This window comes from Cupriavidus sp. a3 (genome assembly GCF_051015765.1).
Classification (GTDB): Bacteria; Pseudomonadota; Gammaproteobacteria; order Burkholderiales; family Burkholderiaceae; genus Cupriavidus; species Cupriavidus oxalaticus_A.
The window spans coordinates 110,377-334,308 of record NZ_CP170644.1 but is presented as its reverse complement, the minus strand read 5'-3'; the positions used below and the strand labels follow the sequence as shown (position 1 = coordinate 334,308).

The 223,932-nt window shown below is 68.5% G+C and carries 212 protein-coding genes and 9 pseudogenes (2 of these 221 cut by a window edge); 126 read left to right on the top strand and 95 right to left on the bottom strand.

The window, feature by feature from the left end; translation table 11 throughout:
• On the top strand, positions 1-293 hold the final stretch of the coding sequence (locus tag ACAD63_RS23540; protein WP_434034430.1) for a beta-propeller fold lactonase family protein. Its footprint begins 772 nt before the window's first position; the window shows 293 of its 1,065 coding nt (coding positions 773-1,065); the start codon falls outside the window, past its left edge; it ends in the stop codon at positions 291-293.
• A gap of 11 nt (positions 294-304) precedes the next feature.
• Here ACAD63_RS23540 and ACAD63_RS23535 read toward each other — a convergent pair.
• Positions 305-625, bottom strand: a pseudogene (locus ACAD63_RS23535) (ankyrin repeat domain-containing protein); the annotation flags it as partial.
• Here ACAD63_RS23535 and ACAD63_RS23530 point away from each other — a divergent pair.
• The 3 genes and pseudogenes from ACAD63_RS23530 to ACAD63_RS23520 all read left to right on the top strand — a co-directional run.
• A pseudogene (locus ACAD63_RS23530) lies at positions 621-848 on the top strand (quinonprotein alcohol dehydrogenase); the annotation flags it as partial. The pseudogenes ACAD63_RS23535 and ACAD63_RS23530 sit on opposite strands and share 5 nt — an antisense overlap.
• Positions 849-1,161: 313 nt before the next feature.
• A complete protein-coding gene (locus ACAD63_RS23525) occupies positions 1,162-2,541 on the top strand; it encodes an amino acid permease (protein WP_135703150.1) in 1,380 nt (459 codons plus the stop codon).
• Between the two features lie 172 nt (positions 2,542-2,713).
• Positions 2,714-3,862, top strand: a complete 1,149-nt coding sequence (locus ACAD63_RS23520) for a glycosyltransferase (protein WP_195429983.1) — start codon at positions 2,714-2,716, stop codon at positions 3,860-3,862.
• A gap of 40 nt (positions 3,863-3,902) precedes the next feature.
• Here the strand turns inward: ACAD63_RS23520 and hpnA are convergent, their stop codons facing one another.
• A complete protein-coding gene (gene hpnA / locus ACAD63_RS23515) occupies positions 3,903-4,907 on the bottom strand; it encodes a hopanoid-associated sugar epimerase (protein ID WP_133095860.1) in 1,005 nt (334 codons plus the stop codon).
• A 233-nt stretch (positions 4,908-5,140) separates the two neighbouring features.
• Here hpnA and ispH point away from each other — a divergent pair, with 233 nt between their 5' ends.
• The 4 genes and pseudogenes from ispH to ACAD63_RS23495 all read left to right on the top strand — a co-directional run.
• Positions 5,141-6,166: a 4-hydroxy-3-methylbut-2-enyl diphosphate reductase gene (gene ispH / locus ACAD63_RS23510; RefSeq protein WP_195429987.1), complete on the top strand. Its 1,026-nt coding sequence runs from the start codon at positions 5,141-5,143 to the stop codon at positions 6,164-6,166.
• A 21-nt stretch (positions 6,167-6,187) separates the two neighbouring features.
• Complete coding sequence (gene hpnH, locus ACAD63_RS23505; RefSeq protein WP_133095862.1) at positions 6,188-7,360, top strand: adenosyl-hopene transferase HpnH; 1,173 nt, start codon at positions 6,188-6,190, stop codon at positions 7,358-7,360.
• Positions 7,361-7,460: 100 nt separating this feature from the next.
• Positions 7,461-7,757, top strand: a pseudogene (locus tag ACAD63_RS23500) (ChbG/HpnK family deacetylase); the annotation flags it as partial.
• Positions 7,758-7,773: 16 nt separating this feature from the next.
• Positions 7,774-8,129 (top strand): annotated as a pseudogene (locus ACAD63_RS23495) (hypothetical protein); the annotation flags it as partial.
• On the opposite strand, the gene ACAD63_RS23490 reads toward ACAD63_RS23495, so the two are convergent.
• Positions 8,126-8,758 (bottom strand): MlaC/ttg2D family ABC transporter substrate-binding protein, encoded by a 633-nt coding sequence (locus ACAD63_RS23490; protein WP_135703154.1) that lies wholly within the window; start codon positions 8,756-8,758, stop codon positions 8,126-8,128. The pseudogene ACAD63_RS23495 and the gene ACAD63_RS23490 overlap by 4 nt on opposite strands.
• Before the next feature lie 175 nt (positions 8,759-8,933).
• Here ACAD63_RS23490 and ACAD63_RS23485 point away from each other — a divergent pair, with 175 nt between their 5' ends.
• Complete coding sequence (locus tag ACAD63_RS23485) at positions 8,934-11,576, top strand: MMPL family transporter (protein WP_135703155.1); 2,643 nt, start codon at positions 8,934-8,936, stop codon at positions 11,574-11,576.
• Positions 11,577-11,608: 32 nt separating this feature from the next.
• Positions 11,609-12,457, top strand: coding sequence for an MlaA family lipoprotein (locus ACAD63_RS23480; RefSeq protein ID WP_135703156.1), 849 nt, complete (start codon positions 11,609-11,611; stop codon positions 12,455-12,457).
• Positions 12,458-12,476: 19 nt separating this feature from the next.
• Here the strand turns inward: ACAD63_RS23480 and ACAD63_RS23475 are convergent, their stop codons facing one another.
• Entirely contained in the window at positions 12,477-12,926 is a 450-nt protein-coding gene (locus tag ACAD63_RS23475; RefSeq protein WP_133095866.1) for an FKBP-type peptidyl-prolyl cis-trans isomerase, read from the bottom strand.
• Between the two features lie 218 nt (positions 12,927-13,144).
• Between ACAD63_RS23475 and ACAD63_RS23470 the strand changes: the two genes are divergently transcribed.
• From ACAD63_RS23470 to ACAD63_RS23460, 3 genes are all read left to right on the top strand, one after another.
• On the top strand, positions 13,145-14,470 hold the full coding sequence (locus ACAD63_RS23470) for a tetratricopeptide repeat protein (protein WP_434034429.1): 1,326 nt from the start codon (positions 13,145-13,147) through the stop codon (positions 14,468-14,470).
• Positions 14,471-14,573: 103 nt separating this feature from the next.
• A complete protein-coding gene (locus tag ACAD63_RS23465; RefSeq protein ID WP_133095868.1) occupies positions 14,574-14,936 on the top strand; it encodes a DUF6152 family protein in 363 nt (120 codons plus the stop codon).
• A 15-nt stretch (positions 14,937-14,951) separates the two neighbouring features.
• Positions 14,952-15,464 (top strand): DUF6644 family protein, encoded by a 513-nt coding sequence (locus tag ACAD63_RS23460; protein ID WP_434034428.1) that lies wholly within the window; start codon positions 14,952-14,954, stop codon positions 15,462-15,464.
• 25 nt (positions 15,465-15,489) lie between these two features.
• Here the strand turns inward: ACAD63_RS23460 and copD are convergent, their stop codons facing one another.
• Genes copD through ACAD63_RS23440 form a run of 4 tightly spaced genes read right to left on the bottom strand, consistent with a single transcriptional unit; the run spans position 15,490 to position 19,771 of the window.
• Positions 15,490-16,413 (bottom strand): copper homeostasis membrane protein CopD, encoded by a 924-nt coding sequence (copD, locus tag ACAD63_RS23455; protein ID WP_135703158.1) that lies wholly within the window; start codon positions 16,411-16,413, stop codon positions 15,490-15,492.
• Between the two features lie 9 nt (positions 16,414-16,422).
• On the bottom strand, positions 16,423-16,809 hold the full coding sequence (gene copC / locus ACAD63_RS23450; protein WP_209755821.1) for a copper homeostasis periplasmic binding protein CopC: 387 nt from the start codon (positions 16,807-16,809) through the stop codon (positions 16,423-16,425).
• 44 nt (positions 16,810-16,853) lie between these two features.
• Entirely contained in the window at positions 16,854-17,861 is a 1,008-nt protein-coding gene (locus ACAD63_RS23445; protein ID WP_431189869.1) for a copper resistance protein B, read from the bottom strand.
• On the bottom strand, positions 17,861-19,771 hold the full coding sequence (locus ACAD63_RS23440; RefSeq protein ID WP_434034427.1) for a copper resistance system multicopper oxidase: 1,911 nt from the start codon (positions 19,769-19,771) through the stop codon (positions 17,861-17,863). The genes ACAD63_RS23445 and ACAD63_RS23440 overlap by 1 nt, the downstream gene beginning before the upstream one ends.
• A gap of 158 nt (positions 19,772-19,929) precedes the next feature.
• Between ACAD63_RS23440 and ACAD63_RS23435 the strand changes: the two genes are divergently transcribed.
• Entirely contained in the window at positions 19,930-20,622 is a 693-nt protein-coding gene (locus tag ACAD63_RS23435; protein ID WP_195429993.1) for a heavy metal response regulator transcription factor, read from the top strand.
• Positions 20,619-22,031, top strand: coding sequence for a heavy metal sensor histidine kinase (locus ACAD63_RS23430; RefSeq protein WP_434034426.1), 1,413 nt, complete (start codon positions 20,619-20,621; stop codon positions 22,029-22,031). The genes ACAD63_RS23435 and ACAD63_RS23430 overlap by 4 nt, the downstream gene beginning before the upstream one ends.
• Positions 22,032-22,195: 164 nt before the next feature.
• On the opposite strand, the gene ACAD63_RS23425 is transcribed toward ACAD63_RS23430, so the two are convergent.
• From ACAD63_RS23425 to ACAD63_RS23415, 3 genes are read right to left on the bottom strand one after another with little or no spacing between them, the layout of a single operon-like run.
• The gene (locus tag ACAD63_RS23425) at positions 22,196-24,745 is read right to left on the bottom strand and encodes a CHASE2 domain-containing protein (RefSeq protein ID WP_434034425.1); all 2,550 of its coding nucleotides are present in this window, start codon (positions 24,743-24,745) and stop codon (positions 22,196-22,198) included.
• The gene (locus ACAD63_RS23420; RefSeq protein ID WP_135703165.1) at positions 24,660-26,363 is read right to left on the bottom strand and encodes a FecR family protein; all 1,704 of its coding nucleotides are present in this window, start codon (positions 26,361-26,363) and stop codon (positions 24,660-24,662) included. The genes ACAD63_RS23425 and ACAD63_RS23420 overlap by 86 nt, the downstream gene beginning before the upstream one ends.
• Positions 26,356-27,084: a response regulator transcription factor gene (locus tag ACAD63_RS23415; RefSeq protein WP_434034424.1), complete on the bottom strand. Its 729-nt coding sequence runs from the start codon at positions 27,082-27,084 to the stop codon at positions 26,356-26,358. The genes ACAD63_RS23420 and ACAD63_RS23415 overlap by 8 nt, the downstream gene beginning before the upstream one ends.
• An 888-nt stretch (positions 27,085-27,972) precedes the next feature.
• On the opposite strand from ACAD63_RS23415, the gene ACAD63_RS23410 reads away from it, so the two are divergent.
• The 4 genes from ACAD63_RS23410 to ACAD63_RS23395 all read left to right on the top strand — a co-directional run bounded on the left by ACAD63_RS23410 (position 27,973) and on the right by ACAD63_RS23395 (position 32,128).
• Positions 27,973-28,176 carry a cold-shock protein gene (locus ACAD63_RS23410; protein WP_029045406.1) on the top strand — a complete coding sequence of 68 codons (204 nt, stop codon included), beginning with the start codon at positions 27,973-27,975 and terminating at the stop codon, positions 28,174-28,176.
• Positions 28,177-28,429: 253 nt separating this feature from the next.
• The gene (hpnD, locus tag ACAD63_RS23405) at positions 28,430-29,302 is read left to right on the top strand and encodes a presqualene diphosphate synthase HpnD (RefSeq protein WP_434034423.1); all 873 of its coding nucleotides are present in this window, start codon (positions 28,430-28,432) and stop codon (positions 29,300-29,302) included.
• 88 nt (positions 29,303-29,390) lie between these two features.
• A complete protein-coding gene (gene shc, locus ACAD63_RS23400) occupies positions 29,391-31,451 on the top strand; it encodes a squalene--hopene cyclase (RefSeq protein WP_434034422.1) in 2,061 nt (686 codons plus the stop codon).
• Positions 31,448-32,128, top strand: a complete 681-nt coding sequence (locus tag ACAD63_RS23395; RefSeq protein WP_133095881.1) for a phosphorylase — start codon at positions 31,448-31,450, stop codon at positions 32,126-32,128. The genes shc and ACAD63_RS23395 overlap by 4 nt, the downstream gene beginning before the upstream one ends.
• A 35-nt stretch (positions 32,129-32,163) precedes the next feature.
• Here the strand turns inward: ACAD63_RS23395 and ACAD63_RS23390 are convergent, their stop codons facing one another.
• Together ACAD63_RS23390 and ACAD63_RS23385 are read right to left on the bottom strand one after the other, a co-directional pair.
• Entirely contained in the window at positions 32,164-33,420 is a 1,257-nt protein-coding gene (locus ACAD63_RS23390; RefSeq protein WP_135703169.1) for an Hsp70 family protein, read from the bottom strand.
• Between the two features lie 100 nt (positions 33,421-33,520).
• Positions 33,521-34,759: a GGDEF domain-containing protein gene (locus ACAD63_RS23385; protein ID WP_135703971.1), complete on the bottom strand. Its 1,239-nt coding sequence runs from the start codon at positions 34,757-34,759 to the stop codon at positions 33,521-33,523.
• A gap of 506 nt (positions 34,760-35,265) precedes the next feature.
• Between ACAD63_RS23385 and ACAD63_RS23380 the strand changes: the two genes are divergently transcribed.
• Together ACAD63_RS23380 and ACAD63_RS23375 are read left to right on the top strand one after the other, a co-directional pair.
• Positions 35,266-35,499: an IclR family transcriptional regulator gene (locus ACAD63_RS23380; RefSeq protein WP_195430021.1), complete on the top strand. Its 234-nt coding sequence runs from the start codon at positions 35,266-35,268 to the stop codon at positions 35,497-35,499.
• A gap of 212 nt (positions 35,500-35,711) precedes the next feature.
• Entirely contained in the window at positions 35,712-36,071 is a 360-nt protein-coding gene (locus ACAD63_RS23375) for a helix-turn-helix domain-containing protein (RefSeq protein ID WP_133095884.1), read from the top strand.
• An 11-nt stretch (positions 36,072-36,082) separates the two neighbouring features.
• On the opposite strand, the gene ACAD63_RS23370 is transcribed toward ACAD63_RS23375, so the two are convergent.
• The 5 genes from ACAD63_RS23370 to ACAD63_RS23350 all read right to left on the bottom strand — a co-directional run bounded on the left by ACAD63_RS23370 (position 36,083) and on the right by ACAD63_RS23350 (position 40,722).
• A complete protein-coding gene (locus ACAD63_RS23370; protein WP_133095885.1) occupies positions 36,083-36,853 on the bottom strand; it encodes a class I SAM-dependent methyltransferase in 771 nt (256 codons plus the stop codon).
• Between the two features lie 55 nt (positions 36,854-36,908).
• Positions 36,909-37,820 carry an ABC transporter permease gene (locus tag ACAD63_RS23365; protein ID WP_195430023.1) on the bottom strand — a complete coding sequence of 304 codons (912 nt, stop codon included), beginning with the start codon at positions 37,818-37,820 and terminating at the stop codon, positions 36,909-36,911.
• A gap of 32 nt (positions 37,821-37,852) precedes the next feature.
• Positions 37,853-38,704 (bottom strand): ABC transporter ATP-binding protein, encoded by an 852-nt coding sequence (locus ACAD63_RS23360; protein ID WP_135703171.1) that lies wholly within the window; start codon positions 38,702-38,704, stop codon positions 37,853-37,855.
• A 2-nt stretch (positions 38,705-38,706) separates the two neighbouring features.
• Positions 38,707-39,717: an ABC transporter substrate-binding protein gene (locus ACAD63_RS23355; RefSeq protein ID WP_135703172.1), complete on the bottom strand. Its 1,011-nt coding sequence runs from the start codon at positions 39,715-39,717 to the stop codon at positions 38,707-38,709.
• A 78-nt stretch (positions 39,718-39,795) separates the two neighbouring features.
• Positions 39,796-40,722, bottom strand: a complete 927-nt coding sequence (locus ACAD63_RS23350; RefSeq protein ID WP_135703173.1) for a TauD/TfdA dioxygenase family protein — start codon at positions 40,720-40,722, stop codon at positions 39,796-39,798.
• Between the two features lie 271 nt (positions 40,723-40,993).
• Between ACAD63_RS23350 and ACAD63_RS23345 the strand changes: the two genes are divergently transcribed.
• From ACAD63_RS23345 to ACAD63_RS23320, 6 genes are all read left to right on the top strand, one after another.
• The gene (locus ACAD63_RS23345; RefSeq protein WP_434034421.1) at positions 40,994-42,148 is read left to right on the top strand and encodes an ABC transporter substrate-binding protein; all 1,155 of its coding nucleotides are present in this window, start codon (positions 40,994-40,996) and stop codon (positions 42,146-42,148) included.
• 4 nt (positions 42,149-42,152) lie between these two features.
• On the top strand, positions 42,153-42,992 hold the full coding sequence (locus ACAD63_RS23340) for an ABC transporter permease (protein ID WP_135703174.1): 840 nt from the start codon (positions 42,153-42,155) through the stop codon (positions 42,990-42,992).
• Positions 42,993-43,005: 13 nt separating this feature from the next.
• Positions 43,006-43,803 (top strand): ABC transporter permease, encoded by a 798-nt coding sequence (locus ACAD63_RS23335; protein WP_434034420.1) that lies wholly within the window; start codon positions 43,006-43,008, stop codon positions 43,801-43,803.
• 36 nt (positions 43,804-43,839) lie between these two features.
• Entirely contained in the window at positions 43,840-44,628 is a 789-nt protein-coding gene (locus ACAD63_RS23330; RefSeq protein ID WP_434034680.1) for an ABC transporter ATP-binding protein, read from the top strand.
• Between the two features lie 46 nt (positions 44,629-44,674).
• The gene (locus ACAD63_RS23325) at positions 44,675-45,643 is read left to right on the top strand and encodes a TauD/TfdA dioxygenase family protein (protein WP_434034419.1); all 969 of its coding nucleotides are present in this window, start codon (positions 44,675-44,677) and stop codon (positions 45,641-45,643) included.
• Between the two features lie 204 nt (positions 45,644-45,847).
• On the top strand, positions 45,848-47,122 hold the full coding sequence (locus tag ACAD63_RS23320; protein ID WP_434034418.1) for an O-acetylhomoserine aminocarboxypropyltransferase/cysteine synthase family protein: 1,275 nt from the start codon (positions 45,848-45,850) through the stop codon (positions 47,120-47,122).
• 46 nt (positions 47,123-47,168) lie between these two features.
• On the opposite strand, the gene ACAD63_RS23315 is transcribed toward ACAD63_RS23320, so the two are convergent.
• The 3 genes from ACAD63_RS23315 to ACAD63_RS23305 all read right to left on the bottom strand — a co-directional run bounded on the left by ACAD63_RS23315 (position 47,169) and on the right by ACAD63_RS23305 (position 49,780).
• Entirely contained in the window at positions 47,169-48,158 is a 990-nt protein-coding gene (locus ACAD63_RS23315; protein WP_133096038.1) for a lysylphosphatidylglycerol synthase domain-containing protein, read from the bottom strand.
• Positions 48,158-49,375, bottom strand: a complete 1,218-nt coding sequence (gene clsB / locus ACAD63_RS23310; protein WP_434034417.1) for a cardiolipin synthase ClsB — start codon at positions 49,373-49,375, stop codon at positions 48,158-48,160. The genes ACAD63_RS23315 and clsB overlap by 1 nt, the downstream gene beginning before the upstream one ends.
• Before the next feature lie 63 nt (positions 49,376-49,438).
• Positions 49,439-49,780: a hypothetical protein gene (locus ACAD63_RS23305; protein WP_135703178.1), complete on the bottom strand. Its 342-nt coding sequence runs from the start codon at positions 49,778-49,780 to the stop codon at positions 49,439-49,441.
• A gap of 181 nt (positions 49,781-49,961) precedes the next feature.
• Here ACAD63_RS23305 and ACAD63_RS23300 point away from each other — a divergent pair, with 181 nt between their 5' ends.
• From ACAD63_RS23300 to ACAD63_RS23280, 5 genes are all read left to right on the top strand, one after another.
• Positions 49,962-50,777 carry a MetQ/NlpA family ABC transporter substrate-binding protein gene (locus ACAD63_RS23300; protein WP_133095893.1) on the top strand — a complete coding sequence of 272 codons (816 nt, stop codon included), beginning with the start codon at positions 49,962-49,964 and terminating at the stop codon, positions 50,775-50,777.
• Between the two features lie 202 nt (positions 50,778-50,979).
• Entirely contained in the window at positions 50,980-52,065 is a 1,086-nt protein-coding gene (pdhA, locus tag ACAD63_RS23295) for a pyruvate dehydrogenase (acetyl-transferring) E1 component subunit alpha (RefSeq protein ID WP_135703179.1), read from the top strand.
• A 46-nt stretch (positions 52,066-52,111) separates the two neighbouring features.
• Positions 52,112-53,089, top strand: coding sequence for an alpha-ketoacid dehydrogenase subunit beta (locus ACAD63_RS23290; protein ID WP_135703180.1), 978 nt, complete (start codon positions 52,112-52,114; stop codon positions 53,087-53,089).
• Between the two features lie 45 nt (positions 53,090-53,134).
• Positions 53,135-54,253: a dihydrolipoamide acetyltransferase family protein gene (locus ACAD63_RS23285; RefSeq protein ID WP_135703181.1), complete on the top strand. Its 1,119-nt coding sequence runs from the start codon at positions 53,135-53,137 to the stop codon at positions 54,251-54,253.
• 166 nt (positions 54,254-54,419) lie between these two features.
• Positions 54,420-54,614, top strand: coding sequence for a CopG family transcriptional regulator (locus ACAD63_RS23280; protein WP_063237357.1), 195 nt, complete (start codon positions 54,420-54,422; stop codon positions 54,612-54,614).
• Position 54,615: 1 nt separating this feature from the next.
• Here the strand turns inward: ACAD63_RS23280 and ACAD63_RS23275 are convergent, their stop codons facing one another.
• Positions 54,616-56,325, bottom strand: coding sequence for a SulP family inorganic anion transporter (locus tag ACAD63_RS23275; RefSeq protein WP_135703182.1), 1,710 nt, complete (start codon positions 56,323-56,325; stop codon positions 54,616-54,618).
• Between the two features lie 265 nt (positions 56,326-56,590).
• Here ACAD63_RS23275 and ACAD63_RS23270 point away from each other — a divergent pair, with 265 nt between their 5' ends.
• On the top strand, positions 56,591-57,028 hold the full coding sequence (locus ACAD63_RS23270) for a universal stress protein (protein WP_133095898.1): 438 nt from the start codon (positions 56,591-56,593) through the stop codon (positions 57,026-57,028).
• Between the two features lie 82 nt (positions 57,029-57,110).
• Positions 57,111-57,767, top strand: a complete 657-nt coding sequence (locus tag ACAD63_RS23265) for a peroxiredoxin (RefSeq protein ID WP_133095899.1) — start codon at positions 57,111-57,113, stop codon at positions 57,765-57,767.
• Positions 57,768-58,109: 342 nt separating this feature from the next.
• Here the strand turns inward: ACAD63_RS23265 and ACAD63_RS23260 are convergent, their stop codons facing one another.
• Complete coding sequence (locus ACAD63_RS23260; RefSeq protein ID WP_434034416.1) at positions 58,110-59,066, bottom strand: chemotaxis protein; 957 nt, start codon at positions 59,064-59,066, stop codon at positions 58,110-58,112.
• 162 nt (positions 59,067-59,228) lie between these two features.
• Here ACAD63_RS23260 and ACAD63_RS23255 point away from each other — a divergent pair, with 162 nt between their 5' ends.
• Positions 59,229-59,423: a hypothetical protein gene (locus tag ACAD63_RS23255; RefSeq protein WP_135703183.1), complete on the top strand. Its 195-nt coding sequence runs from the start codon at positions 59,229-59,231 to the stop codon at positions 59,421-59,423.
• Positions 59,420-59,946: pseudogene (locus ACAD63_RS23250) on the top strand (FAD-binding protein); the annotation flags it as partial. The gene ACAD63_RS23255 and the pseudogene ACAD63_RS23250, both read left to right, overlap by 4 nt.
• Before the next feature lie 46 nt (positions 59,947-59,992).
• On the opposite strand, the pseudogene ACAD63_RS23245 reads toward ACAD63_RS23250, so the two are convergent.
• Positions 59,993-60,082, bottom strand: a pseudogene (locus tag ACAD63_RS23245) (ABC transporter ATP-binding protein); the annotation flags it as partial.
• On the opposite strand from ACAD63_RS23245, the pseudogene ACAD63_RS23240 reads away from it, so the two are divergent.
• Positions 60,067-61,009, top strand: a pseudogene (locus ACAD63_RS23240) (HEAT repeat domain-containing protein). The pseudogenes ACAD63_RS23245 and ACAD63_RS23240 sit on opposite strands and share 16 nt — an antisense overlap.
• Before the next feature lie 132 nt (positions 61,010-61,141).
• Here the strand turns inward: ACAD63_RS23240 and ACAD63_RS23235 are convergent.
• Positions 61,142-61,402, bottom strand: a complete 261-nt coding sequence (locus tag ACAD63_RS23235; RefSeq protein WP_063237368.1) for a MoaD/ThiS family protein — start codon at positions 61,400-61,402, stop codon at positions 61,142-61,144.
• Between the two features lie 14 nt (positions 61,403-61,416).
• Positions 61,417-62,565 (bottom strand): glycosyl hydrolase, encoded by a 1,149-nt coding sequence (locus ACAD63_RS23230; RefSeq protein ID WP_240745838.1) that lies wholly within the window; start codon positions 62,563-62,565, stop codon positions 61,417-61,419.
• 222 nt (positions 62,566-62,787) lie between these two features.
• On the opposite strand from ACAD63_RS23230, the gene ACAD63_RS23225 reads away from it, so the two are divergent.
• From ACAD63_RS23225 to ACAD63_RS23215, 3 genes are read left to right on the top strand one after another with little or no spacing between them, the layout of a single operon-like run.
• Positions 62,788-62,967, top strand: coding sequence for a glycosyl hydrolase (locus tag ACAD63_RS23225; protein WP_133095901.1), 180 nt, complete (start codon positions 62,788-62,790; stop codon positions 62,965-62,967).
• 17 nt (positions 62,968-62,984) lie between these two features.
• Positions 62,985-63,116 (top strand): hypothetical protein, encoded by a 132-nt coding sequence (locus ACAD63_RS23220; protein WP_255519863.1) that lies wholly within the window; start codon positions 62,985-62,987, stop codon positions 63,114-63,116.
• A 60-nt stretch (positions 63,117-63,176) separates the two neighbouring features.
• A complete protein-coding gene (locus ACAD63_RS23215) occupies positions 63,177-63,782 on the top strand; it encodes an N-acetyltransferase (protein WP_434034415.1) in 606 nt (201 codons plus the stop codon).
• A 26-nt stretch (positions 63,783-63,808) separates the two neighbouring features.
• Here ACAD63_RS23215 and ACAD63_RS23210 read toward each other — a convergent pair whose 3' ends face one another.
• Complete coding sequence (locus ACAD63_RS23210) at positions 63,809-64,030, bottom strand: hypothetical protein (protein WP_135703185.1); 222 nt, start codon at positions 64,028-64,030, stop codon at positions 63,809-63,811.
• Positions 64,031-64,510: 480 nt separating this feature from the next.
• Here ACAD63_RS23210 and ACAD63_RS23205 point away from each other — a divergent pair, with 480 nt between their 5' ends.
• Positions 64,511-65,905 carry an NCS2 family permease gene (locus ACAD63_RS23205; protein ID WP_195430033.1) on the top strand — a complete coding sequence of 465 codons (1,395 nt, stop codon included), beginning with the start codon at positions 64,511-64,513 and terminating at the stop codon, positions 65,903-65,905.
• A 134-nt stretch (positions 65,906-66,039) separates the two neighbouring features.
• Here the strand turns inward: ACAD63_RS23205 and ACAD63_RS23200 are convergent, their stop codons facing one another.
• A complete protein-coding gene (locus ACAD63_RS23200; protein ID WP_434034414.1) occupies positions 66,040-66,450 on the bottom strand; it encodes a VOC family protein in 411 nt (136 codons plus the stop codon).
• A gap of 279 nt (positions 66,451-66,729) precedes the next feature.
• On the opposite strand from ACAD63_RS23200, the gene ACAD63_RS23195 reads away from it, so the two are divergent.
• Positions 66,730-67,044: an H-NS histone family protein gene (locus ACAD63_RS23195; RefSeq protein WP_135703187.1), complete on the top strand. Its 315-nt coding sequence runs from the start codon at positions 66,730-66,732 to the stop codon at positions 67,042-67,044.
• Between the two features lie 66 nt (positions 67,045-67,110).
• On the opposite strand, the gene ACAD63_RS23190 is transcribed toward ACAD63_RS23195, so the two are convergent.
• Positions 67,111-67,695 carry a hypothetical protein gene (locus tag ACAD63_RS23190; RefSeq protein WP_133095906.1) on the bottom strand — a complete coding sequence of 195 codons (585 nt, stop codon included), beginning with the start codon at positions 67,693-67,695 and terminating at the stop codon, positions 67,111-67,113.
• Between the two features lie 531 nt (positions 67,696-68,226).
• Here ACAD63_RS23190 and ACAD63_RS23185 point away from each other — a divergent pair.
• On the top strand, positions 68,227-69,234 hold the full coding sequence (locus ACAD63_RS23185) for an AraC family transcriptional regulator (RefSeq protein WP_135703188.1): 1,008 nt from the start codon (positions 68,227-68,229) through the stop codon (positions 69,232-69,234).
• 34 nt (positions 69,235-69,268) lie between these two features.
• On the opposite strand, the pseudogene ACAD63_RS23180 reads toward ACAD63_RS23185, so the two are convergent.
• Both ACAD63_RS23180 and ACAD63_RS23175 read right to left on the bottom strand, forming a co-directional pair.
• Positions 69,269-69,705: pseudogene (locus ACAD63_RS23180) on the bottom strand (substrate binding domain-containing protein); the annotation flags it as partial.
• A gap of 71 nt (positions 69,706-69,776) precedes the next feature.
• Positions 69,777-71,000: an NnrS family protein gene (locus ACAD63_RS23175; RefSeq protein ID WP_434034413.1), complete on the bottom strand. Its 1,224-nt coding sequence runs from the start codon at positions 70,998-71,000 to the stop codon at positions 69,777-69,779.
• 281 nt (positions 71,001-71,281) lie between these two features.
• Between ACAD63_RS23175 and ACAD63_RS23170 the strand changes: the two genes are divergently transcribed.
• From ACAD63_RS23170 to ACAD63_RS23060, 23 genes are all read left to right on the top strand, one after another.
• Positions 71,282-72,562 carry an MFS transporter gene (locus ACAD63_RS23170; protein ID WP_434034412.1) on the top strand — a complete coding sequence of 427 codons (1,281 nt, stop codon included), beginning with the start codon at positions 71,282-71,284 and terminating at the stop codon, positions 72,560-72,562.
• A 52-nt stretch (positions 72,563-72,614) separates the two neighbouring features.
• Entirely contained in the window at positions 72,615-74,000 is a 1,386-nt protein-coding gene (locus ACAD63_RS23165; protein ID WP_135703191.1) for a NarK family nitrate/nitrite MFS transporter, read from the top strand.
• 187 nt (positions 74,001-74,187) lie between these two features.
• Entirely contained in the window at positions 74,188-77,937 is a 3,750-nt protein-coding gene (locus ACAD63_RS23160; RefSeq protein ID WP_434034411.1) for a nitrate reductase subunit alpha, read from the top strand.
• Complete coding sequence (narH, locus tag ACAD63_RS23155) at positions 77,934-79,484, top strand: nitrate reductase subunit beta (protein ID WP_434034410.1); 1,551 nt, start codon at positions 77,934-77,936, stop codon at positions 79,482-79,484. The genes ACAD63_RS23160 and narH overlap by 4 nt, the downstream gene beginning before the upstream one ends.
• Positions 79,485-79,511: 27 nt before the next feature.
• Complete coding sequence (gene narJ / locus ACAD63_RS23150) at positions 79,512-80,177, top strand: nitrate reductase molybdenum cofactor assembly chaperone (protein ID WP_135703194.1); 666 nt, start codon at positions 79,512-79,514, stop codon at positions 80,175-80,177.
• A 45-nt stretch (positions 80,178-80,222) separates the two neighbouring features.
• The gene (gene narI, locus ACAD63_RS23145) at positions 80,223-80,906 is read left to right on the top strand and encodes a respiratory nitrate reductase subunit gamma (protein ID WP_135703195.1); all 684 of its coding nucleotides are present in this window, start codon (positions 80,223-80,225) and stop codon (positions 80,904-80,906) included.
• A gap of 17 nt (positions 80,907-80,923) precedes the next feature.
• Positions 80,924-81,676, top strand: a complete 753-nt coding sequence (locus tag ACAD63_RS23140; RefSeq protein ID WP_135703196.1) for a peptidylprolyl isomerase — start codon at positions 80,924-80,926, stop codon at positions 81,674-81,676.
• Between the two features lie 29 nt (positions 81,677-81,705).
• The gene (locus tag ACAD63_RS23135; protein ID WP_133095916.1) at positions 81,706-82,413 is read left to right on the top strand and encodes a carbonic anhydrase; all 708 of its coding nucleotides are present in this window, start codon (positions 81,706-81,708) and stop codon (positions 82,411-82,413) included.
• A complete protein-coding gene (gene mobB / locus ACAD63_RS23130; RefSeq protein ID WP_135703197.1) occupies positions 82,410-82,967 on the top strand; it encodes a molybdopterin-guanine dinucleotide biosynthesis protein B in 558 nt (185 codons plus the stop codon). Before ACAD63_RS23135 ends, mobB begins: the two co-directional genes overlap by 4 nt.
• A 220-nt stretch (positions 82,968-83,187) precedes the next feature.
• Positions 83,188-86,073: an AMP-binding protein gene (locus tag ACAD63_RS23125; RefSeq protein ID WP_434034409.1), complete on the top strand. Its 2,886-nt coding sequence runs from the start codon at positions 83,188-83,190 to the stop codon at positions 86,071-86,073.
• 99 nt (positions 86,074-86,172) lie between these two features.
• Positions 86,173-87,189, top strand: coding sequence for a TerC family protein (locus tag ACAD63_RS23120; RefSeq protein ID WP_133095919.1), 1,017 nt, complete (start codon positions 86,173-86,175; stop codon positions 87,187-87,189).
• A gap of 10 nt (positions 87,190-87,199) precedes the next feature.
• Positions 87,200-87,625 carry a universal stress protein gene (locus ACAD63_RS23115; protein WP_133095920.1) on the top strand — a complete coding sequence of 142 codons (426 nt, stop codon included), beginning with the start codon at positions 87,200-87,202 and terminating at the stop codon, positions 87,623-87,625.
• Positions 87,626-87,901: 276 nt separating this feature from the next.
• Positions 87,902-89,587, top strand: a complete 1,686-nt coding sequence (locus ACAD63_RS23110) for a nitrite reductase (RefSeq protein WP_133095921.1) — start codon at positions 87,902-87,904, stop codon at positions 89,585-89,587.
• A gap of 67 nt (positions 89,588-89,654) precedes the next feature.
• A complete protein-coding gene (locus tag ACAD63_RS23105; protein ID WP_133095922.1) occupies positions 89,655-90,008 on the top strand; it encodes a c-type cytochrome in 354 nt (117 codons plus the stop codon).
• Positions 89,990-90,376, top strand: a complete 387-nt coding sequence (locus tag ACAD63_RS23100; RefSeq protein WP_133095923.1) for a c-type cytochrome — start codon at positions 89,990-89,992, stop codon at positions 90,374-90,376. The genes ACAD63_RS23105 and ACAD63_RS23100 overlap by 19 nt, the downstream gene beginning before the upstream one ends.
• The gene (locus ACAD63_RS23095) at positions 90,304-91,545 is read left to right on the top strand and encodes a cytochrome D1 domain-containing protein (RefSeq protein WP_371704616.1); all 1,242 of its coding nucleotides are present in this window, start codon (positions 90,304-90,306) and stop codon (positions 91,543-91,545) included. Before ACAD63_RS23100 ends, ACAD63_RS23095 begins: the two co-directional genes overlap by 73 nt.
• An 8-nt stretch (positions 91,546-91,553) precedes the next feature.
• On the top strand, positions 91,554-92,537 hold the full coding sequence (ahbB, locus tag ACAD63_RS23090; protein ID WP_133095924.1) for a siroheme decarboxylase subunit beta: 984 nt from the start codon (positions 91,554-91,556) through the stop codon (positions 92,535-92,537).
• Complete coding sequence (locus ACAD63_RS23085) at positions 92,534-93,034, top strand: Lrp/AsnC family transcriptional regulator (RefSeq protein ID WP_434034408.1); 501 nt, start codon at positions 92,534-92,536, stop codon at positions 93,032-93,034. The genes ahbB (ACAD63_RS23090) and ACAD63_RS23085 overlap by 4 nt, the downstream gene beginning before the upstream one ends.
• Entirely contained in the window at positions 93,034-93,549 is a 516-nt protein-coding gene (ahbB, locus tag ACAD63_RS23080) for a siroheme decarboxylase subunit beta (RefSeq protein ID WP_195430417.1), read from the top strand. The genes ACAD63_RS23085 and ahbB (ACAD63_RS23080) overlap by 1 nt, the downstream gene beginning before the upstream one ends.
• Positions 93,549-94,712: a heme d1 biosynthesis radical SAM protein NirJ gene (nirJ, locus tag ACAD63_RS23075; RefSeq protein ID WP_434034407.1), complete on the top strand. Its 1,164-nt coding sequence runs from the start codon at positions 93,549-93,551 to the stop codon at positions 94,710-94,712. Before ahbB (ACAD63_RS23080) ends, nirJ begins: the two co-directional genes overlap by 1 nt.
• Positions 94,709-96,208 carry a cytochrome D1 domain-containing protein gene (locus tag ACAD63_RS23070; RefSeq protein WP_434034406.1) on the top strand — a complete coding sequence of 500 codons (1,500 nt, stop codon included), beginning with the start codon at positions 94,709-94,711 and terminating at the stop codon, positions 96,206-96,208. Before nirJ ends, ACAD63_RS23070 begins: the two co-directional genes overlap by 4 nt.
• A 33-nt stretch (positions 96,209-96,241) precedes the next feature.
• Entirely contained in the window at positions 96,242-97,009 is a 768-nt protein-coding gene (cobA, locus tag ACAD63_RS23065; protein ID WP_135703202.1) for a uroporphyrinogen-III C-methyltransferase, read from the top strand.
• Between the two features lie 50 nt (positions 97,010-97,059).
• Positions 97,060-97,518: a potassium channel family protein gene (locus ACAD63_RS23060; RefSeq protein ID WP_218959655.1), complete on the top strand. Its 459-nt coding sequence runs from the start codon at positions 97,060-97,062 to the stop codon at positions 97,516-97,518.
• Between the two features lie 73 nt (positions 97,519-97,591).
• On the opposite strand, the gene ACAD63_RS23055 is transcribed toward ACAD63_RS23060, so the two are convergent.
• From ACAD63_RS23055 to ACAD63_RS23040, 4 genes are all read right to left on the bottom strand, one after another.
• A complete protein-coding gene (locus ACAD63_RS23055; RefSeq protein ID WP_133095929.1) occupies positions 97,592-98,356 on the bottom strand; it encodes a DUF4410 domain-containing protein in 765 nt (254 codons plus the stop codon).
• 243 nt (positions 98,357-98,599) lie between these two features.
• Positions 98,600-99,931, bottom strand: coding sequence for an ATP-binding protein (locus ACAD63_RS23050; protein ID WP_133096045.1), 1,332 nt, complete (start codon positions 99,929-99,931; stop codon positions 98,600-98,602).
• Positions 99,932-99,945: 14 nt separating this feature from the next.
• The gene (locus ACAD63_RS23045; RefSeq protein ID WP_133095930.1) at positions 99,946-100,659 is read right to left on the bottom strand and encodes a response regulator; all 714 of its coding nucleotides are present in this window, start codon (positions 100,657-100,659) and stop codon (positions 99,946-99,948) included.
• Positions 100,660-100,821: 162 nt separating this feature from the next.
• The gene (locus tag ACAD63_RS23040) at positions 100,822-101,820 is read right to left on the bottom strand and encodes a hypothetical protein (RefSeq protein ID WP_195430065.1); all 999 of its coding nucleotides are present in this window, start codon (positions 101,818-101,820) and stop codon (positions 100,822-100,824) included.
• Positions 101,821-102,072: 252 nt separating this feature from the next.
• Here ACAD63_RS23040 and ACAD63_RS23035 point away from each other — a divergent pair, with 252 nt between their 5' ends.
• Complete coding sequence (locus ACAD63_RS23035; protein ID WP_135703205.1) at positions 102,073-102,987, top strand: sterol desaturase family protein; 915 nt, start codon at positions 102,073-102,075, stop codon at positions 102,985-102,987.
• Positions 102,988-103,078: 91 nt separating this feature from the next.
• On the opposite strand, the gene pobA is transcribed toward ACAD63_RS23035, so the two are convergent.
• On the bottom strand, positions 103,079-104,248 hold the full coding sequence (gene pobA, locus ACAD63_RS23030) for a 4-hydroxybenzoate 3-monooxygenase (protein ID WP_195430084.1): 1,170 nt from the start codon (positions 104,246-104,248) through the stop codon (positions 103,079-103,081).
• A gap of 127 nt (positions 104,249-104,375) precedes the next feature.
• Between pobA and ACAD63_RS23025 the strand changes: the two genes are divergently transcribed.
• On the top strand, positions 104,376-105,263 hold the full coding sequence (locus ACAD63_RS23025; RefSeq protein WP_133095934.1) for a helix-turn-helix domain-containing protein: 888 nt from the start codon (positions 104,376-104,378) through the stop codon (positions 105,261-105,263).
• Positions 105,264-105,267: 4 nt separating this feature from the next.
• On the opposite strand, the gene pcaD is transcribed toward ACAD63_RS23025, so the two are convergent.
• From pcaD to pcaH, 4 genes are all read right to left on the bottom strand, one after another.
• Complete coding sequence (gene pcaD / locus ACAD63_RS23020; RefSeq protein WP_434034405.1) at positions 105,268-106,443, bottom strand: 3-oxoadipate enol-lactonase; 1,176 nt, start codon at positions 106,441-106,443, stop codon at positions 105,268-105,270.
• Between the two features lie 27 nt (positions 106,444-106,470).
• A complete protein-coding gene (locus ACAD63_RS23015; protein ID WP_434034404.1) occupies positions 106,471-107,859 on the bottom strand; it encodes a 3-carboxy-cis,cis-muconate cycloisomerase in 1,389 nt (462 codons plus the stop codon).
• Between the two features lie 94 nt (positions 107,860-107,953).
• Positions 107,954-108,523 (bottom strand): protocatechuate 3,4-dioxygenase subunit alpha, encoded by a 570-nt coding sequence (gene pcaG, locus ACAD63_RS23010; RefSeq protein WP_434034403.1) that lies wholly within the window; start codon positions 108,521-108,523, stop codon positions 107,954-107,956.
• A 4-nt stretch (positions 108,524-108,527) separates the two neighbouring features.
• On the bottom strand, positions 108,528-109,229 hold the full coding sequence (gene pcaH / locus ACAD63_RS23005; RefSeq protein WP_434034402.1) for a protocatechuate 3,4-dioxygenase subunit beta: 702 nt from the start codon (positions 109,227-109,229) through the stop codon (positions 108,528-108,530).
• Between the two features lie 94 nt (positions 109,230-109,323).
• On the opposite strand from pcaH, the gene ACAD63_RS23000 reads away from it, so the two are divergent.
• Complete coding sequence (locus ACAD63_RS23000) at positions 109,324-110,277, top strand: LysR substrate-binding domain-containing protein (protein WP_195430114.1); 954 nt, start codon at positions 109,324-109,326, stop codon at positions 110,275-110,277.
• Between the two features lie 23 nt (positions 110,278-110,300).
• Here ACAD63_RS23000 and ACAD63_RS22995 read toward each other — a convergent pair whose 3' ends face one another.
• A complete protein-coding gene (locus tag ACAD63_RS22995) occupies positions 110,301-111,680 on the bottom strand; it encodes an MFS transporter (RefSeq protein WP_133095940.1) in 1,380 nt (459 codons plus the stop codon).
• Positions 111,681-112,136: 456 nt separating this feature from the next.
• On the opposite strand from ACAD63_RS22995, the gene ACAD63_RS22990 reads away from it, so the two are divergent.
• On the top strand, positions 112,137-112,346 hold the full coding sequence (locus tag ACAD63_RS22990) for a DUF2905 domain-containing protein (protein WP_133095941.1): 210 nt from the start codon (positions 112,137-112,139) through the stop codon (positions 112,344-112,346).
• A 16-nt stretch (positions 112,347-112,362) separates the two neighbouring features.
• On the opposite strand, the gene ACAD63_RS22985 is transcribed toward ACAD63_RS22990, so the two are convergent.
• Positions 112,363-114,315, bottom strand: a complete 1,953-nt coding sequence (locus ACAD63_RS22985; protein WP_434034401.1) for a methyl-accepting chemotaxis protein — start codon at positions 114,313-114,315, stop codon at positions 112,363-112,365.
• Between the two features lie 215 nt (positions 114,316-114,530).
• Positions 114,531-115,571, bottom strand: a complete 1,041-nt coding sequence (locus ACAD63_RS22980) for a LysR family transcriptional regulator (protein ID WP_434034400.1) — start codon at positions 115,569-115,571, stop codon at positions 114,531-114,533.
• Positions 115,572-115,714: 143 nt separating this feature from the next.
• Between ACAD63_RS22980 and ACAD63_RS22975 the strand changes: the two genes are divergently transcribed.
• Complete coding sequence (locus tag ACAD63_RS22975) at positions 115,715-116,950, top strand: MFS transporter (protein ID WP_434034399.1); 1,236 nt, start codon at positions 115,715-115,717, stop codon at positions 116,948-116,950.
• A 93-nt stretch (positions 116,951-117,043) separates the two neighbouring features.
• Here ACAD63_RS22975 and ACAD63_RS22970 read toward each other — a convergent pair whose 3' ends face one another.
• Complete coding sequence (locus tag ACAD63_RS22970) at positions 117,044-118,951, bottom strand: sensor histidine kinase (RefSeq protein WP_434034398.1); 1,908 nt, start codon at positions 118,949-118,951, stop codon at positions 117,044-117,046.
• An 11-nt stretch (positions 118,952-118,962) separates the two neighbouring features.
• On the bottom strand, positions 118,963-119,664 hold the full coding sequence (locus ACAD63_RS22965) for a response regulator (RefSeq protein WP_434034397.1): 702 nt from the start codon (positions 119,662-119,664) through the stop codon (positions 118,963-118,965).
• 399 nt (positions 119,665-120,063) lie between these two features.
• Here ACAD63_RS22965 and ACAD63_RS22960 point away from each other — a divergent pair, with 399 nt between their 5' ends.
• Complete coding sequence (locus tag ACAD63_RS22960; RefSeq protein WP_434034396.1) at positions 120,064-121,197, top strand: BON domain-containing protein; 1,134 nt, start codon at positions 120,064-120,066, stop codon at positions 121,195-121,197.
• Between the two features lie 110 nt (positions 121,198-121,307).
• Positions 121,308-122,117: an exodeoxyribonuclease III gene (xth, locus tag ACAD63_RS22955; RefSeq protein WP_135703218.1), complete on the top strand. Its 810-nt coding sequence runs from the start codon at positions 121,308-121,310 to the stop codon at positions 122,115-122,117.
• Between the two features lie 21 nt (positions 122,118-122,138).
• On the opposite strand, the gene ACAD63_RS22950 is transcribed toward xth, so the two are convergent.
• On the bottom strand, positions 122,139-123,062 hold the full coding sequence (locus tag ACAD63_RS22950) for a LysR substrate-binding domain-containing protein (RefSeq protein ID WP_195430131.1): 924 nt from the start codon (positions 123,060-123,062) through the stop codon (positions 122,139-122,141).
• Positions 123,063-123,204: 142 nt separating this feature from the next.
• On the opposite strand from ACAD63_RS22950, the gene ACAD63_RS22945 reads away from it, so the two are divergent.
• Together ACAD63_RS22945 and ACAD63_RS22940 are read left to right on the top strand one after the other, a co-directional pair.
• Positions 123,205-124,704 carry an amidase gene (locus tag ACAD63_RS22945; RefSeq protein ID WP_195430134.1) on the top strand — a complete coding sequence of 500 codons (1,500 nt, stop codon included), beginning with the start codon at positions 123,205-123,207 and terminating at the stop codon, positions 124,702-124,704.
• Between the two features lie 100 nt (positions 124,705-124,804).
• Positions 124,805-125,791 carry a Bug family tripartite tricarboxylate transporter substrate binding protein gene (locus ACAD63_RS22940; protein ID WP_133095950.1) on the top strand — a complete coding sequence of 329 codons (987 nt, stop codon included), beginning with the start codon at positions 124,805-124,807 and terminating at the stop codon, positions 125,789-125,791.
• Between the two features lie 46 nt (positions 125,792-125,837).
• Here ACAD63_RS22940 and ACAD63_RS22935 read toward each other — a convergent pair whose 3' ends face one another.
• Positions 125,838-126,614 carry an NAD(P)H-dependent oxidoreductase gene (locus ACAD63_RS22935; RefSeq protein ID WP_135703220.1) on the bottom strand — a complete coding sequence of 259 codons (777 nt, stop codon included), beginning with the start codon at positions 126,612-126,614 and terminating at the stop codon, positions 125,838-125,840.
• Between the two features lie 97 nt (positions 126,615-126,711).
• Here ACAD63_RS22935 and ACAD63_RS22930 point away from each other — a divergent pair, with 97 nt between their 5' ends.
• Both ACAD63_RS22930 and ACAD63_RS22925 read left to right on the top strand, forming a co-directional pair.
• Complete coding sequence (locus ACAD63_RS22930; protein WP_135703221.1) at positions 126,712-127,614, top strand: LysR family transcriptional regulator; 903 nt, start codon at positions 126,712-126,714, stop codon at positions 127,612-127,614.
• A 98-nt stretch (positions 127,615-127,712) separates the two neighbouring features.
• Entirely contained in the window at positions 127,713-128,108 is a 396-nt protein-coding gene (locus ACAD63_RS22925; protein WP_135703222.1) for a nuclear transport factor 2 family protein, read from the top strand.
• A 26-nt stretch (positions 128,109-128,134) separates the two neighbouring features.
• On the opposite strand, the gene ACAD63_RS22920 is transcribed toward ACAD63_RS22925, so the two are convergent.
• On the bottom strand, positions 128,135-128,569 hold the full coding sequence (locus ACAD63_RS22920) for a RidA family protein (protein ID WP_205751623.1): 435 nt from the start codon (positions 128,567-128,569) through the stop codon (positions 128,135-128,137).
• A 126-nt stretch (positions 128,570-128,695) separates the two neighbouring features.
• Here ACAD63_RS22920 and soxR point away from each other — a divergent pair, with 126 nt between their 5' ends.
• Positions 128,696-129,211: a redox-sensitive transcriptional activator SoxR gene (gene soxR, locus ACAD63_RS22915; protein ID WP_243736937.1), complete on the top strand. Its 516-nt coding sequence runs from the start codon at positions 128,696-128,698 to the stop codon at positions 129,209-129,211.
• Positions 129,212-129,220: 9 nt separating this feature from the next.
• On the opposite strand, the gene ACAD63_RS22910 is transcribed toward soxR, so the two are convergent.
• Positions 129,221-129,610, bottom strand: a complete 390-nt coding sequence (locus ACAD63_RS22910; RefSeq protein ID WP_434034395.1) for a c-type cytochrome — start codon at positions 129,608-129,610, stop codon at positions 129,221-129,223.
• Between the two features lie 157 nt (positions 129,611-129,767).
• Here ACAD63_RS22910 and ACAD63_RS22905 point away from each other — a divergent pair, with 157 nt between their 5' ends.
• On the top strand, positions 129,768-130,172 hold the full coding sequence (locus ACAD63_RS22905) for a hypothetical protein (RefSeq protein ID WP_133095956.1): 405 nt from the start codon (positions 129,768-129,770) through the stop codon (positions 130,170-130,172).
• Between the two features lie 120 nt (positions 130,173-130,292).
• Positions 130,293-130,952 (top strand): DsbA family oxidoreductase, encoded by a 660-nt coding sequence (locus tag ACAD63_RS22900; protein WP_135703223.1) that lies wholly within the window; start codon positions 130,293-130,295, stop codon positions 130,950-130,952.
• A 59-nt stretch (positions 130,953-131,011) separates the two neighbouring features.
• Here the strand turns inward: ACAD63_RS22900 and ACAD63_RS22895 are convergent, their stop codons facing one another.
• From ACAD63_RS22895 to ACAD63_RS22865, 7 genes are all read right to left on the bottom strand, one after another.
• The gene (locus tag ACAD63_RS22895) at positions 131,012-132,154 is read right to left on the bottom strand and encodes a 3-deoxy-7-phosphoheptulonate synthase (protein WP_133095958.1); all 1,143 of its coding nucleotides are present in this window, start codon (positions 132,152-132,154) and stop codon (positions 131,012-131,014) included.
• 175 nt (positions 132,155-132,329) lie between these two features.
• Entirely contained in the window at positions 132,330-132,707 is a 378-nt protein-coding gene (locus ACAD63_RS22890; protein WP_195430144.1) for a hypothetical protein, read from the bottom strand.
• A gap of 52 nt (positions 132,708-132,759) precedes the next feature.
• Entirely contained in the window at positions 132,760-135,864 is a 3,105-nt protein-coding gene (locus tag ACAD63_RS22885) for an efflux RND transporter permease subunit (protein ID WP_434034394.1), read from the bottom strand.
• 9 nt (positions 135,865-135,873) lie between these two features.
• Positions 135,874-136,995, bottom strand: a complete 1,122-nt coding sequence (locus tag ACAD63_RS22880) for an efflux RND transporter periplasmic adaptor subunit (protein WP_434034393.1) — start codon at positions 136,993-136,995, stop codon at positions 135,874-135,876.
• Between the two features lie 11 nt (positions 136,996-137,006).
• Positions 137,007-137,561 (bottom strand): hypothetical protein, encoded by a 555-nt coding sequence (locus ACAD63_RS22875; protein ID WP_434034392.1) that lies wholly within the window; start codon positions 137,559-137,561, stop codon positions 137,007-137,009.
• A complete protein-coding gene (locus ACAD63_RS22870; RefSeq protein WP_167884553.1) occupies positions 137,558-138,775 on the bottom strand; it encodes a TolC family protein in 1,218 nt (405 codons plus the stop codon). The genes ACAD63_RS22875 and ACAD63_RS22870 overlap by 4 nt, the downstream gene beginning before the upstream one ends.
• Before the next feature lie 99 nt (positions 138,776-138,874).
• Positions 138,875-139,246 (bottom strand): hypothetical protein, encoded by a 372-nt coding sequence (locus ACAD63_RS22865; RefSeq protein WP_434034391.1) that lies wholly within the window; start codon positions 139,244-139,246, stop codon positions 138,875-138,877.
• Positions 139,247-139,384: 138 nt separating this feature from the next.
• Between ACAD63_RS22865 and ACAD63_RS22860 the strand changes: the two genes are divergently transcribed.
• From ACAD63_RS22860 to ACAD63_RS22850, 3 genes are read left to right on the top strand one after another with little or no spacing between them, the layout of a single operon-like run.
• Positions 139,385-140,347 carry a chromate resistance protein ChrB domain-containing protein gene (locus tag ACAD63_RS22860; protein WP_434034390.1) on the top strand — a complete coding sequence of 321 codons (963 nt, stop codon included), beginning with the start codon at positions 139,385-139,387 and terminating at the stop codon, positions 140,345-140,347.
• A 36-nt stretch (positions 140,348-140,383) separates the two neighbouring features.
• Entirely contained in the window at positions 140,384-141,577 is a 1,194-nt protein-coding gene (locus tag ACAD63_RS22855; RefSeq protein ID WP_135703979.1) for a chromate transporter, read from the top strand.
• A 37-nt stretch (positions 141,578-141,614) separates the two neighbouring features.
• Positions 141,615-142,877: an MFS transporter gene (locus ACAD63_RS22850; RefSeq protein WP_434034389.1), complete on the top strand. Its 1,263-nt coding sequence runs from the start codon at positions 141,615-141,617 to the stop codon at positions 142,875-142,877.
• A 33-nt stretch (positions 142,878-142,910) separates the two neighbouring features.
• On the opposite strand, the gene ACAD63_RS22845 is transcribed toward ACAD63_RS22850, so the two are convergent.
• Complete coding sequence (locus ACAD63_RS22845) at positions 142,911-143,207, bottom strand: EF-hand domain-containing protein (RefSeq protein ID WP_434034388.1); 297 nt, start codon at positions 143,205-143,207, stop codon at positions 142,911-142,913.
• 90 nt (positions 143,208-143,297) lie between these two features.
• Complete coding sequence (locus tag ACAD63_RS22840) at positions 143,298-143,591, bottom strand: hypothetical protein (RefSeq protein ID WP_135703233.1); 294 nt, start codon at positions 143,589-143,591, stop codon at positions 143,298-143,300.
• Between the two features lie 254 nt (positions 143,592-143,845).
• Here ACAD63_RS22840 and ACAD63_RS22835 point away from each other — a divergent pair, with 254 nt between their 5' ends.
• The gene (locus ACAD63_RS22835) at positions 143,846-144,760 is read left to right on the top strand and encodes a sterol desaturase family protein (protein ID WP_135703234.1); all 915 of its coding nucleotides are present in this window, start codon (positions 143,846-143,848) and stop codon (positions 144,758-144,760) included.
• A gap of 106 nt (positions 144,761-144,866) precedes the next feature.
• On the opposite strand, the gene ACAD63_RS22830 is transcribed toward ACAD63_RS22835, so the two are convergent.
• Positions 144,867-145,088 (bottom strand): hypothetical protein, encoded by a 222-nt coding sequence (locus ACAD63_RS22830; RefSeq protein ID WP_195430437.1) that lies wholly within the window; start codon positions 145,086-145,088, stop codon positions 144,867-144,869.
• Between the two features lie 117 nt (positions 145,089-145,205).
• Here ACAD63_RS22830 and bufA1 point away from each other — a divergent pair, with 117 nt between their 5' ends.
• The 6 genes from bufA1 to ACAD63_RS22800 all read left to right on the top strand — a co-directional run bounded on the left by bufA1 (position 145,206) and on the right by ACAD63_RS22800 (position 148,928).
• On the top strand, positions 145,206-145,526 hold the full coding sequence (gene bufA1, locus ACAD63_RS22825; protein ID WP_135703236.1) for a BufA1 family periplasmic bufferin-type metallophore: 321 nt from the start codon (positions 145,206-145,208) through the stop codon (positions 145,524-145,526).
• Between the two features lie 11 nt (positions 145,527-145,537).
• Positions 145,538-146,419 (top strand): MNIO family bufferin maturase, encoded by an 882-nt coding sequence (gene bufB / locus ACAD63_RS22820; RefSeq protein WP_135703237.1) that lies wholly within the window; start codon positions 145,538-145,540, stop codon positions 146,417-146,419.
• Entirely contained in the window at positions 146,391-147,176 is a 786-nt protein-coding gene (locus ACAD63_RS22815; RefSeq protein WP_434034387.1) for an HvfC/BufC family peptide modification chaperone, read from the top strand. Before bufB ends, ACAD63_RS22815 begins: the two co-directional genes overlap by 29 nt.
• Before the next feature lie 24 nt (positions 147,177-147,200).
• Positions 147,201-147,677 (top strand): DoxX family protein, encoded by a 477-nt coding sequence (locus ACAD63_RS22810; protein ID WP_133095968.1) that lies wholly within the window; start codon positions 147,201-147,203, stop codon positions 147,675-147,677.
• A gap of 48 nt (positions 147,678-147,725) precedes the next feature.
• Positions 147,726-147,977: a GDCCVxC domain-containing (seleno)protein gene (locus tag ACAD63_RS22805; RefSeq protein ID WP_434034386.1), complete on the top strand. Its 252-nt coding sequence runs from the start codon at positions 147,726-147,728 to the stop codon at positions 147,975-147,977.
• Between the two features lie 105 nt (positions 147,978-148,082).
• Complete coding sequence (locus tag ACAD63_RS22800; protein WP_195430178.1) at positions 148,083-148,928, top strand: cytochrome c; 846 nt, start codon at positions 148,083-148,085, stop codon at positions 148,926-148,928.
• Between the two features lie 283 nt (positions 148,929-149,211).
• Here the strand turns inward: ACAD63_RS22800 and ACAD63_RS22795 are convergent, their stop codons facing one another.
• Complete coding sequence (locus ACAD63_RS22795) at positions 149,212-150,078, bottom strand: LysR family transcriptional regulator (RefSeq protein ID WP_135703240.1); 867 nt, start codon at positions 150,076-150,078, stop codon at positions 149,212-149,214.
• A gap of 149 nt (positions 150,079-150,227) precedes the next feature.
• Between ACAD63_RS22795 and ACAD63_RS22790 the strand changes: the two genes are divergently transcribed.
• Positions 150,228-151,541, top strand: coding sequence for a DUF3422 family protein (locus ACAD63_RS22790; RefSeq protein ID WP_133095972.1), 1,314 nt, complete (start codon positions 150,228-150,230; stop codon positions 151,539-151,541).
• A gap of 40 nt (positions 151,542-151,581) precedes the next feature.
• Positions 151,582-151,758, top strand: a complete 177-nt coding sequence (locus tag ACAD63_RS22785; protein WP_195430180.1) for a hypothetical protein — start codon at positions 151,582-151,584, stop codon at positions 151,756-151,758.
• An 89-nt stretch (positions 151,759-151,847) separates the two neighbouring features.
• Here ACAD63_RS22785 and ACAD63_RS22780 read toward each other — a convergent pair whose 3' ends face one another.
• Both ACAD63_RS22780 and ytfE read right to left on the bottom strand, forming a co-directional pair.
• Complete coding sequence (locus tag ACAD63_RS22780; RefSeq protein WP_133095973.1) at positions 151,848-154,136, bottom strand: nitric-oxide reductase large subunit; 2,289 nt, start codon at positions 154,134-154,136, stop codon at positions 151,848-151,850.
• A 38-nt stretch (positions 154,137-154,174) separates the two neighbouring features.
• Positions 154,175-154,903, bottom strand: coding sequence for an iron-sulfur cluster repair protein YtfE (gene ytfE, locus ACAD63_RS22775; RefSeq protein WP_135703241.1), 729 nt, complete (start codon positions 154,901-154,903; stop codon positions 154,175-154,177).
• A gap of 153 nt (positions 154,904-155,056) precedes the next feature.
• Here ytfE and norR point away from each other — a divergent pair, with 153 nt between their 5' ends.
• The 3 genes from norR to ACAD63_RS22760 all read left to right on the top strand — a co-directional run bounded on the left by norR (position 155,057) and on the right by ACAD63_RS22760 (position 159,033).
• Positions 155,057-156,613, top strand: coding sequence for a nitric oxide reductase transcriptional regulator NorR (norR, locus tag ACAD63_RS22770; RefSeq protein WP_135703242.1), 1,557 nt, complete (start codon positions 155,057-155,059; stop codon positions 156,611-156,613).
• A 161-nt stretch (positions 156,614-156,774) separates the two neighbouring features.
• The gene (locus ACAD63_RS22765; RefSeq protein WP_240745844.1) at positions 156,775-157,227 is read left to right on the top strand and encodes a polyhydroxyalkanoate granule-associated phasin; all 453 of its coding nucleotides are present in this window, start codon (positions 156,775-156,777) and stop codon (positions 157,225-157,227) included.
• 192 nt (positions 157,228-157,419) lie between these two features.
• Positions 157,420-159,033, top strand: a complete 1,614-nt coding sequence (locus ACAD63_RS22760; RefSeq protein ID WP_135703243.1) for a histidine kinase N-terminal 7TM domain-containing protein — start codon at positions 157,420-157,422, stop codon at positions 159,031-159,033.
• Positions 159,034-159,060: 27 nt separating this feature from the next.
• On the opposite strand, the gene ubiT is transcribed toward ACAD63_RS22760, so the two are convergent.
• From ubiT to ubiU, 3 genes are all read right to left on the bottom strand, one after another.
• Positions 159,061-159,531, bottom strand: a complete 471-nt coding sequence (ubiT, locus tag ACAD63_RS22755; RefSeq protein WP_135703244.1) for a ubiquinone anaerobic biosynthesis accessory factor UbiT — start codon at positions 159,529-159,531, stop codon at positions 159,061-159,063.
• Complete coding sequence (locus ACAD63_RS22750; protein WP_135703245.1) at positions 159,528-160,469, bottom strand: U32 family peptidase; 942 nt, start codon at positions 160,467-160,469, stop codon at positions 159,528-159,530. The genes ubiT and ACAD63_RS22750 overlap by 4 nt, the downstream gene beginning before the upstream one ends.
• Before the next feature lie 71 nt (positions 160,470-160,540).
• The gene (ubiU, locus tag ACAD63_RS22745; RefSeq protein ID WP_434034385.1) at positions 160,541-161,599 is read right to left on the bottom strand and encodes a ubiquinone anaerobic biosynthesis protein UbiU; all 1,059 of its coding nucleotides are present in this window, start codon (positions 161,597-161,599) and stop codon (positions 160,541-160,543) included.
• Positions 161,600-161,871: 272 nt separating this feature from the next.
• Between ubiU and ACAD63_RS22740 the strand changes: the two genes are divergently transcribed.
• Positions 161,872-163,047, top strand: a complete 1,176-nt coding sequence (locus tag ACAD63_RS22740) for an NAD(P)H-dependent flavin oxidoreductase (protein ID WP_133095979.1) — start codon at positions 161,872-161,874, stop codon at positions 163,045-163,047.
• A gap of 70 nt (positions 163,048-163,117) precedes the next feature.
• Here the strand turns inward: ACAD63_RS22740 and ACAD63_RS22735 are convergent, their stop codons facing one another.
• From ACAD63_RS22735 to ACAD63_RS22725, 3 genes are read right to left on the bottom strand one after another with little or no spacing between them, the layout of a single operon-like run.
• Positions 163,118-163,810 carry a Crp/Fnr family transcriptional regulator gene (locus ACAD63_RS22735; protein WP_133095980.1) on the bottom strand — a complete coding sequence of 231 codons (693 nt, stop codon included), beginning with the start codon at positions 163,808-163,810 and terminating at the stop codon, positions 163,118-163,120.
• Positions 163,803-165,146 carry a hypothetical protein gene (locus ACAD63_RS22730; RefSeq protein ID WP_434034384.1) on the bottom strand — a complete coding sequence of 448 codons (1,344 nt, stop codon included), beginning with the start codon at positions 165,144-165,146 and terminating at the stop codon, positions 163,803-163,805. Before ACAD63_RS22730 ends, ACAD63_RS22735 begins: the two co-directional genes overlap by 8 nt.
• Before the next feature lie 24 nt (positions 165,147-165,170).
• Positions 165,171-165,596 (bottom strand): hemerythrin domain-containing protein, encoded by a 426-nt coding sequence (locus tag ACAD63_RS22725; protein ID WP_434034383.1) that lies wholly within the window; start codon positions 165,594-165,596, stop codon positions 165,171-165,173.
• A gap of 346 nt (positions 165,597-165,942) precedes the next feature.
• Here ACAD63_RS22725 and ACAD63_RS22720 point away from each other — a divergent pair, with 346 nt between their 5' ends.
• The 4 genes from ACAD63_RS22720 (at position 165,943) to ACAD63_RS22705 (ending at position 169,302) form a co-directional block, all read left to right on the top strand.
• Positions 165,943-167,955: a type IV pili methyl-accepting chemotaxis transducer N-terminal domain-containing protein gene (locus ACAD63_RS22720; protein ID WP_135703247.1), complete on the top strand. Its 2,013-nt coding sequence runs from the start codon at positions 165,943-165,945 to the stop codon at positions 167,953-167,955.
• Positions 167,952-168,608, top strand: coding sequence for a response regulator (locus tag ACAD63_RS22715; protein ID WP_133095984.1), 657 nt, complete (start codon positions 167,952-167,954; stop codon positions 168,606-168,608). Before ACAD63_RS22720 ends, ACAD63_RS22715 begins: the two co-directional genes overlap by 4 nt.
• Positions 168,609-168,834: 226 nt before the next feature.
• Positions 168,835-168,993 (top strand): DUF3309 family protein, encoded by a 159-nt coding sequence (locus ACAD63_RS22710; RefSeq protein WP_133095985.1) that lies wholly within the window; start codon positions 168,835-168,837, stop codon positions 168,991-168,993.
• Between the two features lie 120 nt (positions 168,994-169,113).
• Positions 169,114-169,302 (top strand): DUF3008 family protein, encoded by a 189-nt coding sequence (locus ACAD63_RS22705; protein WP_133095986.1) that lies wholly within the window; start codon positions 169,114-169,116, stop codon positions 169,300-169,302.
• 84 nt (positions 169,303-169,386) lie between these two features.
• Here ACAD63_RS22705 and ACAD63_RS22700 read toward each other — a convergent pair whose 3' ends face one another.
• The 3 genes from ACAD63_RS22700 to ACAD63_RS22690 form a co-directional block, all read right to left on the bottom strand.
• A complete protein-coding gene (locus tag ACAD63_RS22700; RefSeq protein WP_240745845.1) occupies positions 169,387-170,064 on the bottom strand; it encodes a ParB/Srx family N-terminal domain-containing protein in 678 nt (225 codons plus the stop codon).
• A complete protein-coding gene (locus ACAD63_RS22695; RefSeq protein ID WP_135703248.1) occupies positions 170,048-170,509 on the bottom strand; it encodes a hypothetical protein in 462 nt (153 codons plus the stop codon). The genes ACAD63_RS22700 and ACAD63_RS22695 overlap by 17 nt, the downstream gene beginning before the upstream one ends.
• Positions 170,510-170,657: 148 nt before the next feature.
• Positions 170,658-171,515, bottom strand: coding sequence for an SDR family oxidoreductase (locus ACAD63_RS22690; RefSeq protein ID WP_434034382.1), 858 nt, complete (start codon positions 171,513-171,515; stop codon positions 170,658-170,660).
• A gap of 329 nt (positions 171,516-171,844) precedes the next feature.
• Here ACAD63_RS22690 and ACAD63_RS22685 point away from each other — a divergent pair, with 329 nt between their 5' ends.
• Positions 171,845-172,960, top strand: a complete 1,116-nt coding sequence (locus ACAD63_RS22685) for a BON domain-containing protein (protein WP_434034381.1) — start codon at positions 171,845-171,847, stop codon at positions 172,958-172,960.
• Positions 172,961-173,015: 55 nt separating this feature from the next.
• A complete protein-coding gene (locus ACAD63_RS22680) occupies positions 173,016-173,651 on the top strand; it encodes a ParB-like protein (protein WP_135703251.1) in 636 nt (211 codons plus the stop codon).
• 60 nt (positions 173,652-173,711) lie between these two features.
• Here the strand turns inward: ACAD63_RS22680 and ACAD63_RS22675 are convergent, their stop codons facing one another.
• From ACAD63_RS22675 to ACAD63_RS22660, 4 genes are all read right to left on the bottom strand, one after another.
• Complete coding sequence (locus tag ACAD63_RS22675; RefSeq protein ID WP_133095991.1) at positions 173,712-174,770, bottom strand: DNA topoisomerase IB; 1,059 nt, start codon at positions 174,768-174,770, stop codon at positions 173,712-173,714.
• 57 nt (positions 174,771-174,827) lie between these two features.
• Positions 174,828-175,688, bottom strand: coding sequence for an alpha/beta hydrolase family protein (locus tag ACAD63_RS22670; RefSeq protein WP_135703252.1), 861 nt, complete (start codon positions 175,686-175,688; stop codon positions 174,828-174,830).
• Positions 175,675-176,856, bottom strand: coding sequence for a DUF3182 family protein (locus ACAD63_RS22665; protein WP_133095993.1), 1,182 nt, complete (start codon positions 176,854-176,856; stop codon positions 175,675-175,677). Before ACAD63_RS22665 ends, ACAD63_RS22670 begins: the two co-directional genes overlap by 14 nt.
• A gap of 91 nt (positions 176,857-176,947) precedes the next feature.
• Positions 176,948-177,517, bottom strand: a complete 570-nt coding sequence (locus tag ACAD63_RS22660) for a low affinity iron permease family protein (RefSeq protein ID WP_434034380.1) — start codon at positions 177,515-177,517, stop codon at positions 176,948-176,950.
• Positions 177,518-177,762: 245 nt separating this feature from the next.
• Between ACAD63_RS22660 and ACAD63_RS22655 the strand changes: the two genes are divergently transcribed.
• Entirely contained in the window at positions 177,763-178,101 is a 339-nt protein-coding gene (locus ACAD63_RS22655) for a BON domain-containing protein (protein ID WP_133095995.1), read from the top strand.
• A gap of 79 nt (positions 178,102-178,180) precedes the next feature.
• On the opposite strand, the gene ACAD63_RS22650 is transcribed toward ACAD63_RS22655, so the two are convergent.
• From ACAD63_RS22650 to ACAD63_RS22630, 5 genes are all read right to left on the bottom strand, one after another.
• Entirely contained in the window at positions 178,181-178,639 is a 459-nt protein-coding gene (locus ACAD63_RS22650; protein WP_133095996.1) for a PRC-barrel domain-containing protein, read from the bottom strand.
• Positions 178,640-178,685: 46 nt separating this feature from the next.
• Positions 178,686-179,291 carry a hypothetical protein gene (locus ACAD63_RS22645; protein WP_135703254.1) on the bottom strand — a complete coding sequence of 202 codons (606 nt, stop codon included), beginning with the start codon at positions 179,289-179,291 and terminating at the stop codon, positions 178,686-178,688.
• Positions 179,292-179,334: 43 nt separating this feature from the next.
• Positions 179,335-179,919 carry a hypothetical protein gene (locus ACAD63_RS22640; protein ID WP_434034379.1) on the bottom strand — a complete coding sequence of 195 codons (585 nt, stop codon included), beginning with the start codon at positions 179,917-179,919 and terminating at the stop codon, positions 179,335-179,337.
• 202 nt (positions 179,920-180,121) lie between these two features.
• Entirely contained in the window at positions 180,122-180,955 is an 834-nt protein-coding gene (locus ACAD63_RS22635) for a sensor histidine kinase (RefSeq protein ID WP_195430216.1), read from the bottom strand.
• Between the two features lie 104 nt (positions 180,956-181,059).
• Positions 181,060-182,460 carry a sigma-54-dependent transcriptional regulator gene (locus tag ACAD63_RS22630; RefSeq protein WP_133096000.1) on the bottom strand — a complete coding sequence of 467 codons (1,401 nt, stop codon included), beginning with the start codon at positions 182,458-182,460 and terminating at the stop codon, positions 181,060-181,062.
• A 356-nt stretch (positions 182,461-182,816) separates the two neighbouring features.
• On the opposite strand from ACAD63_RS22630, the gene ACAD63_RS22625 reads away from it, so the two are divergent.
• Complete coding sequence (locus tag ACAD63_RS22625; RefSeq protein ID WP_135703256.1) at positions 182,817-183,869, top strand: sigma-54 interaction domain-containing protein; 1,053 nt, start codon at positions 182,817-182,819, stop codon at positions 183,867-183,869.
• Here the strand turns inward: ACAD63_RS22625 and ACAD63_RS22620 are convergent.
• Both ACAD63_RS22620 and ACAD63_RS22615 read right to left on the bottom strand, forming a co-directional pair.
• On the bottom strand, positions 183,854-185,800 hold the full coding sequence (locus ACAD63_RS22620; RefSeq protein WP_135703257.1) for a hybrid sensor histidine kinase/response regulator: 1,947 nt from the start codon (positions 185,798-185,800) through the stop codon (positions 183,854-183,856). The genes ACAD63_RS22625 and ACAD63_RS22620 overlap by 16 nt on opposite strands.
• 237 nt (positions 185,801-186,037) lie before the next feature.
• Positions 186,038-187,045 (bottom strand): SDR family oxidoreductase, encoded by a 1,008-nt coding sequence (locus tag ACAD63_RS22615; RefSeq protein WP_133096003.1) that lies wholly within the window; start codon positions 187,043-187,045, stop codon positions 186,038-186,040.
• A 305-nt stretch (positions 187,046-187,350) separates the two neighbouring features.
• Between ACAD63_RS22615 and ligD the strand changes: the two genes are divergently transcribed.
• The 4 genes from ligD to ACAD63_RS22595 all read left to right on the top strand — a co-directional run bounded on the left by ligD (position 187,351) and on the right by ACAD63_RS22595 (position 194,406).
• A complete protein-coding gene (ligD, locus tag ACAD63_RS22610) occupies positions 187,351-190,197 on the top strand; it encodes a DNA ligase D (RefSeq protein ID WP_434034378.1) in 2,847 nt (948 codons plus the stop codon).
• Positions 190,198-190,313: 116 nt separating this feature from the next.
• Entirely contained in the window at positions 190,314-190,730 is a 417-nt protein-coding gene (locus ACAD63_RS22605) for a hypothetical protein (RefSeq protein ID WP_240745745.1), read from the top strand.
• A gap of 296 nt (positions 190,731-191,026) precedes the next feature.
• Positions 191,027-193,111, top strand: a complete 2,085-nt coding sequence (locus tag ACAD63_RS22600) for a hybrid sensor histidine kinase/response regulator (protein WP_434034377.1) — start codon at positions 191,027-191,029, stop codon at positions 193,109-193,111.
• 209 nt (positions 193,112-193,320) lie between these two features.
• On the top strand, positions 193,321-194,406 hold the full coding sequence (locus ACAD63_RS22595) for a Ku protein (protein ID WP_434034376.1): 1,086 nt from the start codon (positions 193,321-193,323) through the stop codon (positions 194,404-194,406).
• A gap of 89 nt (positions 194,407-194,495) precedes the next feature.
• On the opposite strand, the gene ACAD63_RS22590 is transcribed toward ACAD63_RS22595, so the two are convergent.
• Together ACAD63_RS22590 and ACAD63_RS22585 are read right to left on the bottom strand one after the other, a co-directional pair.
• Complete coding sequence (locus ACAD63_RS22590) at positions 194,496-194,939, bottom strand: BON domain-containing protein (protein WP_133096007.1); 444 nt, start codon at positions 194,937-194,939, stop codon at positions 194,496-194,498.
• Positions 194,940-195,331: 392 nt separating this feature from the next.
• Complete coding sequence (locus ACAD63_RS22585) at positions 195,332-195,517, bottom strand: hypothetical protein (protein ID WP_434034375.1); 186 nt, start codon at positions 195,515-195,517, stop codon at positions 195,332-195,334.
• Positions 195,518-195,765: 248 nt separating this feature from the next.
• Between ACAD63_RS22585 and ACAD63_RS22580 the strand changes: the two genes are divergently transcribed.
• Positions 195,766-196,743 carry an oxygenase MpaB family protein gene (locus tag ACAD63_RS22580; RefSeq protein ID WP_431189849.1) on the top strand — a complete coding sequence of 326 codons (978 nt, stop codon included), beginning with the start codon at positions 195,766-195,768 and terminating at the stop codon, positions 196,741-196,743.
• A 27-nt stretch (positions 196,744-196,770) separates the two neighbouring features.
• Here ACAD63_RS22580 and ACAD63_RS22575 read toward each other — a convergent pair whose 3' ends face one another.
• Positions 196,771-196,962: a hypothetical protein gene (locus ACAD63_RS22575; RefSeq protein ID WP_195430439.1), complete on the bottom strand. Its 192-nt coding sequence runs from the start codon at positions 196,960-196,962 to the stop codon at positions 196,771-196,773.
• Positions 196,963-197,965: 1,003 nt separating this feature from the next.
• Here ACAD63_RS22575 and ACAD63_RS22570 point away from each other — a divergent pair.
• The 8 genes from ACAD63_RS22570 to ACAD63_RS22535 all read left to right on the top strand — a co-directional run bounded on the left by ACAD63_RS22570 (position 197,966) and on the right by ACAD63_RS22535 (position 204,192).
• Positions 197,966-198,283, top strand: coding sequence for an RNA chaperone Hfq (locus tag ACAD63_RS22570; RefSeq protein WP_434034374.1), 318 nt, complete (start codon positions 197,966-197,968; stop codon positions 198,281-198,283).
• Positions 198,284-198,507: 224 nt separating this feature from the next.
• A complete protein-coding gene (locus ACAD63_RS22565; protein WP_434034373.1) occupies positions 198,508-199,746 on the top strand; it encodes a FliC/FljB family flagellin in 1,239 nt (412 codons plus the stop codon).
• Positions 199,747-199,888: 142 nt separating this feature from the next.
• On the top strand, positions 199,889-200,263 hold the full coding sequence (locus ACAD63_RS22560; protein ID WP_135703264.1) for a flagellar protein FlaG: 375 nt from the start codon (positions 199,889-199,891) through the stop codon (positions 200,261-200,263).
• 61 nt (positions 200,264-200,324) lie between these two features.
• The gene (fliD, locus tag ACAD63_RS22555) at positions 200,325-201,731 is read left to right on the top strand and encodes a flagellar filament capping protein FliD (protein WP_135703265.1); all 1,407 of its coding nucleotides are present in this window, start codon (positions 200,325-200,327) and stop codon (positions 201,729-201,731) included.
• A gap of 18 nt (positions 201,732-201,749) precedes the next feature.
• Positions 201,750-202,157, top strand: coding sequence for a flagellar export chaperone FliS (fliS, locus tag ACAD63_RS22550; RefSeq protein WP_135703266.1), 408 nt, complete (start codon positions 201,750-201,752; stop codon positions 202,155-202,157).
• 1 nt (position 202,158) lies between these two features.
• Positions 202,159-202,491 (top strand): flagellar protein FliT, encoded by a 333-nt coding sequence (locus ACAD63_RS22545; RefSeq protein WP_135703267.1) that lies wholly within the window; start codon positions 202,159-202,161, stop codon positions 202,489-202,491.
• Positions 202,492-202,597: 106 nt separating this feature from the next.
• The gene (locus ACAD63_RS22540; protein WP_195430243.1) at positions 202,598-203,905 is read left to right on the top strand and encodes a flagellar hook-length control protein FliK; all 1,308 of its coding nucleotides are present in this window, start codon (positions 202,598-202,600) and stop codon (positions 203,903-203,905) included.
• Positions 203,902-204,192, top strand: a complete 291-nt coding sequence (locus ACAD63_RS22535; RefSeq protein WP_135703269.1) for an EscU/YscU/HrcU family type III secretion system export apparatus switch protein — start codon at positions 203,902-203,904, stop codon at positions 204,190-204,192. Before ACAD63_RS22540 ends, ACAD63_RS22535 begins: the two co-directional genes overlap by 4 nt.
• Positions 204,193-204,309: 117 nt before the next feature.
• Here the strand turns inward: ACAD63_RS22535 and fliE are convergent, their stop codons facing one another.
• Together fliE and ACAD63_RS22525 are read right to left on the bottom strand one after the other, a co-directional pair.
• Positions 204,310-204,633, bottom strand: a complete 324-nt coding sequence (gene fliE / locus ACAD63_RS22530; RefSeq protein WP_133096018.1) for a flagellar hook-basal body complex protein FliE — start codon at positions 204,631-204,633, stop codon at positions 204,310-204,312.
• Positions 204,634-204,815: 182 nt separating this feature from the next.
• Entirely contained in the window at positions 204,816-205,004 is a 189-nt protein-coding gene (locus ACAD63_RS22525; protein ID WP_135703270.1) for a hypothetical protein, read from the bottom strand.
• A gap of 26 nt (positions 205,005-205,030) precedes the next feature.
• On the opposite strand from ACAD63_RS22525, the gene fliF reads away from it, so the two are divergent.
• From fliF to ACAD63_RS22495, 6 genes are read left to right on the top strand one after another with little or no spacing between them, the layout of a single operon-like run.
• The gene (gene fliF / locus ACAD63_RS22520) at positions 205,031-206,758 is read left to right on the top strand and encodes a flagellar basal-body MS-ring/collar protein FliF (protein WP_434034372.1); all 1,728 of its coding nucleotides are present in this window, start codon (positions 205,031-205,033) and stop codon (positions 206,756-206,758) included.
• Positions 206,745-207,767, top strand: coding sequence for a flagellar motor switch protein FliG (fliG, locus tag ACAD63_RS22515; RefSeq protein ID WP_133095669.1), 1,023 nt, complete (start codon positions 206,745-206,747; stop codon positions 207,765-207,767). Before fliF ends, fliG begins: the two co-directional genes overlap by 14 nt.
• Complete coding sequence (gene fliH / locus ACAD63_RS22510; RefSeq protein WP_434034371.1) at positions 207,760-208,620, top strand: flagellar assembly protein FliH; 861 nt, start codon at positions 207,760-207,762, stop codon at positions 208,618-208,620. Before fliG ends, fliH begins: the two co-directional genes overlap by 8 nt.
• The gene (gene fliI, locus ACAD63_RS22505; protein WP_195430248.1) at positions 208,613-210,094 is read left to right on the top strand and encodes a flagellar protein export ATPase FliI; all 1,482 of its coding nucleotides are present in this window, start codon (positions 208,613-208,615) and stop codon (positions 210,092-210,094) included. Before fliH ends, fliI begins: the two co-directional genes overlap by 8 nt.
• Complete coding sequence (gene fliJ / locus ACAD63_RS22500; RefSeq protein WP_135703274.1) at positions 210,072-210,524, top strand: flagellar export protein FliJ; 453 nt, start codon at positions 210,072-210,074, stop codon at positions 210,522-210,524. Before fliI ends, fliJ begins: the two co-directional genes overlap by 23 nt.
• 36 nt (positions 210,525-210,560) lie before the next feature.
• A complete protein-coding gene (locus ACAD63_RS22495; RefSeq protein WP_434034370.1) occupies positions 210,561-212,009 on the top strand; it encodes a flagellar hook-length control protein FliK in 1,449 nt (482 codons plus the stop codon).
• 77 nt (positions 212,010-212,086) lie between these two features.
• On the opposite strand, the gene argC is transcribed toward ACAD63_RS22495, so the two are convergent.
• On the bottom strand, positions 212,087-213,016 hold the full coding sequence (gene argC, locus ACAD63_RS22490; RefSeq protein WP_434034369.1) for an N-acetyl-gamma-glutamyl-phosphate reductase: 930 nt from the start codon (positions 213,014-213,016) through the stop codon (positions 212,087-212,089).
• Between the two features lie 128 nt (positions 213,017-213,144).
• Here argC and ACAD63_RS22485 point away from each other — a divergent pair, with 128 nt between their 5' ends.
• Positions 213,145-214,029 carry a LysR family transcriptional regulator gene (locus ACAD63_RS22485; RefSeq protein ID WP_434034368.1) on the top strand — a complete coding sequence of 295 codons (885 nt, stop codon included), beginning with the start codon at positions 213,145-213,147 and terminating at the stop codon, positions 214,027-214,029.
• 218 nt (positions 214,030-214,247) lie between these two features.
• On the opposite strand, the pseudogene ACAD63_RS22480 reads toward ACAD63_RS22485, so the two are convergent.
• From ACAD63_RS22480 to ACAD63_RS22465, 4 genes and pseudogenes are all read right to left on the bottom strand, one after another.
• Positions 214,248-215,441, bottom strand: a pseudogene (locus tag ACAD63_RS22480) (2-isopropylmalate synthase); the annotation flags it as partial.
• A gap of 27 nt (positions 215,442-215,468) precedes the next feature.
• The gene (locus ACAD63_RS22475; protein WP_195430254.1) at positions 215,469-216,563 is read right to left on the bottom strand and encodes a Leu/Phe/Val dehydrogenase; all 1,095 of its coding nucleotides are present in this window, start codon (positions 216,561-216,563) and stop codon (positions 215,469-215,471) included.
• A 269-nt stretch (positions 216,564-216,832) separates the two neighbouring features.
• Entirely contained in the window at positions 216,833-218,230 is a 1,398-nt protein-coding gene (locus ACAD63_RS22470; RefSeq protein WP_434034367.1) for an amino acid permease, read from the bottom strand.
• 378 nt (positions 218,231-218,608) lie between these two features.
• Entirely contained in the window at positions 218,609-218,911 is a 303-nt protein-coding gene (locus ACAD63_RS22465; RefSeq protein ID WP_240745746.1) for a hypothetical protein, read from the bottom strand.
• Between the two features lie 138 nt (positions 218,912-219,049).
• Here ACAD63_RS22465 and alkB point away from each other — a divergent pair, with 138 nt between their 5' ends.
• Complete coding sequence (gene alkB / locus ACAD63_RS22460; RefSeq protein ID WP_135703281.1) at positions 219,050-219,712, top strand: DNA oxidative demethylase AlkB; 663 nt, start codon at positions 219,050-219,052, stop codon at positions 219,710-219,712.
• A 92-nt stretch (positions 219,713-219,804) separates the two neighbouring features.
• Entirely contained in the window at positions 219,805-220,290 is a 486-nt protein-coding gene (locus tag ACAD63_RS22455; protein ID WP_133095659.1) for a GFA family protein, read from the top strand.
• A 49-nt stretch (positions 220,291-220,339) separates the two neighbouring features.
• Here the strand turns inward: ACAD63_RS22455 and cysK are convergent, their stop codons facing one another.
• The 3 genes from cysK to ACAD63_RS22440 form a co-directional block, all read right to left on the bottom strand.
• The gene (cysK, locus tag ACAD63_RS22450) at positions 220,340-221,257 is read right to left on the bottom strand and encodes a cysteine synthase A (protein WP_434034366.1); all 918 of its coding nucleotides are present in this window, start codon (positions 221,255-221,257) and stop codon (positions 220,340-220,342) included.
• Between the two features lie 187 nt (positions 221,258-221,444).
• A complete protein-coding gene (locus tag ACAD63_RS22445) occupies positions 221,445-222,062 on the bottom strand; it encodes a DUF938 domain-containing protein (protein ID WP_133095657.1) in 618 nt (205 codons plus the stop codon).
• 113 nt (positions 222,063-222,175) lie between these two features.
• Positions 222,176-223,932 carry the 3' portion of a PhoX family protein gene (locus tag ACAD63_RS22440; protein ID WP_434034365.1) on the bottom strand. 232 nt of this gene lie beyond the right edge of the window, so 1,757 of the gene's 1,989 nt are visible here — the last part of the coding sequence; the start codon falls outside the window, past its right edge; its stop codon occupies positions 222,176-222,178.

Below are 223,932 nucleotides of genomic sequence, written 5' to 3'. Positions count from 1 at the left end.
CGTTCGATCGCGCCGGCGCGCGGCTGTTCGTCGCCGCGTCGCGCGCCGACTCCCTGCAGGTGTTCGATGCGCAGACCTTCGCACTACTGACCGAGATCCCGGTCGGCAAGCGCTGCTGGCATTTCAGCTTCACGCCGGACGATGCGCGGCTGCTGGTGGCGTGCGGCCGCTCCAATGCGGTCCTGGTCTTCGACGCGCGCACCTACAAGCCGGTGAAGCAGTTCGACGGGCTGCCGCTGAGCTGGGGCATCGTGACCTTTCCGAAAAGCGTGGGTTCGATCGATTCGCCGTAAGCGGCGCGGCGTCATTTCACCGGCGCCGCCGCGGTAGGGCTGCCCGACAGGATCGACACCACGTTCTTCGCGCCAGCCTGCTCGGCAATCTCGCGTGCGGTCAGCCCACGGTCATCGCGCAACGAGGCATCGGCGCCACGTGCAATCAGCAGTTGCACGACCTCGCTCTTGTCATAGCCGGCCGCCCACATCAGTGCCGTCAGCCCATGCGCATAGCGCGCGTTGCTGTCGACGCCGGCGTCCAGCAACTGCTTCACCACCACCGTGCGACCCTCTCCCGCTGCATAGATCATGGCGGTCTTGCTGACGCGGTCGGTGGCGTTCAGTTCGGCGGCCATCCTGGTCGACGTGCGCGATGAAAAGGGCCAGATGACCCCGGGCGTCATCCACGGCGGCAAGACCGGGCACGTCTACGTGCATGATCTCCGCGATGGCCGCCTGATCCGCTATTCGCAGGCGATGATCCCGCAGGAGAACATGTGGACCCTGCCCACCCCGCAAGGCGCGCGCATGCTGCCGGGCGCAAACGGCGGCGTGGAATGGGCGCCCAACGCCGTGCAACGTACCGACACGGTGTTGCGCAACAAGGCATTTACCACAGCAGGCATAGCAATTTTTCTTAAATTTTTACGGCAATTCAGCAACAAATTCCCCCGTGATCTTATTAACCTGCCCGCTATTTTCCGTTTGCGGCCAGCCTCTTGTTGGACATTTCCTGACGGCGGCTACCTCACCGGCGCACGCGGATTGCGCGGTGTGGCGTATTGCCGGCTCGGCGCAGGCCCGTAGCGAACGCGAAGATATGCTGCTCCCCGCCAGCCCCACAAGGGCCGGCGCGGCCATTCTGATCACACGGAGACAACGAGACATGAGTGCAAGCGCAGAGCATCTGCAACGCGGCCTGGGCGAACGCCACATCCGCCTGATGGCGCTGGGTTCGGCCATCGGCGTGGGCCTGTTCCTGGGCGCCGGCAGCGCCATCAAGATGGCCGGCCCCGCCATCATGCTGGCCTACCTGATCGGCGGCGCGATGATCTTCCTGATCATGCGCGCGCTGGGCGAGATGGCCGTGCACAACCCCGTGGCCGGCTCCTTCTGCCGCTACGCGCAGGACCACATGGGCCCGCTGGCGGGCTACCTGACCGGCTGGAACTACTGGTTCCTGTGGCTGGTGACCTGCGTGGCGGAGATCACCGCGGTGGCCATCTACATGGGCATGTGGTTCCCCGACGTGCCGCGCTGGATCTGGGCGCTGGCCGCGCTGGCCGCGATGGGCTCGGTCAACCTGATGGCGGTCAAGGCCTACGGCGAGTTCGAGTTCTGGTTCGCCATGATCAAGATCGTCACCATCGTGCTGATGCTGTTCGGCGGCGGCGCGATGATCGTGTTCGGCTTCGGCAACGGCGGCGTCGCCACCGGCATCTCCAACCTGTGGGCGCATGGCGGCTTCATGCCCAATGGCGCCTCGGGCGTGCTGATGTCGCTGCAGATGGTGATGTTTGCCTACCTGGGCGTGGAGATGATCGGCCTGACCGCCGGCGAGGCGCGCAACCCGAAGAAGTCGATCCCGGACGCGATCAACTCGGTGTTCTGGCGCATCCTGATCTTCTACGTGGGCGCGCTGTTCGTGATCCTGTCGCTGTACCCGTGGAGCGAGATCGGCGCGCAGGGCAGCCCGTTCGTGCTGACCTTCGAGCGCCTGGGCATCAAGACCGCCGCCGGCATCATCAACTTCGTGGTGCTGACCGCGGCGCTGTCGTCGTGCAACGGCGGCATCTTCAGCACCGGGCGCATGCTGTACAACCTGGCGCTGCAGGGCCAGGCGCCGGCGGCCTTCGCCAGGGTAGACCGCAACGGCGTGCCGCGCCGCGCGCTGCTGGTGTCGATCGCCGCGCTGCTGTGCGGCGTGCTGCTCAACTATCTGGTGCCGGAAAAGGTGTTCGTCTGGGTGACCGCGATCTCCACCTTCGGCGCGGTCTGGACCTGGGCCATCATCCTGGTCACGCAGATCAACTTCCGCCGCGGCCTGTCGGCGGCCGAGCGCAAGGCGCTGGCCTTCCGCATGCCGTTCTGGCCGTATGGTTCATACATCGCGCTGGCGTTCCTGGCGCTGGTGGTGGCGCTGATGGCCTACTTCCCGGAAACGCGCGTGGCGCTGTACGTGGGCCCGGGCTGGCTGGTGCTGCTGACAATCTGCTACTACGCGCTGGACATGCGCTCGCGCGGGCCGGTCAGCTACCGCGCCTGAACGAGCGCGAGTGCGCGCGAGGTGCGCGTGACAGCGCACCTCGCTACAATGGCCCCGGGCAATCCATTGCCAGGGGGCCGAATGTCCGAGACGCCTGACACCTGCGCCGCACCGCGCCAACCACGCCGCCTCGCCGCCAAGGCGTGCCGGCGCGCCACTTGCTGAAATCGCCATGGATATCGCGCTGGCGCTGTCGCTGCTGACGCTGGCGATCTGGTGCGGGCTGCTGTGGCTGCGCGCCGGCTTCTGGCGCGTGCACAAGCCGGCCGCCGCACCGGCGCCGGCGCAATGGCCGGACGTGGTCGCCATCATCCCGGCCCGCGACGAGTCCGCGGTGATCGCGCGCGCGGTCGCGGGCGTGCTCGGCCAGCGCTATCCGGGGCAGCTCTCGCTGGTGGTGGTCGATGACCACAGCCAGGACGGCACCGCCGATCTCGCCCGCGCCGCTGCCGCGACGACCGCGCGTCCGCAAGCGCTTGCGGTGTCCGGCGCGCGCGAGCTGCCGCCCGGCTGGAGCGGCAAGGTCTGGGCCCAGTCCGAGGGGCTGGCCGAAGCCGACCGCATCGCTGCGCGCGCCCGCTATGTCTGGCTGACCGATGCCGACATCTGGCATGGCCCCGGCGTGCTGGCATCGCTGGTGGCGCGCGCGGAGCACGAGCGGCGCGACCTGGTCTCGCTGATGGTGCGGCTGCGCTGCGAATCGGCGTGGGAGCGGCTGGTCGTGCCCGCGTTTGTCTTTTTCTTTGCCAAGCTCTACCCGTTCGCGCGCGTGCGCGACCCGCGCTCGCGCGTGGCCGCGGCGGCGGGCGGCTGCATGCTGGCCCGGCGCGCGGCGCTGGCGCGCATCGGCGGCTTTGCCGCGATCCGCGGCGAGCTGATCGACGACTGCAGCCTGGCGGCGCGCATCAAGCCCGGCGGCGCGATCCGGCTGGACCTGGCCGACGACAGCCTGTCGCTGCGTCCCTATGACGACTGGCGCAGCCTGTGGGACATGATCGCGCGCAGCGCCTATACGCAGTTGCGCTATTCGCCGCTGCTGCTGGCGGGCGCGGTGGCCGGCATGGCCCTGACCTACCTGGCGCCGCCGCTGCTGGCGCTGGCCGGCGGCTGGCGGCTGTGGCCGGCGTGGCTGGCATGGGGCGCGATGGCGTTTGCCTACCTGCCGATGCTGCGCGAGTACCGCCAGCCGGCATGGCTGGCGCCGCTGCTGCCGGTGACGGCGCTGTTCTACCTCGGCGCCACCATCGACTCGGCGCGGCGCTACTGGCTGCGCCGCGGCGGGCAGTGGAAGGGGCGGGCACAGGCGCCGGTGCGGTCCTGAGGCGCAGCACTCACCCGCTCACCTGCCGCTCACCTGCCGCTCATTTGCCAAGATATCCCTGCGTGCGGAACCATGCCAGCGCATCGCGCAGCCCTTCGCGGTAAGCGCGCGGCGCATAGCCCAACTGCTGGCGCGCCTTGGCCGACGTGAAGAACATCCGGTAGCGCGACATATTGAGCCCGTCGACGGTAATGAGCGGCTCCTTACCGGTCACCCGCGCCGCCGCTTCCGCCGCACGCGCCAGCGGATACAGCGGCCAGCGCGGCAGTTGCATGGTGGGCGGACGCCGGCCGCACAGCTCGGCGATATCGCGCAGCATCTGCTGCAGCATCACGTCGTCACCGCCCAGGATGTAGCGCTCGCCGGTGCGGCCGCGCTCCAGTGCCAGGAAATGGCCCTCGGCGACGTCGTCCACATGCGCCAGGTTCAGCCCGGTATCTACGAAGGCCGGGATCTTGCCGGTCGCCGCCTCGACGATGATGCGGCCGGTCGGCGTGGGCCGGACGTCGCGCGGCCCGATCGGCGTCGACGGGTTGACGATCACCGCGGGCAGGCCATGCTCGGCCACCAGCCGTTCGACCACGCGTTCGGCCAGCACCTTGCTGCGCTTGTAGGCGCCGATGGCCTCGTGCGGGTGCATCGGCGCGGTCTCGTCCACCGGCGCCTGCGCGCCGGCGACGCGCAGCGTGGCAACGCTGCTGGTATAGACCACGCGCTCGACGCCGGCGCGCTGCGCGGCTTCCATTACCGCCAGCGTGCCATCGACGTTGGTGCGCACGATCTCCTCCGGATCGGGCGCCCACAGCCGGTAATCGGCGGCAACGTGGAACAGGTAGCGCACGCCCTGCAGCGCGGCGGCCACGGCGGCGGCGTCGCGCATGTCGCCCTCGGCCACCGTCACCGGCAGGCCGGCCAGGTTGGTGCGCGGGCTCTGCGGGCGCACCAGCACGCGCACGCTGAAACCCTGCGCCAGGGCCTGCCGCACTATCGCCGACCCGAGGAAACCCGAGGCTCCTGTCACCAGCACGTCATCGTTTCTCGTCATAAAGCCGTTTTCCCGGTGTGGTACAAGCGCCGCAAAGGCGGCGGGCCGCGCTCGCCGTCCGGCCCGCCGGGTCGCGGGGCTGCCAGACAAAGCGCGCGTGTCGGGTATATAGTAACCATCGTGCGACGGAAATGTGATCCTGATGAATCTCCGGTGCGGCGCCGGCCTGTGGATCGCAAATCCGGCCATCCCAATTGCTGAAACCCGTTGCAAAGGGTCTGGGGGTCTACTTTATGCAGGTGATTCTGGCTCAGCCCCGCGGCTTCTGTGCCGGCGTGGTGCGCGCGATCGAGATCGTCGACCGCGCCCTCGTCAAGCACGGCGCGCCGGTGTTCGTGCGGCATGAGATTGTGCATAACAAGCACGTAGTAGAGGGGTTGAAAGAAAAAGGCGCGCGTTTTGTCGAAGAACTCGACGAAGTTCCGACCGGCGCCGTGACCATCTTCAGCGCGCACGGCGTTTCCCGCGCGGTCGTCGCCGATGCCAGCCAGCGCCAGCTGCATGCCATCGACGCCACCTGCCCGCTGGTGATCAAGGTCCATACCCAGGGCCGCCAGTACGCTGCCAGCGGCCGCACCGTGATCCTGATCGGCCATGCCGGCCATCCCGAGGTGGAAGGCACCATGGGCCAGATCCCGGGCAAGGTGATCCTGGTGCAGAACGAGGCCGAGGTCGAGCAGCTGGACCTGCCGCCCGAAACGCCGGTGGCCTACGTCACGCAGACCACGCTGAGCGTTGACGACACCCGCAATATCATCGCCGCGCTGGCCCGCCGCTTCAGCAACCTGGTCGGCCCCGATACGCGCGACATCTGCTACGCCACGCAAAACCGCCAGAGCGCCGTGCGCGACCTGTGCAAGCTGGCCGACGTCATCCTGGTGATCGGCGCGACCAACAGCTCCAACTCCAACCGCCTGCGCGAGATCGGCACCGAAAGCGGCGTGCCCAGCTACCTGATCGCCGACGGCAGCGAGCTGGACCCGGCCTGGGTGCGCGACGCCAACGTGGTCGGCATCACCGCCGGCGCCTCGGCGCCCGAGGAAATGGTCGAGGACGTGATCGCCGCGTTGCGCAAGCTGGGCCCGGTCGAGGTCACCACCATGGCAGGGCGCGAGGAGCATGCCGAATTCCGCCTGCCCGCCGAACTGGCCGAGGTCAGGCCATCCGCCGTGCCGCGCAAGGCTGGCAAGGCCGCCGCGCGCGCCGAAGCCGACACCGCGCCTGCCGCTGCCGGCACCAGCGAGAATATCGCCGGCTGAACCCAACCAGAGGAAGCTGCCTTGGCCATCCCGCTCCTGCAGGTTGCCCGCGTGGGCGCCTACATCGTCGGCAAGCATCTGTCGCGGCAAAAACGGTATCCGCTCGCGCTGATGCTAGAGCCGCTGTTCCGCTGCAACCTGGCCTGCTCGGGCTGCGGCAAGATCGACTACCCCGATCCCATCCTGAACCAGCGCCTGTCGGTGCAGGAATGCCTGGACGCGGTCGACGAATGCGGCGCGCCGGTGGTCTCGATCGCCGGCGGCGAACCGCTGTTGCACAAGGACATGCCGGAGATCGTGCAGGGCATCATCGCCCGGCGCCGCTTTGTATACCTGTGCACCAACGCGCTGCTGATGGAGAAGAAGCTGGACCAGTACCAGCCCAGCCCTTATTTCATCTGGTCGGTGCACCTGGACGGCGACCGCGAGATGCACGACCGCTCGGTGTGCCAGGAAGGCGTCTACGACCGCGCGGTGGCGGCGATCAGGCAGGCCAAGGAACGCGGCTTCCGCGTCAATATCAACTGCACGCTGTTCAACGATGCCGAGCCCGAGCGCGTGGCCAGTTTCTTCGACTCGGTCAAGGCGCTGGGGGTGGACGGCATCACCGTGTCGCCGGGCTATGCCTATGAGCGCGCGCCCGACCAGCAGCATTTCCTGAACCGCGGCAAGACCCGGCAGCTGTTCCGCGACATCCTCGGCCGCGGCCGCGCGGGCAAGAACTGGGCCTTCAGCCAGTCGACGCTGTTCCTGGACTTCCTGGCGGGCAACCAGACTTACCATTGCACGCCGTGGGGCAACCCGGCGCGCACGGTGTTCGGCTGGCAGCGGCCGTGCTACCTGGTCGGCGAGGGCTATGCCAAGACCTTCCGCGAGCTGATGGACGAGACCGACTGGGACGCCTACGGCACCGGCAACTACGAGAAGTGCGCCGACTGCATGGTGCACAGCGGCTACGAGGCCACCGCGGTGGCGGATACCTTCGCCCACCCGCTCAAGGCGCTGGGCGTGAGCCTGCGCGGGGTGCGCACCAGCGGGCCGATGGCGCCCGATATTGCGCTGGACCGGCAGCGGCCGGCGGAATACGTATTCTCGCGCCACGTCGAGATCAAGCTCGAGGAAATCCAGCGCGCGAAGCCGCCCGCCAATCAGGGCCGGCAGGCGGCCAAGGCCGAAGGCGCCGCCACGCACTGATCCCGGAACCGTGCCATGCTCGCCGCCAGCCTGACCGGCGCTGCGCTGACCTGCGTGTCGGCGGGCTTGCGCTGGCCGCGGCGTCGGTGGCGCGCCGTCGAAGCGCGCGCGCCGGCTGCCGTCATTGCGCGTGGGCCTGCACGTGGTATTGGCTGACGGGCCCGCCACGCTGCCGCGGGCGCGGATCCCGGCGCTGGTCGATGCGCAGGGCCGCTTCGGCTCGGCCATGGCGCCGGACGGCTGCCGCTTCTTCTTCCTGCCGCATGTGCGGCGCCAGCTGGCCGCCGAGATCCGCGCGCAGTTCGACGCCTTCGCCGCGACCGGGCTGCCGCTGGACCATGTCAACACGCACAAGCATTTCCACCTGCACCCGACCGTGCTGGCCCTGATCCTGCAACCGCCGCCACAACGAACTGGTGAGCGCCGTGTTGTGGCAGCTCGCGGGGCTGGTCACCGGCACGCTGGAAGTGTGGTTTGCGCTGATGCTGCTGGGCCACCCGGTGCCGTTCTGGCATGCGCTGGCGATCGAGGCGCTGACGCAGGCCGCGCGCAACGTCGCGTTCTTCGTGCCAGTGGGGCTCGGCGTGCAGGAAGCGGTGGTGATGCTGCTGGGGCAGGCGCTGGGGATGGATGCGCAGGTCGGCTGGCGCTGGCGCTGGTCAAGCGCGCGCGCGAGGTGCTGTTCGGCGTGCCGGCGCTGCTGTCGTGGCAGTGGGTGGAGCTGCGGCGCTGGCGCCGCAGCCGCGCGCGCGAGGCGGGAAAAGCCTAGTCGGCGTTCTGCCGGGCGTTGTGCGTGGTCAGGTAGCTCACCAGTCCGTCCACGCCGCCGCGCGCGACGATATCGGCGAACTGCTTGCGATACACCTCGATCAGCCACGCGCCCATCATGTTGATGTCATAGATGCGCCAGCCGGCGGCGGTGCGCTGCAGCCGGTAGTCGATCTGCATCTCGTCGGCATTGTTGATCACGCGCGTCTGCACCACCACGTCGGAGGCGTCGCTGCCGGCTTTGGACGGCTGGTAGCGGAACTTGACGTTCTGCTCGCGCAGCTGCGCCAGCGATACGGCGTAGCTGCGCACCAGCAGCGTCTCGAACTGCTCGTAGAGCTGCTTCTGCTGCTCGGGCGTCGCGCTGCGCCAGGCGCTGCCGACCGCCAGCCGCGTGGTGCGCCGGAAATCGGCATAAGGCAGGAATTGCTTGCGCACGACCGCGGTGATCTTGGCGAGATCGCCGGCGCGCGTGTCGGGGTTGGACTGGATCGTGCCGACCACGCCTTCGACCGCCGTCTGCACCAGCTTCTCGGGGCTGGCGCCGGGCTGGACCGCCTGGGCGTGCGCCGTTGCAACCATGACCACCGCCGCAAGCGGCACCAGGGGGAGCAAACCGTAACTCTTCATGATCTCGTGCAGGAAGGACAGGGTGGCCGCGCGTGTGGCGCATGGCTGTCAGGCGCGGTTGGCAAGTGTGCGGCCAGTATAAGCGGAACACTCCTGCGCTGCTCCGCCCCGTATGCCGCATATGCCACGCCGCCAGCCGATATACTCGCGGTTCGTGCTCCTTCCGGATCCGCCCATGCTGACTACGCTGCTGACACGCATCGTCCGGCTCGCCACGGCCTGGCCCTGGCGGGTCATCATGCTGGCGGCATTGCTGAGCGCTGCGAGCGGCGTCTACGTCGCGCACAACTTCGCGATCAACACCGACATCGGCCGCCTGCTCGAATCGGACGCGCCGTGGGCACAGCGCAATGCCGCCATCAATGCCGCCTTCCCGCAGCGCGGCCAGCTGCTCCTGGCGGTGGTCCAGGCGCCAGCCGCGGAGCTGGCAGATGCCGCCGCCGATGCGCTGGCCGAGGCATTGCGCCGCCAGCCGGCGCGCTTCACCGCCGTCGTCCAGCCTGGCGGGGGAGCGTTCTTCGCGCGCAACGGGCTGCTGTTCGCCAGTTCCGACGAAGTCCGCCAGCTGTCGCAGCAACTCGTGCAGGCGCGCCCGCTGGTCAGCGCGCTGGCGCACGACCCCACGCTGCGTGGCCTCTCCGATACGCTCACCACCACGCTGACGCTGCCGTTGCAGTTGGGCCAGGTCAAGCTTGGCGACATGGCCAAGCTGCTCGGCAGCAGCGCACAGGCACTGGACCAGGTGCTGGCCGGCAGGCCCGCGGCGCTGTCGTGGGCCGGACTGGTCGAAGACAGCCTCAAGCCCGGCCCCGGCGGCCATGCCTACAGCTACGTCGCCGTGAGCCCGGTGCTCGACTACAGCGACCTGCAGGCCGGCGCCGCGGCCTCGCGCGCGATCCGGCAGGCGGCCGCCGACCTGCAGCTGGCGCAGCGCTACCAGGCGACGGTGCGGCTGACCGGCCCGCAGGCGCTCGCCGACGATGAATTTGCCTCGGTCAGCGACGGCGCCGCGCTCAACGGCGTGCTGACCGTACTGGTGGTGGTGCTGATCCTGTGGCTGGCGCTGCGTTCGGCGCGGCTGATCGTGGCCGTGCTGGCAAGCCTGTTCGCCGGGCTGGTGATCACTGCGGCGCTGGGACTGGCCATGGTGGGCGCGCTGAACATGATCTCGGTGGCGTTCGCGGTGCTGTTCGTCGGCCTCGGCGTGGACTTCGGCATCCAGTTCGGGGTGCGCTACCGCGCCGAGCGCCATGACCGCGACCACGCGGTCGAGGCGCTGGGAATGGCCGCGCACGCGGTCGGCGCGCCGCTTGCGCTGGCCGCGGCCGCGACCGCGGCGGCGTTCTTCTGCTTCCTGCCGACCGATTACCGCGGCGTGGCCGAGCTGGGCCTGATCGCCGGCGTCGGCATGATGATCGCGTTCGCCACCACCTTCACGCTGCTGCCGGCGCTGGTCTGCGTGCTGCGGCCCGGCGGCGAAGCCGAGGCGCCCGGCTTTGCCTGGCTGGCGCCGGCGGACCTGTTCTTCGAGCGCTACCGCAAGCCGGTGCTGCTGGTGACGCTGCTGGCCATCCTCGCCGGCGCGCCGCTGCTGCCGGGCCTGCGTTTCGATTTCGATCCGCTGCACCTGAAGGACCCGCAGTCCGAATCGATGGCGACGCTGCTGGCGCTGAAGGACGCGCCGCAGGCCGGCACCGAAAACGTGAGCGTGCTGGCGCCGTCGCTGCAGGCGGCGCGCGACAGCGCCGCCCGGCTCGCGGCCCTGCCCGAGGTGGCGCGCGCTGTCACGCTGCAGAGCTTTATCCCGGAAGACCAGCCGCCCAAGCTGCAGGCGATCGCGCAGGCGTCGGCCGCGCTGATGCCGGCGCTCACGCAGCCCACCGCCACGCCCGCGAACGACACCGCCCGCGTCAATGCGCTGCGCAACGCGGCGCGCCAGCTCGCCATCGCCGCCGACGAGCATCCCGGCCCCGGCGCGGCCGAAGCCGCGCACCTGTCGGCCACGCTGAAGAAACTCGCCGGCGCCAACGCGGCCACGCGCGACCGCGCCGAGCGCGCGATCGCGCTGCCGCTGCAGCTGGCGCTGGCCCGGCTCAGGCTCGCGCTCAGCCCGCGCCCGGTCAGCCGCGAGACACTGCCGCCTGAACTGGTGCGCGACTGGGTCACGCCCGATGGCCGCGCGCTGGTCAGCATCAGCCCGAAGTTGCCGCCGGCCGGCAGCGCGCAGCGAGAGGCCGCGCTGGACCGCTTTATCGCCGCGGTGCAGCGCGCCGAGCCTGCCGCCACCGGCGGGCCCATCGCCGTGCGCGGCTCGGCCAACACCATCATGACGGCATTCGGGCAGGCCGGCGCCTGGGCGGTGCTGTCGATCACGCTGCTGCTGTGGATCACGCTGCGCCGCTTCGGCGACGTGCTGCGCACGCTGGTGCCGCTGCTGGTGTCGGCCATCGTCACGCTGGAGCTGTGCGTGCTGTTCGGCATTGCGCTGAACTTTGCCAACGTGATCGCGCTGCCGCTGCTGCTGGGCATCGGCGTGGCCTTCAAGATCTATTACGTGATCGCCTGGCGGCACGGCAAGACCAAGCTGCTGCAATCGAGCCTGACGCATGCGGTGCTGTACAGCGCCGCCACCACCGCCACCGCCTTCGGCAGCCTGTGGCTGTCGCACCATCCCGGCACCGCCAGCATGGGCAAGCTGCTGGCGCTGGCACTGGTATGCACGCTGGTGGGCGCGGTGTTCTTCCAGCCGATCCTGATGGGCCGCCCGCGCGAAGAGGCGCAGCCCGGCCACGACAAAACCGCCGCGCCTTCGCCCTGAGCCGTCCCGACTTCCCGCACCTTTTTCGTACGATGCCTTTCCGCACCCGCCCGCGCGCGCCTGCCATTTCCCTTGCCGCCATCGCCGCCGCGGCCCTGCTCGCCGGCTGCGCCACCGGCCCGCAGGCCAACCCCGACGATCCGCTCGAACCGATGAACCGCGCCGTGTTCAAGGTCAACGACAAGCTCGACCAGTACGTGGCCAAGCCGGTCGCGCAGGGCTACAAGGCGGTCACGCCGGAGCCCGTTCGCACCGCCGTCACCAACTTCTTCTCGAATCTCGCCGACGTCGGCAACTTTGCCAACAACCTGCTGCAGGGCAAGGGCGTGGCGGCGGCCGAAAGCTTTATGCGGGTCGCGGTCAATTCCGTGCTCGGGCTGGGCGGGCTGATCGATATCGCCACGCCGGCCGGGCTGGAAAAGCGTTCGCAGGATTTCGGCCTGACGCTGGGCACGTGGGGCGTGCCGTCGGGGCCCTACCTGGTGCTGCCATTGTTCGGTCCGAGTTCATTCCGCGACGGCGTGGGCCTGTATGTGAATTTCCAGTTCGATCCCATCACCTATGCCGAACCGGCGGTACGGAATTCGCTGTTTGCCGCCAACGTGGTCGACGTGCGCACCAACCTGCTGGGCGCGACCGACCTGCTGTCGCTGGCGGCGCTGGACAAGTATGCGTTCGTGCGTGACGCGTACCTGCAGCGCAGGCGCTACCTGCTGGGGGAAAACACGGCGCTGCCCGACTATGGCGACGAGGACGACCTGGACAACGCGGACAACGCGAGCGGCAAGGGCGACAACCAGGACAACAAGGACAGCAAGGACAGCAAGCCTGCCGCGCCGGCCGCTGCGCCGACGCCGACGCAGCCGGTGGCGCCGCGCTGAGGCGGCGCCTGCGCCCGGATCAGCTGCCGATACCGAGCAGCACCACCTCGAACGTCAGCGTCGCGTTCGGCGGAATCGTGCCCGGCACGCCGCGCGCGCCATAGGCGGTCGAGGCCGGGCAGGTCAATTTGGCCTTGCCGCCCACCTGCATCGCCTGCACGCCTTCGGTCCAGCACGGGATCACGCGGTTGAGCGGGAACGAAATCGGCTGGCCGCGCTTGTACGAGCTGTCGAACTCGGTGCCGTCGGCGAGCGTGCCGCGGTAGTGGACCTGTACCGTGTCGGTGTCCTTGGGCGAGGCGCCGGTGCCCTTGACCAGGTGCTGGATGGTCATGCCCGAAGGCAGCGCCTGCGGCGCCGCGGGGGCGGCGGGGGCGGCCGGGGTGGATGCAGCCGGCCCCGCGGCCATGGCAGAGGCAGCGGCGCAGGCCAGAGTCAGGGATCCGACAAAAAGCGCGAGAGTTTTCATGGGAAAGGCCATCGTGTTGTCGTGATTGGGATGCGGCAGTGTAACTTAGGCGGGCATCCCCTCGGCGTGCCAGCGCCCGATGGAGCACAGGCGGGTTGCGCCATGCGGCGTATGCGGCGTATGCGCGGGATTGCGACACAGGGCCCGTTGCATGCCCCGTTTTGCGGTCTACGATGATTCTGACAGTCCCGGCGCGGCCGGGCCGCACGGAGGATGCCATGGCATTGACGGACTCAAGGGATCTCGCGGTCACCACCCAAAACGCCCGCTCGGTCGAGCTGTACGAGACGGCATTGCGACTGCTGAACGGCTACTACGGCGACCCGCTCGGCGTCATCGACGCCGCGCTCGACGCCGATCCCGGCTTCGCCATGGGCCATGCCTTGCGCGCCGGCCTGATGCTGACCGCCGGCGACGGCACCGCCGAGCCCATGCTGCGCGACAGCGTGGAAGCCGGCGAGGCGCTGGGCGGGCTGAACGAGCGCGAGCAGCGCCACCTGGCCGCGGCGCGCGCGTGGCTGGACGGCGAGTTTGAGCGCTCGCTGCGGCTGTACGGCGATATCGTGGTCGACTATCCGCGCGACCTGCTGGCGATCCAGGTGGCGCACCTGGGCGACTTCCTGCTGGGGCAGTCGTCGATGCTGCGCGACCGCATCTCGCAGGTGCTCCCGCACTGGGACGAAGGCATGCCGGGCTACGGCTACCTGCTCGGCATGCATGCGTTCGGGCTGGAAGAAACCCAGCTCTACGGCCGCGCCGAGGAAAGCGGCCGGCGCGCGCTGGAACTGAACCCGCTCGACCCGTGGGCGGTGCACGCGGTGGCGCACGTGATGGAGATGCAGGGGCGGCTCGACGACGGCATCGCCTGGCTGAATGCACGCCGCGACGACTGGTCCGAGGACAACATGCTGGCCGTGCACAACTGGTGGCACCTGGCATTGTTCCAGCTCGAAGCGGGCAACACCGACGACGTGCTGGCACTGTACGACCACGAGATCAGCCGCCCGGCGCCGGCGATCGCGCTGGACCTGGTGGATGCCTCCGCGCTGCTGTGGCGGCTGCGCCTGCGTGGCGTCGACGTAGGCACGCGCTGGCAGCCCGTGGCGGACGACTGGCTGGGCCGCGGCGCGGCCGGATACTACGCCTTCAACGACGTCCACGCCGTGATGGCGAGCCTGGGCGCGCACCGGCCGGCGGCCGTCGACCAGTTGCGGGCCGCGCTCGAGCGCGCCGCGCTGGGCAACGGCACCAACGCCATGATGGCGCGTGACGTGGGACTCCCCGTTGCCGATGCGCTGATCGCGTTCGAGCAGGGCGACTACACCGGGGCGATCGACCTGCTGCTGCCGGTGCGGCTGATCGCCCATCGCTTCGGCGGCAGCCATGCGCAGCGCGACGTGATCGGCCTGACGCTGCTCGAGTCGGCACTGCGTGCCGGCCGCCGCAACCTGGCGATTGCGCTGACGGCCGAGCGTGCCGCGCTCAGGCCCGTGAGCCCGAGCCTGCACCGGCTGGTGCAGCGCGCGGACAGCTGCCGGCCATGATGTGGCCCCATAAAGCGGACCCGCGAGGCGGCCCAGCGCCGCCTATACTGCACCTGACCGCACCCGAGCGCCCCCGACCCAGCACCTGACCGGAGACCGCCCCATGCCGAACCGCTTCCGCTCGCTGATGCTCGCCGCCAGCGCCACGCTGGCGCTGGCCGCTGTACCCGCCCTGGCCCACCACGGCTGGTCGACCTACGACGAGACCAAGCCCCTGACGCTGACCGGCAAGATCGTCGAGAGCCACTACGAGAACCCGCACGCGCATATCCGCATCGATGCGGGCGGCAAGCGCTGGCTGGCGATCCTTGCGCCGGTGTCGCGCATGGAAGCGCGCGGCGCCACCGCCGACAAGGTCGCCGTGGGCCGCGAGGTCACGCTGGTCGGCTACGCCAGCAAGGACAAGGCCGACGAGCTGCGCGCCGAGCGCATCACCGTGGACGGCAAGACCGTCGAGCTGCGCTGAGCCGCCACGCGCGCCATGGCGGCACTGCTGGCGCAATGGAGCGAATGGGCCGCCGGGCTGGCACGGCTGCCGTTCGCTGCCGCGTTGCGCTCCTCCCCGTGGGCCTACCCGGCGGTGGAAATCGTCCATCTCGCCGGCATGGCGCTGCTGTTCGGCTCCATCGTCGTGGTTGACATGCGCCTGGCCGGGCTCGGGCGCCGGCTGCCGGTCAGCCTGCTGCTGCGCCATGCACTGCCGTTCACGGTAGCGGCCTTTATCGCCGTCGCCGCCAGCGGCGTGCTGCTGTTCATGGCGCACGCGGACGAACTGGCCACCAATCCCGCCTTCCTCGCCAAGCTGTTCCTGGTCGCGCTGGCGCTACTCAACGTCGCGTGGTTCCACACCGTGCCCTACCGGCGGCTGCATGACAGCCGGCTCGGCTGGGACGTTGAGCGCGCGCCGCCGGCCGGCGCGCGCATCAGTGCCATCGTGTCGGTGGTGATGTGGGTGCTGGTGATCTGTGCCGGACGCCTGATCGCCTACGTCTGAGGGGACGCACCGCGCGCCGGCTGAATCAGCTCATTGCGGGCGACAGCGTGCCCAGAGCCGCGACCAGCGCCAGCACCGCCGTGCCCGCAGCCGCTTCCAGCGCCACGCTGCGCCGCAGCGCGCGCGCCGCCATGGCGGCCTGGCCCGTGCGCAAGGCCTGCGCCAGCCGCGGTGCGTGGCGGAAGCGGTTGGCCGCGGCCAGCGCCAGCATCGCCATGAACAACGCGAGCTTGGCGGCCAGCAAGCCACCGTATGCGGTGGCCGAGAAGTCCGGCAGCGCGGCACCGACGATGAAGCCGTAGTTCAGTACGCCGGTCAGCACCAGCGTGACGACAATGCCGGTGCCGAGTCGGGCGAAGCCGTTGGCCGTGCGGCTGAGCAGCGACAGCGCGGCGGGATCGGATCCGGGCCGTGCCCGCGACAGCAGCACGAAGGCGGCCAGCGCACCGGCCCACGCACCCGCGGCAAGCAAGTGCGCCGCATCGGCGGCCAGGTGCACGTAATGGCCAATCCCCTCGCTCATCGCGCCGTGGCCGGCCCAGGGCTGCGCTGCCAGCGCCACCGCCGACAGCGTCGCCAGCGATACGGCCTGCGCCACGGGCCGCGCGCGCAGCACCAGCACGGCGGGCAGGCACAGCACCAGCGCTGCCACGCGCACCGACCAGGCGAGGCCGTACGCCGTGCCGGTCAGGATCATGGCGAAGACCTCGCGGTCCAATGCGGCATACGACGCCGCGCCGCTCATCGTCCTGGCCATCACCACCAGCCCGGCCAGCGACAGCACGATGCCGGCCAGTGCGCAACCGAGCGCAATGACACGGCACTGCGTGGCGAAGCGCGCACCGTGTTCATCGCGCCGCAGCGCAGCCAGGCAGAACAGCGGCAGGCCGAACGCCAGGCCCAGGACGACATAGAGCGCCAGGCGCAGCACCACGGCGAGCCAGTCCATCGCTCGCGATCACTTGACGGTGAAGGAGAAATTGCCGGTGACGGGATGCGTGTCGGCCGACACGGCGCGCCATTCGACACGGTAGCTGCCCGCGGGCAGCGGCTGCGCCGGCGTGATCACCATGGCCTTGGGGTCGCTGCTGGCGGACACCCTGGCTGCCATCTTCATCGGCGCATGGCTGGCCATGCCGGGCATGCCGGTCATCACCAGGTTGGCGCCGGAAAACTGCGTAACGAGGTCTTCCGAGAAGGTCAGCTCGATCTTCTGCGGCGCGGCCACCTCGGCCTTGTCGGCGGGCGAGGACGTGACCAGCCTGGGATGCGCAAGGGCTGCGCTGCTGGCCAGCGCGGCGGCCGCGGCGGCAATGGTGGCGATCAGGGGGCGCTTGATTCGCATGGCTGTGCTCCGTATTGGTAGTAAGAAAGAAAAATGGCGGCCGCTCAGAACCACATGCGCACGCCGGCCACGAAGCGCGTCTCGCCGGCGCGGCCGCCGGAGGTACGGATCATGTCCGCCGTGTTGCCGAAGGCCTGGTAGCGCTCGACGCCGATATACGGCGCGAACTGCCGGCTGATCTCATAGCGCAGGCGCACGCCCACGGTGCCGCTGGACAGGCCGCTGCCGATGCCGGTCTCGGGGTCGTTCTTGCCGTACAGGTTCGCTTCGATGCGCGGCTGCAGGATCAGGCGCTGCGTCAGCAGCAACTCGTACTCGGCGGCAAGCCGCAACGCGGTGCGGCCGCTGGTGCCGAGGTAGGCGGTGGCGTCGACCTCGAACCAGTACGGCGCCAGCCCCTGGATGCCGAATGCCAGCCAGTTGCGCGCGGGCCGGCCGCTGCCGGCATCGTTGCGCAGGCCCAGCTGGGTATCCCAGTAGGTGGCCACGGCATGGCCCCACAGCAGTTCGGTGCGGGCGTCATGCATCTTTCCCTTGGCGGCCTCGCCTTCGGCCTTCAGCACGAGCTTGTCGTAGCTGTTGCCGAACCACGCCTGCGCCTCGTAGGCCGCGGCGTTTTCGCCGCTGGCGTGCGCCCACTCCAGTCGGTCGACCAGCACGGAAGCGAACAGGTGCTCGTCGGCCATCACCAGCTGGCGCTTGTCGCCCAGCGCGTACTTGCCGACGCCGAGCTGGTAGCCGCCGGAATACGCGTTCGGATCGCGCGCATCGGGCGGGGCGCTGCCGCCCTGCATCTTCATGTCGCCGTGATCCATCGCGCCGGATTGCTGCATCGGCTGCATGGGTTCCATGGGCTGCATCGGTTCCATGGGCTGCATCGGTTCCATGTCTTGCGTCGGGGAGGTGTCCTGCGCCGGCACACCATGGCCCTGGTGGCCCGCGTGCGGATCCTGCGCCGACGCGGCGCCCATCGCGGCCAATGCCAGCACGGCGGCCACGACATGGGTGGCTGGCCTGGCCAGCGAACGGGAAGCCTTCTTCATTGCCGTCATCACGCCACCACCACTTCGCGGAACATGCCCGCATCCATATGCATCATCAGGTGGCAATGCCAGGCCCAGCGTCCCAGCGCATCGGCGGTGACGAGGAAGCTGATGCGCTGTGCCGGCTGCACGGGGATGGTGTGGCGCCGCGCCTGGAAGCTGCCGTCCGGCGCTTCCAGTTCGCTCCACATGCCGTGCAGGTGCATCGGGTGAGTCATCATGGTGTCGTTGTGCAGGATCACGCGCAGCCGTTCTCCGTGCTTGAAATAGATCGGCGTCGACTTGCCGAACTCCACGCCGTCGAACGACCACGTGTAGCGTTCCATGTTGCCGGTCAGGTGCAGTTCGACTTCGCGGCCCGGGCCGCGCGGATCCATCGGTCCGCCGATGGTGTGCTGGTCGGCCAGCGTCAGCACGCGCCGGCCGTTGTTGCGCAGGCCGATGCCGGGATCGTCGAGATTGGTGCGTGCCGTGTCGACGCGCATGTCGGTGCCGGCGCCATACTCGGTGCGGGCGTGGCGCGCGGCCTTGCTCGGCACCTTGAGCGACGCCTCGGCCGGCATCGCCGCCATGCCGTGCTGGCTGTGGTCCATGCCGTGCTGGCTGTGGTCCATGCCCGGCATCGCGCCATGGTTCATCGCGGCCATGCCATGCATGCTGCCGTGGTCCATGCCATGCATGCTGCCGTGGTCCATGCCATGCGCGCCGCCATGGCCCATGCCACCCATGCCACCCATGTCGCCCATCATGTCCGCCATGGTCAGCCACTCCGGCTTGTCCAGCGCGGGCACGGGCGCCGACAGTCCTTCGCGCACGGCCAGCGTGCCGCGCGCATACCCGGTGCGGTCGATCGACTGCGCGAAGATGGTGTAGGCGTCGTCCTGCGGCGCGACCACGACGTCGCAGGTCTCGCCCGGGCCGAAGCGGAATTCGTCGACAGTGACCGGCTCCAGGTCCTGCCCGTCGGCCTGCACCACGCGCAGCTTCAGGCCGGGAATGCGCACGTCATAGAAGGTATTGCCCGAGCCGTTGATAAAGCGCAGCCGCACGGTTTCGCCGCGGCGGAACAGCCCGGTCCAGTTGCCGGCAGGTGTGACGCCATTGGTCAGGTAGGTCAGCGTGGCGCCGGACAGGTCCGCGAGATCGGTCGGGCTCATCCGCATCTGGTTCCACATGCGGCGCTTGTCCAGCGCCTGCTTCATCCCGTCGCGTGCCGCGTCGCGGAAGAAGTCGACGGCGGTCGGCTGGTTGTAGTTGTAGTAGTCGCTCTGCACCTTCAGCTTGGTCAGCACCCGCATCGGGTCTTCGTCGGTCCAGTCGGACAGCAGTACGGTGTGGTCGCGGTCGGCATGTCCGTGCTCGCGGCCCGCTGCCGGGTCGATGACGATGCCGCCGTAGACGCCTGTCATCTCCTGGAAACCGGAGTGCGAGTGGTACCAGTAGCTGCCCTGCTGAGCCACCTTGAAGCGGTAGGTGAAGGTCTCGCCCGGGGCAATGCCGGCAAAGCTGATGCCCGGCACGCCGTCCATCTCGAACGGCAGGATAATGCCGTGCCAGTGGATCGAGGTCGCCTCGCGCAGCCGGTTGGTGACGCGGATGGTGACGGTGTCGCCCTCGCGCCAGCGCAGCGTCGGGCCCGGCAGCATGCCGTTGATGGTGGTCGCCACCATCGGCTTGCCGGTGAAGTTGACCAGCGACTCGCCGATCACGAGGTCGAATTCGGTGCCGCGCAGCACCGGCGCGGTTCCCGCCGCGGCGGCAGCGGTGGCGCGGTGGGGCGTGCCGGCCAGCGCGCTGGCGCCGCCAAGCCCCGCCAGCCCGGCGACCACGCCGCCGGCCACCAGTCCCTGGACGAAGCGGCGGCGTGGCAGGTCGGGAGGCGTGGGCAGCAAGAGGCCCGTAGGTCGGTGGCGTCGCATGGCTTCACTTTGTTGATCAAGGCAAGCCAAGCGTAGCCGGCGCCACCCTACCCTCGCCTGACCGGAACATGACAATCCGGTAATCTTCCGGTCATGTTCTCGCGCGCCGCGCGCGCATACAGTTGCCGCAACCATTGATTACAAGGAATCCAGGGCCGATGAAACTGCTGGTAGTGGAAGACGAGTCCAAGACCGGGGAGTACCTGCGCCAGGGCCTGACGGAAGCGGGCTTTGTCGTCGACCTGGTGCACAACGGCCTGGACGGCCAGCACCTGGCCATGACCGAGCCCTACGACCTTGTCATCCTCGACGTGATGCTGCCGGACATGGACGGCTGGCGCATCGTACAGGCGCTGCGCGCCGCCGAAAACGCCGTGCCGGTGCTGTTCCTGACCGCTCGCGACAGCGTGGCGGACCGCGTCAAGGGACTGGAGCTGGGCGCCGACGACTACCTGGTCAAGCCCTTCGCTTTCTCCGAACTGCTGGCGCGCGTACGCACCCTGCTGCGTCGCGGCGCCGCGCATATGGCGCTCGACCGGATCCAGGTGGCCGACCTTGTGCTCGACCTGGGCCGCCGGCGCGCCACACGGGCCGGGCGCCGCATCACGCTGACCAGCAAGGAGTTCGCGCTGCTCGAACTGCTGGCGCGGCGCCGCGGCGAAGTGCTGCCGCGCTCGCTGATCGCCTCGCAGGTGTGGGACATGAACTTCGACAGCGACAGCAACGTGATCGACGTGGCCATCCGCCGCCTGCGCGCCAAGATCGACGACGGCTTCGAGCCCCGGCTGATCCAGACCGTGCGCGGCATGGGCTATGTGCTGGAGGCGCCGGACCCGGGGGATGCGGCATGAAGGCCCGGCTGTCGCTGACGGCGCGGCTCACGATCCTGTTTTCGCTGTCGTCGGCGGTGGTGCTGCTGGGGCTGGGCATGCTGATCTGGCTGGCGATGGACAGCCATTTCGCCGACGAAGACTATGCCGTGCTGGACGACAACGTGCGCCTGGTCCGCAAGATCGCGGCCGAAGGCCCGATGGCGTCGCTGCCGCAGCGGCTGGGGCAGGCGCTGGAGCACCATCCCGGCTTCGTCGCCGAGGTGCGCAACGCGGATGGCCAACGCGTGTACGCGACGCATGGTTTCGATTTCGGCCCCGCGCGGGCCACCGCCGCGGCGCTGCCTGCGGATCGCGACACCTTCGCCTGGGAGCAGCACGGACAGGCCTACCGCGGCTTGCGCGCCGTGGCGCAGGCGCCGGGTGCCGGCGCGCTGCGCATCGTGGTCGGCATGGACACCGCGCTGCATGCGCACTTCATGCAGGCGTTCCGCAAGTCGCTGGCCTTCTACACCGCGCTGGCGGCGCTGGCCAGCGGGTTGCTGGGCTGGTGGGCGGCGCGCCGCGGGCTGGCGCCGCTGCGCACCATGGCATCGCGCGCGCGCACGGTCACCGCGCACAAGCTCGACGAGCGCATGCCGGTAGAAGCGGTGCCGGTGGAAATGGCCGACCTGGCCGCCACGCTCAACGCCATGCTCGCGCGGCTGCAGGACGACTTCAGGCGCCTGTCGGAATTCTCCTCCGACCTGGCGCATGAGTTGCGCACGCCGATCACCAACCTGATGACGCAGACCGACGTGGTGCTGTCGCAGCCGCGCGATGCGGCCAAGTACCGCGAGGTGCTGGCGTCAAACGCCGAGGAGCTGCAGCGGCTCGCGCGCATGGTGTCCGACATGCTGTTCCTGGCCAAGATGGAACACGGCATCACGCTACCCAGCGCCGAGCCCATCGCGCTCGAGCAGGAAGTCGCGGCCCTGTTCGACTTCTACGATGCGCTGGCAGAAGACAAGGGCGTGCAGCTGCGGCAGCACGGCAGCGGCCGCATCACCGGCGACCGGCTGATGGTGCGGCGCGCGCTCAGCAACCTGCTGTCGAACGCGCTGCGGCACGCCGCCGCGGGCAAGCCGATCATGGTGACGATCGTGCCGCGCGCCAGCGCGCAGGACGGCGCGGACGCAGTGGATATCGTGGTCGAAAACGAAGGCGAAACCATTCCGCCGGAATTCGTGCCGTCGCTGTTCGACCGTTTTTCGCGCGCCGACAAGTCGCGGGCGCGGCCAGAATCGGACGGCACCGGGCTGGGCCTGGCGATCACGCAGGCGATCATGGCCGCGCACGGCGGCGCCATCGCCGCCGAGTCAATCGCGGGCAGGACGCGCTTCGTGCTGACGTTCCGCGCGCGGCGCGAACGGGACACCGTGCGGACTTGACGGCCGGCGGGCTGCACGGCGCGCAAAAAAAACGCCCGAGCCAGTAAGGCCGTTGGGGGAGCTGGCAAGGGCGCAAAGACCGCCGGATGCGGCTCCAGCGGCGGTCCGATGCTACGCAATTCCGCCCTGATCGAATGGCAACAATTGTGTCGGCGGACCTGCGCTTAACCCGCCGGCAATTCGATCCGGAATGTCGCGCCGGCACCTGCCGCGCTCTGCACCGTGACCTTGCCGCCATGCCGTTCGGCCACCGCGCGCACCAGCACCAGGCCCAGCCCCGTGCCGTCCGGCGCGCCCTGCCGGCCCTCGTGCAGGCGCACGAAGGGCTCGAACAGCCGCGCCTGGTCGGCCTCGTCGATGCCGGGGCCGTGGTCCTGCACCGCGATCACGAAATGCTGGTGCGCGTGCGTCAGCGTCACCGCCACCTCGGCACCGTGTGGGCTAAATTTGATCGCGTTGCTGACCACGTTGGCGATGGCCCGCACCAGCAGCGCGGGCTCGCCACGCAGCACGGCGGGCTCGTCGGGCAGGTCGACCTGCAGCGATACGCTGCGGGCATTGGCCAGCGCCCATAGCTGATCGGTGGCATCCAGCACCAGGCCGCCAAGCTCGACCTCGGTAAAGGCGAGCGACTGCGACTCGGCGCGCGCCACGCTGATGAAATCGTCGGCCAGCGTCATGGTGCGGCGCGCGTGGGCGGCGATGCGGTGCAGCACGGCGTGCGCGGCGCGATGGTGGCCGTCGTCGGTGTCGGTGTCGGCGGCGTCATCGGTGTCTGCGATGTCGGCGGCATTGCGGCGGGCGCGGCGCTCGTGCAGCTCGATCAGCGCCAGGATCGATGCCTGCGGCGAGCGCATGTCATGCGACAGGAAGCGCAGCATCTGCTCGCGCTGGCGCTCGGCCACGCGGATCGCCGTGATGTCGGTGACGCTGACGATCAGCCCCGCCACCGCGCCGGATTCTCCGTGCAGCGGCGCGCCGTGCACCAGGTAGCGGCGGTCGCCACGCCCGGCCACCTCGATGCCGCCCTCGGGCACGGGCTCCTGCCCCGGCCGGACCCCGGCATGGCGGTCATGCAGCGCGTGCCAGTACGCCAGCGCCGGCGCGGGCGCCGGGAACAGCGCCTCGATCACGTCGCGGATCGGCGGGCGCGGCTGGCCGGAATCGCCTGCCGCGGCCATGTTCCCGAGCACCGCCGGCGCCAGCGCCACGCAGCGGCGGTTGGCCAGCATCACGCCGCCCGCCAGGTCGCAGATGGCGGTGGCATCGGGCAGGCTTTCCACCCCGTCGGAGAGGAATCGGCGCATGCCGCGCAGCCTGGCGCTCATGCCATAGACGGCGCGCATGCGGCTGTCCAGCGTGGCGCCGGTGTAGTGCGGTGCCGGCATCAGTCCCGGCTCGCGCTCCAGCCGCGCCAGTTCGTCGGCCAGGAAGCGCAGCGCCGCTTCCTGGCGGCGCCACGCCCACAGCGGGTAGAACAGCAGGCAGCCCAGCGCCGCCGCGGCCGGGGCGAACCAGAACCGTGCTAACGCCAGCAGCGCCAGCGAGCCGCCCAGCAGGGCCGCCAGCAGCAGCCCGGTGGCGACCAGCGCGCCACGCGGCGGCAAACGCAGCGCGGCCAGCGCCGCCAGCAGCACCGCCAGCAGCGTTCCCGCGAGCTGCCAGCCGCGCGGCACCGCCAGGATGGCGTCGCCGTCGGTCAGCGCCTGCAGCGTATTGGCCAGGATCTCGACGCCGCTCATGCCGCGGCCGTCGCGCGACACCGGGGTGGGCAGCACATCGCCCATGCCGGTGGCCATGGCGCCGACCAGCACCGCCTTGCCGGCAAAGCGCGCGGGATCGACGCGGCCTTCCAGCACGTCGCGCGCCGACACGCGCGCAAAGGTGCCGGGCGGGCCGGCGTAGGGAATGCGCAGGCGGCCGCTGCGCTGCCAGCCGTTGCTTTCGGCGACGCGAGCGGCTTCGTGGCGGTAGCTGTCGAGCGCGCGCGGTGCGCGTCCCGGTTCTGCCAGCATGCCGGCCATCACCGCCGCAAGGTGCGGCACGCCGGCGCCCTCGACCGGCTGCGGCCCTTCGCGCAGCCAGACCTGGCGCGCCACGCCGTCGGTATCGACCACCATGTTGATATGGCCGACCGCGGCGCCCAGCCCCGCCAGCGGATAGCGCACCAGCATGCCGCCGGTGCCGCCGGTGCTCGGTTCGGCCACCACCGGCAGCACCACATTGCCCGCCTGCGCCAGGCTGCGCGCCAGCAGCGCATCGTCCTGCGGATAGCGGGTGTCGCGCTCGGACAGGATCACGTCGACGCCGATCACGCGCGGGCCGCCGGCGGCAATGCGCTCGACCAGTTGCCCCAGCACCGCGCGGCGCCAGGGCCAGCGGCCGATGGCGGTGATGCTGGCGTCGTCGATGGCGACGATGACGATGTCGTCGCGGGCGGGATGGTGCTGGGCGGCGATGGCGGTGTCGTAGGCGGCCAGGTCGGCGCGTTCGGTCCAGCCCTGGCGCGCGGCCAGCAGCACCAGCGCCAGCACCGCCGCGACCAGCACGCACCATTCTGCCAGCGTGCGGCGGCCGAAGGCGCGCCCCGGCGCGATCGGCGCGTCCGGCTCCGGCGCCGCGGCGGGCTCAGTGGAGGCGGATGCGGCCACCGCCAACCGTCCCGCCACCCGCGCCGCCACCTGTCCCGCCACCCGCGCCGATGGCACCGCCATTGCCGTCCATCAGGTAGGTGAAGACCTCGATGCGCTGCGGCGTGGAGAAGGCCGCCGGGTCGGGCGCTGTCCCCGGCGCCGCGCGGGCGACCCGCACGTAGTAGACGCCGGGCGCCGGACGCGGCAGCTCGATGGCGTTGGTTTCGCTGTGCTGGTCCACCAGCAGCGTGGCAAAGCCGGCATCGGCCGACAACTGGACCCGGTAGCCGGTGCCCGCGCCACGGTCGGCGGGCCAGCCGATCTGCAGTGTCTTGCCGTCGTCCTGCATCGACGGCACCGGGCCCGGCGGCTCGACGCGATAGGCGACCGGCGCCGACCAGGGACCGGGCCGGCCCGCGGCGTCGACGCTGCGCACGCGCCACCAGTACTGGCCCGGCGCCTGCGGCTGCGCGCTGGCCGGCTCGGCGGCGGGATGCAGTGCCACCTCGCTGGCGAAGCCGGCATCCGTGGCCACGGCCAGTTCATAGCTGCCGGCGCCGGGCACCGCCGCCCAGGCGAACGCCACCGTCTCGCCATAGCGCACCGCATCGGCGGCTGGCTGCAGCGTGAACGGCGCTGGCGGGTTCAGCCGCACGGCCACCGGCGCCTGCGCGGCAAGGCCGGTCAGCCGGTTGGCGTCGATGGCGCTGACGGCAAGATAGAGCGTGCCTTCCGGCAGGCCCTCCGGACGCGCGCGGGTGTCGGTGGTGGTGCCGCTCCAGGCCAGTTCGGTCAGCGCCGCGTCGCGCGCCACCGTGACACGGTACGCGCTGGCGCCGGGCACCGGCTGCCAGGCGGCGTCGAAGGCCGGGCCCAGCACGGTATCGGCGGGGGGCAGCAACACCGGCGCCGGCAACAGCGCCACCGGCTGCGACAGCCGGCCACGATCGGACACGCCGACGCCGTAGCCGGCGCTCACTTGCGCCGCCGCCGTCATGGCGCGACCGGCGGGTACGGGCCTGGCCTGGCGCGCCGCGCTGATGCCCACGCGGCCTTCCAGCACCTCGCTGCGGCTGCCGGCGGCGTCGGCCGCAACCCGGTAGCTGGTGCCGCGCACGCCCGTGACCATCATCGGCGTATGCAGCTCGAAGCGGCCCACGCCGCTGCCCTCGGGCGCCACGCGGGTATCGGCGCCGCCCTGGTCGATGCGGATCACGGTATCGGTCAGGCCGCTGCGCGCGAACGTACGCAGCCGGCGCACGGCCACCGTGGTATTTGGCGGCAACGTGATGCGGCTGCGATCGGGCAGTTCCAGCGTGACCGAGCCGGCCGCCGGGGTCTCGATCCGTGCCGATTCGTCCAGCGACATGCCCACCTGCACCGCACGGCCGTTGGCGCGCACTTCGCCGTTGACATAGACCACGCGCGCCGACGCGGCCTGCTCGGGGATCTGGCTCAGCGGGATGCGCAGCCGCGAACCGGGCACCAGCCGGTAGGGATCCGCCACGCCGTTGAGCCGCTGCAGCGTGCGCCAGCCATCGGACGAGGCCATGTAGCGCTCGGCCAGCCCGATCAGGGTATCGCCCGGCTCCACCAGGTACAGGAAATCGGCGCCCTCCGCGCCCGCCGGCCCGCCCTGGGCCGGACCCGCCACGCCGGCCAACCAGGCCAGCGCAGCCGTGCCAATCCACTTACGCATCCGCCGCGGCCTCTTCAGCTTCCGCTTCGCCAGCGGAAATTTCCTCAAAGCGATAGCCGTGCGAATACACCGACGTCAGCCGCACGCCGTTTTCGGGGCGCAACGCCAGCTTCAGCCGCAGCCGCGAGATATGGGTATCGAGCGTGCGCGAGCCGGCGCCCATGGCGCGGCCCCAGACCGCCTGCTCCACCACCTCGCGCGCCAGCAGGCGCCCGGTATTGCGGAACAGGAACAGGGCCAGCTCATACTCGCGCGGCGACAGCTGCACGGGCTGGCCGCCGATGGTAATGGCGCGGGTATGGGGATCGACGGTGTAGTTACCGCGCCGGATCAGCTCGACTTCCTGCGCGGCCTCGGGATAGGCGCGGCGCAGCAGCGAGCGCACGCGCGCGACCAGCTCGCCGGCGCGGATGGGCTTGAGCATGTAGTCGTCGGCGCCGACGCTCAGGCCGGCGACGATGTCGGCCTCGCCGGTACGGCTGGTGACAAACAGGATCGGCGGCATGTTGCCGGACTTCTGGCGCACCCAGCTGACCAGTTCATAGCCGCTGGTGCCGGGCAACTGCCAGTCGACCATCAGCAGGTCAAACGCCCGTTCGCGCAGCGCGCGCAGGAAATCGGCGCCATTGGCGAACGATTCGCACTCGAAACCGGCCTCGCCCAAAATCTGCCGGATCAGTTCGGCCTGATCCGGATCGTCCTCCACCGAGGCAATTCTCATCCACTCCCCCCTGCCTACTGCGACTGCCACTGCGACTGCGCGCCGGGCAATACTGACGGCTGCTCTGATATCCACCCTGGCGGGCGCGGCCCATGGTCAATCGCGCGGCAAGCGTGGCCGAAGCAAGCCGGAAGTCGCAATGTTACCTAACAGCGACACCCGCCGTCGAGGCTACCGACGAGGGGCATGCCGCAACATGCCGGGATCGGCCATCGATCCGAGGCGAAAAACCGGCCAATCGCAACGATCGCGGGCGAGCGGGGGCGGCGGACTGGCGGACCGGCGGTGGGAGAGCCCGCGAACACTCAGGCGCGGCATGCAGGGGTTCACCCTATATACGTTGCACGAGAATCGTTCTGCGAAATGGAGCGCTGCGGCATTTCTCCCGCCGGATTTGCCCCAAACTATTGCCGCCCACACCCGAACGGGCAAAAACATCCCCCGAATGTGGTAATGCATTTGAAACAAAGCGAAACAAATGCACCGAAACACGGACCTTCCGCACCAGGAGCCCGCATTCGGCGCGCATTCAAGGTGCACCCGTCTGAAATTCAGTCCAAACCGCGCAGGCAAGCACACTCAGGGAATTCACTGAATCGAATGCGAAGTAGAAGACGTTAATATCTCCTATCGGAACCTCTCATCATGATTAGGCGCTTCGCCTGATTGACACATCGGGAAAATTCGGCAGAATGATTCCCACTTGTGCAGCGCCCTTTGGGGTGTGTCATTTGGTGTGTTGTTCCGTGACGTTTTCGGTTGTCACGACAGCGACATATCGAGGTCATACGGATGCAGCAGCGGAACCAAAACAATCCGTTGCCTGCGTTGCACACGGTGTATAACGAGCGTTTTTCGCTCATTTTGAAATCCAAGGTTGAGATAGATATGGAAACCGGTACCGTTAAGTGGTTCAACGACGCCAAGGGCTTCGGCTTCATCACGCCGGACGCAGGCGGCAACGATCTGTTCGCGCACTTCTCCGCAATCGAAGGCTCGGGCTTCAAGTCGTTGAAGGAAGGCCAGAAGGTGCGCTACGTCAAGGCCATGGGCCAGAAGGGCGAGCAAGCCACCAAGATTCAGGCCGTCTGATACCGGTTTAGGACCGGCCCGGTCCCGCGGCGTCTCGCGACGCCGCGCCGGCCAGCAAGCCCCGCAGCTCCGGCGCGGGGCTTTTCTTTTGCGCGCCGGCAATGCGCTGCCGCCTCCCTGCCGCCGGCCAGGGCGCCGCGATGCCAGGGTTGATGTTGCTATAATCGCCCGACCCACAACCACCGCCCGCGCATGGGCGCGCACACCGTTGCGTGCGAAGCGCGGGAAGGTATGCAGCGTGTCGAGGAGTTACGTGGCCGGTACTCAGATCGCAACGCAAGACACCCCCGCCGCCGTGGCCGGCTCCAGCGCGGGAGCCGCCGCCTCTGCCGGCAGTTCCTTCCATGCCGCACTGCGCATCCTGCCGGCGCACCAGCGCCAGGCCATGTTCGAGATCTACGCGTTTTGCCGCGCGGTCGACGACATCGCCGACGGCAACGCTCCGCATGCGGAGCGCCTGGCAGGGCTCGATGCCTGGCGCAGCGACATCGCCGCCTGCTACGCGGGCAGCCCGCCCGCGGCGCTGCAGCCGCTGGCCGTGCAGATCCGCGCCTTCGACCTGCAGCAGCAGGATCTCCTCGCCGTCATCGACGGCATGACCATGGACGTGGTGCAGGACATCCGCGCCCCCGACGCCGCCACCCTCGACCTGTATTGCGACCGCGTGGCGAGCGCGGTGGGGCGGCTGGCGGTGCGCGTGTTCGGCCTGGAAACGTCGTGCGGCATCGCGCTGGCGCACCACCTGGGGCGAGCGCTGCAGCTGACCAACATCCTGCGCGACATCGACGAGGATGCCGCCATCGGCCGCCTCTACCTGCCGGCCGAGGCGCTGGCCGCCGCCGGCATCGATGCCGCGGGCGCCACGCCGCAGGCGGTGGTCGCGCACGCGGCAATCGGCCAGGCTTGCGCGGCGCTGGCCCTGGAAGCGCAGGCGCACTACGACCAGGCCGACGCCATCATGGCGCGCTGCCCGGCACGGCTGGTGCGCTCGCCGCGCATCATGGCCGACGTCTACCACCGCATCCTCGCGCGCCTGCGCATGCAGGGCTGGCGGGCACCGCGCCAGCGCGTGCGCCTGCCGCGCGCGCAGTTGCTCTGGATCATGCTGCGCCACGCCATTGGCTGAGCGCCGCATGCCGTTGCCGGCGATGTAAGCCGATGCAAGCCGAGGCCGGGCGCGGATCATCCCGCCCGCGCCGGCACAAGGAGTCCGCATGTCGATCAACGAGACCGCCTTGGGCACGACAGCCCCGCCTGTCCGGGTCGCCGCCGATCCGGCGTTCGCCCCTGCTTTCGCCCAGCGATCTGCCGCACAGGAGCTCGACCACGGCATCGGCCTCGCGGTCGATGCGCTGCTGCACCAGCAGCGCCCCGATGGCCACTGGGTCTACGAGCTGGAAGCCGACGCCACCATCCCGGCCGAATACGTGCTGCTGGTGCATTACCTGGGCGAGGCGCCCGACCTGGCGCTCGAAGCGCGCATCGCGCGCTACCTGCGCCGCATCCAGAACGCCGATGGCGGCTGGCCGCTGTTCCATGACGGCAAGGCGGACATCAGCGCCAGCGTCAAGGCCTACTTCGCGCTGAAGATGGCGGGCGACGATCCGCAGGCGCCGCACATGGCGCGCGCGCGCCAGGCCATCCATGCCATGGGCGGCGCCGAGGCCAGCAACGTGTTTACGCGCACGCTGCTGGCGCTGTACGGCGTGATGCCGTGGTCGGCGGTGCCGATGATGCCCGTGGAAATCATGCTGCTGCCGCGCTGGTTCCCGTTCCACCTGTCCAAGGTCTCTTACTGGGCGCGCACGGTGATCGTGCCGCTGCTGGTGCTGAACAGCCTGCGCCCGCGCGCGCGCAACCCGCGCGGGATCGGCATCGACGAACTCTTCTCCAACCCGCGCCGCAGCGTCGGCCTCGCGCCGCGCGCGCCGCACCAGCACGCCGGCTGGTACAACCTGTTCCGCGGGCTCGACGCGCTGCTGCGCGTGGCCGAGCCGGCGTTCCCGCGCGTGCTGCGCCGGCGCGCCATCGCCGCGGCGCAAAGGTTCGTGCGCGAGCGGCTGAATGGCGAGGACGGGCTCGGCGCGATCTTTCCGGCGATGGCCAACAGCGTGATGATGTTCGACGTGCTGGGCGTGCCGGCCGACGATCCCGCGCGCGCGGTGGCCCGGCACGCGGTCGAGCGGCTGCTGGTCGAGCATGGCGACGAGGCCTACTGCCAGCCCTGCCTGTCGCCGGTGTGGGACACCGCGCTGGCCGCGCAAGCGCTGCTCGAGACCGGAGAGGCGCGCGCGGCCGCGGCCGTGGGGCGCGCGCTGGACTGGCTCAAGCCGCTGCAGGTGCTGGACGTGCGCGGCGACTGGAGCGTGCGCCGCCCGCGGGTGCGCCCGGGTGGATGGGCCTTCCAGTACGCCAACGCGCATTACCCGGATGTCGACGACACCGCCGTGGTGGCGGCGGCGATGGACCGCTACATGCGCGAACACGCCACGCCCGGCCGCTACGACGAAGCCGTGGCACGCGCGGCCGAATGGATCGTCGGCATGCAGAGCGGCAACGGCGGCTGGGGTGCGTTCGAGCCCGAGAACACGCACCTGTACCTGAACAACATCCCCTTCGCCGACCACGGCGCGCTGCTGGACCCGCCCACCGCGGATGTCTCGGCGCGCTGCCTGTCGATGCTGTGCCAGACCGGCGCCACGCCCGCCAGCAGCGAGCCCGCCGCGCGCGCGCTGCGCTACCTGCTGGCCGAGCAGCTGCCGGATGGCAGCTGGTTCGGCCGCTGGGGCACCAACTACATCTACGGCACCTGGAGCGCGCTGTGCGCGCTGAATGCGGCCGGCCTGGGGCCCGACGCGCCCGCGGTGCGGCGCGCCGCCGACTGGCTGGCCGGAATCCAGAACGACGACGGCGGCTGGGGCGAAGACGGCGCCAGCTACCGGCTCGACTACCGCGGCTATGAGGCCGCGCCCAGCGTGGCATCGCAGACTGCCTGGGCCTTGCTGGCGCTGATGGCGGCCGGCGCCGTGCAACACCCGGCGGTCGCGCGCGGCATCGGCTACCTGCTGCGCACGCAGCGCCCGCCGCAGGAAGGCGGGCTCTGGCACGAGCCGCGCTTCACCGCCGTGGGTTTCCCGCGCGTGTTCTACCTGCGCTACCACGGATACGCGCGCTATTTCCCGCTGTGGGCGCTGGCGCGCTACCGCAACCTGCGGCGCGGCGGTGACGGTGGCGGTGAGGGTGTCGCTGAGGGCCGCGTGGCGTGGGGCCTGTGAACGCGCCCTTCGTCATGGTCGTCACCGGCATGGATTTCGAGGCCGGCATCGCCGCCGGCCCGCATTGCCGCGTGGTGCACGGGCTGCGCGGCGTCGCGCTGGAGCAGGAGGTGTCGGCCATGGCCAGCCGCGCGTGCCGGGGCATCGTCAGCTTCGGCGTCGCCGGCGGGCTGGACCCGGCGCTGGCGCCCGGCGACCTGGTCATTGCCGATGAGATCCGCGCGCCCGGCGAACGCTACGACACCGCGCCGGACTGGACCCATGCGCTGCACGCGGCGCTGCCGCATGCCCGGGTCGGCCCCATCGCCGGCACGGAAGAGCCGGTGCTCGACGTCGCCGCAAAACACGCGCTGCGGCAGGCCAGCGGCGCGCTGTGCGTCGACATGGAATCGCATCTCGCCGCGCGCATGGCCGCCGCCTGCCGGCTGCCGTTCGCGGCTTGCCGCGTGGTCATCGACCCGGCCAGCCGCGCCGTGCCGGCCGCGGCGGCGGCAGGGATGGGGGAAGGCGGCAAGACCGATGTGGCGGCGGTGCTGGGCGGGCTGCTGCGCGCGCCGTGGCAATTGCCGGCGCTGCTGCGGCTGGCGGGCGATGCCGCCGCGGCGCGTGGCGCGCTGCGGGCGGCCAGGCTGGCGGTGGGCGACGGCTTTGCGTTGCGCGACGTGCTGCAGCAGTAGGCGGGCCGGTCGAGCCGAACGTCGCCCGGATTTCCTCAGCCGAACTTCCTCACCGCATCCAGCGCCAGCCCGCTGCCGATGCTGCCGAATCGGTCGCCTTCGACGCAGCGCGCCTGCGGCAGCAGTGCCGCCAGCCGCTGGCGCAGCAACGGCACGCTGCTGGAACCGCCAGTGAAGAAGATGGTATTGACGCCGTTGCCGTCCACGCCCGCGTCAACCAGCAGTTGCTGGACCGTCTTCTCGGTCCTGGCGACCAGCTTGTCGATCGACGCATCGAATTCGTCGCGCGTGATCGTCAGCATCAGCCCCTGCTCCAGCCGGTGCAGGTCGACCTCGGTGCTGGCCGCATCCGACAGCGCGATCTTGGCGCCTTCCACCTGGATCGCCAGCCAGTGGCCGGCACGCTCGCGGATCAGCCGCACCAGGCGGTCGAGGCTGACGGTGTCGGCAGCATCGCGGTAGTTGTCCATCACCACCGACCAGGCCTTGCGCGTGTAGACGTAGTTGATGGTGTGCCAGCTGGCCAGGTCGAAGTACTGGCTCGACGGCATCGCCTTGCCGTTGCGCAGCTGGCTGCCCAGCCCAAGCAGCGGCATGGCGCGCGCCAGGCTGAGCGCGCGGTCGAAGTCGGTGCCGCCGATATGCACGCCACCGTTGGCAAGGATGTCTCCCCTGCGGTCGGTCTTGCGGGCGCGTTCGGGCGACAGGCGCACCAGCGAGAAGTCCGAGGTGCCACCGCCGATATCGGCCACCAGCACCAGCTCCTCGCGCGAAATGCCGGCTTCGTAGTCGAACGCCGCGGCGATCGGCTCGTACTGGAACGCGATCTCGGCAAAGCCGGCGTCGCGCGCGATCTCGGCCAGCGTCTCTTCGGCGAGCCGGTCGGCGGCCGGGTCCTCGTCAATGAAGAACACCGGGCGGCCCAGCACCGCGTGGGTAAAGGTGGTGCCGCCGGCCTGCTCGGCGCGGGCCTTCAGCTCGCGGATGAAATGCGCCAGCAGCTTGCGGAACGGCATGGCCTGCCCCATCACCTCGGTGCTGTCGTCCATCATCGAGGTGCCGAGCAGGCTCTTGAGCGAGCGCATCAGCCGCCCTTCATAGCCGGCCAGGTAGTCGCCGAGCGCGGCGCGGCCATAGCTGACCAGCGGATCCTCGGCGTGAAAGAAGATCACCGACGGCAGCGTCACCTTGCCGTCTTCCAGCGGCAGCAGCGCCGCGGGGCGGTCGGGCCGGCTCCAGCCGACGGTTGAGTTGGACGTGCCGAAGTCCAGGCCGCATGCGTTTGACATCATTGATTCCAGATTTTCCTGCAAGACACCACATCAGTTGCCGCTGGACGCGAGTCCGGGCGGGGGCGCCATTGTAGGGCAGGCGCGCGGCGGCCCCGCGATTTCAGGCGACGGGGTCGGCGGCAGGCTCCAGCATCGGCGGGGCGTGGCCCGGCACCGGCGCGGCCATCGACGAGGCCAGCACATAGCGGTCACGCCCGTGCTCCTTGGCGCAGTACAGCGCGCGGTCGGCATCGGCGAACAGCGCGCGCCACAGGCCTTCCTTACTGCCCGGGCCGCCGCGCAGCTGGGCCACGCCGATGCTGACGCTGGCAAAGCCCTGCGCGCCCGGCAGCGCGATCGCGCGCACCTTGCGCAGGATGCGGTTGGCCAGCGCCGACGCCTGCTGCTCGTCGGTGTGCGGGCACAGGATGCAGAACTCCTCGCCGCCATAGCGCCCGGCCACGTCGGAGGCGCGGCGCGAGTTGTCCAGCGCGTGCGCCACTTCGCGCAGCACCGCATCGCCGGCATGGTGGCCGAAGGTATCGTTGACCTGCTTGAAGTAGTCGATGTCGATCACCAGGCAGGACAGCGGCAGCCCGTCGCGCTGCCAGCGCGCCACCAGCTGCAGCGCCGACATCTCCAGCGCGCCGCGGTTGAGCAGGCCGGTCAGCGCATCGACGCGCGCGCCGCTCTCGTTGTGCGCGACGATCTGCTCCATTGCCATCACGGTGAAGCCGAACAGGCCCAGCAGCGTGGCGATCAGCGGCGCCAGCATCCAGGCCGAGCCGGCGGGGCCGGCGAAGAACAGGATCATCGGCTGCGCATCGGCGCCGGCCAGCCGCATCGCATGGTCAAAGCCGGCCAGCTGCGTGGCCAGTTGCACCAGGCTGGCAACCAGCACCAGCGGGGCTCCGATGCTGCGCCGCCCGCGCCCGGCGCGCGCCAGCGTGGCAAAGGTGGCCAGCGACAACAGCGCCAGCACGCCGTAGACCACGCGCAGCACCAGCTGAGGCCCGCCGGGCAGGCCACCAACGGCCACCAGGGTGGCCAGCACGATGGTGGCGGCACTGGCCAGCGCGCCCGGGTACGCCGGTACGCCGTAATAGACGCGCACCCCGCGGTAGATCAGCAGCCAGCCGATGACGAAGGCACCCGCCCCTAACGTGCCAAGGTGGATGGTGCCTGTGGCCGCGCTCAACGCCAGCGCCAGGCCCGCGCCGGATGCCAGCACGTGCCCCGATGCCCACAGGCGTCCCGCCTCGCTCGCGCGCAGCGCGAACACCAGCCCCGCCGCGATCACCAGCGTGCTGCAGAAAAACACCATCATCACGACCGCAATGGTCTGCTGGTCCAGGTGCACGGGAATCCTCAAGGAGGCGGTCCGCCTTGCCGTCAATCGATGGGCGGGACTGGGGCCAAGGGACAGTCAAGATACGCCGCGGCAGGCCGGCGGCGCTCGGCAAACGAGCATGATAGCCCGCGTGCGCTGGCAGTTGGCACCCCCGTCTAGCCGGGGGCGTGCATGACGGGCCGGTTGTGGTGCCGGCGCCGCTGCGCGGCGTCGCATGGATAGATCCCACTGGCGTTTTTATGCAACACCCAGACCGCGTTGAAGGATGCCTCTAACGGCAACCACTCGCGCGCAAGCGGCTTGCGCGCCCCACCAGCCTCAGCATGCGCCACATTGCCACCACGCAATCGCCACTCGCTCGCGTGCAAGCGGAATTGAGGTCAAAGTTGGTTGCATTTGGTTAAGCAGGCACTGCACCGGCTGGATAAAATCATGCGTTGCCTACCGCGCCGACCGCGCAAGAATCTCGCGTCAATACTGCATCAATGACCCGCCCTGCTATTCCCGACCCTGGTATGACCGTTCCCGCCCTCTCGCTTGGCGCCATCCTGGATGACCTGCGCAGCGCACCGCGCCCGCTGACATCCGCGGAGTACGCATACCTGGCGCACCTGCGGCAACGCATCGTCACCGGCGATGCCGACTTGTGGACCACGCTGGAGACCGCCGGCGTGCCGTGCCGCGAACGCCGCCTGTCGCCCGAGGTGATGCAGGCGCTGACGGCGATCGGCCATTTGCCGATGCACTGAAGCGCACCGGCATCGCCATCTGTGACCATCTGACCGGGACCATTCCCCACCTTAACTCGGAAGCTTCACCGCCCTACCCCCGTGCGTGCGCCGCTACGATCGATTAACTTCGATCCGCCGGCAACAGGCCGCGCACCCGGGGTGCATCGCCTCCCCGCCGCGCAACGGTGCCCCAGCGCGCCGCCAGTGCCCGTCCCGGCAAGGGCACATCCATGGCATACCTTGTCAACAACAGGCGCGTCAGCTTCCTGTCGTTGCGCGCCTTCGTCGCACTGATGCAGCACCGCGACACCGCCCGCGCCGCGCAAGCGCTGGGCATACAGACCCAGAGACTCCTTTACCAGATCCGCAGCCTCGAGGCCGTGCTCGGCACGCCGCTGTTCAGCGTGGGCAGCCCCAACTGGCTGCCCACGCCCACCGGCGTCAAGGCCTTGCCCAAGGTCATGGCGATGCTGCACATCTGGGAACAGATTGCGCCGCGCCCGTGCGCCGGCCGCACCGGCCCGCCGCCGGAGTTCAGTGACGCCGCACGCCGCGGCCCGGCGTTCTGGGTCCGGCACGCGACGATGTAGCGCGGCGCGGCTCAGGCCAGGCGTTCGCAGCTATAGGCTTCGGTGCGATAGGGAAACGCGACTTCCTGCCGTCCGGCGAGCGCCGGGTGGCCATCGATGACAGCCTGCAGCGCGGCGCGCACGCGCTCCTGCTCCGTGCCGGGCAGCGAGGCAATGAAGCTCACCGACATCACCCGGTCGACGATCACTTGCTGCGGCGGGCCCGCGTGCGTGTATGGCAGGCTGTGCAGCGCCATGGGGCCGAAGCCCTCGGCGGGAAAGACCCGCTTCCAGTCGCCCTTGTAGAAGCGCGGCGCGTCGCCCTCGTAGGGCGTCATGATGGCGGTCAGCTGCGCGACCCAGTCCACGCTTTCATCGCGTACGTTCCAGACCAGCCCCAGCCGGCCGCCCGGCCGCAGCACGCGGCGGATCCCGGCGATGGCGCGGTCGTTGGCAAACCAGTGGAACGCCTGCGCGCAGACCACTGCGTCTGCGCTGGCATCGGGCAAGGGAATCGCTTCGGCGCTGCCCGCGAGCGCCCGCACGGCCGGCAGCGCACCGGCGAGCTGCGCGCGCATCTGCGCCACCGGCTCGACCGCGATCACCGCTGCACCGGTGTCGGCCAGCCGGCGCGTAAATTTGCCGGTACCGGCACCCAGGTCCAGCACGGTGCGGCCCGGGCCCAGCCCGAGCGTGGCGCGCAGCCAGCCATCGATGGCTTCAGGATATTCGGGGCGTCCGCGCGCGTAGGCATCGGCCTGGCTGGCGAATCCCTGTGCGGCGGCCTGGTGGATGGCGGTCATGGCGGCTCCGGTTGGCTTTACGGTGCCGTAGGCTACGCCCGAAGTCCCCGCGCGGCTAGTGCTGCATGCCCCAGCGTCGTACGGTCAGCCGCTCCAGCGTGGTGAAGACCAGCCCCTCCACCAGCAGGCCGATCAGGATCACCGCCGCCAGGCCTGCGAACACGCGGTCCGTATAAAGCTCGTTGCGGTTCTGAAAAATGAACCAGCCCAGCCCGCCCTTGCCCGACGACGCGCCGAACACCAGCTCGGCCGCGATCAGCGTGCGCCAGGCAAAGGCCCAGCCGATCTTCAGCCCCGACAGGATCGCCGGCAGCGCGGCAGGCACCAGCACCAGCGCGACATAGCGCGGCCCGCGCAGGCCATAGTTGCGCCCGGCCATGCGCAATGTCTGCGGCACCGCCTGGAAGCCGGCGTACATGTTCAGCGCCAGCGGCCACAGCACCGAGTGGACCAGCACGAACACCAGGCTCCTGGTGCCCAGCCCGAACCACAGCAGCGCCAGCGGCAGCAGCGCGATCGCCGGCAGCGGATTGAACATGGCGGTGAGCGTGTCCAGCACATCGCGGCCGAAGCGCGTCGATACCGCCAGCGACGTGAGCACGAACGCCAGCACGATGCCCGCGGCATAGCCGCGCAGCAGCACCGACAGCGACACCGCCGCTTTGCCCGGCAGTTCGCCGCTGGCCACATCCTGGATGAAGGCGCGCAGGGTCGCCAGGAACGTCGGCAGCAGCAGGTCGTTGTCCTGCACGCGTGCCACGATTTCCCACACCAGTGCCAGCGCCAGAAGGATCACGGCCTTGCGCAGCCAGCCGTACTGCCACAGCCGTTGCTGCCACGGCAGCGCGCGCGCCAGCGGCGCTTCGGTGAAGGGTTCGATGTCGCGCTCGTATTCCGGGCGCACCAGCGGCCGGAAGTCGGGACGGAGTTCGGGCGACTCGGGGAGCGCCAGGGTGGATTGCGTCATGATGCTTCTTTCCCTTTCCGCAGTAAGGCTCGCTAGCGGCCCGCGGCGCTGCGCGCGCGCAGCGGCTGCGCGTCGGCGGCGGGCTCGCCGAACAGCATGGTGTGGATGCGTTGCGCGGCGGCCTGGAATTCCGTGCCACCCTGGCTGGCCAGGCTGAACTGGTGGCTGTTCAGTTCGGCGCGTACGCGGCCCGGGTGCGGCGACAGCAGCAGGATGCGGCTGCCCACCACCAGCGCCTCTTCGATCGAATGCGTGACGAACAGCAGCGTGAAACCCGCGTCGTCCCACAGCGCCAGCAGTTCTTCCTGCATGCGCCGGCGCGTCAGCGCGTCGAGCGCGGCAAAGGGCTCGTCCATCAGCAGCACCTTGGGCCGCATCGCCAGCGCCCGCGCGATCGCCACGCGCTGCTTCATGCCGCCCGACAGCGTATGCGGGTAGGCATCGGCGAAATCAGCGAGGCCGACCTTCTCCAGGCTGTCCAGCGCGCGCTCGCGCGCTTCGGCGCGCGACAGGCCGCGCGCCTGCCGCAGCGGGAATATCACGTTCTGCACCACGGTCTTCCACGGCGGCAGCTGGTCGAACTCCTGGAACACGACGATGCGGTCCGGCCCGGGCTGCTGCACGCGCTGGCCTTCCAGGCGGATCTCACCCTCGGCGGGCGCGACGAAGCCGGCCACCGCCTTGAGCAGCGTCGACTTGCCGCAGCCGGACGGCCCCAGCAGCACGAAGCGGTCGCCCGCATGCACGTCGAAGCTGACCCGGTGCGTGGCGCGCACGATGCGCTCGGGCGTGCGGTACTCGAGCGACACGCCGTCAATCTGAAGCAACGGCGGTAGCAGCGGCGCGGCGCGGTCGGACACCACGCGCAGGCTGTGCGTGGCCATGATCAGCTTCCCTGCGCGGTGACCGGGTCCTGGAAGAAATAATCCTGCCAGGACTTGGGCTGGTTGCGGATCGCGCCCACGCGGTGCATGAACGAGGCCAGCGCAAAGGTGTTCTGCGGCGCCACCTTGAACTGCACCTGCGGGTTCTTCAGCACGCGCACCAGCAGCGCGCGGTCGGTCTTTGCCTTGGCCTGGCGCAGGTAGATATCGGCGGCGGCCTCGGGATTGGCGGTGGCGTAGGCAGCCGCTTCAGCCAGCGCATCGACGAACGCGCGGTAGGTCTTCGGATTGTCGTTGCGGAACTTCTCGGTCGCGTACAGCACCGTCGACGAGCTCGGCCCGCCCAGCACGTCGTACGAACTCAGCACGATGCGTGCGTTCGGATTGCCGGCCAGTTCCTGCTCCTGGAACGGCGGGTTGCCGAAATGACCGGTGATTTCCGTGCCGCCCGAGATGATCGCGGCAGCGGCGTCGGGATGCGGCACCGCCACGGTCCACTTGTCGAGCCGGTTGTACTCCTTGTCGCCCCATTGCTTCGCCGCTGCCAGCTGCAGCACGCGCGACTGCACCGACACGCCCACCGCCGGCAAGGCGATGCGGTCCTTCTCGGTGAAATCGGCAATGGTCTTCACCTTGGGGTTGTTGCTCACAAGGTAGTACGGGAAATTGCCCAGCGACGCCACGCCGCGCACGTTCTGCTTGCCATGGGTGCGGTCCCACAGCGTCAGCAGCGGACCGACGCCGGCACCGGCGATATCGATCGCGCCGGACAGCAGCGCATCGTTGACCGCGGCGCCACCGGAAAGCTGGGTCCATTCGACCTTGACGTCGATGCCCTGCTGCCTGCCGTGCTTCTCGATCAGCTGCTGGTCGCGCGCCACGTTGAGCAGCAGGTAGACCACGCCGAACTGCTCGGCGATGCGCAGCTTGCCTTCGGCGTGCGCGGCACCGGAAATCGCCAGGCCGGCGCTCAGCGCGAGCAGGCCCAGCTTGCGGGAAAACCGTTGGAACATGAATGGACTCCGGGAAATCAGGGAAGGGACGCACGCGACATGCGTGAGTCCGGGATGCATGGCGAAGCGATCGCCGCGTCAGCGCGGCACGTCGCCTTCGATGGTGGTGCGGTACATCACGCGCCGCAGGTGGTCCGGACAGCCCGCGGCCAGATGCAGCAGCGAGCGGTTGTCCCAGAACACCAGGTCATGCGGCTGCCATTGGTGGCGGTACACGTGCTCAGGCTTGACGCTGTGCGCGAACAGCTGCTTGAGCAGGTCGCGGCTTTCGTCCTCGGGCAGGCCCGCGATGCGCGTGGTGAAGTGCTCGCTGACGAAGAGCGCCTTCCTGCCGGTTTCGGGATGGGTGCGCACCACCGGCTGCAATACCGGCCTGACCTGCGCGATCTGCTCGGGCATCAGGTTGGGACGCCACGGGCTGCGCTGCTGCAGTTCGGCATAGCGCGCCAGGTAGGTGTGCTCGGCGTACAGGCCGTCGACAGTGCGCTGAAGTTCCGCGGGCAAGGTATCCCATGCCAGGTGCATGTTGGCGAACAGCGTATCGCCGCCTTCGGCGGGCAGCTCGCGCGCATGCAACAGCGAACCCAGGCTCGGCTTCTCCTTGTACGACAGGTCCGAATGCCAGAAGTGGCCGGCATCGCCGAGTCCGATCGGCTTGCCGTTCTCGACCACGTTGGACACCACCAGCACTTCGGGATGGCCGGGTAGCTGGAACTGGTGCAGCACGTGGATCTGCAGCGGCCCGAAGCGGCGGCTGAAGCTGATCTGCTGCGCCGGGGTGATCCGCTGGTCGCGGAACACCACTACGTGGTAGTCGAGGTGGGCGCGATGGATGCGCGCGAAATCGCTGTCGGACAGTGGGCGGGACAGGTCGAGGCCGAGCACCTCCGCGCCCAGCGGCGCGTCCAGCGCGCGGATCTCGAAATCCTGGCCGGCATCGATCGCGGCGGAATGCAGTGCGCTCTGCTGGCGCGAAACTATGGTGTAGGCGGTTGCGGTCGTCATGGCAGCTCTGGCAATTCGGGGGAAGCCTGCGCGGCAACGGGTGCCGCGTGCAAGCTTGCACTGTAGAGAGACGGGGCAAGCAGGGTCAACGAATCAAATCGCTGGGGCTTATCCGCTTATCGCATATCCATGTCTGCACATTGCCCTGCGCGCGCGAAAGAGCGCATCCCATATACGCCGACCCGATATCCAATGCCGGAATCATTCGTTCAGGTCCGCGCACGGCGCCGCTTATCGTTGAGCCGTCCTCCACTTCGAGAAGGTCTGCACGATGAAGACCCAGCGCCCCCGTTCCGCCGCCGGATTCCGCGGTGCCGATGCACTGCCATCCCGATTGAGCCGCCGCGACCTGCTGCGCGGTGCGGCATGGTCAGGCCTTGGCCTGGCCGCATCGCTGTCGCCGCTGTCCGCGTTCAGCGCGAGTCCGTCGGCGCGTCCAGACGTGATCCGCATCGGCGTGGCGCAGCCGGCCACCGGCACGCCGCCCAGCTTCGCCGGCAGCTCGCTCGCGATTGCGCATGCACGCGGCTGGCTGGAGGAATCGTTCAAGCCCACCGGCACGCGCGTCGAGTGGTTCTTCTTCAAGGGCGCAGGCCCCGCGGTCAACGAGGCGCTGGCCAACCGCCAGCTCGATTTCGCGCTGCAGGGCGACCTGCCGTCGCTCGTCGGCCGCGCCGCCGGGCTGAAGACGCGGCTGGTGCTTGCCACCGGTGTGCGCGCCAACATCTATGTCGGCGTGCCGCCCGACTCGCCGCTGAAGACGCTGGCCGACCTGCGCGGCAAGCGCGTGTCGCTGTTCAAGGGCACCAACATGCATCTGCCGGCGCTGCGCCTGCTGGAGGCCAACGGCCTCACCGACAGGGACCTGCGCCTGCTGAATCTCGACACTGCGGGCTACCTCGCGGCGCTGTCCACCAGGGACATCGACGCGGCCATCGGCGCCATGGACATCCTGCGCCTGCGCGACAAGGGCGCGGTGCGCATCCTCTATTCGAGCAAGAACCAGTCGCCGATCTACACCCGCCAGAGCCACGTGCTGGTGACGGACGATATCGCCAGCCGCTATCCCGAGGCCACGCAGCACCTGGTGAAGACCGCCGTCGAGGCCGCGCGCTGGGCTTCCGACGAAAGCCATCGCGAAGAGGTGCTGCGCACCTGGGCGCGCGCCGGCACGCCGTACGAGCACTGGAAGGAAGACTTCGACGGCGAGCCGCTGCGCGTGCGCCTGAACCCGAACTTCGATCCCTTTCTGGTGAGCCGCTACAAGGACGCCGTCGAGCAGGCCTATCGCTTCCGCCTGAGCCGCGCGCGCTTCGACGTCGACCAGTGGATCGACCAGCGCTTTCTCAAGGCCGCGCTCAACGACCTGAGCCTGCAGTCCTACTGGCCCGTGTACCAGCCCAACGGCAAGATCCTGGGAGCCTGATGCCATGTCCGTCGCCGAACTCTCGCTGCCCGCCGCACAGCACGGTGCCTCGCGTGCGGCCCCATTGCGCAAGGCCCTGAACTGGCGCAATGCCACGCGCTGGCTGCTGGCCTGGCCGGTGCCGCTGACACTGCTGCTGCTGTGGTACGTGGCATCGCGCCATGCCTGGATTCCGCCGCAGGTGCTGCCCGCGCCGGAAGACGTGGCACACACGCTGGCCGGGCTGTGGACCAGCGGTGAACTGCAGGCCAACCTTGCCATCAGCGCGCTGCGCGTGGCCGGCGGCTTCGGCGTGGGACTGCTCGGCGGACTCGCGCTGGGCGCGGCGATGGGCCTGTCGCCGACGCTGCGCGACTACGTGTACCCGACCTTCAAGGCCTTCAGCCAGGTGCCGGTGCTGGGCTGGCTGCCGCTGCTGATGCTGCTGGTCGGCATCGACGAAGCGCTCAAGGTCATTCTGATCGCCAAGGCGGCGTTCGTGCCCGTGGCGCTGAACACGTACAAGGGCATCGGCAGCGTGCCGGTGCGCTACCTGGAAGTGGCGCGCGTGCTGCAGCTGACGCGCTGGCAGACGCTCGCGCGCGTGGTGCTGCCCGCGGCGGCGGCACCGGTGTGGAACGGCGTGCGCTACGGCCTCACGCACGCCTGGCTGGCGCTGGTGGTGGTGGAGCTGCTGGCTTCGTCCGAGGGGCTGGGCTACATGATCGTCTACGGCCGCCAGCTGTTCCAGCTCGACATGGTGCTTGCCGCGGTGGTGGTGGTGGGCGTGATCGGCTTCGCGCTTGACAAGGTTCTGGCGCTGGCCGAGGGCGCGGTGCTGCGCTGGCGCAAGCCCGGATTCTGAACGGAGGCCACCAATGACCGTATCCGCCAGGCATTTCCGTCTTGCCGTGCCGCGCGCGCTGCGCGGCTGGATCCTGCCGCTGGTGCTGGTGGCGCTGTGGTGGGCTGCCGTGCGCTTCCACTGGACCACATCCCCGCTGCTGGTGCCGGTCTCCGCCGTATGGGACACCGCCGTGCGCCAGCTGCAGAGCGGCGCGCTCCTTGTCTCGCTGTCGGCCAGCCTGTGGCGCGACGTGGCCGGCTTTGCGATCGGCGCCAGCGCGGGGCTGGTGTTCGGCGCTGCGCTGGGGCTGTCGCGGCTGTTCGAGCGGCTGGTCGGCCCGAGCTTCCATACCGTCAAGCAGATCTCGCTGTTCGCATGGATTCCGCTGATCTCGGTGTGGTTCGGGCTGGGCGATACCGCCAAGGTGGTGTTCCTGTCGCTGGCGGCATTCTTTCCGGTGGTGCTCAACACCTTCGAAGGCATCCGCGCAGTGCCCGCCGACCTGCTGGAAGTGGCGCGCGTGCTGCGCTTCAGCCGCGCGCAGGTGCTGTGGCGCGTGGTGCTGCCGTCGGCGGCGCCGTCGATCTTCGCCGGCATCCATCTGGGGCTGATCTACGCGTGGCTGGCGACGCTCGGCGCCGAATACCTGCTGGTCTCGGGCAAGGGCATCGGCAACACCATGATCGACGGCCGCGAGAACTTCTGGATGGACCTGGTGATCGTCGGCGTGATCGTGGTCGGGCTGGTCGGCTTCACGCTCAACTGGATCGCCAGCCGCATCGAACGACGGCTGCTCGCGTGGCGCGGCAGCTCGGTGGCGGCGGGCTGAGCCCGACGCTTGCTCAATATTTCCGGAGAGAACGACATGGCGCATGCCGGCACGCTCAGCATCGCACACCTGCACAAGCAGTACGAGGTCAAGGGCCGCACCCTGCCCGTGCTGGAGGACATCACGCTGACCATCGCCCCGGGCGAGTTCTTCAGCATCGTCGGCGCCAGCGGCTGCGGCAAGTCGACCTTGCTGCGGCTGGTGGTGGGGCTGGAAGAAGACTATCGCGGCGAGATCCTGCTCGATGGCAAGCGCGTGGCCGGCACCAGCCTGCAGCGCGGCATCGTGTTCCAGGAGCACCGGCTGTTCCCATGGCTGACGGTCGAGCAGAACATCCGGCTGGCGCTGCTGAACACGCCGGGCAGCGCGGCGGAGAAGGACCGCAACGTTGCCGAGCATATCGCGCTGGTCGGGCTGCGCGGCTTCGAGCAGGCGTATCCGCACCAGCTCTCCGGCGGCATGTCGCAGCGCGTGGCGCTCGCCCGCGCGCTGGTGACACGCCCCGGGATCCTGCTGCTCGACGAACCGTTTGGCGCGCTCGACGCGATGACGCGCACGTACCTGCAGCAGGAGCTGCACCGCATTTGGCAGGCCGAGGGCATCACCATGATTCTGGTCACGCATGACGTCGAGGAGGCGGTGTACCTGGGCGATCGCGTGGTGGTGATGGAGCCGCGGCCCGGCCGCATCCGCCGCATCGTGCCGGTCGACCTGCCGCATCCGCGCCAGCGCGCCGGACAGGCCTTTTCGCGCGTGCGCGATGCCGTGCTGCAGGAGTTCGCCGGACAGGCCATCGCCGCCGAAGCCATTGCCGACCCCGCCTGACCTGATTCGAACGATTTACCCACCCTGATTTCACCGGAGCCCAGCGATGACCCAAGCCATCCACCAAGACCAGCCAGTCCAGCTCGATATCCATCCGGTAGCCGGCCGCATCGGCGCCGAAGTGCGCGGCGTCGCCTTGCATGGCGACCTGCCCGCCGGGACCTTCGCCGCCGTCCGCGCCGCGCTGCTGCAGCACAAGGTGCTGTTCTTCCGCGATCAACTTCACCTCGACGACAGTGCGCAGCAGCGCTTTGCCGCGCTGTTCGGCGAACTGGTGCCGCACCCCACCGTGCCGTCGCGCGACGGCACGCAACTGCTCGAACTCGATTCCGAGCACGGCGGCCGCGCCAATTCCTGGCATACCGACGTGACCTTCGACCTGGCCTATCCGGCGGTGTCGGTGCTGCGTGCCGTGACCGTGCCCGCGTTCGGCGGCGACACCGTGTGGGCCAACACCGCCGCGGCATACCAGGACCTGCCCGAGCCGCTGCGCGAGCTGGCCGACAAGCTGTGGGCGCTGCACACCAACGACTACGACTACGCGGCCACGCGCGTGAACGCCAGCAGCGAGGGCCTGAAGCGCTATCGCGAGGTGTTCACCTCGGCGCTCTATGAAACCGAGCACCCGGTGGTGCGCGTGCATCCCGAATCCGGCGAGCGCACGCTGGTGCTCGGCCACTTCGTCAAGAAGCTGCTCGGCTATTCGTCGGTCGATTCGGCGCACCTGGTGTCGGTGCTGCAGGGCCATGTGCACCGGCTCGAGAACACGGTGCGCTGGCGCTGGCGCGCGGGCGACGTCGCGATCTGGGACAACCGCGCCACGCAGCATTACGCCATCAATGACTACGGCGACGCCAGGCGCGTGGTGCGCCGCGCCACCGTGGCCGGCGCGGTGCCGGTCAGCGTGGACGGGCGCCACAGCGTGGCGGTCAAGGCCGGCGTGCGCCGCGACGACACGGCCCCGGCCAACCAGCCGGCAGAACACACCGGCGCAGCCGCACAGCGCGCCGCGTGAGTCGTGCCCGCGGCCGGCACGCTCGCGCCGGCCGCATATCCAAATGCAATAAGGTTCCTTGCCTCGCTGGGTGCCGTCCGTGACCATAGCGCCCGAACTGCCTGGGCGGTGCGGCGGCCGGCTGGTACCATCGCTCGGCCCGGCGGCGCGCATTTGCGTGCGCGGCGCCGCCAGGCATGTTTGGCACACAACCCAGAGAAGAACATGAGACTCGAAACTTTGGCCGTCCATGGCGGCTACTCGCCCGATCCGACCACCCGCGCGGTGGCGGTGCCGATCTACCAGACGGTGGCCTACGCCTTCGACAATGCGCAGCATGGCGCCGACCTGTTCGACCTGAAGGTCGCGGGCAACATCTACAGCCGCATCATGAACCCGACCAACGACGTGCTCGAGCAGCGCCTGGCCGCGCTAGAGGGCGGCGTTGGCGCGCTGGCGCTGGCGTCGGGCATGGCCGCGATCACCTACGCGATCCAGACCATCGCGGAGGCCGGCGACAACATCGTTTCGTCGAGCCAGCTGTATGGCGGCACTTACAACCTGCTGGCGCACACGCTGCCGCAGTCGGGCATCGAAACCCGCTTTGCCGACGGGCGCAACCCGTCCAGCTTCGGCGACCTGATCGACGAGCGCACCAAGGCCGTGTTCGTCGAGTCGGTGGGCAACCCGCTCGGCAACGTGGTCGACATCGAGGCGATCGCGCGCGTGGCGCACAACCACGGCGTGCCGCTGATCGTGGACAACACCGTGCCCTCGCCCTACCTGTGCCGGCCGTTCGAGCATGGCGCCGACATCGTGGTGCATTCGCTGACCAAGTACCTGGGCGGCCACGGCAACAGCGTCGGCGGTGCCATCGTCGACAGCGGCAAGTTCCCGTGGGCACAGCACAAGGCGCGCTTCCGGCGCCTGAACGAGCCGGATGTGTCGTACCACGGCGTGGTCTATACGGAGGCGCTGGGCGCGGCGGCCTATATCGGCCGCGCGCGCGTGGTGCCGCTGCGCAATACCGGCGCGGCGCTGTCGCCGTTCAACGCGTTCCTGATCCTGCAAGGCATCGAGACACTGGCGCTGCGGCTGGACCGCATCACCGAAAACGCGCTGGCGATCGCACGCCACCTGCAGCAGCACCCGAAGGTGGAATGGGTCAACTTTGCCGGCCTGCCCGACCATGCGGACCACGCACTGGTGCAGAAGTACCTGGGCGGCCGCGGTCCCGGCATCCTGTCGTTCGGCCTGAAGCAGGGCGGCCGCGAAGGCGGGGCGCGTTTCCTGGATGCGCTGCAGCTGTTCACGCGGCTGGTCAATATCGGCGATGCCAAGTCGCTGGCCACGCATCCGGCATCGACCACGCATCGCCAGCTCAACCCCGAGGAGCTGAAGGCGGCTGGCGTCAGCGAGGATATGGTGCGGCTGTCGGTGGGCATCGAGCATATCGATGACCTGATCGAGGACCTGGAGCGCGCGCTGGCGGCAGCGTAAGCGCAGGTTTGCCCCCCTCTCCCGCCTGCGGGAGAGGGGGGAGCGTTCACTGCCGGCGTTGGTTTTCTTCCATCGCCGTTCCCTGCGCCAGCTTCTTCCCCCGCGCCTCCAGCAGGAAGTACCCCACCGTCCCTACTGCCAGCGGTATCAGGTAATACAACGCCCGATACGCGATCAACGCCGCCAGCAACAACCCATGCGGCACCTGTCCGCCCAGCATCGTCAGGAACACCGTCTCGACAACCCCAAGGGCGCCCGGCACGCGGATCACCACGCCCGCCAGTCCGGAGGCAAGGTACACGCCGAGCACCGTGTAATAGTCCGCATGCGTATGCAGGAAGGCATGCAGGATGGCCGCCACCGCCGCCCAGTTGCCCGCCGACACCAGGATCTGCAACAGCGCGAAGCGCGGTGACGGCACATAGATATCATGGTCGCGCACAGTACGGTGCCGACCCTGCCACGCCGCACATGCCGCTATGTAGCCAGCCGGCGCGGCCAGCATCACTACGCCAATCAGCCGCGTCGCCGCCGGCGGGATACCCCACCCGGGCGGCAGCACTACCAGCTGCCCGGCCAGGATGATGCCCGCCAGCAGCGCGTAGCCGAGCCAGTTGCTGCTGACCGCCACCGCGAACACGCTCCAGATCTGCGGCGGGCTCAGGCCCGCGTGCGAATACAGCCGGTAGCGCACGCCCGCGCCGCCGAGCGTCGCGCCCAGGTTCAGGCTCATGGTGTAGCTGACATAGGCGATCGCCATCACCCGATGCACCGGCAGCGGGTGGCCGGCGTAGCGGCACCCCAGCACGTCGAACTGGCTGTACAGCAGACCCGTCAGCACCACGAACCCCGCGGCTGGCAACAGCGTGCGGCGGTCGAAGCCGCGCAGCGCGGCTAGCACCGCGTCCCAGTCGATGGTGCCAAGCTTGCGCGCGATCAGCGCAAGCACTGCCGCGATGAACAGGATGCCGATCGCGCGCCGCCACATCGGCCAGCGCGCGTGGTGCCGGATTGCCGAAAGCGCCTGCGCGACCATCACTCGGCCTCCCGTTCCAGCACGAATACGCGGCGGCGCCCGCGCGGGTCGCCGGCTTGCGGCGTCACCAGCCGCGGCGTATGCGCGGGCAGCCAGCCGACCCACGCCGGGAAGCGGCGCAGGAAGTGGAACATCAGCGTGGCGCCGGCCGCGTCCAGCAGCGAGCGCTCGTGCCGGCGCGGCGGCACCTCGCGGCAGCGTTCGGCGATCAGCGCCTGCAGCCTGCCGCGCAGCCGCTGCGCGAAGGCGGTGTCGCGGATCACCAGGTTGGCTTCGAGATTCAGCGACAGGCTGAGCGGGTCGAGGTTGCTCGAACCCACCGTGGCCCATTGCTCGTCGACGACGGCGACCTTGCCGTGGAACGGCCGCTCGACGTACTCGAGGATCTGCACCCCGGAGTCCTGCAGGTGGCAATACAGCAGGCCACCGGCACGCGCGACCCATGGCATGTCGGGCTTGCCCTGCAGCAGCAGGCGCACCTGTATGCCGCGCCCAGCGGCTTCGCACAGCGCGTGCAGCAGCCGGTAGCCCGGCAGGAAATAAGCGTTGGCGATGACCACCTCGCGCCGCGCGGCGCGGATCGCATCGAGGTAGGCAAACTCGATGTCGTTGCGATGGCGATGGTTGTCGCGCGTGACCAGACGCACCGGACCCGGCGGCGCCGTGTTGCAGCCCGGCGGCGGCGGTGCCAGCCTGCCCTGCAGGCATGCGCCGGGGATGGCCCGCGCGAGGAAGTCATGCACCTGCCGCGCCGCGGGGCCGGCGATTTCCACGGCATAGTCCTGCTTGGCCCGTGGCCCGTAGCCATACAGGTGCTGCGCCGAGAAATTGATGCCGCCGACAAAGGCCACCTCGCCGTCGATCGCGACCAGCTTGCGGTGCATGCGCCGGAAGATATGCGTGCGCACGCCCAGCAGGCGGCGGCAGGGCGAGAATGTGCAGAAGTGCACGCCCGCCTTGACCAGCTCTGTAATGAATGCAGGGGGCAGGTCATGCGAGCCGAAGCCGTCGACCGTGACGGCCACGCGCACGCCGCGCCGCGCGGCAGCCAGCAGCGCGGCGTGCAATTTCGTTCCTGCCTCGTCGTCGAACAGGATAAAAGTTTCCACCAGCACGCTTTCGCGCGCTTGCGCGATCGCCTCGAATACGCGCGGGAAGTACTCTTCTCCGTTCTCCAGCAGGCGGATGCTGTCGGGGGCGGACGGCAACGGTGTCATGGCCCGAGAGGCGCTGCAAACACCATGCCAGCGCCGGGGTGTTGCCGGGGGCGCCCGGGCCGCTCAGCCAGGGCCGCGCCGCCGGCGGACCACCAGGGCCGTCAGCAGCACGCCCGCCAGCAGCCCCGCCGTGCCCACCCCGGCCATGGTGAGCGGCGGCATGCCGGGATTGGGCGGCGCACCCGCCTGCTGTGCCAGCGCGCGCCAGTCGGCGGCTGTGATCTGCGTCATGCTGATGGCGTTGTCCAGGCCGTACACGCAGACTTCGCCGCCAGGCAGCTTGCAGAAGCGCTCACGCGGGCAGGCCTTGAGGATCTCCTGCGGCGCGCCTTCGCCGCAGCGCGCGCCGGCACTGCGCAGGACCTGCAGCGTGACATCGGGATGCCGGGTCAGTTGTTCGGGCATGGCGGCCTCCGTGCAAGGATGGGCTGGCGGTCTTTCAGCGTAGCGCACGGCGCTGCCTGCAGGCAGCCTATATGCGCTTCAGGCATATCGGCATGATTAAGTACTCGTTCGCCAGATGACTTGCCTTCCATACAATGGGCTCTCCAACGAACGATCAATGAACAAACAGGGGAGCGTTTTGATGCGATACGGGAAATTCGGCTTCGCGGTAGCCGCGGCAGTACTGGCGCTGGGCGTGGTGCAGGGCGCAAGCGCCGCCGATCCGGACAAGAAGGAAATCCGCTTCGGCGCCACCGCCGGCCCGTACGCCGACCAGATCCGCTACGGCGTGAAGCCGGTGCTGGAGAAGCGCGGCTACAAGGTCACCATCATCGAGTTCAGTGACTACGTGCAGCCCAACCTGGCGCTGGCCGACGGCGCCATCGACGCCAACGCCTTCCAGCACGTGGCCTACCTGAAGAAGTTCTCGGCTGACCGCAAGCTGCAGCTGACCGACATCATCCAGGTCCCGACCGCGCCGATCGGCATCTACAGCCACAAGCACAAGACGCTGGCGGAGGTGAAGCCGGGCAATACCGTCTCGCTGCCGAATGACCCCACCAACCTGGCGCGTGCCATCGCCATCCTGCAGCAGGTGGGCTGGGTCACGCTCAAGCCGGGCACCGACCCGATCCGCGCCAGCGAGCGCGACATCGATGCCAATCCGCACAAGCTCAAGCTGGTCCAGCTGGAGGCCGCGCAACTGCCGCGTTCGCTCGACGATGTCGACTACGCCTTCGTCAACGGCAACTTCGCGCTGGCCGCGGGGCTGAAGCTGACCACCGCGCTGGCGCTGGAGAAGATTCCCGACTACTACATGAACCTGGTGGCGGTGAAGACTGCGGACGTCAACAAGCCGTTCGTCAAGGACATCAAGGAGGCCTACCAGTCGGCCGAGTTCAAGGCGGTGACGCAGCAGCGCTTCGCGGGCTTCGTGCCGCCGCCGTACCAGCGCTGATCCGGCTCGGATCATCTGCGCAGGGCTCCCGCACGGGAGCCCTTTTTCGTTGGCGGTGCCCGGATCCGCTCCGCCTTGTGCACGGCAAGACAATTGCCGCCGCCATTGCGCCGCAAATACCCTACACTCGACTACACATGCCGCGCGCGCCCACAAAGCACGCCCGGGATCACAACACGACACGCGCATCGAGAGACCTGCCATGTCCATGGTTGCGAGCTTCGAGATCGGCTATACGCGTTATCTCGCCCCGCCGGGCGAACCCCCTTCCCCCACTTCCCCGCCCCCGCCCTTTGCCAGCGACCCTGAGGCGCTGCTGCCTCTGTACCAGGCCATGGTGCTGGCGCGCCAGTTCGACCTGAAGGCGATCGCGCTGCAGCGCACCGGCAAGATCGGCACCTTCGCCTCGGCCCTCGGGCAGGAAGCCATCGGCGTCGGCGTGGCCTTTGCGATGCGGCCCGAAGACGTGCTGGTGCCCTCGTACCGCGACCACGCGGCGCAGTTTGTGCGGGGCGTCACGATGACCGAGAGCCTGCTGTACTGGGGCGGCGACGAACGCGGCAGTGGATTTGCGGCGGCGCCGCATGACTTTGCCAACTGCGTGCCGATCGGCACCCAGGTGTGCCATGCCGCGGGCGCGGCCTATGCCTTCCAGCTGCGCAACGAGCCACGGGTGGCGGTGTGCCTGCTCGGCGACGGCGGCACCTCCAAGGGCGACTTCTACGAAGGCATGAACATGGCCGGCGTGTGGCGCGCGCCGATGGTGATCGTGATCAACAACAACCAGTGGGCGATCTCGATGCCGCGCAGCGGGCAGACCGCGGCGCAGACGCTGGCGCAGAAGGCGATCGCGGCGGGCATCCCGGGGGAGCAAATCGATGGCAACGACGTGGTCGCGGTGCGGCACCGCGTGGGCGAGGCCATCGAGCGCGCCCGCACGGGCGGCGGCCCCGCGCTGATCGAGGCCATCACCTACCGGCTGGGCGACCACACCACCGCCGACGATGCCTCGCGCTACCGCGACGAGGCCAGCGTCAAGGCGCACTGGCAGGAAGAGCCGCTGCTGCGCCTGCGCACGCATCTGCTGTCGCTAAACGCATGGGACGCGGCGCGCGAGGAGGCATTGGTCAAGGACTGCTCGCAGCAGGTGGCGCAAGCGGTCGAAGCCTACCTGGCGCTGCCGCCGCCGGACGCCGCGGCGATGTTCGACTGCCTGTACGCCACCATGCCGCCGGCGCTGCAGGCGCAACTGGAGACCGCGCGGCGCTATCCCGCGCAGCACGGCTGACGCTTTCATCGTCCCCCTGGCCTTCAACGACCAAAGCGAGCGAACCATGGCGGAAATCAATCTGGTCGAAGCAGTCAACCTGGCCCTGGGACATGCGCTGGAGAACGATCCCGACGTACTGCTGCTGGGCGAGGACATCGGCGTCAACGGCGGCGTGTTCCGCGCCACCGCGGGACTGCAGGCGCGCTTCGGCGCGGCGCGGGTCATGGATACGCCGCTGGCCGAGGGCGGCATCGTCGGCGCGGCGATCGGCATGGCGGCGATGGGACTCAGGCCCGTGGCCGAGATCCAGTTCACCGGCTTTATTTACCCCGCCATCGACCACATCATCAACCACGCCGCGCGCATGCGGCACCGCACGCGCGGGCGGCTGAGCTGCCCGCTGGTGGTGCGCTCGCCATGCGGCGCGGGCATCCACGCGCCCGAGCATCATTCGGAAAGCCCGGAAGCGATGTTCGCCCACATGCCGGGGCTGCGCGTGGTGGTGCCGTCGTCGCCGGCGCGCGCCTACGGCTTGCTGCTGGCCGCAATCGCCGATCCCGACCCCGTGATCTTCCTCGAGCCCACGCGGCTGTACCGGCTATTCCGCCAGGAGGTCGCCGACGACGGCGCGGCGCTGCCGCTCGATACCTGCTTCACGCTGCGCGAAGGCAGCGACATCACGCTGGTGACCTGGGGCGCGATGGTGCAGGAGACGCTGACCGCCGCCGACGAACTGGCCGCCGAAGGCGTGAGTGCGACCGTGATCGATGTCGCCACGCTCAAGCCGCTCGACATGCCGACCATCCTCGAAGCGGTGGCGCGCACCGGGCGCTGCGTGATCGTGCACGAGGCGCCGCGCACCGCGGGCTTCGGCGCCGAGATCGCGGCGGAACTGGCCGATGCCGGGCTGTATTCGCTGGCGGCGCCGGTGCAGCGCGTGGCCGGCTTCGATACCGTGGTGCCGCTGGCGCGGCTGGAATACACCTACCTGCCCAGCGCTGCGCGCATCGCCGACGCGGCCCGCAAGGCCATGGCCGCCTGACTGACACCAGGCAACACCGAGCGACACCAAGCCGAGGAAGCGCCGATGAGAGTCTTCAAGCTGCCCGACCTGGGCGAGGGCCTGCAAGAGGCCGAGATCGTGACCTGGCATGTCAAGGTGGGCGATGCGGTGGCCGCGGACCAGCCGCTGCTGTCGGTGGAGACCGCCAAGGCCATCGTCGAGATTCCCTCGCCCTATGCGGGCACCATCGCCCGGCTGCACGCGCAGCCGGGCGATATCGTCCACCTGGGCGCGCCGCTGGTCGGCTTCGAGGGCGCCGGCGAGGATGCCGATGCCGGCACCGTGGTCGGCTCCGTGCAGGTCGGCACGCGCGTGGCCAGCGAAGCGGCGCCGCCGGGCGCGGCCGCGCCTGCCTCCGGCATGGCCGCGCGCGTCAAGGCCACACCCGCGGTACGCGCGCTGGCGCGGCGCCTCGGCGTCGACCCGGCGATGGCCACCGCGTCGGGGCCGGAGGGCACCGTCACCGCCGCCGACGTCGAACGCATGGCCGCCACGCTGGCCGAACTCGGTGCGCCCGAGGAACTGCGCGGCGTGCGCCGCGCGATGGCGCAGAACATGGCGCGCGCGCAGAACGAGGTCGCCGCGGCCACGGTGATGGACGATGCCGATATCCACGCCTGGCAGGCGGGCGCCGACGTCACCATCCGCCTGGTGCGCGCGCTGGTGGCCGGTTGCCGTGCCGAGCCGGGCCTGAACGCCTGGTACGAGGGCCAGACCGGGCGCCGCCACGTGCTGAAGAAGATCGACGTGGGCATTGCCGCGGACCTGCCCGAAGGGCTGTTCGTGCCGGTGCTGCGCGACGTGGGCAGCCGCGACGCGGCCGACCTGCGCCGCGGGCTCGACCGCATGCGCGCGGACATCCGCGCGCGCACCATCGCGCCGGAGGAGATGCGCGGCAATACCATCACGCTGTCCAACTTCGGCATGATCGCGGGGCGCTACGCGGCGCCGATCGTGGTGCCGCCGACGGTGGCGATCCTTGGGGCGGGACGGGTGCGGGACGAGGTGGTCGCGGCCGGCGGCGTGCCGGCGGTGCATCGGGTGATGCCGCTCAGCCTGACGTTCGATCACCGCGTGGTGACGGGGGGCGAGGCGGCGCGGTTTCTGGCGGCGGTGATTGCGGACCTGGAGATGCCGGCTTAGCGGAACACCGGGGAAAGCGCCTGCAAAGGCCGCCGCCCGTCGTGAACGCTCCCCTCTCCCGCGAAGTGGGAGAAGGGTGGGGGAGAGGGGGGCAAACCAGCGGCTCGGCAAAGTTTGCGCTGTATATAATGCGAGCGATCCAGCCGGACCGCCCGACACACCCCTCATGGAAACCAAGACCGCCCGCCTCACCATCCTGATCGATCCGGTCAAGAAGAAGGCCTTCGAAACCCTGTGCGCCGCGCAGGACCTGACGCCGTCGCAGGTGGTGCGCCAGCTGATCCGCGATTACCTGGCCCAGCACGGCGTGGAATACGCCACCAAGGCACGGCCCGCCGGCAGCGGCCGGCAAAAGAAGTAGCTCAGTGCGGGGCGCCCGTGTCCTCGCGCTCCCGTTCCGCACCCTCCTCTCCCGCCAGCACGCCGCAACGCCGCACCGCCTGCGCCAGCGCATCCGCGTAGTTTTGCTGCCCCAGCGCCGCAAGCACCCCGGCCCGCTCCAGCTTTTGCCGCACGCGCGCATTCGCCTCGGCCAGCACCACGGCCACGCCGCGCCGGCGCAGCGTGCGGATCACGGCTTCCAGCGTCTGCAAGCCGGTCATGTCGATGAACGGCACCCGGCCCAGGCGGATCAGCAGCACGCGCGGCTCGGTATGGGTGTGCACCAGCGCCTGCTCGCAGGCCTCGACCGCGCCGAAGAAGAACGGGCCGTCGATGGCGTAGACCAGCACGCCCGGCGGCATCCGGGCCGCGACGGAATCGGCCGCGTCCGCTTCGGCGCTTAGCTCGCGCTCGATGCCGGTTACGTCCTGGCGCGTCACTTCCACCGACGCCGACATGCGCCGCAGGAACTGCAGCATGGCCAGGATCACGCCGATGTTGACCGCGACCACCAGGTCGGTCAGCACGGTCAGCGTAAAGGTGATCAGCAGGATCGCCACGTCGGCGCGCGGCGCCTGCCGCACCATGCGCGCGAACTGGCGCGCCTCGCTCATGTTCCACGCCACCACGAACAGGATCGCGGCCAGCGTCGCCAGCGGCACGCTCGCGGCCAGCGGCGCCAGGAACAGCAGCACCAGCACCAGCGTCAGCGCATGGGCGATGCCGGCCAGCGGGCTGCTGCCGCCGTTGCGGATATTGGTGGCGGTGCGCGCGATGGCGCCGGTGGCGGCAAACCCGCCGAACAGCGGCGCCAGGACATTGGCGATGCCCTGCCCCACCAGTTCCTGGTTGGAATCGTGCCGGGTGCCGGCCATGCCGTCGGCCACCACCGCGGACAGCAGCGATTCGATCGCGCCCAGCATGGCGATGGTGAAGGCCGGCCCTGCCAGCTCGATCACGCGCGCCAGCGAGATCTCCGGCAGCGCCGGAACCGGCAATCCGCGCGGCAGGCCGCCGAAGGCGCTGCCGATGGTGGCCACGCCGTCGAAGCGGAACAGCGCCTGCACTGCCGTGGCCACCACCAGCGCCACCAGCGGGCCGGGAACGCGGTGCAGCCAGCGCACGCGCGGCGCGCCCAGCACCAGCAGCAGGCTCCCCAGCGCCAGCGCGGTCGTGGCCGCATGCCACTGCGGCAGCGCCTGCAGCAGGTGCCAAAGCTTTTCATGAAAGTGGGTGCCGGCTACCGGCGGCAGCCCGAAGAAATCACGCCATTGCCCGACGAAGATGATCACGCCGATGCCCGCGGTAAAGCCCACGATCACCGGCGCGGGAATGTAGCGGATCACGCCGCCAAGCCGCGCCAGGCCCAGCGCCAGCAGGATCAGCCCGGCCATCAGCGTGGCAAGTTGCAGCCCGCCGATCCCATGGCGCGCCGTGATGGCGGACAGCACCACGATGAACGCGCCGGTGGGCCCGGCAATCTGCAGGCGGCTGCCGCCGAACATCGACACCGCCAGCCCGGCGACGATGGCCGTATACAGCCCTTGCTCGGGCTTGGCGCCGGATGCGATCGCAAACGCCATCGCCAGCGGCAGCGCCACCACCCCGACGATCACGCCCGACACCAGGTTGGGCAGCCAGTTGGCGCGGCGGAACAGCCCGGCCTGCCATGCTTCGCGCAGCGCGATCATGCGGAGAATCCTTGCAGTGGGTCAACGTCGGAGGGAGGGCGCAGGTGCATGGAATGATAACAACATGCTAATGCCGTGACATGGACCCAGGCACTTGCGGCTTGCGCCGGACGCGGGGCATCGCGCCATCGAGGGCCGGAGTTGGCCGGCGCTGCACGCGACCTGTCGCTATCACGGGCCAATTCCTATACTGGAGTGGCTCGTCCGGACGGTCCGGGCGGAACGGCCCGGCGGACGCGGCTATTCACTGCAATCGGAGGCCATCATGTTCAAGCACCTCCTAGTCCCCACCGACGGCTCCGCACGCGCCGAGGCGACGGTAGCCCGGGCCATGACCTTCGCCAGCCGCATCGGCGCCCGCGCGACCGGCTTGCATGTGATTCCCGAGTATCACGTATTGACGTACCGGCTGACCAGCCAGCAGGACACCAGGGACTCGTTCGCGGCCGAGGCCGCACGCCATGCCGATACCTTCCTGGCCGCCGTCACGCGTGCTGCCGGCCAGGCCGGAGTGCCGTGCGACACCGTCACCGCCACCGACGACCACCCGTGGCAGGCCATCATCCAATGCGCCGAGCAGCGCGGCTGCGACCTGATCGTGATGTCGTCGCACGGGCGGCGCGGGTTGCAGGCGTTGCTGATCGGCAGCGAAACGCAAAAAGTCCTGACGCACAGCACGATCCCGGTGCTGGTCCTGCGCTAGGCGCCATGCATCGCGCGCGTTGCGGGCCGGCACGCCGGCAACGCGCTTTTTCCACCCCATGCCAACTGCAAGGAGCGCAACCATGGCGATTCGACTGGGTGAACAAGCCCCGGACTTCACCGCAGACACCACGGAAGGCAAGCTCAGCTTCCACGAATGGATCGGCGACAGCTGGGCGATCCTGTTCTCGCACCCCAAGGACTTCACGCCGGTATGCACCACCGAACTGGGTTACATGGCGCGGCTCAAGCCCGAATTCGACAAGCGCAATACCAAGATCATCGGCCTGAGCATCGATCCCGTCAGCGACCACCAGCGCTGGGCCAAGGACATCGAGGAAACCCAGGGCGCCGCCATCAACTATCCGATGATCGGCGACGCCGACCTGACGGTGGCCAAGCTCTACGACATGATCCACCCCGAAGCCAGCGGCGCCGGGCCGCGCACGGCGGTGGACAACGCCACCATCCGCTCGGTGTTCATCATCGGCCCGGACAAGAAGGTCAAGGCGATGCTGGTGTATCCGATGACCGCGGGGCGCAATTTCGATGAAGTGCTACGGCTGCTGGACTCGCTGCAACTTAACGCCAAGCACACCGTAGCCACGCCGGTGAACTGGAAGCCGGGCGAGGATGTCATCATCCCGACATCGGTCTCGGACGAAGATGCGAAGAAGAAATACCCGCAAGGGTTCAAGACGCTGAAGCCCTACCTGCGCACGGTGGAGCAGCCCAAGTAGCGCAATCGCGGGGTCCCGGCAGCGACCGGGCCAGGCCAGGCAAGGGAGAGAGAGCGAGCAAGGGAGCGCGGCAGGGCGTGGAGGTCACGCAGGACCGCCGGCAGGCGTCCCGGGCAGTTCGGCCGGGACGCCTGACTTGTCCACAGGATCTATCCACAGCTTCAGTGGATATCTCCCCTCTTGACAACCGCCAAGGGCGCGCCGGCCTTGGCTCGTACTGGAGTGCCCGTTTTATAGGCAAACCGTAAACATACGGGAATGCTTGCAGCCTGATTGATTTTGTGCCTTGTGCTGCCTAAGGCCAACCCGGTTGTGGCCTCAGGCACCTAACTCAGCGCCCGCTCAGCGCGTCAGCACCTGGCGGATGGTATCGGCCAGTTCCTTGGCGACGAACTTCGCCACGTAGGCATCCGCGCCCACCTTGCGCACATGCTCTTCGCTGGCTTCGCCCGATAGTGACGAATGAATCACCACCGGCAGCTGCTTGAGCCGGCTGTCGGCCTTGATCTTGCGGGTCAGCGTGAAACCGTCCATTTCGGGCATTTCCAGGTCTGTCAGCACCAGCGCCACTTCGTCCTGCACCGACTTGCCGTGGCTGGCGGCCTCGCCGGCGATGCGGTCGAGCAGTTCCCACGCTTCCCTGCCCGACTTGGTCATCAGCACCGGTGCGCCCAGCGCCTTCAGTCCCTGCTCGATCAGGCCACGCGCCAGCGCGGAATCATCGGCGGCAATTACCTTAAGGCCCGGGCGCAGGTTCAGCTGCGGACCCACCGAGCCCGGCTCGACGTCCGGCTGCCGCGCCGGCAGCACATCGCGCAGGATCTGCTCCACGTCCAGCACCTGCACCAGGCGCGCCTGGTCCGTGCCGGCATCCAGCTTGGCGATGCTGGTCACGTGGCCGGTGCGCACGCTGGCCTCGGCCGAGTGCACCTGGTTCCACTCCAGGCGCACGATTTCTTCCACCGCCTCGACCGCGAAGCCTTGCGTCGAACGTGCGTACTCGGTCACCAGCAGGATGCCGAGCCCGTTGCGCGGCTTGCATCCCACCAGCCTGGGCAGGTCGATCACGGGGATCACCTGCCCGCGGATATCGGCCATGCCCAGGATCGACGGGTCGGCCCCGACCACCGTCGTGACCTGCGGCATCACCAGGATCTCGCGCACCTTGAACACATTGATGCCGAACAGTTCGGACTGCCCGCTGTGCTCGGCGTCGCCCAGCCGAAACAGCAGCAGTTCGAACTGGTTGTTGTTGGTGAGGTTAGTCCGTTCGTCGATGTCCCTCATGGAACTGCTCATGCGTCGCTCCCGTGCCGTGCGTTGGATGATCTGTGGCCGCCGTGTATGCCTTGCCGTGCCGCCGCGGCGGCTGGCGGACGGCAGGTTTCTTGACTGGATATCGGCGCGGGGACTGGAGAGTTGAGGGAGATCGCCCGGGGGGAGCATGTTCGGATTTCGTCGTTGGATATCCGGATTGCTTCGATCCTCGGCGGGCGTGTCGACTACGAGTTCCTCTACTTCCGCGGCGACGCCTTCCGGTACCGGCTGCGCGCCGAGCGCCACAAGGCCGAGCTGCCTACTTCGCAACCAGCGCCAGCCACGCCCGCACCGAAGCGCACCCGCAAACCTGCCAGCAAGGGAAATCCCAACGCATGAACACCCTGACCCACGAATACGGCATTGTCGTCGTCGGCGGCGGCACCGCCGGCCCGATGCCGCGATCAAGGCCAATGAGCGCAACCCCGCGCTGCGCGTGCTGTTGCTCGACAAGGCGCACGTCAAGCGCAGCGGCGCGATTTCCATGGGCATGGACGGCCTGAACAACGCCGTGATCCCCGGCCACGCCACGCCCGAGCAATACACCCGCGAGATCACCCTGGCCAACGACGGCATCGTCGACCAGTCCACGGTCTATGCCTATGCGCGCCACAGCTTCGCCACCATCGAGCAGCTCGACCGCTGGGGCGTGCGCTTCGAAAAGGACGAGACCGGCGACTACGCGGTGAAGAAGGTCCACCACATGGGCTCGTACGTGCTGCCGATGCCGGAGGGCCACAACGTCAAGAAGGTGCTGTACCGCCAGCTCAAGCGCGCGCGCGTGGAGATCACCAACCGCATCGTCGCCACGCGCGTGCTCACCGATGCCAATGGCGCCGCCTGCGGCGTGATGGGTTTCGATGCTCCAGGTCGAGCAGCGCCTGCGCCTCGCGCTGGCGCTCGCCAGCCTCGATATCGTGGGTGACAAAGACTACGGTGGTGCGCATCTGCGTCCAGACGTCGAGCAGCAGCGACTGCTGCCATCGGCGCGATTGCGCCGCGCCTGTCCGACCCCGACCCCGCCGTGCGCCGCGTGGCGGTGCTGCGACTGGCCGACCTTGAAGACGAAGCCGGCGTCCCGCTGCTGCTGCAGCGGCTGCAATCCGATCCCGCCGCGGCGGTGCGCGCCGAAGCCGCGCGCACGCTGGCCAGCTGGGAGACGGATACCGTCGTGCGCGCGCTGGCTGCCGCGCTGGCCGATGCCGACCGCGAGGTGGCAGAGGCGGCAGCACTGGCACTGGCGGAACTAGGACGCAGACTCCGGCGCGGCCGTGCTGCCCTGGGTCACGCATCAGGATCCCTTTGTCCGCGCGTCAGCCTGGCGCGGCCTGCGCGAATTGCGCTACGCGCCGGGCTTCGCTGCCGCGATGGCGGCGCTGGCCGACGCCGCCGCGCCGGTGCGGCGCGAAGCGGTGACCGTGCTGGGCTGGCTCAGGCGCAGCGAAGCGCTGCCGGCGCTGGCGCAGGTCGCCGCCAGCGATGCCGACACCGAAGTCCGGCGCGCCGCGGCCGGCGCGCTCGGCCTGGCTGCCGACGCCTCGGCGCGCAACGCGCTGCTTGCCGCGCTCGGCGACAGCGCGTGGCAGGTGCGCGAGGAAGCGGCGCAGACGCTCGGCAAGCTCAGATTTGCGGAAGCCGTGCGCCCGTTGATCGGAGCGCTGGAAGACGCCTACTGGCAGGTCCGCCTGCAGGCCGCGCGCGCATTGGGCAAGCTCGGGGACCGGCAGGCGCTGGCGCCCCTCACCGTGCAGCTTGCCCATGCAATCAGTAAGCTGCGCAAGGAAGCCGCGCTGTCGCTTGGCAGCCTGCGCGATCCCGCCGCGCTGCCGGCGCTGTCCGCCGCGGCCAGCGACGCGGACCCCGAGGTGCGCAAGGCGGTGCGGATCGCGCTGGCGCAGATCGGCCATCCGCATGGCGGGGCCTGAGCATGCAGGTTCCGGCGCTGTTGGAACTGGCCAGGGTTGAAGGGACGCTGCGCATCCACTGGCCGGATGGAACGGTCCCCTCTCCCGCGCAGTGGGAGAGGGGAGCAAACCAGCAGCACCTGCGAGCAGTCGCTAGCCCCCCGCCAGCGCCTGCAGGATATGCACCTCATCGGTCTCCCGCAGCGGCGCATCCAGCCGCATCAACTGCGTCCGGTTAACGAAGACGCGGATATACGGCCTCAACTTTCCCTGCTCATCGACAATGCGGAACCGCATGCCCGGAAACTGCCGGTCAAGGTCGTCCAGCAGCGCGCCGATGTTCGCGCCGTGGGCTTCCACATACTCGCGCTGCCCGGTGTAGGAGAACAGCGGCGTGGCAATGCGTACTTGCATGGCTGCCCTCCGACTCAGGCCGGCCGCGCCACGCTGACGGCGTAGACCTGCGGCAGGTGGCTGGCGATGCAGCGCCAGTGCTCGCCTTCGTCAACACTCGCCCAGATCTCGCCGCCGGTGGTGCCGAAGTACACGCCCACCGGCCCGTGGCGGTCGGTGGCCATGGCCTGCCGCTTGACCGTGAACCAGCCCTGCTCTGGCGGCAGGCCGCGGTCCTGTCGCTGCCAGGTCTCGCCGCCGTCGCGGGTGACATAGGCCGCAGGGTGGCCGCCGGGACTGACGCGCGGCCAGACATCGCTGCCGTCCATCGGGAACACCCACACCGTGCGCGCATCGCGCGGATGCGCGACGATCGGGAAGCCGATGTCGCCCACCTCGGCCGGCATTGCCTCGCCGATGCGCTTCCACACACCTTCGCGCCGGTCCATGCGATAGATGCCGCAATGGTTCTGCTGGTAGAGGATGTCGGGATTGGCCGGGTGCTGCAGCACGCAGTGCGGATCCTGGCCGTATTCCGGGTTGGGGTCGGGCAGGAAGAGGGCCAGGCTGCCTCGGTTCAGCGGTTTCCAGTCGGCCCCCGCGTCGGTGCTCTCGAACACGCCGCCGCTGGACATGCCGATATAGAGATGACGCTTGTCGCGCGGATCGACCAGCACGGAATGCATCTTGGGCCCGTCGGGGGTGCCGTCCTGCTCGCCGCCGGTCCAGTTGCGCCACATCGGGTGGTTGTTGAAGCCCGGCACGGACTCCCACGTGGCGCCATGGTCGGTACTGCGGAACAATCCCTGCGGCGAGGTGCCGGCGTACCAGGCGCCGGGTTCGCTGGCGTGGCCGGGAGTCAGCCAGAACACATGGTCGACCACGCGGCCGGTCTCGCCTTCGGGCGCCTTGTCGAAAGCGGGCGGGCGCGTGGCCTCGGTCCAGTTGCGTCCGCCGTCGGCGGAGCGGAATACCGTCGGGCCAAGGTGGCCGGTGCGCGCGGCCATCAGCATCCGCGACGGCTCGCGGGGGTCCTGCACGATGTGGTGGATGGTGTGGCCAAGGAAGGTGGGACCTGCCACCTGCCAGTGGCCGCGGGCGGCATCGCTGGTCAGGGTCCAGGCACCCTTGGTGGTGGCGACCAGCAGCGTGATCGGGCCGGTTTCGGGGGACGTCGTCATCATGGCTCCTGCGGGAAGGCCGTTGAACGATGCATCCGAGTCTAGTACATGTAGACAGTGTTCACAATTGAGATTGCACGAGTGCGATCGGCCCAAACAGCGCCATAGCCGCATCCAGCGAGTCGGTAGACAGCAGATAAAAGCGGATATCGGCACGTTAGCTGGACATCGGCGCACAAATATGGCATAAGCATGGTTGCCCCGAATCCGACGCACCGCGCCCCCATGTCTCGCATCGTCCGCATCGCCGCATTGAACCGCCCGGCCCTGCCGGCGGCGGCGTTCGCCGTGACTTCGCAGCAACCGGGCTACGCCATTGACCACGCCGCCCACGGCGTGGTCCGCAGCGCCGTGCTTTTCCTGGCCGTGCGGGCAGCTCGGGACACTACCCTTCAGCAGACCTGAGCTTTCCTGCACGGCACATGGCGCGGATCGCCATCCGGCATCCGCTTGATCATGCAGCCAGGAGAAAGCCAGCCATGCCTCAGCTCTACCGCCAGACCCTTCTTGCCATGGTGGCGCTTGCCGCCCTTTACCTGCTCCTCGAAGCCTGAGGCGCAGCCATGGTCCCGTTTCCTTCACTAGGCCCGATGTTGGGCCCGATGTTGGGCCCGATGCTGGCCCCGACTCCGGTCCTGACCCGTCCCCTGGCATTGCGCATCGACGCGGAACTGGCCCCGGGCGAGATCGAGCGCGAACTGGACGCGCTCCACGAGCGCATCCACCGGCCCGGCGACCGCCTGCACGACATGCCCGCGCTGCCGGCGGGCACGCCGGCGCTGCGGCTGCGCTACCGCGAAGCCGACGGCGAGTACTACGTGTATGTGGAAGACCTGATGCAGCGGCGCCTGGCCGGCTATACCGTGTTCAACCGGCTGATCGAGGTGGGCCGGCGCGCCGACCCATGGGTGCGTGCGCCGCACACGAAGTTTGCGCCCGCTTACCAGCGCCGCGGCATGGCCAGGGCGCTGTACCGCTGGGCGCTGGACGGCGGGCTGTGCCTGCTGAGCGGCGCCCGCCAGTCGGCAGGCGCGCACGCGCTATGGCAGGTGCTGGCCGCGGATTACGCCGGCGGCTATGTCGACCTGCGCCAGAAGACACTGACATGGCAGGGCGAGACGGTCAGCCCGCAGCAATGCGATGGCCTCCACACGCGCCGGCTGCTGCTGGGCCGCGGCTGGACCCTGCAGCAATTCATGGCACGTACCGGCATGTACTGAGCGCGGGCCGCGCCACGGAAGCGTCTTTACAGGTGCATCAGCGGCGCGACTGCGCGGGCGTTGTCGAGATAGAGCGTCCAGCCGCGGGCGAAGTAGTCGCGAACACGAGCCGACAGCGAGCGGCCGCTGCCCATGCGGGCGTAATCATCGGTCTCGCGCGCCGGTTCGGCGGCAGCACGGGCATTGGACCTGGCCTCGGGCCTGGCTTGGCGGGGTTGACGATAAAGCGTATCAGCGAGCACTTGCATGGCAATATTTCCTTTTCCGGATCGGAGAAATGTTCAGTGCCTCGCAATGCATATCTGACCGGGTTCTGGCCAGCCGCGCAAGGCAGTTCAGGGTTATCCCTAGTATAGCGAAGTACCTCGTTCGGCATCCGGGTCATTACCTATAGGCCGTATATGGGTGGCGTGATAATTCCCTGCGTCCAAAGCGCCACCTGGCGGAAGCCTCAGCCTCAAAGATAATCATTCTCCACACTCGATATTCCGCACCGCGCATGCCGTGCATTCCGCTGCGGTTATGACGAGTCCCTCGCACTCACCTAGCCTTCAGCCTTGCCCAGATCAAGCCCGCACTAGAAGGCAACGACAAGCCGGCACACCGATAACAGCGGGTTGGCGAGGCCCTCCAGGCCTGCAGCCCAAAACAGCCCGAACCACGTGAGACAAGCCTGACGACGCGCCGTACGACGGACGTTGCAGCGCCCTGCAAGGAGACAGTTCATCATGATCGAGCAGCCCTATCCGTCGTCAGCGACGGAAGCCGATGCGGCACGCCCCAACGTCCCCGAGGTCCGGAACCGGCTCGACGCCTATTTCGAGATCACCGCGCGCGGCAGCACCCAGCGCAAGGAAGTGGTGGCGGGCATCACCACCTTCATGGCAATGGTCTACGCGGTCTTCGTCGTGCCCGGCATGCTGGGCAAGGCCGGCTTCGACACCAGCGCGGTCTTTGTCGCGGTGTGCCTGACCACCGCCTTCGGCTCGCTGCTGATGGGCCTGTGGGCCAAGCTGCCGATCGCGATCGGCTGCGCCATTTCCTTGACCGCGTTCATGGCCTTCGGCCTGGTGCTCGGCCAGGGCCTGTCGCCGGCGGTCGCGCTCGGCGCAGTGTTCCTGATGGGCCTGATCTTCACCGCGATCTCGGTGACCGGGGTGCGTTCCTGGATCCTGCGCAACCTGCCGGCAGGCGTCGCGCATGGCACGGGCATCGGCATCGGCCTGTTCCTGCTGCTGATCGCTTCCAATGAAGTCGGCCTGGTGGTCAAGAACACCCACGCCGGCCTGCCGGTGGCGCTGGGCAAGATTACCTCGTTCCCGGTGGTGATGTCGGTGCTCGGCCTGGCCGCGATCTTCGGCCTGGAGCGGCGCAAGGTGCCGGGCGGCATCCTGCTGGTGATCATCGCGATCTCGGCGCTGGGCCTCGTCTTCGATCCGGCGGTGAAGTTCACCGGCGTGTTCGCACTGCCGTCGCTGAGCGCACCGGGCCAAGCTTCGCTGATCGGCGCCATGGACCTGCGCGGCGCGCTGACCGCTGCGGTGCTGCCAAGCGTACTGGCGCTGGTGATGACCGCCGTGTTCGACGCCACCGGCACCATCCGCGCCGTGGCCGGGCAAGCCGGGCAGCTCAACGCCGCCGGCCATATCCACAACGGCGGCCGCGCGCTGACGGCGGACTCGGTCAGCTCGATCTTCTCCGGCTTCTTTGGCGGCGCACCGGCCGCGGCCTATATCGAATCGACCGTCGGCGTGGCCGCGGGCGCCAAGACCGGCCTGACCGCCGTGGTGGTGGGCCTGCTGTTCGTGGCGGTGATGTTCTTCTCGCCGCTGGCGGCACTGGTGCCGTCGTACGCCACGGCGCCGGCGCTGATGTACGTCGGCCTGCTGATGCTGTCCAGCGTCAGCCGCCTGCATATGGATGACCTGGTCGATGCGCTGGCCGGCCTGGTCTGCGCGGTGTTTATCGTGCTGACCTGCAATATCGTCACCGGCATCATGCTGGGCTTCTGCACCCTGGTGGTCGGCCGCGTGATCGCCGGCGAATGGCGCAAGCTCAATGTCGGCACCGTCGCCATCGCAGTGGTACTGGCTGCCTTCTATGCCGGCGGCTGGGCGATCTGATCCTGCTTGATACATCCCGCATCCCGGGCAACTGGCCCGGGCTGTCTACGACAAGTTGTCTCCTCCACCGCGATCCAGGTGGATTTCAAGCCCGGGCTTCCTGCTTTCCCGGGCTGTTTTTTTTGGTGCGCGCCTTACTGCGCGCCCTGCATTGCCGCCGTATCCATGTACACCAGTTCCCAGACATGGCCATCCAGATCCTGGAAGCCATGCCCGTACATAAATCCCAGGTCCATCGGCGGCTTGTAGGTATTGCCGCCCGCGGTCACCGCGGCATTCACCATTTCATCCACGCGCACTCGGCTTTCCATCGACAGGCACACCAACACTTCGGTGAATTTGCGCGCATCGCAGATGTCATTCGGTGAAAAGCTGCGGAATTTGGCTTCGGTCAGCAGCATCACGAAAATGTTCTCGCCAACGATCATGCAGGTGGCGGTGTCATCGGTAAATTGCGGATTGAAGGTAAAGCCAAGACTGGTAAAGAACGCGATCGACTCTTGCAGGTCGCGTACTGGCAAATTGACAAAGATCTGCTGGTTCATGACGTCTCCGGAAAGCGTTGTACAACGCAGAGAACCAGTCTAGGTGCAAAATCCGGCAGCGCCAGCTTTTTCCTTTCCCGGAAATTGGAGCGGCGGCGTTGCCATTCGCCGCACTAGGAGCACCGCAATGGCGCGCATCGGTGCGCTGTAAAACAGTGAGGCTGTGCGCAAACACAATCAATCCGTGCAATCCCCGTTATTTTTTGTAAAATTTTTATGTCTACCGACACCTGAGGTTCTAGCAACATGCAGCGGCCTAATTGCAGAAAGGGGAAATGAATGGCGACATACAAGCAACTCCTGGCAGAGAAAGAAGCGCTGGAAGCCAAGCTGAATGAAGTGCGTGCGACGGAAGTCGCCGGTGTGATCGACAAAATCCGCGAACTGATGACCGAATATGGCCTGACCGCGGAAGACATCATGCCCCGGCGCAGGCGCGGCCGCCCCGCGGGTTCCGCCGGCAAGGCGGCCGCCTCGGGTTCGACGCTGCCCCCCAAGTACATGGATCCCAAGACCGGCAAGACCTGGTCCGGCCGCGGCCGCGCCCCGGCATGGCTGGGCAAGCGCCCCGAGCGCTTCCTGATCGAGCAGTAATCCCGCCTGTCGGCCAGGCGGGGGCCTGCCCGGCGCGCTATCGTTCCGGCGCCGCCCAGGGCGCCGTCACAGCGCCTGGCACACATACTCCTTGCGCAGCGCGCGGAAGCCCTTCTGCGTCGGTTCCGCCGTCAGGCGCGCGCCGCCGGCTTCCAGCGGCTGCATCCGCAATACCTGCGCCGAGCACTGGCTCGCGCTCTCGTCACGCTGATACCGGATTTCATAGAGGCCGCCCGGCGCGGGCACGAACGACACCCCGGCCGCGCAGCGCTGCTCCGGCAACGGCGGCTCGGCGATGGACGTCACGGCCACGTAGATGCGCCGGCCTGCCTCGACCAGCCGTTCGCGCGTGCGTTCCGGCGGCTCGGGCGAGCGCCCCGGCAGGCCCAGTTCGCGATCCCGTCCCATTGCCGACAACTGCTTGCCCGTGCCGGCCAGGATCAGCGGCCGTGCCGGCACCGGGCACCTGGCCGGGTCGACCACCGCGAAAGAGGTGATTTCTTCGGTATTGGTCAGCAGCCGCACGCTGGCCGTGGGGGCGCCCGATGGCACCCGGTATTGCGCCACGCAGCCGCATAGTGCCGCGGTGGCGGCCAATGTGGCGAGGCAGGTCAGGCGGGAGGGGACTGCGGACGACCGGTCATGGCGCATGGCGGCAGGCAGTTTGGCATCGCGGTTACGCCAGCCGGGCGATCGCTGGCAGCGGGAAAGCGGCAACATCGGTGGAGATAGGCCACGAACCATGCGCGATACCGGCATGCACGGCATCCGGCGGTGACACCGTCGCGGCTTGCGCAGTGTTGCCCTGCTCCCAAAACCGTGCAGCATACCGGTTTCCGGCAGATTGCGGCAGCCGCACAAACCCATGTTGAAAACCCCGGCGTGATATCCACAGAATCTGTGGATATCCTGCCTTCACCCTCCCCGGAAGCCTTGGTCTGTGCGGCAACGCACCGGACCGCACAAATTTTAGGCAACGCGCTGCATCGATCGCGCATCGACCCTCGTCAGCGCGTCGAAGCCTCCCCCGGTGTCGCGCCCTCTTGCCCAGCCCGCCGGTTGCGCTGCCTTGACCACACATCCTCCCCCCGCGTGCCCTTGAAGGCGCCGCCACCACCGCGTAATCTCAGTCTTACCGGGGGCTAGCACAGGTGCCTTGCGCCAATTTGCCAGCCAATAACAATGCCACTACAAGAGCCAATCCAGGCCAGGCCGTTTCCTCGCGACCTGCTGCACGCGCTGCGTGAAGGCGGTTACGATGTGTCGGCGCTCGTGCCTGCTCCTGAATCCGATCCCGAGTCTTCCGCCCCGTACACGCCCGAGGCCGGGCCCCAGCAGGCGAGCCACCTGCTGTGCGCGGTCTACCAGGCCACCGGCGATCCCGCCATCGGCCTGTGGCTGGGCAGCCGGATGCAGCCCGACCTGCTCGGCCTGGCAGGCATGCCGGCCATGGCGGGCCCGTCGTTGGGCACGGCGCTGCGGCGTATCGCGCGCTACCAGAAGCTGATGATGGGCGACCGCATCGAACTGCGCCGGCAGGGCGAAGAGGCCTGGGTCTGTATCCGCCCGAGCGAGCCGGAGGCGCCTGACACCCGCCCCCGCATCGACATGGAGTTGTGCTCGCTGCTGGCCTTCGGGCGCCAGTTCACGCGCAAGCCGCTGCATCCGCTGCGGGTTTCGCTGCGCATCGGCCAGCCCGACTGGCACCTGCGCTATACCGAAGCCTTCGATTGCCCGGTGCGCTTTGGCGAACCGGAAGACGCGATCGTGTTCGGCCGGCGCGACCTGTCGCTGCGCCTGGTCGCGCGCGCCCACAGCCGTCCGGCTGCGCCCGCCGCCATGCGCGACGCGCAGCGCGCGGCGGCATCGCTCGACGACGTGCGAGCCGCCCTGCACCAGCTGGCCGGCGAGCGCGCGCTGAGCCTGGCCGCGGTGGCGCGCCACCTCGACATCAGCGAACGCACGCTGCAGCGCCGGCTGATGGCGGCAGGCACGGGCTTCCGCGCGCTGTGCGAAGATGTGCGTCGCGAACTGGCCGGCCGATACCTGACCGAGGGCAATATGTCGCTGGGAGAAATCGCTTTCCGGCTCGGCTTTGACGATGCCAATTCGTTCTTCCGCGCCTTCCGCCGCTGGACCGGCATGACACCGGGCGACTACCGGCGCTCGGCGGCGCACCCGCAGGGTTAGGGCAAGCGGCCCGATTCCCCCTCCCCGGCCGGCTTCATGCGCCGGCCGGCGCTTCCCACGGCGGATTCTCGCCGTACTCCTGCGCGAGGGAGGTCGAATGCAGCGCGATGCCGAAGCCGGCCAGCGCTGCGTCCGCCAGCAGCTCGCCGGTATTGGCCTCGATGCGCCCACGCACCCGCACCGCGATTTCCCCGCCCTGGCCGTCGCCCAGTCTCCAGACGTCCTGCCGGCCCTGGCTGCCCACCAGCACCAGGCAATCGTGCCGGGCCAGGTCATGCGGCGTGCGCGGCGTGCCGCGCCGGGCAGGTAATCCGGCGCGGCGCACAGCACGCGCCGGTTGCTGGCAAGGCGGCGTGCCACCAGCGAGGAATCGTCGAGCGCGCCGATGCGGATGGCCAGGTCGAAGCCGGCGCTGACGAGGTCGAGCACGTTGTCGGTCAGGTTCACGCTGACCGATAGCCCGGGATGCCGCTACAGGCATTCTTCCACGGAACCGCAGCAGCCTGTCAGGCAATACTCGGGAACCAGAGTATTCGCATCACTCAACCCGGCTTGCCGTCCACCCGTGGGCGCGCAAGCCGCGGCGCATAGGTCAGTGCATATAGACCAAACCCCGCCACCCAGCACGCCCCCGCGCCCCAGATCCAGTGCAGGTAGCCGGCCGGCCATGCCATCGGACCGAACACGCGCAATACCGCGGCCATGGCAATCAGCCAGTACGCCACCGTTTCGGTGCGGCCGGCCACCAGCATGCGCCCGGTATGGCCCAGAGCGGTGCGCGTGATCATCGCGATGATGGCCACGCCGAGCACGCCCACCGTGAACGCATGGGTCGCCAGCCCGGCCATCGCCAGCCCCAGCGCGCCCAGTGCCTGCAGCAGCAAAGCTAGCGGCAGCCACGCATAGGCGAGATGCAGCACCCACAGCAGTGGCCGGTTGCCCACCGCATAGCCGCGCCATCCCGCCACGCGCACCGCCAGCACGCCGGCAGCGAGCAGCGACAGCGCCGCGGCCAGCCATGCCGGCAAGGGCAGCAGTCCCGAGGCCAGCCCCAGCACCGTTGCCGGGATCACCATCCGATCGGCCTGCTGGTACTGCCGCAGGCGGAAACCGGGAATCGCGTTGGTGGTAAACATCGGGATCACGCGGCCGCCGATCACCACCACGAACAGCGTCACCAGCGCCACGCCGGCGCGACAGGCATGCAGCGCCGCGACGTCGTGCCCGCCGGCCTGCAGCCACAATGCAGCGATATTGGCCACGGCGAGCAGCCACAGCGCCAGTGCGAGCGGGTAGTTGCGCCGGTTGCCGGCCCTGGCCAGCGTGCGCGTGAACGCCAGCGCCGCCAGCGGCAGGAATGCGCCTTCGATGGCGAAGGCAACGGTGCCCGGCGCGATCCACATGCCAACGCGTCCCGCCAGCCACAACAGGAACAGCACGGCCAGCGCGGCACCGGTCGGCGTGGGCTGACCGGTCCAGGCGCGTCCCGCGGTGAACAGGAAACCCACCACGATCGCCGCGGCAAAGCCGAACACCATCTCGTGCGCGTGCCAGAACATCCCTGGCAGCACCGGCGCCGGCCCGACCGACTGCATGCCCGCGAGCATTGCCGACCATGCCGCGATCGCCAGCGCGGCAAAGGCCGCGCCGCCCAGGTAGAACGGCCGGAACCCCAGCGCGAACAAGGCGAAGCCACGCGGCGGCGGCCCGGCCGGTTTTTTTCCGGAAGGCGAAGGCCGGGAAGGAAGGATCGGGATGGTTTCCATGGCGGGCGGAAGGGGTCGGTATATCTGTTGAATCCGGCAGTGCCGGGGCGGCAGGCGTCAGATTCTTGATCTGGCGCAGGATTGCCGCAAGCACGCAAACGGGTGCCATGCGTGCTGCGATCACGATAGCACCAGCGCCGCGCCACCAACCTCCGCCGGTGGAACTACCTCCAACGACAGATCGCTCCATGTGGCGTGCTGTGCTGCCGGCGAATAGGCAGCACCAGTGGCCGCCCCTACTCTGGCATCACCCCCGCCAAAGTTGACACAGGAGCATGGCCATGGCCACCCAAACACGCGCGCCGGAACCCGTTCCAGCCGGCGCGGCACTCACGCTGGCGTCCAGTACTTTCGCCTTCACCATCTGCTTTGCCGTCTGGATGCTGTTCGCCGTCCTGGGCATCCCGCTCAAGCAGGAACTCGGTCTCAACGACACTGAATTCGGCCTGCTGGCCGCCACGCCGGTGCTGAGCGGCTCGCTGATCCGCGTGCCGCTGGGCATCTGGACCGACCGCTTCGGCGGCCGCATCGTCTTCTTCGTGCTGATGCTGGCCACGGTGGTCCCGATCTGGCTGATCTCCTACGCGCACAGCCTGTGGCAACTGCTGGTGCTGGGCCTGTTCGTCGGCCTGGCTGGCGGGTCGTTCTCGGTCGGCACGCCCTACGTGGCGCGCTGGTTCCCGCGCTCGCGCCAGGGCCTGGCGATGGGCATCTTCGGCGCCGGCAACTCGGGCGCGGCACTGACCAAGTTCGTCGCGCCGGCGATGATCCTGGCGGCCGGCACCTGGACCATCGTGCCGCGCGTCTATTCGGTGGCGATGCTCGTCACCGCGCTGCTGTTCTGGGTGCTCTCGCGCAGCAACCCGGCGCACATGGTCAAGTCCAGCGTGGGCTGGCGCGAGCAGCTGGCGGTGATGCGCGACCCGCGCGTGTGGCGCTATTCGCAGTACTACTCGGTGGTGTTCGGCGGCTATGTCGGCCTGTCGCTGTGGATGACCAAGTACTACATCGGCGAATACGGCTTCGACATCAAGACCGCCGCCTTCCTGGCCGCCTGCTTCTCGCTGCCCGGCGGCGTGCTGCGCGCCATCGGCGGCTGGATCTCCGACCGCTACGGCGCACACCGCACCACCTGGTGGGTGATGTGGGTGAGCTGGGTCGGCTTCTTCCTGCTCAGCTATCCGCAGACCGACTTCATCATCCAGACCACCGGCGGCCCCCAGGGCTTCCGCATCGCGCTGACGCCCACGGTATTCACCTTCCTGCTGTTCTTGGTCGGCATCGCCTTCGCCATCGGCAAGGCCTCGGTATTCAAGTTCATCTCCAACGATTTCACGCACAACATCGGCGCGGTCTCCGGCGTGGTCGGCCTGGCCGGCGGCCTGGGCGGCTTCATCCTGCCGATCCTGTTCGGCATGCTGGCCGACCTGACCGGCATCCGCAGCAGCTGCTTCATGCTGATGTACGGCACGGTGTGCGTGAGCCTGGTGTGGATGCACTACAGCCAGCGCGCTGAACGCCAGCGCAAGGCACAGGCCGTCGGCCTGACACAGGCAGCCTGATTTTCAACTTCCCGGCGCGCCTCCGCGCTCTCTCTACCAAGGCATACCAATCATGACCTCATCCGTACTCACCCGCTGGGAGCCCGAGAACGTGGCGTTCTGGCAAAGCGAGGGCGAGCGCATCGCCTATCGCAACCTGTGGATCTCGATCCCCGCGCTGATGCTGGCGTTCGTGGTCTGGATGCTGTGGAGCGTGGTCGCGGTCAACCTCGACCGCGCCGGCTTCCAGTTCACCAAGAACCAGCTGTTCTGGCTGACCGCGCTGCCGGCGCTGTCGGGCGCCACGCTGCGCATCTTCTATTCCTTCCTGGTGCCGGTGTTCGGCGGGCGCCGCTTCACCGCGATCTCCACCGCGCTGCTGCTGGTCCCGGCGCTGGGCATGGGCTTCGCGCTGCGCGACCCGTCCACCGGCTATCCCACGCTGCTGGTACTGGCGCTTCTGTGCGGGCTGGGCGGTGCCAACTTCAGCTCGTCGATGGCCAATATCAGCTTCTTCTTCCCCAAGGCGAAGAAAGGCCTGGCTACCGGGCTGAATGCCGGCATCGGCAACCTGGGCGTGTCGGTGGTGCAGTTCGTCACGCCACTGGTGGTGTCGCTGGCGGTGTTCGGTGCGCTCGGCGGCGAGCCGCAGCAATTCCAGGCCAACGGCGCCACGCAGGACCTGTGGCTGCAGAACGCGGGCTTTATCTGGGTGCCGTTCATCGTGGTGTCGGCGCTGGCCGCGTGGTTCGGCATGCATGACATCGCCGATGCCAAGGCGTCGTTCGCCGAGCAGGCCGTGATCTTCAAGCGCAAGCACAACTGGCTGATGTGCTGGCTGTACGTGGGCACCTTCGGCTCGTTCATCGGCTTCTCGGCCGGGCTGGCGCTCTTGACCAAGTCGCAGTTCCCGGGCGTGAACCCCACCGCCTATGCCTTCCTCGGGCCCCTGGTCGGCGCGCTGACGCGTCCCGTGGGCGGCTGGATCTCCGACAAGCTCGGCGGTGCGCGCGTCACGCTGTGGACCTTCATCGGCATGATCGTGGCGGTGTTCGCCGTGCTGGCGGCGCTGCCGCATGACGGCGCCGGCGGCAACTTCACGTACTTCCTCGCGGCCTTCATCGCGCTGTTCGCGCTGACCGGCATCGGCAATGGTTCGACCTTCCGCATGATCCCGGTGATCTTCCTGACCGAGCGCCAGCGCGCCGCGAAGGGCAAGGGCGACGCCGCGCAGCGCCAGGCGCTGCAGGACGCCGGCAAGGAATCCGCGGCGGTGCTGGGCTTTTCCGGCGCGATCGGTGCGTACGGCGGCTTCTTCATCCCAAAGAGCTTCGGCACCTCGCTGGAACTGACCGGTGCCCCCGACACCGCGCTGTACTGCTTCATCGCCTTCTATGTCAGCTGCGTGCTGGTGACCTGGTGGTACTACGCGCGCCGCAACGCGCCCATGCCCTGCTGACCGCCTTGCCGGCCGGACTAGTTCTTCGGAACTAGTCCCGCGGCCGGCACCTCCCCCGATCGCCATGCGGCGGCTGTTCCACCAGCGAATTGGCTGCCGCGCCGCTCCCCCATAAGCTCAAGGTGTCCCTGCAAACGCTCCGGCAAGCCCCGGAGCCCCGCAGAAAAGCCTCGCGGAGAACAAGCAAATGAGTCATTTCCTGGATCGACTGAAGTTCATGTCGCGCGTCAAGTCCACCTATGCGGACGGCCACGGCGCGGTGGTGAACGAAGACCGCAAGTGGGAAGACGGCTACCGCAGCCGCTGGCAGCACGACAAGATCGTGCGCTCCACCCACGGCGTGAACTGCACCGGCTCCTGCTCCTGGAAGGTCTACGTCAAGAACGGCCTGATCACCTGGGAAACGCAGCAGACCGACTACCCGCGCACGCGCCCGGACCTGCCCAACCACGAGCCCCGCGGCTGCCCGCGCGGCGCGTCGTACAGCTGGTACGTCTACTCCGCGCAGCGCGTCAAGTACCCGATGATCCGCGGCCGCCTGATGGAGATGTGGCGCGAGGCCCGCAAGACCATGGACCCGGTCGCCGCCTGGGAATCGATCAGCCAGGATCCGAAGAAGGCGGCGCGCTACAAGAGCGTGCGCGGCCAGGGCGGCTTCGTGCGCGCCGACTGGAACACCGCCACCGAGATGATCGCTGCGGCCAACGCCTTCACCGTGAAGAAGTTCGGCCCCGACCGCGTGATCGGCTTCTCGCCGATCCCGGCCATGTCGATGGTCTCGTACGCCGCCGGCGCGCGCTACCTGAGCCTGCTCGGCGGCGCCTGCCTGTCGTTCTACGACTGGTACTGCGACCTGCCGCCGGCCAGCCCGCAGATCTGGGGCGAACAGACCGACGTGCCCGAATCGGCCGACTGGTACAACTCGACCTACCTGATGGTGTGGGGCTCCAACGTGCCGCAGACGCGCACGCCCGACGCTCACTTCTACACCGAGGTCCGCTACAAGGGCACCAAGACCGTCGCCGTCTCGTCCGACTTCGGCGAGATGGTCAAGTTCGGCGATATCTGGCTGGCGCCGAAGCAGGGCACCGATGCCGCGCTGGCGATGGCCATGGGCCACGTGGTGCTGAAGGAATTCCACGCCAACGGCAAGTCCGCCTACTTCCGCGACTACATCAGGCAGTACACCGACATGCCGATGCTGGTGCTGCTGCGCGAAAACCAGGACAACGCAGGCACGCTGGTGCCCGACCACTTCCTGCGCGCCTCGCACCTGGCCGACAACCTCGGCGAAGCCAATCATCCCGAGTGGAAGACGCTGCAGATCGACGACACCACCGGCGAGATCGTCGCGCCCAACGGCTCGATCGGCTTCCGCTGGGGCGAGGCCGCCCACAACGGCGGCGAGAAGGTAGGCCGCTGGAACCTGGAAATGAAGGACGGGGGCAGCGGCCGCCCGGTCGAGCCGCGCCTGTCGCTGCTCAGCCAGCACGATGAGGTAGTGGAAGTCGGCTTCCCCTACTTCGGCGGCGAGCACGACGAACTGCTGCGCCGCCGCGTGCCGGCTCGCCGCATCACGCTGGCCGACGGCAGCACCGCGCTGGTGGCGACCGTGTACGACCTGCAGATGGCCAACTACGGCGTCGACCAGGGCCTGGGCGGCCCCAACGTGGCATCGTCGTATGAAGACGACGTGCCCTACACCCCGGCCTGGCAGGAAAAGCACACCTCCGTGCCGGCCCGCCTGGTGACCCAGGTGGCGCGCGAGTTCGCCGACAACGCTGACCGCACGCAGGGCAAGAGCATGGTGATCGTCGGTGCCGCGCTGAACCACTGGTACCACAACGACATGATCTACCGCGGCATCGTCAACCTGCTGATGATGTGCGGCTGCATCGGCAAGAGCGGCGGCGGCTGGGCCCACTACGTGGGGCAGGAGAAGCTGCGCCCGCAGTTCGGCTGGGCCCCGCTGGCGTTCGGCCTGGACTGGTCGCGCCCGCCGCGCCAGATGAACGGCACCTCGTTCTTCTACAACCACACCAGCCAGTGGCGCCACGAGAAGCTGGCCGTCGACGAGATCCTGTCGCCGACCGCCGACCGCAAGCGCTATGACGGCCTGTCGCTGCTGGACCTGAACGCCAGGTCCGAGCGCATGGGCTGGCTGCCGTCGGCGCCGCAGCTCGGCAGCAATCCGCTCGACGTGGTCGACGCGGCCGAGCAAGCCGGCAAGGATCCGGTGGCCTACACCGTCGAGCAGCTGAAGTCTGGCGCGCTGCAGTTCGCCTGCGACGATCCCGACAATCCCGCCAACTTCCCGCGCAATATGTTCGTGTGGCGCTCCAACATCCTGGGCAGCTCGGGCAAGGGGCATGAGTACTTCCTGAAGTACCTGCTCGGCACGCAGAACGCCGTGTTCGGGGATGAAAACGATGCGATCACGCCGAGCGAAGTCAACGTGCGCCCGGCCGCCGAAGGCAAGCTCGACCTGCTGACCGTGCTGGACTTCCGCATGAGCACCACCTGCCTGTACGGTGACATCGTGCTGCCGACGGCAACCTGGTACGAGAAGGACGACCTCAACACGTCCGACATGCACCCCTTCATCCACCCGCTGTCCGAGGCCGTGCAGCCGCTGTGGGAAAGCAAGACCGACTGGGAAATCTACAAGGCCATCGCGAAGAAGTTCAGCGAGATCGCCGGCCCGTACCTGGGCACCCGCAAGGACCTGGTGTGCACGCCGCTGCTGCACGACACCCCGGGCGAACTGGGGCAGCCGTTCGAGCCGAAGGACTGGAAGGCCGGCGAGTGCGACCTGATCCCGGGCAAGACCGCGCCGTCGATGACGGTGGTCGAGCGCAACTACGCGGACATCTACAAGAAATTCACCTCGATCGGCCCGCTGCTCGACAAGCTCGGCAATGGCGGGAAGGGCATCAACTGGAACACCCGGCATGAGGTGAAGGAAATCGGCGAGCTGAGCCATACGGTGACGGAACCGGGCGTGAGCCAGGGCCGCCCGAAGCTCGAAACGGCGATCGACGCCGCCGAGATGATCCTGACCTTCGCGCCCGAAACCAACGGCCACGTCGCCGTCAAGGCGTGGGAAGCGCTTTCGAAGATCACCGGCCGCGATCACACCCACCTGGCCGAAGGGCGCGAGCACGACAAGATCCGCTTCCGCGACGTGCAGGCGCAGCCGCGCAAGATCATTTCCGCGCCGACGTGGTCGGGGCTGGAATCGGAAGAGGTCAGCTACAACGCGGGCTACACCAACGTGCACGAACTGATCCCCTGGCGCACACTCACCGGCCGCCAGCAGTTCTACCAGGACCACCGATGGATGCTGGACTTCGGCGAAGGCGCCTGCGTGTACAAGCCGGCCATCGACACCAAGACCGTGGCGCCGATGCTGGGCAAGAAGCCAAACGGCAACCCGGAGCTGGTGCTGAACTGGATCACGCCGCACCAGAAGTGGGGGATCCACTCCACGTATTCGGACAACCTGCGCATGCTGACGCTGTCGCGCGGCGGCCCGCACGTGTGGATCTCGGAAGTCGAGGCCAAGGCCAACGGCATCCGCGACAACGACTGGGTCGAGGTGTTCAACGTCAACGGCACGCTGACCGCGCGCGTCGTGGTGTCGCAGCGCGTGCCCAAGGGCATGTGCCTGATGTACCACGCCCAGGAAAAGATCGTGAACGTGCCTGGCGCCGAGACCAGCGGCATGCGCGGCGGCATCCATAACTCGGTCACGCGCGCCGTGACCAAGCCCACGCACATGATCGGCGGCTACGCGCAGCTCGCCTATGGCTTCAACTACTACGGCACCGTGGGCAGCAACCGCGATGAGTTCGTGATCCTGCGCAAGATGAAGAAGGTCGACTGGCTCGAAGGGCCGCTCGTGGAAAAGACAGAGAAGGAAGGAGCAACGCAATGAAGATCCGCGCCCAGGTGGCCATGGTGCTGAACCTCGACAAGTGCATCGGCTGCCATACCTGCTCCGTAACCTGCAAGAACGTCTGGACCAGCCGCGACGGCGTCGAGTACGCGTGGTTCAACAACGTCGAGACCAAGCCCGGCATCGGCTATCCCAAGGAATGGGAGAACCAGGACAAGTGGCAGGGCGGCTGGAAGCGCAACCCCGACGGCACGCTGGAGCCGCGCCAGGGCGGCAAGCTGAAGATCCTGGCGAACCTGTTCGCCAACCCCAACCTGCCGCAGATCGACGAGTACTACGAGCCGTTCACCTACGACTACGAGCACCTGCAGAAGGCGCCGCTGTCGCAGACCCCGCCCACCGCGCGCCCGGTCTCGGTGCTGACCGGCCGCAAGATGGAAAAGATCGAGTGGGGCCCGAACTGGGAAGACGACCTCGGCGGCGAGTTCAGCTCGCGCGGCCGCGACAAGCTCTTCGACGACGTGCAGAAGGAGATGTACTCGACCTTCGAGAACACCTTCATGATGTACCTGCCGCGCCTGTGCGAGCACTGCCTGAACCCGGCCTGCGTGGCCTCTTGCCCGTCGGGCTCGATCTACAAGCGCGAGGATGATGGCATCGTACTGGTCGACCAGGACAAGTGCCGCGGTTGGCGCATGTGCATCTCGGGCTGCCCGTACAAGAAGATCTACTTCAACTGGCAGAGCGGCAAGGCCGAGAAATGCCTGTTCTGCTATCCGCGCATCGAGGCTGGCCAGCCTACGGTCTGCTCCGAGACCTGCGTCGGCCGCATCCGCTACCTCGGCGTGATGCTGTACGACGCCGACCGCATCGAGCACGCCGCGTCGGTGGCCGATGAACGCGACCTGTACCAGTCGCAGCTCGACGTGTTCCTCGATCCGCACGACCCGGCGGTGCAGGCCGAGGCGCTGCGCCAGGGCATCCCGCAAAGCTGGCTCGATGCCGCGCGCAAGTCGCCGGTGTACAAGATGGCGTGCGAATGGAAGATCGCCTTCCCGCTGCACCCCGAGTACCGCACGCTGCCGATGGTCTGGTACATCCCGCCGCTGTCGCCGATCCAGTCGGCGGCCGAAGCGGGCCACATGGGCATGAACGGCATCATCCCCGACGTCAAGAGCCTGCGCATCCCGGTCAAGTACCTGGCCAACCTGCTAACCGCGGGCGACGTGATGCCGGTGCTGTCGGCGCTGGACCGCATGCTGGCAATGCGCGCCTACAAGCGCTCGCAGGTGGTGGACGGCGTGCAGGACCTGGACGTGCTCAGGCAAGTGGGGCTGACACCAGCGCAGGTCGAGGACATGTACAAGACCATGGCGATCGCCAACTACGAGGACCGCTTCGTGATCCCGTCCTCGCACAAGGAAATGGTCGAGGACAGCTTCAACGACAAGGCCAGCTGCGGCTTCACCTTCGGCAACGGCTGCTCGGGCGGCACCTCGGATGGCGCGCTGTTCGGCAAGAAGCCGCAGGGCAGCGTGCATTTCGTCGATATGCCCAGGTCGCGCAAGAAGGCCGTGATGAGCTGAGCGCCCGCGAACGAACCGGAGAACAACATGCCCCTCTATCCCATCCTCAGCGCGCTGCTCGGCTATCCCGAGCAGGAACTGATCGACGCGCTGCCCGAGATCGACACCGCCCTGGCCGAATGGCCGCAGGCCCGCCACCTGCTGGCGCCGGTGACCGACATGCTGCGCGGCGAAGCGCTGATCACGCTGCAGGAGAACTATGTCGCCACCTTCGACCGCAACCCGTCGCACTCGCTGCACCTGTTCGAGCATGTGCACGGCGAAAGCCGCGACCGCGGCCAGGCCATGGTCGACCTGATCGACGAATACCGGCGCGACGGCTTCGAGCCGGCCGCGTCGGAGTTGCCGGACTACGTGCCGCTGTTCCTGGAGTTCCTCGGGGCGCTGAGCGCCGACGGCAAGGAGGCACGCGCCGAGCACCTGCTGGGCGAGGCGATCCACGTGCTGGCCGCGATCGGCGATCGGCTCGCGCGCAACCAGAGCCCGTATGCCGGCGTGTTCGCTGTGCTGCGCACGCTGACCGACGTGCAGCCGCAACCGCAGCAGGAGCCGCCGGTGCGGGACATGGACGAGGCGCTGGAGACCTTCGGTCCGGGCGCCGATGGCGTGGAGCCGCTGCTGGCGCCACAGACTGGGCCGCAGGCGGTGAAATTCTATCCGCGTGGCACGGCGCCGGTTCCCGCGCATTGCTGACCACACCTGGCAAGGCAACCCGAACACAGACATTGGGCTAATACCATGGCAACGCTTCACCAATTCCTCTACGGCATCTACCCCTACATCGCTGCCGCCATCTTCCTGTTCGGCAGCCTGGCCCGCTTCGAGCGCGAGCAGTACACCTGGAAGACCGACAGCTCGCAGGTGCTCTACCGCGGCAACCTGCGCATGGGCAACATCCTGTTCCACGTCGGCATCCTGGGCCTGTTCTTCGGCCACCTGGTGGGCCTGCTGACGCCGGTGGCGGTATGGGACGCGCTGGGCGTCTCGCACGGTTTCAAGCAAGGCGTGGCCATGGCGGCCGGCGGCGTGATGGGCACCATGTGCCTGGCCGGGCTGCTGATCCTGCTGCATCGCCGCCTGACCAACGCGCGCGTGTCCGCCGTCACCCGCACCGGGGACAAGGTGCTGCTGCTGTGGCTGCTGGTGACGCTGCTGCTGGGCCTGTCCACCATCTTCGAATCGGCCGGCCACATGGACGGCCACATGATGGTGCAGCTGATGACCTGGGCCCAGCACCTTGTCACGCTGCGCGGCGACGCCGCCGGCTATATCGCCGACGCGCCGCTGCTGTTCAAGGCGCACCTGTTCATGGGCATCACGCTGTTCGCGATCTTCCCGTTCACGCGGCTGGTGCATGTGTGGAGCGGCTTTGCCTCGGTCGGCTACGTCGGCCGCGCCTGGCAGCTGGTACGCGGACGCTGAACCAACGGAGAACCGACATGCCTGTCACCGTCAACGGCGTGGAACTGCGCGACGCCGATATCGAACGCGAGCTGGACCACCATCATGACGCGGCCAATCCCGCGAAGATGGCGACGATCGCGGCCATCCTGCGCCTGCTGGTGCGCGAAGAGGCCGGACGCATCGGCCTGAGCGTGCCCGGCCAGGACGACGACGCGCTCGCCATGGCGCTGCTGGAGCGCGAGGCCGGCATCCCCGAGCCTGACGAAGCCAGCTGCCGCCGCCACTACGACAGCCGTCCGGAGCGCTTCCGCGACGGCGAATGGGTCGAGGCCGACCACATCCTGTTCCAGGTGACGCCGCGCGTGCCGCTGGATGCGCTGCGCGAGATCGCGGCGCAGACGCTGGCGCTGGTGCGCGGCGATCCGTCGAGCTTCGCGCAGCATGCCCGCGCGCTGTCGAACTGCCCGAGCGGCAACAACGGCGGCCGCCTGGGCCGCGTGTTCCGCGGCGAAGCCGCGCCGGAGTTCGAGCGCGCGCTCTTTGCCGCGCAGCATGACGGCGTCTTGCCGCAACTGGTCGAGACCCGCTTCGGGCTGCATATCGTGCGCATCCTGGAGCGCTGCCCCGGCACCCGACTGCCCTTCGATGCCGTGCGCGGCGACATCGCCTGTGCGCTGGCCACGGCGGCGCGCGACCGCGCCTGGAAGCAGTACGCCAGCCTGCTGATCGGCCGCGCCCGCATCGAAGGCATCGAACTGGAAGGCGCCGACAGCCCGCTGGTGCAGTAGCGCCGCCATCCTGACCAACGGAAACCGCCATGCATCAGATCGAACATCTACTGAAGGGCTTCGAGCGGTTCCAGCAACGCTATTTCGACGATGCGCCGAGCCTGTTCGACGCGCTGCGCACCGGGCAGCAGCCGCCCACGCTGCTGATCGGCTGCTGCGACTCGCGCGTGGACCCGGCCCTGCTGCTGGGTTGCGACCCGGGCGATCTCTTCACCGTGCGCAATATCGGCAACCTGGTGCCGCCCTGCACCGGGCGTCATGAAGGCAGCCTGCACGGCGTGTCCGCCGCGATCCAGTTTGCCGTCGAGCAGCTGCAGGTCGACCGCATCATCGTGATGGGCCATGGCGGCTGCGGCGGCATCCGCGCGCTGCTGGCGCAGCCGGCCGACGCCGGCGACCATCCGCCCGAAGAAGGCGACGAAGCCGACTACCTCGGCGCCTGGGTGCGCATCGCCGCACCGGCGCGCCGGCAGGTGGAGCAAACGCTCGCCGACGCCAGCCCGGCGCAGCGCCAGCGCGCCTGCGAACAGGCGGCGATCCTGGTCTCGCTGCGCAACCTGCAGACCTTCCCGTTCGTGCGTCGCGCGCTGGAAGCCGGAAGGCTGACGCTGCACGGCTGGTACTTCGACTTGCAGGCCGGCGCCCTGCTGGCCTACTCGCAACGCGCCGATGCCTTCCTGCCGCTGGTATGCCCTTTGCCCATTACCGCCGCACAAACCGAATCCGTCACGACATGAATCCCTTTATCTTTGGCATCACCGGCACCTCGGGCAGCGGCAAGACCACGCTGATTACCGCATTGCTGCCGTGGTTTCGCGCGCAAGGCCTGACCGTCAACGTGATCAAGCACAGCCACCATCCGCTGGAGCTCGAGCCCCCCGGCAAGGACAGCGCGCGCTTTCGCACGGCCGGTGCCACGGAAGTGATGGTGGCCTCGCCCTATCGCTACGCCATCGTGCGAGAGCTGGCCAATGAAGCCGAGCCGACGCTTGCCGAACAGGTGGCGCGGCTGCGGCCGGCGGACATCACGCTGGTCGAAGGCTTCCGCCGGGAGGATATTCCGCGCATCGAGGTGTATCGCCCGGCGCATGGGCGTGCGCCCTACTACCCCTGCGATCCGTCGATCGTCGCTGTGGCGACCGATGCGCGGCTCGACACATTGCTGCCGTGCCTGCCGCTGGACGATAGCGGGCAGGTCGGCCGGTTCATCCTCGCCATGCGCGGCCGGAACCATCTGGATCCGCTCGACTCCGGCGCTTTCCCCACAGCGGTGGACATGGTCGCCGCCTGACGGCGGCCTCCGGCGGACCCGACAGCCCCGGCGGCATGTGCGGGATGCTGCGTCTGTGCGTCGCCGGAATGCCCGCGCCAGTGCCCGCGCCGCCACCCGCCTCGACAATTTCCGCACGCCGCCTATCTTAAGGGTGTCAGTACTGGCGCCGCCGGTGCTGCCGACTGCCCGTCCGCGGCAGGCGGCAGTCGCCGTTTGCCCGGACGCAGGCATCAAGCGAATGAACGAGGACTCACCCCCGCGGCAGAACTATGAGGATGCCTTGCTCGGCATCGTGGGGGAGATGTCTACCGCCATGCGGCCGCAGGCCGAAGCCGGTGCAGCCGCCGCCCCCTCGTTGGACAGCGCGCTCGAAGCCGAACTGGGCTTCGACAGCCTGACGCGCGCCGAACTCCTGACCCGCATCGAACAGCGCTTCGGCGTCAGCCTGCCGGAACAGGTGCTGGCCCAGGCCGACACCCCGCGCGCGCTGCTGCGCGCCGTGCTCGCCGCCAGGGACCTGCCGCCCGGCGCTGAAGATGCACCCGCACGGCTGGCCAGCCCGGCACCGGCAGATGCCGCGGCACAAGCGCCGGAAGGCGCCGCCACCATGACGGACGTGCTGCGCTGGCACCTGCACCGCCACCCGGACCGTACCCACATCATCCTGCACAGCAGCGAGGGCGAGGATACGCCGATCACTTTTGCGCAACTGCACCGGCGCGCCTGTGCAGTCGCAGCCGGCCTGGCCGCGCGCGGCGTGCGCGCCGGTACGACCGTGGCACTGATGCTGCCAACCAGCGCGGAGTACTTCTACTGCTTTACCGGCATCCTGATGGCAGGCGGGATCCCGGTGCCGCTCTACCCGCCGGCGCGGCTGGCGCAGATCGGTGATCACCTGCAGCGCCACGCCGGCATCCTGGCCAACGCGCAGGCGCCGATCCTGATCACGGTGGCCGAAGCGCGGCCGCTCGCCACCCTGCTCAAGGCCAGCACCGGCACGCTGCAAAGCGTGCTGACGCCACAAGAAGTTGAGGACACCGACGCGGCGCCGGTCCATGCGATGCTGCGCGCGCACGATATCGCGCTGCTGCAATACACTTCCGGCAGCACCGGTTCGCCCAAGGGCGTGGTGCTGACGCACACCAACCTGCTGGCCAACCTGCGCGCCATGGGCTTGGCGCTGTCGGTCGACTCGCGCGACGTCTTTGTCAGCTGGCTGCCGCTGTATCACGACATGGGCCTCATCGGCGCCTGGATGGGCAGCCTGTACTTCGCCTTCCCGCTGGTGGTGATGTCGCCGCTCACGTTCCTGGCACGGCCCGAGCGCTGGCTGTGGGCGATCCACAAGTACCGGGGCACGCTGTCTGGCGGGCCCAACTTTGCGTATGAACTGTGCCTGCACAGGCTGGCCCAGGCGGACCTGTCGGGCCTGGACCTGTCGAGCTGGCGTTTCGCCTTCAACGGTGCCGAGCCGGTGAGCCTGCAGACCATGCGCAAGTTCACGGCGCGCTTCGCCCGGCATGGACTGCGCGCGCAAGCGGCAGCGCCGGTCTACGGGCTGGCCGAAGCATCGGTGGGCCTGACCTTCCCGCCGCCGGGACGCGATCTGACGGCCGACCTCATCGACCGCGCCGCATTCGCACGCACGTCGCGGGCCGTTCCCGCCGGAGCGGACGGGCCAGACGTGGCAGGCGAACGGGACGCCATGGAGATCCCGTCGTGCGGGCGGCCGCTGCCCGGCCACGATATCCGCATCGTCGACGCCAGCGGCTGCGAACTGCCCGAGCGGCGTGAGGGCCTGCTGCAGTTCCGCGGGCCTTCGGCCACCAGCGGCTATTTCCGCAACCCCGCGCAGACGCGCCAGCTCTTCGATCGCGGCTGGCTCAACACCGGCGACTACGCCTATATCGCCGACGGCGAGCTCTTCATCACCGGACGCGCCAAGGAAACCATCGTCCGCGGCGGCCGCAATCTCTATCCCTACGAAGTGGAGCAGGCCATCGGGGCCATCCCCGGCATCCGCAAGGGCTGCGTCGCGGTGTTCGGCAGCCCCGATCCGGCCAGCGGCACCGAGCACATCGTGGTGATGGCGGAATCTGCGGCAACGGACGAAGCAGCGCGCAGCGCGCTGCAACGGCAGGCGCTGAAGACCGCGCTCGATGTGCTCGGCATGCCGCCGGACCATGTCGTGCTGGTGCCACCGCACACCATCCTGAAGACGTCGAGCGGCAAGATCCGCCGCGCCGCTTGCCGGGAGCGATTCGAGCATGGCGGCACCGGCCCGGGCGACGCCGCGCCATGGCTGCAGATCGCGCGCTTCGGCTGGCAGGCGCTGCTGCCGCAGTTGCGGCGCGGCCGGCATGCCGCCGCCGGGCTGTCCTATTCGCTGTACGCGTGGCTGCTGTTCGCCGCGATGGCGCCAGTGACGTGCCTGGCTTCGGTGGCGATGCAACGGCCTGCCATGGGCTGGACGCTCAGCCACCACGCCGCCCGGCTGCTGCTGCGGCTGGCCGGGGTGCCATGGTTCGTGCAGGGGCTGGAGCACCTGCCGCGCAATCGCGCCTGCGTGCTGGTATCGAACCATGCCAGCTACCTGGACGGCATGGTGCTGATCGCCGCACTGCCCATGCCGGTGTGCGTGGTGGCCAAGCGCGAGCTGCAAGGACAACGCATCCCGGGCGCCTACCTGTCCAGCATCGGGGCCGACTTCATCGACCGTTTCGACAACGTGCGCGAATCCGAGGCGATCGAGCGACTGGTCACAACCGTGCGCGCCGGGCGCTCTGCCCTGCTGTTCCCGGAAGGCACCTTCGGCCGCGAGCCGGGGCTGCAACGTTTTCGCTCGGGCGCCTTTGTCGCCGCCGCCCGTGCCGGCGCCCCGGTGGTTCCGATTGCGCTGCGGGGCACCCGCTCGGTGCTGCGCGACGGCCAGTGGCTGCCGCGCCGGGGCCCGATCAGTGTCGTCATCGGCCGGCCCCTGCCGCCCGACGGGCAGGACTGGCCGGCGGCAATGCGACTGCGCAACGCGGCCCGCGCCGAGATCCTGCACTACTGCGGCGAACCCGATGCACTGCGTATCAAGGCGCAGCCTGCGCGGCCCCACCTCGCGCGGCAGCTGCCATGATCCCTGCTGGCCGGACCGGGCGCGAGCCGCCGACCGCCACATCGACCGTCTCACCGGCCGTCTCACCCGCCGTTTCACCCGCCGTTTCACCATAAGGCAATGGAGACCTTTGCCACCGCCCCGATGTGGGCCGGATTTTTTGTCCTGGTGCTGGGCACGCTGCTCGTGGACATCTTTGTCCTTGGCGGCCGGCATGCGCACCGCGTCTCCTCGCGCGAAGCGCTGGGCTGGACCCTGACCTGGATGACCCTGGCCGCGCTGTTCGGCCTCGGGCTCTGGTGGGTGGTGGCCGAGGACGCCGGCCACGACGCCGCCAATCGCAAGGTGCTGGAGTTCTACACCGGCTACCTGATCGAGCTGTCGCTGTCGGTCGACAACATGTTCGTGTTCGCGATGATCTTCAGCTACTTCGCGGTGCCGCCGGAACTGCAGCGCCGGGTGCTGCTGCTTGGCGTGCTCGGCGCGATCCTGATGCGCGCCGCGATGATCCTGGTGGGCGTATGGCTGATCAGCCAGTTCGCCTGGATTCTCTACGTGTTCGGCGTGTTCCTCATCATCACCGGCATCAAGATGCTGTTCATGTCCAGGCATGCGCCCGACCTCTCGCGCAATCCCATCGTGCGCTTCCTGTGCGCGCATATGCGGATCACCCCGCAGTATCACGGCGAACGCTTCTTCGTGCGCATCGACGGCCTGCGCTATGCCACCCCGATGTTCGTGGTGGTGCTGATGGTGGAGGCCACCGACCTGGTGTTCGCCGTCGACAGCATCCCGGCGATCTTCGCCGTGACCACCGATCCCTTCATCGTCTTCACGTCGAACATCTTCGCGATCATGGGGCTGCGCGCGCTGTATTTCCTGCTCGCCAACCTGGCGGCGCATTTCCAGTACCTGAAGTACGGCCTTGCCGTCGTGCTCGCCTTCATCGGCGCCAAGATGCTGGTCGAGCCGTGGTTCCACGTACCGGTGCACTGGTCCCTGGGCGCGGTCGCGATGACACTGTTCGTCTCCGTCCTGCTCAGCCAGGCCAGGACCAGGCGAGCCGCCGCGGCGGGCGATGAGCCGGGCCGCGGCGGCGCACCGCGCGAACGCGAGGCCGGTAACCGGCGCACATGAGGAGCAAGCCATGAACAAGATCCTGCTGGCGACCGACGGGTCGTCCTATAGCGACGCGGCTGCGCGCTACCTGGCGCAAAGCCCGTTGCTGACCCGCGACTTCGTCGTGCACGTGGTGCATTGCGAGCCGGATGTGCCCGGCGACATCAAATCTTTCATCGATCGCCGCACGCTCGACGACTGGCATCGCGAACAGAACGAGAAGGCGATGGGCTCGGTGGCCACCATCCTCGGCGAAGCCGGGATCCCGTTCGAGCGCCATGGCTTCACTGGCTTCGCGCCGACCCGCATCGTGGAGTATGCGAGCCAGATCGGTGCGAGCCTGATCGTGATGGGCTCGCATGGCCGGGGCGGATTCCTGGATGCCATCGTGGGGTCGGTGGCAAGGCGGGTCCTTGCCCATGCGCACTGTCCTGTGCTGCTGATCAAGGATTAGCAGCGCGTCGTTCCCACTAGGCACGGCCCCATAGCCATAAGGGCGGCGAGCGCTTCCACGCGATGGCGCCGCCGCTGGGAGCGCGCGCGCCTGCCGCGCGCGCAACCGCGTCTTCTCCACAGGCAAAAAACCGCTGCATGACATCCTGCCCGGTTTGATGCCAGTCAATCCCCTTCTCGCAGTGTGTCCGCATCATCACTGCAAGCGCCTGGTGCCAGTTCGCGCCCCACAAGCACCGCGACAACAGCTTTCCACAACCCGCTGAACCACGGCACCATGAAAGCAAGAAAATGGCTTTACCCCGCATTCGCGGCACTGCCGCTCTCGCTCTGGCTGGGTCTTCCCCAGGCAGCCACCAACACCGCCAAGGCCGCACCGAAGGCTGAAGCAAAGGCTGACAGGAAGGCGGCTATCCCCACCCTCACCGCCGCCGAGTTCGATCATGCCAGGCAGATCTACTTCGAGCGCTGCGCCGGCTGCCACGGCGTGCTGCGCAAGGGCGCGACCGGCAAGCCGCTGACGCCCGACATCACCCGCGCGCGCGGCTCCGAATACCTGAAGACCTTCATCAAGTACGGCAGCCCGGCCGGCATGCCGAACTGGGGCACTTCCGGCGATCTCTCCGACCAGGAAGTCGACCTGATGGCCCGCTACATCCAGCTTGATCCGCCGACGCCGCCGGAGTTTTCACTGGCCGACATCGAGAAGAGCCGCAAGGACATCCTGCCCGTCGCGCAACGGCCGACGAAGAAGATGAACCAGTACAACCTGGACAACCTCTTCTCGGTCACGCTGCGCGACGCCGGCGAAGTCGCGCTGATCGACGGCGACAGCAAGCAGATCATCAACATCGTCAAGACCGGCTATGCGGTGCACATCTCGCGCATGTCAGCGTCGGGCCGCTACCTGTACGTGATCGGGCGCGATGCGCGGCTGGACCTGATCGACCTGTGGCTGCCCAAGCCCGACATCGTCGCCGAGGTCAAGATCGGCATGGAGGCGCGTTCGGTCGAGACCTCCAAGTACAAGGGCTATGAAGACAAGTACGCGGTGGCGGGCTCCTACTGGCCGCCGCAGTACGTGATCATGGAAGGCGATACGCTCAAGCCGCTGAAGGTCGTGTCCACGCGCGGCATGACCGTCGACAACGAATACCACCCCGAGCCGCGCGTTGCCTCGATCGTCGCCAGCCATTACCACCCCGAGTTCGTGATCAATGCCAAGGAGACCGGCAAGATCCTGATGGTCAACTACTCGGACCTGTCCAACCTGAAGACCACCACCATCGATTCGGCCAAGTTCCTGCATGACGGTGGCTTCGACTCCACCGGGCGCTACTTCCTGGTCGCGGCCAACGCATCCGACAAGATCGCCGTGGTCGACACCAAGGAAGACAAGCTCGCCGCACTGATCGAGGTGGGCAAGACCCCGCACCCGGGACGCGGCGCCAATTTCTCGCATCCGAAGTTCGGCCCGGTCTGGGCCACCAGCCACCTGGGCGACGAGACCATCAGCCTGATCGGCACCGATCCCGCCGGCCATCCGGCACAGGCCTGGAAGGTCGTGCAGACGCTCAAGGGCCAGGGCGGCGGCTCGCTGTTCATCAAGACGCATCCCAAGTCCTCGAACCTCTGGGTCGATACGCCGCTGAATCCCGATGCCAAGCTGAACCAGTCCGTGGCGGTGTTCGATACGCGCAACCTGGAAGACGGTTTCAAGGTGCTGCCGATCGCCGATTGGGCCGGCCTGAAGGGTGCGGGCGCCAAGCGCGTGGTGCAGGCCGAGTACAACAAGGCCGGCGACGAGGTCTGGTTCTCGGTCTGGGGCACCAAGGACGGCGAGTCCGCGCTGGTGGTGGTCGATGACAAGACCCGCACGCTCAAGACGGTGATCAAGGACAAGCGCCTGGTCACGCCAACCGGCAAGTTCAACGCCTACAACACACAACACGACGTCTACTAATACCCGCGGCACCGCACCGCTCTCTCGGTGCGGTGCCCGGTTCCATTCCCCCAACGGAGAAATCAAGATGAAGCACCCCGTTCACCTGACTGCGCACCTTCCTGCGCGCCTGCCCGCGCTGCTCGCAGCCGCCGCCTGTGTCCTGTCATTCGGCGCCGCCGTACCCGGCGTGGCCCATGCCAGCCAGCAGCTTGCTTCCAGCAAAGCTTGCCTGTCCTGCCACGGCGTCGACAAGAAGCTGATCGGACCGGCCTTCAAGGACGTCAAGGCCAAGTACGCAGGCAAGAAAGACGGGCAGCCGCATATGGTCCAGTCGATCCTGAAGGGCAGCAACGGCCAGTGGGGCGCGATGCCGATGCCGGCCAACGCGGTCAGCGAGGCCGAGGCCAATACGCTGGCCAAATGGATCCTGTCGCTCTGATACCCCGGGGGTGGCGTGGCGCCACGGTGACGGTTCTGGCCGCGGTGCTGCTGACCGCGCCGGCAGCGGCGTCAGCGCAGCCCACGCCCACCCGGCAGGCGCAACTGGCGCACTGGCTGCGCGACGACTGCGGCGCCTGTCACGGCATGACGCTGCGCGGCGGCCTGGGTCCGCCGCTGACGCGCGAGGCGCTGGCGGGCAAGCCGCCCGAGAGCCTCGTCGCCACCGTGCTGTACGGGCGGCCCGGCACCGCCATGCCGCCCTGGCAACCCTTCATGACGCAGGATGAAGCCCAATGGCTGATCGAACGACTCCGGGCCGGCACTCCGCCGACCGTCGTGCCCGTCACCACGGCGCCGGCACGATGATGCGCGGCCTGGCCGCTGCCTTAGCCTGCGCCGCGGCACTGTTGGCCGGCTGTGCCAGCGCGGTGCGCGGCACCGGCGATCTCGGCGTGGTGGTGGAACGTGCCGCCGGCCGGCTGCAGATCGTGGAAACCACCGGCATGACGCGGCTGGCCACGGTCGACGGGCTGGGCGACCTGTCGCACGCCAGCGTGGTGTTCTCGCGCGATGCGCGCTACGCCTACGTGTTCGGCCGCGACGGCGGGCTCACGCGCGTGGACCTGCTGGACGCGCGCATCACGCACCGCGTCCTGCAAGCCGGCAACAGCATCGGCGGCGCGATCTCGCAGGATGGCCGCGTAGTGGCCGCGCAGAACTACGCGCCGGGCGGGGTCCGGCTGTTCGATGCCCAGACCCTCGAACCGCTGGCCGACCTGCCGGCCATCGGCCAGGACGGGCGTCGCGCCAAGGTGGTGGGCCTGGCCGACCTGCCGGGCCGGCGCTTCGCCGCCAGCCTGTTCGAGTCCGGCGAGATCTGGATCATCGATGCCGCCGATCCGCGCCATCCGCAGGTGACGCGCCTGCCGGCCGGGCGCGAGCCGTACGACGGCCTGGTCACGCCCGATGGACGCTGGTACCTGGCCGGCCTGTTCGGCGAGGACGGGCTGGCGCTGGTCGACCTGTGGCAAACGCCACCGCAGGCACGCCGCGTCCTGTCGGGCTACGGGCGCGGCAGCCAGCCGCTGCCGGTCTACAAGATGCCGCACCTGCGCGGCTGGGCGATGGCGCAGGGCCAGGCATGGCTGCCGGCCATCGGCCGCCACGAAGTGCTGGTGGCGGATCCGGCGCGCGGCTGGCAGCAGACCGCGCGCGTGGCGCTGGCCGGCCAGCCGGTGTTTGTGATGGCACGCCCGGACGGCCGGCAGGTGTGGGTCAACTTCGCCTTCCCGCACAACGACACGGTGCAGGTCATCGACACCGCCACGCGCGAGGTGATTCGCACCCTGCGGCCCTGCGGCGGAGTCCTGCACATGGAATTCACGCCCAAGGGAGAGGCGCTGTGGCTGTCCTGCCGCGACGACAACCGCGTCGAGGTCTATGACACCGCCAGCCTGGCACGCATCGCCACGCTGCCGGCCGACAACCCCAGCGGCATCTTCTTCACCGCGCGGGCACAGCGCTTCGGCATGTAGGCGGCGCCATGTTCGACGAATTCACCCTGTACGACACGCTGCAGCACGACTTTCCGCTGCAGCCTCGCCCCTACCAGGCGCTCGCGCAAGGGCTGGGCCTGTGCGAGCACACGCTGCTGTCGCTGCTGGCGCGCGATCTGGGCGCGGGCCGGATCAGCCGCGTCGGCGCCGTGTTCGCGCCCAATGTGATCGGCGTCAGCACGCTGGCCGCGCTGAGCGTGCCGACAGCGCAGCTGGATCGCGTGGCCGCGCGCGTCAGCACCTGCGCGTCGGTCAGCCACAACTACGCGCGCAGCGGCCACGCCTACAATCTGTGGTTTGTCGCGGGCGCGCGCGAGCGCGGCACGCTGGATCGCACGCTGGCGGCGATTGCCGACATGGCGGGGCAGGTGCCACTGGACCTGCCGATGGCACGCGAGTACCACATCGACCTGGGTTTTGCGCTCGGTACTGGCAATCGCCGCCAGCGCCGAGTCGCGGCCCCCGTGCTGCCTGTCACGCTGGATGCGGATGACTGGCGCCTGGTGGCGGCGCTCGAGGCGGGCCTGCCGCTGACGCCGCGCCCGTTCCATGATCTGGCGCTGCGCACGCGGCTGCCGATGCCGCGGGTGCTGGAGCGGATTGCGCAATGGTCGGCGCAGGGCGTGATCCGGCGGCTCGGCGTAGTCCTGCGCCACGGCCGCTTCGGCTACCGCCACAACGCCATGTGCGTATGGGACGTGCCGGACGCCCGCGTCGACGCGATCGGCCTGCGCCTGGCACGCCAGCCGCGCGTGACGCTGTGCTACCGGCGCGAGCGGCGCCTGCCGGCGTGGCCCTTCAACCTGTTCGCGATGATCCATGCGCGCGATGCGCACGACCTGCGGCCGGCACTCGACGACATCCGCGCCACCGTGGGGATGGACCAGACCCCCGGCGCGGTGCTGGTCGGCACCCGTTGCTACAAGCAGCGCGGCACGCGCTACGCCACGCAGGAGGCGGCGCGAGCATGACAGCCGATGCCTCCGGTGCCGCGCTTCCCGACTCCTTCGACACCATCGACACCATCGTCGCCACCGACCGCCGCATCATCAACGCGCTGCAGCGGGGCCTGCCGCTGGTGCCCCGGCCTTATGCCGAGGCAGCCGCCTCGCTTGGCATCGCGGAGGACGAACTGCTGGCGCGGCTGCGCCGGCTGCTCGACCATGGCGTGCTGACGCGCTTCGGCCCGCTCTACCAGATCGAGCGCGCGGGCGGCCGCTTCGTGCTGTGCGCCTGCCACGCACCGGAACAGCGGCTCGACGCGGTGGCCGCCGCGATCAATGCCTTCCCCGAGGTCGCGCACCACTACCAGCGCACCCACCACCTGAACCTGTGGTTCGTGCTGGCGGTCGCGCGGGCCGAGGACGTGGCCCCGGCGCTCGCGCGCATCGCCGCCGCGGCAGGCGTCGAGATCCTGCCGTTTCCCAAGGAGCGCGAATTCTTCGTTAACCTCTACCTTCCCGCATGATGTCCGCCGACGCCCACGATACCATCGACCTTGCCCTGATCCGCGCCACCCAGGCCGGCCTGCCGCTGGAGCCGGCGCCGTTCGCAGCGGTCGCCGCCATGCTGGGCCTCGAAGAAGCCGAAGTCATCGCCCGGCTGGCGGCGATGCAGACGCGCGGCATGCTCCGCCGCATCGGCGCGGTGCCCAACCACTACCGGCTGGGCTGGCGCGCCAACGCCATGACGGTGTGGGACGTGGACGATGCCGGCGTCGATGCGCTCGGCGAACGCGTCGGTGCGCTGCCCTTCGTCAGCCACTGCTACCTGCGCCCGCGCCGCTTGCCGCACTGGCCCTACAACCTGTTCGCGATGGTCCACGCGCACACGCGCGCCGACGCGGCGCCGCAGATAGCCCGCATCGCGGCACTGCTGGGCGACGCATGCCGCGCGCATGACGTGCTGTGGTCCACCCGCATCCTGAAGAAAACCGGCCTGCGCCTGCCGCCGGCGGGCGCTGCCCCACAGGAGCCACGCTGATGTTCCGCCTGTCCCGATTCATGGAAGCCCTGCGCGATGCCGGTCCGGTGCCGCATGCCCGCAAGGCCGCCGGGCCGGTCGTGATCTGGAACCTGATCCGCCGCTGCAACCTCAACTGCCGCCATTGCTATGCCACCTCGGCCGATACCGACTTCAAGGGCGAGCTGGATACCGCCGAGGCGCTGCGCGTGCTGGCGCAATTGCGCGATGCGCGCGTGCCCGCGTTGATCCTGTCCGGTGGCGAGCCGCTGCTGCGGCCGGACCTGTATGACATTGCCGCGCATGCGCGCGCGCTCGGCTTCCACCTGTCGCTGTCGTCCAACGGCACGCTGCTCGATGCCGGCCACGCTGCACGGCTGGCCGCGGCGGGCTTCGACTATGTCGGCGTCAGCCTGGACGGGCTGCCCGCCACGCACGACCGCTTCCGCCGCAGCGACGGCGCCTTCGCGCAGGCGCTGGCGGGCCTGCGCGTGGCGCGCGCCGCCGGCCTGCGCGTCGGCGTGCGCATGACGCTGACCGAGGCCAACGCCGCGCAACTGCCCGACATGGTCGCGCTGGCCGAACGCGAAGGCATCGACAAGTTTTACCTGTCCCACTTCAACTACGCGGGCCGCGCGCGCAGCCATCGCGCCGAGGACGCGCGGCATGCGCTCACGCGCGCCGCGCTGGACTGGCTGTTCGACCATGTCTGGCAGCGCACGCGCGCGGGCCATGCCGGCGACTTCGTCACCGGCAACAACGATGCCGACGGGGTCTACCTGCTGCACTGGATCGCGCAGCGCTTCCCGCACCGCGTCGCCGACATGCGCCAGCGGCTGGAACAGTGGGGCGGCAATGCGACCGGCGTGGGTGTCGCCAATATCGACAACCTCGGCAATGTGCATCCCGACACGATGTGGTGGCATGTCACGCTGGGCAACGTGCGCGAACGGCCTTTTGGCGAGATCTGGGCAAGCCGCGCCGATCCGCTGATGGCGGGGCTGGCCAGCCGGCCGCGCCCGTTGCAGGGACGCTGCGCTGACTGCGCGCACCGTGCCATCTGCAACGGCAATACGCGAGTGCGCGCGCTCGCACTGACCGGCAACGCGTGGGCGGAAGATCCGGGCTGCTACCTCAGCGACACCGAAATCGCCACCTCCCCCCAAGCGGAGGTGGCGGCATGACACGCCTTGCCCGATGGCTCATGTCCATGGCGCTCGCTTGCGGGATGCAATCCGCGCTCGCGCACGATCCTGCCGCGCTCTATGGCCAGCACTGCGCCACTTGCCACGGCGCCGACCGCCTCGGCGGCATGGGCCCCGCGCTGCTGCCGGAAAGCCTGGAGCGGCTGCGCCCCAGCGAACTCGACACCGTGCTGCGCGACGGCCGCGCCGCGACGCAGATGCCGGCCTTCGGCGCCACGCTGCCGGCGCCCGAACTGCAGGCCCTGGCGCGCTGGCTGCGCATGGCACCGGCCGCCGCGCCGCAATGGAGCGCCGGCGCGATCCGGGCCAGCCACGTGGTCATGCATGCACCCGGCGCGCTGCCTGCGCGTCCCGTGTTCAGCGCCGATCCGCAGAACCTGTTCGTGGTGGTCGAGGCAGGCAGCCATCACATGACCGTGCTCGACGGCGACAGGCTGGCACCGATCCATCGCTTTGCCACGCGCTTCGCCTTGCACGGCGGCCCGAAGTTCAGCCGCGATGGCCGCTATGTCTACATGGCAAGCCGCGACGGCTGGGTCAGCAAGTACGACCTGTGGAACCTGGCCTATGTCGCCGAGATCCGCGTCGGCATCAACACGCGCAACGTTGCCGTCAGCGACGACGGGCACTGGGTGCTGGCCGGCAATACGCTGCCGCGCACGCTGGTGCTGCTGCGCGCCGACGACCTGTCGCTGGAGCGGGTGATCGACGTCAAGGGCCTCAGTGGCGACGTTTCGCGGGTATCGGCGGTTTACGACGCGGCGCCTCGCCACAGCTTTATCGCGGCGCTGAAGGACATTGCCGAGGTCTGGGAGATCCCGTATGCCGACGCCGCCGGCGAGCCCCTGGCGTCGCTGGCGCCGCGTGCGATCGTGCTGGACGATGTGCTCCACGACTTCTTCTTCGACCGGCCTTACCGGCATATCCTCGGCGCATCGCGCGGCGGCGGCGGCCAGGTGATCGACCTCGACCAGGGCCGCAAGGTGGCCTCGCTGGCGCTCGGCGGCATGCCCCACCTCGGCAGCGGCATCACGTGGGAACGGGGCGGCCATGCAGTGATGGCGTCGCCCGACCTCGGGCAGGGGCGCATCCCGGTGATCGACATGCAGGACTGGAAAACTGTCGCCGCCATCCCGACCAACGGCCCCGGCTTCTTCCTTCGCAGCCACGAGAACAGCCGCTACGCCTGGGCGGACGCAATGATGAGCCCGCGGCGCGACACGCTGCAGGTGATCGACAAGCAGACCCTGCAAGTCGCCGGCAGCGTCACGCCCAGCCCCGGCCGCACCGCCGCGCATGTTGAATTCACGCGCGACGGGCGCTATGCGCTGGTCAGCCTGATGGAGCGCGACGGCGCGATCGTGGTCTACGACGCCGCCACGCTGCGGGAAGTGAAGCGCATCCCGATGGACAAGCCCATCGGCAAATACAACGTCTTCAACAAGACCACGCGCTCGGCCGGCACCAGTCATTGACGCCATGCCGCCACGCACGCAGGAGTCACTCGCATGAACTCTCCCCTCAAGCCCGGCAAGGTCTGGCTGGTCGGCGCCGGCCCCGGCAGCCCCGACCTGGTCACGGTGCGCGCGGTGCGCGCGCTCGGCTCCGCCGACGTATGGCTGGTCGATGACCTGGTCTCGCCGGAGATGTCCTGCTATGCCCGGCCCGGCACGCATGTCGAGTGGGTCGGCAAGCGTGGCGGCCGCTGCTCGGTCACCCAGGCGCGCATCCAGCAGCTGACGCTGCAGCATGCGCTGGCCGGCCGCACCGTGGCGCGCGTCAAGGGCGGCGATCCGCTGCTGTTCGGCCGCGGCGGCGAAGAAGCCGCCTTCCTGCGCGCGCACGGCGTGCCGGTGGAAGTGGTCAACGGCATCAGCAGCGGCGTGGCGGCGGCGCAGGCGCTGGGCATCGCGCTGACCCACCGCGCCCACTGCCACGGCGTGACCTTCGTCACCGGGCACACCAGCGAACACGGCTCGCCGGACTGGGACGCGCTGGTGCGCGGCGGCACCACGCTGGTCATCTACATGGGCATGAGCCGGCTCGCGGCGATACGCGACGGGCTGCTGGCGGCCGGCATGCGCGCGGGCATGCCGGCGGCGGTGGTGATGCATGCCGGCGCCACGGAAGAGCGTTCGTGGACCGGCACGGTGCAAACGCTGGCCGATGCATTGACTGCCGGGCTAGCCAGCCCGGCGGTGGTGCTGGTGGGCGGCGTGGTGGCAGAGGCGATGCCGCCGGCGATGGCGCTCTCCTTCGTCGCGCCGCTGGAGTAGCATGGTGCCGCGCGGCCGGCCCGGGTTGCGCCACACCAACAGGCACAACTATGCTGATCAAGGCTCTCACCGCATTCCTATTGATGGCGCTTTGTGTATCGATCCACGCGATCGGCATCCTGGCGGCGTTTCACTGGCTCAAGTGGCGGATCCCGTCGGGGCCGCGCTACTTCTGGCGCGCCACGCATGCGCTGATCAGCCTGGCGGCGTGCACGATCCTGCTGCACCTGCTGCAGATCACGGCATGGGGCCTGTTCTACTACTGGCGCGCGGGGATGCCCGACCTGCATACGGCCCTGTACTTCAGCGCCGTGACCTACACCACCACGGGCTATGGCGACGTGGTGCTGCCGCAGGAATGGCGCCTGGTGGGCAGCGTGGAAGCGCTGACCGGCATCCTGATGTGCGGCCTGTCGACCGGCTTGTATTTCGCGTTCTTTTCCAGGGTGGTGAGCAAGGTGCTGCGCGACCGGAAAGACGAAGGCCCCGCGCAAGGCGGGGCCGCATAGTGCTGACAGCGCCAAAAGCTGCCAGTGTTGTCTCCCCTCTCCCGCACGCGGGAGAGGGGAGCAAGCCGTTGGCTTAGCGAGCCGCCGCGGCAGTCAGCCAGCCTTCTTCGGTGCTCGCGGCCGCGACCTGGCTGGCGATCGAATTGCCCAGGCGCGTGGCATCGGCGGAGATCGAGTCGCGCGTCATTTCCGTGGCGCCGTGCACGCCGGCGCCACCGGCTGCCGCCATCGCCACATGCCCGGCAGCGGCACCGATGCCGGCGGTTTCCGCGACGCCCGGGACATGGCCCGAATCAGCGCTGGCCACAAAGCTCTGCAGCGGGATCGGCGCGCCGTTGGCGGGCTTGTACGAGATGCGCACATCGGCGCCGACTTCGCTCTTGCCCGCACCCAGGCCGATCAGCAGGCGGCGGCGGCCGCTGCCTTCATCGATCTTGCGGAAATCGCCCTCGACGATCAGCGCGCTGGCACCAGCCGGCGCCGGCGCATCGGAACGCACCGCGTTCAGGCCCATGCCGCGCAGCTCGCGCACGATCTCGTTGGCGACCTGCTCGCGCGCTTCGGCGGCGGTCTGGCCTTGCGCGCTCGCCGACGAGCCGCCGGTGGCCATCATCCTGACCTTCTGCGCCAGGCCGCCGTCAAGCTTCACCTGCCCGGCATCGGCGTCGAACGCGTGGACGTAGATCACGTCGGCGTGCACGGCCTGCATCAGGCCCACCTGGTTGATGCCGGTGACACCGGCGTTGGCGCAGCCGGCGCCGAGCATGGCGGTGGCGGCGAGTGCGGCGATGGTCAGGCGCTTGGTTTGCTTGGCGATGGTCTGGAGAGCGTTGCGCATATCGTTTCCTTTGGGTTGGCGAGTGGTGCCGTCAGTGGTCTGTAAAAGCTGTCACCGACATCGTTGCATCAGGGATCGCAAACCATCGGGAGCTTCTTGCCGCGTTGCCTGCTTCGGGTGTTGCCGAGTGTGTTGCCGTTCGGCATCGCGGTGACGGAAGTATGGGAAAAACCCGCGCGCAGCGCCATCTGGGAATTATTTCGCGCCATGTCACGGCGCGGCGGGGTGCGGCGAGGTGCTGCGCTACGCCGCCGGTGCCTGCAGCGGCAGCGCCACCACCGCTTCGAGCCCGCCGCCATCGCGCGGGCGGAACTGCAGCGAGCCGCCGTGCAGCCGCGCAATGCGCTCGACGATGGCCAGCCCGAGCCCGGTGCCGCCCGCGTGGCCGCGCGCGTTGGCGCCGCGGCTGAAGGGCGCCTTGAGCTGCTCCAGCTCGTGCGCGGCGATACCGGTGCCGCGATCGCCGACCGCCACGTAGGCACACGCGGCATCGCGCCACGTGCGCACGCTGAAGCCAGACTTGCCGTAGACGACAGCGTTCTGCATCAGGTTCATCAGCAGCCGCATCAGGCTGACCGGGCGATAGGGAACCGGCGGCAATTGCGCCAGCGACAGCTCGAATTCATGGCCCAGGCCGGCGAAGTCGGCGGCCAGTTGCGACACCAGCGCATTGACATCGCCGGGCTGCGGCTGCTCTTTCTCGCCACTGCCGGCGTAGTCCATGAACTGCTGCAGGATCGTCTCGATGTGGTCCAGGTAGCCCTCGGCCGAGGCCACGAAGGCGTCGTCGGCACCGCGCGGGATCGACATGGCCATCGCCAGGCGCAGCTTGGTCAGCGGCGTGCGGATGTCATGCGAGACTCCCGCCAGCATCAGTGCCCGCGTCTGCTCGGCCTGCTGCAACGCCTGCGTCATCTGGTTGAAGGCGCCGCTGACCTGGGCGATCTCGGTCGGACCGTCGGTCGGCAGCGGCGGCGGCGTCGAGCCCGCGCAGATGTCCTGCGCGGCACGCGCAAGGTCCTGCAGCGGCCGGTTCAGGTGGCGCTGGATCAGGTAGCCGGTCAAGGCCGCCAGCAGCGCCAGCGCGGTCGACAGCGCCAGCGCCGTGGCAATGCCGCCGGCGCGCACGTCCTCGCTGATCGGCAGGCCGATCCAGCGGGGCTCGCCGCCCACATGCATGCGGATCCAGAGTTGCTCGGCCTCGCCGGCCTGCCATCGCACCGGCATGTCGGCGGGCAGGTGGCGCCGCAACGCCTCCATGAAGACATCGCGTTGCCAGGTGCGCAGCAGGTGCTGCAGATCGGCCGCGGGTTTCGCCGCGGCGTGCTCGGGCTCTTGCGCCTGCGCGCCCATGCGCGTGGCCGCGGCTCCGCTGGGGTCAAGCGGCATTGCCGCCACCACGCGGTCGAGCGTGCGCACGTAGTCGGCAAAGACGATGGCGGCGCGCTCGATGCGCGGGCGCTGCACGTAATGCATCAGCACCGTCAGCGAGCACGCCTGGGTGATGGCCACCAGCGCTACCAGCAGCAGGATATTGCGCGCCAGCAGCGAGCGCGGCAGCAGGCGCCTGAGCATGGGCGACGAACGGTTCACGAATCCACGCCGGCGACCAGCATGTAGCCGACCCCCCACACGGTCTTGATAAAGCGCGGCTTGGACGGGTCGTCTTCGACGATCTGGCGCAGCCGCAGGATCTGCACGTCGATGCTGCGGTCGAGCGCATCATGGTCGCGCCCGCGCGCCCGCGCCAGCAGGTTCTCGCGGCTGACCGCGCGGTTCGGCGACGATCCCAGCGCGTGCAGCAGCAGCATCTGCGCCGAATGCACTTCGACCGGCTCGCCGCCGCGCAGCAGCGTCTGCTTGCCGACATCGAAGGTGAAGTCGCCGAAGCGCAGCCTCTGCGTGGTCACGGTGGGATCGCCGGCCGACATCTTCTGCCGGCGCAGCAGCGCGCGGATGCGCGCCACCAGCTCGTCGGGTACGAAGGGCTTGGCGAGGTAGTCGTCGGCGCCGGTTTCCAGCCCCGCCACGCGGTCCATCGGGTCGCCCTTGGCCGTCAGCATCAGGATCGGCAGCGTGTGGCCCTCTGCCCGAAGGCGCTTGCAGATGGTGAGGCCGTCCTCGGGCTCCATCATCAGGTCGAGCACCAGCAGGTCGTGCGGCTCGCGCTGCAGGTACTTGTCCAGCTGCTTGCCGTCGGCCACCGCGCGCACGCGGAAGCCGTGCCCGGTCAGGAAGCGCTGCAGCATGTTGCGCAGCTCGGCTTCGTCGTCGAGCACGACAATCCTGTTCACCTGTTCCATCACGGGTCTCCGGCGATGCGGCCCTTTGTGCATAGGCGCCTGCAGAAACAATACACAACACAAGCACAGCAATCATCTTCTTCATGTGGGGCGCGGTAGGCCCGCCGGTCATTTACCGGCGCTTTGCGATGGGATACCGAAGGGAAAACCGCCTCGCTGTGCTCAGACCAAGTGTGCGGGCACCCACGCGCCGCCGGCCCAGTGGCCGGGGATCATGACGGGCGGGCGGGTCACGTAGACAGCGCGCGGCGCGACATAGACGGTGCGCGGCACCGGTGCGGCAACCACCACGCGCACCGGAGGCGGCGGCGGGGCAACCACGACCTTGGCGGGCGGCGGCACGTACACCGTGGCGGGCGCAGGGGCCGGCACGTAGACAGGCGCCGGCGGAGGCGGCGTGACCACCACCGGCGGCGTGCTGACCGCCACGGTCGTACCCACCGTGCCGACGGCAGCCACAGTGCCGACCGCTCCGACCGTGGTGACGGTCGTGCCGCCGGTCGTCACCGCCGCGCCGTGGACCACGGTAGTGCCGCCGCCGGTGGTCACCACGCCGGGCGCCACGCTGGTGGCGCTGCCCGAGTGCACGACCGTGCCGCCCTGCGTGCCGGTCACGGTGCCGGAGCGGTAGCAGGTCGAGCCGGCGCAGCTGGTCGAAGCGGCGTGCCCGTAGGTATTGCCGTTTGCGCCAGTGACGGTGCCCGACGACGAATACTGGCCCACGCCTTCGCGGGTCACGCTGCCGGAAGTGGTGGCGGTCTGGCCGTTGGGGCCGGTCAGGTCGCCGCTGTGCGAGCAGGTGCCCCCGGCGCAACTGGTGCTGCCGTCGTGCTGCACCGAGCGCCCGTTGGAGCCGACGGCGGTGCCGCTGTTGCTGAACTGGCCCGGCGCCGTGCGCGTGACGGTGCCGGTATTGGTGGCCAGGCCGCCATGCGGGCCCTCGATGCCGCCGGCGTGCGAGCAGCTGCCGCCACCGCAGGCGCCGATATGCCCGCTCTCGAACGTGCCGCGCGGCGTATAGGCCATGCTGTGTCCGCCGAATGCAGCGAAGGCGGGCGTGCTCGCCAGGATCACCAGCGCGCCACTGGCGATACCGAGCACGCGGGGCAGGTGCAGGGGCAGGTGCAAGGAAGAGGCAAGATTGCTGAGGCGTTTCGTCATGGCAGGTCCTTCCGGTTCGTTTCTTGCCGCGCTCCGTGGCGCGGCGACGGTCGAACTATAGGAAAGGGACGGCGGCTTTTCGCGGTGGAAAAAATGTCGCGCTGTTGCACCGCCCGCGGCCCGCCGGGCATGACATACGGCGAAATAATTGCTGGATGGCGCCGCACGGGTCCAGCCACTACATTTGCCTCACCGACGCAGCAAGCAGCAACCCGCAAGCCAAGCGTCCCACCTCACCGCACTGGACCTGACATGCACAATCTCGGCAGATTCACCCTCTACGTCACGGCGTTTATCGTGGCAGTCTCTCTGGTCGAAGCCTTCGTCCTGGCACGCAAGGCGAATCGCCAGGGCAAGGCCTACCCCTGGCATGAAGTCACCCTGTCGCTGGCCGACCTGGTTGGCCGCAAGCTGCTGGCGCTGCTGCCCCTGTCGCTGGCCGCCCCCGTGTTTGCGTTTGCCTGGCAGCACCGCCTCTTCACGGTCGAGATCAACAGCGCGCTCGCAGTGCTGCTGCTCTTCCTCGGACAAGAGTTCTGCTACTACTGGTACCACCGCGCCTCGCACCGCATCCGCTTCTTCTGGGCGACGCACGCGGTCCACCACTCGCCGAACGAACTGACGCTGGGCACCGCCTATCGCCTCGGCTGGACCGGCAAGATCACCGGCACCGCCATCTTCTTCGCGCCGCTGGTCTTCCTGGGCGTTCGTCCTGAAGTGGTACTGGCCACGGTGAGCCTGAACCTGCTGTACCAGTTCTGGCTGCACACCACCTGGATTCCCAAGCTGGGCTGGCTCGAGTACGTGTTCAACACCCCGTCGGCGCACCGCGTGCACCATGCCTCGAACATCGACTACCTCGATGCCAACTACGGCGGCGTGCTGATCATCTTCGACCGCCTGTTCGGCACCTATGTGGAAGAGCGTGCAGCAGAGCCCTGCCGCTACGGCCTGGTCCACCCGACCACCACGCATAACCCGCTGGTCAACCAGTTCGAGCACTGGATCGGCCTGGGCAAGGACATGCTCAACGCTGGCAGCCTGCTGAAAGCGATTGGCTATCTGGTGATGCCCCCCGGATGGACCCCGGATGGGTCGGGCCAGACCACGGAGAGCCTGCGGCTGCAGGCGCAGGCTGAGCGGGCGGTGGCAATAGAAGTCAGGTAAGACCTGCGGAATGCAGGGTTGGAAAGCGCGGCAAGTGCCGCGCTCTATTTTTTCTTCCGACAACGCCCCGCGCGGCACCGGTTTTGGCCGTTCAGTACGGCAACCCCACATAGTTCTCCGCCAGCACCCGGCACGCCGCTTCCGAACCCACCAGGTAATCGAGCTCGGCCCGCTGCATGCGCAGCGCAAACGGATCCGCAGCCGGGAAGCGATGCATCAGCGAAGTCAGCCACCATGAAAAGCGCTCGGCCTTCCAGATGCGGCGCAGGCAGCGCGCCGAATAGGCATCCAGCTCGCGCTTGTCGTCATGCCGGTAGGCGGCGACCAGTCCATCGGCCAGGGTCAGCACGTCGCTGGCGGCCAGGTTCAGCCCCTTGGCGCCGGTGGGCGGCACGATATGCGCGGCATCGCCGGCCAGGAACAGGTTGCCGAAGCGCATCGGCTCGCACACAAAGCTGCGCAGCGGCGCGATGCTTTTCTCGATGCTCGGGCCCGTCACCAGCGACTGCGCCGACTGCGGATCGAGGCGGCAACGCAGTTCGTCCCAGAAGCGTTCATCGGACCAGTCCTCCACGCGCTCGCTCGACGGCACCTGTACGTAGTAGCGGCTGCGCGTGCGCGAGCGCATGCTGCACAGCGCAAAGCCGCGTTCGTGGCTGGCATAGATCAGTTCCTCCGCCACCGGCGGCGTGTCCGAGAGGATGCCAAGCCAGCCGAACGGATAGACGCGCTCGAACAGCTGCGTGGCGGTAAGCGGCACGCTCTGGCGGCTGACGCCATGAAAGCCGTCGCAGCCGGCGATGTAGTCGCAGTGGATCTCGTGCGCCACGCCGCCCTTGCGGTAACGGACCACCGGCCTGGCGCCATCGAAATCATGAAGGCTGACATCCTGCGCCTCGTAGACCGTGGTGATGCCCGCTTCCTGCCGTGCCGCCATCAGGTCGCGCGTGACCTCGGTCTGGCCGTAGACGGTCACGCTGCGGCCGACCAGCGCATGCAGGTCGATCCGATGCCGCTGGCCATCGAACGACAGCTCGATGCCGTCGTGCACCAGGCCTTCCTCATGCAGCCGCGCCGCCACGCCCGCGCGCTCCAGCGCATCGACGGTCACACTCTCGAGGATGCCGGCGCGGATGCGCCCCAGCACGTATTCCGGGCTGCGTTGCTCGACGATGATGTTGTCGATGCCCGCCTTGGTAAGCAACTGCCCGAGCAGCAGGCCGGCGGGACCGGCGCCGATGATGGCAACCTGGGTGCGCATGTCTTGTCTCCTTGTACATATCGATCTACCGGCGCTAACAATAGTCGGCGGAGGCCCGCTACGGAATGGACAGACCGAACCGATGACAGGACAATCGGAACATTGCTGGTAAACACTGACGCCCCCCGTGAAACCTGTCCCGACCTACTCCCTGTATGGCGTGAATTCGTCCGAGCCGCTGTCTGACCAGCTGCATTTCGAGTCCATCGCCGCGCGCAGCCGCCTGCACGGGTGGGAGATCAAGCCCCACCGGCATGAACGCTTCCTGCAAATTCTGTACATCCACGCGGGTGGCGGGGAAGCCCTGCTCGAGGAACGCCGCGAGCCGTTGCGCGGCGGCTCGCTGGTGACGATGCCGCCGCGGCACATCCACGGCTTCGTGTTTACGCCGGACACTGACGGCATGGTTGTCACCATGACCGACAGCCACCTGCGCACGCTGCTGGCGGGTGTGCCGGATGCGCTGCCGCTGTTCGACCACCCGCGCCACGACCGCGTGCGGCGCGGGCACGCGCTGGCGGATGCGCTGGCGCTGTTTCGTGGGGAGATGGAAGCGGTGTCCGCCTGGCGCGGGGCGTCGCTGTCGGCGCTGCTGACGCTGGTGCTGATCGGCATTGCGCGGCTGGGCAATGCCGATCAGCCGGCCGCCGCGCGCAGCAGCAGCCGACCGGCGCGGCACTTCCAGCACTTCCAGCAACTGCTGGAATCGGACTACCGCGAGCAGAAGGAGATCGGCCACTATGCCGGCACCATCGGCATCACGCCTACACAGCTCAACCGCGTGTGCCGCCAGGCCTCAGGGCAGTCAGCGCTGCAGATGATCCACGCGCGCGTGCTCGCCGAAGCGCAGCGCGACCTGCTCTTCAGCGACCTGGAGATCAAGCACATCGCACTGTCGCTCGGGTTTTCCGATGCGGCGTACTTCTCGCGCTTCTTCGCGCGGCAGGTGGGCCAGGCGCCCACGGAGTTCCGGCAATCGGGGCGGGCGCGGCTGCCGGCGTTCGCGGTGCGCTGACGGATCAGGCGGGCTGGTCCATCGCGGCGAAGATTTCCTCGGCCATGTGGAAGGCCGAATTCGCCGCCGGCACGCCGCAATAGATCGCCGTCTGCAACAGCACTTCCTTGATCTCGTCGCGCGTCACGCCATTGTTGGCGGCGGCGCGCAGATGGAGCTTCAGTTCATCCGTGCGGTTCAGCGCCACCATCATGGCGATGGTCAGCAGGCTGCGCGTATGGCGCGGCAGGCCTTCGCGCGTCCAGATCTCGCCCCAGGCGTAGCGTGTGATCAGGTTCTGGAATTCTTCGTTGAGCGGCGTCAGCCGCGCCAGCGAGCGATCGACATGCGCGCTGCCGAGCACCTCGCGCCGCACCGAGAGGCCGGCGTCGTAGCGCGCGTGGTCGTCGGTCACGAGCAGGCGGCCGCGCACGAAATCGATCAGTGCGGCAGTGAAGCGGCCCGGCTGCTCGAAGCTGGAGATATGCGCGGCAGGCAGTTCGATGAAACGCGCGCCGGGAATCGCATCGGCCAGCGCGCGGCCCTCCTGCGCGGTGGTCGACGGGTCCTGGCTGCCGGCGACAACCAGCACCGGCACCGGGATCGACGGCACCGTCTCGCGGAAGTCGGCGTCGCGCACCGCCGCGCAGCTGGCCGCATAGCCGCGTGGATCGAGTCCTGCCAGCACGCTGCGCAGGCCGTCCAGCGCTCGGTCGGCCGTGGCGGCAAACCCGGGGGTGAACCAGCGCTCGACCGAAGGCGCGACCATCACGCTCATGCCGTCGCGCAGCACGGTGTCGATGCGAGTGTTCCATCCCTCCGCGTTGCCGATCTTTGCGGCGGTATTGGCCAGCACGATGCGGGAAAAGCGCTCGGGCGCATGGATGCCGAGCCACATCCCGGTCAGGCCGCCCATCGACAGGCCACAGAATACGGCCTGGCCGATGCCCAATGCATCCAGGATGGCGATCACGTCCTGGCCGAGTTGTTCAACCGTGAAGGCATCGCCGGGTGCGGTCGAGCGGCCATGGCCGCGCGTGTCGTAGCGCACCACGCGAAAGCGCCCGGCCAGCGCGGCGGCCTGTGGCTCCCACATGGTGTGGTCGGTGCCGAGCGAGTTGGAGAAGATGATGGCCGGCGCGGCCTCGGGGCCGTCGACGGTGTAGAAGAGCCGGGCACCGGCGTGATCGAGATAGGGCAATGCAGTCTCCTGAGAATCCGTGGCCAGTCAGCGTGCGGCACGTCCGGCAAGCGCGGATTGCCACGCCTGCACCGCGGCATCCGCAAAAGCCGATGACTGGCCCGCGTAGTTGGCGGGGTTGGCAAGGCGGTCGAGCGTGGCGTCGTCGAGCAAGCCCGCATGGGCGGGTTCCTCCTGCAGCGTGCGGGCCAGCGCATCGCGCAGGCTGGTGCCGTCGGCCACTGCGCGGCGCGAGGCGCGCTCCACCAGATGGTGCGCCTGCAGGCGTCCGATCCTGCCGCCGAGTTCCAGCATCGCGGCCTCGCCGAGTATCAACCCATGCGTGAGATCGAGATTGCCACGCATGCGCGCCGCATCGACCTGCAGCCCCGCCACCACCTCGCCGATCTGGCGCAGCGCGCCCGCGGCCAGCGTGACGATCTGCGGCAGCGTGTCCCATTCCGCCTGCCAGCCACCAAGCGCGCGCTCGTGTTCCTGCACCATGCCCGACAGCATGGTGGCCACCAGCGGCGGCACGCGCACCGATGCCGTCAGCACCGCCGCGCAGCCGACCGGATTGCGCTTGTGCGGCATGGTGCTGGAACCGCCGCGGCCGGGCCCGGTGGGCTCGGCCACTTCCGCCACCTCGGTCTGCATCAGCAACGAGATGTCGCGCGCCATCTTGCCGAGCGTGCCGGTCAGCATGCCAAGCGTGGCGGCCACTTCGACCATGCGGTCGCGATGCGCATGCCATGGCAGCACGGGTGCGACCAGGCCCAGCTCGCGGGCCAGTGCGGCAGCTACGCCGGGCGCGGCGTCGCCAAGGCTGGCGAGCGTGCCCGCGGCGCCGCCGAACTGCAGCGCGCGGGCCTGCGCGCGTGCCGCATCAAGGCGGGCGAGGTCGCGGCGCAGCGCGTCGAGCCAGCCGGCGGTCTTGCAGCCAAAGGTGGTGGGCAGTGCATGCTGGAGCCAGGTGCGTGCCACCATCGGCGTGGCGCGGTGCGCGCTGGCCAGCGCGGCGCAGGATTCGCCCAGGCGTATCAGGTCGGCATCGAGTACGCGCAGCGCGTCGCCCAGCTGGAGGACGAGCGCGGTGTCGATGATGTCCTGGCTGGTGGCGCCCCAGTGCACGAAGCGCGCCGCATCGGCATCGCGCGCAGCCACGGCGGTGGTCAGCTGTTTGACAAACGGAATGGCCAGATTGCCGGCGGCGACCGCGGCCTGCGCCAGCGCATCGCGGTCGATGGCGCCGACGTCGCTGCAGACTTCGGTGATGACGGTCGCGGCAGCGGCCGGGATCACGCCGCATTGCGCTTCGGCGCGCGCGAGCGCGGCCTCGACGGCAAGCATGCGTTGCACGGTGCCGGCGTCGGAGAAGATGTCCAGCACCGCGGGGCTGCCGAACATGGGATCGGTAAGACGCGTGACGGTTGGCATGGGGGCGATCGGTAGGGGTCGTGGCGATGACGACCACCTGATTATGCTTTGTCGCCGGCGGCCCGGGAGATTCCCCGGCCGCCGGCGCGGCGTGTCAGATATCGAAGAACACCGTCTCGCCCGGGCCTTGCAGCACGATATCCCAGCGCAGCGTGCCATTGCCGGCATCGTTGCCAACCAGCGTGCCGCGCCGCTCGGCCGGCACCAGCGCCAGCACCGGATCGGCCCCATTGGCCGCGGCCTCGTCCGGAAAGTACATGCGCGTGGCAACGTGCTTGACCAGCCCGCGCATGAACACCGACACCATGATGTGCGGCGCCTGCGGCCGGCCGTCGGCACCGGGCACGGCGCCCGGCTTGACGGTGACGAAGCGGAACGACCCGTCAGCCTCGGTCGGCACGCGGCCGAAGCCGGTAAAGCCTGGCACCAGAGGCAGCTCGCGCGTGTCTTCGGCGTGGCGGTAGCGGCCGGCGGGATTGGCCTGCCAGATCTCGACCATGCCGTCGGGCACGGGCTCGCGGTTGCCGTCGGTGACGCGGCCTTCGATCACGATGCGCTGGCCGGCCAGTGCCGGTGCGCTGGCGGTCAGGTCGGCGCAGTTCAGCCCGCTCAGGCCGATATGGAGGTAAGGGCCGACGGTCTGGGATGCGGTGGCGTAAAGCATGGTCTTACTCCATCGGCGTGGCATCGCGGCCACGCAGCACGATATCGAAACGGTAGCCGAGCGCGTATTCGGGCTGGGTGGTCTCCCAGTCGAGGCTGGCGATGAGCCGGTCGCGCGCCTTCTCGTCCGGCACGCAGTTGAAGATCGGGTCGAACGGCAGCAACGGATCGCCGGGGAAGTACATCTGCGTCACCAGCCGCGTGGCGTAGGCATTGCCAAACAACGAGAAGTGGATATGCTGCGGCCGCCAGGCATTGTGGTGGTTGCGCCAGGGATAGGCGCCGGGCCTGATGGTCTTGAACCGGTAGTGCCCGTTGGCGTCGGTGACGGTGCGGCCCTCTCCGGAGAAATGCGGGTCCAGCGGCGCGTCGTGCTGGTCGCGCTTGTGCACGTAGCGGCCGGCCGCGTTTGCCTGCCACACCTCGATCAGCGCGTTCGGCACCGGCCGGCCATTCTCGTCCAGCACGCGGCCGGTCACGAGGATGCGCTCGCCGATGGGCTCGCCGCCGTTGCCGACGGTGAGGTCGTTATCGCCTTCGCGGACGAACTCGGCGCCGAAGGTGGGACCGGTCACTTCGGACAGCGACTGCGGCAGCGCAATCAGCGGCTGGCCCGGCGAGCGCTTGTGCGTGGAAGCGTAGGGGTCGAAGCGGTATTCGGGCTGGGTGTCCCAGTAGGGACGTCGATACTGGGCAAGGCGGGTCATTGCGCAGTCTCCTTGTCGTTGGAATGGTATGACTTTAAGCAACACATAAAGTCATGTAAATTGAGATTTCCAAGAATTACGATAACTTTTCAGCATGAAAACCCCCGCCCCACCCGCGCTCGAAATCTTCCGCAACCGCGTGCGGCTGCGGCATCTCTACTGCTTCGTGGCGGTGTCGCAGACCCAGCACCTGGGCCGCGCCGCTGATCGCCTGGGGCTGACGCAGCCAGCCGTGTCCAAGACCCTGAGCGAGCTGGAGGAGCTGACCGGCACGCGCCTGCTGGTGCGCCAGCGCGCGGGCACGGAACTGACCACCGCCGGCACGCGCTTCCTGCGCCACGCGCTGCGCATCCTCGCCGATATCGATGCGGCGGCCGACAGCATGGCCGGCGAGCAGGCGCAGCCACAGGAGCGCATCCGGCTGGGCGCGCTGCCCAGCGTCGTGCCGGCGGTGCTGACCGATGCCTTGCTGCGCTTCCGCGCCGCGCACCCCGAGGTCGGGCTTGCCGTCCAGACCGGCATGAACCGCAGCCTGATCGACCAGCTCAAGGCCGATGTGCTGGATCTGGTCATTGGCCGGATGGATGACCCGGTTGCCATGGAAAGCCTGTGGTTCGAATCGCTGGGCCCGGACTCGCTGGCGCTGGCGGTGCGTTCCGCGCACCCTCTTGCCGCCGTATCGCGGCCGACCTTGCTTGACGTGCTGGCATGGCCGCTGGTGATCCCGGCAGCGGGCTCGATCCCCCGCCACAACACCGAAAGCCTGCTCGCCCGCCACGGCCTGCCCCTGCCGGGCGGATGCGTGGAAACATCGGACGCCTACCTCGGACGGCTGCTGGCCCGCCACAGCGACTGCGTGTGGGCGGCGCCGCTGTCTGCCGCGCAGCGCGCGGTGGCCGAGGATGAACTGGTCCTGCTGCCGCTCGATACGCAGGGCACGGAGGAACCGATCGGCCTGCTACGGCACGGCGACCGCACCCTCAGCCCGATGGCCGAAGCGCTGGCTGACTGCATCCGCGCCGCGGCCCGGCCGCTTGCGGCTCAGTGATGCTCAGGACTGCTCAGTGAGGCTCAGTGAGCTGCCACGCCGGCGCTGCCCTCGGCGTCGGCACCCGGGGCATGACTGCCGCTGAAATGCTTGACCACCAGCGCACCGGCAGCCAGGAATGCCGGCACGGCAAGCAGCGTAAAGATGGTGTCGAAGCCCAGATGCAGCCGCAGCAGTTCGGCACCGAGCAAGGCCCCGGTGATGCCGCCGAAGCGGCCGATGCCAAGCATCCACGCCACCCCGGTGGCACGGCCCTGCGTCGGGTAGAACGCCGCGGCCAGCGACGGCATCGACGACTGCGCGCCGTTCATGGCGGTGCCGGCGAGAAAGATCAGCACGCCAAGCAGCACCTGGCTGCCAGTGCCGTGCCCCACGGCGTAGATCAGCACGCCGGTGGCGGCGTAGGTGATGGCGATCACCTTGTTGGGGTTGAAGCGGTCCATGAACCACCCGGCCGCGATGGTGCCGATGCCGCCGCCGAGCGGGAACAGCGCTGTCAGGAATGACGCGTGCTGGATCGAGAAGCCGGCGTCCTTCATCAGCGTGGGCATCCAGCTCGTCAGCAGGTAGAAGATGACCAGGCCCATGAAGTAGGTGCACCACAGCATCGCCGAACCCAGGCGATAGCCCGGCGCCAGCACGGTGCCGATGGCGGAGCGGGTCGCGGGCGCCTGCTCGCCGATGACGAAGGCGTTCGCTGCCCCCACGTCCGCGCCGGTCACGCGCCGCAGCAGCTGGCGGATCTGGTCGGCCGGATAGTTGCGCAACACCATGTAGCGCACCGACTCGGGCAGCAGCACCACCAGCAGCAGCGCCAGCGCAAGCGGCACGATGCCGCCAAGCAGCAGCACGCTGTGCCAGCCGAAATGCGGGATCATCGCGGCGGCGACAAAGCCGCCGGCCGCGGAGCCGAGCGGAAAGCCGCAGAACATAGTGTTCACCAGCACGGCCCGGCGGCGTTGCGGCGCGAACTCGGCGGTCAGCGTCACGGCATTGGGCATGGCGGCGCCCAGACCCAGGCCGGTCAGGAAGCGCAGCACCGTCAGCCAGCCCAGCGTGGGCGCAAAGGCCGTGGCCAGGCTGCAGGCGCCAAAGAAGAAGACCGACAGCACCAGCACCTTCTTGCGGCCGATGCGATCAGCCAGCGGGCCAGCAAAGATCGCGCCGAAGGCGAGGCCGAACAGCGCCGCGCTCATGACGGGCCCGAGGGCCGATTTCTCGATCCCCCAGTCCTGCACCAGCGCCGGCGCGATATACCCGATGGCGGCGGTATCGAAGCCGTCGACGGCAACCACCAGGAAGCAAAGCACAAGGATCAGCCACTGGTAAGCAGTGAATCGCTGTCCGTCGATCAGGGCCTGGACGTCCGCGACGCCAGCCTTGGTTTGGAGGGATTGGGGCACTATTGTCTCCGTCTGCCTTGGAAATCGCGCGGTCCGCCTGCAGGCAGGCACGACCGGCACCGCGATTTGTTCTAATAGCGAACTCACGTTCTCTAATTGAACGAATCTTAGGCAACGGGCATTGAGGCCAAGAATTGGCGTTAACCCGGCAAAAAGGCGTGCGCATCAGAGCCGCGATTCACCAGGAATCTCCACCTATCTCGGGTTTTTCACTATCTGTTCCTCACTATTTTGGATATTTATTTCAATGTTCTACGACATACTGAAATTTTCTATCCCAACCATCAATACGAATAAGGAAATTTCATACAAAAAGCGCGAGCCTTCAATTTACATTCCGAAATCCATGTAAATCACGGCATCCTGACCAGGATGGCTGGCCGGCGGCAGACCGGAATCAATGCGTCGACCTGCCGGTCAAATGCCTCAGGATCGCCCGCTGACCCTCCCCATCCCATGCAACGCCTGCTCCTCATCCTGGGCGCCGTGCTGCTTGCCGCCGGCGCCGCCTGGCCCTGGCTGTCGAAGTTGCCGTTCGACCGCCTTGGCCGCCTGCCCGGCGACATCCATATCGTCCGCGACGGCTTCAGCTTCTACCTGCCGATCACGACCTGCATCCTGGTGTCGGTGGTGGTCTCGGTCGTGATCTGGCTGCTGCGGCGCTGACCCCGCGCCAGCGGCATCAGGCCGCCTGCGCCTCGGTGCGGAACACCGCCATCGCGCGCTGCATCTGCTGCGCCTGCGCCTGCAGCGACTGCGCCGCGGCGGCGGCCTCCTCCACCAGCGCGGCGTTCTGCTGCGTGACCTGATCCATCTGCGCCACCGCCTGGTTGACCTGCGCGATGCCGGTGCTCTGCTCGCGCGAGGCATGGCTGATTTCGTCCATCATCGCCGTCACGCGCTGGATCGCGGCCACCGTGCTGTCCATGCTGGCGGCAGCGTCCACCGCCAGCGACGTCCCGGACGCCACCCGCTGCGCCGACTGCGAGATCAGCGTGCCGATCTCCTTGGCCGAGTTGCCGGCACGTTGCGCCAGCCCGCGCACCTCGGTCGCCACCACGGCGAAGCCGCGCCCGGCCTCGCCCGCGCGCGCCGCCTCCACCGCGGCGTTCAGCGCCAGGATATTGGTCTGGAAGGCGATGGCATCGATCACCGCGATGATGTCGACGATGCGGCGCGAATCGGCCTCGATGTCCTGCATGGTCTGCCGCATGCGCCCCACCGCGGCGCCGCCGGCCAGCGCGATGTCCGACGCCTCGCGCGCCAGCTCGCTGGCCTGCCCGGCGCTGCCGGCGTTCTGCTGCACGGTGGCGGTAAGCTGCTCCATGCTGGCCGCGGTCTGCTCCAGCGAAGAGGCCTGTTGCTCGGTACGCGCCGACAGGTCGATATTGCCCTGCGCGATCTCGCCGGCGGCAGCCAGCACATTGTGCGCGCCGGCCTTGGTATCGCCGATCAGCCCGCGCCAGCTGTCCACCAGCGACAGCAGGTGGCGCTTGACCTCGCTGAGTTCGTCGCGCCCGTGCACCGCCATGCTCAGGCTCAGGTCGCCGGCGTTGATGCGGTCGACCATGTCCCCCACGGTGCGCACATCGCTGCGCATGCCGCGGCTGAAGCCGCCGAACAGATAGAAGGCCAGGGCCAGCGCGACCACGCCCAGCGCCGCCAGCAGCACGAACTGGCGCTGCTGCGCGGCGATGCGCTGCGCCAGCATGGCGCCGGCGATGGCCGAGAACTCCCTGTTGGCGGACAGTACGCCGTTGATCGCCGCGGTCGCCTCGTCGAAATAGGTCTTGGCATCGATGCCGATGCCGCTCGCACCAAGCATGCGCGCCTTGAGCGTGCGGTGGAAATTGTCCATCGCCGCCAGCTGCTGCATGGCCGCGTCGAGCTGCGGCTGGTGTGCCGGCGCATTCCTGCGCACGCGCGCGGCATCGCGCCGGATGGCTTCCAGTCCCTCCTGGATCTGCTCGGCAAGCGCGCCCAGGTCGGCCTGCTGCGCGGCATCGGCATAGCCGCCCCGCGCGATGATGCCGGCGCCGCGCCCGCGCGCCAGCGCGCTGTGCTCCGCCAGGCGCGGCATGGGGCCAACCATCAGGCTGATCAGGTAGTAGGCGCCGGCCTCGCCGTCGAGCGCGAGCTCCGAACGGTCGGCCACGTCGGCGATGAACAGCTGTGTCTGCCTGACCAGCGCGCTGTGCCGCTCGAACAGCGGTCCGGGCGAGGTGCTCAGGCCGAGGCCGCGGATGTACTGCCAGTCCTGCTCCAGCTTGCGCGCCGCGGGCTCGAGCGCAAAGCCGGGATTGGCGGTGGTGGCGCGCAGCAGTTCGGCCAGGTTGGCCGCGGCCTTGCCGTCGGCCGCGTCGAAGGTCGGCCGGAAGCCGGCGTTGCCGGCCAGCACGGTATTCGCGGCACCGCGCCGGATCTGCGTCTCGCGCATGAAATCAAGCGCGTGGCCGACGATGACCAGGCCGCGCCGTTCGCTGTCGGTGGCGCGGATCGACTGCGCCGAGCCATGCAGCACGACGTACATCGCGCCGCACAGCGGCACGAGGAACAGCACTGCGATCAGGGTCAGTTTCTGGTTGATGTTCAGGCGCGCCATCAGGCGCTCGGCGGGGCGGAAAAATGCGGTCATCGGGCTCGGCAAGGGGTTGGCTTTCCCCCGGGCTATCGGCCGCGTTTTCCAGGCCTGAAGCACGAATTCCGATCGTTTTGACGATGCGCAAACGGGGTGCAGAAAATGCCCGGCATCGGGGCAAAATGCACGCACCAGGGGCAGAAAAACGGTACTTGCACGTCAATGTCGGCGATACCGACGGAGTCCTCTGCGCGATTGCGGTGTGCCGTCGTCTATCGCTTTCCGGCCCTCGCTTTGCCCGCCCCGGTCTGTGCCTGCCTGCGCCCGGCGCGCGGCGGCTGCACGCCCGCCATGGCCGGCACCGCCTCGCGCATGGCATCGATGAACAACCTGAGCCTGGCGGGGTAGAAGCTGGCGTACGGATAAACCAGGTAGACCGGCAGCGGCTCGGCCTGCCACTCCGGCAGCAGGTGCAGCAGGTCGCCGCGCGCGATGTCGTCGGCGAAGATCCACGCCGAGCCCACGCCGACGCCCAGGCCCTGCAGCGCGGCACTGCGCAACGCGTACAGGCTGTCGGTGCTTAGCCGCGGCCGGAACCGGAGTTCGCGGGAGTCGCCGCTGGCCGCGTGCGACAGCGTCATCGCCTGGCGGTAGAAGGTGTGCAGCGCCAGCCAGGGCAGCGCCTCCAGTTCCTCGGGCTGGAGCGGCAGCCGCCGGCCTTCGAGCAGCGCCGGCGCGGCGACTGCCACGCGCGGCACTTCGGCCAGCCTGACTGCGACCAGCCCGGGCTCGCGCACCTCGCCGACATGGATGGCGCAATCGATGGCCTCGGCAATGAAGTCGGGCGTGCGGTCATGCAGCAGCCACTCCACCGCGACCTGGTCGTACTGGCGCATGTAGGCGGCCAGCGGCGGCACCATCAGGTCCTGGCCGAAGGCATGCGGCACCACCACGCGCAGCGTGCCCTCGGGCGCGTAGCCGGCGCCGCGCAGGTCGGCCTCCAGCGTCGCCCAGTCGCCGACCAGCGCCTTGGCGCGCTCGTAGCAGCGCTCGCCGTCTTCGGTCAGCTTCATCCCATGCGTGGAGCGCTGCAGCAGGCGCACGCCCAGCTGCCGCTCCAGCGCCTGCAGGCGGCGGCTGACGGTGGGCTGCGTGGTCCGCAATTGCGCGGCGGCTTGCGACAAACTGCCGGCCTCGACGATGCGCACGAAGGTCTGGAGCAGGTCGATGCGGTCGGCACCGGCGCTGGCCGGAGCGGGTTCCGGGGTGCCGGCCCGTGCGTTGGCCCGTGCAGTGGTCCGGGATCTGGTCATACGCGCCTCGTATAGCCGTTGTTCACCGCACACCTCTACCAGAAAACGCGGGGGCCGGACAACATCTGCATCCATCGCATCCACTGCACCGATTGCGGATCTGCCTTTTTTCAACGAAATCACCAGATTCAGGAACAACGACCATGTCTTGCCTATCCACCTCGCCCGCCGCTGCCATCGCGGCGCCATCGCCGGCACCGGCGCTCCCGGCACGCCTCGTATTGATGCTCGCCACTGCCGCCGGTCTCGCCGTCGCGTCGCTGTACTACAGCCAGCCCATGCTCGGCATCATGGCGCCTGACCTGCACACCTCCGCCACGGCTGTCGGCGCCATCCCGACGCTGACGCAGCTTGGCTATGCGCTGGGCATCCTGCTGCTGGCACCGCTCGGCGACCGCTTCGACCGCCGCCGCATCATCCTGGCCAAGTCGGCGGCGCTGGTGGCCGCCCTGCTGCTGGCGGGACTGGCGCCCGGCATCGGCTTGGTGCTGGCGGCGAGCCTGGCCATCGGCCTGTCCGCCACGCTGGCGCAGGACATCGTGCCCGCCGCGGCAACGCTGGCGCCCGATGCGCAGCGCGGCAAGGTGGTGGGCACGGTCATGACCGGGCTGCTGCTCGGCATCCTGCTGTCGCGGGTGGTCAGCGGCCTTGTCGCCGCGCAATTCGGCTGGCGCGCGATGTTCATCGCCGCCGCCGGCAGCATCGCCGCGATGGCGCTGGTGGCGCAGCGCAGCCTGCCGCGTTTCGCCCCGACCGCGGTGATGCCCTACCGCGCGCTGCTGGGCTCGCTGCTGACGCTGTGGCGCCGGCATGGCGACCTGCGCCGCGCGGCGCTGGCGCAGGCGCTGCTGTCGGTCGGCTTCAGCGCGTTCTGGTCAACGCTGGCGGTGATGCTGCATGGCGCCCCGTTCCACCTTGGCAGCGAAGCTGCCGGCGCATTCGGGCTGGCCGGTGCGGCAGGCGCGCTCGGCGCCCCGATCGCGGGCCGCATCGCCGACCGCCGCGGCCCGCAGGCTGTGACCCGGCTCGGCGCCGCGCTCGCCGCGCTGTCCTTTGCCGCCATGCTGCTGGCGCCATGGCTGTCGCCGCAGGCGCAGCTCGGGCTGCTGGTGGCCGCCGCCGTCGGCTTCGACCTGGGCGTGCAGGTAACGCTGGTCGCACACCAGACCATTGTCTATGGCATCGACCCGGGCGCGCGCAGCCGGCTGAACGCGGTGCTGTTTGTCTGCATGTTCGCCGGCATGGCCGCGGGCGCCGCGCTCGGCAGCCTGGCGCTGGCGCATGCCGGCTGGACGGGTGTGGCCGCGCTCGCCACGGCCACATCGCTGGCAGCGTTGGCGGTACGGACGCTGCCGTTGCGAGCCGGGCAGGCGTCGTAACCAGGAAGCAATGCGCAAGGCTTCCTGCGGGCGGTGATGGCGGGCGGCTACGTCCCCGCCCGGCCTGCGCCCTGGCATGCCGCCGCGGCACGATCATGCGGCGGGTGCCAGTCCCTCACCTTCCTCGCCGTCCTCATCCCCCGTCGGCGCCAGCGGCAGTTCGATCGTCAGCGTCGTCTGGCCCGGTACCGATTTCAGTTGCAGCCGCCCGCTGATCGCCGCAGCACGCACCCCCATATTGCGCAGCCCGCGCCCGCCACGCGGGGCGTCGACATCGAAGCCGCGCCCGTCATCGCCCAGCGTGACGCGGATCACCTGCGCCACCGGGTCGGCATGCGCCGCCAGCGTGATCGCGCTGGCGCCGGCGTGCTGCAGCACGTTGGTGATGCCCTCGAGCAGCAGGTACTGCAGCTCCTGCACCTTGCGCGCGGTGAAGTGGGGCAGCACCGGCAGCCGCTCGACCTGCCAGCGGATGGCGATGCCGGCCTCTTCGATGCGCGGCCCCAGCCGGTAGCGCAGGTTGCCCAGCACCGCGGCGAGGTCGCCGCCGGTGTCCTGCATGGCATCGATGGAGAGCTTGAGCGAGTCCAGCGCATGCCGCACCTGCCCGGCGATCTCCGCGCGGCTGGGCTGGCCTGACTCCAGCATCGACAGCGTGGTGACCAGCTGGCTGCCGAGGCCGTCGTGCATGTCGCGCAGGATGCGGCTGCGCTCGCGCAGCGCGGTCTGCTCGGCGGCGGCCTTCTGCGCGCGTGCGAACACCGCGCGCAACTCGGCCTCGCGCTGCGCCACGCGCTCGCTCAGCACCTGGTTGGCGCGCTGCAGGCTGCGTACGGCGCTGGTGTAGCGCTCCACCAGCATCCACGCCATGACCACGCTGAACGGCACCGAGACATAGCGGGTCATCGAGTGCACCCAGTAGTAGTCGCCGGTCAGCCACACGCGCAGCCAGTCGCCCAGGAACAGCACCGCCGACACGCCCACGGTGGCGGCCAGCAGCCTGGCCTCGCGGCTTGGATGCCGCAGCGCGGCCCATACCAGCGCGGCCGCCACCGTCAGGATGATGCCGACCTTGGCCAGCCAGCTCAGCGGGAACACCAGCGGATGGCTCGACAGCGCGGCCAGCGGCGCCAGTATGGGCAATGCCAGCCACAGGTAGGCGTCGAGCGTGCGGTGCAGCCAGCGCCAGGGCACGCGGATCACCAGCAGGCAGAACTTGCCGATGGCGCCGAGGAAGACCTCGCGCGCGGCCGCGACGATATAGCTGCGCAGTTCCGGCGGCAGCGCGAGGTCGTCGACAAAATAGTCGAGCAGCCGCACGCTCCAGGCGATCTCGGCCAGGCCGTACAGGCCGAACAGCGGGTCGCGCTGGCGCCACCAGATCAGCAGCGCGATGGTGCCGAGCACGGCGCTAAGCACGGCGGCGATGAAGGGCCCGGCCACGCGCACCATGAATGCGTCCTGGTAGCGCGCGCGCACCGCCTTGGCCGGCCCCACCGTGACCGGCAGCAGGCCGGCTCGTGAAAACGCGCGCGCCGCCACCGTGATGCGCAGCGCGTTGCCGTGCTCGCGCACCAGCTCCGGCGGCAACGGCACATAGTAGGGTCGCTTGGCCAGCGCGGATGACGGCGCGCCCAGGCTGCCGCCCGCCGCCACCAGGATGCCGTTCAGGCGCACCTCGTAGCTGCCGCCTGCCCACGGCACGAACAGCCCTGCCGCTGCCGCCGCCGGCCAGCCGCGGTCAAAGCGCAGGTCGTAGACCGCCATGCCGGACTTGCCCGGCAGCGCGCGGTCCCAATAGTCCGGCAGCGTCAGCGGCTGCGCCGGCAGCACGCTGCCGTCGCTAAGCGTGGCGCTGCGCACGGCCAGCTCCAGCTCCGCCAGCCCGTCGCTGGCGGCCGGCGCGGCACCACGCGCCGGCGACGCCAGCCACGACAGCGGCAGCAGTACCGCAAGCACGGCAAGCAAGGTCCGGGTGAGTCGCAGCCAGGTCGGCGGCATGGCGCAGGAAGCTACAGGGACTTGAGCAGGCCGAGCTTGGCGGCCTCATACACGGCTTCGCCGCGCGAGCGCACCGCCAGCTTGCCGTAGATGTTCTTGATGTGCGATTGCACGGTATGCACGCTCAGGCCGACATAGCGCGCGGTCTCGGCATAGGTATAGCCGCGCGAGATCAGGTCGAGGATCTCGCTTTCGCGCGCGGACAGCGTGACGCCGCGCTGGGCGGCGTTGCCGCGTCCGGCGCCTTCGGCGGCCCCGGCCAACCCAGCGGCCGCGGCGGGCTCGCCGCGCAGGCGGTTGACCACCTGGCGCGCAATCAGCGGGCTCATCGGCGAGCCACCGGCGCGCAGTTCGCCGATCGAGGCGGCGATGCGGTCGGTGGTCTCGTCCTTGAGCAGGTAGCCAATGGCGCCGGCTTCGATGCTGGCCAGCACGTGCTGGTCGTCGCCGAACACCGTGACCACCATGCATTCGCACTCGGGATAGCGTTCGCGCACCTGGCGTATCACGGCGATGCCGCTGCCGTCCGGCAGGCCCAGGTCGCACAGCAGGACGTCGGGCTGGTGCAGCGCCAGCCAGGCAAGGGCATTGGCGACACTGCCGGCGCAGCCGGCCACGGTACTGGCGGGAGCATGCATCTCGACGGCCTGCACCAGGCGGCTCTGCGCCGCCGGGTCATCCTCGACGATCAGGACTCTTGTTGTGCTTGTCATGCCAGTGTGGTTGCGGGGCCCTGCCGTTGCGTCGGCGCGACGGGTTGCCGGCGGATTCTGACATATCCCCCGGTGTCGCGGGCGTGGCTCGGGCTGGTTTTCAGGGTAAACACAAGCGTCGCCGCGGCCGCCCGCACCAGCCTATCCATGCGGGTGTCGCTTTTCGTCCGCTGGTTCGCGGCGCCGCCCCGTTGTGGAGCACGCGGCATTTCTCCCGGTTCCCCACCCTGCATCCCTTACAAGGTCTGCAAGGCTTGCACGGCCTGCGGCGTCACCCGGGCCGCAGGCGCGCGGCTGCCGCACGGTATGAATCTTGCCGCTCCTGATAACCCGCCACCGGAATGCGGACATTGTTGTGCTCGTCCGCGTATGGCGCCATTCACATATCAGGAAATCAGCATGAGCTACTACTACGACGAACGCCAACGCCGCCAGGCGTGGGACGACGACGACTGGCAACCGGAATCCGAAAGCGACCGCGACCGCTGGCAGGCGCAGCGCCGTCGCCAGCAGCTGACGCCGGGCCAGACCAGCTACGGCGGGCCGGCACGCCAGGGCGGCGGCTACAGTGACGAGTACGGAGCCGGCCGGTATCCGGAGCGGCCGACGCAAGGCGAGTACGGCAGCCGCGGCCAGCAGCGCTCCGCCGGTGCGTGGCGCGGTGACTACGACTATCCACAGCGCCAGGACTTCCAGGGTTCCCAGGGTTCCCAGGGTTCCCAGGGCTACCAGGGCGATGAAAGCCGGCGGTATGAGCGCGACGAGCGCAGCCAGCGCGACCGGGACGAAGAGCGCTATCGCCGCCGAGCCGGCAGCAGCCTGAGCTACGGCCTGAACGGCGGCTATGGCTGGGAACGCGCAGGCGAATGGCGCGATCCGCAGGCGTGGCAACGCGATGACGAATACGCCGACCGCCAGTGGCGCGAAAGCGCCGAGCGCGCCCGCGACCCGTATGAGATCGCTCGCGAGCGCAACCGCGACCGCTACTTCCGCGACCTGCGCAGCGACACCCGCTACTGGACCGAGGACCGCGACGAGCGCGAAGACCAGCAGCGCTACGGCCAGCGCTACAGCCGCGCGGCGGCGCGCCAGCGGGGGTGGGAAACCGATGATCGCGAAGGCTATCGCGGCGACGACCGGGAAGACCGCGGCGTGCTCTACAACCTTGGCCGCCGCATCGGCGAGGCGGTCGGCGACCTGTTCGGCACTGACCAGCGCGAGCACGAGCGCAAGGCTGGCCCGCGCGGCTACCAGCGCAGCGACGACCGCATCCGCGACCAGATCTGCGAGCGGCTCAGCTATGCGCGCGGCGTCGATGTCAGCGATGTCAGCGTCGACGTCAACGAAGGCGTGGTGTCGCTGACCGGCACGGTGCGCGAGCGCGGCCAGAAGTACTACATCGAGGATCTGGCCGACGGCACCTACGGCGTGAAGGAAGTCAACAACGACATCCGGGTGCGCCGCGAGGGCCACGGCACCAGCGCCGGCAGCACGAGTACGTCCGAGGCGACCGGGAGCACCTGGCGCGCCTGATTTGCCGCAGCAGCGCACCGGTGCAGCGCCGGTGCGCGCGGCAGATGCCCCGGCCGGCACTTGTGCCGGCCGGCCTCGTTCCTGCCTCATTACCAACGCGCAAGGTGCCCATGCCCGCCCTCAAGATCGCCACGTTCAACATCAACGGCATCCGCAGCCGGGTCGGCGCGCTGCGCCACTGGCTGGAGCGCGAGGCGCCCGACGTGGCCTGCCTGCAGGAACTGAAGACCGCCGACGAAAGCTTTCCCGCGCGCGAACTGCGCGAGGCCGGCTACGGCGCCGTCTGGCACGGCCAGAAGTCGTGGAACGGCGTTGCCATCCTGGCGCGCGGCGCCGATCCGGTGGAAGTCCGCCGTGGCCTGCCCGGCGATCCCGACGACAGCCACAGCCGCTACCTGGAGGCAGCGGTGCACGGCATCCTGGTCGGCTGCCTCTACCTGCCCAACGGCAATCCGCAGCCCGGGCCCAAGTTCGACTACAAGCTGGCCTGGTTCGCGCGGCTGATCGAACACGCGCAGACGCTGTTCGACAGCGGCCAGCCGGTGGTGCTGGCGGGCGACTACAACGTGGTGCCCACCGACGAAGACATCTACAACCCGCGCTCGTGGCGCAAGGACGCGCTGCTGCAGCCTGAAAGCCGCGAGGCCTACGCGCGCCTGCTGGCGCAAGGCTGGACCGATGCGTTGCGCACGCACTATGGCGAGGAACGCGTCTACACCTTCTGGGACTACTTCCGCCAGCACTGGCAGACCAACTCCGGGCTGCGCATCGACCACCTGCTGCTGAGCGCCGACCTCGCCCCGCGGCTGCGCGATGCGGGCGTCGACACCTGGGTCCGCGGCGAGGATCATCCCAGCGACCATGCACCGGCGTGGGTGGTGCTGAACCGGCCCGCCGCCCGGCGCAAGCGCGCGCCATAGCCAGCGCCGCCAGCGCAGGATTCAGGCCGCCGCGCCCATCTCCGCCGCCAGGCGCTCCCGGGCGAAGTCCAGGAAAGCGCGCACTCCCTCGGGCAGCGTGCGGCCGGCCAGCGTCTGCAGTTCGACCGCACGGCTGCGCATGCCGCGCTCGCGGATGGCAGCGGCATGCAGTTCGCCGCGCCGCAGGCGGTCGCCTACGGTCACCGCGCCCGAGATCGACAGCCCGCCGCCATGCAGCACGAAGCTGGTCAGCGTCTCGAAGTGGTTGGTCACCAGCACCGGATCGAACACGATGCCGCGCTCGCCGCAGGCAATGTCGAACAGCTGCCGAACAGTGTTGTCGCCTTCCGGCAGCGCCAGCGGGTACGGCTGCATCTGCGCCAGCGTGATGCTGCGAAAGCGCGCCAGCGGGTGGTCGGGCCGCATGATGGCGATGACCGGCGCGGGCTGGCGATGCTCGATGCGTATGCCCTGCTCGGCCGCACGGCTGTAGGTGATGCCGATGTCCGCGTCGCCATGCAGCACGATGCCGGTCACCTCCGCCGGCGCCGCCACGCGCACATGGAAATGCAGCCCCGGATAGCGCTCGCGGAACTCGGCGACGATGCGCGGCAGGAACTCGATGGCAAACCCGGCGGAGCTGGCAATGCGCACGCGGCCACGGCGCAGCCCCTGCAGCGCGGCGATCTCCGCCACGACGCGGTCCGCTTCCAGGGCGCCGCGCAGCGCATAGGCGGCGAGCAGTTCACCGGCGGCGCTCGCGACCATGCCCCGGGGGCGCCGGTCGAACAGCGGCACGCCCAGCAGCGCCTCCAGTGCCGCGACCTGCCGGCTGACCGCCGAAACGGTCACGCTCAGGCGCTGCGCCGCCTCGGTCAGCGAACCGCTGCGCACCACCTCCAGGAAGTAGCGCAGCGAGGTGTCCTGCAGGCGGTGCGACAGCATGGGGGCGGCTCCGTGGAATGCGGCGGTGCAGCGAGCCGCTTTGCGTTTTATGCAAGGATATTTGAAAAAATCATCGATTGCGTAAAGCCCTGCCGGGCCCGTATGCTTTTTCCCGACACCACAGGAGACACCGGGAGAACCCATGGCGAACAGGCTTTCCAGCGCGCTTTCCATCACGCTTCCCACCGCGCTTCCCACCGACCCGATCACCGAACTCGATGCCGTCGCCCTGTCGCGCGCCGTCCATGCCCGCGAGGTCTCTTGCGTGGAGGTGCTGGAGGCCTTCCTCGGCCAGGTCGATCGCCACAACCCCCGCGTCAACGCCATCGTCGCGCCAGTCGACCGCGACGTGCTGCGCAGCCAGGCGCAAGCGCTCGATGCCGAGCTGGCGCGCGGCGACAGCCGCGGCCCGCTGCACGGCTTTCCGCAAGCGCCCAAGGACATCAGCCCGGCGGCGGGCATGGTCACCACCAAGGGGTCGCCGATTTTTGCCGGGCAGGTCACCCGGAGCGATGCCGCGATCTTCGAGCGCATGCGCGCCGCGGGCTCGGTCTTTATCGGCCGCACCAACTCGCCCGAGTTCGGCCTGGGCGGCCATACCTACAACCCGGTCTACGGCACCACCCGCAATGCCTTCGACCCGGCGCGCTCGGCCGGCGGCAGCTCCGGCGGCGCGGCGGTGGCCGTGGCGCTGCACATGCTGCCGGTGGCGGACGGATCGGACATGATGGGCTCGCTGCGCACGCCCGCGGCCTTCAACCAGGTGTACGGCCTGCGCACGTCGGTCGGCTGCGTGCCGCATGGGCCCGCCGACGAGGTCTTCTTCCAGCAGTTCAGCGTGGCCGGGCCGATGGCGCGCAACGTGCCCGACCTGGCGCTGCTGCTGTCGGTGCAGGCCGGCTTCGATGCGCGCATGCCGCTGACGCGGCGCGCCGAAGCGCCCGGCGCCTTCACGCTGCCCCCCGCGCGCGACTGGAAAGGTGTGCGCGTGGGCTGGCTTGGCGACCTGGGCGGCCACTTGCCGACCGAGCCCGGTGTGCTCGAAACCTGCGAGCAGGCGCTGGACCACTTCCGCGCGCTCGGCTGCGACGTCGACGCCGCACTGCCGGATTTCGAGCTGGAGCGCCTGTGGCAGGCGTGGATCGACCTGCGCAGCTTCTCGGTGGCCGGCGCCAATGGCACGCTGTACCGCGACCCGGCCACGCGCGCGTTGCTCAAGCCCGAGGCCGCCTGGGAAATCGAGCGCGGCCTGGCGCTGCCCGGCACGCGCGTCTACGAGGCCCTGTGCGAGCGCAGCGCGTGGTACCAGGCACTGCGCGCGCTGTTCGAGCGCTTCGACTACCTGGTGCTGCCGGCCGCGCAGGTGTTCCCGTTCGACGCCGGATGGGACTGGCCGCGCAGCGTCGGCGGCCGTGACATGGATACCTACCACCGCTGGATGCAGGTCGTGGTGCCGGCCACCATGGCCGGGCTGCCGGCGCTGGCCGCGCCCGCCGGCTTCGGCCCGCAGGGGCTGCCAGCCGGCATCCAGATCATCGGGCCGGCGCAGGCCGACGCGGCGGTGCTGCAGCTGGGCCATGCCTACGACCAGGCCGGCGGCTTCTCGCGCGTGCGCAGCCCGTGGCTGGACCGCGCGGCCTAGTTCGACAACACACCACACCATCACAACACACGCGGCCCGGCCTGACCCGGGCCGGTGCCCACGCTTCGCTTTCCTACAACTGCCGGCAGGAGTGAATCCGATGACCGCATTGCCCCCGAAGCTGTTCCTCGCCTGTGCCGCATTCAGCGCGGCGATGGCCACGGCGCCTGCTATGGCGCAGGCGCCAGCCTGGCCCGAGCGCCCGTTGCGGCTGGTGGTGCCGTTCGCCGCCGGCGGCGCCACCGACCTGCTGGGCCGGCTGCTCGCTGTCGGCCTCGGCGAAAAGCTGGGCCAGCCGGTAGTGGTCGAGAACAAGCCCGGCGCCAGCACGGTGGTCGGCGCCACCCAGGTCTCCAAGGCAGCCCCTGACGGCTACACCCTGCTGCTGGCGGCCAGCACCACGCTGACGCTGAACCCGGCGATCCGGCAGCACCTGGGCTATGACCCGATCAAGAGCTTCACGCCGCTGGGCCTGGTCGCCGACATGAGCCTGGTGCTGGTTGCCAATCCCGATGCGCAGGTCGGCTCGGTGAAGGACCTGGTGACGCAGGCCAGGGCCCATCCCGACAAGTTCTCCTATGGCTCGTTCGGCACGGGTTCGTCGGTGCATTTCGGCGGCGAGATGCTCAAGTCCGCCACCGGCATCCGCATGGTCCACGTTCCCTTCAATGGCAGCGCGCCGAGCCTGACCGCGCTCGCCGGCGGGCAGGTGCAGGTGGCGGTCGATACCGTGGTTGCCAGCCTGCCGCTGATCAAGGGCGGCAAGATCCGGCCGGTGGCGGTGCTGTCACCGCAGCGGCTGCCGGCGCTGCCGCAGGTGCCGACGGTGGCGGAAAGCGGCTATCCCGGCTTCCAGATGGGCACGTGGTTCGCACTGCTGGCGCCGGCGGGACTGCCCGCGCCGGTGCAGCAGAAGCTGGAAAAGGCGCTGGCCGAAGTCGCCAATGCCCCGGCCACGCGCGCGCGCATGGTCGAGCTGGCGCTGACGCCGGCCTACGGCAACGGCGCCGCGGTGCGGGCGCGGGTCGAGAAGGAGCTGCCGGAGATGCGCGCAGTGGCCGCGCGCGCGGATATCCGCGCTGAATGACGGTGGCAGGCGCCTGCCTGCCGCACGGTGCCCCCGCGCGCGCGGCTCATGCGACGTGCGCGGCAAACCCTGCCAGGCCCGGCGCCACGTCTTCGCGCAGCGTCAGCGCCGGGATCCGGTAGTCGCCGGCGTTCTGCGGCCGGAACGGAATCGGCGCCGTGGTCGCCAGCGTATCGAGGCGCTCGCCCAGCTCTGCGCGGATCGCGGCAAAGCGCGCGTCGTCGACCCGGCTGGTCCGGTACACCACGTACGGCGGCAACACGTCGAAGCCGGGGTAGTACAGGATGCCGTGCTGGATCGGGAACAGGACATCGTCGATCGGCCCGTTGATGCCGCGCGCGCTGTAGTGCGATTCCCAGCCGCCGGTGGTGACCACCAGCATCGCGCGCTTGCCGGCGAGCATGCCTTCGCCGTAGCGGTTGCCCCAGCGTTCGTCCGAGTGCTCGCCCACGCCGTAGGCAAAACCATAGGCGTAGACGCGCTCGATCCAGCCTTTCAGGATCGCCGGCATCGAGAACCACCACAGCGGGAACTGCAGGATCACCGTATCGGCCCAGCGCAGCTTGTCCTGCTCGCGCGCGATATCGTCGCTCTGCAGGCCGTTCTCGAATGCGTGCCTGGAATCCAGCGAGGGATGGAACGGCGCATCGCCGCGGCGCGCCTTGCTGTCTGCGGCATCGAGCTGCGCTTTCCATTGCATCGCGTACAGGTCGGATACCTGGACCTGGTGGCCGGCATCGCTCAGCCGCTGCACCGCGTAATCGCGGATGGCGCCGTTGAGCGAGGTGGGTTCGGGGTGGGCGTAGACGATAAGAACGTTCATGACAGCGGCTTCCTTGGGTAAGCAATGATCGGGAGAAGCCAGCTTAGGCCGCCGCGAGGTATATTGGAAATGAATATCCAGTATCACAGGTATTGTCATGACTAATCTCAGGCGGCTCGACCTCAACCTGCTGGTCACGCTGGACGTGCTGCTGTCCGAGCACAACGTGACCCGCGCCGCGCAACGCCTGCATTTCTCGCAGCCATCGGTCAGCGTCCACCTGGCCAGGCTGCGCGACTACTTCGGCGATCCGTTGCTGCTGCCCGGGCCGCGCGGCATGCGGCCCACGGCCAGGGCGGAATCGCTGCGCGAGCCGCTGCGCGAAGCGCTGGCCGCGCTGGAGCACGCGGTGTCGCCCGACAGTCCCTTCGATCCCGCCGCCGCCACGCATACCTGGCGCGTGGCGGCCACCGACTACGGCGAATCGACCATCGTGCTGCCGGCCATCCGGGCGCTGCGCACCGCCGCCCCGGGCGCGCGGCTGGCGGTGCTGGAGATGGTGCCGTCGCGCATCGCCCGCCAGTGCGAGCAGGGCGAGCTGGACCTGGCCTTCCACACGACCGAAGGCTCGCCGCCCGCGCTGCACCGGCGCGCCCTGTTCACCGAGCGCTATGTGCTGGCGGGCCGCGGCGGCCATCCCCGGCTGAAGCGGCGGCCGACGCTGGCCCAGTTCTGCGCGCTCGAGCATGTGATGGTGTCGCCCGACGGCGGCGGCTTCTCCGGCGTTACCGACGAGGCGCTGGCGCTGGCCGGCATGCAGCGCCGCGTGGTGCTGTCGGTGCCACATTTCCTCTTTGTCGCCGCGGTGCTGGCGAGCACCGACCTGGTGGCGATGGTGCCGCAGCGCCTGGTGCGCGATGCGCCGGCACTGCGCGTGGTCGAGCCGCCCGTCGAGGTGCCGGGCTACGAGATGTCGATGCTGTGGCATGAGCGCGTGCACCGTGACCCGGCACATCGCTGGCTACGGGAGCAGATCGTCGCGTCGCTCTCACAGGCCTAGACCGGCGCTTCTGTTTTGCATACAAAACTGGAATACAATCAGTGCTTTCAATGTAGCGGCCGGGTGCTTCCCGCGCCGCCCCAGTTTTGGAGGAGACCATGACCTACAGTACAACCGGCCTGACTTCCCGCCACACCGCCGCCCTGGCCCCGATCGAGGACTACCTGCAGGGCCACGCCACCGGCAACCCCGAGGTGATGCGCCGCGCCTTCCATGCCGACGCCCGCATCGTCTCGTTCCGCGACGGCAAGCTGCATTCGCTGACGGTGGAAGACTTTATCGCCGCGCGCTGCCCCGGCCATCCGCCGGCCGATGAAGCGCAGCGCCGGCGCGCCATCAGCCAGTTCGACGTGGTCGGCAATGCCGGCGTGGCCAAGGTCGTGCTGGAGCATCCGGACGTGGTCTTTACCGACTACATGACGCTGCTGCAGATCGACGGCGCGTGGAAGATCGTCAACAAGACCTTCAGCGCCGCGCCACGCGTGCCGCAGTAACGTACTGCGGCGGCTGCCCGCGCGGCTCAGCCGGGCAGCACCGCGGTGGCTTCGATCTCGAACAGCATGTTGTCGAGCGCCAGCCGCGGCACCGGGATCAGCGTGCAGGCCGGCGCGGGCCGGTCGCCCCACATCTCGCGCAGCGCGGCGCCGAAGGTGCGCAGGCGGTCGTGCGAGTGGTCGACCACCAGCACCGTCAGCTTGGCGACATCGCCCACGTCGGCGCCCGCGGCCTGCAGCGCGATGCGCAGGTTCTGCATGGCCCGCGCCACCTGCCGCGGAAAATCCGCCGCCAGGCAGCCGGCGGCATCCTCGCCGCCCTGCCCGGCCACGTAGACGATGCGGGCGGGCCCTTCCACCACCGCCACGTGCGAATAGCCGTTGGGACGCGGGTCGTACAGCGCGGGGGGATTGATCAGGTTCAGCGAAGCATTGGGGCGGGCAGGCGTCAGCATGGTCATCAACTCTGTGTTGAGAGAAGGGCAAACAATGGAGCCGCAAGTATCAAACCTCAAGTTAGGTTAAGGTCAAGCGCGGCCACGGTGGTAGCATGGGCATTCCCGCCGCCGCCCTCCCTCCACCCAGCCATGCCCAAGACTTCCCGACCTGTTCCCGCCGTGCCTGCCACGGCCGATGCGCCGCGCCGGCGCCGGCCAGGACCTGCCGAGGAACTGCTGTCGGTCGGGCAGGTGGCCGAACGCACCGGCATCGCGGTATCGGCGCTGCATTTCTATGAATCACGCGGGTTGATCGCCAGCACGCGCAGCGGCGGCAACCAGCGCCGCTATGCGCGCGCCGTGCTGCGGCGGCTGGCGGTGATCCGCGTGGCGCAGCGCATGGGGCTGCCGCTGGCGGTGATCGCGGCGGCGATGCAGAAGCTGCCCGACGGGCGCGCGCCGACAGTGGCGGACTGGCGGCGGCTGTCGGCCAGCTGGCGCGATGACCTGGAGGAACGCATCCGCACGCTGACGATGCTGCGCGACCAGCTCGATGGCTGCATCGGGTGCGGCTGTTTGTCGCTGAAGGCGTGCCCGCTGCGCAATCCGCAGGATGCGCTGGCCGGAGCAGGGCCGGGGCCGCATTTCCCCGGCGAAGAGGATTAGGCGGAGGCCTTACCGGAAGGTCTGCAGGTATCCGAGCAGGTCTTCGATCTGCTTGTCGTTGCCCATGCCCCAGAAGCGCATTTTGGTGCCCGGCACGACCTTGGCCGGTGAACGCAGGAAGGCGCTCAACGTGTCGCGCGACCACACCACCCTGGATGTGCGCATCGCTTCCGAATACTGGAAATCCGTTGTCGTACCCGCCTGGCGCCCGAAGATGCCGTTCAACTCCGGCCCGAACGCGCCGCGCGCATTGCGGCCGACGTAGTGGCACGACGCGCAGCGCGTGGCAAACAGTGCCTTGCCGGCCTGCAGGTCAGGCTCGGCGCGCGCCACGGCGGGCATTGCGGCAAGGATGGAAAAGGCGAGGAAAGCGGCGGCGGGCAGGACGGTACGGCGCATGGGCAACACGGGGCAATGAACTGCGAGGCTGCATGATACAGGCGCGCGGGTGGATGGGCAGGTTACACCGCGTCACACTTGCAACACTTCGAGCGCCCAATATTACAGACCCTGCCCCTACAGTGAGCCCATGTCCAACGCCCCTTGGGAGGCACCCATGAAACGAATCCTGGCAATGGCAGTAGCAGGCGGTGCATTGCTGGCGGCGAGTGCCGCAGCCCATGCCGGCGTCAGCGTCGGCATCAATATCGGCGCGCCCGCCGTCGTGGTCGCGGAGCCGGCGCCGGTGTACCGCCCGGCCCCGGCGGTCTACGTGCCGGCGCCCGCGCCGGTAGCGTATGCCCCCGCCCCAGTCGCCTACGCCCCGGCACGCCCGGTGGTAGTGGCCCCGGTGCCGGTGCGCTATCGCCCGGACTATCGGGCCGACTATCACCCCGGCTATCACCCCGGCTATCACCGCGCGGAATACCGCGAGGCTCGCCGCGAATGGCGCGAGCGCGAATGGGCCCACCGCCATGACGGGCACCGCGATTACCGCGGCCCGGGCCGCCACTGGGACTGACACGCCGCTGCCGGCCGGGCCCTCCAGCCCGGCCGCCGTGGAAAGGCCCTTCCAGCAAAGATCCGCAAGTCAGGCTACCCTGTCGGCCAACTTCCCGTTTGAGCCTGCCAGGAAATCGCCATGACCCAACCCCTCAGAATCGACTTCGTCTCCGACATCGCCTGCCCCTGGTGCGCCATCGGCCTGTCTTCGCTCCAGCTCGCGCTGCAGCGGCTGGGCGACAAAGTCGACGCCGAGATCGTGCTGCATCCCTTCGAGCTGAACCCCGACATGGGCCCCGAAGGCCAGGCCATTGTCGACTACCTCGGCAAAAAGTATGGCCGCACGCCCGCGCAGATCGCCGAAACCCAGGCCATGATCCGCGAGCGCGGCGCCGGCGTGGGCTTCACCTTCGGCGAGCGCGCCTTCGTCTACAACACGTTCGACGCGCACCGGCTGCTGCACTGGGCCGGCCTCGAGGGCAAGCAAGTCCCGCTGAAGCTGGCGCTGCTGCGCGCCTACCATACCGATGGCAAGGATCCGGGCAACCATGCCGTGCTGCTCGAGGCGGCGGCGTCGGTCGGCCTGGATGCGGACGCCGCGCGCCACGTGCTGGAAAGCGGCCAGTACGGCGACGAGGTGCGCGCCGAAGAGCGCCAGTACCAGCAGATGGGCATCCAGTCGGTGCCGTCGGTGATCTTCAACAACCGCTACCTGGTAACGGGCGGGCAGCCGGTCGAGGCCTTCGAGCAGGCGATCCGGGAGATCGCGGCCGAGGCGCAGGCGGGTACGGCAACCTGAAGCAACGCGTGTGCTGACTGGACCGGCCTGGGGTGGTCCTCAGGCCGGTAGCTTGCCGGTCAGGAATTGCGCTTGTGCCCGCGCCGTTCATTGACCGCTTCGCCGAGCAAGTCCAGCATTGCCAGCGAATCCTCCCAGCCGATGCAGGCATCGGTAATGCTCTGCCCGTAGGTCAGGGCGGACGGGCTGTGCTGCCCCGGGGTGAACTTCTGCGCGCCGGCCACCAGATTGCTCTCGACCATGACCCCGAAGATGGAGCGGCTGCCGCTGCGGATCTGCTGCGCCACGTCCCGCGCCACGTCCAGCTGACGCTGATGCTGCTTGCTGCTGTTGGCGTGGCTGAAATCCACCATCAGCGCGTCGCCCAGCCCTGCCGCCTGCAACTCCCGGCACGCCGCCGCCACGGAATCCGCATCGTAGTTGGGCACCTTGCCGCCGCGGAGAATGACGTGGCAATCCGGATTTCCCTTGGTGTGCACCGTCGCGACCTGGCCGTTCTTGTGCACTCCCAGGAAGTGGTGCGGTCGCGATGCGGCCTGGATCGCGTCGATCGCAATCCTGATATTTCCGTCGGTGCCGTTCTTGAAGCCGATCGGCGCTGAAATGCCTGAAGCCAGCTCGCGATGCACCTGGCTTTCCGTGGTGCGGGCGCCGATCGCGCCCCAGCAGATCAGGTCGCCGATGTACTGTGGCGAGATCACGTCGAGCAACTCGCCGGCCGCCGGCAGGCCGAGGCGGTTGATGTCGACCAGCAGGCTGCGCGCAATGCGCAGGCCCTCGTCGATGCGGTAGCTCTCGTCCAGATAAGGATCATTGATCAGCCCTTTCCAGCCGACCGTGGTCCGGGGCTTCTCGAAATACACGCGCATCACGATCTCGAGCGTGCCGGCATGACGTTGCCGCTGCTCCAGCAACAGCCGCGCATATTCGAGTGCCGCCTGCGGGTCGTGGATCGAGCAGGGTCCCATGATCACCAGCAACCGGTCGTCCTCGCCATGCTGGATACGCGCGATACGCTGCCGCGTCTGCGTGATCAGCGACTCGACCGCCGTGTTCCGGATCGGGAAAAAGCGGATCAGGTGTTCGGGCGGCGGCAGCGGGATGATGTCTTCGACATGCGCGTCGTCAGTCACGCTGGTACGGTCCGGCGGTGACTGCCATTCACTGGCGATGGTGGGCGAAGGTTTGAGCGGGTCGTTCATGGCGAGGTCGAGCAGGTTTTGCTAGCGAACGATGGTGCTACACCAATGGCGAGGGCGTCAAGGCAGGCCGAAGGCCCGCCTGCTTCCGAACTGTGTTGACGGGCACATATGATCCGCCTTCGCCACCCTGGTCCGGCCGGCACCTGTTACTGTCGACGAATCACTTGGCCACAAATCACTTCGCCACGAATCTCGCCGTCACGGTCTTGCCGTCGGCAAACCGGATCGTCGCAACCAGCTTGGCGCCAGCCTGCAGCGACAGCTTGTCGGCGGCCACGAGCGCGTTTCCAGCGCCCGGCGCAAGCGTGGTTTCCGTCTTCCTGGCACCCGTCAGCACCGTCAGCTTGCCGCTGGCACCGGCCACGGGCAATTTCTTGTCGTGGTCGTCAACATAGATGGTGACTGCGCCATCCTTGTTGACCAGTTCGAATTGCAGGTCGCTGGCCGCCTGCACGATGCCGCCGTACTGCGCGGGCCCGGCGCCGTGGGCCAGCGCCAGGCCGGACACGCCAAGGCTGGTGGCAATCAGGATGGTTGTGATCTGCTTCTTCATCGCATACTCCATTGATGCAGCAACTTGGGGGCGTCGCTGCCAAGGCCCATGTTCAGTACATGTCGACCTGCCGCTGCGACAGGATCCGCTCCAGCGGGCGGCGCCCGAACAGCCAGAAGGCCAGCGGCGTCAGCACGGAATCCAGGATGGTCGAGCTGACCAGGCCGCCGAATATCACCACGGCAACCGGATGCAGGATTTCCTTGCCTGGCGCATCGGCCGACACCAGCAGCGGAACCAGCGCAAATGCGGCGACCAGCGCAGTCATCAGCACCGGGGTCAGCCGCTCCAGGGAGCCTCGCACGATCATCGGGATTCCGAAGGTTTCTCCTTCGTGGCGGCACAGGTTGATGTAGTGGCTGACTTTCAGGATGCCGTTGCGGGTGGCGATGCCGGTCAGCGTAATGAAGCCGACCATCGATGCCACCGACAGCGCGAGTCCGCCGATCCACATCGCGATGACGCTGCCGATCAGCGCCAGCGGAATGTTGGCCATGATGATCAGCGTCAGCGTCGCCGAGCGGTAGCGCGAATAGAGCACCAGGTAGATCAGCGCAAGCGACACCAGGGACAGCAGCACGATCAGTTGCGTGGCTTGCTCCTGCGCCTGGAACTGGCCTTCGATGCTGATGAAGTAACCGCCCGGCAGCCCGGCGCGCGCCACGGCGCCGCGCACTTCGCTGATGATCCTCGACATATCCGAGCCGTCGGTGTTGGCATAGACGACGATGCGCCGCCGGCCATTCTCGCGGCCAATCTGGTTGGGGCCGTCGCCCTCTTCGACAGTGGCGAGAGCCGACAGCGGCACCGGCCCGCGCGGCGATTCCAGCATGATGCGGGACAAATCCTGCGGCGTGCGGCCGGCATCCGGCAAGCGCACCACCAGGTCGTAGCGGCGCACGCCTTCGATGAGCTGGGTGATGCGCGAACCATCGGACAAGGTCTGCAGAGCCTTCAGCGCCTCGCCCGCGGGGATGCCGTATTGCGCTGCCTTGCGGTAGTCGAGCCGCACGTTTACCTGCGGAATCAATACCTGGCGCTCCACCGTGATATCGACAAGCCCCGGTATGGCAGCGAGCCGCCCGCGCACGCTCTCCGCCAGCCCGCGCAGCGTATCGAGGTCATCGCCATAGATCTTGAGCGCGACTTGCGCCCGCACGCCGGACAGCAAATGATCCAGCCGGTGCGAAATCGGCTGGCCTATCGCGACCGACGCCGGAAGGCTTGCAAGCTGGGCGCGGATCGCGGCCATCACTTGCTCCCGGCTACGATCCGAGCGCTTCAGGTCGATGTCGATCTCGGACGAATGCACGCCTTCGGCATGTTCGTCGAGTTCGGCGCGGCCGGTGCGCCGTCCCACCTGGGTGACTTCAGGCACCTGGCGGACCAGCGTCTCGGCCAGTGCGCCCATGCGGTTGGCTTCGGCCAGCGAAGTACCGGGATTCAGCATCAGCGACATCACCAGCGAGCCTTCGTTGAAGGACGGCAGGAAGGTCCGCGGCATGAAGGGTACAGTGGCGGCCGCCAGCGCGACCGTGACGGCGGCCGTCACAAGCACGGCTTTGGCACGCGGGAACGACCGGTCCAGGATCCTGGCATCGACCCGCTTGAGCCACGCCACCAGCGGGCTGTCAGGATGATCCAGCCGCTTCATCCGCGGCAGCAGGTAGTACGAAAGTACCGGGGTCACCGTCATCGACACCAGCATCGACGCCAGGATCGACACGATATAGGCGATACCCAGCGGCGCGAACAGCCGCCCCTCGATGCCAGGCAGCGCGAACAGCGGCACGAATACCAGCACCACCACCAGGGTGGCATAGACAATGCCGGAGCGGACTTCGACCGACGCGCGCCAGATCGTTTCCAGCACGGACGGCGGGTCCTCCACGCTTGAGCGCTGCCTGAGCCGGCGCAGGATGTTCTCCACATCGACCACCGCGTCGTCGACCAGCTCGCCGATGGCAATGGCCAGCCCGCCCAGCGTCATCACGTTGATCGACTGGCCCAGCAGATGGAAGGCCAGCGCTGTCACCGCCAGCGACAGCGGGATCGCGACCAGCGAGATCGCGGTGGTGCGCGCGCTCAGCAGGAAGGCGAACAGGATCACGGTGACCATGATGGCGCCGTCGCGCAGCGCCTCGACCACATTGCCGATCGACGCCTCGATAAAGTCCGCCTGCCGGAACAGGACTTGCGGCGCGGACACGCCCGCCGGCAGTCCTCGCTTCAGTTCGCCCAGCGCTGCTTCCAGCTCGCGCGTCAGCCGGACCGTATCCGCCGCGGGCTGCTTCTGCACGCTGACGATCACTGCCGGCGTGCCATTGAAGCCGGCATCGCCGCGCTTGAGCGCCGCGGCATATCGTGCACTCGCCACCTGCTCGAGGAGCACCGGCGCGCCGTCCTTGTAGGCAACGGCGAGTCCCTTCAAATCTTCCAGGCGGTTGGTGCGCCCGAGGTTGCGGATCAGGTATTCGCGGCCATTCAGGTCGATGAAGCCGCCGCTGGTATTGGCCGCGAAGTCGCGCAACGCGTTTTCCACCTGCGGCAGCGCCACGCCGAACTGCGCCATCCTGGCGGTGTCCGGTTCCACCCGTAGCTGGCGCACCTCGCCGCCGATCGGGATGACCTGCGACACCCCGGCCACCGACAGCAGGCGCGGACGCAGCACGAAGTCGGCATACTCGCGCGCCTGCATGGGGCTGGCCCTGGCCGGATCGATCGGCAAGGCGATCAGCATGATCTCGCCCATGATCGACGATACCGGCCCGAGGATGGGCGTGAGCCCGCCGGGCAATTGCTCCCTGACCAGGGCAAGCCGTTCCGACACGAGCTGGCGGTTGCGATAGATATCGCTGCCCCAGTCGAACTCGGCATATACGATGGATAAGCCGACGCCGGACACCGAGCGGACCCGCGTGACGCCCGGCATACCGTTGAGCACAGTCTCGATCGGGAACGAAGCCAGCAGTTCGACTTCCTGCGGCGCCATGCCGCCGGCTTCGGTGATCACGGTCACCAGCGGCTTGTTGAGGTCCGGGAAGACATCCACCGGCGTGCGCCACGCGGTGAAGGCGCCGTACGCCATCAGAATGACGGCGACGGCGAGGACCAGCAGCCGGTTGCCAAGACTCGCGCGAACAATCCAGTTGAACATGCGCGCCCCTCAGCGGACCTGGTTGATCAGCGCCGCGCCGGACACCACCACGCGGTTCTCCGGCGACAGGCCCCTGACCACGACCACGGTACGCGCATCCAGCACCCGGGCCTCAACCGGCTGGGCGATAAAGCGCTGTGTCCCGGACTTGATCCATACCACCGGCACGTTGCTGGCATTGCGCACCAGCGCCTCGGCTGGCAGCGCAATGCCCGTGGCCGTGTCGGTCAGCGTGGCTACCACGGTTACCGGCTGGCCAACGGCAAGCGGCAAGGTTTTGCCTGCAAGCCGGAACATCAGCGGCACGGCCCCGTTCTTCAGGCTGCGGCCCGCGCCCACGAATTCCAGCTTGCCACCGTCCGCGCGGCCCAGCGTGCCGCCCTGGATGCGGCCCGCCAGCGTGGCATCCGCGGTGTTGGCTTCGATCAGCATCCGCTCCGGATCCAGCACTTCGTAAAGCACGTCGCCCGGCGCGACCACCTGGCCGGCCAGGACATTGGCGGTTGCGATGATTCCGCTGGCCGGCGCGGTCAGGTTGTCGGTGTGGCGCAGGCTCTTGCCCACCGCGTCGCGCTGGCCGGACAGGCTGCGGACTTCCGCGCGGACGGCTTCGATCTCCTTGCGCGGGATGCTGTCCTGCAGCGACTCCAGCCGCGCCAGCCGCTGCTGCGCCAGCTTGAGGTCGGCACTCAGGCTCGCCAGGCGGGCCTGCTGGTTGCCGGTATCGAAGGGTTCGTTCTTGTGCCGCAGGACGGCGAGCACCTGGCCCCTGGCAACGCGCTGCCCCAGCACCGGGAAGCCGCCGGAAGGCGGCTCGATCCAGCCGGCATGGCCTGCCTGGAGCCGGCCGCCGGCATTGGGATCGATCGCCACCACGGCGTTCAGCTCCACCGTCATCGGATGCGTGGCTTCCTGCGGCATCGCGGTCCGGATGCCCATGCGCCGTTGCGCGAGCTTGGGCACGTGGACGCTGCCATCCGGCAGCCTGGCCAGGCCGGCGCCCGATACCGCGCCGGCCACATCGAGGTGCTCGCCATCGGGCCCATGGGCACCGGGTCCTGCCTGGACCGGCATGCCTGCGCTAGCGGCCAATGCCATAGCAATGGCGACGAATCTTGTAATCCTGGACATGATGTCTGGCCTCAGCTCTTCTTGCCGGCATGGCGGCGCCACACGAACCCGGCCGCAGCGGCCAGTACCAGCGCGACGGGGATGATCCACGGCCAGCGCGCTTTCCAGAACGCGCCAAAGCCAGCGTCGTGCCCGTCCGCAACAACCTTCAGGCTGCCCTCGATCAGGTCGGACTCATTCCCCGCGATCAGCGTGAACACGAGCGCGTGGTTGCCGGGCCGGTGCAGCGCCCTGAGGAGCTTCTCGTCGGTAAAGGAGTAGTCGCCGAAGTCGGCGTGCAGCTTGCCTTGCGCCCTGATGCCGTTGAACTCGACCTCCAGATTGCCGTTCAGGACTGGTTCGTTGGTGGCATAGCGGTCCACCATCACCGACAGCTCGTCGGCAGCCAGGGTGCCAACCAGTTCGAATGTTTCCGTATGGGCTTCGATGATCGGCTGGGCATTCACGGCAGCGCCGGCGCTTGCCGGCGCGTCCAGGTGTTCGCCGTTTGGTCCGTGGGCCCCGGGCCCGGCATGCGCCATGCAGGCGCAGGAAAGCAGCAAAGTCAGAAAGAACTGGCGGATCATGGCAGCACTCCGAGAGCCTGGTTCAGGTTGGCAATGGCGATACCGCGCCTGGCGCGCTGGCGCGCCAGGTCGGCTTGGGCTTCGAGGGCGTGGTTCTGGGCGCGCAGCACCTCCGGCAAGCCGAGTTCGCCGGCATCGAAAGCCTTGCGTAGCAGCGCCGCCCGCTCGGACAGCGTGGCGCTGCGCTCTTCGGTGAGCCTGAGCTGCTGTTCCGCCAGCGACAGCGCCTGGCGTGCCGCGTCAATTTCGGAGCGGACGACGCGCTCGGTGCGGTCGAGTTCGGCGCGCGCCGTCATCAGATCCGTCTGCGCGGCCGACTCGCGTGGCATGTTGCGCGCCTCGGTGGCAAACGGAATCTTGATGAACAAGCCGACGGTCTGGTCGCTGGGCATGCCGCCGCCCGCACGGTCATTGCGGTACAGCACGCCGACTTCCGGCGGGTCGCGGCGCGACTTGCGCAGGTAGCCCACCTGACGCTCGCCGCGCTGCACGGCCCGCTGCGCCGCTTCCAGCCGCGGGTGGGCCGCGGCGGCGGCAGCAGGGTCGCTCACTGGCGCGGCGGCTTCGTCAAAGCGAAGCGGCAGGGCCGATACCCCGGTCGCTTGCAGCAGCCGCGTCCTGGCGTCCACCAGCCGCCCCTCGCTGTCCGCCAGCAGGCCCTGTGCCGCCAGATGGTCCTGCTGCGCCAGCAGCAGGTCGGTGCGCGCGAGGTCGCCAGCGGCAACCCGCCGGCGCACATCGTCGCGCAATGACGCGGCGATCTCTGCGCGATGCCGCAGCACATCGCGCTCCGCTTCCGCGGCCGCGAGCTGCCAGACTCGCTCGCGCACCTCCGCAGCAAGATTCAGCCGCGCCAGGGCGCCGCCGGCTTCAGCTTCGGCGGCTTGCGCGTCGGCCAGGTCGCCGCGTGCCGCACGCTGCCCTGGCATCCATACGGGGACGCCAAGCTGGACCTCGCTCTCGCGCAGGCCGCGCTTGTCGGTCCAGCGGTCATCCCGGTGCAGCAGCCCGAGCGTAGGCGGCCCGGCGATCAGCGAATCGGCCTGGATCCGGCTGGCCGCGGCCTCGAGGCGCCGCCCTTCGGTCGCCTGGAAGGCAACGGACCGCTCCCACGCTGTATTGAACAGCGCGTGCAGGTCCGCCGGCGCTGGCTGGGCATGGGCCGACGGCAGCAGCAGCGCGGACGCAACAATGGAAATGAAAATCTTCCGCATGGAATCCCCAATGCAAATTGCAAAAACGAAGCAAATGCGGCGGGGCGCGGCACAAGACATTGCGCCACGGGATGCAGTCAGGAGATCAGTGCCCCGCCGTCAGGCGGGCGCGTGAGGGGGGCGTAAAGGTGGACTGCCGCGGGGATCAGGCACGCGGCCGCCGAGGAATAACGGTTTGGGCTGCGTCCGCTGCGCCAGCGACAGCGGCAGGCCCCCGGGCAGCGGCGCCTGAAAGTGCATGCCGTAGTCGAAGTCAAGCTGGTGCGACGCGGAAGCGGCGGAATCGTCGAACGTGATATCCCCGTCATCATCGTGGTGATGGGGGACATGATCGGCATGCGCCGCCATGTGGTCCACCAGGTCCACCAGGTCCACCGGGAACCCGGCGGAATGCGCGAGCTGCCGCTGCGCTGCGGCCAGTGCCTGCAGCGGCAGGATCAGCATCAGGAGGATGGCAATCACGCGCGACATGGGGCGGGATTTTACCTGACCTATCGCGTGCGGGCGCGGCCGGGGGTCCAGCTCATGTCTCAAATGTGGCTCAAGAGCGTTTTTTGTAGAGATATCTACATTGTTGAAATGCGAGTTATGGGCTTCTAACATGCGCTCATGACAGCGTTCTCCGACAACTGGGCCCTGCTGATCGTCACGCTACCAACCTCCGGCGCCACCGCCCGGATGCGGATCTGGCGCGCGATCAAGACCATTGGTTGCGCCGCCCTGCGTGACGGCGCCTATCTATTGCCCGCGGGCAACGTGCAGGTCGCCCAGTTGCGCGAGCTGGCCGACGAGGCGCGGCAGGAAGGGGGGCAAGCCTGGCTCCTGAATGTCCGTGCCGCCGATCCGGAGGAGGAGAGCGCTTTCCGGGCGTTGTTCGACCGCAGCCCCGACTATGCCGAACTGCAGGCGGCCCTGTCAGAAGCGCGCAAGTCGCTGTCCGATCAAAGCAGCGCCGACCTCAATCGCCTGCTGCGCCGTCACGGGCGTGCCTACGAAGCGATCCGCATGATCGACTTCTTCCCCGATGCGGCGTCGGCCCGCGCCGAAGCCCAATGGAATGACTTCAGCCGCGCCATCGAGACCATCCAGTCTCCGGGTGAGCCACAGGCCCTCGCGCACGCGATTGCTCGCCGGGATCCTGTCCAGTATCAAGGGCGGCTTTGGGCCACACGCCGCAACTTGTGGGTGGACCGCGTGGCAAGCGCCTGGCTGATCCAGCGCTTCATCGATCCCCACGCCCGCTTCCTGTGGCTGGAGAACCCCGCTGATTGCCCTGGCGATGCGCTGGGCTTCGATTTCGACGGCGCGACCTTCACGCATGTGGGCGAGCGCGTTTCATTCGAAGTGCTGCTGTCGAGCTTCGGCCTCGATTCCGACCGCGGGCTCAGCCGGCTAGGCGCCATGGTCCATGCGCTGGACATCGGCGGCATTGCGGTACCGGAAGCCAGCGGCTTCGAGGCCATGCTGGCCGGCGCACGCGCGCGCCTGAAGGATGATGACGCCCTGCTGGCGGAAATCGGCGCGGTGCTGGATTCGCTTTACGCACACTTTTCCACCAACAGGAAGCCCTGATAGCCAGCTTCCTTACAGGATCCCGTGATGAATCGCATGCAATCAGGCGGCATGGCCCCGCCGGACGCCGCGGAGCAGCCCGCCTATACCCTCTGGCAGCTCGTGCTCTATTTTCTTCGCCTGGGCACAACCGGCTTTGGCGGGCCGGTCGCGCTGGCCGGCTATATGCATCGCGACCTGGTGGAGCGGCGGGGCTGGATCAGCGATGGCGACTACAAGGAAGGGATGGCGCTGGCACAACTTGCGCCCGGCCCGATGGCGGCGCAACTGGCGATCTACCTGGGCTACGCCCACTATCGGATCCTCGGCGCCACGCTGACCGGCGTGGCCTTCGTGCTGCCGTCGTTCCTGATGGTGCTGGCGCTGGGTTGGGCCTATGTCAGCTTCGGCGGGCTGACCTGGATGCAATCGGTGTTCTATGGCGTAGGTGCCGCCGTCATCGGCATTATCGCCATCAGCGCCTATAAGCTGACCACGAAGAGCGTCGGCAAGGACAAGCTGCTGTGGGCAATCCACCTGGTGCTGGCTGCGGTGACCGTCGTCACCGAGTCCGAAATCGCCTGGCTGTTCCTGGCGGCGGGGGTGCTTGCCTGGTTCTGGCGCGCCCCGCCCAAATGGCTGCGCCAGAGTGGCGTCAATGCGCTCGCGGCAGTGCAGGTACCCGCCGCAAGCGGCCTGGCGAGCACGCTGGACTGGTCGCTACTGACCCAGATCGGCTTGTTCTTTGCCAAGGCAGGCGCCTTTGTCTTCGGCTCCGGACTCGCCATCGTGCCGTTCCTGTACGGCGGTGTCGTGACGGAGTACCAGTGGCTCAACGAAAAGCAGTTTGTCGATGCGGTGGCCGTGGCCATGATCACGCCCGGCCCGGTTGTCATCACGGTCGGCTTTATCGGATACCTGGTGGCGGGACTACCCGGCGCCTGCGTGGCGGCACTGGCGACGTTTCTGCCTTGCTATCTGTTCACCGTGCTGCCCGCTCCTTATTTCAAGAAGTACGGAAAACTGCCCGCCATCCTCGCCTTTGTCGATGGCGTCACGGCGGCCGCGGTTGGCGCCATCACGGGTGCAGTGCTGGTGCTGGCCAAGCGCTCGATCGTCGACGTTCCGACCATCCTGCTGTCCCTGGGAACGGTCGCATTGCTGCTGAAGTTCAGGAAGCTGCCCGAGCCCGTCATCATCACCGGCGCCGCGCTGATCGGCCTCGCGGTTTATCCTGTGCTGCACCACTGAAGGCGCATGCACATGCTCCGCTAAACCCAGGCTCGCCATGGCCCGGCACAATGGCCATCCCTCGAACGCCAGAAGCAGCTGGCTCGAACGCATCGCGCTGCCATCCGGTGTCCACGCCGACGCCATGCCGCTGCTTGCCGGCCGCGCGCTGCGTGGCATCTGCGACGGCTATGTTGCCGTGCTGTTGCCGTCCTACCTGCTGGCACTCGGCTTCGACTCGATGGCGGTCGGGCTCATCAGCAGCGCGACCCTGATCGGCTCCGCCCTCGCCACGATCCTGATCGGGCTCGTCGGGCACCGCTACCCGCAACGCCGCCTGATGATGCTGGCGGCTGCCCTGATGTTTGCAACTGGCCTCGGCTTTGCGGGTTTCTCCACGCTGTGGCCGCTTCTGATGATCGCCTTCGTCGGCACGCTCAACCCAGGGTCCGGCGATGTCAGTATCTTCCTGCCGCTGGAACATGCGCGGCTGGCGGAATCGGCAACGCCCGACACCCGGACGGCGCTGTTCGCCCGCTACGGCCTGATCGGCGCATTCTCATCCGCCTTCGGGGCACTGGCGGCGGCGATACCGGCATGGCTGGCCGGGCAATCCCCGCTGTCGCTACTCGATGCGATGCGCCTGATGTTCGTTTTCTACGGGATCATTGGGTTGCTGCTGTGGCGTCTGTATGCGCGCGTGCATGCCGCTCAGCCTCATGGCGCTGCGACCGCGGCTAGAACACCACTGGGTCCTTCCCGTCCGATCGTGCTACGGCTGGCCATGTTGTTCAGCGTAGACTCGTTCGCTGGCGGGCTCGTCGTCAATTCGCTGCTGTCGCTGTGGCTGATGCAGCGTTTCGGCCTGAGTCCGGCCGCGACCGGCCAGTTCTTCTTCGTGGCGGGGGTACTGACGACGTTCTCGCAACTCGCTGCGGTGCCGCTGGCGCGAAAGATCGGCCTGCTCAATACGATGGTGTTCACGCATATTCCGTCCAGCCTGTGCCTGATCGCAGCCGCCTTTGCACCCACGCTGGCGCTTAGCCTGGCACTGCTGCTGGCTCGCAGCGCGCTGTCGCAAATGGATGTGCCGACCCGGACGGCCTATGTGATGGCCGTTGTCACCCCGCCTGAACGGGCGGCCGCTGCAAGCCTGACCGCGGTGCCGCGCAGCCTGACCGCGGCACTCAGTCCTGCGCTCGCCGCCGCGTTAATGGCCTACGGCTTTACCAGCACGCCGCTGGTCGCCTGCGGCCTGCTGAAGATCGCCTACGACCTCGCCATGCTGCGCTCGTTCCGTCGCGTCAAGCCGCTCAACTGATCCAGCGGACCCGTAAACCGCGGGAGACCGGGATTACCGCGACATCATCATCTGCCCCATGAACGCCTCGATCTGCGGCAGCGTCACGTAGCCGGTCCGCTGCGCGTCGATCTGGTCGAAGTGCTTGGCGACCATCGGCATGCCGGCGGCCGCCTGCTCGCGCGTCAGCTTGCCGTCGTGCGTGGTATTTGCACTGGCGAAGCGGCCTTGCAGTTGCTGCATCGCACGCTCCACCCGGGGGTTGGCGGCGGCAGCGGGCATGTCAGCGCTTTGCGCTAACGCACCGGCGGAAGCCAGGCACACGGCGGCTACTGCAATCATCTTCTTCATGGTGATTCTCCGTTTGGCCGGCCTCTGCCGGCGTTGTGAACTCAGGTTCGCGGATACGCATACCGCACCCGCGCAGGTGGCCCGGGAATATCACCGCACCAGGTAGACCGGGCGGGATGCGACGTAGACGGTACGCGGCAGCGGCGTGGCTTTCACGACTACCGTCGGCAGCGGTGCCGAGGCCACGACCACCTTGGGTGCAGGCTTGACCACCACCTTGGGCGGCGGCGCAACCACCACCGCCGGCGGACGGACATACACGCTGGCCGGGGCGACCACCACCGTCGAGGCGAAGGCCTGGCTGCTTGCCAGCAGGACCAGCGTACCGGCGGCAGCGCCAAGGAAGCGGGGAATGCGGAGGTATTTGGAGAAGCGCGAGGTCATCACAAGTCCTTCAGGTTCGGTTTCAGCCGGCCGGTGCAGCGCGGCAACGGACCGAACTATAGGTCGGGGCCTGGCGAATTTCGACGCGGAAAACATGTCGCGGTGTTACACGACGGCAGCCCCGTCAGGCATGACATGCGCCGACATATTTCCCACATGGCGCCGGCAGCGATCGGCCACTACATTTGCCTCACCGACGCAGCAATGCCGCTCCCCGCAAAGCAAGGCGTCACCACTCACCCCACAGGACGATCATGCACAGCCTCCACAAGATCACCCTTCTCGCCACAGTCTTCGTCGTGGCGATCTCACTGGTCGAAGCCTTCTTCCTGGCGCGCAGGACTCGCCAGCAAGGCAAGGCCTACCCCTGGCACGAAATGGGACTGTCGCTGGCCGACATGGCCGGACGCAAGCTGATGGCACTGCTGCCGCTGTCCCTGGCCACGCCGATCTTCGCGCTCGCCTGGCAACACCGGATCTTCACCGTTGAGATCAACAGCGCGCTGGCCGTGCTGCTGCTCTTCCTCGGACAAGAGTTCTGCTACTACTGGTACCACCGCGCCTCGCACCGCATCCGCTTCTTCTGGGCGACGCACGCGGTGCACCACTCGCCGAACGAACTGACGCTGGGCACCGCCTATCGCCTCGGCTGGACCGGCAAGATCCTCGGCGCGTCGATGTTCTTTGCCCCGCTGGTCTGGCTTGGTGTTCGTCCGGAGGTCGTGCTGTCCACGCTGAGCCTGAACCTGCTGTACCAGTTCTGGCTGCACACCACCTGGATTCCCAAGCTGGGCTGGTTCGAAAAAGTGTTCAACACCCCGTCGTCGCACCGCGTGCACCATGCCTCGAACGTGGATTACCTGGATGCCAACTACGGCGGCGTGCTGATCATCTTTGACCGCCTGTTCGGCACCTACGTGGAAGAACGTGAAGACGAACCGTGCCGCTACGGCCTGGTCCACCGCACCACCACGCACAACCCGTTCGTCAACCAGTTCGAACACTGGATCGGCCTGGGCAAGGACATGATCAACGCCGGCAGCCTGCTGAATGCGCTCGGTTACCTGCTGATGCCTCCGGGCTGGGCACCGGACGGGAAGGGTCAGACGACGGAGGTCCTGCGGCAGCAGCAAGCCATGGAGCGCGCGGTGCCGGTCAGTGCGAGGTAACAGGCAGGATGGAGGAGATGAAGCGGGCAGCGCAGGCTGCCCGCTTTTTTTGTTCTTCGACGAGTTCCGCCGAGATCGGCCGCCCATCGCTGATCGGGCAGCAGGCTCACCTGCTGGGCGCGCTGGTCGCGTCGACGTATTTGCTGGTCAAGCGACGCCCAATCAGGCCGCCGCCAGCGACGAACACCAGCGCCACACCGAGATTCCAAAGCAGGATCATCGCGCTGGCATCCAGGGGATGAATGACTGAAAGGACCGCTGCCGTCATCGCGGCTACCGCGAGCGCCGCGGACATTGCCTGGGACGACATACCCACATTCTGCTTCACTGGAAATCGCCTGTCGCGCATCTTGAAATTTTCAGGGATGCGTAACCTTTGGTCGCCTCAGACCGAATTTCCTGACACGGCTCGGATCCGGGGCCGCAACCTTCAGGAGATTGCAACATGAACAAGCATGCATTGGCAGCCTCGACCTTGTCGTCCGCGCTGGGCCTCGCGCTTGCCATGATCGCCGTGCCCGCGCAGGCGCAAGCCACGAAGGACATGAGTGCGATGCCGCAGGTCGTCAAGGACAACATGGCGAGGATGGAAAAAGGCAAGCTGGAAAAGTGCTACGGCATCAATGCTGTCGCCAGGAACGACTGCGCGGAGGGTGTCCATTCCTGCGCTGGACAAGCCACCCAGGCGCGTGATGCCAAGTCGTTCGTGCTGCTTCCCGCGGGCGATTGCAGCAAAATCCAGGGCGGCAAGCTGAAAGCCTCCTGAGGCCGGCGACCATGGCTGCCCTCCATCAACACGGGCCGGGCCTGATCCCGCTGCGCGCCGGGGTCGGGCTGCGTTTCCGGCATCACCAGGCGGTGCTGGAGGAGCACCCTCCGATTGCGTGGTTTGAGGTGCATACGGAAAACTACATGGGCGGTGGCCGCGCGCCACGTTGCCTGGAGGCCATCCGCTCCGACTATCCGCTCTCGCTGCACGGCGTGGGCCTGTCCCTTGGCAGTGCCGAGGGGCTCGACCCGGCCCATCTGGCGCGCGTGTGCCAGGTGGTCGAGAGGCTGGAACCCGGCCTGGTATCGGAACATCTTTCCTGGAGCATCGCGGGGGGCAAGTACCTTGCCGACCTGCTGCCGCTGCCGATGACCGAAGAGGCCCTGGCGGTGGTATGCCGGCATGTCGACCAAGTCCAGGGCGCTTTGCGACGCAGCATCCTGCTCGAGAATCCGTCTACCTACTTCCAGTTCCGTCATTCGACCATTCCGGAGTGGGAGTTCCTCGCCGAAGTGGCGCGGCACACCGGGTGCGGCATCCTGTGTGACGTCAATAATATCTTTGTCAGCGCTAGCAATCATGGATGGGATGCCATGACATACCTGCGCGCGCTGTCGCCGGCCGCCATCGGCGAAATCCACCTGGCCGGCCACAGCATGCTGCAACTCGGACAGGGACAGGTCGTGTGCATCGACGACCACGGCTCGCGGGTGGTGCCACCGGTGTGGGCGTTGTATGAGGCGGCGCTTGGGTTGTTCGGGCCAGTGCCGACGCTGATCGAATGGGATACGGATGTGCCGCCGCTCGACGTGCTGAGGGATGAGGCGCGTATTGCAGAGGCAGCCTTGGAGAGACAGCGGCATGCAATCCGATCTGCCATCGCTGCTTGATCTGCAGCACGCGTTCGCCAACGCGTTGAGGAATGCTGGCGACGGTCGCGCCTCGTCATCCGTGACCGCTGGCGCGCTTGCGCCGCAGGATCGGGTTGGCATCTACCGGAACACGTCCACCGCCACGCTGGTGGCCGCGCTGCGCCTGTCATATCCGGCGGTGCAGGCCCTGGTGGGGCCGGAGTTCTTCGAAGGCGCGGCCCGGCTGTTCATCGAAGCAGAGCCCCCGCGCAGCGCATGGCTGGATGCGTATGGCGAGGGGTACCCCGTTTTCCTGGCGCGCCTGCCCGAGGCCGCAGCAATCCCTTACGTGCCGGACGTCGCCCGCCTTGACTGGGCCGTGAATTCGGTGTTGCACGCGCCGGACGCCATGCCGCTTGACCTGGGCCGTTTGGCGGAACTGGACATGGCCGTGGCCGGCGAGATCTGTTTTGTGGCACACCCTGCGGTGCGCCTCGTGCAAGCCGATTCTCCTGTCGACGTCATCTGGCGGGCGGTGCTGATGCGCGACGACCGGGCGCTGGGGCTTGTCGACCTTGCATCGGGCCCGGTCAGCCTGCTGGTGCGCCGGGCATCCGCCGGCATCGACGTCGACCGGATCCATGCCTGGCAATGGCAATTCGCAAGGGCCTTGCTGGCCGGCGCTCCACTGCACATCGCACTTGGCGCTGCCTCGCCGGCTGACGCTCACGCGTGGCTGGCCCCCCTGCTGTGCGCTGGCTGTTTCACCGGATTCGGCCCCGCGCCATGCGCCTGATCTGACTATCGCGGAGCGTTCGGCATGACACATATCACGCACTCAGCCCGGTCCTCGTTCACGCTCGGCGCGCATTTCCGGCGCGCGGTGGGCTGGCTGGATCGAATTCCGTACTCGGCTCTCGCCGTCCCACTGCGCGTCGCGGTGGCCACTGTCTTCTGGCATTCGGCCATGGCCAAGCTGGCGAACCTGGAGACGGCTTTCGAACTTTTCCGCGAAGAATACCGGCTGCCGTTGCTGCCACCCGAAGTGGCTGTCTACCTGGCCGTGTCCGTCGAGCTGACCGCGCCAGTGCTGCTGCTCCTCGGCCTGGCAACCCGGCTCGCAGCACTGGTACTGTTGTGCATGACGGCAGTGATACAGCTCTTCGTCTATCCACAGGCATGGCCGACGCATATCCAGTGGGGAGCGATGCTGTTGGTATTGCTGGCGCGGGGTGCGGGGACCCTTTCGGCCGATTGGCTGATCCGGCGGCATGCCATGTGCACTGGGGAGCAATGAACCGCGTGGACCGCTTGGTGATGTGCAGTTTCTTGCAAGGGAGGGGCGATGCGAGACGTCATCCTGGAATCCGTTCTGACTTGTCCGCATTGCGGTTGGGCACAGCAGGAGACGATGCCGACGGATGCCTGCGTGTTCTTCTATGAGTGTGCAAACTGCAAGACGCTGCTGAAGCCCGCTCCTGGTGACTGCTGCGTGTTCTGCTCGTTCGGGACAGTCAGGTGTCCGCCGGCGCAGCAAGGACACTGCTGTGAAGGAAAGTTCCGATGTGAAACGTCTGCCGCAGAACGACGAGGATGAGGTCGTCCGTCGGATCATCCCCTTCACGGATATCTGTGATGAACCCTTTCTTTATTACACTGAACGTTCGGCTCAACACGTTACCCCGCTTCCGGAGATACACCCATGAAGGCCTGGATTGCAAAGGCAGTTGGAGCGCTTGGCTGTGCCATGGCCTTGCTTGCGGGTCCGGCGAGCGGCGCCGAGCCGGCCACGCTGGTCATTTCGGCTGGTATGCAGCAATGCAGCTGGACGGCCGATGCGCTGCTAAAGGACCGTCGGCTCACCAACGTGACGGTCGACGATGACAACCTGAAACGCCGCCTGACATTCAAGGCGATCCCGATGGCCTCCCTGTTGCGCGGCATGTCTGCGGAAGCCGGCGCGACTGCCACGACAGCGGCCAGCGATGGCTATGTCTCTCACCTGCCGCTGCGTATGCTGCTGGCCGATAGCGCCGACGAGCCGCGGGCCTGGCTGGCCGTGGAAAATCCTGCACGGCCGTGGCCGAAGCTCAAGGGCCAGGGCATCGGCCCGTTTCGGCTGATCTGGACGCTGCCGTCGGGGGGCGCCGCATCCGTGGTCAATGAAAGCCACTGGACCTACAACATCGCGCGCATCGATATCACCGCATCGCCCGCGGAGCGCTTTGCGGCCATCCGCCCTGCCTCCGACCAGCCGGCCGATGGCCCGGTCATGCGCGGCTTCGCGACCTTCCAGCGGGTCTGCTTCTCATGCCACTCGCTGAACAAGGTGGGCGATGCCCACCTCGGCCCGGATCTCAATGTGCCGCACAGCGCGGTGGAGTACATGGGCGACGACAAACTGGCCAGCCTGATCCGCGACCCGCAGTCACTACGCTGGTGGCCGGGCGCGCGCATGCCGGCCATCGACGAAAGGACGCTATCGGATGCCGACCTGAAGGACCTGCTGGCGTACCTGCATCATATGGCCGGGCGCAAGGGCTCCTGAGGCCAGGGTTGCGTCAGGTCTTCTCCGGCATGGCCGACGAATGATGGCTTGTGATCAGCCATTGCGAACCGCCAGGCAAGCAATGCAGGTCAGCTTCATGGCTAGCTCCCTGGATTTTATGGTGAGAGCCAGAATGCACGCAATGCGGTATGGACTATCCCGCCGGGGTTAGCCATGTCTGCATCGTGCCGGCGCAGTGGGGACAAAAGCGGGGATAAAAGCGGCGACAAGCCACGCGACAAAGCGCCCCATTTAAGCGCCGCCATAATACAGGCGACCGGTGCTAAGCCTGCGCGGCCCCTGCCCGAAGGTCCGTCATGATCTGCTCGGCAAGGAAATCGCAAGGCGGCCGCTTGGACTTTGCGCTTCGGGCAAGGATAAGCTCGAGCGGCGGCAGGTCGGGCAGCCCATGGGCCTGGCCAAGCACGGCCAGTTGTGGCGGGATCGCGCATCGGGCCAACGCCGCGACGGCCAGGCCAGCCTCGACCATGCTGAGCAAACCCAGCAGGCTTGGGCTCTCGTACGACGTTCGATGCGCAATCCGTGCTCGATCCAGGCTGCGGATCGCGTTCTCGCGCGCCACGCTACCCGGCATGAACACGGCGATGGGCAACGGCCTGTCCTCCCACACTTGCGGCCCGTTCGTCATGGCGGCCCATGCCATCGGCTCGTAACGGATGAAGTCGCCCGACAAGCCCTTCACGCGTGTGCCGCAGACAAGGTCGACGGTGCCGTCCTTGACCAGTGGCGCGAGCGCGCTGCTGGGCAGGCCGACTACCTGGATCTGCACTTTCGGGTACGTCGTCGAGAACTTCTTCAACACCGATGGCAGCAGCGATGATGCGTAGTCGTCGGGCACCCCGATCGCTACCTTGCCCGTCACCTCCGGCCGTACCACGGCGGCCCAGGCTTCGTCGTGCAGGGCCAGCATCCGCCGGGCGAAGCCCAGCAGCACTTCACCCTCGTGCGTAAGCACGATGCTGCGGGGCCGCCGCACGAACAGGGGCCGGCCCAGCGCTTCCTCGAGTGCCTTGATTTGCATGCTGACGGCGGACTGCGAACGGTTCACCGCCTCGGCGGCGCGCGTCATGTTGCCGGTCTCGGCGACGGCGACTACCGTAGCCAGGACATCGTGGTCAAGCATCTTCATAGCTATCAGGAAAACTGAATACAACAATCAATATTATGCGTTTTTCTTCTTGAAAACGGCGTGCGATATTTGGCAACAACAAACAAAAACGTGGACCGCAACCTTGCACCACGTCTTGACCGCGGGATTTCGGTACCCGCCTTCCGAGCATGGACAACAAAGCCGCTTCGCTACTCGTCGACCACCCGCTACGCGCCTCCCTCGTCGCTGAATTGCACGCCCGCCCCTTTCTCCGGCTCAGCGGCAGCGTGTCACTGACCCACTATGCGATCTATTCGGACGAGGATCCTGCGATCCACGAGTATCTCGTTCGTACCTTGTGCGAACAGACCGGCATGGCGCTGCCCACGGACGGGGTCACGCACCACGCCGTGCAATCGCCCTTCGGCTGGCACTTGAAATGGGAGCGGCACACCGAGTTCTCCACCTTCACGTTCGTCAGTCCGCGCGACGACACGGACTACTTCAATGACCTCGCCATCCATGGGGTTCCGGCGGATTGGCTGAGCCTGCTGGCGGGCAAGCGCTTTCATGCGGTCCGGATGGAATTGCTGTCGGGAAACGCCGCGGCCGCAGTCAGCGCGGACTTGCGCCACTGGCTCGACGGGCCGGTTCTCGTCGGCAGCGATGTCCTGGGCGGCGGCAAGGTCTACTGCGACTGGAATGTGCGGGCCGACGGCTATATGCGCATCCTTGCGATCGACGAGGACTTCCGCGAGGAACAGGGCGGCAGGCTGCTGCAGCGGCTCTACGAGATCGAGACGTATCGCATGATGGCGTTGCTGGCGTTGCCGGTCGCACGCAGCCTTGGCCGGGAACTCGACGACATTCACGCGTCGCTCCAGCAACTGATGCGGGCCATGGACGCCCGTCGCGCCGGCGACGACGATGCGGAACTGCTGGACAGGCTCACCGAACTGGCCGTGCGCGTGGAATCGCTGTCCGGGCACAGCGGACGCTTCAGCGCGTCGCGTGCGTATGAGCGAATCGTGCTGGCGCGGATCCAGGAGCTGCGGGAACAGCGGATCGAAGGCATGCCGACGATCTCGGAATTCATGGAGCGGCGTTTCGGACCCGCCATGGAGACGTGCCGCAGCGTCTGGTCACGCCACGAACAGATCGCGGCACGGGTCGCACGTGCCGTCGACCTGCTCCGCACCCGCGTCAACCTGACCCAGGAGCGTGACGTCACCCGGCTGCTGGCCGGACTGGACCGTACCGCGCGGAACCAGCTGCATCTGCAGCATGCCGTCGAGGGGCTGTCAGTGGCCGCGATCTCGTATTACGTACTGTCCATCGCCGCAGCGGGGTTGAAGGCGCTGCATGTCGTGAAACTGCCAGTCGACCCCGAGTTGGCCGAAGGCTTGCTGATCCTGCCCGTGGTGCTGATCGTGTTCGGCATCATCAAACGCAGCCGGACCCAGAAATCCCACGATGGCGTTGCCCAGGCAAGCCGCGCCTGAAACGTAGTCGACCTGAAGCGCTTATTACCGAGAAACGCATATGAACGCCACCACGAGCATTGACCCGTCTCCCATATCGTTGCCTGCGGCAACCCGGCAAGCGCCGCAGCCCGGGCCGCATTGGGTGAGCCAGCAGAAAACACCCACGGAAGTGCTGACGGACAACTCGAACGACCGGCCAGACGTCGCGACGATCGCGATTCTTGGCTACAACTGACGCAAGAAAACGCCCGCCCGGAAACCGGGCGGGCAAGTACTGCCTCTCCTTACCTCTTACTGCGTCGATTTCACCTTCCGTCGCGCGCTTCAGCGCGCCGCCGCCTTCATCCTCACAGCCACCGCATCCGCCGCGGCCGGGGTACGGTTAGCCAGCCCCAGCACCACCTGCCAGGCAAACGACACCGCGCCGACGATAAACACCACGTCGCCGAACGTGCGCACCCAGCGCAGCGTCTGCAGGATAGGCTGCTGCATGAACTCCTCGCTGCGCGAGTACCACGTGCCATGCTCGACGCTGGCCAGGAACTGGATGATGCCGACGGGCAGCAGGCTGGTGCCGATCATCAGTACCAGGCCGGCGTTCAGGCCCCAGAAGGCGGTCTTCATCAGCGCCGGGCTCAGCCGGTACGCCGGCCGCACGTAGCGCAGCACCAGCAGCGTGAAGCCCAGTGCCAGGAAGCCATAGACCCCGAACAGCGCCGCATGGGCGTGGACCGGCGTGGTGTTCTGGCCCTGGATGTAGTACAGCGCGATCGGCGGGTTGATCATGAAGCCGAATACGCCGGCGCCCAGCATGTTCCAGAACGCCACCGCGACGAAGCACATTAGCGGCCACTTCAGGTCCGCCATCCACGGCGCGCGCTGCTTCAGGCTCCAGTTCTCCCAGGCCTCATGGCCCAGCACGATCAGCGGCACCACTTCCAGCGCGCTGAACGCGGCGCCGACCGCCATCACCGGCGTGGTGGTGCCGGCAAAGTACAGGTGGTGGAAGGTGCCGGGGATGCCGCCGAGCATGAACAGCGATGCCGAGGCCAGGCTGGCCGCGGTCGCCATCGGGCGCGACACCAGCCCCAGCGTGGCGAAGATAAAGGCCAGCGCGGTGGTGGCGAAGACCTCGAAGAAGCCTTCCACCCACAGGTGCACCACCCACCAGCGCCAGTACTCCATCACCGTCAGGCTGGTGCGCTCGCCGTAGGCCAGGCCCGCGCCGTAGAACAGGCCGATCGCCACCACCGACGAGGTCAGCAGCGCCAGCAGGTTGCGGTCGGTGCCGCGCGCGCGCAGCGCCGGCAGGATGCCGCGCATCATCAGCACGAGCCAGATCAGGATGCCGGCGAACTTGCCGATCTGCCACAGCCGGCCCAGGTCGACATATTCATAGCCCTGGTGGCCCAGCCAGAAGTTCAGGTGCGGCGGCAGCTTCTGCGCAATCGCCAGGTAGTTGCCCGCAAACGAGCCCACCACCACGACCACCAGCGCCCAGAACAGGACATCGACGCCGAGCCGCTGGAACTTCGGGTCCTTGCCGCCGTTGATCAGCGGCGCCAGGAACAGGCCAGCGGCCAGGAAGCCCGTGGCGATCCAGAACAACGCGCTCTGGATATGCCAGGTGCGCACCAGCGCGTACGGGAACCACTGCGATACGTCGATGCCATAGAACTTCTGCCCCTCGACGGTGTAGTGCGCGGTAAAGCCGCCCAGGAACACCTGGAACACGAACAGCGCCACCACCAGGAACAGGTACTTGCCCAGCGCGCGCTGCGACGGGGTCAGCGCCACCGACAACAGCGGGTCGCGCGCGGGCGCCTGCGGCGGCGTCTCTTCCTTGCCGCGCAGGAAGGCCCACGCCCACACCAGGAAGCCCACGCCGGCCAGCAGCACCACCACGCTGATCACCGACCACACCACGTTTTCGCTGGTCGGCTTGTTGCCGATCAGCGGCTCATGCGGCCAGTTGTTGGTGTAGGTGGCTTCATGCCCGGGACGCGCGGTCGAGGCGACCCATGCGGTCCAGAAGAAGAACTGTGTCAGCTGCTGGCGCCGCTCGGCGCTGGGCAGCGTGTTCTCCTTCATGGCGTAGTGATCGCGCGTGGTGTGCAGTGCCGGCGCGTCGGAGAAGAGCTGGTCGTAGTAGGCCGCGGTGTTGGCGATGGCCTGCGCGCGGCGCTTCGACACGGTCAGCACGTTGGTGGCCGGATCGGTGGCGTTGCCGCGGTATTCCGTGCGCAACTGCTCGCGCAGCGCGGCCTGTTCGGGCGCGGCCAGCTTGGCGTACGGACGGCCGTACGTGTCCTGCGCCGCCAGTTCGAGCCACGCGGTCAGTTCGCGGTGCAGCCAGTCGGCGGTCCAGTCCGGCGCCTGGTAGGCGCCATGGCCCCAGATCGAGCCGAGCTGCATGCCGCCCACCGACTGCCAGGCGGTCTGGCCGTCCAGGATCTCGTCGCCAGTGAACAGGGTGCGGCCTTCGGCCGTGACCACCTTGGCCGGCATTGGCGGGGCCTGCCGGTATACCTCGACGCCGTAGTAGCCGAGCAGGGAGAAAGTGACCGCCAGCACGGCGATCAGCATGAACCAGAGTCTGCGGTAGGAACCCATGATGCGAAGTCGTTTGGTTGTGATGGCTGGTGCGCGGCTCAGGCGTGGCCCGCGCAGCCGCAACCGGTGGCTGGCACGGTGGCGGCCACCGTGGCGGCCACTGCGGCGTTCTCGAACAGCACGTTGTTTTCCAGGTGGATGTGTTCCATCAGGTCTTCGCGCAGCGCGCGCAGGCCCAGGTAAAGCGCGCGCCAGGTATTGCAGGCCGCGCGCGGCAGCGTGATGTCGTTGGTCAGGTCGGCTACCCGCTGCAGCGCCACGCCATGGTCGTCATGCTCCATGCGCATCACCGCGATCGGGCGGCCGGCGGCGGCCTGCATGCCGCGCGTCAGCATCGGGAACAGCACCTGCTCTTCCTTCTGCATATGGGTTTCCAGCTCGCCGAGCATGCCGGCCAGGTGGTCGGCCAGGCCGACCGGGCAATCCGGCCGGTCGCCGTGGACCTGCTCGACCCGGCTTGCGAGCCGGATCAGTTCGGGCAACTGCTCGCGGTGACGAGCGTGGAAGCGCGTCAAAATATGGTCGATCAGCGCGGCCGGCGTCGCGGTGTTCCAGTCCTGTCCGGCGGGTGCGGCGTCGTCGTGCAGGGCATGCAGCCGCGCTTCGATGCTGTCGATGGCGGCGGCATCGAGGCCTTTTTCGAGCGCGGCATCGCGCAGGGTCTGCTTGCCCCCGCAGCAGAAGTCGAGCGCGTAGTCATGGAAGATGCGCGTCGCGCCGGGGATGCGGCGGGCCAGCTGGCCGAGCGATTGGTCCTGGTAGGTCATGAGGTGCTCCTGTGTGGGAAGTTGCGTCCGCATGACATGACGCGAGGAGCGTGCCTGAAAAAAACCATTCCAGATCAAAGGGTTGTCACACGGATGGTTCTAAATACCCTAGACTGTTCGTGGTACTAATCACCCCAACTGGTGTTTTTCACCATGACGACTTCCGCGATCGTTCCCGAGCTGCTGGCCGACCTGGTGGCCGACCTGCCCCACGCCGTGCGCCTGCAGCGCCTGGTCAGCGGCCTGCGGGCGCATTTCCGCTGCGGCGCCGTGGCGCTGCTGCGGCTGGAAGAAGACCACCTGCGCCCGATGGCGGTGGATGGCCTGGTCGGCGACGCGCTGGGCCGGCGCTTCGCCGTCGGCCTGCATCCGCGCCTGGCGGCAATCCTGGCGCGGCGCGACGTGACCTGTTTCCATCACGACAGCGTGCTGCCAGACCCGTACGACGGCCTGATCGACGAGCACGTGGGCGAGCCGCTGCCGGTGCATGACTGCATGGGCACCAGCCTGGAGGTCGAAGGGCAGCCATGGGGTGTGCTCACGCTCGATGCGCTCGCCGTGGGCACCTTCGACGCCGCCGCGCAGGCCGAGCTGCAGCGGCTCACCGTGGTGGTCGAGGCGGCGATCCGCACCACCCGGCTCGAGGCCGAGATCCTGGCGCTGCAGGTGGCACGGGGCAAGCCCGTTGCCGACGAAGGCACGGCCGGCGCCGGCGACATCACCGGCGAGATCGTCGGCCAGAGTCCGGCCATCGCCAACCTGCTGCACGAGCTGGAGGTGGTTGCCGATACCGAGCTGCCGGTGCTGCTGCTGGGCGAGACCGGCGTCGGCAAGGAGCTGTTCGCGCACCGGCTGCACCGTCAGTCGCGCCGGCGCGCGCAGCCGCTGGTGCACGTCAACTGCGCGGCGCTGCCCGAGTCGCTGGCCGAGAGCGAGCTGTTCGGCCACGCCCGCGGCGCCTTTTCCGGCGCCACCGGCGAGCGCCCGGGCCGCTTCGAGGCCGCCGACGGCGGCACGCTGTTCCTCGATGAAGTGGGCGAGCTGCCGCTGTCGATCCAGGCCAAGCTGCTGCGCACGCTGCAGAACGGCGAGATCCAGCGGCTGGGCTCGGACCGGCCGCGCCGCGTCAACGTGCGCGTGATCGCCGCCACCAACCGCAACCTGCGCGAGCATGTGCGCGACGGCTCGTTCCGCGCCGACCTGTACCACCGGCTGTCGGTCTACCCGATCCCGATCCCGCCGCTGCGCGAGCGCGGCAACGATGTGCTGCTGCTGGCCGGGCGCTTCCTGGAACTGAACCGCGCCCGCCTGGGCCTGCGCAGCCTGCGCCTGGCGCCGGCGGCGCAGGATGCGCTGCGGCGCTATCGCTGGCCCGGCAACGTGCGCGAGCTCGAGCACGTGCTCAGCCGCGCCGCGCTGCGCGCGGTCAGCCGGGGCGCCGGCCGCAACGACATCGTCACGCTGGAAACGGAGCTGCTCGACCTGGACGGACTCGATGCGCCTCCGCCAGCGCTGGCGGAGGCGACATGCGCCTCACTGCCAGCGATCGTCCCCGGCACCAGCCTGCGCGAGGCCGTCGACCAGACCCAGCGCGCGTGCATCGAACAGGCACTGCAGGCCCACGGCGGCAACTGGGCGCAGGCGGCGCGGCAGCTCGGCGTCGATGCCAGCAACCTGCACAAGCTGGCCAGGCGCCTGGGCTGCAAGTAAGTTGGCAAGTGAGGAGGCAAATGAGGGCGCGGGCGGCATTGGGATGGCAAAGGTCGCCTGGCCTGCCTAAGCTAGTCAGGCGTCGTTTGCAGTGCAGCATGCATGTGGTGCCCTCACCACCCTGCGGTGGCGCGCCCTGTGGACCCGTACCGGAGATGCCCATGATGATGACCGCAACGCAAGCCTTCTGGCCTGCCTGGCCCGCCTGGCCCTTCCCTGCCGTCTTCACGGCAGGCTTTGCCAGCCTGCAGCAGTTCCAGTCCATCCAGGCAGACCTGGCCGAGAACTGGCGCCGCATGGCCGAGCTGAACCTGGAATTTGCCAGCAACATGGCCGAGGAACTGCGCTTCGACGCCGTGGGCATGCTGGTGGAACAGGACCCCGAGACCCTGTACGCGCGCGAGATCGCCTGCGAGCTGCCGCTGCTGGGCGGGCCGCTGCACTATGCCTCGGCCATGCTGGAACTGTTGGCCCGCGCCCAGCAGAAGTGGATCGATGGCTGGGGCCACCTGTTCATGCAGGGCCCGCTGACTGACTGGACCGCGGGCGCGAAGGCCGTCACCGACATTCCCTCCTGGCTGATCCGCGAGACACCGCGTCCGAGCGCGAGCTGAACCGGCACGAGCGCCGTGGCGTTGCGCGCCGGGTGGCTCGCGCCTGGCCGCGGCCAATTTTTTTCCTGCGCGGCTTGCCATGACAACGCGCGCGCACCGGTATCATGCAGATCATGACACCCCGATTCGCCATCCCCGCCGTCCCGGCTGGCGGATCTCCACACAGGACTGGTTCAGGACGCGCCCCGGTTCATGCCCTCATATCCACTGGTCCTGCTGCTCACCGTCGCCGTCGTCTGCTGCATCGGCATGGCCATAGCCACCTGGCCCCGGCGCGACGACCCCACCGTCCAGGCGTTCCTGGTGCTGGCCTTCGGCGCGGTGGTCTGGAGCGGCGGACGCCTGCTTGAGATCAGTTCGACCGACCTGCCCGGGCGCATCCTGTGGGCCAAGATCCAGTACATCGGCATCGTCGCGGTGCCGATCGGCTGGCTGGTGGCGATGGTGCACCTGAGCCGCCCGCGCTACGTGGTGCCATGGTCGCGGCTGTGGCTGCCGGTGATGGCGGCAGTGGTGACAGTAGTGCTGGTCTTCACCAATGAGCGGCACCACCTGGTCTGGACGCGCATTACGCTGATGCCGCCCGGGGTCGCGCCCGGCGCGGTGTTCGAACATGGCGCGGGCTACGCCGTGGCGGCCTTCTGGTCTTACTCGCTGCTGGCGCTGAGCTGGTTTTTCCTGATCACGGCCGAAGTGCCCAACGACGCCCTGTCGCGCCGCGGCCGCGTCATCCTGGCCGGCGGCCTGGCGCTGCCGCTGATTGCCCATGTGGCTTACCTGAACCGCTGGACCGGCCCGCTGGGCGGCGACCTGACCCCGGCCACGTTTTCGCTGATGGCGGTACTGGTGTGGTTCTGCGCGCTGCGCACGCACCTCGACGATATCGGCCACTACGCCCGGCTGCGCGTGTTCGACGCGCTGCGCGAGGGCTGTGTGATCGTCGACGCCAAGGGCGCGGTGGTGGAATTCAACCCCGCCGCGGCCCAGCTGTGGCCGCAGTTGCACCGCGGCAGCGCGGTGCCGGCAGGATGGGAGACGGCACTGGAATCGGCGCCGGGATCGGCTCAGGGACCGGCTCAGGGATCGGCTCAGGCTGCGCCCGGCCTTGCGCCCGCCACGCCGTTCGTGCCGCCGGGTGCCCCGTTCGAGCTGGCTGTCGAACGCGTCGAGCGCCTGGACGGCAGGCAGATCGGCAGCCTGGTGTTCATGCGCGACATCAGCCGCTTCCAGTCGCGCGAGCTGGCGCTGACCGCGCGCCTCGGCCAGACCGAGGAGCAGCTGTGGCAGGTGCAGGCCGACCTCGACGTCGACGCGCTCACCGGCATCCCCAACCGGCGCTACTTCCAGCGCGAGTCGCTCGCCGCCGTGACCCGCGCGCATGAGCGCGGCCAGCCGCTGGGGCTGCTGATCCTGGATGTCGACCTGTTCAAGCAGTACAACGACCTGCACGGCCACCTGGCGGGCGACGACTGCCTGCGCCAGATCGCCTGCGCGCTGGCCGGCACGGTAACGGGCGAGCAGTTCTGCGCGCGGCTGGGCGGCGAGGAATTCGCGGCGGTGCTGCCCGGCGCATCGCGCGAAGAGACTCGCGACGTGGCGCGCCGCATGGTCGCCGCGGTGCGCGAGCTTGGCATCGCGCACCGCGGCACGCCGGTGCAGCCCGTGGTGACGATCAGCGTGGGCGCGGTCTGCGCCGTGCCCGAGTCGCCGCGGCTGGAGCCGCTGCTGCACCGCGCCGACAGCGCGATGTACCGCGCCAAGCGCGCGGGCCGCAACCGGTACATGGTGGATGGCGAAGCGGCCTGACCAGCCGTGGCCAGAACATGGCGCCGGCTAACCCGCGCGTACCGTCAGCGCGCCCTGCAGCGCCACCAGCCGCGCCGCCGCCTGGCTGACCCACGCCGGCCGCGGCGCCGCATCGAGCCAGTACTTGACCTCGAGCCCGAGCGCGGTGTCGCCGCTGATCACCAGCTTGCGCTGGAAGAACAGCGTGTCGGTGTCGGCCTCGCCGCCGAGCAGCCGCAGGTAGTCGACCGCGGCGGCGCGCAGCGTCAGCGCGGGTTCGCCGCTGCCGGCACCGGCGGTGCGGAAGCACCCGCCTTCGCAGCGGAACGGCACTTCCAGCCCCAGGTCCTGCACCGTCAGCAGGAATACATGGCCTTCCAGCGCGGCCGGCGGCTCCAGCCAGCCGGCGCGCCGCGCCAGTTCCAGCGCTGCCACCAGCGGCAGCGCGCGCGCCCGCGCCGGCATGCGCCGGTGCACGCCGGCCATCAGCTTGTGCAATGGGCTTGTGTTCGCATTCATGCCCGTGCCTCCCACGCAATGCCGGCGCCGCCGTGCCAGTAGCCGTTGCAGGGCTGCGCCCCCGCCGGGGCGATGCCGCTGGGCGCCGGCGCGCGCTCGCCCGCGCGGATCGCCGCCAGTTGTTGCACCACCTCCAGCGTGCCGGTCGAGTGCGGGCTGACGCGCAGCATGTCCACGCCCATCGCGGCCATGGCGAGCGCCTCGGCGCACAGGTCGAGGCAGGTCGCGCTCTGGGTCTGCACGCCGTTGAGCGTGAAGAACGCCTGGCCTTCGCCGGTGGCGGCGACCAGGCCGTCGGGGTAGTCCATGCAGCGGAATTCGCAGCTGTCCTTGCGCAGCCGATGGTGGCGCGCAGTGAAGCAGCGCGCCGAGAACGCCAGCGGCATGCGGCCCCAGACAAAGGTTTCGACGCCAACGCCACCCGGCCGCGCCGCGGCCAGCGCGGCCAGCGTGCGGCCGTCCATTTCCACCGGCACGACGCAGCCGGCCGCGCCCAGCCCGGACAGCCACGCCAGCGTGTCGGCGTGGTAGACGTTCAGGTGCGGGCCGGCGATGAAAGGCCGCCCGCCCATGCAGCGCACCGCGCCAAGGTCATTGGCCTCGACCAGGTAGTCGTGCTGCTCGCAGGCGCGGCGCATCCAGGCGATGTCGGTATCGGACTCCACCAGCACCGGGGTGGACAACACCACCTCCTTGCCGGCATCGCGCAGCATCTGCGCAATCTCCAGCCACTGCGCGTGGCGCAGTTCGTGGCGCCGCGTGCAGACGGTCTCGCCGAGGTAGACGCGGTCCACCGGGGCATCGGCGACGGCGGCGTAGAACTGCAGCACGCGCTCGCGCGGCCAGTAGTACAGCAGCGGGCCGAGGGCGATGCCGAATTGCGGTGCAGTATGTTGCGAGACAGCTCGAGGCGCGGTCGCCGTGGCGGTATCGGGCATGGCAGGTTCCATCGTGGCAAGGGTGGCGGGGGGATCGACGGGGCGATTTAGGCTGGTCGCGTCCATCCGCGTCACCGCCATGGCCGGTCGTAGGCGCCCTGGGTCACCTGGTCGCCCTCGGCATGGCGGCCCAGCGTGGCCTGCCACTCCTGGCGCGGCGCAAAGCGTGCGGGATCGCCGCAGGCGTCGTCGATGGCGGCGCGCAGCACGCCGACCACATCGGCGACGTAGCGCGGGCTGCGCTGCCGGCCTTCGATCTTGATCGCAGCGATGCCCATGCCGACCAGCGCCGGCAGCAGGGACAGCGCATTGAGGCTGGTGGGCTCTTCCAGCACGTAGCCGCGCTCGCCCTCCACCTCGAAGCGGCCCTTGCACAAGGTCGGATAGCCGGCCGGCTCGCCGGGCGCGTAGCTGTCGATCAGGATGCCTGACAGGCGCGCCTGCATGGTGCCGTCCTGCTCGGTCCAGCGCACCGCGTGCGCGGGCGAGCAGACCCCCTTGTTGTTGGGCGAGTCCCCGGTCGCGTACGACGACAGCAGGCAGCGCCCTTCGGCCATCACGCACAGGCTGCCGAAGCCGAATACTTCCAGCTCGACGCTGGTCTGCCGCGCCAGCTTGCCGATCTGCGCCAGCGACAGCACGCGCGGCAGCACCACGCGGCGGATATTGAAGCGCTCGCGCATCAGCTCGATGGCATCGGCATGCGTGGCCGAGCCCTGCACCGACAGGTGCAGGCGCAGCCGCGGATGGCGCTCGCAGGCGTAGCCCAACAGGCCGGCGTCGGCCATGATGACCGCGTCGGCACCCAGTTCCGCCGCGGCGTCGACGGCGCGGTGCCACTGCGGCACCGCACCCATCTGCGCGAAGGTGTTGATCGCGAACAGCACTTCGGCGCCGCGGGCGTGGGCTTCGGCGACGCCGGTGCGGATGTCGGCCTCGGTAAAGTTCAGGCCGCCGAAGTTGCGCGCATTGGTGGCATCGCGCAGGCCCAGGTAGACCGCGTCGGCGCCGTGCTGCAGCGCCATGCGCAGCGCCGCCAGCGAGCCGGCGGGCGCAACCAGCTGGGGCCGGCGTGGCGCGCAGGCAGGCGCGACGGTGGCCGCATCCGGGCCAGTAGAGGCAGTTGTCATGGTGTGGGAAAACAGGACAAAAAACAGGACAAAGACAGCGGCCGATGCTAGCCACGCGCTGGCGCAAGGGGCTTGATCGCGCGCAAACCCGCACCAACGGCACATGGCTGGCGCCGGCGTATGCCGGTCGGCGTAGGCCGATGGCAGGCAGCGCCCGTGGGCTTGACCTGCGGCAAACGCAGGGGCTTTCCGCTGTGCCACGCTTCGCCAGTCACCCCCCGCGCCAGGCCGGCTGCCGGCCACACGCGATTCACCTTCCGGAGATCCCTTTTATGAACGAACACTGGCTGAAGCTGGCCGGCCGCCGCCTGTTGCCCATCGTGCAGGGCGGCATGGGCATCGGCATCTCGGCGCACCGGCTTGCCGGCGCAGTGGCACGCGAGAACGGCGTGGGCACCATCGCCAGCATCGACCTGCGCCACCACCATCCCGACCTGATGGCGCGCACCCGCGGCGTGCGCGACAAGGCGGGCATCGAAGCCGCCAACCTCGAGGCGCTCGACCGCGAGATCCGCGCCGCGCGCACGCTGTCGGAAGGCCGCGGGCTGATCGCGGTCAACGTGATGAAGGCGGTGGGCTCGCATGCCTCGCTGGTGCGCCAGGCGTGCGAAAGCGGCGCCGATGCCATCGTGATGGGCGCAGGGCTGCCGCTGGACCTGCCCGAGCTGGCCGCCGGCCACCCCGGGGTGGCGCTGATCCCGATCCTGTCGGAATCCCGCGGCATCGGCCTGGTGCTGCGCCGCTGGATGAAGAAGGGCCGCCTGCCCGATGCCATCGTGGTCGAGCACCCGGCCCATGCCGGCGGCCACCTTGGCGCCGCCACCATCCAGGACCTGTCCGAGCCGCGCTTTTCGTTCTCGCGCGTGCTGGCCGAGTGCCGCGACCTGTTCCAGTCGCTGGGGCTGGCATGGGACAGCATCCCGCTGATTCTCGCCGGCGGCATCGACAGCCATGCCAAGGTGCGCCACTGGCTCAACGAGGGCGCCGCCGCGGTGCAGCTCGGCACCGCCTTTGCCGTCACCGAGGAATGCGATGCGCATCCGGCCTTCAAGCAGGTGCTGGCCACGGCGCGGCCCGAGACGCTGCGCGAGTTCACCAGCGTGGCCGGCCTGCCGGCGCGCGCGGTGCTGACGCCGTGGCTGTCGCGCTACCTGTCGAGCGAAGCCAGGCTGCAGCGCCGCGCCAAGGTACGAGAGTGCCTGGAAGGGTTCGATTGCCTGCAATCGTGCGGCCTGCGCGACGGCATTGCGCGCATCGGCCAGTTCTGCATCGACCTCAAGCTCGCGCAGGCGGTACGTGGCGACGTGGAACGCGGGCTGTTCTTCCGCGGCAGGGGCGCGCTGCCGTTCGGCGAGGCGATCCGCCCGGTGGCCGAGCTGATCCACTACCTGATGACAGGGGAAAAGCCAGCGGCGCTGGCTTCTGCCAAGGTGGCCGCTACGGCCTGAGCCTGCGTGCCGCGTCCGGATCCCCGGCACGCGGCACCGGACGTGCCTGACGTGCCTGACGTGCCGACATTCAGGCCACCGCCGGCTCCTCCACGCCGGCCTGGCGCGCCAACCCATCCGGATCGATCAGGTAGATCTTGCCGCGCTCGATCCGCACCAGCCGCTCGGCGCAGAACCTGTGCATCACGCGCGACAGGGTCTCGGGCGTAATCCCCAGCTTTGACGCAATCACGCGCTGCGTGCAGGCCAGCCAGGTGCGCCGCGTGGCAAACGCCTGCTCGCGCAGGAAGCCAGCCACGCGCTGCAGCGCGGTCTGCAGGCTGATCGCCTCGATGTCGCGCATCAGCCCATGCAGCCGGCCCGACAGGTTGCGCAACAGCTGCGCGGCCAGCAGCGGCTCCTGCATGACGGCCTGCCACAGCGCCGCCTTGCCGATCTGCAGCACCAGCGTGCGCGTCTGCGCCTGGCAGGCCATGCGCCCCGGCACGTCCAGGCAGAGCAGGTCTTCGCCGAAGGCCGCGCCCGGGCCGAATACTTCGATGGCGCGCTCGCAGGCGGCCTCGTCGCCGGCGGGCGGCTGCAGCGCCAGCTTGAGCAGGCCCTCCGCCACGATATAGAGGCCGGCGCACGGCTCGCCGCCACGGAACAGGTATTCGCCCTTGCGCAGGCAGCGCAGCGTGGCCGCGGCGCGCAACTGCGCCACCACGGCCGCATCGACGCCGCGGAACAACGGCAGCGCTTCCAGGTTGATGGCTTCACCCATGGTGATGACCTCCTTCGGCATGACTGCGTTCAGCATTCCAGGCCGCATGGCGCGGCGGCAGGCCGCCACTGCGGCGCATCTGCCGCATGCAGCGCAACGCGGACAACAATTGCCAGCCGAGCCAGGCATTGGCCGCGGCAAGCAGCAGGCCGCCGGCGCGGGCCAGCGGCACCGGCGCCAGCGGCAGCACCAGCAGCAGCAGGTAGGCCGCCAGCAGCAGCCACGCCTGGCGGCGCTGCCGGGCGGGCACGATGATGGCCTGCATGGCCGGCACGCGCGCGCGCGGCGGCAGCAGCCGGCGCAAGTGCAGCCAGACCAGGAACGGCACGATCTTGCCGAGCATCGCGGTGACCGGCAGCACGCCGGTGCCGATGAGCGCCATGGTGCCGGCCCACCACGCCAGCGGTGCAGCCGATGCGGGCCACACGATCGCCGCCGCGCCCAGCACGGCCGCGCCCAGCATGCTGGCGCAGGCCACCGGCCACAGCAGCCACAGCGGGTCCTGGCGGCGCCGCGCGCGCAGGGTGCCGGCCAGCCCGAACGCGGCCACCACGGCGACGAACGCCAGCCACGCCAGCAGCACCGCCTGGCCCAGGGCAGGCTGGCCGGGCCATAGCAGGGTTGCGCCGCTGAACAGCGCCAGCGGCACCCAGTGCGCCATCGGCAGGCCACGCGCCGGCGCAGCGGGCAGGCGCCGCGTCTGCCAGAACATCGGCAACACGGTGGTGGCCACGCCGGCCACCAGTGCCGCCAGCCATCCGCCCAGCGCCCAGGCCATATGCATGTCGAGCACCGGCGCCACCGGCACCTGCCACCAGCCGCCGAAGGTGCCGGCAAGCGCGATGCCGCACAGCACCGCGGCCAGCAGCGGCGCGCCGATGCCGGCCAGCGTGCGCGTGGTGGCGTCGACCGCGGCCACGCGCCGTCCGGCAATGAGCAGCAGCGCGCCGGCAAGCAACAGCAGCAGGCCGGCCGCGGCGGCGGCCTGCATGCCTTGCGGCATGCCGCCAAGCAGCCCGAAGCCCAGCCCGGCGGCCACGCCGGCACCGGCCACGGCGACAAACGGTGCCAGCACGCCGGCACCCGGCACGGCCACGCCCGCCACCACCGGCATCATCTGGAACAACGCGCCCACCATCACCGGCATCAGCATGCCCAGCGCGAGCACATGGACCGCCACCAGCGCCAGCGGCGCAAAGCGGTCCGGCAAGCCGCCGGCGGGCCCCGCCGCGAGCAGCAACCCTGCCGCGGCGCCCAGCCACGGCGCCGGCACCAGGCAACCGAACACCACCGCGGGACGCGGCGCGCGCTCGTAATCGAGGTTGGCGGCCTTCATCTGGGTTGCCCTGCCTCGCCAGCGCTAGGCAATGCCGTCGAGCACGGCGTCGAGCCGCGGCACGTGCGCGCGGCACATCGGGAACAGCACATTCTCTTCCTTGATGTTGTGCTGCTGCAGCAGCACCACCAGCGTGTCGGTCTCGGCCGCGAGCGCATTGGCGTCGCGCAGCGACAGCCATTCGCGCACGTTGTCCACCAGCGCGCGCACTTCGTCGTGTTCTTGTCGCATCACGGCGGTCGGGCCGCCGGCCATGCCGGTGGCCTGCTCGAAGGCGGGGAACAGCCGTGCCTCTTCCGCGCCGAAATTGCCGGCCAGCGCGGTCTCCAGCTCGGCGAAGGCCGCGGCGGCCCCTGTCCAGCCGGCTTCGCGCAGCGCGCCTTCCAGGCGTGCCAGCGCGGCGTCGCAACTGCGGTGCTGCTGCACCAGGGTGTCGATGCCATCAGACATGGTGTGGATTCTCCGGACCGGTATTGACCGGATGCTAGGGCGCGGCCCGGCGTGGGGATTTGATCGGGAATAAGTCGGGCGCCAATAGCCGGTGTAAGGGGACTGGCGTGTCGATATATCACAACGTGACATGCTGTAGCGTCGTATTCATCGCCATCACGCTTGACTGCGGACGAGCAATGCGATCCCGGGCGCACATGCGAATTGGCCGACCTCGCGTTTTGTTGATCTGGCGCAGGTAGTGCAGCGCCTGTCACGTGGAGAATTGCCTTCGAGACGCGCGCGCGACTGACGCGACTGACAGTACGCCGGCGTTCCCCTGACAGGTAGCCCCCGATACCGAACCATGCCTTACACCGATCTATCGGCCGATCCCCCGGCCGATCCCCCGGCCGAAGCGCAGGCCGCCACCCCGCTGCGCCACCGCCTTTCCACGCGCATCATCTCGCTGTCGCTGGCCGTTCTGCTGGTCGTCCTCGGCATGATCTCCGGCACGCTGTGGCTGTCCTGGAAGCTCGAAGGCGCCGGCGCCGCCATCAATGACGCCGGCAGCCTGCGCATGCGCGCCAACCGGGTCGCGATCGAGCTGACGCTGGCGCACGCGCAGCGCGGCAATGCGCTGGCGATGCAGGTGCAGGCGCTGGACGGCACGCTGGCGCAGCTGCGCCGCGGCAACCCGTCGCGCCCGCTGTTCCTGCCCGACGAACCCGCCATCCACGCCCAGCTCGCGCGCGTGACGCAGGACTGGCACACCCAGCTGCGCCCGATCGCCATGGCCGGCACCGACAGCACCGCGCCGGCGCGCTATATCGCCGCGCTGCCGGGCTTCGTGGCGCAGGCCGACAAGCTGGTCGGCATGATCGAGCACGACAGCGCGCGCAAGACCGACCTGCTGCGGCTGTCGCAGACGGCGCTGGCGCTGATGGCCTGCGTGGGCACCGTGGCCGTGATCTACCTGCTCTACCTGTGGATCATCCTGCCGGTGCTGCGGCTGCAGGACGGCCTGCGGCGCATGGCCGCGCGCGAGTTCTCGCTGCGCCTGCCGGTGGAGACGCGCGACGAGTTCGGCACCCTCAGCGAAGGCTTCAACCGCATGGCCGGCGAACTGCAAAGCCTGTATCACGACCTGGAGACTCGCGTGGCGCAGAAGACCGCCGAGCTGGAACGCCAGAACCGCGACCTGGAGGAGCTGTACGACATGGCGGCGTTCCTGAACCAGGCCCGCGACGCCGACACCATGGCGCGCGGCTTCCTGGCGCGCGTGATGCGCCAGTTCGACGCCGAGGGCGGCAGCGTGCGCGTGCTCGACCCACGCCACAACCGCATGCACCTGCTGGCCAGCGCGGGCCTGCCCGCGGCGCTGGCCGAGGCCGCGTCGTGCGCCGCCGCCGATGCCTGCCACTGCGGCGACGCGACGCGCGAGGCCGTGATTACCATCACCGACCTGCGCGGCATGCAGGACGGCAGGCAGGGCGCCACGGCCATGGAGGACGGCACGCCGTGCGCGCGCAACGGCTTCCGCGCGCTGGCGGCCTTCCGCATCGAAAGCCAGCGCGGCGCCACCGGCGTGTTCGCACTGCATTTCCGCGCCCCGCGCGCGCTGCCCGCCTCCGACCGGCAACTGCTCGAAACACTGGGCCAGCACCTGGGCACGGCGCTGGAGCACTTGCGGCTGTCGGCGACGGCGCGCCAGCTGGCGGTGGTGGAAGAACGCAATCTGGTGGCGCAGGGCCTGCACGACAGCATTGCGCAGGGGCTGAACTACCTGAACCTGCAGGTGCAACTGCTTGACGACGCGGTCGCGCGCGACGACCTCGCCGAGACCCGCGAGATCGTGCCGATGCTGCGCCACGGCGTGGAGGAGAGCTACCAGGACGTGCGCGAGCTGCTCAACAATTTCCGCTCGCGCCTGGGCGGCGGCGAACTGCGCCCGGCAGTGGAAGACACCGTGGCGCGCTTCCGCCGCCAGTGCCGCACCGAAGCCACGCTCACCATCGACGAGCATGCCGACGGCAACGGCGCCGGCGGCCGGCCGCTGGCGCCGGAACAGCAGCTGCAGGTGCTCTTCATCCTGCAGGAAGCGCTCTCCAACGTGCGCAAGCATGCGCTGGCCGCGCACGTGACGGTGGCGCTCAGCCACGGCCGCGACTTCCGCCTGGTGGTTGAGGACGACGGCGAAGGCTTCGATCCTGCCGAACCCGCCACGCGCGCCGACGCGCATATCGGCCTGAACATCATGCGCGAGCGCGCCGCGCGCCTGGGCGCCCAGCTGCATGTGCAGGCGGCCCCCGGCCGTGGCGTGCGCATCGAACTGGTGCTGCCGCGCCGCGCCCCACAGAACACAGAGACCCAGCCATGACCATCCGCATCCTGCTGATCGACGACCATACCCTGTTCCGCTCCGGCATCCGCGCGCTGCTGCAGCGACAGACCGACTTCGAGATCGTCGACGAAGCCGCCGACGGCGTGGAGGGCATCAAGCGCGCCAAGCAGCATCGCCCCGACGTGATCCTGCTGGACCTCAACATGCCCGGCCTGTCCGGGCTGGAGGCGCTGCAGCTGCTGGTGGAAGACCTGCCGCAGACCGCGGTGATCGTGCTGACCGTGTCCGAAGAGGCCGAGGAGCTGGCCGCCGCGCTGCGCAGCGGTGCGCGCGGCTACCTGATCAAGAACATCGAGACCGAGGCGCTGATCGCCGGCATCCGCCGCGCCGCCGCGGGCGAGCCGGTGATCTCCGACAGCATGACGGCCAAGCTGGTGGCGCAGTTCCGCACGCCGACTCCCGCCGGCGCGGCGCGCCACGACGACGCGCCGCGCCTGACCGCGCGCGAGCGCGAGATCGTGCAGGGGCTGGCACGCGGCGAAAGCAACAAGGAGATCGCGCGCGATCTCGGCGTGGCCGAAAGCACGGTGAAGATCCACGTGCAGAACATCCTGAAGAAGCTCAACCTCGCCAGCCGCGTGCAGGTGGCAGTCTACGCGGTCGAGCACGGCCTGACCGAAGCGGGCTGAGCGCGCGGCCACAACGGCGCCAATGTGCTGCACGAGCCGTGTGCAGCGCGCCAAAGGCGCATCGCGCACGGCGTCGTCCGATTCCTACACCGTTATCAGTCCCTGCCCGGGGGGACGCAGGCGAGCCTTGACGTAGGCTGAACCTTGAGCAGTGGCCTTTCAGATGCGCGGGCCGCTTCGGTACGGAAGCCCCCGGCTTCCCCGATCCACGAACAAGGAGCACGCCATGGGAATCGGCACTATTCTTCTGATCATTCTTGTCCTGCTGCTGGTCGGCGCCCTGCCGGCCTGGCCGTACAGTTCCGGCTGGGGCTACTGGCCAAGCGGCGGCCTGGGCTTGATCGTCCTGATTGTGCTGCTGCTCGTGGTTCTCGGCCGGATATAGCGTCCCGGCCGTCCAGCGGGCAACGGCGGCAGGCAGGCCCGGCATGAGCGGCATCGCTGCTCACGCCGGGCCTGTCTGCCGCATCGCCCGTTTTTCCTTCACCCTATCCAGGAGACTGACATGCCAGCCAAATCGAAGGCGCAACAGCAGGCCGCTGGAGCGGCGCTCTCCGCCAAGCGCGGGGAAACCAAGGCCGGATCGCTGAAGGGCGCTTCGCGTTCGATGTACAAGTCGATGAGCGAGAAAGAACTCGACAAGATGGCATCGACCAAGACCAAGAAGCTGCCAAAGCACAAATCGGAACGCTGACGCGTTCACGCACCCCGTCGTTCCCGCTCGCGCGGGGACGACGCGCCACGGGCGCGAATCTCAGCGCTCCCTCGCCGCGCCGTTTCAGCCTTTCCCTTTCTTGCTGTTTGCAGGTCCGCCGCAAAATCCTGGCAGCTCCCTGGCCTGGGAACTGCGCGCTAGCCTGATCGATTCGGCCAGCGCCAGTCCGAAGCCGGCGATGCTGTCATGATCCTGCACCACGCGCTCGCGCAGGAAGCCGGCCCAGCGGAAATCCCCATAGGCATTGCCCGGCTTGCGGTAGGCGCCCGCCATGCGCGCAAATGCCGCCAGGCTGCGGTACGGGTCGTCGAGCATCCCCATCACCGTGGGCGGCAGCGCCCTGGGGCCGTGTAGCTCGCCGTGCTCGTCATATGGATGGACGTGGTTGAGCTGGCGCATGCGCTTCCAGAACGCGGACGGACTCAGTGCGCTCAGGTCGCGCAGGATGCGCACCGGCCCCCATTGGTATCCCAGCTCCAGCCAGGCGCGCGCCCAGTGATGATGATCGACGATATAGAGGCTGCCGCCGGGGCCCGCAATGGTCTTGATGCGGTGCCTGCGCATGAAGCGCCGCAGCGCCTCGCCGTCGTTGCGATCCGCGTGGCGCTGCGTGACTTCTTTTTTTTGGCTGACGTGGGCATAGCCCAGCGTGAGTTGCGTAGGGCGCAGGCGCGCGAGTTCGGCAATGGCGTTGCCGTTCCGGGGAATGGCGCGGTCGCGCCGCTCAGTCGTGTTCGGCACGCTTCTGGTTGACGAAATGCTCCAGCTCGCTGCCCGGGTCTTCGTTGCCGGTGGACTGCTCGGCGACCGACTCCCGTGCCAGCGGCCGTGGCCAGTATTCGCCTTCAACGTCCTGCACCGGCTCGCCGTGCACGTTCGGGTCGAAGTCGGTCCACTGCCCGCATTCCCAGCAGCCCTGCGCACGCTCGAGGTGGCTCGCGCCGGCTTCGCGCAGCACGTCCACCGCAACCGACGACAGCCCATTGCCGACGCAGGCGGCCAGCATCACGTTGCCGGCGCTATTGTCGGTGTGGGTCTCGGCTTGCGTCCCGGCCTGCACCTCGCCTTGCGGCCGTACCGACATGATGGAAACGTCCCATACCGAAAAACCCCGCGCGAACAGGATCCGCGCCGCCTCTTCGGCGCTGGCGATGGAGTCGAAGCGACCCGCTACGATCGGTGACATGGTGGCTCCCTGTATCGATGAATGGATGCGGTAGTTTCGCCGCTTGCAAGAGCCACGCCCGCGCCGGACCTGCACGCTGGCGGCCGAGGCGGCGCGCGGCACGTGCAATTTTTGCAAGCGCAGCGCCCGAACTACATGCGCGGCTGGTTCAGCCGTTGACGACCTCGCCGCCGTTGATGTGCAGGATCTGCCCCGTGATATAGCTGGCCGCATCCGAGGCCAGGAACACGAAGCCCGCCGCCACTTCGAATGGCTGCCCCGGCCGGCCCATCGGCGTCTTCTTGCCGAACTCGGCGACTTCCTCCGCTGTAAAGGTGGACGGGATCAGCGGGGTCCAGATCGGGCCCGGCGCAACACCATTGACGCGGATGCCGCGTTCAACCACCTGCAGCGCGAGCGAGCGCGTGAACGACACGATCGCGCCCTTGGTCGCGGAGTAGTCGAGCAGATGCTTGCTGCCGCGATACGCAGTCACCGACGTGGTGTTCAGGATCGACGCGCCCGCCTTCATGTGCGGCAGCACTGCGCGCGTCAGGTGAAACATCGCAAAGACATTGGTGCGGAAGGTGGCCTCGACCTGGCTTTCTTCGACGTCTTCCAGGGACTTCTCGGGATGCTGCTCGGCGGCGTTGTTGACCAGGATATCGAGCTTGCCGAATTGCTGCAGCGTCTGGCGCGCAACCCCCTCGGCATGGCTGCGGTCGGCAAGATCGCCCGCGACGGCGAGGCACTTGCGTCCGGAGGCTTCGACCAGTTCGACGGCTTCGCGGGCGTCGGCATGCTCGTCGAGGTAGGCAATGACAACGTCAGCGCCTTCGCGCGCAAAAGCCACCGCTATGGCGCGGCCGATGCCGCTGTCGCCGCCGGTGATCAGCGCCACGCGCCCTTGCAGGCGGCCGCTGCCGACGTAGTCGTCCGCGCCGCTGTCCGGCTGCGGCCGCATGGGCGCTTCCAGCCCGGGTTGGCGGTCCTGGTGCTGGGGTGGGACGCTCTTCGGTGTGGACATGGCTGACTCCTGTCTGTGGAGGGCGCGCTGGCCCTTGCGCGTGCCGCGCAAGTTCCATGCCGCTGGGAGGCACCCGGCATGCTGCCCCCGCAGCGCGCCGCGCCAACTGCGGTGACGTCGCAGCCGCCCGTAACCGTTACATCGCCCGGCAATCCTTACAGCGGTGCCACGCCCGCGGCGGCGTGCGGGCGCGGCAGCGAAGGGGCACGGATTTTGCGGCTTTCCCCTGCGGAAACCCTGCGGAAACCACCGCACTTCAACGGCCCGGCGCCGCAGCCAGCTTTGCGCAGGCAACGGCCCAGCCGGACCATTCAGCCAGGAGGCAAGCAATGTTCAACTTCCGCAACGACCGCGGCAGCCGCGGCGGAAATCAGGGCCAGCGCCAGCAAGCGGGCCGGCGCGACGAGAGCCGGGGCAGCGGCTCGGAAGACTGGGGCCAGGAATGGGGCGAAGACTGGCGCGGTGACGAGCGCAGTGACGAGCGCGAGGGCCGCGGCGAGTGGCGCGGCGAAAGCCGCGGCCGCTCGGGTGGCCAGTACGGCAACGAACGTGACGATGAACGCCGCGGCAGCGAATCCGCGCGCCACGGCGGTCCGTGGTACCAGCAGGACACGCCCTCCGGCCAGGGCCGCGGCAGCTGGGGCCAGCCGGGCTATGGCGCATCGGATGCCGGCGGCACCGGCCATCCTTACAGCAGCGGCTACGGCGGCTACCGTCCGTCGGCGCAAGACAGCGGCTATCACGCCCAGGAGCGCGAATCGGGCTATGGTTACCGCGACGAAGACCGCTTCGGGCCGCGCGGCCGTGGCGGCGAGCGCGATGAGCGCGATGAGCGCGATGAGCGGGGCCAACGTGGCGAGCGCGGCGGCCGCGCCATGCACTGGCGCGAAGGCATGGAGCGCGACCGCGGCCAGCGCGGCGGCGAGCCGAGCTATGGCAGCGGCTACTATGGCGATTCCGCCAGCGGCGGCCAGTCATTCAGCGGCGGGCAGCGGGTCTACCCGGACGACTACGGCTATCGCCGCAGCCGGGCCTTTGGCCAGCAGGCGGCCGCGCAGGGATGGAGCCAGCGCAGCCAGCAAGCCGGCAGGCGCATGACCGGCCCCAAGGGCTACCGCCGCTCGGATGAGCGGGTGCGCGAGGACGTCTGCGAGCGCCTCGCCATGAATCCCTACATCGATGTCGGCGAAGTCAGCGTGGAAGTCGCCAACGGCGTGGTCACGCTGGACGGCACCGTGCGCGAGCGCCGCGAGAAGTATGTCATCGAGGAAATCGCCGATGCGGTGTTCGGCGTGACCGAGGTCGACAACCGGCTGCGCGTGGAACGCGGGCAAGGCGGCCAGGGCTCGGCATGGGCCGCGGGCTCCGAGGTTGGTGGCGAAGACACTGCCGGCAGCGCGGCGGATACCGGCACGTCGCCGGAGCGCACGCTGAACAAGAGCTGAGCGCCAGTCATCCGGCGCGGCGCGTCTAAGAAGCGCCTGGCCGCGCCGCGCCGATATGCCACGCCATCCCCGCAAACTTCGTCGTGGTGCCAAGCTGATGGTGCCCCTGGACGCGCTGCACCCGACCCAGATCACTGTCGGCGGCTACCACGTCGCGCAAAAGGTCCACGCAACGCGCCGCGTGCCGCCCGAGCACCGCGCAGCGTTCCTGGACCGGCACCGCGTCCACCTGATAATCGGGCCGGAACAGGGCCTCTACGTGGTCGACCATCACCACTGGGTGCGCGCCTGGCACGACCTCGGCCTGAGCCACGTGCCCGGCATTGTCCGCGCCGATGTCAGCGACCTCGACGTGCCGGCGTTCTGGCGCTACATGGTCACCAACCACCTGGTCCACCCCTATGACGAGCACGGCCGCCGCCGGCCGCTGACCGAGCTGCCCGTGGCCGTCCACGACATGCGCGACGACCCCTACCGCAGTCTTGAAGCATTCGTGCAGCTCGCCGGGGGCTATCGCAAGGTCAAGACCGCCTACCCGGATTTCCGCTGGGCCGATTATTTCCGCCGCAATGTGCCGGGTCCGTTCGACACGGCGCATCACTTCGCCGACGCCCTGACGCGCGCGTTCCGCCTGGCGCATGCCGCGGGTGCGCGCGAACTGCCCGGCTATATCGGTCCGCTGCGGTGCTGAAGCCCGGTGGCGGCTGACGCCCCGGCCCGACGGCCGGCCCGATGCCCGGCAATTGGCCGCTCAGTCATCGCGCCGCACCGCTTGCAGCAAATGCAGCAAGCGGGCTTCGTCAGCGCGCAGCCTGGCCACCGTCGGCGCCTTTCCGCCGGCTTCGAGCACACCGCACAGGTAAGCCTCGATGACGCCGGGATGCACATAGCACTTGCGGCAAACCGCCATGGTATTGCGCAGCTGTCGCGCCACCTCCCGGATCGCGTCGGCCACGGCCTTCTTGCGCGCGGTTTCGCTGGCGGCTTCCGGCAGCTTGCGCAGGATTGCCAGCGCATGCACGCTGCCGGCCCAGGTGCGGAAATCCTTGGCGGTGAATTCGCCGCCCGTCGCCTCCTTCAGGTAGGCATTCACGTCGGCCGAGCCGATCTCGCGGATCTCGCCGTCGCTGTCGCGGTACTTGAACAGCCGCTGGCCCGGCAGGTCGGCGCAGTTGCGCACGACGCGCGCCAGGCGCGGGTCGTTGACCGAGACGTCGTGGGTGATGCCGCTCTTGCCGGTGAACTGGAAGCGCAGCCGGCTGCCGCGCACGGTCACATGCCGGCGCCGCAGCGTGGTCAGGCCATAAGTGCGGTTCTGCTGCGCGTAGCGCGGCGAGCCCACCCGCACCAGCGTGGCATCGAGCAGCACCACCACCGCCGCCACGACCTTTTCACGCGGCATGCCGTTGCGGCCCAGGTCGCGCGCGGCACGGGCGCGCAGCCGTGGCAGCACCGCGCCGAAGGCTGGCAGGCGCGCGTACTTGTCTGAATCGCGCAGTGCCGCCCATTCGGGGTGGTAGACGTACTGCTTGCGCCCGCGCGCGTCTCGCCCCGTGGCCTGCAGGTGGCCGCGCGCATCCGGGCAGATCCACACCGACTCGTACGCCGGAGGGATGGCCAGCGCGGCAATGCGGGCCAGCGTGGTTGCGTCGCGCACGCGTTCGCCATCGGGATCGATATAGCTGAAGCCGCTGCCCTGGCGGCACCGGGTAATGCCAGGGCTGCTGTCGTCGACATAGCGCAGGCCGGCATCGCGCAGCACGGCGTCAAGCGTCGCGGCGGGCTCGGTGGCGGTGAGGATGCTGTCCATGCGCGTTGCGTTCCGGGGCCGGCACTATCCGGGCATTATCCGGGCACTATCCGGGCACTATCCGGCACTGGCCGGGGCTGACGAGGGCAGCTCCCCGCCCATGCCGGCAGCATCGCCGTCGGGCTCCGGCGCCGCGCGTGGCGGCTTGGGCTGCAAGGCACTGTCGGCGCTGACCGGGCCGGCGCGCGCCACGGTGATCATCTCGCGCAGCCAGTTGACCAGCAGGCTGCTGTACGCGCGCTGGCTCTCCTCCTCGGTCAGCCCATGGTCGGCGCCCTTGATCACGCGGTAGGTCATCGAGTTGGCATGCACGCAGGCGTCGACATAGCTCATCACCGCGGCGTGCGGAACCACCTGGTCGTGCTCGGATTCGATCACCAGCACGTCGCCGCCGAATTCCGCGCAGGCGCGCACGGCGCGGTTGTCTTCGGGCGCGACCACGCTGCGCCGGTACGCCACCAGATCCTGTTCGCGGTGCAGCTGGCGCTTGGGCAGTTCCCAGCCGGAATCCATGTACAGCGCCGGCGCGCGGAAACCCATCCAGCGCACCGGGCGCATCGCGCTCAGCAGCGCCGCCAGGTAGCCGCCGTAGCTGCTGCCCACCACCGCGATGGCGTTGCGATCGACTTCCGGCTGCCGTACCAGCGTGTCGTACGCGGCGACCACATCGGCCAGGTTGCGCATGCGGGTGACGGTCTCGTATTGCGACCTGGTGCCGGCGTGGCCGGTCAGGTCGAAGGTCAGGCAGACGCAGCCCAGCCCCGCAACCTTGCGCGCGCGCGCCAGGTATTGCTGCTGGCTGCCGCCCCAGCCGTGCACGAACAGCACGCCCGGCAACTTCGTCTCCGGACTGATGAGGGTGCCGGCAATGGTGCCGCCCTCGCTCTGGATCTGCAGCAGTTCTTCATGGGTTGCCATGGGAATCGGGCTCCAGCCTTGCGTACTTGGTCAGGGGGCCGACGTGGCGGTCCTCTCCCTGGAAATAGATCACGGCGCCGGCGGGCACCCGCACGTTGGCGCCATACACCTCGCGCGTGGATGCGACCACGCGGGCGCGGTCCGGATCGTTGCGCAGCGCCTCCAGTGCCGCCAGCTCGGCACCGGTGGCACCGCCTACGCGCCACGACTGCTCGAGCACGCCGCCGAGCACCTGCTCGCGGTCGGCGTCGGGACCAGCGGCCGGGCCGAAGGCCACGTCGTAGTTGCAGCGGGTCAGCACCATGCCGCCATAGCAGGACAGCGCGGCATCGTGGTACACCATCGCCGCGCGCACCGCGGCCAGCGTCCGTGCGTCGAACGGCTGCTCCAGCAGCGTGTCGAAACCGCCGCGCACCACCGTCAGCGTCGAGCCGCCGTAGACCTTCTGGCCACGGTTGTTCTGCGTCAGACCCTGCGTGCCGCAATAGCTGGCGCGCAGCCCGGCCAATTCCACCTGGCCGACGCTATAGGTCTGCGGCGCGTCGAGGTCGCGTTCCACCACGATGCCGTGGGCCTCCACCACCGCAGCGGGCATGGCGGCAAGCGCTTCGTCCAGCGCGCGCGCGCTGTCGACCACGCACTGGCCCAGCCCGCCGATGCCGCATGGCTCCTTCAGCCGCACCGGACCCAGTGCCAGCAGGCGCGTGCCGGCGGTGCGCGCATCGGCAAGGGTGAACGCAGTAAAGCCCGGCAGGGTGGCGCCGACCACACGCTGCACGAAAGCGTCGCTCCATCCTTCGGGCGCAGCCGCGCCCGGCTCGACCAGGCCGTGCGTGATCGCCTTGGTGGCGACGAACGCGTACGGCACCACGCCGCCGAACAGGTCGCCCTTTCCCTGCACGCCAAGGCGCGCGGCAAGGTCCTGCCCGACCAGCGTCTGCGCCGGCACCAGGTAGGGCCGCGGCTGGCCGGGCGCGGTTTCATCATAGGTGCCGGCGTAGCCGATCCCCGCGATCTCGGCCACCTTGCGCGCGATATTGGCCATGGTGGTGCCAAGGTGGCTGTCCGGCTGCCCCAGCGAGTCGCAGCCGTACACCATGACCGTGCGGGACGCAGCGCCGGCCGCTTCCATCTGCTTGCGCTTGCTTGCCTTGTTCGGATCGGACACGGGGTGGCTCCTTGCTCGATGACCTGGTTGGCGCGACAAGTTGACGACTACCGCGGCAAACGGCATGCGTGCCGCTGCCCGGTAGAGCGGCTTATGGACTGGCGTCGGCAATGGCATGCGCATCGGCGCCGCTGCCGCCGTCCTTCGGGCGGTACTGCCGCGAGGCGCGGGCCTGCTGCTTGGCCGCGTGGTTCTCGCGCGCCTCGTCCAGCGAATGGCTCATCTTGAGCCCGTTTTCCTTATCGGCCAGCTCGGCCAGGTGGCGGTAGAAGTTCACCAGCTGCCGCAACTCTTCCTCGTCGAGGTCTTCGATCGAGACCAGCATGTTGCTGGCTTCGCGGTGCGAGGCCAGCAGCTCGTTGAGCTTGAGGTGGACCGCGACGGCGTCCTTGTTCTGGCTCTGCTGGATCAGGAACACCATCAGGAAGGTGACGATGGTGGTGCCGGTGTTGATGACCAGCTGCCAGGTCTCGGAGAACCCGAACATGGGCCCGGTGATGGCCCAGGCGGCCACCACGCCGAGCGCGAGCACAAATGCAGTGGGAGAGCCGGCTCGGCGCGTGGCACCACCCGCGAAGCGGTCAAACGCGTGCAATACGCTGTCACGCCTAGACGCTGGCTGATGATTGACGCGCGGCAGGTTCGGGCTGGACTTGCTCATCGTTGCGCTCCTCTGTTGCGCCTTGCTCGTTCGCGCGGTGCGCCGGCGCCGCGGCATGCTGATTTCATTGTATGGAGGGCATGGGGCCGATGTGCAGCGGGCGCAGTCCTACAACGCGCGCAGCACTTGCCTGGCAATCCGCGGCACACGGCTTGCGTTTCCGCCGCGCGCGGCGCGCATGCCGCTGGCAGCTTGCGCGGGAATGGTTCTTGCGCCGGACAGGGTTTATCTGTCGAGGAGCCGAAATGAACGAGAACGCCCCTTCCCCATCCGCCGCCGACGACGAAGCGCTGCGCGTGGCGGTGCGCGCCGAGATCGCCGCGGCATGCGACGGCCGCTTTCCCGACGGCGTGACGCTCGAAGTCTCGGATCGCCGGGTCACCGTGCGGGGCTGCGTGGAGGACGCCGACACCGCGCAGCGCATCGAAAAAGCCGCGGCCGTCAGCGCCGGGGTGCTCGGCGTGCACAACGCGCTGTCGCTGCGTCATGAACCGCCACCGGAGGCGCCGGCGCAGCCCGAAGACAGCGGCATGCAAGCCGACCCATCGCAGCGCCCGTATGGGCAGATCAACCACAAGGTCTGACTCCCCAAAAAATAGAAGCGCCGGATCGGATCCGGCGCCTCGTTCATCGCTCACTGGCTCACAGCGCTGTCTCCCTTGCTCAGCCCCACGGATCGTAGCGGTCCGCTTCCCAATACGGCGAAATGCCGTAGTACTGGTGGATGCTGGTGGCCCACTGCGAATCGGCCATGCTCGGCCAGTGGTCCTTGTCAAACCCGGGTGCGGCCTTGAGACGATCTTTCTCGACGCCGAGCACGAAGCACTTGCGGCGCGTGTCCAGCGTCAGCGCGGACCACGGCAAGGCAAAGAGCTTTTCGCCGATGCCGAGAAAGCCGCCCATGGCCAGCACCGCATACGCGACCCGGCCGCCAAGGACATCGATCATGATGTGATCGATGGTTCCGATGTCGTCGCCCGCCGGGTCGACCACCTTGTTGCCCTCGAGCGTATCGGCGGCCATCACGAACGGGCCCGGGCCCGGGGAATTGCGGTCGATGCCGCCGACGATCGATGCGCCGCGCGGCTGTTCGCCAGGGGATTCAGGTTGGACTTGGGTCATGGACACCTCCGTTTCGGGTTGGCTGCAACAAGTCGCTGCAAAAAAATCATTCCGCGCGGGGCCGGCTGCCCGGTGCCTGGCGTCGCCCGTCTGCCGGCACCGGCGGCACCAGCGGGTCGAAATCCACCCAGCGGCCATCGACCCATTGCCCGTCCGCACGCTCCACGTCCTTGGCGCCTTCCCGGCGCAGCAGGTCCGCGACCGCGGCGGTGTCGCCGCTGGAAACGTGCGCGGCCAGCAGCACGCCGGCGTTGCGCACCGGCGGCTGGCCGGTCACCGGATTGCGGCGCCCGTCGCGCGCCAGCGCCAGCGCGCCCGCGAGCGAACCGAGGTACGCGCCCAGGCCCACGGCAATTACCAGCACCAGGATCGATACCGGCGGTACAGCGGCCAGCGCCGACACCAGCATCGCACCCACGGCAGCGCCGGCCGCGGCGCCGATCACTACACCGGCAATGGCACCGGCGCCGGACTTGCGCGCGCCGGCATCGGCCGCGTGGTCGCCGCCCACCGCGTAGGCAGCGTGCTGCCCGGGCGGATTGACGTAGAACAGGCTAAGGTCCTGGTCCGCGAAACCGCGTGCCTTGAGGCGGCTGGCGACGGATTCGGCGGTACTGAAGCTGTCGAATCGACCTGCGACGATAGCGGTCATGCTGGCTCCATGTCTTGTTGATCGGAATCGCGCATTGGCTACGCTAGCGGCCGCGCATGCTGCCCTTGCGCTGACCCGCGGGCTTGGCCCCGACGGGCTGCTGCGCGCTGCCGCGCTTGAGCTTCCAGTCGACGTCGTCGCGCGCGGTCTGCGTCTTCCTTTCGGCGTGCATGGCGGCGCTCGGCGAGATCGGGTCGCTGGCCGGGAAGGTCATCTCCAGGGAGTCGTCGACGGCGGCCTGGTACGTCCTGGCCTCCTTGCCGCGCTGGGGCTTGTCGGAAGCGGCGCTGGCGCGCATCGCCTGCGGCTTGTCAGCCTTCGCGGCGGCCTTGGCTGCAGGGCGGGCCGCGGTCTTGGTAGCGGTCTTGGTAGCGGTCTTGGTAGCGGTCTTGGCAGCGGTCTTGGCAGCGGTCTTTGCAGCAGGCTTGGCGGCTGGCTTGGCCGGCTTGGCTGCCGGCTTGGCCGCTGGTTTTGCCGCGGCCCTGGTCGCAGTCTTTGCAGCCGGCTTGGCGGCCGATCGCGCGCCAGGCTTGGCCGAGGATCTTGCGGTGGATGCCGAGGATTTCGCGCCGGACGGCTTGCGGGCAACCTGCGCGGCCTTGTCGGACTTGCGGCTGGCGTTAGGCATGGTTGTTCCCTCCTTGGTTGGGTGACTGACCCATGCAAAGGCCGGGCCAGACCGCCCGGGCCTGACCGACGCGCGCTACATGCCCGCCAGGCGCCACGCCGGACACGCCACCGGCGCTCGGCCAATGCGCTGCGCGACAGACCTGCCGGTAAAAACTACATCGTCAAGCAAAGGATGGAAGCTGGGCGCGCAGCGCGCGATGTCACGCCGTACGTGGCTGGCGCGGGAACCTGACGGCGATGCAGACGCTGATCTTGTCCGCGTCGCAGCCATCGCCTTCGGCGCTGAGCAGGGCGCCATGCATCTCGACCATGCGCCGCGTGAGCAGCAGCGCAGTGCTTTGCCGCGCCTGGCTGCCACCGTCGGGCGCGGCGCGACGGCCGAAGAAGTCGGTCAGTGCCGCCAGCCGGCTGGCGCTGCGCTGCTGGTCCAGCGGCGGGCTCTCGGCGATGCGCAGCTTCACGTGGGCAGGCTCGCCGAACAGATGCATGGCCACCGAGCCGCCCGCCGGCGCGCGCCAGATGCAATGCACCAGCAGGTGCCGCAGCAACGGGACGAGGCGGTTCGCATCGCCGTCGATGCCATACGCGCCATCCCCCGCGCCGTCGGTGGTGACGGGGGCCAGCAGCACCCCTCGCGCCTCGGCGGCCGGACGGCGGTCGGCAATGGCCTGCGCGGCGGCGTCGAGCAGGTCGATGCGTTGCCAGCTCGGCGGGCGCTCGTCGGCCAGCAGTCGCACCGATTCCTCCATTTCCTCGATCAGCGCCAGCTGCTGCTGGGTGCCGGCGCGAATCCCGTCGAGCGCGCGCTGCGCCGGGGCCGGCGCCGCATCGAAGGCGCGGTCCAGCACGTAGGCCCAGCTCTGGATGGCATTGAGCGATGAACGAAGGTCATGGGCCGACTGCTCGATCAGCGTGCTGACTTCCTGCACCGCGCGCACCGCGGCCGTTTCGGCGGTGTCCGCGCCGGCAGCCACATCCGTGGCTTGATCGTCAGAAACGTCCGGCAGGTTGGACGGCGGCTGCGGTTGCGTCATGGTCGGATTGGCGTCTGGGCGGCCAGGTTGGCTACTTGGCGTAGAAGCAAGAAACGTGCTGCGCGCAGCGCCGGGAGGCCAGCCCACATGGCGTCCCAGGCCAGTCAACCGGTCGCGGACGATCCCGTGTCATTGCGCGAGGCGCGCAGCCACTCGGGCAGCTCCCCGCGGGCGGCATAATCTTCCAGCCGGTTGTACAAAGTCTTCAGGCTGATGCCGAGGATCTCGGCAGCATGCTTCTTGACGCCGGCGCATTGCTCCAGCGTGGCGAAGATCAGCTGGCGGTCGGCGTCGGCCAGCGACATGCCTACCGGCACCGACACCACCGCCGCGCCGGGGGCCTGCGTGGCCGCCACCTGCAGCGGCACCTGCACCTCGGTGATGAGATCCTCGTCGGCCATGATAAAGGCGCGCTGCACGAAATTGCGCAGTTCGCGCACATTGCCCGGCCAGGCATGCAGGCGCAGGCTGTCGAGCACGTTGGGGGCGAAGCGCCGCTGCGTGCCCTGCTCGCCGTTGAGCTGGTCCAGCATCAGGTTGGCGATCTGGATCACGTCGTCGCCGCGCGCGCGCAGCGGCGGTAGCTCCACCGGGAACACGTTGAGGCGGTGGAACAGGTCGGCGCGCAGCTTGCCGTCGGCCACGGCCTCTTCCGGGTTGCGGTTGGTGGCGGCCAGCACGCGCACGTCGGCATGGCATTCGCGGTTGGTGCCCACTCGCATGAAGGTGCCGGTCTCCAGCACGCGCAGCAGCTTGACCTGCAGCTCGGCCGGCATCTCGGTGATTTCGTCGAGAAACAGCGTGCCGCCGTCGGCGCGCTCGAAGTAGCCCTTGTGCTGGCGGTCGGCGCCGGTAAAACTGCCGCGCTCGTGGCCAAACATTTCGCTCTCGATCAGCGTGGGCGAGATCGCACCGCAATTGACCGCGAGGAAGGGCTGGCGCCGCCGCGACGACAGCTCATGCACGGTCTGCGCGGCCAGCTCCTTGCCGGTGCCGCTTTCGCCGATCAGCAGCACCGTGGCCTCGGTGGGCGCCACGCGCGCGAGCTGGTCATAGACCGTCTGCATCACCTCCGAGCTGCCCATCAGCCGGCCGAAGCGGCCGTAGCGGCGCAGTTCGCCGCGCAGCGAATGGATTTCGGCGCGCAGCTCGCCGGTGGTGGCCAGGCGCTTGAGCACGGTCTGCAGCCGCGCCACGTTGATCGGCTTGACCAGGTAGTCGGTAGCGCCGGCGCGCAGGGCCTCGACCGCGCTTTCGACGCTGGCATAGCCGGTGGTCAGGATCACTTCGACGCCGGAGGCGCCGACCTCGTCGAACAGCTCCATGCCGTTGCCGTCGGGCAGGCGCAGGTCGGCAACGATCGCGTCAGGCATGTGCCAGCCGAACTGCAGCCGGGCTTCGCGCAGGCTGCCGGCGGTGGCGGAAGTGAAACCTTCCATGGCCACGATCTCCGCCAGCGCGGCACATGCGTTTTCATCGTCATCGACAATCAGGATGTGGGGCATACGATCCGTCAGTGAGACTTAATGGAAACTTCTGCGGAACCAGCAAAGAACGCCTGTCCGGATTCCGGCCCGGCGCCAGGTACCGCAGCCGCCGCCGCGCGCCATGCGAAGCGCGGCAAGGCAGGCATTCCGGGCAATTCAGGACAGGTGCGGCACGGTTCCGACTGCATACTGCCAGTCCACTGCGTAATAAAAGTCTAAGCCCGGCCTGGGGCCAAGGTTGCCAGTGTCTGTCTGACACCGCTGTCGGACCTTTCCGCGCGGGACCGCGCGGCTATGGCAAGGCCCTCTGGCAAAGGCTAGCATAGGAACTTCCCACCCTCACACGACAAGCTCGCCAAGCCCTGCCTTCGATCGTGCCAGTGACCACCACGCCTCCTCGGCGCAGCGCCGCCGCCCCTGCCTCAGCCCGCCAGGCCCCCCTCTCCCCCGCGGCCGGGGAAGCCGCGCCGCGCCGGGCCGTGCCCTCGCAGGTCTCGCTGCTGTGGGAAAGCACCGCGCCGGCCATGCAGCGCCTGATGGCCCAGGTGGAGCGGGTGGCGCCGACCGATGTCACCATGCTCGCGGTGGGGGAAAGCGGCTCGGGCAAGGAAGTGGTGGCGCGCGCCGTGCATGAGCGCAGCGCGCGGCGCAACGGCCCCTTTATCGCCGTCAACTGCGGCGCGATCCAGCCGACGCTGATCGAGTCGGAGCTGTTCGGGCACGAGAAGGGCGGTTTTACCGGCGCGATCGAGCAGAAGGCGGGGTACTTCGAGCAGGCGCAGGGCGGCACCCTGTTCCTGGACGAAGTCACCGAAATGCCGCTCGAGATGCAGATCAAATTGTTGCGGGTTCTGGAAAGCCGCACCTTCCACCGCGTCGGCGGCGATACGCCGATCGTCACCGACGTGCGCATCCTGGCCGCAACCAACCGCGATCCGGTCGATGCCGTGCGCACCGGCCAGCTGCGCGAAGACCTGCTGTACCGGCTGGCAGTGTTTCCGCTGCATATCCCGCCGCTGCGCGAGCGCCCGGACGATATCGTGCCGCTGGCGCGGCACTTCCTCGCCGAATACAACGCGATGGAACACAGCGACAAGGCCTTCTCGGCCGCTTCGCTTGACCGGCTGGTGCGCTATGACTGGCCGGGCAACGTGCGCGAGCTGAAGAACACGGTCTACCGGGCCTTTATCCTCGCCGACAAGGTGGTCGAGATCGGCAATCCCAACCTGGCCACGCAGCCGCCGCGGCCCACCACCGTGGACGGCGTGGTCAACGTGCGCGTGGGCACCACGCTGGCCGATACCCAGCGCGAGATCATCATGGCCACGCTGGCGCGCTTCGACGGCGACAAGCGCCAGGCGGCGCGCGCGCTCGGCATCAGCCTCAAGACGCTGTACAACCGGCTGGACGCCTACCGCTCGCTCTGAGACGGCGAAGCGCCGGTGGCCGGATCGGCCAGCGCGCGCAACAGCGCGTCGATCGCCAGCGGCTTGGTGAGGTGCGCATGGAAGCCGGCCAGCTTGCTGCGCCGATGGTCATCCGGGGTGCCGCGCCCCGTCAGCGCCAGGAAGCGCACCTGCGCGCCGCAGGTCTGGCGCAACGCCTGCAGGACTTCATAGCCCGACATGTCGGGCATCTCCAGGTCCAGCAGCACGCAGTCGGGGCGGAAGCTGCCGGCCAGCGCCAGCGCCTGGTAGCCGCCATGGGCCGCGCGCGCATCGTGGCCGAGCATAATCAGCAGTTCGGCCATGCTGTCGGCGGAATCGGCATTGTCGTCGACCACCAGCACGCGCCGCCGCGGCGGCGTTCCCGGCGCCGGTGCGGCCGCTTCGCGGCGTGGCGCACCGGCACGCGGCAGGATCACGGTGAAGGTGCTGCCCTTGCCCGGCCCGGCGCTGTCGGCCTGGATCGCGCCGCCGTGCGCTTCGACCACGGCCTTGGCCAGCGCCAGCCCGACGCCGAGCCCGCTGCGGCTGCCGGCCTCGCTTTCCTGCGAGAACAGGTTGAAGATCCGGTCCAGCGCCGCCCGCTGCAGGCCACGGCCGGTATCCGAGACGGTCGTCACCACGCGCGCCGGCTCCACGTGGACCCGCACGCTCACGGTGCCGCCGCGCGGGGTGTACTTGGTGGCGTTGCTGAGCAGGTTGAACAGCACCTGTCCCAGCCGGTTGGCATCGGCGCGCACGTGCGGCGAGACGGCGGGCAGCTCCGCTACCAGCTGCTGGCCGGCGGCATCGAGCACCGGCCGGATCGCCTCGAGGCTGTTGCCGACCACTTCGTTGTAAGACGTAGGCGTCAGCTCCATCTTCATCTTGCCCGCGGTCACGCGGCCGACATCCAGCAGGTCATTGACCAGCCGCTCGAGCTGGCGCAACTGCCGGTCGATGATCGCGGCGCAATGGCGGATGCGGGTATCGGCATCCGGCGTCAGCGCGATCACCTCGACCGCATTGCGCACCGGCGCCAGCGGGTTGCGCAGTTCGTGCCCAAGGATGGCAAGGAAGGATTGCAGGCGCCGGTTGCCGGATTCGAGCAGCTCCAGGCGCAGCGCGTCGCTGATGTCGCGCGCGGTCCAGAGCAGCCCGGCCGGGCAACCCGCGGCATCGCGCACCAGCACCATGCGGGTCTGGCAGCGCACGATCGCGCCATCCTGGCGTGCCAGGCGCTCGTCGCCGGCCCACTGGCCGCAGGCGCGCGCGGCTTCCAGCGCCGCGCGGTCGCGCCCGGCCGCGGCATCCGGCCCGGTGTACAAGAGCGCCAGCGGCTTGCCGACCGCCTCAGCCGCCGTGTATCCGGTCACGGCCTGCGCGCCGACGTTCCAGCTGCGGATGGTGCCATCCAGGTCCAGCTCGCAGACCGCGGTGCCGGGCAGGTTGTCGGCCAGCAGCTGCAGGCGCGACTCGGCCAGGCGGGCGTGATCGGACGCGGCTTCCTGCACGGTGATATCGCGGCAAGCCACCACGAAGCCGCCGGCGCTCGCATGCATGACACAGGCGGCCTGCAACTGGCTGCCGTCCCGGCGCACGCGCCAGCCCCGGTCGCGGGCACTGCCGGCCTGCGCCGCGGCCTGCTGCCACTGCAGCGGCAAACCGGCGGCGACATCATCGGCGCGGTGCAGGCAGGAGAAGTGCCGGCCGGCGATGTCTTCGGCGCGGTAGCCGAATACGCGGAGCGCGGAGTCGGGCCACGCCACAATGAGGCCCTCTGCATCCGTTTCGAACACCGCCACGTCCTCGACCGCATCCAGCAGGCGCCGGTATTGCTCAACGGTTGGCTGGCCGACACGCCCGGGGGGAACGGCTCCCGCCTCTGCCAGATGTGGCGCGCAGGCACCTTTTGTCGCTTGCGGCTCCGACATGGACAAACCCTACGTGGTAATGGACGATCATGGCAGGCCATTCAATACGTAGTACGCGCAGTACGGCGGATGCGGGCGCCCGGCGTGCCACCATGGCCGGCAGGCGGTACGCCTGCGGCACGGCCAAATGCCCGCCAGCCGGCGGGCATTCAGATCCATGATAGGTGTTCGTGGCACCGACCGCGACCACGGCGCACACCACGCGGCGCGCTGGTTCCGGTGTGGCTGGGCGGAAGGCTAGCGCCCCCGGCGCGCCTGCACCACCGCCGCCAGCGCGGCGGACGCGCCGACGATCAGCGCGGTGGCCAGCACCGGATGCCGCGCCGTGGTCGTATAGGGGCACGACTGCAGCGCGGTGCGCGTGCCGCTGCGCTCCTGCAGCCCGCTGCCGCTGCCGTACAGTGTGTTGTCCTCGAGCGGGCCGGCCGGGTGGCGCGTCTGCTGGGCACGGCCCATGAAGCGGCGCATGAAGCGGTCGAAGGTATGCGGCGTGTGGTACGCCGCCGCGGAGAAAGCCTTGGCCGCCCCGCCGACGAACAGGTCGCGGCGCGGGTTCTCGGCGGCGAACAGGATCGCATCGGCGGCCAGCGCCGGATCGTACAGCGGTGGCGGCAGGCGCGGCTCGACGTCAAGGAAGTTCTTGGCGTGCATGGCCAGCGGCGTTTCCAGGCCGGCGGGCTTGATCAGCGTGATGCTGACCGGCGCCTGTTCCTGTTCCAGCTCCAGCCGCAGCGAATCGGTAAAGCCCTTGATCGCATGCTGCGAGGCCGCGTACGCGCTCTGCAGCGGCAGCGGCCCATCGGAGGCCTCGCTGCCCATGTTGATGATGGCGCCGCCGCATTCGCGCAAGTGCGCGGCCGCCGCCAGCGAGCCATGGACGGTGCCCCAGTAGTTGGTGTCGAACAGCCGCCGCTGGTCTTCCAGCGGCACGTCGCCGTGGCGGCCGAAGATCGTCACGCCGGCATTGTTGATCCATGTGTCGAAGCCACCGAAGCGCTCGATCGCGGCCTGCGCGACCTTGCCGACCTCTTCGTGCCGGCCCACATCGGCAGCGACAGTGATGACTTCGGCGCCCTGCTGGCGCAGCTCTTCGGCCAGCTTGTGCAGCGAATCCTCGCTGCGCGCCACCAGCACCAGCCGCGCACCCCGCGCGGCGGCCTTGCGCGCGGTGACCAGGCCCACTCCACTGGTGGCGCCGGTCAGCACGATCACCTGCGAGCCGATTTTCTTCAGGGTGGGTTTCATCTGCCGCTTCTCCTCGGGATGATCCCGGCACGGCGCCGGGCGTGGCAATGGTTGATCACCGACAGTGCATTGCAGACAAGCATCGCAAATTGCGTTCCCATCCGCGCCGGCCCGCGGGCGCGCGGAGGGGGGAGCAGACGCGCGGCAGAATTACAACGTCCGGTAAGAACCACATGCCGGCCGGCACGCGCTGCCGTGCGCGTGCCGTCGCGGCGCCATCCTGTGCCGCTGTAGGACTGGCGCCGATTTCGCCGGCGCCATGTGCTGCCTAAGCTGGATGCATCTTTCCGCAACCGGCGACAGCCATGGCCAAGACGACGCGACAGGACTCCGGCGACAGCCGCACTGCGGCAAAGCGCACGACGGCGCGCAGCGGCAAGCCTGCCCGCAAGGGCTCGCCGCCGGCGGCGCGCAAGGCCGGCGCGGCGGCCCGCAAGCGCAGCACGGCCAGCGCCGCGCTGGACAAATACCGCCGCATGCGCGACTTCGGCGCCACGCCCGAGCCCAGCGGTGCCGCCGCCCGCACACGCGGCGCACCGCGCAAGCGCGCCGGCGAGCTGTCGTTCGTGATCCAGAAGCACGCGGCGCGGCGGCTGCACTACGACTTCCGGCTCGAACTCAGCGGCACGCTGAAAAGCTGGGCCGTGCCCAAGGGCCCGAGCCTGGACCCGCACGACAAGCGCATGGCAGTCCACGTCGAAGACCATCCGATGGACTACGCGGGCTTCGAGGGCGTCATCCCAGCCGGGCACTACGGCGCGGGCACGGTGATCGTATGGGACCGTGGCACCTGGGTGCCGGTCGGCGACGCCGAGGCCGGCTACCGCGCCGGCAAGCTCAAGTTCGAGCTGCGCGGCGAAAAGCTGCATGGCCACTGGACGCTGGTGCGGATGCACGGCAGCCGGCAGAAGGAGCAGGACGCGTGGCTGCTGATCAAGGAGCGCGACGACGCCGCGGTGCCGGCGGCCGAGTTCGACGTGGTCGAGGCGCTGCCCGACAGCGTGCTGGGCGGCACGGCGCGCAAGACGCAAGCTGCCAGCGGCTCCGCCAGGCCGGCGGCAAAGCGTGCCGGCAAGGCCGACGCCGGCGGGACAACCCACGCCGCCCCCCGCGCCAGGGCACTGAAGCCGCCGCCCGGCGCGCCGCGCGCGGCGTTGCCGCTGGCGCTGGCGCCGCAGCTGGCCACGCTGGTCGACAAGCCTCCGGCCGACGCCGCGGCCTGGCGCTATGAGATCAAGTTCGACGGCTACCGGGTGCTGGCGCGCATCGACGGCAAGGACGTGCGGCTGTTCACGCGCCAGGGCCATGACTGGACCGCGAAGCTGCGCGCGCTGGCGCGTGATGTCGGCACGCTGGGGCTGCCCGACGGCTGGCTCGACGGCGAGATCGTGGTGCTCGGCAAGCATGGCGAGACCGACTTCCAGGCCTTGCAGAACGCCTTCGATACCGCGCGCGTCGAGGCCATCCAGTACTTCGTGTTCGACCTGCCCTTCTATGCCGGCCATGACCTGCGCAAGGTGCCGCTGGCCGAGCGCCGCGCGCTGCTGCGGCATATCTTTGCCGGCAACACCGCGCCGCGGCTGCAGTTCAGCGAGGACTTCGAGGCCGCCCCCGACGAAATGCTCGACGCCGCCTGCCGCATGAAGCTCGAAGGCGTGATCGGCAAGCGCGCCGATTCCAGCTATGTCAGCACGCGCAGCAACACCTGGATCAAGCTCAAATGCACCCTGCGCCAGGAATTCGTGGTGGCGGGCTTTACCGATCCCAGCGGCAGCCGCACCGGCATCGGCTCGCTGCTGCTGGGCGTGCACGACAGCGGCGGACGGCTGCGCTATGCCGGCAACGTCGGCACCGGCTTCGACACGCGCACGCTCGGCGAACTGCGCGCGCAGCTCGACGCGCTGCGCGCCGATACGTCGCCGTTCGCGACCGTGCCGGCGGGCGTGAAGGGACACTGGGTGCGGCCGAAGCTGGTGGCCGAGGTGTCGTTCGGCAGCTGGACCCGCGAAGGCCGCGTGCGCCATGCCGTGTTCCACGGGCTGCGCACCGACAAGCCCGCCGGCGCGGTGTCGGTCGAGATGCCGGCGGCACCGGCCGGCAAGGGGACCAAGGCCGCAGCGAAAGCAGCAAAGACGGCGGCAAAGACGGCGCCAGAGAAGGCCCCCGCAAAGCGCGCAGCCAGGACTGCATCGAAGACAGCCGAGAAGGCTCCGGCAAAAACCGCGGAAAGAACCGGCTCCCACGGCAAGCAGCCTGCCGCGCTGGGTGGCAAGGTCAGGATCAGCCATGCCGAACGCGTGATCGACACCGCCTCCGGCCTGACCAAGGGCGACCTGGTGCGCTACTACGAGCAGGCCGCGCCGCTGATGCTGCCGCACCTGCGCGGCCGCCCGATCGCGATGGTGCGCGCCCCTGCCGGCGTGGGCGGCGAACAGTTCTTCCAGCGCCATGGCGACACGCTGCGCGTCGATGGCATCAACATCCTGGACCCGTCGCTGTGGCCGGGGCATCCCGCGCTGCTGGAGATCGTGTCGGCCGAGGCGCTGGTCTCGGCGGCCCAGCTTAACGTGGTCGAGTTCCACACCTGGAATGCCAGCAAGCGCAGCCTCGACCGGCCCAATCGCATCATCTTCGACCTGGACCCCGGCGAAGGCGTGCCCTGGGACCAGATGCAGGAGGCCGCCGCGCTGATGAAGGCACTGCTCGACGAGCTTGGCCTGGCCAGCTTCCTGAAGACCAGCGGCGGCAAAGGCCTGCACGTGGTGGTGCCGGTCGCGCCGCGCGCCGGCTGGGACGAGGTCAAGGACTTCGCGCAAGACGTAGTGCGCCATGTCGCCGCCACCATCCCGCAGCGCTTCGTCGCCAAGAGCGGTGCGCGCAATCGCGTAGGGAAGATTTTCATTGATTACCTGCGCAATGGTGTCGGCGCGACCACCGTCGCGGCGTTCTCGGCACGCGCGCGGCCAGGGCTGGGCGTATCGATCCCGGTCTCATGGGAAGAGCTCGGGACGCTGGAGAGCGCGGCGCAATGGACCGTCGCCAACGTGGGCCCGCGGCTGGAGGCCTTGCAGGCCGACGATCCGTGGGCCGGCTATGCCGGCGTGCGGCAGGCCATCACCCGTGCCGCGGCGCGGCTGGGGCGGGCCGGCTGAACCACCTCGCCTCACCTGCGGCACATTTCTTGCCCCGCTTTCCATAAGGACAAACGGCGGGACAAACGGCGGGACACCCGGCGTGAGCCCAGGCCGCAACCTACGGAGAGAGCGCAATGACCCACCTCAGCATTCCCGGTACGATCCGCGCCGTCGGCGGCGGCAGCGCTGGCTCCGGCACCCGCGCGCCGCACAACCGGCGCGCGCTGCGCCGTCTGCTGATTTCATGCGCGATGCTGTCGTTCGCCGCCGCGCCGGTGCAGGCGCGCTTGCCGGCACCCACGCCCGAGCAGCAGCAGGCGGCCGAAGCCAAGAAGGCCAAGGAAGCGGAAACGGCCAAGCAGCAGGCCGAAGCCCTGACTCGCGTGCAGGACAAGCTGGCAGCGCGTTTTGGCAAGGGCGCTGCCGCAGGGGGCGCCACCGAGCCCGGCAAGATCCCGCAAAAGGCGGCCGAAGCTCCTGGCTCGACCGGCCCGCACGGCGGCACCTCGCCAAGTGCCGAAGCGCATAGCGGCGAGGCCGCGCGCCGCTAAAGGCACGTCGCGTCCTGCCGCCGGCGCATGGCCCCGGCATGCCTCTTGCCACTGCGAAGCGGAACGGCCTCGTCGAGGGCCCGTGGATAAGCCGCCACAAAGGGGGAACGCAATGGATCACTTCTGCACGCACGTAGTTATTACAACCGGCATGCCGCCCAGCCTTGCAGGATTTGCACACGAGGACACGGAGCCGGCACGCTTTTACCTGCTCCGAAACCGGCCGCACCGGCCGCGCGCCTGCGCGCCGGTGGTCGCCTGCGGACGCGCGCGAAAGCGCGCGTCAGCGTGACGCCATGCGCCCGCAAGCCAACCGCGCTCCGTTGATCCTCAACGTCGAGGACCGCGAGGGACCGCGCTACGTCAAGAGCCGCATCCTGCATCGCGGCGAGTTTTCCGTGATCGAGGCGGCCACCGGCCAGTCGGCGCTGGCGCTGGTGCGCCAGCATGCGCCGGCGCTGGTGCTGCTGTCGTCGCGCCTGCCCGATATCAGTGGGCTGGAGGTGTGCCGGCTGATCAAGGACGACCCGGAGATCGCCCGCACCCTGGTGCTGCTGACCTCGCCCGGCGTGGCCCAGGCGCGCCAGCGGGTCGAGGCGCTGAACTGCGGCGCCGACGGCTACCTGGTCGAGCCTGCCGAGCCCGAGGAAGTCCTGTCGAGCATCCAGGCGCTGCTGCGGCTGCGCGGGGCGGAAGATGCCTACCACCGCACCACGCAGGCCCTGCACGACAACGAGGACCTGTTCCGCCAGCTGGCGGAGTCGCTGGCCGACGTGGTCTGGATCCTTGATCCCGCCGCCCGGCGCCTGCTGTTCGTCAGCCCTTCGTTCGAGGCGCTGTGGGGCCATTCGGCCGCAGAGGTGATGGAGAACCCGCGCCGCTGCCTGGACCGCCTGGTCCCGGCCGACCGACCACGCGTCGAGGTCGCTCTCGCCAGCATGCTGGCCGACGGCCGCATGGATATCGAATTCCAGATGACGCGGCCCGACGGCCAGCTTTGCGAGATCCGCGCGCGCGCCTTCCCCGTGCACGGCGCCGGTCAGGCGGCCGCGCGCGCCGATGCCGGCGATGGCGGCGATGCCTGCGATACCGGCCATGCCCGGCCGCTGCGCATTGCCGGCATCTGCCAGGACGTGACGCTGCAGAACCGCGCCGGACGCACGCTGCGCGACGAGGAGCGGCGCAAGGACCAGTTCCTGGCCATGCTCGCCCACGAGTTGCGCAACCCGCTCGCACCGCTGCGCAGCGCTGCCGACATGCTGCAGCAGCTGTCGCCTTCGCGCGAGGACATGTTCCGCGCGCGCGACATCATCGGCCGCCAGCTGCACCACCTGACCCGGCTGGTCGACGAGCTGCTCGATATCTCGCGCTTCAACCAGGGCCGCATCACGCTGCGCCAGGACCTGGTAGAGCTGCGCGCCGCGCTCAGTACTGCGGTCGAAGCGGTGCGGCCGGAGATCGACGTCTACGGCCACACGCTGCGCCTGTCGCTGCCCGAGCAGCCGCTGCCGGTGCGCGGCGACCTGGTGCGGCTGACGCAGATCTTCAGCAACCTGCTGCACAATGCCGCCGCCTACACGCCCGCGGGCGGCCACATCACGGTCGACGCCACGCTCGACGAGAATGCGGCCAGCGGTTCCGCCGGCGGCCATGTCACGGTGCGCGTGCGCGACAACGGCACCGGACTGTCCGAGGCGCTGCAGCGGCTGTTGTTCGACCCGCTGGCCCCGCACGATCCCGCCGATGGCAACGCCGGCAAAGGCAGCAGCATCGACAGCAGCGTCGGCAACCGCAACATCAACCACGGCACGGCGCCGGCCAACGCCTTCCCGCACGACGGGCCCGGCATTGGCCTGACGCTGGTGCAGAAGCTGGTCTTGCTGCATGGCGGCACGATCCGCGCCGACAGCCCCGGCCCTGGCCAGGGCAGCACCTTCAGCGTCACGCTGCCGGTCGAGCCGTGGCACAAGTGGCACCCCGGCACCGGCAAGTCCGCGGCGCACAGCGGCGTGTCGCGGCGGATCATGGTGGTGGACGACAACGCCGACGCCCTCGAAGCCATGACCATGACGCTCCAGACCATGGGCCACACCGTGGTGACGGCGCCGGACGGGCCCACGGCTGTCGCGCTCGCCACCGCCGCGCGCCCGGAAGTGGTGCTGCTGGATCTCGGCATGCCGGCCATGGACGGCTTCGAGACCGCGCGCCGGCTGCGCGCGCTGCCCGAGATGCGCGGCGCCACGCTGGTCGCCTTGACCGGCTTCGGCCAGCCCGAGGACCGCCGGCGCGCGATGGAAGCAGGTTTCGACCAGCACCTGGTCAAGCCGGCCGACCTGGACGCGCTGACGCACCTGCTCGATACGCTCAAGGACCGCGTTTAGCCACCGGCCATGCCGGTGCGCCATCAACCCTGACAAGGAGCCTACGTGCATACCACGCCCGACCCCGACATTCCCCCGCGAGAGCCGGAAGTCCCGCCGCCCGAGCCGCCGCCGGGGCCTCCCGAACCCGTCTCCGACCCGCCACCGGGCGACCAGCCGCCACCGCCGCCGCAACGCGCGCGCGATCAATGCGATAAAGGAGCCGTCAAGTGTCCCGCATCATCTGGAAAGGCGCCATTACCTTTGGCCTCGTCAATATCCCGGTCGTCCTGCGGCCAGCGTCGCGCAGCCAGACACTCGACCTCGACCTGCTAGACGTGCGCGACATGGCCCCGGTGGGCTACCAGCGCATCAACAAGAGCACCGGCAAGCCGGTCGACAAGGAGCACATCGTCAAGGGCTACCAGTACGCCAAGGACGAGTACGTGCTGCTGAACGACGAGGATTTCCGCCAGGCCAATGTCGAAGCCACGCAGACGGTCGACATCGTCAGCTTTGTCGAGGCGCAGAGCATTCCGCCCTATTTCTTCGACACCCCCTACTACCTCGAGCCGGACAAGCGCGGCGACCGCGGCTACGCGCTGCTGCATGCGACGATGCGGCGCACCGGCCGCGCCGCGCTGGCGCTGGTGGTGCTGCGCAATCGCCAGCACCTGGCGGCAGTGCTGGTCCACGACAACGCGCTGGTACTCAACACCATGCGCTTCGCCGACGAAGTGCTGCCGATCTCGGAGCTGCGCCTGCCGAAGGCGTCGAGCACCAAGGGCAGCGGCGCCCATGCGCGCGAGATCGAGATGGCAACCAAGCTGGTCGAGGACATGACCGAAGACTGGAAGCCAGAACAGTATCGCGACACCTATCGCGACGACATGATGGCGCGCATCGACGCCAAGATCGAATCCGGCAAGACGCACCAGCTGACCCAGCCCACCGAGGACGAAGAAGCGCCACGGCGCAGCGCCAAGGTCATCGACATGGTGGCGCTGCTGCGCAAGAGCCTGGGCGAGCGCGGCAAGGGCGACGACGGCAAGGGCCGGCGCCGCGCGAAGCCGGCGGAGGAATCGCAAGCGGCGAAGGAAGCCGAAGCCGACGACGACCGCGCCGGCGCAAGCCGCAGCCGCCGCAAGACGCCCGCGCGCCATGCAGCGGCGAAGAAAGCACCGGCAAAGCGGACGACGGCCAAGCGCACGACCGCGGCCAAGCATGCGCCGGCCCAGTCGCACACCAAGTCGCATGCCAAGTCTCATGCCGCGGCTCGCAAGAGCACGGGCACGACGCGCCGCAAAGCCGCCTAGCTGGAATCCGGAAAACCGGAGATGGTGCGTTGTGTTTCGCACATCGGCGGACGGCGGGCACTGGCGTGCCCGGCATTGCGCTTCAGCGGTCAGCGCGAAGTGACCTTGAGGTTATCGTTCACCGACGTCACGCCTTCGACACTGCGGATCGTGTCCAGTGCCAGGTTATGCTGTTGCTGGCTTGGCACTGTGCCGCCCACTTCAACCGTGCCATTCTTCGTCTTCACGTGGATGCCGGTCGACTTGAGATCCTTGGCGGTCAGCAGCTTGGTCTTGATCTTGGTGGTGATGGCGCCATCCTCGACCGCCTGCTTGGCCTTGTCGGCGCTCATGTCGGCGCTCGCGCCACGATCCGGGTCGGCCCGGCCCGGCATGCCTGGCGCGGAGTTGACCGGTGCCGCCGGCGCGTTGTCGGCCGCGATGAATATCAGGCCACTTTTGTCCAGCGCCTGCGCGGCGCCGGCAGCCGCCGCCAACGCTGCGGCCACGCAAGCCAGCCTGATGCCGCGCGCGGAAAATCGGGTAATTCGCATGGCTGTGTCTCCTGTACAGGTTCCCAGCGCCTCCGCCGCGTTCGCTGCCTGGCACGCGGGACTGCTGGCACGTTGTCAGTCCGCAAAGTCCATACCAAGTGTTCTCCCAACGCCACGCGGGAGCCGCGGCGACAGGGGTGTGTAAATCGGTCCACCTGTTGTAAAAGCGGGCAGCCGCGCCGGGTGCAGCATGCGGCGCCGCCCGCCACGGCAAGCCCGCTGCCGGCATGCTTCCGCTTGGCATGGCGATTGCAAAACCGGGAATGCGGCAGTCCGCCGCGTCAAGGAGACTAGCAATGGGACAGCAGCAACAGCCGGGTCAATCGCAGTCGGGCCAAAAGCAAGATCAAAAGCAACAAGAACAGCAATCTGGCCAACGCGGCAGCCAGCAATCAGGCGGCATGGGACAACAACAGGGCGGCGGTCAAATGGGTAATCAAGATCGTGGCCAAGGCCAACAGCAACAGCAGGATCGCGGCAGCTCGCAACCGGGCCAGCAGAGCGGTCAACGCAGTGGTCAGCAAGGCGGTCAGGGCGGCCAACAGGGCGGTCAAGGCGGCCAGGGCGGACAACGCCAACAGTAACCTCAGCAGTCAGGCTTGCCGCTGACATAGAGGCAGCTATCCGGGTATGTGCGGCAGCAACATGCGGTGCGGCCGCAGGGGCATACGCCGGAACTTGATCGGCCGGGTCTCCCGAACGGGAGATCCGGCCCTTTTTGCTGAGGTTGCCGCTCTCCTTTCCAAATTGCCGCGGCACCCCGTCGCACGCGTCCGCGGCTTACCGTGTATGCTGGCCGTGACGTCTTCTTGCTTGCCACACGGTCTTGTCCAGCCACACCGATCCCGCCCATTCCGCTGATTCCGCGGTCTCCCGCGACGCCCGGCGCGAACGCAGCGCGCCTGGACCGGTGGCCAGGGTGCGTGCGCACGCCGGCGCGCAGGTACGCGCGCTGACGCGCAGCAATTCCGGCCTCACGCTCGACTATGACAACCCGCCCGGCGACCCCGGGCTGTTCGGCCCCGACGCGGTCTGCTGGCGCGTGCACGCAGACTTCCCGGCAATGCTGGCCGGCGGCGTCAGCGCGCTGCTGCTGCAGACGCTGCATCCGCTGGCGCTGGCCGGCGTGTGGGACCACTCCAGCTTTCGCACCGACATGCAGGGCCGGCTCGGCCGCACCGCCCAGTTTATTGCCGGCACCACTTACGGCAGCCGCGACGATGCCATGGCGCTGATCGGGCGCGTACGGCGCATCCATGCCGGCGTCACCGGCGTGGCGCCGGACGGACGGCCTTATGCGGCGACCGATCCGGCGCTGCTGACATGGGTGCATGTGGCCGAGGTGTCGAGCTTCATGGCGGGCTACCTGCGCTATGTCGGGCCGCTGGGCGAGGCCGAGCAGGACCGCTATTACGACGAGGTCGCGCGCGTTGCGCTGCTGCTCGGCGCAGCCGACGTGCCGCGCTCGCGCGCGGCGGTGGCGGCCTACCTGGAAGCGATGCGGCCCCAGCTGCAGGCCAGCGAGCGCACCCGTGAAGTGGTGCGGCTGGTGCGCAGGATGCCGGTGGCCAACCCGCTGCTGCAACCGGCGGTGCGGATCATGGCCGATGCCGGCATTGCCTTGCTGCCGCCGTGGGCGCGGCAGCAGCTCGACCTCGACGGACCGTCGCTGCGGCGCTCGGCCACGCGGGCTGGCATGCGCGTGCTTGCGCCGGCGCTGCGCTGGGCACTGGGCGCGGGGCTGGCCGCACGGGCACGGCGGCGCGTGGCGCGCGGCGGCAATGTGGGCGGGGCCGCGGGCTAGGACATCCTGGCGCGGCCTTCGGAATATTTACTCCGCAGCCGCTGCCGCGCTGCCGACGCTGCCGCGCAGCACTGTCTCCGGCAGCCGCGCCACCAGCAGCGGCGCCACCAGCGCGCCGGCCATCCGCAGCGGCTTGTCGCGCCCGCTCCACGACATCAGCCGGTCCGCCGCAAACGCGCCGAACGGGATCGCCAGCATCAGCCCGAAGATCACCTGCATGACCGGCACCGGCGGCACGGGAGCGCCGGTGTTGCGCTGGCTGCCGGACTTGGAAGCAGTGCCGCCCGAGGAAGCGGAAGGCCCAACGGGCGGCCGCTTGCAAGGGCGGCGGGGAGGAGGCGGTCATGTGCACCTGCGGACGGCAGGATCGCGGAAAGCCGCGCATCGAGGCGGTGTCGGGCGCGCTAGGGCATATGGCAGCGGTGGCGCGCTATCGGCGGTCAGCGCACAATTCTTGAAGGGAAATGAGAATTAGAGGCAAAAACACCCGCAGTTCGGTGAATTGCCTGTCCGGAAGGTGGCTTTTAATCACGCTGGGCATTCCGAACGGTCGGTTTATTCCCGGCTACAGCGCCACAGAGCGCGACTCAAACGACGTAGGCACCAAAAAAGAAGCCCACGCGCGGGGTGCTCGTAGGCTTTCCAGGACTGCAAGAGCTTGAAACCAAGCTCTCGCCAAGAATATAAACTCGCTTACATGAGGTGTAAATCCCGTTTCTATCAGGGGAATCCCTGTTATGCGACAATTGGCGCACTTTTAGCAATTTGGGTCCTGATATTACTTCAGGACGAATTTTGACTTTCCTTCAGTTTTTCACTGCGTGCCCCGACCGCGTCAGGGCTGGGTGGACACGGCAGGCGGAGATCATTGTGCAGTCGCACAAAACCGGTACAATACCACGGCTCCGAGCGCAACAAATTTTGTAGAGCTAACACTCTAGGCCTGGCGAAGCACTCTGCCCGTCGACGCTTGTAAAACTTTGTTACTCTCGGCGCTGAAGTACTCCCCTTCTCTTCTGGCAGCGCCCCTCGCCGGCATGTGCCCGACACTCCCGCGGCCCACACAAGAGGCCCGCAGGCGTCGCGGCGCCGACGTCCCGACCCGAGGCCGGTTCCGAGAGCGGACCTTTCCCCTGCCGCCCTGGCCGCGCCGCCCACCCGGTCGCCGGCCAACGGACCGTCATCAGCCGCCAGAACCCTTGCGGGCTCTTCCGGAGTCGTTGTGAAGAAGAAGGAAATCCGGCCCAAGCGCTCCACCCGAAAGGAACTGCAGTACCAGCACCTCGCCGCCCAGTCGGCCAACCGCGCGCCGGTGGTCGTCTATTTGTCCAACGGCACGCGCCTGCAGGGGATCGTGCTGGCGACGGACAACTATATGGTGCTGCTCGGCCGGCGGCTGGACGATCCGCAGCCCACCATTGTCTACAAGCAGGCGATTTGTTTGGTGACACCGCTGGACACGCCGGTGGTCGGTATCGATCCGGCGATTGCGGCGGAATTCGTGCCTATCTATATACCGCGGACGCGCAAGGGGCGCTGAAGCAGCCATCGCAACACCACACTCCTGCGGCCTGTTGGCAGGCCGACGCACGCCCGGGCGCCCCCGGCGATACCCCCTGAAACTCTTGCAGAGATCACTCTAAACCTTTGCCGGGGGCGGTCGATAACCCTTGCAACGGAGGCACTCTACGCCCTGCAAAGCAGGCAGCCAACGTTACGGCTAGCAGCCGGAATGCCAAAAAACTTTGCAAATAGGAGTCGTAAATGGCGCAAGTCATTAACACCAATTCGTTGTCTCTGATGACTCAGAACAACATGAACGCTTCGCAATCGTCGCTGAACACGGCGATCCAGCGCCTGTCGTCGGGCCTGCGCATCAACAGCGCCAAGGACGATGCAGCTGGTCAGGCGATTGCGAACCGGTTCACTGCGAACATCAAGGGCCTGACCCAGGCACAGCGCAACGCCAACGACGGCATCTCGCTGGCGCAAACGACCGAAGGCGCGCTGACCGAAGTCAACAACAACCTGCAGCGTATCCGCGAACTGAGCGTGCAGGCCGCCAACGGCTCGAACTCGGCTTCGGACCTGAAGTCGATCCAGGACGAAATCTCGCAGCGCCTGTCGGAAATCGACCGGACTTCGCAACAGACCGACTTCAACGGCGTGAAGGTGCTGTCCTCCAGCGCCAAGCCCCTTACCATCCAAGTTGGCGCTAACGACGGCGAGACGATCACCATCGATTTGGCCGAAATCAGTTCGAAAACTCTGGGGATGCAAGGCTTCAACGTAGCCGGTCCGGCCGCCACCGCTACTTTCGCCTTCGATGGCGCAACTGGCTCGGCAGCTGGCGATGCTCCCACGGCCGCTCAGCTGCAAGCCCTCTACGGCTCGACTACTGCCATTACGACCACTACTGTCGCAGAAGCGAACACGGACGACTTGTCGTCCAAGCTCGGCTTGGCAGCTGGCGGCGCAGTCTTCACCGGCAACGCCGTGGCGGATAAGAACGGTAATCTGTATGCCGAGGTTGCGATCACTCCTAACGGCGCCGGCGAAACCACCTCGCTGATCAACCAAGGCTTCACCGGCGCAGTCGACGGCACTGCAATGTACCGCTATATCGCCTTGGATCCGCAATCGGCCGATACCACGACGACTGCAGGCACGGCCGCCTTCACCGTTGACACGTCGAAAGTTTCAGTTGCTAGCCTGCAGACCGGTACGACCGCGAGCCCGCTGGAGGCGATCGACGCGGCGCTGAAGAAGGTCGACGATCTGCGCAGTTCCCTTGGTGCCGTGCAAAACCGCTTTGACTCGGTGATCGCCAATCTGGGCACTGCAGTAACCAACCTGTCGGCCTCGCGCTCGCGTATTCAAGACGCTGACTACGCCACGGAAGTGTCCAACATGACCCGTGCGCAGATTCTGCAGCAAGCAGGTACCTCTGTGCTGGCGCAAGCCAACCAGACCACGCAAGGCGTGCTCTCGCTGCTGCGTTGATCGCATCCGCGCAAGGCATCAAAGGCTGGGCCGCGAGGCCCAGCCTTTTTTCCCGATCAGTTGGATCGCTTCGCTGGCAGACCGCTGCGAGCCAAGCGTTTCAACCTAACCCCGAATTCTCCCGCCGTGTAAGGAACAGATCATGCCGCCATTCTTGATCTTGAACCCTGGCAAAGTCGGCCTGCCGCCCGAAATGCTCTCCACCAATGACACCGCGGCGCAGCGCACCCCGAAACCAACCGTAGCACCCCAAGCGCTAAGCGAGGCGGCAAGGATGAGCAACGATAGCGCCGACTCCGCGGAAGCACTGGCAGCGCTCGGCGAACTTGCCGACGTGTTGGAGACCACCTCGATCGGCCTGCGTTTCGAGATCGATGAAGACACGAACCGCATCATCACCAAGGTGATCGACAAGGAAACAGGTGACCTGATCCGCCAGATGCCCACCGAAGAGGTGCTGCGCATCGCCCGGGCCATGAACAAGTTGCAGGGGTTGCTCGTCACCCAGAAGGCCTGAGGCACGGAATACCCCACCATCGCCGCGGAAACGAACAAAGTTGAAGAAAGGCACGACACGCATGGCAACGATCTCCTCCATCGGCATCGGCTCCAACCTGGACCTGAGTTCCCTGCTGGACCAGCTCAAGACGGCTGAGCAAGCGCCGCTCACCGCCATCAACAACCAGGCCAGGAGTTACCAGACCAAGCTGTCAGCCTTCAGCCAGCTGCAAAGCGTGCTGTCGGCATACCAGGCCGCGGCCAAGAAGCTGTCCAACGCCGATACATTCGGCGCGGTCAAGGCCACCGTCGGCTCCACCGACGTGATGTCGGTGACCACCGCAGCCAATGCCGTACCGGGCAACTACAGCATCACCGTCAACACGCTGGCCACCGCCCAGTCGCTCGTGAGCGGCAACGTCGCCGACCAGAAGGCGGCGATCGGCGGGGGCGAGATCACCTTTGACTTTGGCGAAGCGCTGGCCACCGGTGGCGCCGCCACCAGCACCAAGAAGGTCACGATCCCGGCCAACGCATCGCTGGAAGGCGTGCGCGACGCCATCAACAAGGCTGGCGTCGGCGTGACCGCGAGCATCGTCAACGATGGCAGCGCCACGCCTTACCGCCTGGTGCTGACTTCCGACAAGACCGGCACGCAAGCCACGATGCGCGTGTCGTCGGGCGATGCCGCATTGAACAACCTCGTTGCCTTTGACCCTGCCGCCGCGCCCGCCGCGAACAAGATGGAGCAGAAGGTCCCGCCGGCCAATGCCACGCTGAAGATCAACGGCATCGACGTGGTCAGCCAGAGCAACTCGGTGGTGGACGCGGCGCAGGGCGTGACCATGAACCTGAGCAAGACCGGCACCACCTCGCTGGTGGTGACGCGCGACAACGATTCGATCAAGTCGTCGGTCCAGGCCTTCGTCACCGCGTATAACAATATCCAGAGCGCGGCGAAGTCCCTGACGGCCTTCGACACCGACGCCGGCACTTCGGCGGCGCTGACCGGCGACACCACGCTGCGTTCTATCCAGTCGCGCCTGCGCGGCATGCTCGGCGGCGCGTTGGACAACGGCAATGGTGGCACGATGACGTTGATCGACGTCGGCATCTCGTTCAATAAGGACGGCACGATGGCGCTCGACGACACCAAGCTGACCAAGGCTCTGAACAATGACCTTGCCGGTGTCACGGCAATGTTTTCCAGCACCAGCGGCAGCGGCGGCATCGGCAAGCAGGTCACCGACTACGTCGACGGCCTGACCAAGACCGATGGCGCACTCAAATCGGCCCAGGATGGCATCACCAAGACGCTGAAGGACCTGGAAGACGACTATGACCGCGTCGAAGAGCGGGTCAACGCTACCATCGACCGCTACAAGGCCCAGTTCACGCAACTGGACCTGGTCGTCGCGCAGATGAACCGCACCAGCAGCTACCTGACGCAGCAGTTCAACGCGCTCACCAACAGCAGCTCCAAGTAACGTACGGGGATAACGCACATGTTCGCCCGCCAAGCCGCTAACGCCTACGCCCAGGTCGGTGTTCACACCGGCGCGATGAGCGCCAGCCCGCACAAACTCATCACGATGCTGTATGACGGCGCCCGCGCCGCCATCGCGCGGGCAAAGTTCCACCTGGAAGGCGGCAACATTGCCGAACGCGGCAACGCCATCTCCAAAGCCATCGACATCATCGACAACGGCCTGCGCGCCGTGCTGGACCACAACGCGGGCGGCGAAATCTCCGCCAACCTCGAGTCCCTGTACGAATACATGGTGCGCCGGCTGATGCTGGCCAACCTGCGTAGCGACGCGGCCCTGCTGGCCGAGGTCGATACCCTACTGGAAAGCCTGGCTTCGGCCTGGGCGCAGATCGGCGAGCCGCAACCTGCCTTACAGGACAACTGACATGGCACCCTTCTCCCCCATCGTCACCTGCTACGAAGCCATCCTGGCCCTGTCGTCCCGCATGCATGACGCCGCCCAGGCCGGCGACTGGGACACCGTCACCGAGCTGCAGCGCACTTACCTGGAACAGGTCGAGCACCTGCGCCAGCTCGACCACGAAACCCCCTTCTCCGATGCCGAGCGCATGCGCCGCTACCAGTTGCTGGACCGCATCCTCACATACGATGCCAGCATCCGCGACCTGGCCATGCCGCGGCTCACGAAGCTCGGCGACATGCTGACCAGTTCGCGCCGGCAGGTGGAGCTTGCGTCGACGTACGGCGCCATGGCCTGAGCGGCAGCCAGACAGATACCGCGCGCCGCCAGCGGCGCGCCCACTCGCCTGAACACACACACGCACGTCCGTGCGCCGCGCCGCCTTTTCCACTGATTCCTGAAAAATGACCGGCATCCACCTGCCACCAGGCCTGGCTCCCGGTCAGGCCCCGGACCCGCAATCGCTGCGCCCCGCGCTGGCGATCGACAGGCTGGCCGCGCTGCAGCCCGTGCCCGAGACCACGGAATCAAGCGTCCAGAATTCCACCGGCCAGGCAATCCGCCACAGCCAGCAGGCAGCAGGTCCCAATGGCATGCCGGCGCAGGCCGCGCTGCTGCCGGGCACGTCCACGCGCGAATCGCTGAGCAGTGCCGCGCGCGCGATCCTAGCGGTGATGGAGGGCGCCGGGCCGCAGCCGGTCAAGGCCGGCATGCCGTTGTTGCCCGCCCCGCCGGCAGCCGGTTTGATGCAGGCTGCCGCAGCGGCGCTGGCGAATGCCGTGGGACAAAGCGGGCTGTTCTATGAGTCGCATCTGGCGCAGTGGGTCGGCGGTGCGCGCCCTTTGTCGACCATCCTGCAGGAGCCGCAGGCAGGCGTACCACGCACGTCACCACAGGCGGCACCCGGCCAACCATCCGCCACGCAGCCGCAGGCTTCCACCTCGGCCATGTTGACCTATGCCGGACCGGCCAGCGGTGACGTGCCTCGCATTAGCACACCGCCGCTGCTGCCGGCCTCGCAGGTGCTGGCCGAAGCGCTGGCCTCGCCGCGCAATCCGCGCGTGGCGCACAGCCACGCGCCGTCCGAGCAGGGTGTGCGCCAGGGCACCGGCTCCGCAGCCGTGTATAGCCGCGATGCCGACACGCCACCGCCACGGCCATCCACCGGCATGCTGGCGACGCAGGCCTACCAGGCCACCGCGGACGCCGCGCGTCCGGCGGCAGCCGAGCCGATGGCAGCCCATGCAGCGCGCACCGGCGATACCGACAGCATCGCCAGCGAAGCCTCCCGGCAAGCAGCACCCGCCGGACCGGCGATTCATCCCGCGACCGAGGGCGTGGTTCGCCAGCAGCTCGAACTGCTCGCGACGCAGCAGTTCCGCTTTGCCGGCGAAGCATGGCCTGGCGCAGCCATGGAGTGGGACATCCGGCGTACGGATCCCGAGGCGAATGGCCAGGGCCCCGACGACGCGAGCAGGCCGTGGTCGAGCCGGATCCGGCTGCAGTTGCCCAGCCTTGGCACTGTGGAAGTCCTGCTGACGCTGGGCCCGTCCGGACTGGAGGCGCGTGTCGCCACCGGCGAGACCGATATCGCCGCGCGCCTGATCGCCGCGCGGCCGCTGCTGCGCAACCGTCTGGAAGCCCAGGGCATCCCGCTGCAGCGGCTCAATATCCAGACCCAGGACGACCTCGCCGCAGGAGCCACGTCATGAGCGAAGGCGCAGCAGACCGCGGCGCGGCCATCGCGCTCAGCTACCAGCACAACAACCAGGCACCACGCGTGGTTGCCAAGGGCTATGGCGTGGTGGCCGAGGCCATCATCGCCCGCGCCAAAGAAGCGGGTGTCTATATCCACGACTCGCCCACGCTGGTCAACCTGCTGATGCAGGTGGACCTGGACAGCCAGATTCCGCCGCAGCTGTATGTAGCGGTGGCCGAACTGCTGGCGTGGATCTACCACCTGGAATCGGGCATGGACATCGCGGAGCCGCGGACCTGAACTTCTGCTGGTCTGGCCCAGCCATGCCCTGACGCATCCCTGAAAGGCAAAGAGCCCCTGGCATGCGCACGCGGCCAGGGGCTCTTTGCTCTGTGCGCGGCAATCCTGCCGCGCCAATCAGATCGGCATGCTCATCATCTCCTGATACGCCTGCACCAGCCGGTTCCGCACCTGCACCCCGGTCTGGAACGAGATATTCGCCTTCTGCAGGTCGATCATCACGTCATTGAGCGCCACCCCCGGCTTGCCCAGCTCGAAGGCCTCGGCCTGGCCATAGGCGCGCTCCTGCGCCGCATTGATCTTGCCCAGCGAGCGTTGCAGCTCGCCGGCGAAGCCGCCGCCGGCAACCGGTGCCGACTGGGTGGCGCTGTTGCCCGAGGCAACCTGTGACAGGCCGCGCAACTGCTGCAGCATGGACTCGATGGAAGAGATAGTGGTCATGGCGTCGTCATGGGCCGGCTGGTAGCCGGGTCAGTCGATGGCGCGTCTCGTCGAGCACATTCATGCCGGCAAGGCAGACGGGGCGCACCGATTTTCAGCGGTTTGCAGAGTACCCGCCGCCACGCACCCGCCATGGCCCGAAATCGGGCGGAAAACCGGGTCTGTTTGCGGCATTGTCCCACTCAAGTCTGGCCGATCATTGCCACCGTGCCGGACAAGCGCGGGCAGCCGCCGAGCGCCGCCTTCCGGCACTTGCCAGACCAACCATTGATCCGGGAGTACGCGTGTTTTCTCTGCAGCGTAATGTGTGCCGCGCCATGAGCCGTGCCGACGACCATGGCCGCCATCACCGCCCGAGCCGTCGCGAGCATCGCGGCGCCGGCGCAGGAGCACGCGCGTGACCGCGGCGGTTGCCATGCCGGGCCGGCCGGCCGAGGTGCTTGAGCGCCTGAAGGCCAACCCCAGGCTGCCGCTGATGCTGGGCGGCGCGGCGCTTGCCGCCGCCATCGCCGTGGGCGTGCTGTGGTCGCGCGCGCCGGACTACAAGGTGCTGTACAGCAACCTGTCCGAGCGCGACGGCGGTGCGGTGCTGCAGTCGCTGCAGCAGATGAACGTGCCGTACAAGTTTGCCGAAGGCGGCGGCGCGGTGATGGTGCCGGCCGGGAAAGTCCACGAGACGCGGCTGCGGCTCGCCTCGCAGGGCCTGCCCAAGAGCGGCACCGCGGGCATGGAGCTGATGGACAACCAGAAGTTCGGCATCAGCCAGTTTGCCGAGCAGGTCAATTACCAGCGCGGGCTGGAAGGCGAGCTGGCGCGCTCGATCGAATCGATCGCCGCCGTGCAGTCGGCCCGCGTGCACCTGGCGATCCCCAAGCCGACGCTGTTCGTGCGCGAGCGCCAGAAGCCTACCGCCTCGATCGTGCTGCAGCTTTACCCGGGCCGCGCCATCGACGAGGGCCAGGTCGCGGCGATCAGCCACCTGGTGTCGTCGAGCGTGCCGGAGCTGACGCCCAAGTCGATCTCGATCGTCGACCAGCACGGCAACCTGCTGTCGAACAGCGGCAACGAGCGCATGCTCGACGCCACCCAGCTCAAGTACGTGCAGGCGCTGGAACAGAACTACCTCAAGCGCATCGAGGCGATCCTGGCGCCGATCGTCGGCAAGGACAACGTGCGTGCGCAGGTGACGGCCGACGTGGACTTCTCCATCGTCGAGCACACCGACGAGAGCTACAAGCCCAACCAGGATCCCACCCGCTCGGCCATCCGCAGCCAGCAGACCAGCGAGTCGAGCCAGCAGGGCGCGACGCCGCCGGGCGGCGTGCCGGGCGCGCTGTCCAACCAGCCGCCCGCTGCCGCGGTCGCGCCGGTGACCACGCCGCAGACGCCGCGCGCGGGCCAGGCGCCTGGACAGGCTGGCGCCCCCGCTGCCGGCCAGCCGGGCCAGGCAGGGCAAGCGGGCCAGCAAGGCCAGGCCGCGCAAGGCGCGCAGGCCGGCACGGCGAGCGGCCCGAGCAGTAACCGCCGCGATTCCACCGTCAACTACGAGCTGGACCGCACCGTGCGCCATGTGCAGCAGGCACCGGGCGGCGTGCGCCGGCTGTCGGTGGCGGTGGTGGTGAACTACCGCCAGGCAGCCGATGCCAAGGGCAAGATGGTGGCGCAGCCGCTGCCGCCGGCGTTGCTGGCGCAGATCCAGAACCTGACCAAGGAGGCGATGGGCTTCTCGTCCGATCGGGGCGACTCGATCAACGTGGTCAACAGCCCGTTCACCGTGGACCGCGAGGTCACGCCGGAAGTCCCGCTGTGGAAGCAACCTGAAATGATCGATCTCGGCAAGACCGGCGCGGGCTACCTGCTGCTGGCACTGCTGGCGCTGTTTGCGTGGTTCAAGGTGGCGCGCCCGATCCTGCGCCGCTACACCACGCCGCCGCTGCCGGCACCGGAGGCCAGGGAAGAGACCGAGGCCGTGCTGCTGCCGCCGGAAGAGCCCGCCAATCCGGAAGTCCTGCGGCTTGCCGCCAAGTATGAAAGCGACCTCGCGCTGGTGCGTGACGCCGCACAGCGCGACCCGCGCCTGGTCGCCAGCGTGATCAAGAACTGGATTGCCAATGACAACCGCTAAGGCCATCTCCAAGGAAGTCTCCGCCAGCGGCCTGCAGAAGAGCGCCGTGCTGATGATGGCGATCGGCGAGGATGCCGCGGCCGAGGTGTTCAAGCACCTGTCGCAGCGCGAGGTGCAGGAACTGGGCGCTGCCATGGCCTCGCTCAGTTCAGTCACGCGCGAGGAAATGGCCGGCGTGCTGGGCGAGTTCCGCTCCGAGACCGAGCAGTACCTGGCACTGAACGTCGATTCCAGCGCCTTTATCCGCAGCGTGCTGAACAAGGCGCTGGGCGAGGAGCGCGCGCAGTCGGTGATCGAGGACATCCTGGAGTCGCGCGACCCGGGCAGCGGCATCGACTCGCTCAACTGGATGGACGCGACCTCGATCGCCGAGCTGATCCGCGACGAGCACCCGCAGATCATCGCCACCATCCTGATCCACCTGGACCGCCAGAAGTCGTCGGAGGTGCTGGGCCTGTTCACCGACCGCCTGCGCAACGACGTGATCCTGCGGATCGCCACCTTCGGCGGCGTGCAGCCGGGCGCGCTGCAGGAGCTGACCGACGTGCTGACCAAGCTGCTGGCGGGCCAGAGCCTGAAGCGCAGCCGCATGGGCGGCGTGCGCACCGCGGCGGAGATCATCAACCTGATGAGCACCGCGCACGAAGAGGCGGTCATCGACGGCGTGCGCCTGCACGACGGCGACCTGGCGCAGAAGATCATCGACGAGATGTTCCTGTTCGAGAACCTGCTGGAGGTCGACGACCGCGGCATCCAGCGCGTGCTCAAGGAAATCGCCACCGAGTCGCTCATCGTCGCGCTCAAGGGCGCGCCGTCGGAATTGCGCGACAAGTTCATCCGCAACATGTCCACGCGCGCCGGCGAGATGCTGCGCGAGGACCTGGATGCGCTCGGCCCGGTGCGCGTGTCGCAGGTCGAAGCCGAGCAAAAGGCCATCCTGCAGGTGGTGAGACGCCTGGCGGATGCGGGCGAAGTCCAGATCGGCGGAGGCGACGATGCCTATGTCTGATGCATTACCCGAGCGCGGCCTGAATGCACAGCACGCACAGCACGCACCGAACGCACCGAACGCACAGCACGCGCCGAACGCACTGAGCGCACGCCGCGCGGTACGGGGCGATCCCCCTGACAGCGCGCACGGCGGCTTCGCGCCGTTCGAGCCGCCGCGCCGCGCGCGCGGTGGTGGCGCCGGCTGGCAGCGCTGGCAGATGGGCTCGCTCGACCCGCGCGATGCGCGCAACAACGCGCCCGAGACGCCTGCCGACCTCTTGCCGGCCGAGCCCGCGCCACCGCCGATCGATTTCGCGGCGCTGGATGCGATGCGCGAGGGCGCGCGCAAGGAAGGCTATGCGCAGGGCTACACGCAGGGACAGACTCAGGGCTATGGCGACGGCCACCGCGAAGGCTATTCGCGCGGGCTGGAAGCGGCGCGCAACGAGGCCGCGCAGCTGCAGGCGCTGGCCACCAATTTCCGCAGCGCGCTGACGGGCGTCGACGATCAGGTCGCGCGCGCGCTGGTGACGCTGGCGCTGGATGTGGCGCGCCAGCTGGTGCGCACCACGGTTGCCGGGGATCCCTCGGTGCTGCTGCCCGCGGTGCGCGAGCTGCTGGCCAGCGAGCCCGCGCTGCAGGGCTCGCCCAGCGTGCTGCTGCATCCTGACGACGTTGCGCTGGTCGAGGCGCACCTGCAGGGCGAACTCGAAGCCGCGGGCTGGACCGTACGACCGGATCCGACGGTGGCGCGCGGCGGCTGCATTGCCAGCGCCGCCAGCGGCGAGCGCGACGCGACGCTGGCCACGCGCTGGACGCGCGTGGCCAAGGCGCTGGGGCGCGACGATCCGTGGGAGCCGCCGCATGACTGAGGCCGCCGCACCAGTCGCACAAGCCGCGCCGGATGGCGCATCGAGCCGGCATACGCAACGCTGGATCGGCGCGCTCGAAACCGCATCGGCCGGCATTGCCGGCCTCGACAGCAAGCGCAGCTGCGGCCGCCTGACGCGTGCCGCGGGGCTGGTGCTCGAGGCCGTGGGCCTGCGCCTGCCGGTGGGCAGCGACTGCCTGATCGAACTGCCCGCCGGTCAGTTCATCGCCGACAGCAACGCACCCCGCACCGCCGAAGCGGAAGTGGTGGGCTTCGGTGCCGACCGCCTTTACCTGATGCCGCAATCCGACGTGGTCGGCCTGCTGCCGGGCGCCCGCGTCTATCCGCTGGAGCCGTCGCCGCAGCCGGCCGGCACCGCCGCGCCGCGCGAGCCGGGCTCCAAGCGCCTGCCCGTCGGCGCGGGCCTGCTCGGCCGCGTGCTCGATGCCGCGGGCCGCCCGCTCGATGGCCTGGGCCCGCTGGCCGCGGCAATGGAAGTGCCGCTGGCCGGCGAGCAGATCAACCCGCTGATGCGCGCACCTATCGAAACCGTGCTCGATACCGGCGTGCGTGCCATCAACGGCATGCTGACGGTGGGGCGCGGCCAGCGCATGGGCCTGTTCGCGGGCTCGGGCGTGGGCAAGAGCGTGCTGCTGGGCATGATGGCGCGCTACACCAGCGCCGACGTGATCGTGGTCGGCCTGATCGGCGAGCGCGGCCGCGAGGTCAAAGAATTCATCGAGAACATCCTGGGGCCGGAGGGCCGCCGCCGCTCCGTGGTCGTGGCGGCGCCGGCCGATTGCTCGCCGCTGCTGCGCATGCAGGGCGCCGCCTATGCAACCCGGCTCGCCGAGTATTTCCGCGACCAGGGCCAGCATGTGCTGCTGATCATGGATTCGCTGACGCGCTACGCCATGGCGCAGCGCGAGATCGCGCTGGCGATCGGCGAACCGCCCGCGACCAAGGGCTATCCGCCGTCGGTCTTCGCCAAGCTGCCGACGCTGGTCGAGCGCACCGGCAATGGCCCCGAGGGCGGCGGCTCGATCACCGCGTTCTACACCGTGCTGACCGAAGGCGATGACCAGCAGGACCCGATCGCCGATTCGGCGCGAGCGATCCTGGACGGCCATATCGTGCTGTCGCGCAGCCTGGCCGAGTCGGGGCACTACCCCGCCATCGATGTCGAGGCCTCCATCAGCCGCGCCATGACCGCGCTGATCCCGCATGAGCAGTTCGCCTCGGTGCGCCGCTTCAAGCAGTTGATGTCGCGCTATCAGCGCAACCGCGACCTGATCAGCGTGGGCGCCTACGTGCCGGGCAACGATCCCGAGCTGGACCTTGCAATCCGGCTGCATCCGCGCATGGAAGCCTTCCTGCAACAGGATATCCACCAGCGCGCCGGCTACGACGACGCCATCGCCCAGCTGCACAGCCTCTTCGACAGGAGTGATCATGGCCAAGCCTTCACCGCTTAATACCCTGGCGGACCTTGCCCAGAACGATACCGACGCCGCCGCGCGCGAACTCGGCCGGCTGCAGGGCTCGCGCACGCAGGCGGAGCAGCAGCTGAACCAGCTGACGCAATACCGCCACGAGTACCGCGCGCGCATGCAGGCCGTGGCCGCGGAGGGCATGACCTCGAGCCGCTGGCAGGACTTTTCGCGCTTCCTCGACTCGCTCGACCAGGCCATCCGCCAGCAGACCGCGGCGCTGGCCAAGGCCGAAGCCGACCTCCTGGCCGGGCGCACCCGCTGGCAGCACCAGAAGCGCCGGCTGAATTCCTTCGACACGCTGATCGCGCGGGCCGAGGCCAGGGAAGAACAGGTCGCCGCGCGCCGCGAGCAGCGCGCCAATGACGAATACGCGGCCCGGCTGGCACGCGCCGCCGCCACCCGGCTTGGCTAAGCCGCGACCGCTACCGGAATTCCGCAGCAGAACGACATGATCGATATCAGCCAGATTGTCAGCAACACCGCCAATGCCGCCAAGGCGGCTGCCAGTGCAACCGAAAGCACCAGGCGCGCCAGCAGCGACACCAGCGGCTTCGGCGACGCACTGGCGCGTGCCCGCGAAAGCAGCCCGCAGCAAGCCCCGGCAACAAAGGCCCGGGACGCAGACGCCGGGCAGGAAAGGTCCGCGAGCCAAAAACAGCCAGCGCCGGAGCCGGCACGCGCCGACACCGGCAAGCCGCCGGCGGCGCCGGCGGACAAGCCGGCGGCCGCCGACAAGGCCAAGGAAGACGATGACAGCAACGTGGCCGCCGATGCCGCGGCCGCAGCCGCCGCCGCGGCGCTGGCATTGCTGCTGCCGGCAACGGCCCCGGCCACGGCAGCGTCCGCAGCGGCCGGCGCTGCCGGCGCAGCGGTCGGCTCGACCGCCGACGCAGGCAGCAACACTGCCCTGCAAGCCGCGCTGGCCGGCGCCGCGCAGCCGGCGGCTGCCGGCGCATCCGACGTTGCCAGCGCCCAGGCGCAGACGCTGCGGGGCAACGCCGTATTGCCCGACACGCTGCAGGTCGTGACCGCCGAGGCCGCGCCGGCCCAGCCTTCAGTCGCCGACACGCTCGCCACCATCGCCTCGCAACGCGCCGCGATGCAGGGCAGCACGCCGGCCGCCACGGACGCCAGGTCGGGCTCTGCCCTCACGCAATCCGTGCCAGCCGCCAGCATTCCGGCGCAGCAGGACAACGCCGGCCAGCAGCCCGACAGCGGCATCGGCCAGCACCGCGCCGATCCGCTTGCCGCTGCCAATGGCGCCGGCGAAGCGCGTCCGGCCGCCAGCTCGTTCGCCGCCGCGCAAGCCGCGGCGCGCGCCACCGAGGCCGCCACGGTGTCGACCAGCGCCGACAACGCGCCCGCCCTGGCCGCCACGCTCGCCGGCCAGCACACGGCCCAGGCCCCGGCGGCTGCCGCGGCCGCAACCGCTCGCCCGATGGTCGCCCCGGCGCTGTACGACAGCCAGTGGCCGCAGGCCCTGGGCCAGCAGATGCTCCGCCTCAGCACCCAGGGCACGCAGAGCGCAGAGCTGCAACTGAACCCGCCCGACCTTGGCCCGCTGAAGGTCGTGCTCAACGTGGTCAACGACCAGGCCCAGGCGCAGTTCGTCTCGCCGCACCAGGCGGTACGGGCCGCAGTGGAAGCGGCGCTGCCGCACCTGCGCACCGCGCTGTCCGAAAACGGCATCCAGCTGGGACAGACGTCGGTCGGCGCCGACGGCTTTGCCAACCAGGCCGGCAACGGGCAACAACAGCAGCAGGCGCCGGGCAACGGGCGCGGGCAGCCGGCCTTCGGCACGAGCACGCTGGCTGGCGCCGAGCCCGCCGCATCAGCGGAACCGGTGGCCCGGTCTGCACGGGTGCCGGCGCGCGGCGAGATTGATACGTTCGCCTGATTTTTTTGGGGACGTGTCGGGCATTCAGGCACCACCGGAACACAAAGGCCGCCGTTTCAGGCGGCCGCCATCGGCCACTATTGCTGCGTGAGCATCAGGTTCAGGTTTTGAACCGCGGCGCCGGATGCGCCTTTGCCAAGATTGTCGAAGACCGCGGACAGCAGGACGTGCCCGTGTTCCATGTTTGGAAATACGCTTAAGTGCATGTCATTCGTACCGTTCAGCAGCTGCGGATCCAGGTGTTCTAGAACGCGCGATTCGTGCAACGGCAGGACATGTACATGGGCCGCCCCGGCATAGTGGCGGGCGAGGCAAGCGTGGAGCGTGGCGCCATCCACGTCGGGGGCCAGCAGCCTCAACGCGAGGGGCACCGTCAGCACGATGCCCTGGCGGAACGCCCCATACGCGGGAACGAAGATCGGACGCTGCGCGAGCCCGGCATGCTGCTGGATCTCCGGGGGGTGCTTGTGCGCGAGTTCCAGGCCATACACCTGGAATGCCGGCGCGCTGACGGCATCCGGCCCCTCATACTCCTCCACGCCGGCACGCCCGCGTCCGGAGTAGCCGGACACCGCATGAATGCTGACCGGGTAGCTGGCTGGCACAAGCCCGGCCTGCACCAGGGGACGCAGCAGGCCAATCGCACCGGTCGGATAGCAGCCGGGATTGGTGACCCGTCGCGCGTTCGCAATGCGCGCGGCCTGTCCCGGTGTCATTTCCGGAAAACCATATGTCCAGTCCGGATGCGTGCGGTGGGCTGAACTTGCGTCGATCACCCTGACGGCGGGATTGACAATGGCGTTCACCGCCTCGCGCGCGGCGGCATCGGGCAAACAGAGGATGGCGATGTCGCAGGCATTGATGGTTTCCGCACGACGCCGTGGGTCCTTGCGTTCCGACGCGTCAAGCGTGAACAGGCTGAGGTCGGTCCGGCCGCGCAGCCGTTCGTGGATTAGCAACCCGGTGGTGCCTTGGTCGCCGTCGATAAAAACCAGGGGGGAGCTCATGCGAGGAATACTCCGGTGACTGAAGGGGGTAACACGTCGAAGGAGCACCCATCTTCCATGGAGCACTAGAATAGTGAAAGTTGAATTTCACAACCTTGACATTCAGTTTTCCTGAATATGGAGCCGACATGCGAGAGATCAGCCTGGACCGCCTGCGCACGCTGGTCGCCATTGCCGACCATGGCTCATTCGCCGAGGCGGCGCGTGCCTTGCACCTTGCGCCGCCCACGGTCAGCCTCCACATCGCTGACCTGGAACAACGCATCGGAGCACCGCTACTGTCGCGAAAACGCGGACAGGTAAGGCCGTCGGCGATCGGAGAGGTGCTGGTGGAGCGCGGGCGTCGGCTGCTGGCCGATGCGGAGCAGGCGCTGGACGATATTCAACGACAGGTGGAGGGGCTCGAAGGGCGCGTCCGGCTCGGTGCGTCGACTGGCGCGATCGCGCACCTGCTGCCGCAGGCGCTCGAGGTATTGCGCCAGCAGCGTCCCGCCATCGACATCCAGATTGCAGTCCTCACTTCGCAGGAAACACTGTCCCGGCTGGCGGACGGCACGCTGGATATCGGGCTGGTTGCACTGCCTCAGCCGCCGGTGGCCGGATTGGTGATAAAGCCCTGGCGCCGCGACCCCGTGATGGCCTTCGTGCCGGCGCATTGGCAGTGCCCGGCCCGCGTCACGCCGGACTGGCTCGCCGCCCAGCCTCTGATTCTTAATGATGCGACCACGCGCCTCTCGCGTCAGACTGCGGAGTGGTTCGCGGCCGCGGGACACCATCCCGCACCACGCATTCAGCTCAACTACAACGACGCGATCAAGAGCCTGGTCGCGGCGGGTTACGGCGCGGCGCTGTTGCCCCACGAGGCCACCACGCCATTGCCGGACAAGCGCATCGTCATGCGTCCGCTGCGCCCGGCGTTATGGCGTCGGCTCGGCATCGCGCATCGTGCGGGGTACGTTGAACGCTCCACCCAACACGTACTGGATGCGCTGTGGGATCTGCGATTGGTGTAGTAGCTGCCAGTCGCAGCTTCAGTTCGCTACCCGTGTTTTAGCCACCCGCCCGCGTACTGGTGTGCGTGCTGGCGCCAGAGGTTAGCGGATACCGGAATTCCGGTGTCGGCTTGTCCCGACGTTCGGCGATCCGTACAGGCGGCGCTGTCCCCAGCGCCGCCTGTGGTAGCTGCCGGCGACGTGGCCGGCCCCGCTTATCAGGCGCTGAATGTGCGGGATTCCGCCACGCCAAAGGCAATGTCTCTCAGATCATCATCGGTGATCTCGGGCTTGGTATCCGCCAGTCGCTTGAAGCGCGCGAAGGCGGCGGATAGCATTTCGTCGTCGCGAAAATGCATGCCCAGCTCCTGAACCCTGTGCCTGAAAGCATTCCGACCAGAAAGCTTGCCAAGCACGAGCGCGCCTTTGTCCCATCCGACGTCTTCCGGTCGCATGATTTCATAGGTCTCGCGCGCTTTCAGGATGCCATCTTGATGAATACCGGAAGCATGGGCGAAGGCATTTGCACCAACCACCGCCTTGTTGGGTGGAACGCTGAATCCCGTGGCCTCAGAGACAGCCCTGGACGCAGCGAGCAAATGGGCGGTGTTCACTCCAACATCTAGTCCGAACAGGTCGCGCCTGGTCTTTACTGCCATGACGACCTCTTCCAGAGACGCATTGCCTGCGCGCTCGCCAAGCCCGTTGATGGTGCATTCGATCTGACGCGCGCCACCATGTCTGACGGCCTCTAGCGAGTTGGCAACGGCCAGGCCGAGATCATTGTGGCAATGGACTGACCATACGGCCTTGTCGGAGTTGGGAATACGCTCGCGAAGCTTCCTGAGTCCTTCGGCGAATTCGGCGGGCATGGCATAGCCAACGGTGTCGGGAAAGTTGATCGTGGTCGCCCCTTCGTCGATGACACCCTCGATCACGCGACAGAGGAAATCCGGGTCCGATCGACTCCCATCCTCAGTGCTGAATTCCACGTCGTCCGTGAATTTTCGCGCGAAGCGGACAGCAGTGCGGGCCCGCAGAGATACCTCCTCCGGGGTCATGCGCAGCTTCTTCTCCATGTGCAACGCTGACGTTGCAATAAAGGTGTGGATGCGGGATCTTCTCGCGCCGCTCAGCGCATTGGCGGCTCTCTCGATATCCCGCTCGTTGGCACGGGCAAGCGAGCAGATCACGCTGCCTTTTACTTGCCGGGAAATCTCCTTGATGGCGTCGTGGTCGCCATCCGAGCTGGCTGCAAAGCCAGCTTCGATGACATCGACGTTCAGGGCGTCCAGCTGTTCCGCGATCGCGATTTTCTGCCTGATGGCCATCGCCGCGCCGGGCGACTGTTCGCCATCGCGCAGGGTGGTGTCAAAGATGACGAGCTTGTCGCCGGCGCTGGCCGAACTGTGGGGCTTCGGGTGTCCGTTCATATACCTTCTCCGGGTCGGGGTGACAGCTCAGTGCAACCCGATGCCGTGCGACAACACCTCGTGCGCCCACTTCACCGCCTCGCGTGCCGGCGCCTCGCCTGTCGACTCTACGCGTTGCGCGAGCCTGAGCACCCGATCGCGGATACCGGCCACTTCGTCGCGAAGGGCTGAATCGTCGACGCCGCCGAGGTATTCCCGGGCGCAACTTACGATGCCACCGGCATTGATGAGGAAATCCGGCGCATAGAAGATGCCGCGCTGATGCAAGGTGTCGCCTTCGGCCAGTGAAGCGAGTTGGTTGTTTGCGCCGCCGGCGATGATCTGGAAGCGGCAGCTTTCGGCCACGGCCGGGGTGATGACGGCACCCAGCGCACAAGGTGCAAATACGTCGACATCCGCGCCCGTAATGGCTTCCGGCGATACGACGTGTGCGCCAAATTGCTGTTGCGCCTGCGATGCGCGCCCGGCATCGATATCCGCCACGGTCAGGTTCGCACCCGCCTCATGGAGGCGGCGGCAGAGTTCCCAGCCTACCGACCCCAGTCCCTGGACGGCCACTGACAGCCCCGCGAGCGACTTGCGGTCCAGGCGGTACTGCGCCGCCGCCTGAATACCGACGAACACGCCATAAGCTGTCCACGGCGAGGGGTTGCCACCGAATCCGCCGTCGCGCGGCATGCCGCTAACGTAGCCGGTCTCGGCCTGGACAGCGCGCATGTCGTCCACCGTCGTGCCCACGTCTTCAGCCGTGATATAGCTGCCTCGCAGCGACTCCACCATGCGGCCGAATGCGCGGAAGAGCTGTTGGCGGTCCGTCTGCGCCGGCGAGCGCAGGATCACAGCCTTGCCGCCGCCGAAAGGCAGCCCGGCGAGGGCGTTCTTGTAAGCCATGCCCTGCGACAGGCGCAGGGCGTCGGACAGCGCCTCGGTCTCGGCGGAATAGGTCCAGTACCGGCAGCCGCCGAAGGCGGGGCCCAGTCTGGTGTTGTAGATGGCGATGATGGCCTGCAGGCCGGATTGCGGATCAGTGGCGAGCGTCACGCGCTCGTGGGACAGGCCTTCGCCGGTGCCGAACAGGCGGACAGCGGCCGCGTGGGTACGGTCGTTCAACTTCTTCTCCATGACGTGGGGAATGCAAAGCTGTAGCTCTGCCTTCCTTGGCACACCGCCTGGGTTGCAGTGCGGTGCGGCTTTGATGGGCGCGGAGCCCCCATCGGGTTCGGCGGCGGGCGATTGTGTCGCGCCAGCGCCGGGTTGGCATCTTACTCAGATCCGGGCGTGGAAGCGGTTGGGGTTTTCGCTTACCCCAAGGTTGGCCTCTACATCCATTCACACGCTTTTCAGTGGCAAACGGTGGCGTCCATGCAGGCTTCTACGGCCGGCCCCGCGTGCTACCTGGTGCCACCGTGCAGCACCGCATTGCGGCGCGCGTACAGAAAGTAGACCGACAGCCCGATCCCGAGCCACGTGAGGAAGGCGACCCAGGTCAGCGCTTGAAGGTGCGCCATCAGGAACAGGCAGAAGCCGACCGATAGCAGCGGAACCACCGGCACGCCGGGGCAGCGAAAGGCCCTCTTCAGTTCGGGACGGGTCCGGCGCAGTACCAGCACCGCGATTGAAATGAGCGTGAAGGCGGCGAGCGTGCCGATATTGATCAACTCGGCCAGCACATTGAGCGGCACGAAGGCGGCGATCATCGCGAACACAATGCCGACGGTCCACGTGGCAAAGAACGGCGTGGCGTGCAACGGGTGCACCGACGACAGCCTGGCGGGCAGCAGGCCATCGCGAGACATGGCAAAAATCACGCGAGTCTGGCCAAAGGTCATCACCAGGATCACTGTGGTCATGCCCAGAATAGCGCCCAGGTCGACAAAGCCGGCCACCCAGTTCTGTCCCGCGTACTGCAGCACCAGCGACACGGGATGGTCGACGCCGGCGAACTTGGTGAAGGGGACGACGCCAGTCATGATGGCCGCGACTATCACGTATAGCACTGTGCAGACCGTCAGCGAGCCGATGATACCCACCGGCAGGTCGCGGTGCGGATTTCGCACTTCCTCGGCGGCGGAGGTCACCGCATCGAAACCGATGAAGGCGAAGAAAACCAGCGCCGCCGCATTGAAGATGCCGGATACCCCGAACGGCGCGAATGGCTGCCAGTTGGCCGGCTTGACGTGCCAGACGCCGACCGCGATGAACAGCACCACCACCGCAATCTTGATCGCCACCATCACGTTATTGAGTCGGGCCGACTCCCGCACGCCGCAGGACACCACCCAAGTGGTGACTAACATGATCAGGAAAGCCGGCAGGTTGAACAAGGTGGTCACGCCTGGCACCGCCCCCGGAGCTGCCGTCAGCGCCGTCGGTAAATGCAGGCCGAAACCTGCCACCAGCGACTGGAAGTATCCCGACCATCCTACCGAAACCGCCGAGGTAGCCAGACCGTATTCGAGCAGAAGGTCCCAGCCGATCATCCAGGCGATGATCTCGCCCAGAGTCGCGTAGCTATACGTATAGATCGATCCCGACACCGGGATGGCGGAGGCGAACTCGGCGTAGCACAGCGCGGCGAAGCCGCAGGCCATGGCCGCAATGACGAAAGACACGGTCAGCGCCGGGCCCGCGGTCAAAGCGCCGGTGCCGGTCAGCACAAAGATGCCGGTGCCGATGATGGCGCCGATGCCCATCAGCACGAGGTCCATCGGACCCAGCACCTTCTTCAGGCCGCCGGCGTTGCGGTCCACCAGCATGGCGTCAATGTCTTTGGTTCGGAACAAGCTCATATAGGGGTCTCCTTCATGTGCTGCCGAGCGTTCGCACGGGCCCGCGCCGGGTGGCGACGAGTCATGCGGGCGCGCGGCTTGCGGGGAGCGTGCTGCCGGGGTCGACAGCACGGCTTGCCGGCACGCAGGTCGCGCACCGGCCCCGGTATTTGTTGGAATTATCCGGACCGATCAGGCCGCGGGGACACGGAGATAAAGCCGGAACCAGCGCATGGTGCCGCTCATGTAGACGCGGGCTTTTTCGAGAGTGTCTTAGTCGTCCAGGCTGGTCGCGGCCAGGGCTTCGCGCAAGTTGGCGATAGTGAGGTAATCACGATGTCTGTCTCCGCATGCTTCTTTTGTCTGGGGAGTGTAGGAAGCGTCCGCGCCATCGTAAAATCAAAAATTCCAACACCTGATATGCTCGGAACGAATAGCGAAAGGATAGTCGCGGCCAAGCCTCCGCGAGGCGCCGGGCGCGATCTTGTTTTCCACCACAATCGCCTGGCCCAATTCACGGCTGGCCGCCTCAGCCAGTGCGCGCGTCACCTGGTCGGTGACGCCACCAGCGCCATAAGGGACGATGAGCCGGATCGGGCGGGTCGGGAAATCGTCGGCAGCCAGTGCCTGCGTGCCGAGAGGTGCCGTCAGCGCGAGGCCGGTGGCAGCCAGTGCGATGCGCAAAATGCGACGTCGTTGCATCAGGGTTGTCTCCTTCCATGTCCGCCGGATCTGTCATGTCCGGTCTGCGAGGTTGTCCGCATTGGGGGCTGACGCGTCCTTCAGTGCTAAGTTATTGATTTTTCCGCACGCGCGGTCCGACGCGTCTATCCTCAGGCCATGACCTTCGACCTCTTCGACAACCTCGACGACACCGCCCCTGCCGATTCTGCGCCCGAGCCCCTGGCGGACGGCGCAGTGGTGCTGCGCGGCCTGGCGCGCGCGGATGCAGAGGCCCTGCTCGCCGACGTGCAGGCGGTGATTGCCGCGGCCCCGCTGCGCCACATGGTGACGCCTGGCGGCCTGACGATGTCGGTGGCGATGACGAACTGCGGGGATGCGGGCTGGGTCTCGGATGCCCGCGGCTACCGCTATGACCGCACGGACCCGCTGAGCGGCCAGCCCTGGCCGGCGATGCCGCCGCGATTGCGCGCGCTGGCGGCCGAAGCGGCGGCGCAAGCCGGCTTTGCCGGCTTCGCGCCCGATGCCTGCCTGGTCAACCGCTATGTGCCGGGCACGCGCCTGTCGCTGCACCAGGACCGCGATGAACGCGACTTCGGCGCGCCGATCGTATCGGTCTCGCTGGGCTTGCCAGCGGTATTCCTGTTCGGCGGCATGCGCCGCGCGGACCGGCCGCAGCGCGTGCGGCTGGCGCATGGCGACGTGGTGGTGTGGGGCGGCCCGTCGCGGCTGGCCTTCCACGGCGTTGCGCCGCTGGCCGATGGGGATCATCCGCTGCTGGGACGCGCGCGCGTCAACCTGACGTTGCGCAAGGCGCTGTGACGCGAGCCTGGCGCGGCTTGGTTTTGCACTTTGGGCAGGGTTTTCTACAGTCAAGGGACTGCCGAAAACGCCAACGCGCAAAGGATCCCACCATGCATCTCGAAGGCTCCTGCCATTGTGGCGCCGTCCATTTCTCGCTGGAATCGGACTCGCCGTGCCCGTACATGCACTGCCATTGCTCGATCTGCCGCAAGACCGCCGGCGGCGGCGGCTATGCGATCAATATCGGCGGCGATGCCGCCACGCTGCACGTGCGCGGGCGCAAACACCTGGGCATCTACCACGCGGTGCTGCGCGAGCCGGGCAAGCGCGCGCGGCGCTCGCCGGCACAGCGGCATTTCTGCGTGAAGTGCGGCAGCGCGCTGTGGCTGTGGGATCCGCGCTGGCCGGAGCTGGTGTATCCGCATGCCTCGGCCATCGACACGCCGCTGCCGCGCCCGCCCGAGGTGGTGGAAGCCTCGCTGGAATCCGCCGCGCCATGGGTCGATGTGCCCAAGGGCAAGGGCCACGTGCGCTGCGACACGTGGCCGGAGGAATCGCTGGCCGACTGGCACAAGCGCCACGGCTTGTCCTCCTGACGGCACCCATCCCCCACTGCCTGGCGCGGCCTCGCTGCCGGCCAGTGGCTCAGGCCGGCAGGAAACCCTCCACCGTCAGGTAGCGTTCGCCGGTGTCGTAGTTGAAGCCGAGCACGCGCGCATTGGCGGGCAGCTCCGGCAGCTTCTGCGCGATCGCGGCCAGCGTCGCGCCGGACGAGATGCCGACCAGGATGCCTTCTTCGCGCGCGCAGCGGCGGGCCATCTCGCGCGCGGGTTCGGCATCGACCTGGATCACGCCGTCGAGCAGCGCGGTGTCGAGGTTCTTCGGGATAAAGCCCGCGCCGATGCCCTGGATCGGATGCGGTGCCGGCGCGCCGCCGGAGATCACCGGCGAGGCCACCGGCTCGACGCCGAAGACCTTGAGCTGCGGCCACTTGTCCTTCAGCACCCGGGCGCAGCCGGTCAGGTGGCCGCCGGTGCCGACGCCGGTGATGAGCACGTCAAGCCCTTCGGGGAAGTCGTTCAGGATTTCCTGCGCGGTGGTGCGCACGTGCACGTCGATGTTGGCGGGGTTCTCGAACTGTTGCGGCATCCAGGCGCCGGGCGTGGCGGCAACCAGTTCCTCGGCACGCGCGATCGCGCCCTTCATGCCCTTCTCGCGCGGAGTCAGGTCGAAGCTGGCGCCGTAGGCCAGCATCAGCCGGCGGCGCTCGATCGACATGCTGTCCGGCATCACCAGCACCAGCTTGTAGCCCTTGACCGCGGCCACCATTGCCAGGCCTATGCCGGTATTGCCGGAGGTCGGCTCGATGATGGTGCCGCCCGGCTTCAGCACGTCACGGCGCTCGGCGTCTTCGACCATCGACAGCGCAATGCGGTCCTTGATCGAGGCGCCCGGATTGCTGCGCTCGGACTTGATCCAGACTTCGTGCCCGCTGCCGAACAGGCGGTTGATGCGGATATGCGGGGTATTGCCGATCGTCTGCAGGATGTTCTGGACCTTCATCGTGTTCTCCGTGGCGGGCGCGGCGCGGCAGGGCCCTGGGGGCAACGGCGTCGCTGGATCGAAATGAACGGAAGATTTTAGTGCAAAGCGGCCACGGGGCCCGTGGCGTAGGATGGTGCCCCGCTGCGCTTTCCGCTTTCGCGCTTCCGGTGTTCCACCCCTGCGCTTTCACGCGCCGCGCATGCGCCTATTTGCGGAACACCAGGCTGAAGTTGTTGGCCGGCATCGGCACCGGCTCGTCGCAGCGCAATCCCTGTGCGGCGCCCAGCGCAACCACGTCCTCCATGTCGCGCACGCCCCAGTCAGCGTCGGTGGCGCGCAGCTGGGCGTCGAAGGCGGCATTGCTCGGCGCGGTATGTGCGCCGCCGCGGCGATAGGGACCATACAGGTAGAGCACGCCGCCAGGCTTCAGCAGCCTCCCTGCGCCTGCGAACAGTGCTTCGGCCGCGGCCCACGGCGAGATATGGAGCATATTGATGCAGACCATCGCATCGGCCGCATCGATGCCCCAGGGCTGGCGGCACACGTCAAGGTCCAGCGGCGCGCGCACATTGGCCAACCCCGCATGCGCGGTCCATGCGGCGATCGATTCACGCGCGGCACGGTCGGGATCGCTCGGCTGCCAGGTCAGGCCTGGAAACGCCGCGGCAAAGTGCGCCGCGTGCTGGCCAGTGCCGCTGGCGATTTCCAGGACCGTGCCGCTGGCGGGCAGCACATTGCGCAGCACCGCGAGGATGGGCTCGCGATTGCGCTCGGTGGCGGGCGCCATGCGGCGTGCGTCGGGGTCGTGGGTCTGGTCGGTCATGGCGACTGGCTCGTTTGCCGGGTGAACGGCTAGCGTAGCAGAGTCTGCGCGGACCCGGGATGCACTGGCGGCGGCCAAGGCCGCCGCCTTCATGCTACAGCGCCCGCTTGCGGTCAGGCCTTCGCCAGCTTCACGCCCGTCGGGTCGCCGGTCAGGTACCCCACCGCCGCGCCGAAGCGGTCCTTGTAATTGGCACGCACCAGTGGGTCCAGCGTCGGCTTGACCACGTCATGCAGCGGCGATTCCCAGTCGCCCACGTGCTGGAAGTTGCTCATCACGTAGGTCCAGCCGTTGATCTCGTCCACCGCATGCAAGCCGGTCGACTCGGCGCCGGCCGGGCACGACAGCACGCGGCTGAGCACCTTGGTGTCGACGTTGTAGGCCCACAGGAAGTTGTTGACGTGGGTATTGCTGTCCTCGCCGACGAACAGCGTGCGCAGCTTCTCCGAGAACTTGAGGTTGTCGGGCGTGGCGACCTTGTCCGGGTTGGCGAAGTTGCCGAGCGCATCCTGCTGCTTCATCTTGCCGCCGCCGAGGTCTTCGCTGACCAGTGCCGGCACCGCGGCCATGTCGACCGGCACCCATTCGCTGTTGATGGCGTTGCCGCTCTTGTCGGTCTGTCCACCTTTCAGGTTCAGCTCAAAGACGGCGCCGGAGTACGGGCCTTCGACCTGGATGTCGCCCTGGTTGGCGGCATTGCCGGTGAGCATGCTCGACTCGATGCGCGACATCGCCGAGTAGGCCTTCTTGTCCTTGATGTTGACCGTGGTGCCTTCCATCTTGGTAAAGCCCAGGCTGCCGCCGACCAGCGCGGCGTAGCGGTGGGTTTCCAGGTAGGCCGCGGCCTTTTCCATGCCCGGCACCAGCTTGATCCAGTTGGCCTTGCCGTTGTACAGGACGCGGGTGTAGCTGCTGTCGTTCGGGTTGACGGTCTGCACGTCCATGATGTCGGCCAGCCTGATGCCGCCATCGACCAGCGCGCGGATCTCGGCACTGGTGGCGCTGCCCAGCTTGATCCACGACAGCGTGGCGCTGCCCGGGCCGACGCCCGAGGTCTGCTGCCACTTGCCCACGTACAGCGAGCCGCTGGACAGGTCGCGCGCGTTGTCGGCGATAAACATGAACAAGCCGCCGTTGGTGGCATCGTCGCCCATCAGCACGGTGCGCTCGTCGGGCATGACCTGCACCAGTTCGTGCGAGATGCGGCCCAGGCAGTAGTGCTTCCTGATGGTGCCGGTGCCGTCGGGGTTGACCGTCACTTCGGGCAGGTGGCCATAGTTGTAGGCATTGGCCCTGGCGGGGTCGCCATACAGGTTCTGGCTGTAGCCCTGCAGTTGCGTGACCGCCGCGGCGTCCTTCAGGTCGGTCTCGTACTCTTCGCTCGACAGGTGGGTGTTCCACGGCGACAGGCTCGCGCCGCAGGTGATCCACAGGCCGTTGACGCCGGAGGTATCGACGTTGTGGTACTTCACCGGGGTCAGCTTGCCGGTGGCCGGGTCCTGGTCCAGCGTCACGACAGCGATCGGCGACGGCAGCAGGCCGTACATGCTGGTGTTGTTCTGGTTGCGCGAGGTGTACTCGAACTGCACCACGGCGAACACAGTATTGCCCTTGACGCCGGGCACCGTCGGGTTGGCCAGCTTCAGCAGCGAGCTGCCGTCCGGTGCGTCGGAGAAGAACTGGCGTTCCTTGCCGGCCACGGAGGTGTCCATGATCGGCTGGTTGTTGATGTTGTAGTAGCCGCCGGCCACGATGGTGCCGCCCTTGCCGTCCGGCAGCGTGTCGCCGGTGACGAAGAACGGCTGGTAGGCAAGCTTGTAGGTGGTGCTGCTGCCGTCGCTGAACGACACCTTCAGGCTCGAGCCGACAG

Coding starts and splice junctions, on each gene's coding strand:
- ACAD63_RS23525 (WP_135703150.1), top strand. CDS start 1,162: ATGAGTGCAAGCGCAGAGCATCTGCAACGCGGCCTGGGCGAACGCCAC.
- ACAD63_RS23520 (WP_195429983.1), top strand. CDS start 2,714: ATGGATATCGCGCTGGCGCTGTCGCTGCTGACGCTGGCGATCTGGTGC.
- hpnA (WP_133095860.1), bottom strand. CDS start 4,907: ATGACGAGAAACGATGACGTGCTGGTGACAGGAGCCTCGGGTTTCCTC.
- ispH (WP_195429987.1), top strand. CDS start 5,141: ATGCAGGTGATTCTGGCTCAGCCCCGCGGCTTCTGTGCCGGCGTGGTG.
- ACAD63_RS23490 (WP_135703154.1), bottom strand. CDS start 8,758: ATGAAGAGTTACGGTTTGCTCCCCCTGGTGCCGCTTGCGGCGGTGGTC.
- ACAD63_RS23485 (WP_135703155.1), top strand. CDS start 8,934: ATGCTGACTACGCTGCTGACACGCATCGTCCGGCTCGCCACGGCCTGG.
- ACAD63_RS23480 (WP_135703156.1), top strand. CDS start 11,609: ATGCCTTTCCGCACCCGCCCGCGCGCGCCTGCCATTTCCCTTGCCGCC.
- ACAD63_RS23475 (WP_133095866.1), bottom strand. CDS start 12,926: ATGAAAACTCTCGCGCTTTTTGTCGGATCCCTGACTCTGGCCTGCGCC.
- ACAD63_RS23470 (WP_434034429.1), top strand. CDS start 13,145: ATGGCATTGACGGACTCAAGGGATCTCGCGGTCACCACCCAAAACGCC.
- ACAD63_RS23465 (WP_133095868.1), top strand. CDS start 14,574: ATGCCGAACCGCTTCCGCTCGCTGATGCTCGCCGCCAGCGCCACGCTG.
- ACAD63_RS23460 (WP_434034428.1), top strand. CDS start 14,952: ATGGCGGCACTGCTGGCGCAATGGAGCGAATGGGCCGCCGGGCTGGCA.
- copD (WP_135703158.1), bottom strand. CDS start 16,413: ATGGACTGGCTCGCCGTGGTGCTGCGCCTGGCGCTCTATGTCGTCCTG.
- copC (WP_209755821.1), bottom strand. CDS start 16,809: ATGCGAATCAAGCGCCCCCTGATCGCCACCATTGCCGCCGCGGCCGCC.
- ACAD63_RS23445 (WP_431189869.1), bottom strand. CDS start 17,861: ATGACGGCAATGAAGAAGGCTTCCCGTTCGCTGGCCAGGCCAGCCACC.
- ACAD63_RS23440 (WP_434034427.1), bottom strand. CDS start 19,771: ATGCGACGCCACCGACCTACGGGCCTCTTGCTGCCCACGCCTCCCGAC.
- ACAD63_RS23435 (WP_195429993.1), top strand. CDS start 19,930: ATGAAACTGCTGGTAGTGGAAGACGAGTCCAAGACCGGGGAGTACCTG.
- ACAD63_RS23430 (WP_434034426.1), top strand. CDS start 20,619: ATGAAGGCCCGGCTGTCGCTGACGGCGCGGCTCACGATCCTGTTTTCG.
- ACAD63_RS23425 (WP_434034425.1), bottom strand. CDS start 24,745: ATGGCGGTGCCATCGGCGCGGGTGGCGGGACAGGTGGCGGCGCGGGTG.
- ACAD63_RS23420 (WP_135703165.1), bottom strand. CDS start 26,363: ATGCGTAAGTGGATTGGCACGGCTGCGCTGGCCTGGTTGGCCGGCGTG.
- ACAD63_RS23415 (WP_434034424.1), bottom strand. CDS start 27,084: ATGAGAATTGCCTCGGTGGAGGACGATCCGGATCAGGCCGAACTGATC.
- ACAD63_RS23410 (WP_029045406.1), top strand. CDS start 27,973: ATGGAAACCGGTACCGTTAAGTGGTTCAACGACGCCAAGGGCTTCGGC.
- shc (WP_434034422.1), top strand. CDS start 29,391: ATGTCGATCAACGAGACCGCCTTGGGCACGACAGCCCCGCCTGTCCGG.
- ACAD63_RS23390 (WP_135703169.1), bottom strand. CDS start 33,420: ATGATGTCAAACGCATGCGGCCTGGACTTCGGCACGTCCAACTCAACC.
- ACAD63_RS23380 (WP_195430021.1), top strand. CDS start 35,266: ATGACCGTTCCCGCCCTCTCGCTTGGCGCCATCCTGGATGACCTGCGC.
- ACAD63_RS23375 (WP_133095884.1), top strand. CDS start 35,712: ATGGCATACCTTGTCAACAACAGGCGCGTCAGCTTCCTGTCGTTGCGC.
- ACAD63_RS23370 (WP_133095885.1), bottom strand. CDS start 36,853: ATGACCGCCATCCACCAGGCCGCCGCACAGGGATTCGCCAGCCAGGCC.
- ACAD63_RS23365 (WP_195430023.1), bottom strand. CDS start 37,820: ATGACGCAATCCACCCTGGCGCTCCCCGAGTCGCCCGAACTCCGTCCC.
- ACAD63_RS23360 (WP_135703171.1), bottom strand. CDS start 38,704: ATGGCCACGCACAGCCTGCGCGTGGTGTCCGACCGCGCCGCGCCGCTG.
- ACAD63_RS23355 (WP_135703172.1), bottom strand. CDS start 39,717: ATGTTCCAACGGTTTTCCCGCAAGCTGGGCCTGCTCGCGCTGAGCGCC.
- ACAD63_RS23350 (WP_135703173.1), bottom strand. CDS start 40,722: ATGACGACCGCAACCGCCTACACCATAGTTTCGCGCCAGCAGAGCGCA.
- ACAD63_RS23345 (WP_434034421.1), top strand. CDS start 40,994: ATGAAGACCCAGCGCCCCCGTTCCGCCGCCGGATTCCGCGGTGCCGAT.
- ACAD63_RS23340 (WP_135703174.1), top strand. CDS start 42,153: ATGTCCGTCGCCGAACTCTCGCTGCCCGCCGCACAGCACGGTGCCTCG.
- ACAD63_RS23335 (WP_434034420.1), top strand. CDS start 43,006: ATGACCGTATCCGCCAGGCATTTCCGTCTTGCCGTGCCGCGCGCGCTG.
- ACAD63_RS23330 (WP_434034680.1), top strand. CDS start 43,840: ATGGCGCATGCCGGCACGCTCAGCATCGCACACCTGCACAAGCAGTAC.
- ACAD63_RS23325 (WP_434034419.1), top strand. CDS start 44,675: ATGACCCAAGCCATCCACCAAGACCAGCCAGTCCAGCTCGATATCCAT.
- ACAD63_RS23320 (WP_434034418.1), top strand. CDS start 45,848: ATGAGACTCGAAACTTTGGCCGTCCATGGCGGCTACTCGCCCGATCCG.
- ACAD63_RS23315 (WP_133096038.1), bottom strand. CDS start 48,158: ATGGTCGCGCAGGCGCTTTCGGCAATCCGGCACCACGCGCGCTGGCCG.
- clsB (WP_434034417.1), bottom strand. CDS start 49,375: ATGACACCGTTGCCGTCCGCCCCCGACAGCATCCGCCTGCTGGAGAAC.
- ACAD63_RS23305 (WP_135703178.1), bottom strand. CDS start 49,780: ATGCCCGAACAACTGACCCGGCATCCCGATGTCACGCTGCAGGTCCTG.
- ACAD63_RS23300 (WP_133095893.1), top strand. CDS start 49,962: ATGCGATACGGGAAATTCGGCTTCGCGGTAGCCGCGGCAGTACTGGCG.
- pdhA (WP_135703179.1), top strand. CDS start 50,980: ATGTCCATGGTTGCGAGCTTCGAGATCGGCTATACGCGTTATCTCGCC.
- ACAD63_RS23290 (WP_135703180.1), top strand. CDS start 52,112: ATGGCGGAAATCAATCTGGTCGAAGCAGTCAACCTGGCCCTGGGACAT.
- ACAD63_RS23285 (WP_135703181.1), top strand. CDS start 53,135: ATGAGAGTCTTCAAGCTGCCCGACCTGGGCGAGGGCCTGCAAGAGGCC.
- ACAD63_RS23280 (WP_063237357.1), top strand. CDS start 54,420: ATGGAAACCAAGACCGCCCGCCTCACCATCCTGATCGATCCGGTCAAG.
- ACAD63_RS23275 (WP_135703182.1), bottom strand. CDS start 56,325: ATGATCGCGCTGCGCGAAGCATGGCAGGCCGGGCTGTTCCGCCGCGCC.
- ACAD63_RS23270 (WP_133095898.1), top strand. CDS start 56,591: ATGTTCAAGCACCTCCTAGTCCCCACCGACGGCTCCGCACGCGCCGAG.
- ACAD63_RS23265 (WP_133095899.1), top strand. CDS start 57,111: ATGGCGATTCGACTGGGTGAACAAGCCCCGGACTTCACCGCAGACACC.
- ACAD63_RS23260 (WP_434034416.1), bottom strand. CDS start 59,066: ATGAGCAGTTCCATGAGGGACATCGACGAACGGACTAACCTCACCAAC.
- ACAD63_RS23235 (WP_063237368.1), bottom strand. CDS start 61,402: ATGCAAGTACGCATTGCCACGCCGCTGTTCTCCTACACCGGGCAGCGC.
- ACAD63_RS23230 (WP_240745838.1), bottom strand. CDS start 62,565: ATGATGACGACGTCCCCCGAAACCGGCCCGATCACGCTGCTGGTCGCC.
- ACAD63_RS23225 (WP_133095901.1), top strand. CDS start 62,788: ATGTCTCGCATCGTCCGCATCGCCGCATTGAACCGCCCGGCCCTGCCG.
- ACAD63_RS23220 (WP_255519863.1), top strand. CDS start 62,985: ATGGCGCGGATCGCCATCCGGCATCCGCTTGATCATGCAGCCAGGAGA.
- ACAD63_RS23215 (WP_434034415.1), top strand. CDS start 63,177: ATGCTGGCCCCGACTCCGGTCCTGACCCGTCCCCTGGCATTGCGCATC.
- ACAD63_RS23210 (WP_135703185.1), bottom strand. CDS start 64,030: ATGCAAGTGCTCGCTGATACGCTTTATCGTCAACCCCGCCAAGCCAGG.
- ACAD63_RS23205 (WP_195430033.1), top strand. CDS start 64,511: ATGATCGAGCAGCCCTATCCGTCGTCAGCGACGGAAGCCGATGCGGCA.
- ACAD63_RS23200 (WP_434034414.1), bottom strand. CDS start 66,450: ATGAACCAGCAGATCTTTGTCAATTTGCCAGTACGCGACCTGCAAGAG.
- ACAD63_RS23195 (WP_135703187.1), top strand. CDS start 66,730: ATGGCGACATACAAGCAACTCCTGGCAGAGAAAGAAGCGCTGGAAGCC.
- ACAD63_RS23190 (WP_133095906.1), bottom strand. CDS start 67,695: ATGCGCCATGACCGGTCGTCCGCAGTCCCCTCCCGCCTGACCTGCCTC.
- ACAD63_RS23185 (WP_135703188.1), top strand. CDS start 68,227: ATGCCACTACAAGAGCCAATCCAGGCCAGGCCGTTTCCTCGCGACCTG.
- ACAD63_RS23175 (WP_434034413.1), bottom strand. CDS start 71,000: ATGGAAACCATCCCGATCCTTCCTTCCCGGCCTTCGCCTTCCGGAAAA.
- ACAD63_RS23170 (WP_434034412.1), top strand. CDS start 71,282: ATGGCCACCCAAACACGCGCGCCGGAACCCGTTCCAGCCGGCGCGGCA.
- ACAD63_RS23165 (WP_135703191.1), top strand. CDS start 72,615: ATGACCTCATCCGTACTCACCCGCTGGGAGCCCGAGAACGTGGCGTTC.
- ACAD63_RS23160 (WP_434034411.1), top strand. CDS start 74,188: ATGAGTCATTTCCTGGATCGACTGAAGTTCATGTCGCGCGTCAAGTCC.
- narH (WP_434034410.1), top strand. CDS start 77,934: ATGAAGATCCGCGCCCAGGTGGCCATGGTGCTGAACCTCGACAAGTGC.
- narJ (WP_135703194.1), top strand. CDS start 79,512: ATGCCCCTCTATCCCATCCTCAGCGCGCTGCTCGGCTATCCCGAGCAG.
- narI (WP_135703195.1), top strand. CDS start 80,223: ATGGCAACGCTTCACCAATTCCTCTACGGCATCTACCCCTACATCGCT.
- ACAD63_RS23140 (WP_135703196.1), top strand. CDS start 80,924: ATGCCTGTCACCGTCAACGGCGTGGAACTGCGCGACGCCGATATCGAA.
- ACAD63_RS23135 (WP_133095916.1), top strand. CDS start 81,706: ATGCATCAGATCGAACATCTACTGAAGGGCTTCGAGCGGTTCCAGCAA.
- mobB (WP_135703197.1), top strand. CDS start 82,410: ATGAATCCCTTTATCTTTGGCATCACCGGCACCTCGGGCAGCGGCAAG.
- ACAD63_RS23125 (WP_434034409.1), top strand. CDS start 83,188: ATGAACGAGGACTCACCCCCGCGGCAGAACTATGAGGATGCCTTGCTC.
- ACAD63_RS23120 (WP_133095919.1), top strand. CDS start 86,173: ATGGAGACCTTTGCCACCGCCCCGATGTGGGCCGGATTTTTTGTCCTG.
- ACAD63_RS23115 (WP_133095920.1), top strand. CDS start 87,200: ATGAACAAGATCCTGCTGGCGACCGACGGGTCGTCCTATAGCGACGCG.
- ACAD63_RS23110 (WP_133095921.1), top strand. CDS start 87,902: ATGAAAGCAAGAAAATGGCTTTACCCCGCATTCGCGGCACTGCCGCTC.
- ACAD63_RS23105 (WP_133095922.1), top strand. CDS start 89,655: ATGAAGCACCCCGTTCACCTGACTGCGCACCTTCCTGCGCGCCTGCCC.
- ACAD63_RS23100 (WP_133095923.1), top strand. CDS start 89,990: ATGGATCCTGTCGCTCTGATACCCCGGGGGTGGCGTGGCGCCACGGTG.
- ACAD63_RS23095 (WP_371704616.1), top strand. CDS start 90,304: ATGGCTGATCGAACGACTCCGGGCCGGCACTCCGCCGACCGTCGTGCC.
- ahbB (WP_133095924.1), top strand. CDS start 91,554: ATGTTCGACGAATTCACCCTGTACGACACGCTGCAGCACGACTTTCCG.
- ACAD63_RS23085 (WP_434034408.1), top strand. CDS start 92,534: ATGACAGCCGATGCCTCCGGTGCCGCGCTTCCCGACTCCTTCGACACC.
- ahbB (WP_195430417.1), top strand. CDS start 93,034: ATGTCCGCCGACGCCCACGATACCATCGACCTTGCCCTGATCCGCGCC.
- nirJ (WP_434034407.1), top strand. CDS start 93,549: ATGTTCCGCCTGTCCCGATTCATGGAAGCCCTGCGCGATGCCGGTCCG.
- ACAD63_RS23070 (WP_434034406.1), top strand. CDS start 94,709: ATGACACGCCTTGCCCGATGGCTCATGTCCATGGCGCTCGCTTGCGGG.
- cobA (WP_135703202.1), top strand. CDS start 96,242: ATGAACTCTCCCCTCAAGCCCGGCAAGGTCTGGCTGGTCGGCGCCGGC.
- ACAD63_RS23060 (WP_218959655.1), top strand. CDS start 97,060: ATGCTGATCAAGGCTCTCACCGCATTCCTATTGATGGCGCTTTGTGTA.
- ACAD63_RS23055 (WP_133095929.1), bottom strand. CDS start 98,356: ATGCGCAACGCTCTCCAGACCATCGCCAAGCAAACCAAGCGCCTGACC.
- ACAD63_RS23050 (WP_133096045.1), bottom strand. CDS start 99,931: ATGCTCAGGCGCCTGCTGCCGCGCTCGCTGCTGGCGCGCAATATCCTG.
- ACAD63_RS23045 (WP_133095930.1), bottom strand. CDS start 100,659: ATGGAACAGGTGAACAGGATTGTCGTGCTCGACGACGAAGCCGAGCTG.
- ACAD63_RS23040 (WP_195430065.1), bottom strand. CDS start 101,820: ATGACGAAACGCCTCAGCAATCTTGCCTCTTCCTTGCACCTGCCCCTG.
- ACAD63_RS23035 (WP_135703205.1), top strand. CDS start 102,073: ATGCACAATCTCGGCAGATTCACCCTCTACGTCACGGCGTTTATCGTG.
- pobA (WP_195430084.1), bottom strand. CDS start 104,248: ATGCGCACCCAGGTTGCCATCATCGGCGCCGGTCCCGCCGGCCTGCTG.
- ACAD63_RS23015 (WP_434034404.1), bottom strand. CDS start 107,859: ATGCCAACCGTCACGCGTCTTACCGATCCCATGTTCGGCAGCCCCGCG.
- pcaG (WP_434034403.1), bottom strand. CDS start 108,523: ATGCTTTACGCCACCGCATCCCAGACCGTCGGCCCTTACCTCCATATC.
- pcaH (WP_434034402.1), bottom strand. CDS start 109,229: ATGACCCGCCTTGCCCAGTATCGACGTCCCTACTGGGACACCCAGCCC.
- ACAD63_RS23000 (WP_195430114.1), top strand. CDS start 109,324: ATGAAAACCCCCGCCCCACCCGCGCTCGAAATCTTCCGCAACCGCGTG.
- ACAD63_RS22990 (WP_133095941.1), top strand. CDS start 112,137: ATGCAACGCCTGCTCCTCATCCTGGGCGCCGTGCTGCTTGCCGCCGGC.
- ACAD63_RS22985 (WP_434034401.1), bottom strand. CDS start 114,315: ATGACCGCATTTTTCCGCCCCGCCGAGCGCCTGATGGCGCGCCTGAAC.
- ACAD63_RS22980 (WP_434034400.1), bottom strand. CDS start 115,571: ATGACCAGATCCCGGACCACTGCACGGGCCAACGCACGGGCCGGCACC.
- ACAD63_RS22975 (WP_434034399.1), top strand. CDS start 115,715: ATGTCTTGCCTATCCACCTCGCCCGCCGCTGCCATCGCGGCGCCATCG.
- ACAD63_RS22970 (WP_434034398.1), bottom strand. CDS start 118,951: ATGCCGCCGACCTGGCTGCGACTCACCCGGACCTTGCTTGCCGTGCTT.
- ACAD63_RS22965 (WP_434034397.1), bottom strand. CDS start 119,664: ATGACAAGCACAACAAGAGTCCTGATCGTCGAGGATGACCCGGCGGCG.
- ACAD63_RS22960 (WP_434034396.1), top strand. CDS start 120,064: ATGAGCTACTACTACGACGAACGCCAACGCCGCCAGGCGTGGGACGAC.
- xth (WP_135703218.1), top strand. CDS start 121,308: ATGCCCGCCCTCAAGATCGCCACGTTCAACATCAACGGCATCCGCAGC.
- ACAD63_RS22950 (WP_195430131.1), bottom strand. CDS start 123,062: ATGCTGTCGCACCGCCTGCAGGACACCTCGCTGCGCTACTTCCTGGAG.
- ACAD63_RS22945 (WP_195430134.1), top strand. CDS start 123,205: ATGGCGAACAGGCTTTCCAGCGCGCTTTCCATCACGCTTCCCACCGCG.
- ACAD63_RS22940 (WP_133095950.1), top strand. CDS start 124,805: ATGACCGCATTGCCCCCGAAGCTGTTCCTCGCCTGTGCCGCATTCAGC.
- ACAD63_RS22935 (WP_135703220.1), bottom strand. CDS start 126,614: ATGAACGTTCTTATCGTCTACGCCCACCCCGAACCCACCTCGCTCAAC.
- ACAD63_RS22930 (WP_135703221.1), top strand. CDS start 126,712: ATGACTAATCTCAGGCGGCTCGACCTCAACCTGCTGGTCACGCTGGAC.
- ACAD63_RS22925 (WP_135703222.1), top strand. CDS start 127,713: ATGACCTACAGTACAACCGGCCTGACTTCCCGCCACACCGCCGCCCTG.
- ACAD63_RS22920 (WP_205751623.1), bottom strand. CDS start 128,569: ATGACCATGCTGACGCCTGCCCGCCCCAATGCTTCGCTGAACCTGATC.
- soxR (WP_243736937.1), top strand. CDS start 128,696: ATGCCCAAGACTTCCCGACCTGTTCCCGCCGTGCCTGCCACGGCCGAT.
- ACAD63_RS22910 (WP_434034395.1), bottom strand. CDS start 129,610: ATGCGCCGTACCGTCCTGCCCGCCGCCGCTTTCCTCGCCTTTTCCATC.
- ACAD63_RS22905 (WP_133095956.1), top strand. CDS start 129,768: ATGAAACGAATCCTGGCAATGGCAGTAGCAGGCGGTGCATTGCTGGCG.
- ACAD63_RS22900 (WP_135703223.1), top strand. CDS start 130,293: ATGACCCAACCCCTCAGAATCGACTTCGTCTCCGACATCGCCTGCCCC.
- ACAD63_RS22895 (WP_133095958.1), bottom strand. CDS start 132,154: ATGAACGACCCGCTCAAACCTTCGCCCACCATCGCCAGTGAATGGCAG.
- ACAD63_RS22890 (WP_195430144.1), bottom strand. CDS start 132,707: ATGAAGAAGCAGATCACAACCATCCTGATTGCCACCAGCCTTGGCGTG.
- ACAD63_RS22885 (WP_434034394.1), bottom strand. CDS start 135,864: ATGTTCAACTGGATTGTTCGCGCGAGTCTTGGCAACCGGCTGCTGGTC.
- ACAD63_RS22880 (WP_434034393.1), bottom strand. CDS start 136,995: ATGTCCAGGATTACAAGATTCGTCGCCATTGCTATGGCATTGGCCGCT.
- ACAD63_RS22875 (WP_434034392.1), bottom strand. CDS start 137,561: ATGATCCGCCAGTTCTTTCTGACTTTGCTGCTTTCCTGCGCCTGCATG.
- ACAD63_RS22870 (WP_167884553.1), bottom strand. CDS start 138,775: ATGCGGAAGATTTTCATTTCCATTGTTGCGTCCGCGCTGCTGCTGCCG.
- ACAD63_RS22865 (WP_434034391.1), bottom strand. CDS start 139,246: ATGTCGCGCGTGATTGCCATCCTCCTGATGCTGATCCTGCCGCTGCAG.
- ACAD63_RS22860 (WP_434034390.1), top strand. CDS start 139,385: ATGACAGCGTTCTCCGACAACTGGGCCCTGCTGATCGTCACGCTACCA.
- ACAD63_RS22855 (WP_135703979.1), top strand. CDS start 140,384: ATGCAATCAGGCGGCATGGCCCCGCCGGACGCCGCGGAGCAGCCCGCC.
- ACAD63_RS22850 (WP_434034389.1), top strand. CDS start 141,615: ATGGCCCGGCACAATGGCCATCCCTCGAACGCCAGAAGCAGCTGGCTC.
- ACAD63_RS22845 (WP_434034388.1), bottom strand. CDS start 143,207: ATGAAGAAGATGATTGCAGTAGCCGCCGTGTGCCTGGCTTCCGCCGGT.
- ACAD63_RS22840 (WP_135703233.1), bottom strand. CDS start 143,591: ATGACCTCGCGCTTCTCCAAATACCTCCGCATTCCCCGCTTCCTTGGC.
- ACAD63_RS22835 (WP_135703234.1), top strand. CDS start 143,846: ATGCACAGCCTCCACAAGATCACCCTTCTCGCCACAGTCTTCGTCGTG.
- bufA1 (WP_135703236.1), top strand. CDS start 145,206: ATGAACAAGCATGCATTGGCAGCCTCGACCTTGTCGTCCGCGCTGGGC.
- bufB (WP_135703237.1), top strand. CDS start 145,538: ATGGCTGCCCTCCATCAACACGGGCCGGGCCTGATCCCGCTGCGCGCC.
- ACAD63_RS22815 (WP_434034387.1), top strand. CDS start 146,391: ATGCAATCCGATCTGCCATCGCTGCTTGATCTGCAGCACGCGTTCGCC.
- ACAD63_RS22810 (WP_133095968.1), top strand. CDS start 147,201: ATGACACATATCACGCACTCAGCCCGGTCCTCGTTCACGCTCGGCGCG.
- ACAD63_RS22805 (WP_434034386.1), top strand. CDS start 147,726: ATGCGAGACGTCATCCTGGAATCCGTTCTGACTTGTCCGCATTGCGGT.
- ACAD63_RS22800 (WP_195430178.1), top strand. CDS start 148,083: ATGAAGGCCTGGATTGCAAAGGCAGTTGGAGCGCTTGGCTGTGCCATG.
- ACAD63_RS22795 (WP_135703240.1), bottom strand. CDS start 150,078: ATGAAGATGCTTGACCACGATGTCCTGGCTACGGTAGTCGCCGTCGCC.
- ACAD63_RS22790 (WP_133095972.1), top strand. CDS start 150,228: ATGGACAACAAAGCCGCTTCGCTACTCGTCGACCACCCGCTACGCGCC.
- ACAD63_RS22785 (WP_195430180.1), top strand. CDS start 151,582: ATGAACGCCACCACGAGCATTGACCCGTCTCCCATATCGTTGCCTGCG.
- ACAD63_RS22780 (WP_133095973.1), bottom strand. CDS start 154,136: ATGGGTTCCTACCGCAGACTCTGGTTCATGCTGATCGCCGTGCTGGCG.
- ytfE (WP_135703241.1), bottom strand. CDS start 154,903: ATGACCTACCAGGACCAATCGCTCGGCCAGCTGGCCCGCCGCATCCCC.
- norR (WP_135703242.1), top strand. CDS start 155,057: ATGACGACTTCCGCGATCGTTCCCGAGCTGCTGGCCGACCTGGTGGCC.
- ACAD63_RS22765 (WP_240745844.1), top strand. CDS start 156,775: ATGATGATGACCGCAACGCAAGCCTTCTGGCCTGCCTGGCCCGCCTGG.
- ACAD63_RS22760 (WP_135703243.1), top strand. CDS start 157,420: ATGCCCTCATATCCACTGGTCCTGCTGCTCACCGTCGCCGTCGTCTGC.
- ubiT (WP_135703244.1), bottom strand. CDS start 159,531: ATGAATGCGAACACAAGCCCATTGCACAAGCTGATGGCCGGCGTGCAC.
- ACAD63_RS22750 (WP_135703245.1), bottom strand. CDS start 160,469: ATGCCCGATACCGCCACGGCGACCGCGCCTCGAGCTGTCTCGCAACAT.
- ubiU (WP_434034385.1), bottom strand. CDS start 161,599: ATGACAACTGCCTCTACTGGCCCGGATGCGGCCACCGTCGCGCCTGCC.
- ACAD63_RS22740 (WP_133095979.1), top strand. CDS start 161,872: ATGAACGAACACTGGCTGAAGCTGGCCGGCCGCCGCCTGTTGCCCATC.
- ACAD63_RS22735 (WP_133095980.1), bottom strand. CDS start 163,810: ATGGGTGAAGCCATCAACCTGGAAGCGCTGCCGTTGTTCCGCGGCGTC.
- ACAD63_RS22730 (WP_434034384.1), bottom strand. CDS start 165,146: ATGAAGGCCGCCAACCTCGATTACGAGCGCGCGCCGCGTCCCGCGGTG.
- ACAD63_RS22725 (WP_434034383.1), bottom strand. CDS start 165,596: ATGTCTGATGGCATCGACACCCTGGTGCAGCAGCACCGCAGTTGCGAC.
- ACAD63_RS22720 (WP_135703247.1), top strand. CDS start 165,943: ATGCCTTACACCGATCTATCGGCCGATCCCCCGGCCGATCCCCCGGCC.
- ACAD63_RS22715 (WP_133095984.1), top strand. CDS start 167,952: ATGACCATCCGCATCCTGCTGATCGACGACCATACCCTGTTCCGCTCC.
- ACAD63_RS22710 (WP_133095985.1), top strand. CDS start 168,835: ATGGGAATCGGCACTATTCTTCTGATCATTCTTGTCCTGCTGCTGGTC.
- ACAD63_RS22705 (WP_133095986.1), top strand. CDS start 169,114: ATGCCAGCCAAATCGAAGGCGCAACAGCAGGCCGCTGGAGCGGCGCTC.
- ACAD63_RS22695 (WP_135703248.1), bottom strand. CDS start 170,509: ATGTCACCGATCGTAGCGGGTCGCTTCGACTCCATCGCCAGCGCCGAA.
- ACAD63_RS22690 (WP_434034382.1), bottom strand. CDS start 171,515: ATGTCCACACCGAAGAGCGTCCCACCCCAGCACCAGGACCGCCAACCC.
- ACAD63_RS22685 (WP_434034381.1), top strand. CDS start 171,845: ATGTTCAACTTCCGCAACGACCGCGGCAGCCGCGGCGGAAATCAGGGC.
- ACAD63_RS22680 (WP_135703251.1), top strand. CDS start 173,016: ATGCCACGCCATCCCCGCAAACTTCGTCGTGGTGCCAAGCTGATGGTG.
- ACAD63_RS22675 (WP_133095991.1), bottom strand. CDS start 174,770: ATGGACAGCATCCTCACCGCCACCGAGCCCGCCGCGACGCTTGACGCC.
- ACAD63_RS22670 (WP_135703252.1), bottom strand. CDS start 175,688: ATGGCAACCCATGAAGAACTGCTGCAGATCCAGAGCGAGGGCGGCACC.
- ACAD63_RS22660 (WP_434034380.1), bottom strand. CDS start 177,517: ATGAGCAAGTCCAGCCCGAACCTGCCGCGCGTCAATCATCAGCCAGCG.
- ACAD63_RS22655 (WP_133095995.1), top strand. CDS start 177,763: ATGAACGAGAACGCCCCTTCCCCATCCGCCGCCGACGACGAAGCGCTG.
- ACAD63_RS22650 (WP_133095996.1), bottom strand. CDS start 178,639: ATGACCCAAGTCCAACCTGAATCCCCTGGCGAACAGCCGCGCGGCGCA.
- ACAD63_RS22645 (WP_135703254.1), bottom strand. CDS start 179,291: ATGACCGCTATCGTCGCAGGTCGATTCGACAGCTTCAGTACCGCCGAA.
- ACAD63_RS22640 (WP_434034379.1), bottom strand. CDS start 179,919: ATGCCTAACGCCAGCCGCAAGTCCGACAAGGCCGCGCAGGTTGCCCGC.
- ACAD63_RS22635 (WP_195430216.1), bottom strand. CDS start 180,955: ATGACGCAACCGCAGCCGCCGTCCAACCTGCCGGACGTTTCTGACGAT.
- ACAD63_RS22630 (WP_133096000.1), bottom strand. CDS start 182,460: ATGCCCCACATCCTGATTGTCGATGACGATGAAAACGCATGTGCCGCG.
- ACAD63_RS22620 (WP_135703257.1), bottom strand. CDS start 185,800: ATGTCGGAGCCGCAAGCGACAAAAGGTGCCTGCGCGCCACATCTGGCA.
- ACAD63_RS22615 (WP_133096003.1), bottom strand. CDS start 187,045: ATGAAACCCACCCTGAAGAAAATCGGCTCGCAGGTGATCGTGCTGACC.
- ligD (WP_434034378.1), top strand. CDS start 187,351: ATGGCCAAGACGACGCGACAGGACTCCGGCGACAGCCGCACTGCGGCA.
- ACAD63_RS22605 (WP_240745745.1), top strand. CDS start 190,314: ATGACCCACCTCAGCATTCCCGGTACGATCCGCGCCGTCGGCGGCGGC.
- ACAD63_RS22600 (WP_434034377.1), top strand. CDS start 191,027: ATGCGCCCGCAAGCCAACCGCGCTCCGTTGATCCTCAACGTCGAGGAC.
- ACAD63_RS22590 (WP_133096007.1), bottom strand. CDS start 194,939: ATGCGAATTACCCGATTTTCCGCGCGCGGCATCAGGCTGGCTTGCGTG.
- ACAD63_RS22575 (WP_195430439.1), bottom strand. CDS start 196,962: ATGCAGGTGATCTTCGGGCTGATGCTGGCGATCCCGTTCGGCGCGTTT.
- ACAD63_RS22565 (WP_434034373.1), top strand. CDS start 198,508: ATGGCGCAAGTCATTAACACCAATTCGTTGTCTCTGATGACTCAGAAC.
- ACAD63_RS22560 (WP_135703264.1), top strand. CDS start 199,889: ATGCCGCCATTCTTGATCTTGAACCCTGGCAAAGTCGGCCTGCCGCCC.
- fliD (WP_135703265.1), top strand. CDS start 200,325: ATGGCAACGATCTCCTCCATCGGCATCGGCTCCAACCTGGACCTGAGT.
- fliS (WP_135703266.1), top strand. CDS start 201,750: ATGTTCGCCCGCCAAGCCGCTAACGCCTACGCCCAGGTCGGTGTTCAC.
- ACAD63_RS22545 (WP_135703267.1), top strand. CDS start 202,159: ATGGCACCCTTCTCCCCCATCGTCACCTGCTACGAAGCCATCCTGGCC.
- ACAD63_RS22540 (WP_195430243.1), top strand. CDS start 202,598: ATGACCGGCATCCACCTGCCACCAGGCCTGGCTCCCGGTCAGGCCCCG.
- ACAD63_RS22535 (WP_135703269.1), top strand. CDS start 203,902: ATGAGCGAAGGCGCAGCAGACCGCGGCGCGGCCATCGCGCTCAGCTAC.
- fliE (WP_133096018.1), bottom strand. CDS start 204,633: ATGACCACTATCTCTTCCATCGAGTCCATGCTGCAGCAGTTGCGCGGC.
- ACAD63_RS22525 (WP_135703270.1), bottom strand. CDS start 205,004: ATGCTCGCGACGGCTCGGGCGGTGATGGCGGCCATGGTCGTCGGCACG.
- fliG (WP_133095669.1), top strand. CDS start 206,745: ATGACAACCGCTAAGGCCATCTCCAAGGAAGTCTCCGCCAGCGGCCTG.
- fliH (WP_434034371.1), top strand. CDS start 207,760: ATGTCTGATGCATTACCCGAGCGCGGCCTGAATGCACAGCACGCACAG.
- fliI (WP_195430248.1), top strand. CDS start 208,613: ATGACTGAGGCCGCCGCACCAGTCGCACAAGCCGCGCCGGATGGCGCA.
- fliJ (WP_135703274.1), top strand. CDS start 210,072: ATGGCCAAGCCTTCACCGCTTAATACCCTGGCGGACCTTGCCCAGAAC.
- ACAD63_RS22495 (WP_434034370.1), top strand. CDS start 210,561: ATGATCGATATCAGCCAGATTGTCAGCAACACCGCCAATGCCGCCAAG.
- argC (WP_434034369.1), bottom strand. CDS start 213,016: ATGAGCTCCCCCCTGGTTTTTATCGACGGCGACCAAGGCACCACCGGG.
- ACAD63_RS22485 (WP_434034368.1), top strand. CDS start 213,145: ATGCGAGAGATCAGCCTGGACCGCCTGCGCACGCTGGTCGCCATTGCC.
- ACAD63_RS22475 (WP_195430254.1), bottom strand. CDS start 216,563: ATGGAGAAGAAGTTGAACGACCGTACCCACGCGGCCGCTGTCCGCCTG.
- ACAD63_RS22470 (WP_434034367.1), bottom strand. CDS start 218,230: ATGAGCTTGTTCCGAACCAAAGACATTGACGCCATGCTGGTGGACCGC.
- ACAD63_RS22465 (WP_240745746.1), bottom strand. CDS start 218,911: ATGCAACGACGTCGCATTTTGCGCATCGCACTGGCTGCCACCGGCCTC.
- alkB (WP_135703281.1), top strand. CDS start 219,050: ATGACCTTCGACCTCTTCGACAACCTCGACGACACCGCCCCTGCCGAT.
- ACAD63_RS22455 (WP_133095659.1), top strand. CDS start 219,805: ATGCATCTCGAAGGCTCCTGCCATTGTGGCGCCGTCCATTTCTCGCTG.
- cysK (WP_434034366.1), bottom strand. CDS start 221,257: ATGAAGGTCCAGAACATCCTGCAGACGATCGGCAATACCCCGCATATC.
- ACAD63_RS22445 (WP_133095657.1), bottom strand. CDS start 222,062: ATGACCGACCAGACCCACGACCCCGACGCACGCCGCATGGCGCCCGCC.